Consider the following 230,686-nt stretch of genomic DNA (forward strand, 5'->3'; position numbering starts at 1 on the left):
GCGCATCCGCCCATGGCATATGGGGCAATGCCTGGCCCTCTTCGATCTGGTTCTCATTCCCCAATCGAACAGGAACGGGCACCCCAGCAAGACCCCTATTAACAACCCGACCTATTAACAACCACCCAACACGCTTACAGCCACAAGGCCAAACCCCCAACATAAACAACACGTTTAGTTCCTATAGCCCGGACATTGCATATACGATGTGCTTGTCTTTAAAAGCAAAAATGGCTCCAAGGCCATCAGCCTTAGAACCATTACCAGCTCGTGCGCCAGACAGGATTCGAACCTGCAACCTGCTGATCCGTAGTCAGCTGCTCTAATCCGTTGGGCTACTGGCGCATGTCATCTTGACGAGGAACTCGTTTTTGACAACTCATTTATACTACCGCAACTGTGGATTCTGTCCAGTCTGGAGTGTCGCGCGGGAAGAGTGAACCACAGGATTCAGGCCGACTGTGACCAAGACAACCAGAGCAAATATTCAACGTTGCCGTGGGCTCCGGTTATGGGCGATGGCATGGTAGCTCGGACAGCAAATCCATGCTCGCGCGCACAGGCCAAGACCCGCTCCAAACCCTCTTGCCTGCTGTCCTCGTCCGTCACAATGCCATGATGACCCAGCAGGCTACGTCCGACCTCAAACTGGGGCTTGACCAGCAGCAGGCAGTTAGCAACAGGCGCCAGCAAGGCAGGCAGGACTGGAATGACATAAGTCAGCGAGATAAAAGACACATCCGAGACCACATAGTCCGGACGATAAGGCAGGTCCCCCGTCCGGACTTCGCGTATGTTGACACCACTCATGTCGATCACCTTAGGATCAGCGGCAATCCTTTTCAGCAGCTGTCCGTGGCCCACATCAAGGGCGATAACTCGCCGTGCGCCATGCCTGAGCAGAACATCGGTGAAACCGCCCGTAGATGCCCCGATATCGAGGCAGAGCCTGTCACGCGGACCACGCATCCCCTGCGCAGCAAAAGCCGTCAGGGCGCCCTCCAGCTTCAACGCTCCCCGTGAGGCATAGTCATCGCCCGGGTCCAGAAGAATCACATCGCCTGGCTGGACGCTCTGAGCAGGTTTTGATACCAGATGATCGTTGACCATAACCCGGTCCTGACGAATCAGCGCCTGGGCTCTGGCTCGTGAATCCGTCAGCCCCTGTGCAGGCAGGATGCGGTCAAGCCGGTCGCGGGTGAGAGCCACGGTTCTTCGCACACCGGCCCAAGCGCTGACGACCATGTCCTCATCGTTCACTTGCCCTCCCGGTTTAGGTCCTGCTGGAGCCCCGTCAGCACCTTGCCGAGCAGCTCAACCTGTTGGGCATCGTCCAGATTGTCCAATTGAACCAAATCAGGAAAACGCTCCAAAAGAGGGGCCATGGCTTGCTTATCCATGGGCTCTTCAGGTGCTGACCCAGTCGTATCCTCATCATCTGCCTGTGAGGACCGTCTAGAAGGCTCATGCTCTACAGGCTGCTCAGTCTGGCCGGACTGCTCATGTAGCACGTAGTGATTTGATTCCTGGGATGATCCACTCGCTCCAAGCTGTCCAGACTTGACCTCTTCCGACATGGCCGCTATGCCCCTACAATGAAGGCGGGCAGATCCAGCGAGTCCATGTCCCCGCCGCAATCCTGGTACTCCCATAGTGCACAGGCGCAGGCTCGAACAGCATCCAGATCAGATAGGGGATCGCCGCCACCCTCAAGAGCGCGCAAGGTGACATGCCCGTTATCATCTACTTTTGCTGTTTGACCGCCGCAGTGCCAGGTCTGGTCTGCCTCCTTACTGGGCTGGGGTTGTGGCATAGTCAGACCACGCAGGTCTTCAGCCAAATAGGTCGGCCGCAACTTGGCAGGTGCAGTCAGAATGGCGGGGGTTCGGGCCACGCCTGTCAGGACGACCATGGAGTCGTACCCGCCCCTGTTAGCTGCCTCGATGTCGGTGTCCAGACGATCACCTACAGGCAGGCATTGGTCAACGTCCAAGTTCTTCTCCTGGCTATCGGCCAACAGCTGTCGAGCCTCGTCGTACATGGCCGATTCCGGCTTGCCGGCCGAGTCCTCCGGCTGCTTGCCAGTAGCCAGAATCACCGGTTGGAGCATGGCTCCATTGCCTGGTGCCATACCACCTTCGCGGGGCAGGGTCTGATCCTTGTTGGTAGTGAAGTAACGTGCACCGTTTTCTATGGCAAAGGCAGCCCGGGCCAGGTCCTGCCAACTCAACTCGGGATACCAAGCCTGGATGACGGCCTCTGGCTGATCTGCAGCCTTGTATACAGGCACCATCCCATTGAGGCGGATCTGATCTCGTAGATGATCGGATCCAATGACCAGTACCCTGGCGCCATCCTGCAGGTGTCGGCGCAGCATTCGTGCCGCAACGACGGCAGAGGTGATGACCTGGCCATCGTCCAAGGTCAAACCGAAACCGCGCAGTTGATCAGCCACCACATGCGGGAACCGGGATGCATTGTTGGTGGTGTAAGCCATGCGCATGCCAAGCATCTGAGCACGGTCAATGCCCTCGGCCGCATACTCTACAGGGTCAGCGCCCCGGTAGACCACCCCGTCCAAGTCCAGTAGAGCCAGACGGTAGGTTTTTGCCGGAGCGTCATCAGTCCCTTTGAGAAAGACGGTCACTATTCAGCCCTGTCTTCATCAGATGTACCGGGCTCCTTGACCTGCTCATCCCTGACCTGCTCATTTTGATCATCGATAGTGTCTGCATCGGATCCTGCATCCTGAACAGTCGCGTCACCGCCATCAGCAGCTTCGCCAGTAACAGTTGTGTCAGCTTCGCTACCGTTCTGGTCGCTTTGAGAACCTTCGTCCGAAGTTTCTGCATCAAGATGAGAAGGCTCTCCCCCGATTTGCTCCACGTCATCTGACGATTTCTGGATTTCGGATTCCGGCATTTCGGCTGAACAGGCTAAGTCAGACGAACCAGTTGAATCAACTTTATCGGATGTATCAGCTGAATTAGATGATTCAGTCGAATCAATTGGATCACCTGTGTCAGTTGAGTCCGCTGAATCGTTCGAAGCTACCGATTCGGGAAATTCCTCACCCTTACTGTCATCAGCACCCTGATCAGACGCATCAGTGGCATCAGACTCGGCATCTTCATTCTCATCCTCATCCGAGTCGTTCTCACCGCCATCCGGGTCAATGGAGAGATCCTCCATCATGGCCGGATCCAGGTGCTCCAGGTCGTAGTCGATCAGGATCTCCTCGGTTTGCACGTCCTTCTGGCCATCCTCGTCCTCATCCTCGTCGGCATACTCCGCTTCCAGTCGATCCAGCAGGGGTTCCAACTCCAGAGCCTCCTGGCTGCGACCAGCCTGTTCAAGGAAGTTCTGCTCTGCCTGCACGGCACGCATCCGGTAGTCGCCGCTGAGCCCGCGGGCCTTGACCAGGGCCTGAACGGTCTCGATAGCCTTGTCCCACAAGCCCAGATCACCCAGCGCTCCGGCATAAACCAGGAACATCTCCGCCTTGGACTCGCCCTGCAGCTGGCTGCCCTCCTCGGAGGTAGCCTCCTCAATGGCCTTGCGGGGATTGCCCAAACCACGTTCGCAGTCTGCGATGAAGGGCAGGTAATCAGAGTAGCCGTTCATACGGTGTGCGGTACGGAACTCCTTCAAGGCCAGCTTGTAGTCGCCTTGACGGTAGGCGACCAAGGCCAGGGTCTCCCGGGCAAGATCAATCCTGGAAGCCTGTCGTGCAGCCCATTTGGCATGTGCCAGGGCCCCCTGGGGATCGGTCTCCTCCAGCGCGTAGGCGGCCAGGATGTGCAGACCGATGTTCTCCGCGTGCTCCTTACTCAGTCCACGCAGGCGCAGGCGGTCATCCTTGGAGAGCATGGACCATTCCAGCCCCTTGGGCATCTTGGGCTCGCCGGGCCGACGGTCCGTATAGGGGTTCTGCGAGGGGTAGGAGATGGTCCCGTCTGAGTTGCGGCGAGCACGGTCATAGCCATTCTGGCGGTCACGCTGATAGGACCCGCGGCGGTCGTCATGGCGATGATCGTTACGACGACGGTCATCACGGCCATGCTGGCCCTGATACCTGTCGCCACGGGAACGGTCGCCCCGATAGCCGCCTTGACGACGGTCATCACGGGAGCGGTCGCCATAGGAGCGGTTGCCGTAGGGACGATCCCCATGTGAACGGTCATGACGTGGACGGTCATCACGGGAGCGGTTGTTCCAGGGGCGATCCCCACCGGACCGCTCATCCTGCCGACGATCAAACCTCCGGTCGTCATCCCGACGGTGGTCCCCGTGGAAGCCCTGGCTACGATCACGGTCACGGTCATGCCGCTGGTAGCCGCGCCCGGAACGACGATCGCCGCCATACCCCGACCGACCGCGATCGTTGTCACGATCACGATGCCCATATCCGCCATTCCCGTTGGCATGGAAGTCGCGACGTGGACGGTCGCCATCCTGCCGACGGCCGTGGCGGTCACGGTCGGAATCCCTGCGGAAGCCGCCGTGACCATCCTGACGGTCATGTCTGTATCCGCGATTGTCGCGGTCGAACCGGTCGTGTCCGCGTCCGCGGAAGGGCCTTTGGCCATTCCTGTTCTCGGAACGACGCTCTTCGCCGCCCTCGCCGTCATGGTTGTGGAAGTTGCCGGAACGGTGACCTCCCGAACGATAGCCTCCGGAGCGGTATCCACCCGAATGCGAACCGCCCTTGTGGAAGCCCGAAGAGCGACGGCCGCCCGGGCGCGAACCGCCCCGGCCCCGTCCGCGATCGCCACGGGAATGATTGTGTTCTTCTGCCATCAGTGTCCTTAATTCCTACGTTCCTACTTGCCGGCCCGACGCTCAAGCGCGCCCAGGGCCTTCTTTCCTCTGCGAACCAGGGCGAAGCGCCCATGCAGAAAGTCTTTGTTCCCCAATACCTGATCCGGATCCTCGACCCGCTGGTTATTCAGATAGAAGCCACCCGATGCCACAGTCTTACGAGCCTCGGAGACTGAACGGAAGAGTCCGGCCGCAACCCCGGCCTCCACCAGACGCTGGCCCTCGCTGGCTGCGGGCAGAGCACGCCCGCCTTGACCATCATCGACCTTGAGCCCGTCCAGAGCAGAATCCAGCACATCCTCGTCCAGCTCCTCCAGGGTCTTGCCACGACCGAAGAGGGCACCAGAGGCATCAATGGCCCCCTGAGCGGCATGCTCGCCGTGCACATAGGAGGTCACCTGCCAGGCCAGGACCTTCTGGGCCTCGCGAGCGCCCGGATCCTGGGCGGTCTTCTCCTCCAGACGCTCAATCTCGGCCTTGGGCAGGAAGGTGAAGGTCTTCAGCAGCTTGACCACCTGGTCGTCAGGCTGGTTGAACCAGAACTGGTAGAAGCGGTAGGGGCTGAACATGGTGGGATCCAGCCAGACTGCATTGCCCTCCGACTTGCCGAACTTTTTGCCCTGGGAGTCGGTGATCAACGGGCTGGTCATGACGTTGACAGAGGCATTGCGCACCTTGCGAATCAGGTCCAGGCCGCTGGTCAGGTTCCCCCACTGGTCGCTGCCGCCCAGCTGCAGACTGCATCCGTAGCGATCGAAGAGCTCCAGGAAATCGTTGCCCTGAAGCACCTGGTAACTGAACTCGGTAAAGGAGATGCCTTCGTCGGAGTCCAGACGGCGGGCCACCGTGTCCTTGGCCAGCATGGTGCCCATGCGGAAGTTCTTGCCCACATCGCGCAGGAAGTCGATGGTGCTCATGGACCCGGTCCACTCGTAGTTGTTGACGAACCGGACGGGGTTGTCCCCCTCGGTATCCAGGAAACGACCGATTTGGCCACGAAGGCGCTCGGTCCACTCGGCCACGGTCTGCTTGGGATTCAGGGTGCGCTCCCCCGACTGACGAGGGTCACCAATCAGCCCGGTGGCCCCGCCCACAACGGCGATGGGATGCAGACCGGCCGCCTGCAGATGGCGCATGTTGAGCAGCTGGACCAGATTGCCCACGTGCAGTGAGGGGGCAGTAGGGTCAAATCCGCAATAATAGGTCACCGAGGGGTCGGCCAGCACCTTCCTGAGCTCGGACTCGTCCGTGCACTGGGCAATGAGACCGCGCCACTTGAGTTCGTCGAAAAGCGAGTCGAAACCCGCCTGCCTGAAATCGGTGACCTGCGACATGAGAGGCTACTCCCTATCGAATATTTGATGAATGTATGCTAAACCCTACTATTCTTGCAACAGATACCGACACGGCAGACCCGCAGACCGCCGCAAACAAGGCCTGACCAAGCCGGACTGATTATTCATTGCCAATCAGCCGCTGTTGATTGACTATTGACCGCTAACCGTCTCGCTAAGGCAGAACGACCAGCGGGAACTTCTCAGAGCAATCGTTGCATTCAAATCAGGAATGCGCATTCACGGACAACTGATCAATTAAGTCTTGGGGAATATGGTCGACCACACAGGCAGCCATGCGCCGGTAACCTTCTATCCCCGGATGGAAGTGATCGATGCCCCAGAAGTCGGGTCGGTCAGTGCCGACATCGTCGCGGGTAGCATCCACGAAGGGCACCGAAGCCTCTTGACAGACCTGACGGCTGGTCTGCGTCTGGCGGGCTATCCGACGCTCCACCTCGGCCCTGAGCGCCCGGCCCAGGGCAGGATCCCGATAGAGCTGACCGGAGCTGAGGACCAGCACCTGGCGGCCCTTATTTTTAGCCAGCTCGATGCTGGCTGCCAGGTCATCCCGCCACTGCTCATCGGTGCGGTTGGCCATGATGTCGTTGGAACCTGCACACAGGACGAGCAGATCAGAATGGTCCTGCAAGGCAGGAAGAAACCGGTAGCGGACCCTGCGGATGGTGGCCCCCAGCCGACCCTGGGTCGACCAGGAGACCGGACGCCCCAGCCGAGTGGCCAGGCATGCGGCTATGTCAGGGACGAAGCCCTGACTCTGGTCCTTTACCCCGCAGCCGACCGCCATGGAGTCGCCCACCACCAGCATGGTCAGCGGCTCCAGGTCACGGCCTTGGTCCGGAGGCGAACACAGCCCGCAGCGTGAGCCAGGCGGCTCTTTTGCCAGAGTGATGTGCTCCTTGGCCCACCAAGCCTGGACCAGTGCCACCGGATTCATGTCCGCCGCCTTTCGCCGTTTGCCGTCCCTCTTGGGGAATTGCCGTTCGGAATTTTAACGCGAACACCGGCCTGGCGGAAACCAGAAAACTCACCTGGGCGGACGGTAGGCAGGCCCATCAGACTGCGAGTCAGCGAAGGTCTTCAGCTCCTCCAACGTATGTGCAGCCTGGTCCATCTGCTCCTTTACCCTCTCCGGCGCAGTGCCCCCCTGGCCCTGGCGAGCACGCACGGCTCCCCCGGCGGTCAGGACTGAACGGACCTTCGGGGCTTGATCGGCAGGTACCCAGTCAGCGAAGACCCTGACGAAATCGTCATCATCCAAGTCAGCCAGCTCGCAACCACGACCCTCGGCCAGCTTGACGCAGGCCCCGGAGAGTTCGTGGGCATGCCGGAAGGGCACCCCCTGTCTGACCAGCCACTCGGCCAAGTCGGTGGCCAGAGCAAATCCTGTGGGGGCTTGCTCCTCCAGGCGATCCTTGTTGAAGGTCAAAGTGGCGACCATGCCGGCAAAGGCGGGCAGCAGGACTTCCAAAGTGTCCACCTGGTCGAAGACCGCCTCCTTGTCCTCCTGCAGGTCGCGCGCATAAGCTGTCGGCAGCCCCTTGAGAGTGGTCAGCAGACCAGCCAAATCCCCGACCAGCCGACCGGCCTTGCCGCGAGCCAGCTCAGCCACGTCCGGATTCTTCTTTTGAGGCATGATGGAGGACCCGGTCGAGTAGCCGTCGTCCAGGCGGACAAAGGCGAACTCCTGGGTGTTCCAGATGATGATCTCCTCGGCCAGCCGGGACAGATCCACGCCGATCATGGCAGCGACAAAGGCGAACTCGGCCACCACATCCCTTGCTGCAGTCCCATCGATGGAGTTGGCACAGACCCGGCTAAAGCCCAAATCCCGTGCCACTGGTAGTGGGTCCAGACCCAGGGTGGTGCCGGCGAGCGCGCCGGATCCATATGGACTGGCATCGGCACGCTGGTCCCAGTCCCTCAGGCGTTCCAGGTCACGGATAAGAGGCCAGACATGGGCCATGAGCTGGTGGGACAGCAGGACAGGCTGAGCGTGCTGCATGTGTGTGCGGCCAGGCATGACCGTAGTTCCCGCCGCACGGGCCTGATCCATTAGAGCCTGTGCCGTGCGCAGCAGATTCTTGGCCAGCACCCGGGCGTGACGGCGCAGCCAGATCCGAATAAGGGTGGCGATCTGATCGTTGCGCGAGCGCCCGGCCCGCAGCTTGCCGCCCAGCTGATCCCCCGCTATGTCAATCAGGCCCCGCTCCAATGCTGTGGCCTCATCCTCATCGCCAGGTTCAGGGGCGAAGGCGCCGGAATCCACCTGGTCCTGGAGCTCATCCAGGGCCTTATCCATGCGTGCCAGTTCGTCATCATCCAGCAACCCAACACGGTTGAGAGCCCGAGCGTGAGCCCGGGAACCGGCCAGGTCGTCATCGGCCAGTCGCCAATCAAACTGGGTGGACCGGCTCAGCTCGACCAGCGCCGGTGAGGGACCTCCGCTGAAGCGCCCGCCCCAGAGAGCCATGGGCTTGTCGCCGGTGCTCACTGCTCTTGTCCGTCCTGCGCGATGCCGTTGCCGAAGCGCATATCACGGGCGGCGGCCACCTTGTCGGCCAGGCCATAGATGGCGATGAACCCGTTGGAGGCGTTCTGGTCGAAGCTGTCGCCGGACTCGTAGGTGGCCAGGCTGTAGTCGTAGAGGGAGCTGTCGGAGTGCCGACCAGTGACCACGGCCCGTCCCCCGTGCATGACCATGCGGATGCGGCCGGAGACATAGCGCTGGGTCTCCTCGATGAAGGCGTTCAGCGAGCGGACGGCCGGCGAATACCACTGGGCATCGTAGACCAGCTCGCCCCAGCGCTTGTCGATGTCGCGCTTGATCCGGTGCTGTTCGCGCTCCAGACAGCAGTTCTCCAGCTCCTGGTGGGCGGTGATCAGGGCCACGGCGCCAGGAGCCTCATAGAGCTCGCGGGACTTGATGCCCACCAACCTGTCCTCGATCAGATCCACGCGTCCGATCCCCTGGGCTCCGGCGCGCCGGTTCATCTCTTCGATGGCCTCCAGAGGGGTGACGGCCCTGCCGTCGATGCGCACGGGGATGCCCTGCTCGAAGTCGATGGTCACCTCATCCTCGACCGGCGGGAAGGCAGGATCGTCGGTGTAGGAGTAGACATCCTTGGTGGGCCCATTCCAGGGATCCTCCAGGTAACCGGTCTCGATGGCCCGCCCCCAGACATTTTGGTCGATGGAATAGGGGCTCTCCTCGGTCTGCTCGATGGGCAGATGGTGCTCCTTGGCGTAGGCGATCTCCACATCCCGCATCAGTCCCAGGTCTCGGATTGGGCTGATGGCCTTCAGCGAAGGGTCGATGGACATGATGGAGACCTCGAAACGGACCTGGTCGTTGCCCTTGCCGGTGCAACCGTGGGCTATGGTGTCGGCACCGTACTGGTGGGCCGCCTGAACCAGATGCTTGGTGATCAGCGGCCTTGAGATGGCTGATACCAGCGGGTAGACGCCCTCGTACATGGCATTGGCCTTGAGCGCCAGCATGCAGTAGTCCCTGGCGAACTCGTCCCGGGCATCCACCACGACGGACTCGACTGCCCCGCAGTCCAAGGCACGCTGGCGGATGGTCTGCAGACGCTCCCCGCCCTGCCCCACATCCAGGGAGACGGCCACCACATCCTTGCCAGTGCGCTCCTTGAGGTAGGGAATGGACACCGAGGTGTCCAGGCCGCCCGAGTAGGCCAGCACGATGCGATTGTTTTCGGTCATGGCGATCCTCTTTCCTTCTAATTTCACACTTTTAGATATTCAGTTCGTACTTTCAGTGATCATCGGGCCTTGGCATCCTCCTGGCCGGAGACGATGGTCATCAGCCAGTCGGCCCGGGATGAAGCCGATTCATCGTCTGCAGCGATGATCAGAATCGTGTCGTCCCCAGCTATGGTGCCTAGGATTCCATTGATGGGCTGGCGGTCCAGTGCGGAAGCTGCATACTGGGCGGCGCCGGCCGGGGTTCTGACCACCAGCAGGTTGCGGGCCCTGGCCACTGAGGTGATCAGCCCGGTCAGAATCTTGGCCAGGTAAGCATCGGTCTTGTTCTCCCCTTCGACCTCAGGCCCCTCGGCGGCAGCGGCCTCCATGGCCTGCTGATCGGTGGTGGCGGGAATCCAGTAGGCCATGCTCCCGTCTGCATACCGGAGCTTGGTGGCATGCAGGTCGTCCAGATCCCGGCTCAGGGTGGCCTGGGTCACTTCGATGCCCTGCTCTGCCAGCAAGGCCGACAGCTGCTGCTGGGAATTGACCCGATGCCGGTTCAGGGCCTGGCGGATGGCATCCAGCCGGGCCACCTTGGTCGTCGGACGCATCAGCACACCCCTTGCAAAAGGGATTCATCACCCCAGGAACGGGCCACCAGCCAGGTCATCAGGGCCTTCTGGGCGTGCAGCCGGTTTTCAGCCTCGTCCCAGACTACGGACTGTGGGCCGTCGATAACCTCGGCCGTAACCTCCCGGCCCCTGTAGGCGGGCAGGCAGTGCTGGAAGAGGGCATCCGGACGGGCATGGGCCATAAGTGCGGCATTGACCTGATAGGGCTGGAAGGGATGGGAGCGAATGGCGTACTGGTCCTCCTCGCCCATGGAGACCCAGGTGTCGGTGAAGACGCAGTCGGCGTCCTCCACAGCCTGAACAGGATCCGTAGTGACCAGAATGGATCCGCCGTTTTCAGCGGCCAAAGTCTGCGCCTGTTCCACCAGGCTCGGATCGGGCAGAAAGCCGTGGGGACCGGCAATCCGCACGTTCATACCGGCTACTGCCCCGCCCAGCAGATAGGAGTTGGCCATGTTGTTGGCTGCGTCTCCCAGATAGGCGATGGTCATGCCAGCCAGGGCGTCGACCCCACCCCGATGCTGTGCCAGGGTTAGGAAGTCGGCCAAAACCTGGCAGGGATGGAAGGAATCGGTCAGCGCGTTGATGACGGGCACGGTGGAATGGGCAGCCATGGTCTCCACCCGATCCTGGCCGAAGGTGCGCCAGACGATGGTGGATGTCATCCGTGTCAGCACGTTGGCGGTGTCCGCCACGGGCTCGCCACGGCCAAGCTGTGAGCCAGAGCTGTCAATGACCATGGGATAGCCGCCCAGCTGGGCCACGCCTACGCAGAAGCTGGTTCTGGTGCGAGTGCTGGGCTTGTCGAAAATGATCGCCACGGCCTGAGGTCCATGGTAAGGCTGGGACAAATAGGGATTGGTCCTGAAGGCCATGCCCAGCCGAAGCACCTCCAGCTGCTCCTCGTGGTTGAGGTCGTCGTCACGCAGCATGTGCCGCAAACCCTTGTTCATCTCTGCCTCCCTATCGCTATGACTACGCACGTCATTGATGGCTGATTTCACTGACCATCCTGCCGCAAGCCCTTCCCGAGACTGACCGGAGCCTTAGACAGGATATCCACGGCCAGGTCGATCTGGTCGGCTTGAATGATCAAAGGCGGAGCCAGACGCAGTGCATCAGGGGCCACTGCATTGACGATCAGCCCATGGCCCAAAGCCCAGGAAGCCAGATCCCCGGCACAGGGAGCACTCAGCTGGACCGCATCCAGCAGCCCCCTGCCTCTGACCTGGTTATAAAGGGGATTCCCGCAATCGGTAAGGCCAGCGCGTAGCCTCTCCCCCATCTGCCGTGCCCGTTCCAGCAGGCCCTCCCGCTGGATGGTCTCCAAGGTGGTCAGTGCCAGGGCCGATCCCAGAGGATTGCCTCCAAAGGTGGATCCGTGCATGCCAGGGGTCAGCAGACCTGATGGCCCAGGACCGAAGGTGATCATCCCGCCCATGGGGAATCCGCCTGCGACCCCCTTGGCGAAGGTGAGCACATCAGGACAGGCTCCCCCGGACAGGCTCTGGTCCTGAAAGGCAAACCAGTGACCGGTCCTGCCCATGCCGGTCTGCACTTCGTCCAAAATCATCAGGGCCCCATGCCGGCTACAGAGCTCACGCACCTGCCGAACGTAGTCAGGATTCAGCGGTAGCACCCCGGCCTCTCCCTGGATGAGCTCCAGGATGACGGCGGCCACCGGCTCTCCTGAGGTCTCCGCCTGTGCAAAGGCCTCCTCTATAGCATCGCCGTCTTCTGCCGGCAGGAAGCCCATACCCGGGACCAGGGGTTGGAAGGGCTCACGGATGGCCGGCTTCCATGTCAGGCTCAAGGAGCCCATGCTACGGCCGTGGAAACTATGGGTCAGAGCCAGGATCCGGCCAGGGTGACCGCCCATGCGAGCACCATGCAGCCGGGCAAGCTTGATGGCCGCCTCATTGGCTTCGGTTCCCGAGTTGGCGAAGAAGACGCGGGATCCCTCCGGGGCCTGAGCCAGGTCCAGCAGCCGTTCGGCCAGCTCGATCTGAGGCTTGGAGGCGAAGAAGTTGCTGATATGGGCCATCTTTCCGGCCTGCTCAGCCAGGGCCTTGTTCCAGGCAGGATGGGCGTAACCCAGGGCGTTGACCGCGATTCCGGCCATCATGTCCAGATAGCGGTTGCCATCCAAATCCCAGATCCAGGCGCCTTGGCCATGGTCCATGACCCTGCCCGGGCGTCCGAAGACCTGCATGTGGACGCGGTCATAGCGGTCTGCCCATTGACTGCTCTGCGGCCCCTGAGGAGTCCTCATTGGCTCAGCAGTTTCGGCAGTGGGCGCATCAGCCTTCATCATGGCTCCTCCTCATGATCATGTCCCGGCCCGGCACGACCACCGTGCCGATGCCGTTGCGGGTGAATATCTCGTTGAGCATGGAATGCGGTCGCCGTCCGTCTATGACGTGTGCCTCGCCCACTCCGGAGCGCACGGCCTGCAGACAGGCCTCCATCTTGGGGCGCATCCCCTCATGCATGTCCTCCAACATATCCTCAAGCCGCTCCACGCCGATGCTGGAGACCAGGGAGTCGGCCTGGGGCCAGTTGGCGTACAGTCCCTCCACATCGGTAAGAATGACCAGTTTCCGGGCCCCCAGAGCTACCGCCAGAGCAGATGCGGCCGCGTCGGCATTCACGTTAAGCACTTGGGTGGGATTCTGCTCATCCGGAGCCACGGAGGAGACAACAGGGATCCGCCCGGCATCAATCAGGTCCTCAACGGCCGAGGCATCCACGCCCACGACCTCGCCTACCAGGCCTAAATCAACCGGTTGGCCGTCCACTATGCCAGTACGGCGGGCCGCACTGAACAGGCCGGCATCCTCCCCTGACAGGCCGACAGCCATGGGACCATGAGCATTGATGGCACCGACCAGATCCCTGCCTACCTGTCCGGTCAGCACCATGCGAACCACCTTCATGGTTTCCGGAGTGGTTACCCGCAGGCCGCCACGAAAGACTGATGGAATCCCCAGGGCCTGAAGCATGTGGGATATCTGCGGACCGCCACCGTGCACCACCACCGGATGCATGCCCACCTGCCTCAGGAAGACCATATCCTGGGCGAAGCACTGGCGCAGATGGTCGTCCACCATGGCATGGCCGCCGTATTTGACTACGATTCGCTGGCCGGCGAACTCCTCCAGCCAGGGCAGGGCCTCGATGAGCACCTGGGCCTTGCGGGCGTCGTCCAAGGCCTTTTCAGCTTCGGCATCCTGCTCGTCATCCGCCATCCTCTTCCCCTTCCTTATGACCATCTTCCGATTGCTGCAGTTCTTGGCACCGCGTCAGATCGGGCTTTCTGTCAGGTGTGGTAGTCGGCATTGATGGTCACGTATTCGTGGGTCAGGTCATCGGTCCATACCGTGGCCCGGCTGTCGCCCTGACCAAGGTCAATATCAATGTGGACCTCGGGCACATGCAGGTCGACCAGCTCCGGGTCCTGTCCGGGACGGCCTCCCTGGCAGACCTTGATGCCGTTGAAACTGACATCCACATGGGCTGGATCATAGGCCGCCGTAGAAACAGGCACAGTACCCAGGGAAGACACCACTCGACCCCAGTTAGGGTCTTCCCCGGCCACAGCGCATTTGAGCAGCGTGGAGCCGGAGACCGCCCGGGCGCAGGCAAGGGCTGCATTCTCGCTCTCGGCACCGTCCACACGGATGCGGATCCGATGCCTGCTGCCCTCGCCGTCGGCCACGATCCGATGAGCTAGATCCGTGCATGCCTGACCGAGCTTTTCCTGGAACTGCTCGGAGTCAGGCCGTACACCAGAGGCCCCGGAGGCCATCAGCAGGACGGTGTCGTTGGTAGACATACACCCGTCCACGTCGATTCGGTTGAAGCTGAGCCGGCAAGCCTCGGATAGGGCTTGACGTGCCTGTTCCGGCTCCAGAATGGCGTCAGTGGTGATTACACAGATCATGGTGGCCAGCTGCGGGGCGATCATCCCGGAACCCTTGACCATGCCCCCCAGCCGCCAGCCAGACCCGTCGACGGCCACTGTCTTGGTGCAGGTGTCGGTGGTCAATATGGCCTTGGCGGCCTCTTCACCAGCCTCCTGACTGGCCGACATCCCCTGGGCAGCTTGGTCAATGCCAGTCAATATGGAATCCAGATGAAGCAGATGACCGATAATCCCGGTGGAGCAGACAGCGACCCGATTGGCCGGCAGGCCCAGTATCTCTCCTGTCCGCTCCGCCATGGCTCTGGCCTGGTCCAGGCCCTCAGGACCAGTACAGGCGTTGGCATTACCAGAGTTGATGACCACGGCTCCGGCACGGCCTTCTTCAAGGATCCTGCTGGTCCAGATAACCGGAGCGGCCCGGAAACGGTTGGGCGTGAAGACCCCCACAGCCGTGTCCATGGGTCCGCTGTTGACGACCAGGGCCAGATTGCGGCGCTGTGAGCCTCCCGGACGGTGGGCGATGGCGGTGCCGGTCCGGAAGCCTGCAGGGTAGGTGATGCTCATGGTGCCACTCCTATAGTTGTCAGTCCGGTCTCCTCAGGTAGGCCCAAGGCCAGATTTACGGCCTGAAGTGCCTGGCCTGCGGTGCCCCGGGTCAGGTTGTCGATGGCTGCAAAAGCGTAGAGGCGGTCAGCGCGCTGGTCCACAGCTACCTGGACCTGGGCCCGGTTGGAGCCGTACACATCGGCCGTGGAGGGAAGCCTGCCCTCGGGGAGCAGATCGACAAACTGCTCCCCGGCATAGACCTCTTTCCAGATTTCGCGAACATCAGACACCCCCATGCTCCGTCCACGCGTGCTCAGCTTGGCTGAGACCACTGCCAGAATCCCCCTCGACATGGGGACCAGTATAGGGGTCAGCCCCATGCGGATGGGTTGTTTCCCAAGACCCCCTATGCTCGGGTTCGCAGCTGCGGCCTTACGCAGATTTTGCAGAATCTCAGGGATATGCCGGTGGGTGCCTCCGACCGAGTAGGGATGGGCTGAATTGATGGCCTGGGCTGCCAGCAGATCCATTCTGCCGCCTGAGCGTCCGGCGCCCGAGTAGCCGACCGCCAGGTCAGCAACCAGATCATCGGTCTGCACCAGTCCGGCGGCTAAAGCAGGTTGGAAGGCCAGAGTGACTGCCGTGACATTGCAGCCAGGACCAGCGATCCGCCGAGTCTGTCCAAGCAGCTGACGCTGGCGACCGCCACCCGGATTGAGCAGCTCAGGCATCCCGTAGGTCCACGGGCTTGAGAAAGGCCCGCCGTAGTAGTCTTGCCAGTCGCCAGGATCCTCCAGCCGGTGATCAGCACCCAGGTCGACCATCAGCGATTGCGGATCCAGCTGCTCTGCCAAGGGACCCGAAGCCCCGTGAGGCAGTGCCAGAACCACCAGATCGTGGCCGGCCAAGATCTTTGGATCGGTATCCTGAATCTGCAGCGAGGCTATCGACTCCGGAAGGTTGGGCGAGAACTCCCCCAGCAACCGGCCAGCGGAGCCATGACCGGTGACCGTGCATACCTGAAAGGCTGGATGGGCCGCCAATAGACGGATCATCTCCGAGCCGGCATACCCCGAAGCTCCCGCTACAGCCACCGTGTATTGCCGCATGAGTGCTCCCTTCATCGGGCACCATCATACATACTCATGCAGTAAAACGCATATTTATGCAATTCGGCGTGTCGCTATATATCTGCTCTAGCTGTGCAACACTTTCAACTATGCGAAGGGGTCATAACCGGAGTCTCTGTTGCGGATATATTCCATTTGCCTGCTGGCCTTTTCCGCAGCCTCGGACCCGCACGCCTCCTCTACAAAGGCCAAGGCCATATCGATGCCGGCCGAGATACCCGAAGATGTACGAAACTTGCCATCGACCACCCAGCGCGCATCCTTGATCCAGTCCACACGCTTCCCTGTGCTGACGACCCAGTCAAAGGCCAAGTCATTTGAGGTCGCACGCCGACCGTCGAGCACACCAGCGGCAGCCAAGAGAGCCGAGCCTGTGCAGACCGTCATTACCTGCGGCGACCTGGCGGCCAAGCTTGCCAGCTGCCCTGTCCATTGGTCGTCCCCAACCAGAGTTCGAGTACCGGACCCGCCGGGTATCAGCAGAACCCCTTGGGAATTGATATCTTCTGGCCCTACAGTTTCGACCCTGACACCGCCCTCACCGACTTTCATGCCGGGCCCGTCAAGAGAGAAAAGCCGCACTCGGGCGCCATCAGTATTGATGAAAACCTCAAAGGGGCCAAAAACATCCAAGGGTTCAAACCCGTCGAATACGACGATATTAATATCCAAACCCATCTGATTGAACATCCCCCTCGTAGATCTCTATATCTCAAGGCTGACAGCATATGCACAAACATGAATTCCGGCTAATGCAAATGCATAATCGCATCCAGAAGGAGCCAGCGCCTTGAGTTTTCAGGCACTGACGCCACCTGAGCCGGATCCGCCGCCGCCCGTCGAGGGCGATGGCATCATCTGCTGGTAGAAATCATTCAGGGAGATGCCGTTGACCAGCAGCCAGATCCAGGCAAGCGTGAAAAGCAGGTTGATGATCAGGGCAGCCATAGCCAATCCATAGCCCTTCATATGCAGTCGGCGGGTCCGATACATGGAAACGCCACCCAGCAGAGCGGGAATCACAGGCATGGGCAAGAAGAGGGCCATAAGGAAGGCGATGATGGCGCAGGGATCCCAGTGACCGTAGACCGGATTTTGGGAGGGGTCGTTCAGATCGGGTAGGCCCTGTGGAGGCCAGACCGGAGCGCCTGGACTGGCCTGAGGATTCCCGGGATTTCCGCCGCGTCCTGGGGCCGGCTGCCCCGCCATGGGCATAGGCCGGTTGGCGGGGTTGCCTTGTGACGAATCGGATTCCTTGGCCTTAGGTTCGGGGTCTGGGCGACCGTATATGTACGGATTCCACCCTGGATAACGATCGGCGCGTGCGCCGTACAAGGGCTGGTCGCCTCCATCATGATCCTGGCGGTCAGGTCCACCGGCTGTGCCCTGTTCTTGAGAATCCGTCATGCCCCTCGGCCCCCTTGTGATGCCCGGTCAAGCGCGCAGTACGGCACCCAGACCCGCAGTCTTGTCAACGATGGCCTGACGCAGGGATTCGCTGTCCTCGGACGTCAAGGTGCGGTCCGGGGCGCGGAAGGTGACTGCGAAGGCCAGTGATTTTGCATGCTCACCGATCTGATCGCCAGTGAAAACGTCGAACAGCTCGATGGATTCAAGACTAGACCCAGCCGCTTCTCTGATGGCGGAAGTCAGATCAGCTGCCGAGACCGTGTCCGGCACAGTGAAGGCCAGATCCTGACGGACCGGCGGGAAGGTAGAGACCGGCTTGGCCTGCAGGGGTGTGTAGTCCAGGTGGTCCAGCACCATGTCCAGGCTCAGCTCGAAAGCGGCAGAATGGGCAGGGAAACCCAGAGCCTGATCAACCCGAGGATGCAGCTCGCCCACCATGCCGACGAGCGTGCCGTCATCCAGGACCAGCCTGGCGGTGCGGCCCGGATGCCACTGGTCAGGCACCTGCTCGGCTGAGGGTTGCTCCAGCCGATAATCGGCACCCAGCCTGTCCAAAACCCGGCGAGCCGATTCGACTGCATCGGTCCAGTCCACATCCCTGCTGTCCTTAAGCCAGCCGTCTTCCTGGGCCCGGCCTGTCAGCAAGGCCGCCACATGCAGCCGTTGCTCTGGCAGACCCTGGTCCAGGCGGGCCAAATCTTCGTCGCTGGGCCGCACGCCGCCCGGAAGTGTAGGCACCGCAGGAGCCTTGGGATCGCGACGGAAGACATAACCGATCTCGAAGAGACGCACATCAGTGTTGCCACGTCGCAGGTTGCGCTCCACGGTGTTGGCCAGCGGCAGCAGCAGGCTCTGCCTCAGATAGGGCCTATCAGCGGCCATGGGGTTGGCCAGCTCCACGCTGTTGATATGGACCTCATCAGGATCCATGCCGAAGGCCTTGAAATCATTGTCACCAACAAATGGATAGTCCAGAACCTCGGTCAGCCCATACTCGGCCAGGGTGTCAGCCACCCAACGGCGACGCTGCTGGCGATCGGTCAGACCAATTGCTCCGGAAACCTTGGGTGATGGCACGGTGACGGGGATACGGTCGTAGCCCACCAGGCGGGCCACCTCTTCGACCAGGTCGCAGCCCTCGCCCAGGTCGGGCCTCCAGGTTGGCGGAGTCACGGACAGCCGGTCCTGAGGATCGCCTTGGACCGTGCAGCCTATGTCGCGCAGAATGGCCACAATGCGCTGGGGTTCCACATCCAGTCCAGTCAGCCTGGCCACCTCGCTGACAGCAAAGTCGATGACTGACATGGGCTTGGTCTGGTTCATATCCAGCGGAGCATCCAGGTCCTGGCCACCGGCAAGGCGATGCAGCAGGTCAGCGGCCATAGCCGCGGCAGCCGGCTGCATCTGCGGATCGACCCCGCGCTCAAAGCGCTTGGAAGCCTCGGAGGGCAGCTTGTGGCGACGTGCGGTCCTGGCGATGGTCACCTGGTCGAAGTGGGCGGACTCAATCAGAATATTCCGCGTCTGATCGGTCACCTCTCCATACAGACCGCCCATGACTCCGGCCAGACCCAAGATACGGGATCCCTCTTGCCCCTCGGGCGAGTCGGTAATGAGCAGATCCTCGGTGCTGAGCTCGCGATCCTTGCCATCCAGAGTGGTCAGGTGCTCACCCTGCCTGGCCCTACGGACTACGATGGGCCCACTGAGCTTGTCCAGATCATAGGCGTGCAGGGGCTGGCCCAGATCCAGCATGACATAGTTGGTGATGTCCACCGGCAGACTGATGGAGCGCATGCCGGCACGTACCAACCGCCGACGCATCCAGCTGGGAGTGGCCGCCTTGGGGTCGCAGCCGGTCAAGGCACGCAGGTAGTACCGATCACAGCCTGGCTGACCGTGAATAGGGTTCTCGTCCTGAATGCGCACGGCCAGCGGAGCCTGATCCTCCTGAGCTGCAGAGGCCGGCACTGTCTTGTTCAGCTCAATCACCGGATCCGTGTACTCAGCACCCGTGGAGTGGTGGTATTCCCTGGCAACCCCCCGGTAGGAGAAGGCATAGCCGCGGTCGGGTGTGATGTTGATCTCAAGGACAGGCCTGTTCATATGGAGCAGAGCTATGGCATCGTCACCTGGCTTGAGCTGCTCGTACTGCTCGGGGGTGAACCCGTAATTGCGCAGCAGGATGATGCCCTGATGGTCCGAACCCAGCCCCAGCTCACGCTCGGAGGCGCACATGCCGTCCGAGATGTGGCCGTAGGTCTTGCGCGGTTCGATACGGAAGTCCCCAGGCAGGACGGCCCCCGGCAGGGTCACCACCACCTTCTCGCCCGCAGCCATGTTGGGGGCCCCGCAGACGATGCCCCTAGGCACCTTGTGACCCTGGTCGTCCACAGCGTTGTACTGCTCGCCCACATCAACATGGCACCAGTTGATGGTTTTGCCGTTCTTTTGAGGCTCAGGCTCGGCATCCACCACATAACCGACGACGATGGGGCCGGTCACCGTGGACTGATGAATGTCCTCTTCCTCCAGACCGACCCGGACCAGGTCCTTGGCCAGCTGTTCATAGGTCAGATCCTCAGGGACCTGCACATGCTCCTTGAGCCAGTCGATATCTACCATTGGCATCTGACGGTCACTCCCCCATCTCGAACTGCTGGCTGAATCGCACGTCACCTTCGACCAGGTCGTGCATGTCGTTGATGTCGTGACGCAGGAGCAGGGTGCGCTCCATGCCCACGCCGAAGGCGAAGCCTGAGTAGCGCTGCGGATCCACGCCGGCCGACCTCAGAACGTTGGGATTGACCATGCCGCAGCCTCCCCATTCAATCCATCCAGGGCCGCCCTTCTTGTCGGGGAACCAGAGGTCCATCTCGGCGCTGGGTTCGGTGAAGGGGAAGTATGAGGGACGCAGTCTGGTCCGGGCCTCGGGACCGAACATGGCAACGGCGAGCTTGTCCAGGGTGCCCTTGAGGTCGGCCATGGTCAGGTGCTCGTCGACGGCGATGGCCTCGCACTGGTGAAAGACCGGGGTGTGGGTGGCATCCAGTTCATCGGTGCGGAAGACCCTGCCCGTGCAGGCCACATAGAGCGGCACGCCGCGGGTTATCAGGGAACGGGCCTGGTCGGGCGAAGTATGGGTTCGCATGACCATGTTGGAGCCGACGAAACCGGCGGCGTCCCTGGCCTGGCTGCCCTTGACATAGAAGGTGTCCTGCATCTGGCGGGCAGGATGGTCAGGGCCGAAGTTAAGGGCATCGAAGTTGTACCACTCGGCTTCCAGCTCGGGCCCCTGGGCGATGCTCCAACCCATGGAGACGAAGAAGTCCTCCACGTCCTCCATGAGTTTGGAAAGTGGGTGCCGGGCACCCTGCGGATGGCGGTTGACAGGCAGGGTCATATCCACCTGCTCGGCAGCCAGACGGCGGGATTCCTCCTCCTGGCGCAGCTGCCGCTCCTTGAGCCCGTAGGCGCGGCCAAAGTCAGCCTTGAGCTTGCCAGCTAGGCGGCCGGCGGTCTTCTTCTGATCCGCTGGCAGCGTACCGATAATCCGACCGGATCCGGCCAGGGCTGAACCAGTCCCCGCATACCGGGCCTTGATCGCCTTGAGCTCTTCCAGATCAGAGGCCTCGCGAATTCTGCCGATGCCCTCGTTGACCTCGTCGGTCATCGCCGCGGGGTCGAATTCTTCCTGTGCCACCATGGACCTTTCCACTGTTGCCAATGCCGTATCCGGGCCGCAAATCAGCGGAAATCCCGGTCGTTGACGCCTTCACATTCTTTCAATACGACTCGACATGGCCATGGCGTAGAGCAGCACCGCAGCAGAGGTGGCCAGGTTGAGGGATTCAGCCCGCCCGTATATAGGGATGCGGACGATCTGATCCATGGCCTGCAGCAACTCGTTGGGCAGTCCGCGTGCCTCATTGCCGAAGAGCAGGACCATGGGCCGACCCGCCGAGTCTGGTATGGTCAGGGCTCCGCTCGCCATCAGATCGGCCAGGGAGCGGACGGGTTTGTCCGGTGTTCCATAGACATCGGCCGCCACCATGGTCCGACCCTGCCGTCTGCACAGGGCCAGGAAGTCCTCGGTGCCCATGGTCATCAGGGGTATGTGAAAGGCCGAGCCAGCCGTGGAGCGAATGACCTTAGGATTGGTGGGTTCCACGCACTGGTCCACCAGGATGACTGCCTTGCAGCCAGCGGCATCGGCAGTGCGGATCACAGTGCCAGCATTGCCCGGGTCACGAATCTGCCAGAAAGCTGCCACCAGGTCGGGCCCCTCTTTCTTCAGGCGCTGGGGATCCTCGAAGTCCATCGATTGTGTCAGAAATCCGTCCGTACGCGCCTGGGCCACGATCCCCTGTGCATTGCCGCTGATGGCACGCATGACCCTGGCGGAGACGAAATGTCCGTAGCAGTCAGGCAGCTCCCGAGCCTGCTCCATGATGGCGCCCACAGTCTCGTTGAGCGGCCGCGGATGACCGCCCCGGGCTGCAGGAGAGGATTCGTCCGACTGAATATAGAGGTCAGTCAGCAGGTCAGAACGCCAGCGGACCGCCTCGCGCACACTCTGCGGCCCCTCTATGAGGAAGCGGCCATGACGCTGCCGGGCCCGCCGGTCCTGCAGTTCAGCCAGGCGACGAATTCGTTGGGCACGGGGATTGTCGAGAAGGGAATCATCAAAGGGCATGGGCTCAACTCTAGCCCCGACAGTCGAGAGCTCTGCGATCGGACCCCAATCGGCCTACATCTGTGGGAAAGTTCACTGAAAGAAAGGCCTGCGCCCCTTGTGCTCGCCGGACAAGGGGCTAGGGTAAAAGAACTGGTCGGGTCGACCACGTCCGTCATTGGTATGGCGCAGACCGACCATGGCACATCTGGCTTGGCCAGAATCATTGTGAGGAGACAATATGCCCGTATACACACTTCCCGATCTGCCCTACGACTACTCGGCACTGGAGCCGTACGTGTCCGGCAAGATCATGGAGCTGCACCATGACAAGCACCATCAGGCTTATGTGAACGGGGCCAACAAGGCCCTGGAGCAGATCCATGACGCGGCCGAGTCCGGCAACGTGGCCCAGTCCAACCTGCTGGAGAAGAACCTGGCCTTCAACCTGGCCGGGCACAAGAACCACTCCATCTTCTGGAAGAACATGGCCCCGGCCATCGGCCAGGAGCCCACTGGCGAACTCAAGGCCGCCATCGAGGACCAGTTCGGGTCCTTCCAGGGCTTCCAGACCTACTTCGAGTCCATGTGCGCAGGCATCCAGGGCTCCGGCTGGGCCGTCCTTGCCTGGGATACGCTGGGCGAGCGCCTGGTCACCCTGCAGATGTACGACCACCAGGGCAACCTGCCAGTCACCATCTTCCCGCTGGTCCTGCTGGACCTCTGGGAGCACGCCTACTACCTGGAGTACCTGAACGACCGGGCAAGCTACGTCAAGGCCTGGTGGCACATCGTCAACTGGGAGGACGCCTCCAAGCGGTTCGACGAGGTGCGCAACATCAACACCACTCTGGCCAGGTAAAAGACCGGCGCTTCCAACCACAGGCGGACCCTGGTCCTTTCCCCTCTCTGCGGGAGGTGGAAAGGACCGGGGTCCCTCCATATCTGGAGTCTGCTGCGGAAAACCCTGACAGTCAGTTGCCGAAGAAGGCGATGGAACCGTTCAGCGCAGCCACGGTCAGTGAGATTGCAGGCACAGATAGACATATGAGCAGGAAGCCCACATCACGTGGGCTGACCTGGGAGACCCTAGCATGGGTGCGCGGTGTGCTGCCACCGAAGCCTCGAGCCTCCATGGCCGTGGCCAAGGTCGTCGAACGTCTGATGGACAGGACCAGCAGGGCGAAAGCTTGGGGCATAAAAGCCTTGAAACGGTTCTCATCACCCAGTCCACGGCTACGGCGCGAGGCGGTCAGAGCCGTCCAATCGTCCTTGAGGACAGTAAAAAGCCGCATACCTGCCAGTCCCCCGTAGACGAAGCGGTCAGGCAGATGGAGCACCTGGCTGAAGGCGTCGGCCAGGTCGGTGGCATCGATGCCCAGAACAGTGATGATGGCGGGGATTCCTATGGCGAGGATTCGCAGTGCAGTAGCCAGGGCCAGGTCCAGCGAGCGCTGGGTGATGTGGATCATCCCCCACTGCCAGAAGGTGGCACCGCCGCTCTTGCCATAGAGGATGATCGCCAGGGCCGAACCTGGCGCCCCCAGAAAGATGGGCCAGGTGGATCTGACCACGCGCAGGGGCGTGAAGCCTGCAGTACCCAGCAGCAGGAACTCCAGGATCAGGGCCGTCGTGGCCGAGACCGGGTCCAGGCTGATCAACAGGGGCAGAGCCGCCAGAAAGGCCCCGATCAGACGGAAGGCCGGATTGATGGATGCTATGTATGGCGACCTGCTGGCCGGCTTGATCGGCTCGTCCCGCTGATCCATGGGCGTGACGGTCAGTCTGGCAGCAACAGTCTCCTGATGAGCCTGCAAATCTGACCCGGCTACAGGCCAGACGGCCTTCTGGAATCCCGGAGGCGTCATTTCCACCAGGCGGGCATCCAGGGCCTGGACAAGTTCCCGGTCGTGGGTGACCAGGATGATGCAGGCTCCTTGGTCGCGCAGGTCTGCAATCAGCTGGGCCATGCTGACCCAGGTGTTCCTGTCCTGGCCGAAGGTGGGCTCGTCAAGGATCAGCACCTGGGGTGCAGCGGCCAGAGCTGAGGCCACGGTGAGCCGCCGCTTCTCGCCGCCAGAGAGCGTGTAAGGGTTGGCACGCGCGTACTGCCTCAACCTGAAACGCCCCAACAATCCCAGGGCGCGGGCCTGGGCCTGGTCCTCGGTCATGCCGGTGCGGATGGGGGCCAGCTTGACCTCATCCAGGACCGTGCCTCGGGCGAACTGATGCTCGGGATTCTGAAAGACATAGGCGATGCGCGCCGCCAGCTGGGATGAGGTCCATCGTATGGGCTCGGACTCCGCAGGCGTATGCCCCTGAGGTCCCTGAAGCAGACGATCCTGGGCAAGGACCGAACCAGCCACTGGCTCCAGCAGACCAGCCAGAGTCATAGCCAGCGTGGATTTGCCAGCCCCGTTGGCTCCGACCAGGGCAGTGACCTGCCCAGCCCTGAATTCCAGATTGATGTGTTCGGCAACCGCCCGGCCCTGACGGCCCACCGCCAGATCATTTGCAGCCAGCAAGACGGGATGATCATCCTGACTGGGGCCGGATTGCCCAGCCTGGCCCCGGTCACATCCAAGCTCAGGCAGCGAATCCCGTACACTCCTATAAGCCTCGGGAACCCATATGCCCAAGGCGGCAAGATCCAGGCCAGGATCAGTGAAGACCTCCTCGGGGCTGCCGTCGGCCATGATCACGGTCTTGCGATAGGCCGCAGCGCCCGATCCGCCGGTATTGTCTTCAACCTCACCCAGCCCAAGCACGATGACCCGGTCGATCATGTCCATCCATGGCCCTGCCCGGTGTTCGACCAGAATCATGGTAGAGCCCTGCCGATCCAGGACCTTTCTGACAGCATCGACTATCTGCTCGACACCGACCGGGTCCAGATTGGCCGTGGGCTCGTCCAGCAGGAGCAGCCCAGGCTGCATGGCCAGAGCACCCGCCAGGGCCAGACGCTGCATCTGCCCTCCGCTCAGATGCATGGTGGACCGAGTCAGCTGCAGGTCAGCCAAACCCACCTCGGCCATGGCCTTCCGCACCCTTGGCCAGATCTCTTCAGGAGGCAGCCCCATGTTCTCGGGCCCGAAAGCCACATTGTCGCCCAGTCGCTGAAAGATGGCCTGCGCATCCGGATCCTGCAGGACCAGGCCCACACGCCCCCGGCTGGATACGGCAGGATTGCCGTCAATCAAGACCTGGCCCTGGGTCACTCCGCCTTCATCGTCCTCAACCTGGTCCTGGCCACTCTGCGGGGCATGATCGCCCAGCAACCCGGCCACACCCTCAAGGATGGTCGATTTGCCAATGCCGGAGGCTCCCAGCAGAAGCACCCGCTGACCTGCAGGAATGCTCAGGGACAAATCCCTGACGGCGAAGTGGTTCCTGTAGGCATGCCGATAACCCCAGCCACGCAGTTCCAAGGCTGCGGGTCGATAGGGATTGTCTTGGATGCTCTGATCCACGCCCGAGCCTCTACTTCCCGGCCATACGAATATCACGGCCGGAGGCGAAGCGGTCCAGAGCCCCGGTGGCGGCAATGGCCTTGTAGAGGTACCAAACCAGTACTCCGGCGATCAGAGCGCCCGAAATCAGGGTGGCTATCAGATAGATCACACCATAGGGGCCGGTGAGGTTGATGGCCTGCAAGTGCGTGCAGAAGGAGTACAGCCAGCAGCCGAAACCAGCGGCAGCACCCGACAGTGCCACCGTGGACATGTTCCAACGCCGGTAACGCAGCAGCATAAAGACCAGTTCGGCCATGAAGCCCTGAAGCAGGCCGATCAGTATGGTCTCCACAGGCACCCAAAGGCTGCCCAGCAGCGACTCCAGGATGGCGGCGACCAGCTCGGCATAGACGGCAGCACCCGGTTTGCGCACGATGACCGATGCCAGGGGCCCGGCGAACAGGTAGAGGCCGTTGAGAATGCCGCCCAGACCGGGCACAACCCCGTCCAGGAAGGACCAGGGAATGGTGGTTACCATGGCGACCACCCAGTAGATGACGGCGGAGGCCACCCCGATGACCGAGGCTACGGCGATATCCACCACCCTCCACCGTTTGGAGGGGATTCTGACCTGGGATGGAGTTCCTTCAGACTCCGGCTCTGATCCAGAAGCAGTGTTGTTTATGAAATGACCATCGGTCATGATCTTGTGCCTTTCCTCGGGGCGCTCCCTATGAGCGCCATCCCGTTCAGGCACGGGTCCAGTGACATCCGTGCGCCGGCATTACCCGGTAAACGTTCGTCCGGTTGAGGCTGAGCCTCCTCTCAGCCGCACGCCCTCAGGCATACGGCCCCCGTGTCACCTATTACCTTAGAACACGCCGTGGTCAAAAAAGTCAGTTCTGACCCTCGCCTAGGGAATCCAACAAAAGGGCCTCGGTGATGATGTTGTCGACCAGCCCCTGCAGGGAGATGGACTCATTTGGGCTGTGGGCGTTGGACTGGGGATCCTCGGGGCCGGTCACCAGGACCTGGGCCTCAGGGAATAGCCGCTTGAGCTCGGGAATGAAGGGGATGGATCCGCCCTCGCCCTTGTTGACCGGGTCGCGTCCAAAGGCCTGCCGCATGGCATCCTCAGCCTGCTTGACTACCGGGCTTTCGGCATCCATGGCCCATCCCATGCCCAAGCCGCTAGGGGTGACCTCCACCTTGGCCCCTTGAGGTGCATGGCCGACCAGAAAATCAGTCAGGGCCTGTACGGCCTGTTCGGGCCGCTGGGTGGGCGCGGTGCGCAGGGAAATGCGGAAGCGGGTCTTGTCGGCCAGCACGTTGAAGGAGCCCTCCACCGGGTGGGCATCGAAGCCAATCACCGCCGCTGCCGGCTTGGTCCAGAGACGGGATGCCAGGGAGTCGGTTCCAGCCAGCCGGTAGGAGTCCACCACACCGGCATCTGAACGCAGCTGGGCCTGGTCCAGGTCACGCTGCAGGCCGCCGATAGGCTGGCCGCTCTCCAGGCCGGGCACCGCGAGCTGACCCTGGTCGTCATACATGGAGGCGATCAGCATGGCAGCCAAAGTGTTGGCATCCAAAATAGGCCCGCCGAACTGGCCGGAGTGGACCGGATGCTCCAGGGCTGTGACCGTGACATCCAGGTCCGCATTCCCTCGCAGAGAGGTGGTCAGGCTTGGGGTGTCCGCCGACCAGTTGCCCGAGTCAGCCACAATAATCAGATCCGAGGCGAAGTCGTCCCGATGAGCCTGAAGGAAGGGGATGAAGCTTCGCGAGCCCATCTCCTCCTCCCCCTCGATAAAGACCTTGACGTTGACGCGCAGATCCTTGCCCAAGGCATGCAAGGCACCCGAGTGGATGGCAATGCCGCCTCCGTCGTCGGCCGACCCACGTCCGTAGAGCCGTCCCTCCTTCTCCACACCGGTAAAGGGATCAGTGGACCACTGGGAGGGATCGGGCACCGGCTGCACATCGTGATGAGCATAGAGCAGAACAGTCGGAGCATTGGGATCCACTTGACGGGATCCGATGACCTCGAAGGCACCAGGGGTCCCGTCAGGATTGGTTGCCTGGACCACATGGGCGTCCACACCCACCTGCCGCAGCTGTCCGGCCACATAGTCGGCTGAGCGCCGCATGTGATCCCCGGTGATTCCCTTGGCTGAAACCGAGGCCAGGGAGATCTTGTCCTTGAGCAGATCGACGACCCGGCTCTCATCGTCCTGAACACGTGTGCGGATCGTTTCCAGGCCCAGCTTTGCCATCGCTACCTCCTGTGATTGCTTGTGAATCAATGCTTGCGAGTCTAGGCGTCACCGTAACCTGTTCGCATGACATGGAACCCCTTCTCACGCAAGGATCGACGGGACAAAGAGGCTGAGGCGGACCAGGCCGCCTCTGCTGCAGAGGTACGAGGCAAGGGACGCCCCACACCCAAGCGCAAGCAGGCCGAGGCAAGGAACCTGCGTCCGCTGGTCCCCAAGGACCGCAAGGCCTCACGCAAGGCCGCCAAGGCCCGGATCCGAGCCCGTGAGGATGCCCAGTATGAGGCCATGAGGACCGGCGACATCGACCACATGCCCAAGTCGGAGCGCCTGCCCTGGAGAATCTACATCCGCGACTATGTGGACGCCCGCTTCAATCTGCTGGAATGGATCTTCCCGGCCATCATCCTCATGTTCGTGGCCACCCTGATGGGCATGTTCGTAGGTCCGAAATATTATGCCACATTCACCATGGTGGTGACCATTCTTCTATACGGCTACCTGATCGTGGCCCTGGTCGATACCTGGCTGATGTGGCGCAAACTCAAGCGCCTGTTGATCGACAAATTCGGCGAGCGCTCGGTGGCCAAGGGCTCACGCTCGGCCTCCTATGCCTGGCAGCGGGCCATGATGGTCCGGCGCTGGCGGGTCCCCAAGCCCAACCAGAGCAAGCGTGGGCACTGGCCCAAGTGACAATCGATTATTTTTGATGTCCCTGCCTGCGGTCGGTCACACCGCCCGGTTCCTCTTGAGGTTCCGGGCGGTTTTCGTATTCGCTCCACATTCTGCGAATGGTCTTCATTCTCCCAGCCTGTACGGCTAGCATGGATTGCTATGCAGCAATCGATCAACCAACCCGGTACAGAGTCTCTCGACCCCTGGGATGCCAACAGCCGCCAGTACGACACCATCATCATCGGATCCGGCCCGGGCGGCTATGCCACGGCCCTTCGCACGGCAGAGCTGGGCGGACGGGTGGCCCTGGTCGAACAGGACCCTGTGGTTGGCGGCGTCTGCCTGAACCGAGGATGCATCCCCACCAAGGCCCTGCTGACCGCCACACAGGTTCTCGAACAGGCCGACCTTGGGGCCGCCATGGGCATCAATGTCGAGTCGGCCAATATCGACTACCAGAAGCTCCAGGATTATCAGGACCGGATGGTGGATGCCATGACCGGGGGCCTGTCGAATCTTTTGAAACAACGTGGCATCACTGTGGTGCATGGTCATGGCACCATCGTCGGCGACGGTCTGGTAGAAGTGACTGACGATGACGGCAATCGAACACGCCTGACCACCTGCGACACCATCCTGGCCACCGGTTCTCATGCCAGGGTCCTGGAAGAACTCCCCTTCGATGATCTGGTCATTGACACTGACCGGGCCCTGACCCTCAAGCCCTTCCCCCGACGCGCCTTGATTATTGGATCAGGGGCTGTGGCCCTGGAATTCGCCACCATTTGGAGTCAAGCCGGTTGCCAGGTGACCCTGATGGTCAGACGGGATCGGGTGCTCTCCCACTGGGGTCGCCGGACCGGGCAGATCATGACCCGGGAGCTGGAGCGTCAGGGAATTCAGATTATTACCCATGCCCGCTGCTCGGGCGGTCACCGTCTGCCCGCAAACGGGGGAATTCAGGTCGACTACCAACCGGCTGACGACACGGGCCAGGCGGGAGCAATCGAGGCTGATCTGGTCCTGGTAGCCATCGGCAGGGACCCTAATACTGACCCCGAACACATGAAGGAGCTGGGCATTGACCTGGACGAACATGGCCAGGTCCTAACCGACTCTCAGGGGCGCACCAGCCGTGATCGGGTCTGGGCCCTGGGGGACATCACCCCGGGTCACCATCTGGCCCACAGGGCCTTCCAACAGGGCATCACCCTGGCTGATGCCGCATCCGGTCTGGACCCCGAGCCGGTCAACGAGGCCACCATTCCCCGCGTGGTCTTCTCCTCCCCCCAGGCCGCAGCCGTGGGCTTCAGCCGTCAGGAAGCCGAGGACGATCCATCGCTGAACCAGGTCAGGGAGACCATCTACCCTATGATGTCCAACTCGCGCATGCGCATGAGCGGCATGCAGGGCACCCTCAGCCTGATCACCGCCTGCCAAGCCACCGACATGGAGAAGCAGATAGTGGTCGGTCTAGAGATGGTATCTCCCCAAGCCTCCGAGAATATTGCCGAGGCCCAGCAGCTGGTGGGCAACCAGATTCCCCTGCACCGGGCAGCCGGGCTCATCCACCCCCATCCCACCTTCTCGGAAGCCATTGGAGAGGCCCTGCTCAAGGCTGACGGCAGACCCCTGAATATGCGTTAGGCATGCGGTAGACTGGTCAACCAGTGAACGTTTCCGAGTGAGGATGGCATGGCTACAGAGGACACCAAGGGCAAAAAGGCAAAAAAGAAGAACAGCACGATCAGTCAGATCGTCAAAATCTATCAATTTACTCACGCAGAGGACAAGGCCCTTCCCTGGCTGCTGGCCGCGGCCATCCTGGTGCCCACACTGATAGCAGTCGTGATCTGCCTGCTGGCCCACTTCGGCTGGTTGTCCTGGATCCTGACTGTGCTTCTGGGCATCATGGTCGGCCTGCTCCTGGCCACCATGACCCTGACCAGGCGCTCCGACAGAGTCGGCTACGCCAAGATGGAGGGCCGCCCAGGTGCTGCCGCCGCCGTCCTGAGCAGCATCTCCAAGGCAGGCTTCTCCTTCCCCCAGGAACCCGTCTGGATCGATGCCAAGACCAAGGACGCCGTCTGGAGGGGCACCGGCCGCACCGGGGTCTATCTGATAGCCGAGGGCGATTACAACCGCGTCAACAAGGCCATGAATCGCGAAGAGGAGAAGATCCGCCGCATCACCCGCGGATCGGCCATCCCCATCTACCGCATCAGCGTGGGCCACGGCCCTGACCAGGTCCCGCTCAACAAGCTCCAGCGCACCGTGATCAAGAAGAAGATCAAGCTGACACCCACTGAGCTGGAGACCCTCAACGACCGGCTGGTCACCCTGCAAAAGCGGCAGAGCGCCTTGGGGATGCCCAAGGGCATCGATCCGACCAAGATACACGTCAGCCGCAAGGCCATGCGCGGACGCTGATGTTTTTGAAGGTCCCGGTCTCTCCCCAAGGGAGGCGCCGGGACCTTCGCATGAAACACCCCCGTAACCTCAGCGGCGCATTACCGAAAAAAGCGGTCCCCTAGACTGAGTGACCGTTACGGTTTTCCAGGAAAGGAGCAGTTCAGTGAGAGAACTGAAATCAAAGGCCGATTGCGAAGCTGTGATCAACCAGGAGGGCGTGGAATACGTCTCAGTCAGGTTCACGGATCTGATCGGCGTCCAGCAGCACTTCACCGTACCTGCCAGCGAATTTCTCAAGGACGCCTTCACGGACGGCATGGCCTTCGACGGCTCCTCCGTACAGGGATTCCAAGCCATCAATGAGTCCGACATGAAGCTGATTCCGGACCCTGAAACCGCCTATCTGGATCCCTTCCGCCGTCATCGCACTATGAATGTGGCTTTCTCCATCGTGGACCCGGTGACCGACGAGCCCTACTCGCGTGATCCCCGGCAGATCGCTTCCAAGGCCGAGGCCTACCTGCGCTCCACCGGAATCGCCGACACGGCCTCCTTCGCTCCTGAGGCTGAGTTCTTCATCTTCGACAAGGTCCGTTTCGAGAACAGCATGCAACGCTCTTTCTATGAGGTCGACTCGATCGAGGCCCCATGGAATTCAGGCGTGGATGTCGAGGAGGATGGCTCCGACAACATCGGCTTCAAGAATCGTGTCAAGAGGGGCTACTTCCCCGTACCACCCATCGACCACTACCAAGATCTGCGCGACGACATGGTTGCCAACCTGCAGAAGGTGGGCCTGATTCTGGAGCGTTCCCATCACGAGGTGGGCGGCGCCGGCCAGCAGGAGATCAACTACCGTTTCAACACCCTGCTGCACGCTGGCGACGATCTGATGAAGTATAAGTACGTGGTCCACGAGACCGCTGCCCTGGCCGGCAAGGCGGCCACCTTCATGCCCAAGCCCATCGCTGGGGACAACGGGACCGGCATGCACTGCCACCAGTCCCTCTGGAAGGATGGCAAGCCCCTCTTCTATGACGAGAATGGCTACGGCGGACTCTCCGACATCGCCCGCTGGTATGTCGGCGGCCTGATTGAGCATGCCTCGTCCGTCCTGGCCTTTACCAACCCCTCCACCAACTCCTACAAGCGGCTGGTGCCCGGGTATGAGGCCCCGGTCAACCTGGTCTACTCGGCCCGGAACCGATCGGCAGCCATCCGCATCCCCCTGGCCGGCACTTCACCGGCTGCCAAGAGGATCGAGTTCCGCGCCCCCGACCCCTCCTGCAACCCCTTCCTGGCCTTCTCGGCCCAGCTGATGGCAGGACTGGACGGCATCCTCAACCATACCGAGCCACCGGCCCCCATCGACAAGGACCTCTATGAGCTGCCCCCAGAAGAGCATGCCCAGATCAAGCAGGTACCCGGCTCCCTGGAGGAGGCTCTGAACGCTCTGGAGGAGGATCACGACTTCCTGAGCGAAGGCGATGTCTTCACCGACGACCTGATTCAGACCTGGCTGGACTTGAAGCGCGGCGAGCTGGACCAGACCCGTCTGGCCCCCACCCCCCTGGAGTACGAGCTCTACTTCCACATCTGAGTTCGCATAACGACTGACGCCGACTAGCCGGCCAGGTCACATAAGGCCCGATCCTTCCTGCTGAAGGGTCGGGCCTCTTTGCATTATCACGACCATCGGCATCCGCCCATTGACGGCAACACGCCAGTCCCGGCATCCCGGCTGGCGGTCAGGCCAGAATGAGGAGAGGCATGAAAACAGATTCGATGGAGGTGGAGACCGATGCGCTGGCTACGTGAGTTCATGGAGTTGCCCGTATACCTGCGAGCCATGCTCATCGTGGACCTTATGTGCAACTTCGGCATCGGCCTGGTCATGCCCATCGAGCTGCTCTTCGCCACCCATTCTCTGGGCGCCACCATGAGCGAGGCCGCCCTCCTGGTGACCATCAGCTCGGTAGGATCGCTAATCTCCAACCCCATCATCGGATGGGTCTCGGACCGGCGTTCCTCCTGGCTGGCCATGCATACGGCCATGATCTTCTCGGTCATCGGCCCCCTGATCTTCACTGTGGCCCACGACTACCGGGCAGCAGTGGCGGGAGCCTTCGTCTCGGGCCTGGGGATGGGCATGCAGACCTCCTGGGCCAGCATTCTGACGCAGATCTCCACCAGGGAGCAGCACCGAATCGTCTACGGCATCAACCAGGCCGAGCTCAACCTGGGCATCGGCCTTGGAGCGGCCGTTGGCGGGCTGCTGGCCGCTGGTGGTCAGGACTTCCTCTATCGGCTCGGCTTCGGCGGTAGGGCCCTGGGGTTCGCTCTGCTCAGCCTGTCCCTGCTGGTCATCGAACGACACTGGCAGCTACGCCGCTTGACGGCTGAGCTCAAGGCTCAGGCGGAGCGGGAGGCCGTCCAGGAATCCGCAGGGGCAACCCATGTCCTGCAGAACAAACAGTCAGACGGCAATAAAAGCATGACCATCAACGGTACCTTCGGCGGGCGGACCAGCTCCCTGACCAGGGTGCTGGCCTCCATGGTTCTGCTGACCTTAGGAACCTTCTTCATGGACCTGTTCGGCTACTCCCAGTTCGATGCCGGCCTGGTCACCACCCTGATCTCTGATCCACACATCCCCCGTTGGTCCCTGTCAGTGGTGGATGTAGTCAACACCTTCTCGGTGGTCATCATGAACATCGTGCTGCTGCCACGGCTCAAGGACGCCAACCATGTGCGCCTGTTGCGCACCGTGCCGGTCTTCTGGGCCGCAGCCTGGGTGATCATCGTCCTGGGCCTGCGCCTGGATTCCACCCCCGGCGCCCTGAGCGTGGCCTCTCTGGGCATCACCATCTTCGGACTGGGCGAGGTCATGATGGGCATCTCCCAGCCGGTGGTGGCCGCCGAGCTGGCCGGGCCATCGTTCAGTGGACGCATGTTCGGGCTACTCAACACGGCCGCCTCCCTGGGCTACATCGTGGGACCCATGTTCGCCTCCTACGTCCTGGCCGGGCATGAGGTCATTCCCTTCCTGGCCATGTGCGCCATCGGGCTGGTCGTGCTGGCAGTCCCCTGGTTCCTGGCCATTCCCTCGCGGCAGATCACCAGCCAAAAGAGCCCAGCCGCCATCTAATCTCAGACAAGGTACGGCACCGAATTAAAAACGTAGAGTCAGTCTTCACCGGCGGCCCGACGGGCATCGCCAGGTTCCGAACCTGCCATCAGGGTCTTGGCCAGGTCCACGAATCGTTTGGTCAGCGGCGAATCATCCAGGGAGCCGTCTGATCTGAGCACAGCCGGCCGGCCGGACTCCCCCGATTCGCGCAGGTCAGTCTGCAGGGGTAGCTGCTCCAGCAGGGGTACCTGATACCCCAAGTCACGGGTCAGCTGGTCGGCCACACGCTGGCCGCCTCCCTGACCGAAGATGCGCAGCCGCTCGCCATTGTGCTCGTACCAGGACATGTTTTCAATTACACCCTGGACCTTGGTGGGCAGCTGAAGGGCCACCAGCCCTGAACGCACGGCCACCTGTGAGGCCGACGGCTGGGGGGTGGTGACCACGATCAGACGGCTGTTGGGCAGGGCCTGCGCCACGGACAGGGCCATGTCCCCGGTGCCTGGGGCCAGATCCAGCAGGAGCACATCGGGGTCACCCCACCAGACATCGGATAGGAACTGCTCAAGCGAGCGCTGCAGGCGCGGACCCCTCCAGAGAATGGCCCGGTCCGACCCGGCGAACATGCCGATGGAAATCAGCTTGACCCCCCATGCGGTGACCGGCATCAGCATGCCGTGCAGATTGGTGGGCCGGCTGTGTACACCGAAGAGCCCAGGCAGGGAGAATCCGTAGATGTCCGCGTCGATGGCAGCCGTGTCATAGCCTAGGGCAGCCAGCGTGGCCGCAAGATTGACCGTCACCGAGGACTTGCCCACGCCGCCCTTGCCCGAGGCAATGGCGAAGATGCGGGTGCCCACGCCGGGCTTGGAGAAGGGGTTGCTGCGCCGGGCGGCCTTGAGGTTGGCTACCAGGTTGTCCAGCTTCTCCCGGCTCATGGAGGAAACATCGATATGGGGGCGCAGCCGGGCTCGCGGGTAGGAGGTCACGGTGCCGTTGATCTGGTTGGTGATGGTGGTCGACAACGGGCATCCCTTGATGGTCAGTTCCACCCGCACGGTCACCTCATAGTCGGCCTCGGCATCCCTGGCTGGCTCGACAATGATGTCGGTGATCATGCCCAAATCGGTAATGGACCGTCCCAGCTCTGGATCGATGACCCGACTGAGCCGCTCATAGACCTCCCCCTTGATTCTTCGAGGCAGCTCCTCCAGATCCCGGGTCCCTTCCTTGCGATGCTCTACTTGTTCCATGCCGTCACCATATCGCGCCCAGCCATCGGCTGCTAGGGCGCGGCTGGTCGGATATTGCGAATGTCACAATCAACCTTGGGCTGGGCTGGGATCGCCGGTGTCAAGCAGGCGGTGGAAGGCCGCCTCGTCCAGGATTGGCAGGCCCAGGCTCTCAGCCTTTTCGGCCTTGGAGCCCGGGTTGGCGCCCACCACCACATAGGTGGTCTTTTTACTTACGGATCCTGAGGCCTTGCCGCCGCGCTCCACGATGGCCTCCTTGGCGGAGTCCCTGGAGAAGTCCTCCAGGCTGCCAGTGACCACCACGGTCATGCCCTTTAGAGTCTGTGGCTTAGTGCTGCGCTCGACATGAGCGCCGACGCCAGCTGCCTGCCAGGCATCCAGGATGCGTCCACGCCAGTCGTCGGGCTGCCGAGCACCCTGGAACCAGTCGTGGATGGAGTGCGCGATCTCGGGGCCCACACCGTCCAGCTCGGACAGATCCTCCACGCTGGCTTCCTCCACGGCCTTGAGCGACGGGAAGCGGGTGGCGATGGCCCGGGCCGAGGTCGGTCCCAGGTGTCGGATGGACAGGGCCACCAGGACCCTCCACAGGTCGGCATGCTTGGCCTTGTCGATCTCTTCAAGCATCTGCAGGGTGTTCCTGGAGGGTTGGGCGTCGGCACTGCCCAGGGCGGCCTCCTGGACCTGGGTCTCATGGCTGTTCATAGCCCGCTCGCCCTGGCCAGCCTGGGCGCCCTTGGGCAGGTTGTAGAAGGCAGGCACCCGGTACCAGAGACCGCTGCCGCCAGTCCGGCGCTTGGTTGTGGCACGTCCCTGCCGGCCTTCGACCTCCGCCTGCTCCATCAGGGGAACCTCACGCCAGACATAGACCTGGCGCAAATCCTCCACCTTCAAGTCGAAGAGACCCGCCTCGCTGGTCAGGACAGGTTCCTGACGAGGCGGAAGCTTCAGGTCCGGGTCCGGCTGATACTGGGCTGCCTGGCCGCCTTGGTCGACCAGGACCTCACGCAGGCCGGGAGCGTAGACCTCCACGGAATCGGGCCGGTTCTCATCGGGGTTGGTCAGGGCTATGGCGCTCTGCTCCCCAAGATGCTCGATGTCCAGAGCCTTTCGAGAGGCCATGTGGATGATCCGCTCGGTCAGCTGGGCCGGGCAGGACTCCACATTGGGGCAACGGATGTCCACATCGCCCTCCTTGGCCGGGGCCAGCCGGGCACCGCAGCTGGGGCAGGTCTCGGGCATGATGAAGGGTCTCAGTTCCTTTTCGCGCCCCTTCCTGGCCTCGATAACCGGTCCGACCAGCTCAGGGATCACATCGCCTGCCTTGCGAACCACGACCGTGTCCCCGATCAGAATGCCCTTGCGCTTGACCTCGGAGGCGTTGTGAAGGGTGGTCCTGGAGACCGTGGATCCTGCCACAGTGACCGGAGTGAGAACAGCCACCGGGGTGATTCGCCCGGTCCGGCCCACTTGGACGGTGATGTCCAAAAGCCGGGTATTGACCTCCTCCGGGGGGTATTTGTAGGCCACGGCCCAACGGGGCGCACGTGAAGTAGCACCCAGCCTGCGCTGAAGATCCCGGTCCTGCAGCTTGACCACGATGCCGTCCAAGGCATGTTCGATGTCATTGCGGTGCTGGCCATAATAGTCGATCATGTCCAGAATCTGGTCGAAGGAGGTGACGACCCGGTTGTGGGGGGAGACCGGGATTCCCCACTGCTTATAGAGGTCATAAGCCTGGGACTGGTCGATGACCTCGTCATGAGTCCCCCTGGGATGGGCCGGTCCCCATCTCAATGAACCAAGGCCATGGGCGTAGAAGCTCAGACGGCGGCTGGCCGTGATGCGCGGATCCTTCTGCCTCAGTGACCCCGCGGCGGCGTTTCGGGGGTTGGCGAAGGGCGCCTTGCCCTCCTGCTCCTGCTGCTCGTTCAAGGCATTGAAGTCATCGAACCGCATGAAGACCTCGCCACGGACCTCCACGAACTCGGGAATATCACTGGCAGGCCCAGACAGGTTCTGCGGAATGCTCGAAATGGTCCTGACGTTCAGGGTGATGTCCTCCCCGGTAACGCCGTCCCCCCTTGTCAGGCCCTGCTCCAGGACCCCGTTACGGTAGAGGAGGTTGAGGGCCAGACCGTCTATCTTGACCTCGCTGGTCATGGGCAGGGCCTTGCCCTCTGGCCAGTCGAGCTCGTTACGAAGTCCGTCATACCACTGACGCAGCTCTGCGACGCTGAAGACGTCATCCAGGCTGAGCATCTGGGAGGGGTGACGGACGGAAGCGAAGTCGTTGGAGAAAGTCCCTCCGACCCGGTGCGTCGGCGACTGGGGTGTGTCCAAGCTGGGGAAGCGGGACTCCAGCTCCTGTAGGCAGCGCATCCGGGCATCATAGGCCGCATCAGAGGAGACCGGCGCATCGTCTATGTAGTAGGCGACTTGGTCGGACTCCACCCAGGCAGCCAGTCTGGACCAGAGACGCTGGGCCTGCTGGGCTCCCAGAGAGTCAAAATCCAACTCCCCCAGTCGCATGGCATCAGCATCGTCGGGCTGCAGGGAGGCTATCCATCGGTCAGTGCCCGGCCTGGGCCTGGACTCGGCATTCCCGCCCTCATCACGGGTTTGCTGAATATCTTCCTGAGCTGTTTTGTCATGCATTGAGCGACCTCATGAACTGTGCCTGTACCACATCAACACCTTCATTATCGTCGTCGTTCATCCTTGCGGCCGCCATTGACAGTGTTCGGGCCGGGACGAAGAGCCCACCGTCCACACAGATGCGCGCGGCCTGGCGCACTATCGAAGCCACCTCGGTGTGAGGCCAGACCGGCAGGCCGTGTTCCGCCAGCACCCGGCGGGCCTGCCTGTGGTCTTCGGGCAGGACCACGCACTGGGAGCGGGCCCTGGCCTGCAGCTCGGCAAGCTCGCTCTTGAGGGCTGGTATCCGATCGGGACTGATGTGCTCGCTCATCAGGTAGGCCGCCGCAGCCACGTCAAACTCGTCACGCATCCATGAGGCATAGGCCAGGCGATAGTAGGCGAAGGAGGCGTCGTCCCGATCCAAAGCCACCCGCAGGGCGTTGAGCGTGGCAGCCCGTGCCGAATCCCAGTCCTCCCGGTTAGACAGCATGACCGCCAGCTTCAGGTGGGAAAGCGGATAGGCGGGCGCATAGGCCACCATGGCGTTCAGATGCTTGAGGGCCGCCTGGTCCTCCTTGATCTGGACCAGCAGGTCGGCTATCTCCAGGTGGGCATAGAAGAGGTTGTCAGGAATGAGCAGGGTCCGCTCTCCCGGTGTGGCGAAGAGGCGGTTGTAGACCACCCGCTCGGCATAGGAGTTGAAGTAGCGGGGTACCTGGCCCTCGGCCGCAAAGACGGCATCCAGATGAGCGATAGCGTCTTGTTCAACCTGTATGCCCTGGGCTGCCCCGCCGGAGAAGAGCAGATCACGGGCTTTGACACGCTCCTTGTCCAGCTGGGAGGACAGCGAGAAGTCAAAGTCCGGAACAGGGGTTCCGTCAATCATGGCACTGGCAACCTGGGGGGCCAGCTGTTCCAGCTCCGGGTCGCCAATGCTTTGGATGATGCCTGTGGCCGCCTGGGCCTTGGCCGCTGATGTCATGGTCCGGTCCGAGGCCAGCTGGTGGAAACCGCCTACAGCCCTCTGCAACAGGTCGGCACGCTGGATGGACAGATCCACCGCCTTATGTGCGCCCAGGGCCTTGGCAGACTTGTCAGCAAAGGCCACCTCGGAGAACTCGGGTTCCTCCTGACTGCCATGGGGGCTGAAGCGGTCATCGCGCATGTCGAACTCAGCCTCAGTAGGCTTGAGCCCGCCTTGGGGATCCACCTGCATGGCCGCGTCGAAGAAGCGGTAGATGGCACGTGGATCCTTCAAACCCTGTGAACGGATGCGGGAGAGGAAGAGCTCCCTGCTGAAGACCACCGAGACCAGGGTGCGGATGGTCGGATTGCTCTGCAGGGCGCTGAGCGGATTCTGCGATGCGTCGTCGTCAGTCTTGTCCGCAGAGGCATCATCAGCAGTCGACTCATCCGTATCGGAATCATTGGCTGACGACGGCGGCGTAAAGGCAGCAGAGTCAAGGTCCACGCCCTGCATAAGATCCTTGAACTCACGGTCCACGGATTCCTTTTCACCCTGATCTTCGGCCTTGTCCTCCTCGTTCCCCTCTTGCTGCTCCGGGGCCATCCGGGAGGCAATGGGCTTGGTGGGATCACCGTGCACGTCGCCATCCTTGGGATCGGCCTTGGACCCGGTGGGGGCCACCTCGCCTGAACGCATGCGCTCAAAGGCCTCAAGGGCCTGTCCCATCATGGTCCTGATAGCCGAGTTCTGCTGGTCGACAGCCTCTTCCAGACCGATGGAGTCAATCTGCAGGCTGACCTCGCGCACGGACGGATCCACCCCGAAGGCCAGGGCAGCCATCATCAGCCCGACGCGCAGGTTGTAGTCAGCGCTCATGGCGGATCGCTCGCCGTCGTCCAGATCCCGCCAGGCCCGCGACTGGTCCTCATAGCGGCTGGAGGGCATCATGGTGCGTCCTGCCGCTGTGAAGGCCAGGGCCACCTGTCCTTGGGCGAGGTTGGACCTGAACTCCACATCGAAGCGGAAGGGCAGCCGGAGGGATCGCATCAGCATGGACAGCGTCTGCCGGTAGACCCATTCGGATCGTACCGGCTCCTGACCCTGGCCGTCCGCTCGAACGGGCAAAGCCTGGGGAGCTTGTTGACTCACCATGACGGCGGTCGCCGCCGCCTTGTCGACCATGGCATTGATGGCGGTCCGCCCGTCGTCCTCCAGTGGATCGAAGCGAATCGGATAGTCCCCCGGGCGCATCAAGGCGACAATGGCAGGATCATCCAAAAGTGCCTGGTCCAGTCGGGTTGCCTGGACACGGTTGATCGAGTCCTCGGTGGGCAGCGTTCCCAGGCGCGCATTGCGCTCCAGCCAGGCGCTGACGGCGGCGAACCTGTTGAGATTGCCCTCGATGCGCAGGGCCGCAAGGGCGGCAGTGAACTCCAGTCCATTGTCCCAGCTCAGGAAGTAGGCGCCCGAATAAGAGGAAGCATACAGATGCAGGGGCTCCGCCCCATGAACGGCCTCAAGGCCTGAGACGGGCGATAGGGCCCCAGCCTCGCGCATCAGGTCGGCGAACAGATCCTCCAGACCGGAGACCCGCTGTCCATGGGAGCGTGCCTGGATCATGTCACCAACGCTGCGTCGGATGGCTCCCATGGGCGCCTCCCGGTTGAGCCGGTAGAAGATGTTGCCCGAGCCGAACCCAGTGAAGGTTCCCTGGATGCGCGGCAGCAGGTAAGCAGCGAAGAAGGCAATGGCCACGGCATCCCTATACTCCAGGTCCAGGCGCATCTCAGGAGGCAGGAGCGGACGCAGCTGCTCAAGTGAATAGCGGCCATCGGCTCGCAGCCAGGAGGCCAGCCAACGCATGTGGCCGGCATCGTCACGGCCTGCTACAGCACCCTGCAGGGCGCGGACCGGTCCCGAATCCTGACCCGGATCGCGGCCCAGCCGACGACCGTCGGCCAGGGTCACCTCCTCCTCCCGGCCCAGCAAGAAGGCAGGCTCCATGTTCTGTAGGTCCATTCGGCTCTGTTCGCCGATGAAGACCCGGCCATGGTCGTCGGCCAGAGCAATCTGGGCGAAGTGACGACGATCGGTGAAGATACCCAGCGCGAAGCCGCGGCCTGGTGCATCAGGCCATTGGACCCAGCCAAGCGTCAGACCATCGGGCACACCCTGCAGGCGCGGAAAAAGTCGACGCTTGACGGCGATGCCCAGAACACGGCTGTGGGAGGCCAGAAATTCGCGCATCTGCCGATCATCTGGATGGTGCCCAGTCCGGTTGATCTGATCGACCATGTCAGCCACCGAAGAATCCAGGGGACGATCCCCGCGACTCCCAGTAGCCGGACGAGAGGAGCCGACCAGTCCCTCCAGTGAGGAAAGAATGGAACGGCCCAGGCCGGACAGATCCCCGAACCCCCGGGACTTCTTCGCGTTCTTGGACATACCTTTGATTGTCCCAATCCAGCCCGACATGTCGCCGTTAGAATAAAACCGTGATGACTCTGCCAGCCCTGAGACGCCCCACCCCGGCCAGGGGCGCAGCCATCCGCCTGTTGCTGGCACTTTTTGTTGTGCTCACCCTGGAACTGGGGGTCTTTAATCTGGCCCATTGGCAGTCGCTGGCGGGTTCATCCTCAAACTTTCCGACAAGGACTGCTGGCGATATCGCCTCAGAATCGCACCAGCTGGGACCAGGGCTGTCCCCGTTGCCGGGCGGAGGACTGAAGGTCACCGATCCAGCTGGTGCCTGGATGGACGTCCCTGTCGCCGATGGACGGGCATCCTTCCTTCAGGCCCAGCTGGCAGAGGGCATCAAGGGTTCACCCTTGTCGCAGATTCATGTACGTCTGGACCTGCACCTGGCCGGCGACAAGGGCTGGACCAAAGGCACCCGAGGACTGATCTGCCCCGGTCAGGCCCGTAGCCACTATCTGCGCATCAGAGGCAATCCCAACGGCGGTCGGATCCAGGCCATGCGACTGTGGATACAGGAGCCCGTCGGATCTCAGCTGGAGCTGACCGGAATGACTCCGGCCGATGTGGTACCCCTGGAACTCAACCCGGCGCGGATACTGATGCTGGCCTGTCTGGCGGCGCTGATTCTAGGCTACCTACCCGGCTCGGTCCTCTGGCGGACCCGGCTGGATACGGGTTCGGTAAGCCAGCGCCTGGCACTGGTCCTGATTTTGGCTCCGCTGGCAGTCTGGTCCTGCTGGAGCATCCAGTATGATCTGTCCACCTTTACCCCCGTGGCCTATCATCACCCGCAGGCCTATGTCTACGACTTCAACCAGTACGATCATGTGGCGCAGGCCCTTCTGCATGGACACCCTTGGCTGGATCTGGGCCAGGCGCCGGGTCTGTCCAAGGCAGCCAACCCCTTTGACATAGCCACCCGCAACGCACTGTTGGCCCAGGACCAGCAACCCATATATTGGGACTATGTCTATCACAATGGCCACTGGTACTCCTACTTCGGTGTCCTGCCGGTACTGCTGCTCTTTCTGCCTTACAGGGCGGTGACCAGCCTGGCGCATCCGGGCGGGTATGCCCTGCCCACCAGTTCGGCTGCCGCCCTGCTGGTCACGTCGGCCATCATCATGACCACCCTGGCCACCATCCGCCTGCTGGCACGATGGTTCCCCCGGGTCAGCCTGGCCGTGGTCGGCATGGCTCTTACAACCATGCTGGAAGGATCCGGCATGGTCTACCTCTGGTGCCGCCGCAACTTCTATACGATTCCCTTCGATGCCTCCATATTGGCGGTCATGACTGGACTCTGGCTCTGGATGGGGGCCAGACGGGTCCATCGACAGCCTACAGATGCCGGTGAGCATTCGGATCGTGGATCAACGCGGATGTGGACCGTGGAGGACGGGGACCAACCATGGCAACTGTCTAGACCTCGACTTTTTTTGGGTTCGCTGTCAATAGCTGCCACCCTGGGCTGCCGACCCACTTTCTTGGCTGCCGGACTACTGGCGCTACCCCTGTTTGCCAAGGAAATAAGGGCAGTCATCAACACCCTGTTCGCTCGCAGGAGCCATCCTACCGACCTGTCTCAGAAACGGGCGCTGTCGCTGCTGGTCTGTGGCCTGTTGCCGGTCCTCCTGGTAGCCGCTCCCCTGCTCTGGTACAACCGCTGGCGCTTCGGGTCCCTGCTGGACTTCGGCAATAGGTATCAGATGACAGTCCTGGATCTGACCAACTATCATCCTGGCACCCAGGGCTTGCTTCAGATCTTTGGCTACTACCTTCTGCAGCCGTTGACCACCCTGCCGGTCTTCCCCTACCTGCAATTCTCCCCCGCTCCCATGCGGGTCTGGCACTTCACCGAGCCTGGCCTGGGCGGGCTGTTAGTCACCACACCGGTTCTCGTACTGGCCCTTGCTCTTCTTGCTCTGCCCCGGGTGAGAAAAGAACTGCAGCGCCGAGGATGGATGCCCGCCTTGATCCTGGCCCTGGCCTTAGCGGCTCTGGTTATGGCTGCAGACTCCTATGTTGGCGGGTTCTCGGTGCGCTACACCATCGACTTCGCCTGGCTGATCTGCCTGGCTGCCGTTGTAATCATGGCTGCCGCATCCTCGGCATACGAAGGCGGCCGCTTCAGAGCGGGAGCGGCCGTCATGAGCCTACTGACACTAACCTGTCTGGCTGGCCTGGTCCTGACCTTGATCAACGCCATGGTCCTGCTGGAGCACTTCGACCCCAGTCAGGCCATGAACGTAGCCGTCTGGTTCCTAGCACCCTGAGCCCAGCCGACAGTGATGTCAGGAGTCCAGGCCCTGCTGCTTGAGGACTTGGTGATACCGGTCGATCATGTCAGCCACGATGCCATTGCCATCGCCGCCTGACAAGGTGATGACCGATGCCAGAGGCATGGTATCGAAAAGCTGAGCCGTGTTGGGATCGTCAGGCAGCGGTATGCCATCCTTATCGATACGATCGCGCAAGATGGGCCCGCCAATCGAATTCTCGCGCCACTCGGCCATAGTCGATTCGGCATTCAGCGGAATGAACCTGCCGTCGCCATCCACCTGCAGGTCCTCTTCTGCAACCAGATCTCGGCTAGAAGTACCCACCTGGATGCGGTAAGTGCCCGCCTCCACATGCCAGGCATCCATAGCCGTGGACCAGTAGGCGAAGTCGCGCTCGGTCAGGTCCATGCTCACCCGGCTGGACTGTCCGGCTTTCAGGAAGACCTTGGTGAAGGCCTTGAGCTCATGGCTGGGCCGATTCACCCGGCTGGCGCAGGGGGCCACGTAAACCTGCACGGTCTGAGCGCCGTCCACCTGCGAGGTGTTGGTCACAGTCACCTCCACCCGAGCCGAGTTGGCGCCGGTTTTGGTCACCGTTACCTGATCCAGGTCAAAGTCGGCATAGGACAGCCCGAATCCGAAGGGGAAGGCCACCGGGCGCTGGAAGGTGTCGTAGTATCGGTATCCCACGTAGACACCCTCGCCATAACGGGAGTGACCCTCCTCGCCGGGGAAGGATGTAATGGTGGGGTTGTCCTCCAGCCTAACCGGAATGGTTTCAGGCAGATGGCCCGACGGGTTGGCAGCACCAGTCAGCACGTCCACCACGGCGCGTCCACCCTCCTGGCCCAGCAGCCAGGTCTCCAGCAGGCCCTTGGTCTTGTCCATCCAGTCGGCAACCGTCACTACAGCTCCATTGGAAAGGACGGCGACCACCCGGTCGTTGACCTCGGAGACAGCCTTGAGCAGAGCCACCTGCTTGTCGGGAAGATCCATGCTGGTGCGGTCAAAGCCCTCGGACTCAGCATCTTCAGGCAGCCCCAGGAAGAGCACTACAGTGTCGGCTCCGCGCGCAACTTCAAGCGCCTGCTGGGTCAAGGCGGGATCCTGCTCCTTGTCATCCAGCGTGAAACCGGGCGCAAAGTCCACGCTCATGCCGGCCTCCTTGAAGCCATCCAGCGCTGAGGAGACCTCGGTCGGCGTGATATGCGAGGAGCCTCCACCCTGATAGCGTGGGGTCCTGGCGAACTCGCCGATTACAGCGACCTTCTTCTGCGGGTCAAGAGGAAGAATATGATCCTCGTTGCGCAGCAGCACGATGGACTCCTGGGCAGCGCGACGGGCCACGTTGTTGTGCTCCTGGGCGTCGTAACGATATCCCTGCTGGGACATGGCCGGACGGGCTTTGTCAATCAGGTCCAGGATTCCCTGGGCCATCCGGTCCAGCTGCTCCTTGTTCAGCTTGCCAGCCTGTACGGCCTGTACTACCTGGTCATCAGTGCGGGAGGGCGGCATCTCCAGATTGAGTCCGGCCTGCAGGGCGTTGACCCTGTTGTGGACGGCACCCCAGTCTGACATGACCATGCCTTGGTAGCCCCACTCGCCGCGCAGAACGTCCGTCAGCAGCCAGCGGTTCTCCGAACTGAAGACTCCATTGATCTTGTTGTAGGCGCACATGATGGTCCAGGGCTTGGCATTCCTGACCACATATTCGAAGGCCGGCAGGTAGATCTCGCGCAGAGTCCGCGCGTCCACGTCAGAGCTGACCCTGAGCCGGTCGGTCTCCTGGTTGTTTGCTGCAAAATGCTTCAGAGAGGTTCCCACTCCCTTTGACTGGACCCCCTCGACCAAGCCTGCAGCTTCATGGCCGGCCAGCACAGGATCCTCCGAGTAAAACTCGAAGTTGCGGCCTCCCAAAGGGCTGCGCTTGATGTTGATGCCGGGTCCCAGAATCACCGCCACCTTCTCTTGGATGCACTCCTCCCCCATGGCCTGGCCCACCTGGTAGGTCAGATCGGGGTTCCAGGAGGAGGCCAGACCCGCAGTCGGAGGGAAGCAGGTGGCTGGGACCGATCCGTAGACGTCGGAGCCAGTGGCTTTGCGCAAGCCATATGGACCGTCAGTGATCATATAGCCTTCATAGCCCTTGTCGGGCAGCCCCTGCAGGTGCCAGGAGTCCGACCCCGAGGTCAGTGAGGCCTCCTCTTGCAGGTCCAGATCCTTGGCTTTGGTACGTGTTTGTTCTGTCATGTCTTTTTCCTTTCGGATTCGATCAGCCGGGCCGCTGCTCAGCACAGCTCCGGATTACAGGTTTTCAGACTCACTTGACCTTGCGGATCATCATGATGAATACGGTTCCCACCAGCAGACAAACGATAGCGACCGGGAAGATCATCCTGTAGCCTCCGAAGAGGCCAATGACTAAAGTCGTGCACCCGGGAGCGATCACCTGACCGATCGTATTGGCCAGGTTGAGGATGCCCAGGTCCTTGCCGGCCTCCTTGGCGTTTGGCAGCACATCGACGTTCAGCGCCTGGTCGACTGACATGTAGCAGCCATTGCCGATTCCAGCCAGGGCGGCATAGAAGTACATGCCCGTGGCGGTTGGCATCAGGAAGGGGAAGAGTATGCCGACGGCGAGAATCAGGCAGCTGGTGGCTACGATCACCTTCCGCCTGTGCAGGAAGTCCGAAAGCGGGCCCGATACAACGGAGGCCAAAATGGTGGTCACAACCGAGATCAAGGCCATGATCTTGAGTGTGGATGCGGCCTGGGCATCGCTCAGGTGGCAGTACTTCTGCAGTATGTAAAGCTGGTAGCCCTGAATCATGAAGCAGCCGACGACGAAAGTGAACCTGCCCAGAAGCGCCAGGTAGAAGTCGCGGCAATTCTTAGTGGGAGGTATGAAGGACCGGCCGACATCCGCCCAGGTTCGTTCCACGACCGTGTTGGCAGCCGACTTCTCCCGGGGCCAGATCAGCACGGTGAGAATACCGGAGAAGAGGAAGATGATCATGGCGACTACCAGGCCTGTATGGATGTTGGCTATGAACGAGCTACCAATGATAGTCCCCAACTGCTGGCCGACCACCTGGCTAGCTCCATACAGCGCAGAATAGGTTCCCCTGGTCGACTCAGGAATCCTGTCGGAGAGGACCGCCACGGCCGGGGCTATCAGGCAGTTGATGCCCACCTGCACAATGCACCAGCCGAAGATGATCATGGGAAGTGTATGGGACTGGATGACCAGCAGGAAGCCAAGTGCGCCGATGATACCGCCCAGCACGATCCAAGGAGTGCGTTTGCCGACTCGGAACCTGGACATGTCTGAAAGAGCGCCGAAAACAACGTTGGCCACCAAGGCGAACACACAGCCGATCGAATTCATTGTCCCCAGAGCAGCTTCAGCGCTGACACCATGCAGGGAATTGAAAATCTGAGGCAGGAGAACCCCAGACCCCATGGTAAAGGGCGCAGCCCAAAGCAGGGATACCAGGACGAAGCCAATGGCAAAACGGAACTTCTCCGCGTTGTTGAGCCTTCTACCCGTATCTGGAGCCAGGTTCGCATCCACCCCCTGTCCGGCGACAGCGCTTCCAGTCTCGTCTACAGAGGCCATGGCCTTGATATCTCCCCTGACTCGAGCACCGACCCCCTCAGTTGGATTTCCCCTTCGATCCTTATTTTCGTCTACCATAGTTATCACTCCTTCGTGTGCAGCCTTGCAATCAGTGGCTCATCATTGAGCCGTGCCAATCTCCCCCTTCCATAACCGACAATTGTTCAGAACTTATTATCGGAGCAAACCAGGCAAGAGGAGGGTTATAATCACAATATTTTTTCTACAGCTGAGACGACTGCGTCCACATTTCGGCGGAATCGCAAGGATTCCGGCAGAAGAGACAGGGCCAGATATCCGTTGCCTGGCATGTCGAAAAAGTATCCAGGTTGGCCGGTCAACCCGTAGGACCCAATCAGGAGAAGAATCAGCTCCTCCTCATCGATGACCTCGGGAAAACGCAGCAGAACGTTCCAACCGCCCTCAGGCCTGAGCAGGGAGACGCAGGACCCCTTTTGGTCCAATGTCTGTCTGAGGATTTCGAGATTGCCCCTGACACGCTCCCCCACACGACTGGTCTGGCCGGGAATATCCGAGAGCATGGATTCCATATCCCTAGTGATCAGAAGGCTCATGGGCAGGTAATCGTCGGCTATCATGTCAAGATGGCGTTTGGCCTCGGCAACCTGGTCGGCTGGCCCGGAAACCTGAATCCAGCCCACCTTGGCATGGGGAGCTGCCAGGCTCTTCGAGAACCCGTCCAGGGCGAAGGTCAACATCCTATCCTCCCCAGCCAGTCGTGCGCGGCCCGGCAGAGGATCCAAGGGATAGTCAAAAAAGACCTCATCAGCAATGATGGCCACCCCATGCCGCTGGCAGAGTTCCAGCAGCGACTGGCGTTCTTCTGGATGAATGTAGGACCCCGTGGGATTGTTGGGGTTGATAAGGACCAGGGCGCGGATGCGGTCGCTCTCAGGCCCCTCCAAGCCCTCTCTGACCGTGGCCAGGTCCAAGACCCAGGACCCGTCGTAGGCCAGGCGGTATGGAATTGTTCGGACACATTCCAGACCGGCGATGGATTCGATCAGAGGATATCCGGGCCGGGGCTCCAGAATGGCATCACCCGGGTCGCAGAGGAGCTTCATCAGCCAGGAATAGGCCTGAGATGTGGAAGAGAGCAGGTAGAGGTTATCAGGATCAACCGCAATACCACGATCCTTGCCGTACAAACTCTGACGCCTGGTCAGAAACTCAGCCAGAGCCTGCCGAGCCTTACGAGGCCCCCTCGGTTCGGCCTCGTAGACCTGAGGCAGAAATGCCGGGGCCAGTCCGAAACGGGTGGGATTGGAATCATTCAGCCTGCCCAACTTGAGACCATGGGCTCGTGCTTCTGACTCGGCCAGAGCTATGCGATTGGGGCGGTCAGACCCGGTGCGGTGAGAAAAATGCATGATTTTTCAGCTCCTCATCCGATCCAGCAGCCGCCTAAACGCCCTGCTTCACCCCAGGTGCTTTTGCCGAAGGTCAGCCAGATAGGCGGCTCCCACAATGCCGGCCTGGTTGCGCAGCTTGGCAGCCACAATAGGAGTCTTGATGTCGATGTGGGGCAGGAACTTCTCGCTCATCCTGCTGACTCCACCACCAACAACGAAGAAGTCAGGGTTGAAGTAGTGCTCAAGCAAGCGGTAGTACTTGGTCAGACGATTGGCCCACTTCTTATAACTCAGCTTCTTGCGGTCACGCACCGATGATGCTGCGTACTTCTCTGCGTCCTTGCCGTCCAGCGTCAGATGGCCCAGCTCGCTGTTGGGAATCAGAACGCCGTTGTAAATCAGCGCCGTGCCGATGCCAGTGCCCAGTGTGGTGGCGATGACCAGACCCTTCTGGCCCTTGGCAGCCCCGTACTGCACCTCGGCAAGCCCGGCCGCATCCGCGTCGTTGACAACGCTGACGGGTCTACCGCAGGCCTTGGAAAGAACCTCTTGGACATTAGTACCGACCCAGGCCTGGTCCAGGTTGGCCATGAAATCCAGCGGCTTGTCAGGCTTGACAGGGGCCGGGAAGGCGATGCCCACAGGCACATCCGACGGAACTTCAAAACGGTCCAATAGCTCCTTGACAACAGCCCCCACAGCCTCTGGCGTGGAATGTTCCGGAGTCAGAATTTTTTTGCGAGGCTCTGCAAAATCGCCGATCGTCAAGTCAACAGGGGCAGCTTTAATGCCGGATCCACCAATATCCACTCCGAAAGCCTGCGCTGTTTCAATCATTGCTGCTCCTTAGCTGATCAAAGATGAGGGTCCGAACCGGCACGGTAGCGATTGTACCCCAAGCCATGCCTCTCCAACTCGTAGGAGCGGCATGAGCCGGACCAGGGTCAGGCTGTTCCGCTGGCCTTGTGCTACAAACTGCAGGAAGAAGAATTGAGTGGAATAATAAGGCTATGACCGAACACACACAGCTCATTGATGCAGTCAACGTGCGCATCACCACCAGAGAATACGATCCTAAGCCCATCGATCCCGACCTCGCCAGGCAGCTCGGCAGCACCTTGAACGCGCTGAATACGCTCAGCGGTCTGGACATGCAACTGGTCCTAGGCAAACCGGACGCCTTCGCTGCCGACAATGCCTCCGGCCACCTGGCCAATGCGGCCAACTACCTTGCCCTGGTCGGGCCCAAGGATGATCAGGAGAGCCTGGAAAAAGCCGGCTTTTATGGCGAGCGCATAGTTCTTGCAGCCACACTGTACGGACTGGGGACAGGATGGGTGTCAGGCAGCTGGGACCGTCAGGCAGCCGAGCGCCACTGCCGGATCACGGCTAGCCAATCGCTCTATCTGGTGGTCACCATCGGCTATCCGGCCGACCAGATCGGCTACGGCAACCAGGACTTCGACAAGCTTTGTCAACGTCAGAGCGAGCATCGAACCTCCAAGAGCTATGAGGAGCTGACTTCTTCCATGAGCGCGCAGGACCGCCAGGAGGCTCCGGAATGGTTCAAGGCCGGCGTGGCTGCCGCCGCCAAGGCGCCTTCGGCCATGAACGGACAGCCCGTGGTTTTTGCCTGGGACAAGAACACGGGCGATGCGATCGCCACCCTTGACCCCTCGGTCGACTACGGTTCCGCAGTGGATCTGGGCATAGCCAAAATGAATTTCCAGATCGGATCCGGCGGCGGCACATGGACCTGGGGCGATGGAGGCCGTTTCATCAGGTCCTGACCGGGGCTGTATATCCCGGTGCCCCGGCAAAGGGACCGTGTAGGGTGATGAACTATGAACAATGGAGCATCATCATCTCAGTCCACCGCCGAACCGAGCACTGAAGCAGGTTCGGCAACCCTTTACCTGGCCCGGCACGGCAGAACGACGGCCAATGTCATGCATCTGATGCAGGGCTGGTCAGATTTCCCTCTGACCAGGCAAGGTCGCGAGGACGTGCGCCAGTTCGGTCGGGGCCTGCGGTCCATTCGCTTCCGTGCAGCCTGGAGCGGCAATCTGAGTCGTCAGTATGAAACGGCCCGCCTGGCACTTGACATGTCCGGCAATGGAGACCTGCGCGTGGGCGTGGATCCTGACCTGCGCGAGGACAATTTCGGAAGTTTCGAGGGCCGGGACGAGCGCACTACTCTGGACCAAGTGTGCTCAGCCATGGGGTTCGAGAACTTCGCTGCGGCCAAGGCAACCTATGGCAGGAACATCGCCGCCCATATGCAAGACACCTTCCACCGGCTGGATGCCCAGGACATCCTGTCCGCCGGTCTGGAGGAACAGGATCGGGCTGAGACCACGGCCCAGGTCCGCAGCAGAATGATTGCGGTATTGACGCGCATCGCCCAGTCCGCCATCGAAGAGGGCGGCGGGCCTGTCCTGGTGGTCTCATCAGGCATGTGCTTGCAACAGTTCCTGACAGCCATCGACGACCACTGCACCATCCCTGACATGGACAACACCGCGGTGACCAAGGTCGTCTATGGGGATGATGGCTTCCACCTGGCGGGACCAGTCAGTTCCATGGAGTACTTCCAGGCAGGAAGTCAAGAAAAGTAGCAGGCGAATTTATTCAAGCTCGCTGTGTTCCCCCAGCTGACTGGCCCTTGAGGGGCTCCATGGGCCTCCAGTCGGGATCATGCAATATCTGGCGCGAATCCACCCATCCCTTCAGGATGGCAGGAATACCAGTCATGATGTGACTGCGATCAACAGCCAGAAGGCGAATGACTTCCTTAAGAGCTGTTGCCAGGGTTCCTAGGGCGAAGGCCAGGGGCCGATAGTCCCCATGAACCATGAAATACCTGGCCATAAAGCCCCGGTTGCGCATGATGTGGTAACGATTCATATCCGAGGTGGAATTGAGCTGGCGCACACCAGCGATGTTCCAATTGGCGATGTTACGAGTCCGACGCATGACTACATCGGATACGACCACAGGCTGTGTGACCTTGGATGCCAAATACCCATAGATGGTGTCATCCCAGTAGATGAAGAAGCGCGGATCAGGCAGACCGATTTGCTCCACAACCTGCCGGGAGAAGAATCCTCCTTCAAAGCACATGGTGTTCATGGGACGACAGCCCGATGGGCCGAACTCCCCTGGTGCTATCGGGTCTGGAATGCCCAAGGCGGTAAGAAAATGATACTGCCAATAGAAGGGGCCGCCATCATAATCCAGCCGGGAACCCTGCACCACCTGATAGCGGTCACTCCACTTAGCCAGCAGGTCAAGTCCTTCGGGCTCTACTGCAACGTCATCATCCATGACCCAAAACCATTTGGCACCAAGCTCGTATGCCTTGCGCACACCGGCGGAGAAGCCTCCCGCGCCGCCGCCATTGTGGTCCTGTGGCAGATAAACAACACGATCCTGATTGCCGGATCCGTCGATGATGGTCCTGCCCCAACGTCCTGTCACACGTTCTGAGAACTGCTCGACCATGGTTCGCGTGTCTGCCGAATTCTCGTTATCCACCACCACGATCCGCCAGGGGGCCTGGGTGAGCCGGAGGATGGAGTCGAACAGGCCTGTCAGCAATTCCTGACGCTTATAGGTTACGACGACCATAGCCGCCTTATTCAAGGTCTTTCCCATGCTCTCCATTGTGACACCGCCCCGCAACTTTGCTTACTGAAGCAAAATCCTCCTAGTAGGTTCAGCCTTCTTCCACCTTCCTGGATCGCAGGCTACACACCCAGGATGTGAACACCGCCACCAGCAGCAGAACCACAGTCACCAGAAGGAACCGGCCGACGGGCACAGGGGTCAGAGCCATAGACATGCCAGCCTGGACAAAACTCAAGGCAATACAGCCCTCGACAATGGCGATCCCCAGCAGCGCCATCACTGCACCGCCCGCCACATCGGTCAGTGTCTCTATCGTTCCCGACCAGGCTATTGACCTCCAGGCCACCCCGATCTGATTGAGCCGCTGGTTCTGCCGCTTGCGCTCCCAAGCCGAAATGGCGATGGACTGCATCATGAAAATTAGGGCAAGAATGGTCCCGCCGACGATCATGACCTTCATGGCCGTCTGCCCGGACAAGCCTCGTTGAATGAAGTCATCTATATACTCCTGCCTGGTCTGCACCGCGAAATCGCCCTGGAGGCCACTCTTCAGACGGGAGGTAATCCCGTGCGCATCAGTCGGATTGACAGCCGATATGGGAATGATCGTATGTGCGTCTTCACCCAATTGAGGCAGGTCACCCTCCGCCGTCAGAAGCAGAGGATAGTTATTGCCTGCAGATAGTTCTGGAATGCCCTCAGGCGACTGAACAAGGGCAACGACCCGCACCTCATGCGGTTGATCATGGCGATCAAGAAGACGAACGGTGTCGCCTATGGAATAGGAGGAATCCTGATTCACAGCGACGCGGTCTGAACCGAGATCAGACGAATTCCCTTGGACAAAGGAGAAATGAATGCTCGGCGAACTCTGAACTTTCTGACCCTGCAGTTGCTCGGCAGGTTCCCATACCACCGTTGCCGTCTGGCCCGCTGATCCTTCCATAGCCCATTGCTGAGTCTGGTAGGTAACAAAGTCTCGAACCTCAGGCATCCCACCGATCAGATCGGATGGGTTGCGGTTTTGGGCATCCGAATCAAGGGAAGTAGCCATAACATCGGCCTTCAGCGGATATAGGCTCAGAACCGCCCCTCCGATGGAGCCAGCCTGCATGGCTGCCACAAGGGAAATGACGATGGTCAGGATCATCATGGCGGGGAGGGCTATAGCGGTTGAGCCTGCGCTCTCCTTTCGAGCACGCTGCAGGGCCAGAAGACCTGGCCCCCCGGCCACCTTCGCCGGAATCAGACCAATGACCGACACAGTCAGGACAACCAGGATCGGAGCCGCCAAGTAGACCGTAGTGATGACAAGAATGACCTCGAGCATAATACGCAGGTCCTGGGTCATAGAAGGCAATGGGGCGAACCCGACCACCAAGGTCAGGATCAGGAAGACCAGGGCTGCCGAAGAACGAATCCACCCGATCCGCTTGGTTTTGTCACTGGTCTCCGTCATGAGCTGGAGCGGAGCTGCCCCACCCACCTTGCGCATAGCCATCCATACTCCCAACAGGCAGGCGACCATCATCATGATGAAGGTGACAACTGCAATGGAAGGTCGAATCCGCGGTGTGAAAACCATGCCACTGTCGCTGAACTCGGCAGAGCGCGCGTAAAACCGTCCAACTGGTATGGTCAGGAGAGATCCGACCAGGCAGCCAATGAGATTCGAGAGGGCCAGGGGGATCGAGAATTCCAAGATACCTATGATCAGGATCCTCCTGCGCGAGGCTCCGTTCAACCGCATCATTGCATACTCGCGTCGGCGTTCCTGAATCAGAAAAGTGACCGACGAGAGGACCAAAAAGACCGACACCAGCAGGCAGCAAGCCAGCGCCGGAATAGTGACCATGGAGAGATTTGAATAAGGTACCTTGGCTTGGAGACGCTGATAGGTGTTCAACCTATTCAGATCGCCGATATTGTCAAAGGACTTTCCCGCTTGGTAGACCTGCATGGTCGAAGAGGTCAGCAGGGATGCCAGGAAGGTGGATAGACCCATGACCGCGTACGATGCTCGATGCTTCCCGATCAGGGACAAGACCAAGGAGAACAGGGTCGGTCGACTGATCGAGGAGAATGCATGCAGGGAATCCCGTCCGGGAACTTCTCCTCTTCCTGCTTGGCCTTTACCCGCATGCATCATCGTCCTACCCCCTGGCCGACCTGAGTCATGCTGGTCAGGTGAGTGGACAGCTGCTCGGCCGTATATCCTTGGCATATCGAATGCACTGTGCCGTCCACCAAGAAGACCGTGCGCTGCGCCCAGGCCGCCACATTGGGGTCATGGGTCACCATGAGCACGGTCCGTCCGCTCTCCACCAAGGTCGAAAGGGCATCCAGAACCATTTCCGAGCTGCGCGTATCCAGTGCCCCGGTGGGCTCGTCCGCGAAAATCATATCTGGCTGGGCGACCAGCGCTCTGGCAATGGCCACGCGTTGCCTTTGACCGCCAGATATGTCAGATGGATATTGCTGCGCATACCCATCTAGACCCAAAATCTTCAAGGCCTGCAGCGATTGGGCGACACCAACTTTGGGACCGCCGAAGAGCTGGGGCAGCATGACGTTCTGCAAGCAGGTGAAGGCCTCGACCAGGTTGTAATCCTGAAAAACGAAACCGATATGGTCGCGGCGCATCCTGGTTAGGGCGGACTCCTTCATCCTGGCTATGTTCTGGCCGGCTATCTCGACCGATCCCTGCTGTACTGGCAAGAGCCCTGAGGCGCAATAAAGCAAGGTGGTTTTCCCCGCTCCGGAAGGACCCATAACTGCGGTCCAAGATCCTGTCGAGCATTCCAGGCCGACTTGGTCTATTCCAGCTTCACCAGCCTTGTAATGGAAGGATACCCCCTCCATTTTCAGTGGCAGTTCATTCATTGATCTTCCTTTCATTCAGATCGCCTAGGCAACAAAGCTTTCTGGCCGACCACCAGCAAAGACAAAGGGTCAAAACCAGCAGCCCCAGGATTAGGCAGAGCTCAATGCCGGGCAATGGTACAATCCGAGTCACCACACTGCCAATACAGCATGGATCCACGAGAAGCCAGGCGACAAAGACATGAACGGCCAGCAACACCACCGGGACTGCAAGCAAGACCAAGCGTGTGTAGGTCCTGCAGTGCATGGAAATCCAGAGAACCAAGAGAAAAACAAGAAAGGCGGACCCCAGGCAGAGCAATACGAACACAGCCAGATACTCCCCCAAGGACCAGGTGAACCAAGGCAATGCATGTCCATCAAAAACCGAAAGATCCTGCAAACCCGCGATCTTGGGCACCCACATCAGGAATGATCCCGCTGCCACCATGAGCATCATCAGCAGGCCCGCACAGACCATGGCGAACACCTGCAGCCCAGGCAAGATGCGTCCGGTCCGTGTCGTCAACTGCGTCTGCCGGACCCCATGGACCTGGTCTTTAACAAGGCGTGGGGCCACGACAACCAAGGCTGCCAGAAGCGGGACCAGATAAACTGAAAGTCTGAAGTTGCTCTGAGTGTAGTCCAGTAATTCAGGAGCGGCCAGGCCCATACCCGCTCTGCACTGTCCACTTAAGATGTCAAGCCGCTTCGTCACCGATTCGGGCAGTTCGATGCCATTACTACCGCCCTTACGCAACTGTTTCTCAGCTCTTGCGGTCAGGGCTTCCCGGTTGCATCCACGATAGGCATCCATGACATCATGGCAATGAACAAGCCGACGATAGCTAGGCAAGGCATTGATGCGGCCGGTCAGTTTGCCCCGGTCTGTATTCAGTACTGAAGGATTTGTCCAGCGCGAGCTCTCGACCGAATCGACCAGGTCCCTGGCCGACTGATAATTCTTGACGCCCAGTTGAACAGCCTGAGGACCAAGTGCCATCAGATCTTTGGATACCACCGGTTCAAGTCTGTCAGCCTCACGCTTGAATCCAGTAACGGTGGACTGACTGACATACGGTCCGTAGCTAGCTAGGTCATGATGGGCTTCGTCAGTGGGAATTTGGTCATACATAGCTAGATTCATACAGAAAACGAATCCAAGAGACAGACTGAGCACCACCCAAAAAGAGGTACCCAGAAGGTGCCGCATCTCGTTCCTGATCACCATCCATCTCATTGAAGACATCCCTGGCAAGAAATAAGATCGCGAGCCCGATTCGGCGGGGTATGCTGCATCGCTACTCCTCGTCCCCGTAGATCACCAGGAAGGCATCCTCCAAGTTGGCAGGAACAGCCTGGCCCTGGGACGGCGGCTCAGGTGAGTAAATTCTGAGCCGGGTCGCATCCCCATCCAGCTCGTCCTCAAGGAGCAGCTGCCCCTGCCCTAAGCGATAATCCGCAGGAACCAGGAATATTTTGCCTTCCAGCCAGCGGCTTATCTGCCTTGGGGACTGGTTGCAGCAGATCTGCCCATCCTTGAGCATGATGACCCGGTCGGCGATGGTCTCCAGGTCAGAGACGATATGAGTGGACAGGATAACGATCCGGTCGCGCGAAAGAGCATGGACCAGGTTGCGGAAGCGGACACGTTCCCGTGGATCCAGACCAGCGGTCGGCTCGTCCAAAATCATCAGTTCCGGGTCGTTGATCATGGCCTGTGCCAGCCCCACGCGCTGAATCATGCCCCCAGAGAGCGTCTTCATCTTCTGCTTACCCTGGTCTTTAAGCCCCACGGTCTTCAGGAGATCTTTCGCCAGGGGCTTGGCCCGTTTCCGGCCGATCCCCTGAAGGGCTGCTATGTACATCAAAAAATCTTCAGCGCTGTAGTCTGGGTAATAGCCGAATTTTTGGGGCAGATACCCCAAGAGGCCGCGATAGTCCTCGTCCATAACCATGATGTCCTGCCCGTTCCAAGTGATGTTTCCCGAATCCGGGCGGATCAGGGTGGCGATCATTTGGATCAGCGTGGTCTTGCCTGCTCCGTTGGGTGCCAGGAGCCCATGGACGCCGGTTCCAATAGAAAGGCTCAGATCGTTGATAACCCGCTTGTTCCTGAAGCTCTTTGACACATGGTCCAAGTGCAGCACGAAACTCACCGTCCTTTCACGCTAAACATGTAAGATTCCGCCCTCATGCCGTCGCCAGTCTTTTCATATGCCATACCCACCTTGGCAGAGGTGACCCTACGCAGCGTCCATGCAGAACAAGCAGGAAGATCGTCAGAAGAACAAGGCCCGTCGCCAGGCTCAAGGCCGGCGGAATGGAGACAAGGATGGGGGCAGTGGCGAATCGAGTCAGATAAAGCATCATGCCGAGCACAATCCAGAGTCCGAGAACCAGATAGATGGACAGTTCTCCATGCATATGCTCCTCCACCCAGATCTGTGCCAGGGAAAAGAGAAAGAGGGAGGAGAAGCTGATCCCCAGAAGGGTCATGGTGGACAGCCCCGGATTGGTCGTCCGCGCCAGCAAGACCGTAGCCAAGGATGAAATCATCATGCTGACCATGCCGAACAGAAGCATCCTGACTGCTGCTATCTGACGGAATGACCACCTGCAGGTTCTGATCAGATTCAGGGTATTCAGATTCCGTTCCTTGAGCACTACCAAAAGGTGCACCACCAGGAAAAGAGCAGGCGAGCAGACGAATATTGGGACAACCAGACCGAAGATTCTATCGACTCTGCTGGGCCAAGCAGTCTTCATGAAGGAGCCAAAGACGGTCGCCCAAACCGCCGCCGTCAGAATCAGGCCGATAAAGACGCAGTCCCAGAGGCCAAAGAGCAGGTTTCTCAGGCCTAGGGAACGGACCATGGCTACAAGGGTCCAGATCAGCCCAGGACGTCTTCCCATCCCTTTGCGTACAATTGTTTTTATGGATCGCTCGCGCATCCTGGAACTGCCGATCTGTGATTCAGCAAAATCATCGCGCTCAAGGTCGCTACCCTGAAGAGCCGCCAGAATGGGACGGATATCAGGTTCAGACCGATTCATGACCAAACTCCTTCCTCAAATTGTCCAAAAGTCGGTAATACCGAGCCTTGACCGTGTTTTCAGGCTCTCCGCAGGCCTCGGCAATCTGCGCGAACCCATAGCCGGCATACAGATGGAGACGCAAAACTTCCTGCGCCGGGACCGGGGCTTGTGAGATCTTGTCTTCAATCCGACCAACTAGGTCGTCCTTGAAGGTCTGGTCGGCGGGGTCGTCATGTTGATCGTGGCCGGATGCCACAAATACTTGTGCCTCCTGCCGCTGCCGCCTGCGACGGATCCGCCAGTAGTCAATAACCTTGTAGGTTGCGATGCGGTGGATCCAGGTACGGAAGCTGGACTTGTGCGAATCGTAGCTGCCCAAAGACCGCAGAATGGCAACAAAGGCATCCTGGGCAAGGTTCAGCGACTCCTCCTTATCGCCTACTTGAGCTCGGATGTAGGCCAGGATGTCGTCGTAGTACTTGCGAACTAGGTCATCGGCTGCGCGAAAGGACCTAGTTGACAGTATGTTTCTGATCCATTCCAGGTCCTCTGCCTGGGATTGGCCACCATCAGCGTCTCCGTCACTGGTTTGTCTGACCAAGGCCGGATGTATAGCTTCATCCGCAGGCAGCAGATGGTCACCCATCCTCGCCATGCTCCAGCCTCCTTGCAGCATTGTGAACTTTCGACAACCTCATATTCGTTGTGCAGGCTGCAATAGTTGCATGGAAGGCGGTTTTATTTCCTTCCTGGCGTGTCTAGAAATGCACTATCAGTGAGGAAGAATTGACCATTCCAAGGACCACAGCTATATTGAAATCGTCAGTTTCAGGGAAGGTGAAAGTCCTTACTGGCGGTATCCGGCTGAAAGCCGGGAGCCCGCGACCCGCGCAAGCGGTGGATATCGGTCAAAGTCCGAAGCCAACGGTTACAGTCCGGATGGAAGAAACGAGGCTCTCTATGAGCATGCCCAATTCTCATTCACACACCACTGCAAACAAAGACACGCGCTTCAACGATGTCCACTCCACAGGTGCAGGCGGTTCAGGACGCTGGTCGACAAAGCGAATCGCGGTTTACGCGCTCTTCGTAGCCCTGGCCATGGTTCTGAGCTTCTTCTCCTTCCCGATCTTTCCTGCCGCCCCTTGGCTCAAATACGACCCTTCAGGCATCGTCGTCCTGGTATGCGGCTTCGCCTTCGGTCCGGCGGCTGCAGCAATCATCTCCATACTGGGATTCGTCCCGCACCTGTTCACCAACCCCTTCGGCGCTCTGATCTCGATGATCGTGGCCTTGGCCCTGAGCGTGCCGGCGGCACTTGTCTATCGCAGGATGCACAGCCGTAAGGGAGCGGTCATCGGGATTGTCTCCGGTGCCATTCTGGGCGTGGTTGCAGCCATCCTGTGCAACGTAGTGATCACCCCTTTCTACGCGCACATGTCCATGGCCAAGGTCGTCGCCATGATCGTGCCGATCCTTCTACCCTTCAACCTGATGAAGTTCGCCATCCACGGCGTGGTCACCTTCCTGATTTACAAGCCCATCTCCACGCTGATCAACAAGTAGGCCACGGCGGTTCGGCACGTCATGGCAGCATCCATGACCCAATCCGCAGTCTCGGATTCAGCGGATTCGAAGGCGATAGTCGCCCGTCTCAGCCAGGTCTCCTTCTCCTATGACGGAGGCCAGAACTGGGCCTTGGACCATCTGTCCATGGAAGTGCATGCAGGCGAGCATCTGTGCATCCTGGGAGCGAATGGTTCCGGCAAATCCACGCTGGGAAGCGTCCTCTCAGGTGCGACGGCACCTGACCATGGTCAGGTCGAGCTTATGGGCCAGACGGTCTGTTCAGATACCCCGAATCAAGGCCGACGGATCGACGCTGGAGCCTACCGGCAGGCACGTCGGCGCATCGGCATGGTCTTCCAAAACCCCGAGGACCAGATTGTGACCACAGTCGTCCAGGACGACGTGGCTTTTGGACCCGAGAATCTGAGCATGCCCCGTCAAAAGATGCTTTCCTGCGTGCCAGCAGCACTGAAGCAGGTGGATCTGCAGACGCGGATGAATGATGATCCCACCCGCATGTCTGGCGGACAGCAGCAACGACTGGCCTTGGCCGGCAGCCTGGCCATGAATCCAGGCATGATGGTGCTGGACGAACCTGGCGCCATGCTTGATGCTGCCGGCCGGCAGGAGATTCAATCAATCCTTTGTCAGCTGACAGCCCAGGGCACGGCCGTCGTCCACATCACCCACCTGCTCGAGCAGGCCAGGCAGGCTGATCGAGTCCTCGTGCTTGACCATGGGTGCATCGTCGCATGCGGAAGTCCGAACCAGATTCTGAACAGACAGGATCTGCCTGCCCTTGTTGGCGAACCTGACCCAATTCCGCTAACCCAAAGCGGGGTATCAAATACGGGTCCCAAGACCACGGTCGGCAACCACGCTATTCCCATGGTCAAGTTGTCGGATGTCTCTTACAGTTTCCCGGATGCCGACAGCAAAGCCCTTAGCCATGTGAATCTGGAGCTTGCGGCAGGACAGACCCTGGCCATTATCGGGCGCAACGGATCCGGCAAGTCCACCCTGGCCAGGCTCATCTGTGCCCTGGCCGCTCCCGACAGCGGATCCATACGGGTGGCCGGCCTGCCCTTGGCCGGACCCGATCGGCCCAAGGCCAAGCATCTGCGACGCCAGAATCTGAAGCTTCTGCGCCAAAGGGTCGGCTATGTCATGCAATACCCCGAGCATCAGCTTTTTGCGGATACCGTTGCCCAGGACATCGCCTATGGTCCACACAACCTGGGCTATGGGCCTGAGCAGGTGCAACATCGGGTGGATGATGCCATGAAACTTCTGGGCATCAGTGATCTGGCCGACCGTTCTCCCTTCGACCTCTCAGGGGGTCAGCGGCGCCTAGTAGCAATTGCCGGAGTTGTAGCTTGCAGCCCGCAATTGCTGGTTTTGGACGAGGCCACCGCCAGTCTCGACCCCCAGGCCTGCGCACGCATCATGACGCTGCTTCGAGTGCTCCACCAACGTGGAGTCACCATCGTCATGAACACCCACACAGATCAGGAGGCCCTGGACCTGGCCGACCAGACCCTGCTCCTGGAGCATGGAAAAACGCTAGCCTATGGGCCCACTGCCGAAGTCGTGGAGCGCTACCATCAGCTGCTCGCCACAGATGCAGCGGAGAAGGAGGCTGCTGGCAAAGAAACTTCAGGCGGGAAAGCGGATCGCACCCAAGCCGACCAGAAACCCTTATCCTTGCTGGCGAGGCTGGACCCGCGAGCCAAGCTGGTGACCTTCCTCCTAGCCATGTTCACCGCCTTCGCCATTTCCACGCCGGCGCAGCTTGTTCTGGCGCTGGTGGTCACTGTAGGGCTCTTTGCCGCCGCCCGGGCACCACTGCATTCCATCATGAAATCAGTCAAGGGCTTTCTGGTCCTCATGCTTCTGCTGGCCCTGTTCAATCTCTTGGTCACTCAGACCGGCCGCAGACTGGCTGCCTGGGGTCCATTCGTGCTGACCACCGGCGGCATTTGGGTGGCTGTACTCTATGCCTGCCGCTTCATGCTGATCATTTTTCTGGGAGCGCTCCTGGTGGAGACCACCACCCCGACACAGATGACCGACGCTTGTGAATCCCTGCTGAGCCCACTGTCCAGGCTGGGCATCCACACCAATGAAATCGCCCTGGTCCTTTCACTGGCTCTGCGTTTCATCCCTACCCTAGGACGCGAGGTTCAGGCCATCGTGGAAGCCCAGGCAGCCCGTGGCGGATCCATCGAGTCCGGCTCGCTTTCGCAACGTCTTCATGCGGCCATGGCTATCACGGTTCCCGTCTTCGCCGGAGCCCTGCGCCACGCTGACAACCTGAGCCGGGCCTTGGATGCCAGATGCTATGAGGGCAGCCGTCAAGAGCGCACCCACTACCGCCTGCTGCGATTGGGCAGGATGGACTTCTTCTTTATCGCTCTCATGGCCGTCTATCTGCTGGCCCTGCTGCTGCATCCCCTGTTCTGAGCAGTCCGGCCTCGTGAGCAGAAGCACATGCCATGGTTCCTGACTCTGCCAACCGGACAAATTATGCCACTGAACAGGTTGGGTCCCCGCTGATCAGCCATCCATGCGATCAGCGGGGACCCAACCTGTTATCAGTAGGCCCAAAGGCCAAGTATTGATTGCATCTACCCTATTCCTGTATGATCCTCCTGTCCTGGCTGGAAAGCATGGCCTGATCCAGGAGTTCCAGAACATGGACACTCTCAGCCAGGGGAACCGGGTTGTCGGCCTTGCCTCGGAGGAAGTCACGCCAACCTTCGTAGAATGCCGGCTGCCAGCCCCGAACGGCCGGGAGTATATGCTCCTCACCCTCCCTGTCGATATAACAGGCAGTGGGGTCGGACATGACACCGAAGTGCGGATCATCAATCCGCATGCCTGCCTTGAGCTGGTCTTCCTCAGGGTCCTGATCGTTGATCTGCAAGGATCCCAGTGTTCCCTGAATAGTCAGTCGGGGTTGCCGTGTGGATTGTACAAGACCACCGACAATATGCGAGATGATGCCCTGCTGATGGGTAGCAGCGATGAAGAAATCATCAGGCACAACTGCATCCTCTCTCTGGGTGGACACTTCACCATAGATCGAGGTGACGGGACCAAAGAGCTGCACGACCTGATCAAGGGTGTGGGCGCCAAGATCAAAGAGCGCTCCTCTGGGTTGGTCATGCGTCTTCTGCTCGCGCCAGCCGGTTTCCACATTGGGGCGGAAAGAACCGTACCTGGATTCGACACGTATAATACGGCCCAGGTCCAATTCCTTCAGGTACTTGCTGGCTGTCAGAATTTCTGCATCATGGCGTCGGTTCTGGAAGGCCGCCGCAGGTGTACCGGTAGCCTGAGCCACATCAAGGATCTTGTTCGCCTCCTGACTGGAGCCGGCCACCGGCTTGTCAATGACCACAGGCTTGCCGGCCTGCATGACCCGGGTGGCAAACTCCAGGTGGGTATTGTCGGGGGTGCCTATGCTGACAGCATCGTAACGATCGATATCCTTGAAAAAATCATCGTTATTGTCATAGACCCGGGCCCGAGGATAAAGCTGGTGAACCTGGGCTGTAGCTCGCTCGTTATGAGTCACTACAGCCGACAGTTCCAGTCCTTCAGTCTGATCGATCATGTTGGCATGAAAGACCCGCCCTACAAAGCCAAAGCCTATGAGGGCAATCTTGAGATTGTGATTTTGCTCTTGTCCCATTATTTACTCCTTCCACACCCTCCCATGATTGCCATGAGACAGAAGGGACTTATACACCGAGATGCTCTCTTAAGTACCGACGTGCAGTAAGGGCGCTCTTCAACGGGTCAGCCTTGGCTGGGTCCTGCTCGGCCTCTACCATGAACCAACCGTGGTAACCCCCATCAAGCAGGGGTTGAAGAACCTTCTTAAAGTCGGTGACCCCATCCCCTGGCACGGTGAACACACCCTCCAAGATGGCCTGGAGGAAGCTCAGCTTCTCGTCCTTGACGCGCTGAAGGACATCAGGCCGAATATCCTTCAGGTGGACGTGTCCGACCCTCGAAGCGTAGCGCTTCACGATGTCAACCGGATCCTCCCCCGAAAAGAGCAAATGGCCCACATCGACCAAGAGCTTTACCTTGTCAGGGTCAGTCCCTTCCATCAGGCGGTCAATCTCGCTGGTGGTCTGCACACCCGTACCCATGTGGTGGTGGTAGGAGATTTCCATACCGACGTCATGGGCCAGATCTCCGAAACGGTCAAGGCCACGGGTCAGTTGATCCCATTGTTGACTGGTATATTCAGGCTTGCCATCGAAGATCGGCGTATGCATTTGGCCCTGAATGGTATTACCCTGTTCAGCTACATTGATCATCTTGGCACCCAAAGCGTGGAGATAGTCGCGGAAGGCGATGAAACTCCGCTCGTTCTCCTCCCAGGTTTGCGTAGTCAGATAGGCGCTGAACCAGGCACTGGCAATGCTGATCCCCCGCATCTGAAGCTGCTCCTTCAAAACCTTGGGATCCTTGGGGTACTTGTTGCCAATTTCAGTGCCTTCAAACCCGGCCAGAGCGACTTCGCTCAAGATCTGCTGATAGGGAGTTTCGCCACCCAGCTCGGGCATGTCGTCATTGGTCCAACTGATCGGAGCCATGCCCACGCGAATTGCCGTATTCTTGTTTGTCATCATTTCACCCAATCATTCGTCTGCCTGAAGCTACTTGATCATGATGGTCAGCAGGTTTTTCATGGTCTGGGCCACCATGCCCATTTCGTGCTCGTTGGCCCTGTCGGAAAACATCTCGGAGCAATACCAGCCGTCATAGCCTGTGGCCTTGATCGCATCAATCCACTCCTGCAGAGGGATGCACCCGCCACCATTGACCACATTGCGGTGCACATCCTGGTTGGGGACCTCTCGGCCCCTGTCGATTTCCAACCCGTCAGAGACGTGGACGGCAGTGATGATCTCCGGCGGTATCTTGGCTACGTCCTCCAGGGTGTCACCGGCGGTCCAGAAGTGCCAGGTATCCACGGTGATACCGAAGTTGTCCCGGTTGACCTTATCGACAATCTGCAGCAACTGAGAACACCGGCTGATCGGCGCCCAGCAGAGAGGCTCCAGGTAGATGCCCAGCCCGTACTGCTTGGCGATGTCGCAGGCCAGCTGAACATTATGCGCTGTTACATCAATGGCTTCCTGCTCGCTTAAACCGAGGGGGCCCCGCCAACGCGGATCATCTGCAGCCAATTTGCCGGCATTGTAATCCATGACCACGTTCCAATCCACTGGATCCGTGCACATTTGAACGGCTGGAGCACCGATGACCTGGGCTATCTGGCACATCCTTTCAACCTCTTTAAGGTACTCTGCCCGGTCTTCTTCAGTCCTCCTGGTGATCCCCTGAATAGCCCCCAGTCCGCTGACCGGAAAACCATCCAGAATTTCAGCTGCATCCTGGGCGGTATAGCCCTGATCGAGAAAACGGTAGAGCTTGGGGCTCTGCATCTCTATGCCGTCGAAGCCGGCCTCCTTGGCAAAGCGTACGTCATCATAGACATTGCCGTAGAAGGTGGTAGTTACGTTCATTGATAATCGTGCCATCATTGACTCCTTTGTTGTGGTGGCTCGGCGCAGGCTTGTCCTGCAACCGTGAGGCTTCCATTGAGGTTCTGGAAACCTACGCTTCCTTGATTAATTGTTCGATGGTCTGACGTTGATACACGGAAGTATCATGGGCGGTCTCGTCCTCGGCGAAGACGTTGGAGACGATCAGGGAATCCTCCCTGTCCAGGAAACCGTTGGTCTTGAGTGCCTGGAAGAGATCCTTGAAATCCACATCCCCGTCACCCACCTTCAGATGCTGGTGGACCCGTGCGTTGGTCCCTGGAGGATTGGAGATATAGCGCAAGCCGTGTGAACGGTTGTGGTCATAAGCATCGGAAATGTAGACCGAACGCAACTTGGTAGATTCCGCCTGGGTGATCTCGTGCACTGCATTCCCGTAGTGGAAGGTGTGCGAGGACACGTAGACGGAACCGACCAGGTCTGAGTTGAGGCCGCGCAGTACGCGATGCGCATCCATGCCATTTTCCACAAAATCATACGGATGGGGGTCAAAGTTGATCACAATCCCCTCCCGCTCAAGCAAGGGTAGTATCTCCTCCATGGTCGAGTAGAAGCCGGCCTCCGACTCCTCATAGCGCTCGGGGATGCCGCTGAACTCACTGTTGATGATATGGATCCCCAAGATGGCCGCAATCTCGATTGCCCGCTTCCAATTCCGCACAGCCCACTGACGTTCCCGCTCGTCCGGCCATGAGGTCCGGTAGACGGGCAGCAGGGAGACCAGTTCGACGCCGGCGTTCTTGCAGGCCTTAGCCAGATCGTGGACCAGTTCGTCATCAGCCTTAGGGTGAGTGTAGAAGGGCAGGAAGTCATCATGCGGGGCCAACTGCATGTACCGGTAGCCTGCATCAGCCACAGCTTGCGGCAGTTCCAGCAGTTTGTAGTCGTAATAGAAGGGGGTGGGGTCAAGTGCAATCTTCATAAGTATCAGCTTCTTCCTTTTGCCCGCTTACAGGCGGGCGATAATATCCTGAGCAACTTCTTGCGTGGACCTTGACCTGCTTGCATTGGCAGCAACGTCTTCTTCCACGGCCCGCTGGATGCGTTCAGCAGCCTGGTCATACCCGAAGTGCTCCAGCAGCATGGCTCCAGACAGGATCGAGGCTGTCGGATTGGCGATCCCCTTGCCAGCGATGTCAGGCGCTGAACCGTGAATGGGCTCGAACATCGAGGGGTGTTCGTCAGTGACGTTGATATTGGCTGAGGCTGAGTATCCAATGCCGCCAACCACGGCCCCCGCCTCATCGGTGAGCACGTCGCCAAAGAGGTTGTCGGTGACGATGACGTCGAATCGCGAAGGATCCGTCACCAGAAAGATTGTGCAGGCGTCCGCATGCAGATAGTCCCAGGTCACATCGGGGTAATCCTGCGCCACCTTATCCATGATGTCGAGCCAGAGGGCACCGGCATGGGGCAGGACATTGGTCTTGTTGACCATGGTCACATTGCGCTTGCCCCCACGCTTACGCGCTAAATCAAAGGCATAACGTACCGCCCGCTCGACGCCGAAAGCCGTGTTGAGGGAGGTCTCGGTAGCAATGGCCTGGTCAGTGCCCCGACGAACGTACCCTCCCATTCCCGAGTAAAGGCCTTCAGTCCCTTCCCTGACCACGGCGAAGTCGATCTGTCCTGGATTCTTCAGCGGCGAGCTTACACCTGGATAAAGTTTGGTCGGTCTTAGATTGACAGCCTGGTCAAAACTGAACCTGAGTTTGAGCAAGAGGCCGCGCTCCAGAATCCCGGAACGGACTCGAGGGTCGCCCACAGCCCCTAGAAGGATGGCATCCTGCTGCCCGATGGATTCCAGATCCTCATCATTGAGCAGGGTGCCGTCACGCAGATATCGCTCAGCCCCCAGGTCGTAGTCCACGTAGTTCAGCCTTACCTGGTCGCCGACGGCTTTGCCCATGACCGCCTGGGTCTGCGGAGTAACCTCCCTGCCGATGCCATCTCCCGGGATAACCGCTATATTGATTATCTTCCCTACGTCACTGTCTGCCATATGTTTAACCTACCATTATCATTTTCTAATGTATATAATCAATATTTATGAGTAAACTGTGAGAATTCCTAATAATTCTACGATGGTATTCCGAATATCGGATTTATATTCTCAGAATTTACTTTTGTCCCTCCATTGGGAGACGAGGGTCAAGCGGGACTGCTTCTACGGCTTGGTAGATCCAGTTCTGTCCGGGGTCAATGGTGACCTTCCAGTCACGCTCTCCACCTCCCGCCATGACATTGAGATAGTAGAGGTCGAAGCCAGGGGCTGCAATGGAGGGGCCGTGCCAGCCGTACGGTATCAAGACCGTGTCACCCGGCTGTATCTGAGTGAGGATATCAAGTGGCCTGTCGTCCGAGGCAGACGCACCCTGATAGCCAAAGGGCCTCACCCCCTCTGGAGCCCCCGGCAGGGGCTGCATGTCGAAGTAGTATATTTCCTCCAAAGCAGTCTCATCCGGACCGGCCTGATCATGCTTATGCACCGGGTAGGAGGACCAGGACCCGCTTGGGGTGATGACTTCACAGACCAGAAGGCGTTCGGCCTGGATATTATCCATCATTCCAAAGTTCCTGGCTTCGCGGGAGATAGGCCCATTGCCGCGCAGGGCGACGTCAACATCCTGCGCTGGAACAAGCTGGTCCGGGAAATGGGTTGTGGCAGGCGCCGAGGCAACCGCCACCCGGCCAGCCTGGACTGCTCGAATGGTCAAGGGGCTGTCACAGCCGATATAGACCGTATCTGTGGGGGTGCTAAACACGTCATGACGACCACGAAGGTGATAGGTACCCCTGGGAGAGGTCACATCATAGGAACCGCTCAAGGGCACCACCATACGTTCCCAGGCTCCGGCAGGCAGACTCACCTGCTCCCCCTGGTTCAGCCTAGCAACCTGCAGACCCGCATATTGCCAGCCCGATACCGCCTGGCTGTCCTGAGCACCCAGAGAAACTTCCCAGTCTCCCTGTGATGCACTTCCCTTGGGGTATACCCATCGTGTCATATTCATCCCTCCATTGTCTTTTCGCCTATATCGGCTGCGTGCTTGACTTTTGCCTGACCTGCCCGGTTCTATTGGGCTGAGACGAACTCCTTCAAGGTAGCTGTGACCAGAGAGTGGTCATAGATCGAGGGCAGCCCGGAGACGGCTGTAACCCCAAACACCAGGCCACTGGGCAAAAGAAGCGGGAAAGCTCCGCCATGCGCCGCAAAGTCGTGTGCATTCCTTCGTGAGCTCACGTCAAAATCCTCCTCCTTCTGCTGAAAGTCGGTGCCTACATAGAGTGAGGCATGGCCATAGGCAAGCACCACATTCCCCTTGCGCTCAGCCCAGGCGTCATTGTCTTCTGCAGCCCCGGGAATGGCCGCATGGAAAGCCCTCTGCAAACCCAGGCGTATATCGATGGCGACCGGCAACTGCAGGCGGTGGGCTGCAGCGTAGATGGCGCTGCCTACCTCCCAGGCATCATCCACGCTAAAGTCGCTGAATCGCAGTTCCTTCTCCTGAGACTCGATAAACTGTTTACGCTCGGCAAGCTTGCCCTCGTTGGCATCGAATATTGCCTTGTACTCGTTATACCTTTTCACTACGGCATCAACTGAAATCTGTTTCATCATGACTCCTTTGTATTCATCTGAGTTATATTCCAATCCTTATTGGAATTACGAAAATTCTTATCGTGCAGTGCGAGACCTACTACTTATGAGGTCTCATCCCCTGCACTGGGCGAAGGCCTGCCCAAAGGCTTGGAGGGCCTTATCGCTGTCGCCTGATGCATACCCCTCCATCCCGATTGGGCCAGTGAAATCAGTCTCATTGACGGCTGCCGCCACCTGTTCCCAGCGCACCTCCCCGGTGCCCGGCTCGCACCGGCCAGGGACATCGGCCGCCTGGAGCTCACCGATATAGGTGTTGGCCTCCTTGACGGTCTCGATGAGATGGCCATCATCCTCCTGGGCATGGTAGAGGTCCAGCATCAGTTTGAGGTTGGGGCTGTCGACACGCTTGACCAGGGTCAGCGTTTCATAGCTATGGCAGAAGGGGACATGCGGATGGTCAACCCTCGAGTTGAGATTTTCCAGCAGGTAGGTCACCTGATTCTCCTGGCCCAGCTCGGCGAACCTCGACAGGGTGTCATAGGCGTTGAGCCACATATCGGGAGTGACCCGGTCAATCCACTTGGCTGCCTTGCCATCGACCAACTCAGCACCGTGGATTACAAGCTTGTCGATGCCAAGATCCTTCAATTCCGGCAGGATCTCTTTGGCGGTCCGCAGCATCTCTTCGCTGTCATCGGGATAGGCAAGGTTGCCATGCACGTAGCCCTGAGCACAGTTGATGGGCACCCCGGTAGCCTTCAGCTTGTTCAGATCATGACTGTAGTGGGTCCAGATATCCACTCCGAAGCCCATCTGGTCAATCCGCTTGATTCTCTCCTCGATAGGAAGATCCAGATAGACCATTTCAGCGCAAATCGTCAATTGATTGTGTGCCATCGTACTATTTCCTTTCCTTATGACCGCCCACCTGCCGGCAGGCAGTCCTGTTCATTCAGAGTTCCTGTTCAAGCTTCCGCTTTTGCAGTGCGGGCCCTCGCCTCCTGTTCAATCTGCTCCAGGCTCTTCCCCCTGGTCTCCGGAATGAAGGCCTTGGTAAAGAAGACGGCTCCTACATTGATGAGTGCGAAAATGAAGAAGGTGACCGCTCCCCCGACCGCGTTGAGCAGGGGAAGGAAGAGGAGGGAGATGATAAAGTTTGCCGCATTCATGGCCACATTGGCATATCCCACGCCCTTGCCGCGGACCTTTGCCGGGAATACCTCAGCAATGAGCAGCCAGGTCACCGGCGAGACCATGCCCTGGGCGAAGGCGAGATCAAACATGACCAGACCGATGAGGAGCCAGGACATGCTGGTGGATGGATGGTTGGGGTCGATAAAGAGATAGCAGACCCCTACCAGGGCCAGGAAGACAGAGACCCCGCCCAGGCCGACCATCAGTGCAGTGCGGCGGTTTATCTTGTCGATAAAGCCGAGGCCACCGATGACGGCAGCAACAGACGAAACAATCATGACCGGAACCATGGCGATAATCGAGTTATCAGGGTCGATGCCCAATGTGGAAGAGAACATGGTAGGAGCGAAGAAGTTGATGGCGTTGGAGCCGACCAGCTGGTTTATCAGGGCTGCACCAACTCCTGCGATCAAGACCCTACGCAGCCAGGGGGTAGAGAAATTCTCCTTGGCCCCCTTCGTCTCATTCTTTTCCGCCGCCTGGAAGGAGGTGAAAGTCTCCTCCGCCTCGGACTTTGGACGAGTTTCCAGCAGGAGCTTGACTGCCTCGGTTTCCATACCATGCCTGGCAAGGAAGCTTGGCGTTTCATGGACAAAAATTGCCGTTATGACCAGTAGGACGGCTGGAACCACAGCCGCCCAAACCATGGCATGCCAATCTGCCTTGACTGCCAGGACAGCGTTGACCAGTGAGGCGAGCAGCTGGGAAATATTGATCATGACCGAATTGACCGAAACCAGTCGGCCACGCTGCGCGGATGGCGCCATCTCACCAAGATATATGGGGATCACACAGGAGGTCGTCCCCACTGCAAAGCCTACGATCATCCGGGAGAAGGCAAAGAAGGCGATGTTGGTTGCCAGAGCGCACATTAGCGCCCCGACCAGAGCGAGAAGAGCCCCATAAAGGATCAGTCGCTTGCGCCCCAAGCGGTCTGCCAAGTTGCCGCCACAGAAGGAACCAACAGCACACCCCAGGAGCATGACCGCAGTGATGATGCTCTGATTCCAAGCGCTGAGCTGATTATTGGACCCGTCAAAATTCATCGTTACGAGCGCCCCAGACAGGAAGGTTAGCGTATAGCCATACAGTCCCCCGCCGAAAATTCCCACCACAACCATTATGGTGACATAACGTTTGCGGTTGCGGGCCAAGGCTTCGACATCCATGTCTTGGGAGGCCTCTTGAAATGTTCCCATGTTTATTCCTGCTTCCCATTAACACCAAATTTGACACCGTTATCAAATTTCGGTCAACATGTTCAGTATACGAAATAAAATGCAAAAAAGGAAATCAAAAAGGCAAAAAACTTATGTTTTTTCAGAAAACCATCCAAGAAATAGGAATATGGCCTAGACAGTGGGCTTGTTGGGACGTTTTTAACGGCAAAATTACCCGCAGACAGCCTGAGCCAGCCTTCGAACGCCACTGCCTCCTTCAGGGCTGGGCATCAAGCCTGAGAATGGGACGAGTTTCCCAAAAGCTGACTTGATCCCAGCCGGTCTACATAGGCCGTGAGCTGTCCTGCCAGTTCTTCACAGCGCGGCATCATCGCGTCCGCGAATCCTCCGGTTGATAGGGCTCCGACCACCATGCCATCCTGTTTAGAAAAGATAGGGACACCAATCGAGGCCACACCGATGGTGATGTCCTCATTGGAAATAGCGAATCCTCTCTCCCGAATCTGCTTGATATCGGTACGCAGAGCGCTGGCAGTGACCAATGAGTTCTCATTATAGCCCGCAAAGGGGGCCTGTTTCAGGTAGTCATTCTGGATCTGCTCATCGGAATAGGCCAGGCAAACCCGGCCAGCAGCACCGGCGAAGAAGGGCAAGGTACCACCCGGCCGCAGGATCAGCGCGTCAATGCTGGGCCCCTGTGCGCATTCCACGCAGACGGTTTCGAAGCCACTGATGACGGTCAGGAAAGTCGTCTGCCCGGTAAGAGTCGTCAACTCAGCCAAGAGTTCATAGGCATTGGGCCATTCAGTCAAGGAGCTGCGCGCCACATCAGAGAGATTGAGCCAGCTTAAACTCAGTGAATACGTATCGTCCTGGTTGGCCTTGACCAGACCGACTTGGACCAATCCATCCAGAATCCTATAGGCGGACGAGCGGGGAATGCCAGAGGCAGCCGCCACTTCTGCAGGCCCGATACCGTTGTTGTCAGCCAGGACGTCGATGATCTTCCCAGCCTTGGAAAGGGCTCCGGTCGGCTCCTGATTGCTGGCCTTACTGCTCGCTCTTACCATCGAACCTTCCCTCTTCGCCATCAACCACATAGCCCAGTCCCTGCGATATCTCCCCGGCAGCTTGGAGCAGGCTGGTCACCTCACGCAAATCGGCACCTGATTCAACCAAAGCCCTACTGGATCGAGACAGCCCGCTATAACAGGCCGCAGCCCTGATGTGACCAGCATGATCGAAGATCGGGGCTGCCAGGGTTAGCGCCCCTGGTACTGTTTGGTCAACATCGTAGGCATACCCTCGTTGGACCACCTTTTCAGCCATCTGCATCGAGCGCTCCCGGAAGGTGGACAACAGCCCACCGAGGTCAGCGTTGTAGCGATAGTGCTCGATCAGGCGCTCAAAACGCGCTTGATCCAAAAAGGCCAGAAGCACGTCTGAAGGTGCACCCAGACTAATCGGCAACGAATAGCCGATCTGAGGCGAGCGCAATCGACTCTGCCCCAGGAAAGTCATCTGCACGCAGACCGAGCGCACATAGTGGCGGACAAAAAGGCTCCAGCTGCCGTTCGAGCCCTCCTGCCTTTTAAAGACATGTCTTGCGATGCTTTGCACATCCAGCCTCGCCTCGATACGGCCGCCAATGCGCACACAGGCGATGCCCAATCGGTATTCGCCGCGATGCAGGCCATGATCCACCCAGCCCAAGGTCACGAGATTGGAGAGCAGGCGATAGGTGGAGCTGGCAGGTTCGTGCACATAGGCGCTGATTTCATGGATGCTGGAGGGGCCAAGTTGTTCCAGAGCGTCAAGCACTGCCTTGGCCTTAGTCAGGGTGCCAACGCTGTGTCCCGAGTCAGATTCGGTACCTTGCCTCAAGGCACCCTCCTTCTTGTCCTAAGTAAACTATCCATGCCCAGTGCACATTATATGGTGTCAGCAGGCTATCTTCCTCACAACAGGGCCCACTCCCGATTGGCACTGAGCCGTGCCAACCTGCACCCATCCTCCCGGGTTTGCAAATCGAAAGGCTCAGAGAATCAGGGCACCAGCAGGGTGTACTTGGTGGTCATATATTCAAAGATGCCTTCGGCTCCTCCCTCTCTGCCGACACCCGATTGCTTGACTCCGCCAAAGGGAACCGTGGCATCGGAGAGCACGCCGGAATTGATGGCCAGAACACCGGACTCACTACGGCGCTGCATGAGTTCACTGCGCTTGATCGAACTGGTATAGGCATATGCCGCCAGCCCGTACGGCGTGTCGTTAGCAGCCTGGATGCCTTCCTCGTCGCTGCCAAAACGGCTCACCGCCAGGACAGGCCCGAAGATTTCCTCGGCATATACCCGAGCCTTGCGGGGGACCCGGTCCAGGAGCGTCGGCTGGAAGTAGCGTTCTCCATGCTCATCCCTGTGACCGCCGACAATCAGCTCCGCTCCCTGACTGACTGCCTCATCGACTAGGCCGCCAATGCGCTCTACGGCCTTGACGTCAATCAGGGGGCCGATATCGGTTGCCTCATCCATACCGTCACCCACGACCAGGGCCTCGATGCGATCCTTCACCTTGGCCACAAACTCATCGGCAACCCCATCCTGGACCAGAATCCTGTTGGCTGAGGTGCAGGCCTCCCCATAGTTGCGGAATTTGGCCAGCATGACCCCGTCAACAGCCGCGTCAATGTCGGCATCATCAAAGACCACAAAGGGGGCGTTGCCGCCCAACTCCATGGAAGTGCGCAGCACATTGTCGGCCGCCTGCTTCATCAGCTTGACACCCACAGGGGTGGAACCTGTAAAGCTCACCTTACGCAACCGCTGGTCGGCAAAGAGGGCATCTGAAATGTGGGAGGAATGGGAGGTTGTGATGACATTGACCACACCCTTAGGCACCCCTGCCTGTCGAAGAATCTCCACCAGCGCCAAGGTGGTAAGAGGGGTCAGCTCGGCAGGCTTGACCACCACGGTATCGCCGGCAGCCAGGGCTGGGCCAATCTTCCTGGTTCCCATGGCCAGCGGGAAGTTCCAGGGGGTAATCAGGTAGCAGGGGCCCACCGGATCGTGGGTGACCAGACCCTTGCGGCCGTCTGGCAGGTGGAAAGTCCTGCCATATTCACGCATGGCCTCCTCTGAGAACCACTTGAGGAAGCCGCCACCGTAGTCCACCTCCCCCAGCGCCTGCTTGAAACTCTTGCCCATTTCCCGGGTCATCAGCTCTGCAAAAATCTCCTTGTTGTCCATCAGGGCCTCATAGGCTGTTTGCAGAATGTTCCTTCGTTCTTCGGGCGTTGACTGACCCCAGGACTCTTGCGCCCGGTCAGCACTGTCCAGAGCCGCCAACGCCTCCTGCTTGTCCCCGTCTGATGCCTGGTAGAGCGTAGAGCCATCGGCAGGGTTTTCCACTGTAAATACCTTGCCACTATCGGCAGCCCCCCACTGTCCATCGATAAACAAACTCTTTCCCGACTGGGGAAGCACTGACTCGACCTTGTATTTCCACATACCGTCTACTCCTCACTTTCGCCGCTTCTTTGCAGCAATTACATTCTTCTGCGCGGATAAGCAACTACAACATACTAAATTTTAGACATTTTGTCCATTTAATGATATTTTTTGCATATGTAGTCAGTAGTATTTGATTCGACAGCCATGACCCAATCCGGTCCCAGACAGGAGGCAGGCAGGGCAAGGACGCCTGCAGGCATGAGCCGGTGGCTATTTGAGGGTATGTATACAAGAAAGCGAAGGATAAAGCGAAATGGTATCAACGATACGATTGACAGTCGGACAGGCCATTGTGCGGTTCTTGGAGGCGCAGCAAGTCACCCGCGACGGGCAGACCAACACCTTCTTCGGAGGTGCCCTGGGCATCATGGGACATGGCAATGTCGGTGGCGTTGGGCAGGCCTTTTTAGAAGAGAAAGAACGAATGCGCTTCATCCAAGGGCGCAATGAACAAGGCATGGGCCACATAGCCGTCGGCTACGCACGGCTCAAAAACCGCATGGGAGCCATGGTCGTGACCACCTCCATCGGTCCAGGAGCCGCCAACCTAGTAACTGCTGCTGGCACGGCAACGGTCAACCATCTTCCCGTCCTCCTGCTGCCCAGCGATATCTTCTCCACCCGTCGTGCCGGTTCAGTCCTGCAGCAGATAGAGGATGAACGCTCCTATGATGTTTCCGGCAACGACTCCCTGCGCCCCGTCAGTCGCTACTGGGATAGGATCAACCGCCCTGAACAGCTCCCGACAGCGCTCTTGGCAGCCATGGAAACGCTGACGAACCCAGCCAAGACGGGGGCGGTAACCCTCTGCCTGCCCCAGGATGTTCAGGCCGAAGCCTACGACTTCCCCACTTCCCTCTTCAAGGAACGCATCTGGAGAATCGGCCGGCCCCGAGCGGATGCGGACGCTTTGGCTGCAGCCGCCGAAGCCATACGTGCCAGTAAACGGCCCTTCATTATTGCCGGCGGCGGTACAGTCTACTCTTCAGCCAGCCAGGACTTGACCAACTTCATTGAACATACAGGCATCCCCGTTGGCAGCACTCAGGCCGCCAAGGGGGCTGTAGCCTATGAGCATCCATTGAACGTCGGACCCCTCGGCTCCATCGGACTCAAATATGCCAATCAGCTAGCACGCCAAGCCGACCTGATCATCGGCATCGGAACCAGGTACACCGACTTTACTTCAGCATCGAATACCATGTTCCAGGACCCCTCGGTACGCTTTGTCAATATCAACGTAGCCTCCTTCGATGCCAACAAGGAAGCAGCCATCGCGGTCGTCGGGGATGCCAGGGAGGCTATTCGTGAACTGGGCCGAGCCCTGAAAGACTGGCAAGTACCTTCTGACTACCGCAGGCAGGCGGAGGAGGCTGCAGATGAAGCAAGGGCGGAAGTCGTTCGGCAGACCCAGCATATTCCTGGAGACAACAAGCTCGGTCAAAAGGAGGTGATTGGCATTGTCAACAGTTTCGCCAAGCCTCAGGATGTGGTGGTCAACGCCGCCGGATCCATGCCTAGTGACCTGCAGAAGCTCTGGAGACCAGGATCCCCTCTAGGCTATTCAGTCGAATACGGATACTCCTGCATGGGCTACGAAATACCAGCTGGCCTAGGGATGCGTATGGCTGCACCAGATCGGGAGATCTTCACCTTCATCGGAGACGCGTCCTTCCTCATGTACCACCAGGATGTCCTCACCGCCATTCAGGAACATGAAAAAATCATCATTATTCTGGTCGACAATCACGGGTTCGGTTCCATCAACACCCTCTCCCATCAGGTCGGATCACAGGGGTTTGAAACCCGATTCTATATGAAGAATGAGCAGGGACTGGAGGACAAGGACCACTACCTGCCCATCGATTTCCCGAAGATATTGGAGGGGTATGGCGTACCCACCTATTGCCCCACTGACGCCGAGGAGCTCAAGGACGCAGTCAAGAAGGCCGTCGATGGCGAGACCATAGCTGCCATCTACGTGACGGTAGACCCTGTTGTCCGCGACGACTCATCCCAGGCCTGGTGGGATGTAGCGACACCCCAGGTGGCCCATATAGATTCCAGCAAGCAGGCCCACCAGGCCTATGAAGAGGTACGCACCAAGGAGCAGAAGCTTTACCTGTAAGTTTCACCCTCTCCAGGTCCAACCTATTGCTGGGCAGAAACCTGGAAATATCAATGATGGGGTGGGGAACACCTTTCGCGTTCCCCACCCCATCATTGTGCTTTACACCTTGGGTCCTCTGCTAAACAACCAGAGAGTACATCCTTGGCCTTTTTATTTATTCAGCTGAACCTTCTGCCGGTTCATCACCCAAGGGACGCTCTGCCCGCTCTACCTGGGAGGCGTCCTCAGAGAGATCGGCATCTGGGGTGGCAGACACTGGGGCTCCAACCAGTTCAGGCTCCTGGTTCTGTCCATCGGTAGAGTTAGCCGCATGACGGGGTCCCTCGAAGGGCTTGCCCGTGAAGGTGAACTCGCCTAAGATGCCCTCACCTTCTGCGTCGACCTGAACGGACTCATTGTCCGTAAGGTCGCCCATGAGGATCTTCTCGGAGACCGCATCCTCGATGTCCCGCTGGATGACGCGGCGCAGAGGCCGGGCACCCAGGAGCGGATCGAAGCCCTTCTCGGCCAGCAGATCCTTGGCCTTGTCGGTCAGATCCAAGGACATGTGGCGTTCGAAGAGACGATCATTGAGCTGAGCGATGTCCAGATCGACGATCTGACGGACCTGGGGCTCGGTCAGCTGCTGGAAGACAATGATGTCATCCAGTCGGTTCAGGAACTCGGGCCTGAACTGCTGCTTGAGCTCACTGGTCACCTGGTCCTTCATCCTCTGATAGGAGGTCTCGGTGTTGCCACTCACGTTGAAGCCGGTGTTTGCAGCCTTGGCGATGTCGCGGGTTCCCAGGTTGGTGGTCAGGATGATAATGGTGTTCTTGAAGTCCACCATGCGACCCTGCCCATCAGTCAGATGGCCGTCGTCCAGCACCTGCAGCAGGGTGTTGAAGATGTCCGGATGGGCCTTCTCGATCTCGTCGAAGAGGACCACGGAGAATGGCTTGCGCCTGACCTTCTCGGTCAGCTCGCCGCCCTCTTCGTATCCCACGTACCCCGGAGGGGCACCGAAGAGACGAGAAGTGGAGTACTTCTCCGAGAACTCGGACATATCCACCCGGATCAGGGCATCCTCATCATCAAAGAGGAACTGGGCCAGAGCCTTGGCCAGCTCGGTCTTGCCCACACCGGTGGGTCCAGCGAAGATGAAGGAACCTGCAGGACGCTTGGGATCCTTGAGGCCCACACGGGTACGGCGGATGGAGCGGGACAGGGCGGAGACGGCCTCATCCTGGCCGATGATCCGCTTGTGCAGCTCCTTCTCCATACCCAGGAGCTTCTTGGACTCGGCCTGGGTCAGCTTGAAGACCGGGATGCCGGTGGTCGAAGATACCACTTCGGCGATCACATCCTCGTCGACGACCATCTTCACGTCGGACTCGCCCTCGTGCCAGGCCTGCTCCTTCTCCTTGCGCTCGGCCTCCAGCTTCTCCTGGCTGTCACGCAGCTGAGCGGCCTTCTCGAAGTCCTGGTCCTTGATGGCCTGGTCCTTCTGGGCGGAGATACGATCCACCTTGGCATCCAGCTCTTTGAGCTCTGGCGGGGCAGTCAGCCGCTTGATGCGCAGACGTGCACCAGCCTCATCGATCAGGTCTATAGCCTTGTCAGGCAGGTTCCTGTCCTGAATGTAGCGTGCAGAGAGCTCAGCCGCCGATTGCAGGGCCTTGTCGGTGATGGTGACGTGGTGATGATGCTCGTAGCGACCGCGCAGACCCTTAAGGATCTCGATGGTCTGGGCGATTGTGGGCTCGGAGACCTGAATAGGCTGGAAGCGCCTCTCAAGTGCTGCGTCCTTCTCGATGTACTTGCGATACTCATCGGTAGTGGTGGCACCGATGGTCTGCAGCTCGCCGCGGGCCAGCAGGGGCTTAAGCATGTCAGAAGCGCCCAGGGCCCCGTCGGCCGAACCCGCGCCAACGATGGTGTGAATCTCATCGATGAAGAGAATGATGTCGCCCCGGGTCTTGATCTCCTTGAGCACCTTCTTCAGACGCTCCTCGAAATCGCCACGATATCGTGAACCGGCCACCATGGAACCCAGATCCAGCGAGTAGACCTGCTTGCCCTTGAGCGTCTCCGGAACATCGCCCTCATGAATCTTCTGCGCCAGGCCCTCGACCACGGCAGTCTTGCCCACGCCAGGCTCGCCGATCAGCACCGGGTTGTTCTTGGTCCTCCTGGACAGAACGACCATAACCCGCTCAATCTCGTTGGCTCGCCCGATGACCGGGTCCAGCTTGCCTTCAGCGGCTTCCTGGGTCAGGTTCCTGCCGAACTGGTCCAGGATGGCCGAACCGGTTTGCCCGCCCTTGTTGGCAACGCCGCCAGCATTTGCCAGATCGCCCTTGCCAGCGTCGCCACCTTCATGGTTGCCGCGAATCATGTCAATAGTGGCGGTCCGCAGATCGCCCAGATCCACACCCATCTTGATCAACACCTGGGTGCCGACGCCCTCACCCTCACGAATGAGGCCGAGGAGGATGTGCTCAGTGCCAATGTATGAGTGACCCAATTGAAGAGCTTCGCGCAGCGACAGCTCCAAGACCTGACGGGCGTGCGGCGTGAATGGGATGTGCCCATTGGGGACCGCATTGCCCTTACCGATCATCTCCTCAACCTGCTTGCGTGTGGCATCCAGTTCCACGCCCTTGGAGGCCAGGGCCTTGGCGGCAACACCGTCACCTTCCCTGATCAGGCCCAGGAGGAGGTGCTCGGTGCCGATGTAATTGTGCTGCAGGGTGCGGGCCTCTTCCTGCGCCAGCACAATCACCCGCCGCGCACGGTCGGTAAACCGTTCGAACATACTTGTCCTTCCCTTTGATCCGTAATTCACTCTACAGATTTACGGTGACGTTTATTCTCGGCCCGCCGGTGATTGCGCTCTGAACGCAACGAGGCCTTGGAATCAGTCCTCTGAGCCGTCTTCTGACTCCATCTGCTCCATAAGTTCCACCTCAGGGCGCTCCTCGCGTGGCTTCTGCCTGACCACATCAATATGAAGATCGTCATAGGCCGGCTGGGACTGAACCCAAAGATGGGACTCCTCCTGGGGCTCGATCTCAGAATGCTCACCGCAGCCATGATCCAGGGAGACCACACGCCCGTCGTCCGGGCTCCAACGATTCGCGCACACGCCGAACATAGTCCCCAGATCGCCAGCCAGGGGAATCATGAAACCGCAGGTCTCGCATGCCTTGCCCTTGGCCGTCCGGGTCGATAGGGACTTGGGACCGTGCTGACCCTCGTACCAGCGCTTGGCGGTGGCCGTCCTAGCCTCGGCAGTCATCACGTGCCGGCGGCTCAGAGCGAAGCGATCGACAGCCTCATCCAGGTCGGCGGCAGAGGTCTGTGCATCGAAGGAAACCTGATCATTCGGTTCTTGCTTGTGAACGTCTTTTTCGCCACCTGAGCGGTCTACCAGGCGGAAGACCGCACCGTCAGTCCCCTGACCGGCACCATCAGCATCAACCGAGGCTGATGCTTTCTGACCTTCTTTATTGTCCTCTGAGGTCTGCTCTACTTCAGAATTCTGAGGCACTGCCTGCGCAGGTTTGTATCCGACTGTCAGCCTGGAATCGTCGGGATCTGTTCCCATAACGTCGGTTACGCTCAGATCCGAGGGCAACAGGCGATCCTTCCAGGGAACCCATGCCGGAGGCTGCAAGGCCGCATCGGTAGGCACCAGCGACGATTCATCCACAGTCCAGGTATCGGCATCCTCATCGCGGTAAAGGGTGACCGACCACTGCCAGCCCTCGTATCCCTTGATGGCCGAGGCGAACCGGTAGTCCCAGACTCCATCCCCAATCGGGGTACGGCCGACCAGTTCACCGACCTCATCGCTGTCGGCAGCCACGCTAAGGGCCACTCGCCTGGCCAGTTCCTCAGGATCCAGGTCCTCTTGAACCATCTATCACACCTTCATCATCAGTGGGACCGGACAAGACCGATCCACATCGGATTCTTCTCGCCGTCCACTCAGTCCGGCACATCAAAGTCATCGGCCACAGCCCTCAGAAGGGTGGCCAGCTTGGCGGATTCGGCCCGACCTGGATAGTGGTGCCGACGCAGGCCATTGCCAGCCGAGTCGAGCAGCTTGATCAAATCCTCCACGATGGCGGCCATATCGTCCGGATCGGGTCGTTTGGCGCGCAGGATGGAGGGGGTCGGCCCCACCAGCTTCAGATCCAGGGCCTGGGGGCCCTTGCGGCCCTCAGCCACCGAGAACTCTACCCGGGATCCCTTGCGTATAGTGGATACTCCAGCAGGTAGTGCTGATGAGGGCAGGAAGACATCCCCACCTTGTTCATCCGTGATGAACCCGAACCCCCGCTTGGCGTCGTACCACCGTACTCTCCCGCTGGGCATGCTCTGCCACTTCCTTACGTTGCTTCTTGAACAGCTATATCCGCAATCAGTCTACCTGAATGGAGAGGGCAGGACGACCCATCTTGTCATAGGCGTACGGGACGGCTGACAGCAGGATTGGCTTGATCCTCGGCGCCCTCCTGATCCCGCCTGACACCCTGGGGTATGACGATGGTGAAAGTCAAGCCGCCCCCCGGGGTCTGCGACGCGCAGATGAATCCCTGATGGGCCTTGACAATGGACTGGACAATGGCCAGTCCAAGCCCCGTGCCGCCTTTCTCCCGAGCTCTGGACGGGTCAGCCGTGTAGAAGCGCTCGAAGAGCCTGGACCTAGATTCCTTCGGGACACCAGGTCCATGGTCAACCACGCGGATGATGGCATAGTCGGTGCCCACATGGCTGTTTTCTGCCACCTGGATCGCCTCGGTCAGGTGTCCCAGCGAGGACTCAGTGGCATCCAACCTGGTCAGATCCGCTGGAGCGATGGTCGCCTTGACCAGCCCCAATCCCACCTGGACCGGCGAATCAGACGGAGTGTAGCGGTGGATATTGCCCACGATGTTGGTAATCACCTGACGAAGGCGGCTGGGGTCGCCTGTCACCTGTACCGAGGGCAAGGGTCCTTCCTGGATATCCAAGCTGACCGATGGACCCAGGTGCCCGCCCACGGTGATTTTCTCCTTGCTGCGTCCCTTGAGGCCTGACAGTCCCTTACTGGCTGTGGCTGGCATCTCCTGGGGAGCAGGCTGATCCTCGGTATGCAGGCAAACCCTTCCGGTAGCCACCTCTCTTCCCAGATCCAGGGCATGCAGGTCGTCCACCCCGTCTCGAACCAGTCCGGTCAAATCGACCGCCAGGGTCGGGTCAATGCCCCTGCCCTCATCCAGGCGAGCAAGCGAAAGCAAATCCGTGACCAGGACTGTCATCCTGGTGGAAGAATCCTCGATATGCTGGATGGATTTGTCGGCACGCTCCAAAGCCCCTGGATAATCACGCTGCATCCTGTAGAGCTCTGCATAGCCGTGGATGGCGGCCAGAGGAGTGCGCAGCTCGTGACTGGCGTCCGAAACGAACTGCTTCATCTTTTCAGTGGTCTGGCGCTGTTCGTCGAAGGAATGCTCGATTCGCGCCAGCATGGCATTGAGGGATGCCGCCAGGGAGCCCACTTCGGTATTCTCCGGGAAGCTGGGAATGCGTTGGGAAAGGTCGCCGGCCGCTATCTTTGCAGCAGTCTTCTCGATGCGCTTGAGGGGAACCAGAGTGGACTGAATCAGCAGGACCGAGATGACTCCTCCCAGAAGGACCACTACGACGGAAATGATCATGCAGAAAGCCGTCAAATCATGCACGGCCTCATCCTGGTCGCTCATGGACAGACCGATGAAGAGCACACCACTGATTTCGGAACCGTCCAGATCATTGCGCAGCTTCCACTGCATGGCCACCACACGCCATGAGGCCCGGGCTCGCTTCATGGTGTCGCGGTCGGGCGAGGCTTGTTTGGAGACCCGCACATATGCAGGTACCGTGGTCGGCTGGCCAAGGGGTATCGAACCCAGGCTGCCGTCGGCGGGCAGACGCGGGCGGGAGATGACCCCGTTGACCTGCATGGGATTGAGGTCGTCCGAAATGATGTGCAGGTCGTCGTCACGAATCTGCAGGAAGTAGTCGGTGGGACCCAGGCCGTTCTTGCTCAGATCCTCCTGGCGCAAAAGCGTGGCGTTGCGGATGCCCAGATTGGCCTGGCGAATCAGCTGGGAGTCCGTACGTTTCATCAGATAGTCGTCAGCCATCTGGCAGATGGCTACAGAGACGCCCACCGTACCCACGATGAGCAGGATGAGCATGCTGGCCACAAGTTTGGTACTTAGGGGAATCGCAGCCAGAGGCGACCTGGGCATGGACCTGCCCCTCGGCTTGCCGGAATCGGCTCCCCTGCCGGAGTCCGAACCCTTGAACGACCTGGACCTGTCGGCCGACCTCGAATCGGGAACAGCCGATTGTCCTGTCTCAGGGGTCGGACTCTGGGGACTAGTCACCATCGCCGCCATCCGACGCGTTCTGCCTAGGGGCCCGAATCATGTAACCGATTCCTCGCTTGGTCTCGATCAGCGGGGTGACCTTGCGCTCACCGCCGTGCCCATCGCTGACAGTGATGCCATCCACCTTCTTGCGCAGGTAGGAGATATAAGATTCCACGATGGCCGCATCACCGCCCCAGTCGTATTGCCAGACATGGTCCAGAATCTGGGCCTTGCTGAGCACGCGACCCTCATTATCCATCAGGTAGCGCAGCAGCTTGTATTCGGTCGGGCTCAGGTCAATCGGTCGGCCAGCCCTGGTGACATCGTGGGAATCCTCGTTGATCTCCAGATCACCCACGCGGATGATCGGGTCATCCTCCTGGTGCTCGCGGGTTCTGCGCAGTATAGCCTTGATTCTGGCCACAACCTCCTCCAGGCTGAAGGGTTTGGTCACATAATCGTCGCCACCCACAGTCAGCCCCATGACCTTGTCCTGGGTGTCATCCCTGGCGGTCAGAAAGAGCACCGGCGCTTCGATTCCCTCCTGGCGGATACGGGAGGTGACTGTGAACCCATCGATGTCAGGCAGCATGACATCCAGGACAATCAAATCGGGCTGGATGCGCTCAATGACCTGAATGGCCTCAGAGCCGGACGCCGCGGTCTCAACCGCAAAGCCCGCAAAATGTAGGGAAGCCACCAGCAGATCCCTGATGGACGGTTCGTCGTCGACCACGACCAGTTGTGCTTGCGTCGGTTTGCTCATGGCTTCAGCTTGCCGCCTCTTTCTGGGTATTGTCTGAAAGTTCGCTGACTGTCTCGGTCGGACCTGGTTTCTTCTTCACTGAACTGGACCTGCGATGATGAGCCCCGCTTCGGCTGCTACGACGCCACCAAATCGTAACGGCCACGCCCAGAATGACCAGGACCACAACCGTTACCGAAAGAGCGATGATCATGATCCGGTGATGCCGGTGGTTCTGCTCAAGAGTCTCCACTTGGGTCATCATGGCTTTAGCCGAGCCCACCCAGTCAGGATTGCGGCTTTTAGTGACCGGCTCCAGGGCAGCCTGCGAGAGCTGATCCACGCTGGATTGGTCCTTGAGCCAGGCCTGCGAGTTGCTGGAGACCGCCACGACCAATTTGCCGTCCTGAGAAGCCACGGCCAGCATAACCGTGTCCTGGGCAGGCTTCATCGATTCGAGCGCCCGGGATGCCCAGATCTCCGGTTTGACACCCTCATAGAAATGCGGCAAGTAGAGCAGTCGGACCGATACTCCTGTTTGTTCTGCGGTCTCCTTGATCGCATCCTTGACGGATCCCACATCAGAACCCAGCAGATTCTGTGGATCAGTGATCGTGTCGGTCATGGTTCCGGCCCCGGTCTGAGGCTCATCGGCAAAGACCCTGGTCGGTCCAAGGGCGCCTGTCATCAAAACCGTCAAGAGCAGGAAAGCCAGAACCCGCCTCATGGCCAGAGCGCAGCCCGGGCTCGCCTTGTGGAGGAAGACTCGTTCGACCACATGGGTCCGTGGACGGGGCAACCGAGTGAACAGTGTCATAGTGTCCACAGTAGCGGCTGACGGCATCGGACTCCCCCACCATCACCGCCATTCACGGAAAGGACAACCATGACACGGTTCCAAGTTGATTCAGATCAGATACAGACAGCCTCCGGCGCAGTCAGCGGCTCAATAGGGGCCATCAGAGATGCCGTGGCGGGAATGTACACCAACCTGGGCAATCTTCAAAGCGTCTGGCAGGGCTCGGCGGCCAACCAATTCGCCACAGTGGCCCAGCAGTGGCGCGCCTCGCAAGCCCAGATGGAACAGGCACTTGAAGGCATCCAGGCGGCATTAACCCAAGCTTCGGCTCTTTATGCAGATACCGAAGCCCAGGCTACACGCCTCTTCGCCGGAGCCTGAGCATCGGGCCTATGTGCTGGCAGCTCAGAGCTATTTGACCATTTGACCATGGCGCATCGGGTCCAGACCTGCAGGCATAGGGAAATACAGAACAGGCGATAAAGGAAAGCAGACCATAAAACAGAAAGGGGCCTGCGCACCATATCCCGATGCGCAGGTCCCTGTTCTTGGCGATCACTGGGTTCAGCCGAAAAGCCCGGCCGAACCTCAGGGGATCAGTAGCCCATATCGCCCTGAGGCTGAGCGGCGGCAGGTGCCGGAGGCTCAGGCTTGTTGGCCACGACAGCCTCGGTGGTCAGGAAGAGCCCGGCGATTGAGGCTGCATTCTGCAGCGCGGAACGGGTCACCTTGACGGGGTCGGCCACGCCGGCCTCCAGCAGGTCCTGATACTCGTTGTTGGCTGCGTTGAAGCCCTGGCCAGCAGGCAGCGAACGGACCTTGTTGATGACCACGTCACCGGAGACTCCGCTGTTCTCAGCGATCTGCTTGATGGGGGCCTCGATGGCGCGGAAGACGATGGATGCGCCGGTGGATTCATCACCATCCAGCTTGACATCCTTCTCAGCCTTGGCAGCGGCCTGAACCAGAGCCACGCCGCCTCCGGGCAGCAGGCCCTCTTCGATGGCGGCCTTGGCGTTACGGACAGCGTCCTCGATGCGGTGCTTACGCTCCTTGGCCTCGACCTCGGTAGCTGCGCCGACCTTGATGACGGCAACGCCGCCGGCCAGCTTGGCCAGCCGCTCCTGCAGCTTCTCGCGATCATAGTCGGAATCGGTGTTCTCGATCTCGGTGCGGATCTGACCCACGCGGGCGGAGACCTCGTCCTTGGAACCGCCACCGGAAACGATGGTGGTCTCATCCTTGGAGACGATGACCTTCTTGGCGGTGCCCAGCACGCTCATGTCGATGGAGTCCAGCTTGAGACCAAGCTCATCGGAAACCACCTGTGCGCCGGTCAGGATAGCCATATCCTGCAGCATGGCCTTGCGACGGTCGCCGAAGCCAGGAGCCTTGACAGCGCAGGAGTTGAAGGTGCCGCGGATCTTGTTGAGGATCAGGGTGGGCAGCGCCTCGCCATCCACATCCTCAGCGACGATCAGCAAGGGCTTGCCGGTCTTCATGACCAGCTCGGCGATGTGGACCACGTCCTGCTGGCTGGAGACCTTGCCCGAGGTCAGCAGAATGTAAGGATCATCCAGAACGGCGGTCTGGTCATCGTTGTTGGTGACGAAATAGGGAGCGATGTAGCCCTTGTCGAAGCGCATGCCCTCGGTGAACTCCAGGTCCAGGCCGAAGCGGTTGTTGTCCTCGACGGTGACCACGCCGTCCTGGCCGACCTTGTCCAGAGCCTCGGCGATCTCATTGCCGATCTCGGGGTCGCCTGCAGAAATGGTGGCAGTGGCAGCAATCTGGTCTTTGGTCTCGACTTCCTTGGACTGGGCCACGAGTTCCTTGACGATGGCGTCAGCAGCCTTCTCGATGCCGCGGCGCAGGGCAATGGGGTTGGATCCGGCGGCCACGTTCTTCAGACCCTCATGCACCAGGGACTGGGCCAGCACGGTAGCGGTGGTGGTGCCGTCTCCGGCGACGTCGTCAGTCTTCTTGGCGACTTCCTTGACCAGCTCGGCGCCGATGCGCTCGTAAGGATCCTCCAGGTCGATCTCCTTGGCGATGGAGACGCCATCGTTGGTGATGGTCGGTGCGCCGTAGGACTTGTCCAGCACCACATTGCGGCCCTTGGGGCCCAGCGTGACCTTAACCGTGTCGGCCAGCTTGTCCAGGCCGGCAAGCATGCCCTGACGAGCTTCCTCGTCATACTCGATGATTTTTGCCATTGTTGCTTCCTCCGTCATGGCTTGAGGTTTCATGACCCACCGTCGGCGTGGAACGGAACCCGACCGTCAGCTGTCGTGTTATCACTCCCGCACCTCGAGTGCTAATTCAGCAGATTAGCACTCGTCTGGGCCGAGTGCCAACCCGAAGGGAAAATACGCTACAGGCTGTATGTCATATCAGACTTAACGTACCGGCCACGCCTGCAGACAATCCGCACCCCGCGTAATCCTGGTCCAACGTCTGGATATGGGCTAAGGAGCTATAAAAAAGAACCCCGGAATAATCCGGGGTTCCATGACGAATACAGAAGAGACAATCAGAGCTTGGTGACCTTGGTTGCCTGCAGGCCCTTGGGGCCCTGCTCCACCTGATATTCGACCTTATCTCCCTCATCAAGGGTCTTGAAACCATCGGACTGAATGGCTGAGTAGTGCACGAACACGTCCTCGCCGCCATCGTCAGGATTGATGAATCCGTAACCCTTGCCAGCGCTGAAGAATTTCACAGTGCCTTGTGCCATAACTAACTTCCTTAACATAGGTGCCGCGTCACAACAGATACGAGACTGACCGCATCTGCCTGGTCGGCAAGGTCAGTTTAGGCCTATTTATGAGGCAATTGCAAAACGCCGAGCCGAAATTCTGAATGTTTTGCCGTCATATTTCCTCCGCTGTACGGCTGACCGGACTCACTGCATGAGGATGGCTTCCACCGGAGTGGAAGCTACAGAGGACTGTTCCACCTGAGTGATACCCAGCAGATTGGCCACCTCTTGGGCAGTGGCCTTGTCGGCCTCGTCACGGTAGCGGACCGTGCTTACGCCAGGCAGTGCATCCTGCGGGTTGGATGCCGTCACCGCAGTGTAACCGGCATTGACCAGAACCTGGCGCTTCTTGCCGGCATACCCGTTGACCCTGGTTCCATTGATGACGGTGACCTGCGTGCCCCGGTTGACCACGGGAGCCGGGCTGCTGCTGGAAGCGCTCGCTGACGGCGACTGGGATGAAGGCTCAGAAGTTTGTTCTTGGGAGGCTTGATCAGTAGCGGTCGCACTGCTTGAAGCAGAAGAAGATGCTGAACGCTTCGGCAGATGGCTGCTGATGACCCGGGATGCTTCGGTATGCGTCTGCTGCCAGGGCAGGGAACCGCTGACCGCAGCCCATACGCCCAGGCCGCACAGCACCGCCAAGACAACCACCAGCAGGTAGGGCAAAGCCCTCACCGACAGGGAACGAGGCCCGCGATGCACGCCGACTGGCCCCTTGGGAGGGTTGTCGAACGCATCATGAACCTGAGGGCGCGCCTGCGTCCCATTGTCGCGCGTGCTAGCCATGAACTCTCCTCTGCTCCACCGGATCCTGAACCATTATAAGTAATGCGTCGTCGGGTCAACATTCAACTGACCATTCGACGTCCTCCGCCAACCCTGAAATGGCCGAAGCAGTCATGACCGGCCCATATCGCCAAGCGATATAGTGACCTTATGAACAGCAGCCAGCCTATTGCCGCAACCTCCCCTGAGCCGACGAACCGAACCGGTACCAACCCTTCGACCATAGCAGGAGGCCAGGGCCGGCCCCACCGCAAACCTCTGAGCGCCCTGGTGGATCCCGGCTGGGCCCGTGCTCTGGCACCTGTCGAACCCAACATTCACCGAATGGGTGACTTCCTCAGATCCGAGCTGGCCCAGGGTCACCGCTATCTGCCTGCCAGCAAGAACATCCTGCGCGCCTTTACCATCCCCTTCGACTCCATCAAGGTCCTCATCGTGGGCCAGGACCCATATCCGACCCCCGGGCATCCGGTGGGACTGAGTTTCTGCGTGGACCCTGCGGTCAGCCCCATCCCCGGCTCCCTGCGCAATATCTACGCCGAGCTGAGCTCCGACCTGGGCCTGCCCACGCCTTCCAATGGCGATCTGACGCCTTGGACCAGGCGAGGGGTCATGCTGCTCAACCGCTGCCTGACTGTACGGGTTGGCAAGCCGGCCAGCCACCGGAACAAGGGCTGGGAGGAGATCACCGACGCAGCCATCCGTGCCCTGAACGACAGACGCGACCAGGAGGGCAAGGTCCGGCCCCTGGTGGCCATTCTTTGGGGACGGCAGGCCCAGAGCCTAGAGCCTCTGCTGACCAACGCAGCCATCATCAAATCCCCGCATCCCAGCCCCCTTTCGGCCCGGTACGGCTTCTTTGGATCCCGCCCATTCTCCAAGGCCAACCAAGCGCTGGAGGCCATGGGCGCCCAGCCGGTGGACTGGTCCCTGACCTGAGTCCTGCTGGCTGAGTCGTCAGGAAATGCCGTTACCATGTCTGCTATGCCATTATTCCCACCTCGACCCAGTCAGTCCCCATCTGTTCAGCCCGGTAAAGACCGGCAGGTTCCGCCAATCAGCCAGGACGACCTGCAACGTTGCCGTCAGTTGGCCGACCGGATCCGGACCCGCTTTTCAAGGACTCTGGTAGGTCAGGAGAACCTGCGCGAGGCTCTGATCCTGACGCTGGTGGCCTCTGGACACATCCTGATAGAATCCGTGCCCGGCCTGGCCAAGACCACTGCCGCCCAGACCCTGGCCACCTCGGTCTCCGGCAGCTTCAAACGGATCCAGTGCACACCCGACCTGATGCCCTCGGATCTGGTAGGCACCCAGGTCTACGACTTCTCCACACAGCGCTTCTCCACACAGCTGGGACCAATTCACGCCAACTTCGTCCTTTTGGACGAGATCAACCGCTCCAACGCCAAGACCCAGTCGGCCATGCTGGAAGCCATGGCCGAGGGCGCGACCACCATCGGCGGCGAACGCATGGCCCTGCCCCAGCCCTTCATGGTGATCGCCACCCAGAACCCCATCGAAGAAGAGGGCACATACAACCTGCCCGAAGCCCAGATGGACCGGTTCATGCTCAAGGCAGTCATGACCTATCCCGATGCCGACCAGGAAACCCGAATGCTGCAGATGCTGACCACCCGCGGCACCGACATGCCCGGCAAGGACGATCGGGATGCACTGACCATCGCCGATGTGGACTTCCTGAGGCAGAAGGCCCGGCAGGTTCACGTGGCACAGCCCATCATGCGATATGCAGTCGATCTGGCAGCCACCAGCCGGGGTGCTGGTTCGCGGCCCATCCAAGGGCTGGCCGAGCAGGTGAGACTGGGAGCCAGTCCACGCGCATCCATCGCCCTGGTGCGCATCGGCCAGGCCAGAGCCCTTCTGACGGGCAGGGATTACGTCATTCCCGAGGATCTGAAAGACTGGGCCCATTCGGTGCTCCGCCACCGGATCCTCTTGACTTTCGAAGCCCAGGCCGACGGCATCAGCAGCGACGATATCATCGACCAGATCGTCGACAGGGTGCCAGTGCCATGAGCCGTCGACACCCGTATCGCGACCCGGTCCGCAGACGGATCGAGTCCATGGACACCAGTCTGCGGCTTCCCACGGTACGCAGGGCCTTGGGCCTGTTAGAAGGCGAGCACTCCTCTGGCCGTCGCGGCGGCGGAGATGAGCGTGCCGACTTACGCGCCTATGAGTTCGGAGACGAGACCCGCATGATCGACTGGCACGCCAGCGCACGTGTGGGTCGGCCCATGATAGTGGAGCGCGAACGCCTGGTCACCAGCAAGGTCTGGCTGCTGCTGGATGTCGGCCGAGAGATGTCCGGAACATGCCCTGACGGGGAGCAGGCCATCCAGGTGGCCGCCAATGCCCTGTGCATGTTCGCCTCCCTCTGCCTGCGCCGCAGCGATGAGGTGGACCTGGTCCTGGTCGATTCATCCGCTATCCGCCGCATACCCTGCCAGGGCGGCTTCGCTCGATTCGAGCAGACCCTGGACCGAGCTCTGGAATCGCCGCTGGATCAGTCGCGCAACCTTGAAGCCCTGCTGGGCTACGCCGCTGGCATCCAGGACCGGCAGGCCATGCTGGTCATCGCCACCGACCAGTCGGCATTGAACGTTGACCTGATGCCGACCATCCGCCAGTTGGCCACCACACACCCCTTAAATCTCATCGGAGTCGAGACCATGAATCCTCTGCGCCAGCAGCCCGCTATGGACTCGGTAACGGATGCACCCAGCGGAAGGCAGATTCCGGCCTTCCTGCGCACTGCGAACGGGACACGGGCTGTGGACCTGCACAGGCGCTACCAGATCGAGGCCTTTGGGAGGGAATTGTCCAGAATCGGAGCCTCGCTGATCCGGGCCGACTCCAGTACAACCATGTTCAACAGGTTCATCCACCTGCTTTCAGCCGGCCGGCCGGGCATCCCCATGCGGCGGACGGTGATGGCGGCATGAATGCTGTCGTCCTGATCCCTCTTACGTCCAGTCATGTCCGAATCAGGGTCATGCCTACCATGACCCAGCCCACCTGGCTGCTGGCTCTGACGGCGACCGCCGTCATACTGGCCTTGGCCCTGATCGCAACGGCCCTTCTCCTGCCCAAGTACCGTCGTCAGCAGGGGGAACATACGGTCCAAGCGAACTTCGACTCCCGCAATGCGTGGCGTCAGCGGATCGATCAAGTGGTGGCCCAGTACGACAGCGGCCGTCTGGACCGCGACCAAGCCATGACGGCACTGGCCACCATCGCTCGTGGATTCGCCTCCCGCTCCTGGAACAACGATATGAAAACCAAGACTCTAGCTGAAATCAAGGCTCAGCCCCGCACGCCGAGTACCCGGCAGGGCCTTGACCTGCTTCGGCAGACCATAGATGCCCTTTACCCGCCTGAATTTGCCCTCCCCCGGGACAGCGCGGGAACCGACGCCACGGTGAATCAGGCAGCCGACTGGGTACGGGATCTGATCGAACGGTGGCCTCGATGAGCATAGGCAATCTGTCTTGGAGGTGGCCCTGGCTGCCGGTTCTGGCCTTGATCCTGGCCCTGGCGTTCAGCCTGCTGGCTTACCGTATGGCGCGTCATGGCAAGCCAGATCAGGAACCGGAAGCTCGGGTCTGGACCTTGAACAGCGACCTGGACACCGAGGAGGGCCATGAGGCCCTTCGGCGCTGGCGGCGATTGAACCGTTGCGCTGCGGTCCTGCTCTCTTTGGCCCTGCTGATGGCTCTGAGCCTTGCCGCAAGGCCCGCCCGGGTCGATCGAACCTTGGAGCAAGGCCATAACCGCGATATTGTGCTATGCCTGGACGTGTCCGGGTCCACCCTGCCCTACGACCGGCAGGTTATCGCCTCCTACCTTGATTTGGTCCGCAACTTCCAGGGCGAACGCATGGCTCTGAGCATATTCAACTCCACCTCACGCACCGTCTTCCCTCTGACCGACGACTATGACATGATCACAGCCGAATTGAGCAAGGCGCGGCGGATCCTGGATGGGGTGCAGTCCCAGGACCGCATCGATGCCATGAGCGGACGACAGTACCAGGACATCAGCGACTGGCTGGAGGGTACGCAGAACCGCCGGGACACCACATCCCTGATTGGTGACGGACTGGTGGGCTGCGCCGCGCTCCTGCCGCAATTCGCACCCAGGGACCAGATCAGACCGGCAAAGGCCGACCAACGGTCGAGCTCCCTGGTACTGGCCACCGATAACGTGGTCTCCGGCAAACCCACATACACCCTAGAGGAGGCGCTCAAGCTGACCTCGGCCGCAGGAATCGCGGTGGACGGTCTCTATTCGGGACCGGACCAGGGCACCAAGGATGAAAGCACCCGGCAGATGCAGCGGCTGATCGAAGCGCAGGGCGGCATCTTCCTGCGACAGCAGGATGGCAACTCAATCAACGCGCTTGTCCGCCAGATTGAGCACCGACACGGAGCCGACCCACGTCAACAAGAGCAGTCCAGCCTGGTGGATGCACCCGGCTGGTGGACCTTGGTCCTGGCCCTAGCACTATCGGGATATCTGCTCCTGGCCTGGAGGCTGAAGCGATGAATATACTCAAGTCCCTGACCTTTGAGCCTGCCTTGGGCTGGGTGGCCGGCGGCCTTCTGGCGGGCCTACTGTTGCTCCTGGCCATCGCGCTGGTCATCCATGGACTGCGCAAGGGTCAGGATACTGACGCCGATCGCTGGGCCCTGACCCGGCGCACCGCCATGGTCCTGATCCTGGCCCTCATGGTCCTGACCCCCAGCACGGTCAGCAAGACCACTAATAAAGCCATCAACGCCACTGATGTTTTCATCGCGGTTGACGTAACCGGATCCATGGCGGTCAAGGATGCTGGATATGGCAACCAGGGAGGAATGAGCCGACTGGATGCGGCCCGGGCAGCTGTCCACGAACTGACACGCGCCTACCCCGATGCCTCTTTCTCGGCCCTAAGCTTCGGCGCTTCGGCCAGCGTTGATCTGCCCCTGACACCCGACGTGCGAGCTGTGGACAACTGGGCCAGGGGGCTGGTTACAGAACCCACATCCCGATCCTCCGGCTCCAGCCTCGATGCTCCGCTGGATCGCCTGAGCCTGGTCTTGAAACAGACCAAGGACCGGCATCCGGACGACCGAATCCTGCTCTACCTGATCAGCGACGGCGAACAGACCGGATCTGATGAACGACGATCCTTCAGCGTCCTCAGGGAAGGTCTGGACGATGCCTTTGTGCTGGGAACCGGCTCGACCAGGGGTGGCATGGTGCCCTTGAGCTCCGATGTCGGCGGAAGCGATGCCGACGGCTGGGTGACGGACCCAAAGACCGGCCAGCCGGGCATCTCCGTCATGGATCCGAAAACCCTCAAGGCCATGGCCGACGAGATGAGCGGCCACTATCAGGCCTTGACCAAGGGGACGACCTTGCGTGAGGGGAGTACGGCTGCAGCTTCCAAGCGCTACCGGGTGACCAAGGTCGACCAGGTCCGCCAGCATGTCACCCCGCTGGTCTGGCCGCTGGCACTGGTGGAGTTGGCCCTGATCCTGATTGAGACGGGGCTCTGGATCCGCACTTCGAGGAGACTGTTATGAGCAGGAAGTCCCAGCAAGACGCAAGGAGCGGCCGTCGCCTGCGAGTGCGCCTGATTTTGACTGGCTTGGCCTTGGTTGCAGCCCTGGCCGGAGCCTGGGGCCTGATCAACGTCAAAGCCATCGCCACCTATAACGAGGGCACGCGCGCGCTGAGCACCAACGTTCGACAGGTCCAAAACCCCCAGGCCGATCCAGCATCCATCAAGGCTCTGCAGGACCAGGCCGAGCATCTCTTCGCCCAGGTCGAACGGCCGGGACCCCTGATTCTGCCGCAGACCAGACAGGCTGCCCAGGCCAACCGAGCTGCCAACGCTGCGCTGACCAGCCGCACGGAGCGTCTGCTCAAAAATCAGAAGGCCAATAAGGCCCAGGACGGACAGAGGGGATCAGGCAAGGGCTCCTCCTCGGGACTAACCAAGCAGCAGGAGGCCGAGGTGGAGGATCTGCTCAGGCGCAACCAGCAGCAGAACGAATCGTCTTCCTCTCCCACGCCCTCAGGCCAGGCGAGCGACAATAAGGGTCAGGGGAAGAACATCAAACCCTGGTGACCGGCTGCACACAGCCTTTCAGGTGAGTCATTCCAACGCCTCCTTTCCAGCAAATCGATCCTCATGCAGACGAACATCTCCAAGCAATCTGAGCGACAGAATCAAGAATCAGCGGTAAATCCGTCCACAGCCAGATGAATCGGACCTCATTCGACCACATGGCCCTACGGGGATCGTTTCAGAATGATTGCCATGCTGTAGTAGAGGCATGTATAGGACATCCTCTTCACTGCCCGCCCTGAGCCCCTTCCTGGAGCAACCCTCCTACCTGGCTGATCCGGACTCAGCTGGATCCTGCCCCTGTCATGCACGGGCAGCCCGTTGTCGGACCATCCTGTCCGACATGGTACGACAGTCGCGAGCCACTCTGGTCCATCTGAGTGAATTAGCCGACCAGGCTCTGAGGGTCGACTGGCAAGGGCGGGCCGCTGAAGCCTATCGGACCCAGGTGCGGGCCATGGATGCCCTCTGCCAGGATCAGCGTGTCCAGGCAGGGCGCACCTTGGGCCTGATCGATCAAGAGAGCCGGCCATGAAGCGGACGATCACTGCCGCCCCCGACAACCACGGCTATACACGCACCGAGCTGGACCATCTGACCGGCATGGCGGATCGGCTCAACCAGGCAGGTGGTGCCCTGGCCACCATGCAATCCCAATGGGTTCTGACCAATCAGGCCATCCGCAGAACCATGCCGGAGCTGCCAGCCCTTCCTTGCGCACAGGCTTCAGTGCCGCCGCCGGGTCACGCCCATCTGCCCCTGGATCTGATGGTGTCCTTCTGCAATGACCAGGCCCAAGCCTGCGAAGATCTGCGCACCCGGCTCCAATTTGTGGCCGACCGGCTGATCAAGGCCTACGGACTGTATTCGCAGGCTGAATCATTCATGGACAGGCTGATGAATTCCCTGATGTCCAAAGCCTTGACCGTCTTTCGGCCTATTGCCCCATTCATGCTTGGATCTATCGGTTTGGGCCTGGGAGTAGCCAAACTGACCGATCACCTGGATGCATCGCAATTCCAGGAATTCCTGGAAACTACGGCCAGCATCCAACAGCCCCTGCTGACCGCCGTCGCATCCGGCCCGTCCTCGGACCATCATGATCCCATTGGCGGATTGGTTACCGGCCCCGGCCTACTGATGCCTTTGATACTTGCTCATTTCCAGGGTGACCGAGTCGCGATGGATCCTGTTCATCCGCAAGGCAAAGGATTGGTCGAGGCCCATGACATCGCAGGTGCTCTGCACAATCTGGAAACCCTGGGATCCTGCCGGGACGGCATTCCTTACGCCACAGTCGCGGTACAGCGCTATCGAGAGGCCGACGGCAAAGACCACTGGCTGGTCTACATACCCGGCACCAGCTCCCATCTGGACTCCCCCATCGGCTGGGCCCAGAACATCCAGCTCATGAGCGATAAAGCTTCAGTGCGCGACAGGGCGGCCTCCCTGCGTCTGGTGGACCAGGCCATGCAGGATGCAGGGGTGCGCCCGCACGATCTGGTCAGCCTGGTGGGCCATTCCCAGGGTGGCATCGTGGCCGCCACCATGGCCTCAGATCTTTCGGACCGCTACCACTTCGATCACATCGTGACCGTCGGATCACCCATCGCCCATCGCCAGATAGGGTCAGAGACCTGGGTCACCAGCGTGGAGATGCGTGAAGAGCTGGTCTCCAACCTTGATGGAGCCGACAACCCCTCCCGACCCAACCAGCTGACAGTCAGGGGAAGAGCGGGCGGACCTCCCCCTCCAGGCAGCCATCAGACTGGCCGGACAGTGACCACTGCCGGACCCGGCAAGGAATCCACCCACGGCATGGCCTACCAGCAGGCGGCCTGGGCCGATGCCCTGGATCAGAATTCACCAGCAGTACAACGTCAGGACGACCATTTCGCCCATGCCATCGAGGGCGATCTGCAGGAGACTCGCTACTACCGAGGCAGGCTGCGGCAATGAGCGGGACACGCGCGCCACCAGGAGTACCCATGCCGGTTCCTGCTGGTTGACCCGGTCGTCTAGGCTGGAGGCATGAACCTGAGCCGAATCACTCCAGTCATCCCCCTCAATCCCTTGGATGGACGTTACCGCAGACAAACCGTCGATCTGGTGGAATATCTGAGCGAACCTGCCTTGAACCGCGAGCGCATGCGGGTCGAGGTCGAATGGATGATCATGCTGGCCAACGGCTACCAGGGCAACGGCCAGCACCCGGTCCTGCCGGGCGTAGAGCCTCTGACAGAGGCGGAACAGGCCTATCTGCGAGCCATACCCGAGGATTTCGATGCCGACGGCATTAACGAACTGGCAGGCATCGAAGCCCAGACCCACCACGATGTCAAAGCTGTGGAATATTACATCGATCGCCGTCTGGAGGCTGCAGACACAGCACTTGGCTCCGAGACCCAACTTCCGAGGCTGACACCCCTTGTCCACTTCGCCTGCACCAGCGAGGACATCAACAACCTGGCCTATGCCCGCTGCATCCGAGGCGGGGTCGAACAAGTCTGGCTCCCCAAGGCCACCCGGATCGAGGACCATCTGGCGGCCATGGCTGAGAAATACCGGGATTTGCCCATGCTCGCCCTGACCCACGGCCAGCCGGCCACACCCACCACCCTGGGCAAGGAGATGGCGGTCTACGTCCACCGGCTTCACCGGCAGTTGGACCGGATCCGCAATCAGGACTACATGGGCAAGATGAATGGCGCCACTGGAACCTTTGGCGCCCATCTGGCCGCCCTGCCGCAGGTGGATTGGATCGATCTGACCCGAACCTTCATCGTGGAGCGGATGGGCCTGGTCTGGAACCCGCTGACCACCCAGATCGAGTCCCACGACTGGCAGGCCGAACTCTTCAGCAACATTGCTCACCTGGGCCGGATCCTGCACAACCTGGCCGTGGATGTCTGGATGTACATCTCCCGCGGCGTCTTCACCCAGGAACCCGTCAAAGGCGCGACAGGGTCCAGCACCATGCCCCACAAGGTCAACCCCATACGCTTCGAGAACGCCGAAGCCAATCTGGAGATTTCAGGAGCCCTGCTGGACACCCTGGCTACCACCCTGACCGAAACCCGCTGGCAGCGGGACCTGACCGACTCCACCACCCAGCGCAACATCGGTTCGGCCTTGGGCTATAGCCTGCTGGCTCTGGACAACCTGGACGGCGGCCTGCAGACCATCCACCCGGACAAGGCCCTGATGGCCCGCGAGCTGGACGGCAACTGGGAAGTCCTGGGCGAGCCCATACAGACGGCTATGCGGGCCGCTGGACTGGCTGGACGCTCGGGCATGGATCACCCCTATGAGCAGGTCAAGGAGCTGATGCGTGGCAAGAAAATCGGCCGGGAGGATGTCGAGCACTTCATCGATGGCTTGGACCTCGATCAGGACACGGCCAGTCGGCTCAAGGCCCTGACTCCGGCAACCTACACCGGCGTAGCCGGAACCTTGGTGGACTTCGATCGCGACTGACCATGACCCCGTCCCAGTCGACCATCACTCCCGAGGACACCGATCCCACTGACCCTGTTCAGGCAGATCAGGTCGTCATCCGGGATACCCCGCCCCAACGGGTCCATGACGCCGAGGACCTGCTTCGAGCTCTGGCGGCTCTGATCCTGGGGATTCTGATCACCCTGGCAGCTGTCTACTTGAAAGGTATAGCGGCCGGGGTCGAGTCGGACATGCGCCAGGCCGGCAATGCCATGGACTGGCTCATGGACGTACCCACTGCCTTCCTGCAGCAGGCAGTAACTGTGACCGTGGTCCTGGCCGTGCTTGTCCACCTGCTGGTCAACAGGGAGTGGGTCCAGGCCATCACTGCCCCCCTGGCCATGTTCCTAGGGTTCGGGCTGGTTATGCTGACCTCTAACCTGATCCTGAAAGCGGGCAACCCGGCCCTGATTGCCTCATTCAGTTCCCAGAACGCCATAGGATCGCCCGTTCTGCTGCCTGACTTCTATGCCGGTCTGGCAGCCTTCCTGAGTGCAGCAGGACCCCGTCGCCTGCGCAGCTCGGTCAAATGGGGATGGAACGCTCTATACGTCGTGGCCGTCATCATGGTCGCCATATCCTCCAATTCGGCCAGCGGAGTCCTGGTCTCGCTGGTTCTGGGACGGATCATGGGCATGGTCATCCGATACCTGGCGGGCACGCAGAACAAGGGCGCCTGGGGGCAGGGAGTGGTACAGGCCATAGCCTCCATCGGCATCCACGCCGCCAGCCTGGAACGTCAGGATCCCAGTCTGGACTCTGATGGCCAGCCCTTGCCCGCCCTCGACGACGACCTTATCGAAGCCTCCCGCATCTACAGGGCCCAAGACAGGGATGGCCGCAACTACACGGTGTCGGTCATGGACGGCCAGCTGCACACCATGGGTTATCTAATGCAGCTTTGGCAGTGGATCAAGCTGTCCGGAGTCTCTATGCGCCGGGACCGGTCGGTCAGAAACTCCATGCAACACCACATGTCTATGCTGGTTGAATTGCGGGACCTGGGTCTGACGACACTGCATCCCTATGGCCTGGCTGAGAGCGCGGAATCCTCAATCCTGGTCCTGGAGGATGATGTCCACCTTCGGCCCTTGGAACCCGGGAGCTTGGACACAGACGGGGCCGAGCAGCTGATGGACTACCTTCGCCGGGCCAACGAGCGCGGCTTTACACACCGCCGCATACGGCCCGAGACTTTGGCCATGGACCAGTCAGGCTCCATGGTCATCGCCGGCTGGGAGAACGGCGACAGCGCCAGCTCACAGGCCAACATCGCCCTGGACCGGATCCAGCTTCTGACCTTGATTGCCACGCTGATCGGCGTAGATCAAGCCATCGAGGCGGCCCGTGCTTCCTGGGGGGTCAAGACCCTGGTGAGCCTGTCGCCCTTCTGTCAGATGGTGGCCATTCCCTCACAGACCCAGGCCCTGCCCGGCTGGGATCGACAGATTCTGACTGACCTGCGCAAACAGTTGCAGGCCCTGGCTCCTCCTGAGTCGGTGGCGGAGACCGGTCAGGTGACCCTCTCGCGTTTCAGCCTGCGCAGCTTCGTAGCCCTGGCCCTGTTGGTAGTAGCGGTGGCGGTCATCGTCACCCAGTTCAACCTGCCCCAGGTCATCAGTGCCGTCCGCAACGCCAACCCTTGGATGGCCGGGCTGTCCTTCCTGCTGGGGTCGCTGTCCTGGGTGGGCTGTGCCATCACTCTGGGAGTCTTCATCGACCCTGCCAAGCGCGACTTCAGAGGCATCTTCCTGTCCCAGGTCGCCTCCTCGTTCACCTCGGTCTCCATGCCCGCCGGGGTAGGACCGGCCTTCGTCAATTTGCAGTTCCTGCGGCGGGACGGTTATGACAACACCATGGCCACAGCCATCATGAGCGCTGTGGTGGCCGTCCAGTTCGCAACGACTTTCTGCCTGCTGATCGTCATCGGCCTCTTTACCGGCCGCAACACCCTATCCGGTATGATCCCCACCAACACCCTGGTCATCGTCATCGGAACGGTAGCCATCATCGCGGCCCTGATCATGGCCGTGCCTTACACGAGGCGGCTGGTCATGGAGCGGCTGATGCCCATCGTGGCCTCCTATGCCCGCCACCTTGTAGAGATTCTGACTCAGCCCAGGCAGCTTGTGGTGGCCGTGCTTGGGGCCGTGCTGCAGTCAGCCGCCCTGGGCATGAGTTTCTGGGCCGCCCTGATGGCCTTCGGTTGCAGGACCAACGTTTTCGAGACCACCTTCGTCTTCCTCCTGGCCAACACGCTAGGCTCGGCTGTCCCCACCCCTGGTGGCCTGGGAGCCATAGAGGCGGTGCTGTTCTCGGCCTTCCGTCTGGCCGGCGTTCCCTCGGGCGTGGCCATCTCGGCCACTCTGGTCTTCCGAGTGGTCACCTACTGGCTGCGCATCCCCCTTGGAGCCCTGGCCATGCGCTGGCTGAGCAGCCATAATCGCATCTGAAGAGCCCTTCGGACAGCCCTAATCTCTCGGACCTCAAAAATCGCTTGATGAAATGTCGGAAACCCCCGGAAAATGCGGTGTTTGGGCCTAATCTGCGGTAATATCAGTCATTGACCGTTGGGCTTTCCCCAAATCAAGCAATGGGAGGCCCCCGAAAGAAGGATGTTCTATGGCATACAACAAGTCTGATCTCGTTTCGAAGATTGCGCAGAAGTCCAACCTGACCAAGGCTCAGGCAGAAGCTGCTGTCAACGCCTTCCAGGATGTCTTCGTCGAGGCCATGAAGTCCGGCGAGGGTCTGAAGCTGACCGGTCTGTTCTCGGCTGAGCGTGTCAAGCGCGCCGCCCGCACCGGCCGCAACCCCCGCACCGGTGAGACCATCAAGATTCCGGCCAGCTATGGCGTGCGTATCTCTGCCGGCTCGCTGCTGAAGAAGGCCGTCACCAACAAGAAGTGAAATCAGCCTTTCTGCAAGGGCCTTGGTATCCATCCACGGATACCGGGGCCCTTCTTGTTATATCAGGCCTGACGAAGCCTCTCACTGCAGACAAAACCTTAGGCACGCGGTTCTGAGGCACTCTTCAGGAAATCCATCAGGGAGCGGTATCGGGACGGGCCCAGATGGTCGAAGGGGTCGGGCAGGTCCACCTCGACTCGGCGAGAACCACCCAGGACCAGGTGGCTCCAGTCGCATGACCATGTGCGTGTCCCCCGGTCTGCGGCGCGGACGAAGTCGCCACGCAGACGGGCCCGGGTATCCTCTGGAGGTTGATCCATGGCGCGCTCTACCTCGGAGTCGTCGACCGGTGAGCGCATGAGCCCATGCCCGACCAGGCCAGGGTAGGATCTTCCCGCGCTCAAATCGTGATAGTCCAAGTCCAAAGCCTGGGCCAGATCGCGCCCGGCGCCACGTCGACTCAGCCCCTGGAGCAGCCGCAGTTTGGCGGCCCAGTCCACCCAGTCGGCCAGGTCCTGCCAACGCCCCGCGTCCAACGCATCCAAGGCAATCCTCCAAAGTTGCAGGGCATGCAGAGCCTGGGACCGGTCGATGCCTATATCCTCCTGTTGGTCCACCAAGGCCTTGCAGGCTGACCAATAGGCCTCTTGCAGACCCAGAGCACTGATGCCGGCGGTCTTCGTCGAAGCCTCCAGCTCCAGGTTGACCCGGCCGGTCCGATCCCGGCTGACGGCTCGGACGGCTGCGCCAGGATCGGCCAGGGCCCAGTCGGCCAGGTCTGGCCTGCGGCCTTGACGGCAGGCTTGCTCAACCAGGTTGAGGACCAGGTGAGTGCTGGCCATCTTGAACCAGGTAGCCAGCGGCGACCGGTTGGTATCCCCGACGATCACATGTAGACGCCGCCATCGTTCGGGATCGGCCAAAGGCTCGTCGCGGGTGTTGACCATGGGACGGGCACGGGTGGTGGCCGAGGAGACCGCTTCGTCAAGAAAGTCGGCCCGCTGGCTGAGCTGGAACCCATCGGGGCTCAGACGACCCGCCCCGGTGATCAGCTGCCGTGTGACAAGAAAGGGAACCAGGCAGGCTCCAATCATGTCCAAGGGGACCCTCCGGTCCAGCAGGTAATTCTCATGGCAACCAAAGGCATGGCCCTGGGCATCCACATTGTTGCCAAATACATGAACCTCTACAGGCCTGCCCAGGTTCTCCGACAGGTACCTCGCGGCATGCTCCGCAAGGTCGGTCATGATTCGTTCCCCGGCCAGCACCTGAGTCAGGGCTGTCAGTGGATCACGGGCCTCTGCCGTGGCATACTCCGGGTGGGATCCCACGTCCAGATAGAGTCGGGCACCATTGGGCAGATAGATGTTGGTTGACCCGTGCTTCTCAATCAGAGGGCGGAACATGGCCATGGCCACCCTGCCGGCGGCATATGGGCCACCAGCGCCGGTCAGGCTCAGTCCATACTCGGTCTCGATGCCGAATATCCTGCGAAAGTCCGAGTCAGTCCCCTGCCCGTCCGCCATGGATCACTGGCCGCCCTTCTGGACGAAGCCCTCCACATACTCCTTGGCGTTGGTCTCCAGAGTGGTCTCGATGTCATCCAGGACGGCATCCAGGTCGGACTCAGCTGCCTGGTCCTGTTCATGTGCAGCAGTCTGCGGCAGATTCTCTTCCTGTTCCTGCTGCTGACCGGCTGCGATGCGCCGTCCTTGTTGGGATGCCTCAGCCATGGTTGCTCTCCTTCCCTGCGCGAATCAGCGCCCGCTCAGATACGTATTCAAATCCTCCGCGATGAGCCCGTTGGTGGCTACCACGTCGTTGCTGCCCTCCCAGCGCACATGCCCGCCGTCCCAGCGCCAGAGGGTACCCTTGGCCTCTCGGACCACAACAGCCGCCGCAGAGACAGCAGGGATGTCCCAGGAGTGCAGGGCCGGCTCAAAATAAGCATCGTAGCTGCCGTCCGCCACCCGGCACAGGTCCAGCGAGACCGGACCGACGCGCTTGATGTCGGCAGGCTTGCCGGCCATGCGCGAGACAATCTGCAGGACCTTTTCAGACTCGTTGGGGAAGTATGACATACCGAAGCTGATTACTGATCCGGTCAGGGTGGTCATAGTGGAAGGGATGATTTTCTCCCGTTTGTCACCCACAATGGTCCGCCGGATCCTAATGGCGCCCTGGCCCTTGGCCGCCAGATAGGTCAGGCCCAGTACCGGCGCATGCACGATGCCCAGAACCGGTGAAGCATGGCCCTTCTCGTCCACGGCGAACAGGGAGATGGTAAGCGTCCATTCGGCCATGTTGCGCACATAGTTGACCGGACCGTCGATGTGGCCCAGGCACCAGTAGCGGCCGCCCGGACGGCGATTGCCGGCCTCCTCCTCCCAGAAGCCGTCCATGGGGTCCAGGGCGGCGATCTTGGTTCGGCAGTAGCGAATCAGGCGCGTATCGATGCCTGGCGAGAACTGGGTGCCCTGGCCGATGGCCGAGGTGGAGCGGGGATCGTGGGGGTTGATCTGGTCCTGAAGGGCATGACGACCGGCCTCCACGGCAATGGTGGCGGCCTGCATGGCCAAATCGCGCAATTCCATACTTCTCTTCTCTTTCAAACGGGTGGTCGAGGCATTGCCGACCGTGGTCCACCGGTGGTCGTCCGGTCGGATATCGGACTATTGTCTGCGCTACGAGCAGTATATGTCGCGGTCGTCCCGGCAGGAAGACCGTGTGTGGCTCAGAGGATCGGATAGATCCACAACCCTGGTCCTAGGCTCTCCCTCCGGTCCCTGCTCCTCAAGAATGACACGACTCCAGGAGATGCCCCTGACCACATCAGGGCAGCGGTGGAGCAACTGGGAACGGCACCAGGCCCGGGTCTGCTCCGGCCCCTGGTCCATGGCCTTGGTGATCTGGCCGGGATCTGCCAGTCGCAGGATGGATCCTCTGAGTCGCCAGGGCAGATCACGGCCGGGATCCACCCGTGCCCAGGCCAAATCCAGGGCCGCCAGACGGGGATCCGACCAGTCCGGTATGGCCCGGCGACGGCGCAGGCGCTCCAAAAGCTGCCATTTGAGCAACCATTCCAATCTTCCCGCCTGATCGGTCATAGCAAGACGGGCCTCGTCGTCGCCCGAACACACCACAGCCAGATCCTTGAGCACCTGGTCCCAAAGGTTCAAAACCCGGTCGTCGGCACAACCTGGCTGGTCGGCATCCCGTCTGGCCTGGCGGGCCGCATCCAGGAGTGCCCTTTGGATGGCCAGCGCATCGGCGCGTCCTCCGTTTGCCAGAGCAAGCGGCTTGGCCAAAGTGACATCACGGGAAACCGTGTGCAGTGCAGACACCGGATCATCCAGGGTCCAGCGATCCAACAGCTCATCGATTTGACGGGTCGAATCGCCCTCGGTTTCCAAGAGTCCCAGCAGCAGATCGGTTGTCCCCAGCTTGAGAACCAGGGGGACATCCAACCGGTTGGCATCGCCCACAATCACATGGAGACGGCGACTGTCCGGCCCTGCATGCGACTCGTCCCTGGTATTGATGATTGGCCGCCCGAAGGTGGTCTGCAGTCCAATGCGGCTGGTCAGATAGTCGGCGCGCTGACTGAGCTGGAAGCCGGCCTCCTGGCTCCTGGGTCCCAGGCCCACTCTGCCCGAACCGGTATAAATCTGCCGGGTGACGAAATGAATGGTCATTAGGGCCGCTACTCTGGCAAAGGGCACCGCCCTGTCCATCAAATAGTTCTCATGGGATCCCCAGGCAGCACCCTTGCCGTCCACGTTGTTCTTGTAGAGCGCCAGGCCCCCTGCCCTTTCTGCTGCCTGGGCCATCATCCGATCACCCGCACGGTCCTGGACCAGCGCATCGAAAGCATTCACCGTTTCGGCCGAAGCATACTCGGGATGGGCATGATCCACGTAAATGCGAGCGCCATTGGGGGCTGCCACATCGATCAGCCGTGCACCGGGCGCATCCGTGAGCATGCTCGGAGCGGCAGCGGAACGCGGCAACCGACCTCCCCTGGCATCATTGACCGGATCCTCACCCCCGTAGTCCCAGCGAATGTGGGCCAGGTCCGGATGGGCGGCGGCCCTTACCAGACGCAGGGCCAGAGCACGTGGATCAGCGCCAGGATCCTGGGGGTCGGCAATGGCGTACTCCGTCTCGGTACCCATAACCCGCCCGGCACTCATGACCGCTCCCCTGGCCCATCGACGGGACGAACCTCTTGGACCTGCCCTGGGCGCAGTCCGGCCAGATCGGCCCAACGGTCCGGGTCCTGGCCGCGAAGCTCTTCCATAGTGTCCTCATACTGCCCATGGACCGCCCTCAAGCAGAGCCCACGGTCGAGACCCACCTGTCGACCCTGTTCGATGGAGGCCTTGACCGCCATGGTCTTGACCCGGTCAATCAGGTTATGCAGCATGGCGCCGGAGACCACGGACTCCAGATAGAGGGGCTGCCATCGGCCCGTGACATCCATGATATTGCCCAGCAGATGGTCATCATCCCGGGCGAAGAGCCCGTCGACCAGCACCTGGATCAGCTCCTCCGGCCCGGCATCATCCTCCATGGGCATGTCTGAGCCCAGATACTTGCCCAGGATGGCGGCTGACCTGGTTCTGTCGGGCCGATCGATGCGGATCTTGACATCCAGCCGTCCCGGGCGCAGAACCGCCGGGTCGATCATGTCGATGCGGTTGGAGGCGCCGATGACCATGACCTGGTCCAAGGACTCGACACCGTCCAGCTCGGTCAGGAACTGGGGGACGATGGTGGTCTCCACATCCGATGAAATGCCTGACCCCCGAGTGCGTAACAGAGCATCCATCTCGTCGATGAAGACCACCACTGGTCCACCCTCGCCTGCCAGGCTGCGGGCCCGGGCGAAGAGACGGCGGATCAGCCGTTCGGACTCGCCCACGAACTTGTTGAGCACCTCGGGGCCCTTGACCGACAGAAAGACCCCGTGGCCATCGCTCTCCTGAGCCAGGGCGCGGGCCAGGGCCTTGGCAATCAGGGTCTTGCCATTGCCGGGCGGCCCATAGAGCAGAACACCCTTGGGGGCCTGAAGCCCGTAACGACGCATCAGATCGGCATGCTGGAAGGGCAACTGGACAGCATCACGGATACGCTCAATCTGCCTGTCCAAGCCGCCAATATCAGAGAAGTCCACGTCAGGAGTCTCCTCCAGCAGCATGTCGGATTGGTCCGACTCAGGCAGAACAGCCAGGGCCATTGAACAGCTTTCGTCCATGAGCAAGGCACTGCCCGCCTCGATAGGCTGGTCCTGCAGAGATCCTGCACGTGCTGCGACACGGATCTGCCCGGAGGGGTCTTCCACCAACAAGGCACCGGATTCCAAGGTCTCACGCAGCGTGCGGACCTGCCCAGTCACCGGCTGATCGCCCACACGCACCACTACCATATCGGCGTTGAGAAGAACCTCCTGGCCAGCCCTGATCCGCTCGGCGCGGATATCAGGCGCCAGGGGCACCACCATCCGCCTGGAACCGTTCAGAATCAGCAGGCGGGCCTGTTGTACCCCCTGGCTGTCATAGGCGACAGAATCAACTCCCAAGGCCAGGGCAACCGTCAAGGGCGGTTGACCCAGCTGGGCCAACTGGCTCTTGGCCTTGGCCAGCTCCTTGGCAGCCCTGGTAAGCGCCGCAGCCAGGGCACGGTTGCGCCGATCGCCAGCCTGATCCTGGTCATTTGCATCGTCGGCCTGGTCAACATCATCGGACTGCATGGCTTCTCTCCTTCGTCCGTCCCTGGAATTCCCGCTCGGCCTGGACAGCCAGCCTGGCGGGAGGGCTCAGCTGCAGCGGGCTCCCTCTTCCAAACGAGCTCCACGGGCCCAGTCCATAGCCTTCATGGCACGCTTGCCGGCAGCCTTAACCATCTGCAACTCCAGAGGCAGGGTCTTGGTGCCCACCCAGAGGTGGCGACGGTCCATGGCAAGCCGCCCAGGCTCCAGATGCTCAGGAAAACCGGGCTCGTCCCCTCGGGCCGGTGCCGCCCTGAGCACGGTCAGCCCTATCTGCTTGTCCTGCGGGTCATCGCCTTGCCGATACAGACACCAAGCTCCTGGTTCTGGGCTGCATGCTCGAACCTGCCGATCCAGGGCAAAGACGGGCACGTCGAAGCGCATGCGAGCATCCTGGTGGGTGATTTTGGCGGCCACCTGATAGGCGCCCTGCGTCTGCTCCTTGGGTTGAATCCGACCTTCAGCAAGGGCCTCCAGGCTGGCAGCCAGCAGGTGGGATCCATCCTCGGCCAGCCGATCCAGCAGCTCGCCCGAGGTCTCGTGCGGCCCAATCTCAACCGTGGACTGAGCCAGGATAGGCCCTTCATCCATGCCGGCCGTCAGCCTGAAGACCGTGGCCCCAGTGATGGTATCCCCGGCCCAAATGGCCCGCTGGACCGGCGCTGCCCCCCGCCACTGCGGCAGCAGGGAAAAGTGCAGGTTATACCAACCACCTTCAAAGGCATCCAGGACCGGCTGACGCAGGATCCGTCCGTAAGCCACGACGGCCGCACAGCTGGCACCCGTTTCCTGCAACCGCGCCGGAAAATCCGGATCGGATGGGTTGTTCTCGAGAACGGGGATCCCCAGCTTCAGGGCTTCAGCCTTGACCGGACTGGGATGCAGATGCCTTCCACGCCCCTGGGGAGCGTCGGGTCTGGTAAGCACGGCAGCAACCCGGAAATGCTCCTGGTCGGCCGCCAGCAATCTCAGAGATGGCAAGGCGACCTGGGGCGTGCCCGCAAACAGCAATGTCATGACCATATCGGCAATCTCCTTTTCGTCTGACGGCTTTGGACCACTACACTTTCACTGCACCTGAGGAATGTTCACTCCTGCCTCGATCAGGGCGGTGCGCAGCCCGTAGGGGTCACTGAATCTTAGGCTGCGGATGCCGGCCTTGTTTGCACCGACTACATTCATACCCTTGTCATCCACGAAGAGGGCCCTGTCAGCTTGGATTCCGAACTGATCCAGGGCATACCGGTAGATGGCCGGGTCGGGCTTGAGCATGTGGATGGGCCCGGAGACCACCACCCCATCCAGCCCATGCAGAAAGGAGTCGCCGTCCCAGGCATGGTGGAAGAGCTCGGCGCTCCAGTTGGTCAACCCCCAGACGCCCAGGCCTGCCGCCTTCAGATCCTCGACCAGCATGCGGGCCCCGGGCACAGGGCCGGTCAGCGAATCGACAAAGTGGTCACAATAGTAGGCGAACATGTCATCCCAAGGGGCTCCGCAGTTGGCGGCTACCCAGTCAAGGGCCTGGGCGCAGGTGGCTCCGCCGTCCATCATGTTGTTGGCCCGGTAGAAGCCGGAACGGCTGTCATCCAGCATGGCCTCGATACTCTTGTGCCCGTATCGGGCCACCATGGCCATCTCGGGCTGCCAACGAATCAGAACGTTGCCGAAGTCAAAGATGACCTGTTCAATGGGTTGACCTTGGGCCTGAGCCGCTTCCTGCTCAGCCTTGATCACATCTGCCTCAACCCGGATCTCGCCCGGCCATCCCTTCATGACTCTCCGCCTTTCTTGAATTCGTCCATATGCGCCTCTGCCTGCGCCCCCTCATGAAACCACGCCGCATAGACCCTGTACATATCCGCCTAAAGCGACAATCAGGTCAGATCCTTGGGATCCATCCGGAAGCGCAGCTCTCCTCGCCCGCGACCGGCCACGTATTTGGCCTGAGCCTGCTTGAGATCCTCAGCCAACTTGTCCCGGCGGCTGGTGGGTACCCGAACCAAGGCTCGGACCCTGTCCTGGGTTCCCTCCAGATAGCCGGCTTTCAGCGTGGAGGGCGCAGGTATGGGCACAGGCCCAAGCAGGGCAGGAACAGGTTCAGTGCCGGCATCTGTGACAGCCTCCTGACCCGGCGCGATACCGACTGCGTCAAGCATCCAGACGACGGCCTCCCTTTCACCCCAGATCGCAGCCATGCCGACCGCAGGGGGCATGGCAGTCAGCCGACGGTCCTCCAAATCGGCGGCGGCGAGCACCGGTCCCTGCCAGGTCATCAGCGCCTGGGCCAGCTGGGGATCGCACTCCCCCAGCAGGAGCACCTGACCTCCCTGGGCACGGGAGCGACAGAAGGAGGCCACGCGCATCCAGGCTCCCAGGGTGTCCATGCGCGCATCGATGCCAGGGGCATACAGGCTGGTCCAGGCGTCCAGAATGGCTACGGCCCGGTATCCTCGTGACAGCCGGGGCAGATCAGGATCGTCTGTATCTGCTTTGTTGCCATCGCCGCCCGAGCCGACCACCCTGGGCTCGGCGCCTGGAGTGGCAATGACCAGACTGGGACGATCCCGCACGCTCTCTACCACCCCGCGGGGCTGGCTGGGCGAAGAGATGACGATTGGCACATTTCTGAAGAGCATGCGCAGCTCCTGCGCCGTCCCAGCGGCGCCTACCCTGACCACCCGAAGCCGTGAACCCCCGCAATCCGGACAGGACCAGTCCGTAGCCGCAGCACCGCACCAGGCGCATCGGGGCGCACCAGGCCGCCGTGCCCGCAGGGGTCCGGTACAGCGCGGGCAACGAGCCTGATGATGGCAGCGAGCGCAACTCAGGCTTTCGAATATGCCGTCCTGAGGGATGGACAGCAGAACCGGTCCACGCTCCAAGGCTTTGTTTATAACGGCGACGGCGGTATGCGGAACCCGGGCGCCCACGGTCGGGTCGGCCATATGGCTCAGTTCCTCCCGATTCAGCCAGCGAATCCAAGGAAGCAGGGTCGTCACAGCAGACCGATCAAGCGTCAAGGCGGTGCCTGGACCAGTCACACCAGAGTCCGCCTCGGTGGCCTCGGGCAGACTCTCCCAGTGGGAACGCACGCTTCTGGCACGGGCCATGGCCAGGAAGACACCGCCGTGGGCACGCGCCCGGAGCCTCAGCACCCCGCGGGCATTGGCATATGGCATCATCCCATCGGCGTACTGGTAGCTGGCATCGTCCATAAGAGCGAAGAGGGCAGGGCCCTCCACCGGGGCGTACATGGCGGCCCGCAGCCCGATGGCGCAGCGGACCTGACCGGAAGCCAGAGCAAGATAGGCCCTGTAGCGTTCGGCGGGAGCCATGCCGCTGTCCAGAATGGCGAAATCACCCGACCAGCCGCGTGCCTTCTGTTGGCCCGGACCTGCTGAGACAGAAGGTCCAAAGGGACGCAGTCCCAGCTGCTGGAGAACTGCAGACAGGTGAGCCACCTGACGGGTGCCCGGCAGCACCATAACCGCCGCTCGGCCGGCAAGCAGTGCGCCAATCAATACCCTGGCAGCCAACAGGGCGGCCTGGTCCATGCCGGGCAGAATGTCAGTCAGAAAAGCAGCGAAGGCATCCTCTTCCAGCGACTGATCCAATTTCTCCAGCCCCTGATAGCCCGGATCAAGTCTTTGTTTCAGGTCCTTCTGTCGCTGGGCCAGCCCGGCCACCCAGCTGGGGTCGGATGCCAACCGGGGTTGACCGGGAACCAGCTGCTGCTCCTTGTCGATCCGGGCGACGCGAGGGGGCAGGGCCAGACGCAGAATGTTGGCTTCAGTACCCCCATAGGCTCTGGCGATAGCAGTGATGTCCGCGCGCAAAGAAGGTGAGATCAGACTGCGATCCAACACCACCCTCTCCAGATAGCGTAAGGATGCGCGGGGAACCTGGCTGTCTGATACGCGTTCCCAGATGATGCCATTGACCCTGCGCGCCCCGAATCGAACGCGAACCAGACATCCCGGCTGTGCATGATCGGCCTGGTCAGCGTCCACCAGATAATCGAAGGTCCCGCCCAGATGAGTAGCCTGGACATCCAACACCACCCGTGCCACGGGGAGTTCATCGGCTGGTCGGCGCGGGGGCCTCTTTCGACTGCTGCTCGTACGACGACGCGGGGCAAGACCATCCAGGGCGGGCTGACTGACGGCTTGCGAATCCATGGCTGATCCTCTCGCTTTCACGATAAAGAGAGCCACGGCGGATTCCCCAGTTGATGACCCGGGAACCCGCCGTGGCTCTTGATGAACAGCTGCTACCTGGTCATGCCGATGGCAGCCTTGAGCTCGCCAACCTTGTCCACCTGCTCCCAGGTGAAGTCGGGGTCCTCCCGGCCGAAGTGCCCGTAGGCTGCAGTCTTGGCGTAAATGGGCCTCAACAAATCCAGCTCATCGATGATGGCTGCAGGCCGCAGGTCGAAGACCTTGCGCACGGCCTCCTGGATCTGCTCCCGAGTGACCCCCTGCTCGGTGCCGTAGGTCTCAACGTTGACGCTGACCGGATCGGCCACGCCAATGGCATATGCCACCTGGACCTCGACCTTGTGCGCCAGTCCAGCGGCCACGATGTTCTTAGCCACCCAACGCGCTGCGTAGGCCGCGGACCGGTCTACCTTGCTAGGATCCTTGCCGGAGAAGGCACCGCCTCCATGATGGGCCGCACCACCATAGGTGTCCACGATGATCTTACGTCCGGTCAGTCCTGCGTCAGCCGCAGGACCACCCAGAATAAAGGAACCGGTCGGATTGACCAGCACCCGATAGCCCTGGTGCTCGACGGCCTTGCCGCAGACGCGATCCAGCACGGGCGTAATGACGTGCTCCATCAACTGCTCCTGCAGCCAGTCACGCCCAACCTCAGGATCGTGCTGGGTGGAGATGAGGACCGTGTCCACCCGACGAGGACGGTCATCCTCATCATATTCGATGGTGACCTGAGTTTTGCCGTCAGGGCGCAGGTGGGGAATGATCCCCTCCTTGCGCACCTGTGCCAGCCGGAAGGCCAGCTGATGGGCTAGGTATATGGGAAGAGGCATGAGTGTGTCGGTTTCATCGCATGCGTACCCAAACATGACTCCCTGGTCGCCGGCCCCCTGGGACTGGTAACGCTCCTCACGGGTGGCGGCGCTCTCCTGGCTGGCCGACAACCGCTCCACACCCTGGTTGATTTCCTTGCTCTGCTCGCTCAGAGCCACGGTAACGCCACAGGAATCCGCATCCAGACCAATATCGGAAGAGGTGTAGCCGATCCTACGCAGCACGGACCGTACCTGGGACTGGATATCCGTGTAGCCCTGAGACGATACCTCTCCGAAAACGAAGAAGAGGCCGGTGGCCGCCGAGGTCTCCACAGCCACATGCGAGTGCGGATCCTGGGCGATCAGATCGTCCAGAATGGCATCGGAAATCTGGTCGCAGACCTTGTCTGGATGGCCCTCGGTCACTGATTCAGCCGAAATCAGCCGTCGCTCTGTCATTTCATTCACCTTTGTCTAGAAACCGTCACCGCCCGAGGACCCTGTACCAAGAGTCGAAAGGCTCAGTTGCCTTCGCTCAGATCGTCCTCGCCCAGGGTCTCCTCAAGCAGGCCCTCGTTGATCTCGCGGAAGGCGATGGACAAAGGCTTCTCCTGGTTCTGGTATTCGACCAGGGGACCAACGTTCTGCAGCAGGCCCTCATTGAGCTGCGTAAAATAGGAATTGATCTGACGGGCCCGCTTGGCCGCGAAAATGGACAGTGCATACTTCGAATCGGCGTGCTTCATGAGGTCGTCGATGGGTGGATTCGCAAATCCCTGCGGATGGGGCTCGGTACCGAATGCCATAAGATGTTTCTCCAATTCAACTGGATGAACCATTCATTCAATCTGTATGATTTTACCGCCCGGGCTCGATTTTAGCCCTGAAGGCTTCTCTGCCGGGAAAAGCAGTGTGAACACGCCGGAAATTCCAACATGTGGTCATGTTCGAGCCGTCACCGTCCACGTTCACTTGAATGAAACTATGCAGATGCGATCAGCCAAATTAATGAAGGAACGAGAGTTCGCGGGCGCCCGTGCTCTCTATCGTGCCGCTGGCGTCAAGGGCGAGGACTTCGGCAAGCCCATCGTGGCCATCGCTAATTCCTTCTCCGAGTTCGTGCCTGGTCACGTTCACCTGAACAAGGTGGGGCGTCTGGTCTCCAAGGCCGTCAAGGAAGCGGGTGGCATCCCCCGCGAGTTCAACACCATTGCTGTGGACGACGGCATCGCCATGGGCCATACCGGCATGCTTTATTCTCTGCCCAGCCGTGACCTGATTGCTGACGCTGTGGAATACTCGGTCAACGCCCACTGCGCCGACGCCCTGATCTGCATTTCCAACTGTGACAAGATCACCCCCGGCATGCTCATGGCCGCTCTGCGTCTGAACATTCCTACAGTCTTCGTCTCCGGTGGCCCCATGGAAGCCGGACGTACCGTCATGCCCGACGGGACGGTCCAGGAGAGCACGGACCTGATTGACGTCATGTATGCCTCGGCGGATGACAGCATTGACGATGCGGGCCTGCTGGCCTTGGAGAAGACGGTCTGCCCCACCTGCGGGTCCTGCGCCGGCATGTTCACCGCCAACTCCATGAACTGCCTGACCGAAGCCATGGGTCTGGCCCTGCCCGGCAACGGCACCACCCTGGCCTCACACACAGCCCGGAAGATGCTCTTCGAGCGTGCCGGCAAGCTGGTCGTCGAAATTGCCAACCGGTACTACCAGGATGACGACGACTCGGTCCTGCCGCGTTCCATCGCTACCAAGAAAGCCTTCGAAAATGCCATGACCATGGATGTGGCCATGGGCGGATCCACCAACACCGTCCTGCACATCCTGGCTGCCGCGCAGTCGGCGGATGTGGACTTCACCCTGGACGATATTGAACGTATCTCCCACACGGTCCCCTGCATCTGCAAGGCCTCTCCCTCCGGAGACTGGGAGATATCAGACGTTCACCGCGCCGGCGGCATCTGCGGCATCCTGGGCGAGCTGGACCGTGGCGGTGTCCTTCACCAGGACACGCATTCCATCGACTACCCTGATCTGGAGTCCAAGCTGAACGACTGGGACATCATGCGTCCTACCTGCCTGGATCAGGCCAAGGAGCTCTACCACGCAGCGCCCGGGCACATCACCTCCCCCGAACCTTTCAACCAGTCCAAGGAGTGGGAGGACCTGGACACCGACCGCGTCAACGGCGCCATTCACGACCTGGATCACCCGGCCGTCTCTGAAGGCGGCCTGGCTATACTGCGCGGCAACCTGGCCCCCGATGGCTGCGTGGTCAAGACCGCAGGCGTGCCCAAGGAAATCTGGAACTTCCGCGGACCGGCCCTGGTGGTCGAATCACAGGAGCAGGCCGTTGAGGTCATACTGAACGGCACCCTGCACAAGGGTCAGGCCCTGGTCATCCGTTACGAAGGACCCAAGGGCGGCCCGGGCATGCAGGAGATGCTCTATCCGACCTCATTCGTCAAAGGCAAGGGAATCGGCAAGGACGTGGCCCTGCTGACCGACGGCCGCTACTCCGGCGGCTCATCAGGCCTGGCCATTGGCCATATCGCTCCTGAAGCAGCCAACAAGGGCCCCATCGCCCTGATCCGCAACGGCGACATGATCCGCATCGACATCCCCAACCGGCGCGTAGATGTCGAGCTGAGCGATGAGGAACTTGAGCAGCGCCGCGCAGAACTTGAGGCCGGCGAAGGCTATGTGGCCCACAGGGATCGCAAGGTCTCACTGGCGCTGAAGGCCTACGCCGCCTTCGCCCGCTCTGCAGACAAGGGCGCCACACGCGACCCGGATCTGATCAACCGGTTGTCCGGTCTGGACTGATAGATCAAAATCCCCCAATCGGGCTCTTACCGATTGGGGGATTTTTGACTCTTCTTGAGTAAGGCCAAGTAAAGGCCTGATGCTCAGAGATCGTATTCCTTGGCGATTACCGCCCAGAGAGCCTGGGCGGCTTTATCCACGTTGTCGTTGACTATGACCTGGTCGAACTGATCCTCAGAGGCCAACTCCACCTTGGCGGTCTCCAGCCTTCGGGCCCGCTGCTCCTCATTTTCGGTTCCCCGCATGTTCAGCCTGGTGACCAGATCCTGGAATGATGGCGGCGCTAGGAACACATAGAAGACTTCCAGGCCCAGCTCCTTGGCACGTTCGCGAACTCGGTGCGCCCCCTGCAGGTCAATCTCCAGAATTGTGGGCACCCCTGCCGCCAGATGGTCCAGGACAGGCTGCAGAGGGGTGCCATAGTGGGACATGCCATGGACCAGGGCGGTCTCCAGAAAGTCTCCGGCGGCTTCCCTGCGGGCAAACTCCTGCTCGTCCATGAACCAGTAGGTGATGCCGTCCTTCTCGCCCGGACGCGGCGCCCGGGTGGTGGCCGAGACGGAGACCCAAACCTCCGGGTGGGCATGACGCAGGGCTGCTTCCACTGTGCCCTTGCCTACGGCCGTGGGCCCTGTCAACACGATCAGCCGGCCGCCCGTCTTCCCTGGCCCCCCGGTCCGTCCTCCCGAAGGGTCCTGACTCGACATATCGGCACCGCTGATCGCTGACACGGCCACTTCCTTTCCTAAAGGTCACCCTCCGGCATATCTGGACCGGAACATGGGTCAATCATATAGCCAGAACCTACCTGGCCTTCTCCAGCTCAAGCAACCGGGCCGCGTGTTCCTGGATGCTCATGACCTCGTAGTCGTCCTTTTTGACCACGTCAATGGCCATCAAGGCAGCCGAGAATTCGGTGATGGTGGTGAATTGCGGCAGATCGGCGGCTATGGCGGCCACCCGGATCAGATAGCCGTCAGAGCGCGAACCCCTGGAGCTGGGCGTGTTGAGGATCATATCGATGGCCCCATCCTCAATTAACTGGACCGGATTGCGGCCCATGTGCCTGACCCCATCGGCATCAGTGAAGGGCCGACCTTGCTCCTCCTCGTCGCTGATCTTGTCGACAACAGCCACGTCAAAGCCGTACCGGCGCAGGACGGAGGCCGTGCCACTGGTGGCGCAGATGCTGAAGCCCTGCTCCAGCAGACGAGCGGCCAGCATGGGCAACTGACGCTTGTCCGCATCATTGACCGACAGGAAGGCGACCCCGCCGGAGGGCAATCCGCCCTGGTAGGCGGCCAGCTGGCTCTTGGCGAAGGCGTGGGGGAAGTCCCGATCGAAGCCCATGACCTCTCCGGTGGAACGCATCTCCGGGCCCAGCAGAATGTCCACGGTCCGACCAACCGGAGTGCGGAAGCGCTTGAAGGGCAATACCGACTCCTTGACCGCCACAGGCTGACCTACACGGACCATGCCGCCGTCGCCGACAGGCAGGAGCAGGCCATTGGCTCGTTGCTGCTCGATAGTCTCCCCCACCATGATTCGCGCCGCAGCCTTGGCCAGTGCCGTACCTGTGGCTTTGGAAGCGAAAGGAACCGTCCGGGAGGCGCGGGGATTGGCCTCAATCACATAAAGGGTGTTGGCCATGAAGGCATACTGAACATTGATCAGCCCCTGAACCCCGCAACCTTGGGCTATAGACAGGGTGGCCTGCCGCAGCCGGTTGATCTGGTCGTCAGAGAGTGTCGATGGTGGCAGGGTGCAGGCTGCATCACCGGAATGAACACCAGCCTCCTCAACATGCTCCATGATTCCGCCGATGTAGAGTTCCTGCCCGTCATAAAGGGCATCCACATCGATCTCGATGGCATCCTGAAGGAACTTGTCAATCAACAGGGGCGAGGGCAGCCGGCCGGAGACCACTGTATCGGCCTTGGCTTCCTCCAGGGCTCTATCCACGTAGGTGCCCAGCTGCTGGTCGTCATAGACGATCTCCATGCCTCGTCCGCCCAGTACGTAAGAGGGCCTGACCAGAACCGGATAGCCGATGGCATGTGCCGCATCCCTGGCCTCATCCAGGGAAAGAGCGGTGCCGTACCGGGGGGCGTTCAGATGCTCCTTGCTGAGCACCTGGCCGAAGAGCTCACGGTTCTCGGCCAGGTCGATGGACTCGGGGCTGGTCCCCAGGATGGGCACCCCGGCTGCCTTGAGCCTGGCCGCCAGAGACAGGGGTGTCTGACCGCCCAGCTGGACGATGACGCCCTTGACAGGTCCCATGGCCTTCTCGGCCCGGTAGATCTCCAGAACGTCCTCGAAGGTCAGCGGCTCGAAATAGAGCCTGTCCGACATGTCATAGTCAGTGGAGACCGTCTCGGGATTGCAGTTGACCATGATGGTGTCATAGTCCTTGCCCAGCTCCTGGACGGCGTGCACGCAGGTGTAGTCGAACTCGACCCCTTGGCCGATCCGGTTGGGCCCCGAACCCAGGATGATGACCGCTTCGCGTTCACGGGGTCGCAGCTCGGACTCGTCGGCGTAGCAGGAGTAGTAGTAGGGCGTGACGGCATCGAACTCGGCTGCGCAGGTATCCACAGTCTTGTAGACAGGATGAAGGCCGAAGGCCCAGCGAAGCTCCCTGACGACCGCCTCGCCCTGGTCGCCCATACCGCGCAGGTGGGCGATCTGCAGGTCGCTCAGTCCTGATTGCTTGGCCCGGCGCAGCAGGTCATCGTCCAGGACCTCGGATTCGCGCACCTGAAGAGCCAGGTCATTGATCATGCTGATCTGCTCCAGGAACCAGGGATCGATCCTGGTAGCCTGGTGGACCTGCTCCACAGTGGCTCCGCCCCAGAAGGCCCGCTGGATCTGCAGGTAACGGTGCTCGGTGGGGGTGTGCATGGCCTCCAGCAGCTGGTCAGTCTCGGCCTGGTCGGGCCGTGGGCCGTCCCAGGAGAAGGTCATGTGCCGTTTGTCGATGGAGCGCATGGCCTTGCCCAAGGATTCGCGGAAGTTTCCGCCCAGTGCCATGGCCTCTCCCACGGACTTCATCGAAGTGGTCAGAGTCGTGTCCGCCCCGGGGAACTTCTCGAAGGTGAAACGCGGGATCTTGGTGACCACATAGTCGATGGTCGGTTCGAAGGAGGCAGGCGTTGAGCGGGTGATGTCGTTCTCGATCTCATCCAAGGTATACCCAAGGGCCAGCTTGACCGCGATCTTAGCGATGGGGAAGCCGGTGGCCTTGGATGCCAGAGCCGAGGAGCGCGAAACACGCGGATTCATTTCTATGACGATGATCCGGCCGTTCTTCGGGTTGACGGCGAATTGGATGTTGCAGCCACCCGTATCCACCCCCACGCCACGGATGATGGCGATGCCGATGTCACGCATGCGCTGATACTCACGGTCGGTCAGGGTGAAGACCGGGGCCACAGTGATGGAGTCACCGGTGTGCACGCCGACCGGGTCCACGTTCTCGATGGGGCAGACCACAACCACATTATCCAGGCGATCGCGCATGAGCTCCAGCTCATACTCCTTCCACCCCTCGATGCCCTCCTCCAGAAGGATCTCATCGGTGGGCGAATAATGGATGCCGGCGCCGGCGATCCGCCTCAGCTCCTCACGATCATGGGCGATTCCAGAGCCCAGGCCGCCCATGGTGAAAGAGGGACGAACCACGAGAGGGTAGCCCAGCTCGGCAGCTACCGCTTCGGCCTCATCCAGGCTGTGGGCGATGCGGGACTTGGCCGACTCGGCGCCGGCCTGGTCCACCACCTGCTTGAAGAGCTCGCGGTCCTCTCCCCTGTCGATGGCCTCCAGCGAAGCGCCGATCAGCTCAACCCCGTAGCGCTCCAGCACGCCAGCCTTGCCCAGCTCCACGGCAGCGTTCAGAGCGGTCTGGCCGCCCAGGGTGGGCAGCAGCGCATCAGGCCGCTCCTTGGCGATGATCCGCTCCAGGAAGGGCAGGGCGATGGGCTCAATGTAGGTGGCATCGGCCATCTCGGGGTCCGTCATGATGGTGGCGGGATTGGAATTGACCAGGATGACACGAATCCCCTCTTCGCGCAGCACCCGGCAGGCCTGGGTCCCCGAATAGTCGAACTCGGCCGCCTGCCCGATGACGATGGGCCCCGAGCCGATAACCATGACTGAATGGATGTCCTGCCGCTTAGGCATGTGCCTTCCCTTCCCTGGCGTCCTGCATCAAAGTGACGAACCTGTCAAACAGATAGGAGGCATCGTGCGGACCAGCCGCAGCCTCCGGATGGTACTGAACGGAGAAGGCCGGAATGTCCAGACACTCCAGACCCTCGACCACGCCGTCGTTGAGATCGACATGAGACACCCGGACACGGCCATATCGGCCTTCACCATACGGTGAGGGCACTGGGTCCCCCTTGGGTGCCTTGACTGCGAATCCGTGATTATGGGCGGTGATCTCAACCTTGCCGGTGCTGAGATCCATTACCGGCTGATTGATGCCACGATGTCCGAATTTCAGCTTGTAGGTCTCGAAACCCAGGGCACGGCCCAGAAGCTGGTTGCCCAGGCAGATGCCGAAGAATGGCAGTCCGGCATCCAAAACCTGCCTGAGGAGCGACACCTCCTCGTCCGCGGTCGATGGGTCGCCTGGACCGTTGGAGAAGAAAACCCCGTCAGGCCGCAGGGCCTTTATCTGCTCGATGGTGGTGTCGACGGGGAGTACGTGGACCCTGCACCCGCGCTCAGCCAGCCTGTGAGGGGTCATGGACTTGATTCCCAAATCCACCGCTGCCACCGTGCAGACAGGCTCTTTCGTCTGACGGTCTCCGACTGGTTCGACGATATAGGACCTGTGCGTGCTGACCTCGCCGGTCAGATGGGACCCGCTCATCTTGGGGGCCGAACGGACCTGGTCAAGGAGTTCCTGCATGGTCCTGGGCCCGCCGCCGTCGTTGAGCATTGGGTCCGGGCCTGAAAAAATACCGGCCCGCATGACACCTGCAGAACGCAAGTGTCGCACGAGCCGGCGGGTGTCTATGTGACTGATACCGACGATGCCCTGATCGACCAGCTGGTCATGGAGACTGCCTCGGGCCCGCCAGTTGCTGACGTTGGGGCTGGGTTCCCGGACTACATATCCTGCCACCCAGAACCTGTCTGACTCCCCGTCTTGGTCATTGACACCGGTATTACCGATGTGGGGGAAGGTCTGCACAACGATCTGCCGAGCATAGCTGGGATCCGTCAGGGTTTCCTGATACCCAGTCATTCCGGTCGAGAAAACAATTTCACCTATGGTAGTGCCCACCGCTCCGAAGGCTCTCCCCACATACACTTCCCCATCCTCAAGGATGAGCAAGGCACGATTGGAGAAACGGCTATCGGAGGTGATGGTGTTGGTGTCTTTCAGGTTCACCGAACCCCCTTGATTACCGCGTATATTCGCACCCATATTAATGACCCCCATGGATTATGCCGGCAGACCCAGCCAAAAAATGGTTGGTCAAATCTTGCAAAATAGACTGCTGGCCAACCTGTCTGAACATGGCAAAAGGCCGACCTGATGCCCTGATAGCTAACGGACATCGGTCGGCCTTTATCCGAATCATTGCTCAGTTGCCTGAAGGACGATCCACATCGGAGGTCAGTTCCTCCGGCAGGGTCAGTTTCAGCTGGTCCAAGCTGGGGGCCGACTGATCAACAGTATGGTCAGGAACCTGACCGGATTCCCCTCCTTCGGATCCACTCGCTGCCGATTCCGACTCGCTGCCAACATGGGCATCCTCGGAGGAAATGGGCTCGGAGACTGCGACCGCCGCTTTTGCCTTATCGGATTCATCATCTGAAACGTCCGCATCGGCCTCGGCATCAGCCAGGGCAGCGATTCGATCGGCTTGCTCACGACGAGCCTGATGCTCATCCTTCTCCTGCTCCAGAGCGCTGAGAACGCCGTGAATGAAGGAGGGAGCATCGGCATCCGAAAGTGTCTTGGCCAAGGACAGGGCCTCATCGATGGCCACCTTGTCAGGAACCTCAGGGTTGTAGAGCATCTCCCAGGCGGCGATACGCAGAATGTTGCGGTCAATGGCATGCATCCGGCTCAGCGGCCATCGGGTGGAATGGGTTTGCAAAGCCTCATCGATATCTCGACGGTGCTCTGCCACACCCTCGACGATGGTCACCGCATAAGCAGGCAGAGGCGTCTGAGCCCCTGGCCGGACCTTACGCTCCTCCAGCAGGGAGAGGAAATCCTGGCTCTTCTCATCGGCCTCATACAGGGTATTCAAGGCCCGCTTTCGGGCTGTGGAACGTGCCATGGATGTGTGGTTTCTGCCTGACTCAGTTCTCGCGGCCCAGGTAGGAGCCGTCGCGGGTGTCCACCTTGACCTTCTCGCCCTCGCCCACGAAGAGGGGCACCTGAATCTCGGCCCCGGTCTCCACAGTAGCGGGCTTGGTGCCGGCATTGGAGCGGTTGCCCTGCACGCCGGGCTCGGTTGCCGTCACGGTCAGCACCACGGATGCAGGCAGTTCCACGGACAGAGGGTTGCCGTCATGGAAGCTGATGATGCAGTCGGTGCCCTCAAGCAGGAAGCGCTCCTGATCGCCAACCAGGGCCTCGGGGATGTTGACCTGCTCGTAGGTGTTCATGTCCATGAAGACGAAGGAGTCGCCGTCGCGGTAGGAGTACTGCATGGTCCGGTTGTCCACGGTCTCGAAGTCCATCTTCATACCCGCGTTAAAAGTGCGGTCCACAATCTTACCTGTGAGGACGTCCTTGATGGTCGTGCGCACAAAGGCCGGTCCCTTGCCGGGCTTGACGTGCTGGAACTTGATGACGGTCCAAAGCTTGCCGTCCAGGTTGATGACCGATCCGTTCTTGATGTCATTGGAAGTCTGTGCCACCTTGATACCACCTCATTCTGATGAACGTTCCTTCGGAGGGCTCCTGGCCATCTGCCGAAAGCACCGGGCCTTACAGGATCCGGCCCGCTCGCGATAAATCCTCGCCTATTATGCCACGGCGCATGAACACCGCGGCTGGTCCGGCGGCGAGGCCTGCCGGAAATGGGCGGGGCCCGGAATCACAGGAAGGATTCCGGGCCCCGTCATTGGATTGTGTCAATAAGCGACAGGCAATCCTACTCGATGATCTTGGTGACTCGACCTGAGCCGACCGTGTGGCCGCCTTCACGAACAGCGAAGGTCAGGCCCTCCTCCATGGCGACGGGCTGAATCAGCTCGACGGAGAAGGTGGCGTGATCGCCGGGCTGAACCATCTCCACGCCCTCGGGCAGGGTGATGACACCGGTGACGTCGGTGGTCCGGAAGTAGAACTGCGGACGGTAGTTGGAGAAGAACGGCGAGTGGCGTCCACCCTCGTCCTTGGTCAGCACGTAGACCTCGCCCTCGAACTTGTGGTGAGGGGTCACGGTGCCGGGAGCAGCAACAACCTGACCGCGCTCGACGTCCTCACGACCGATGCCGCGCAGCAGCAGACCGGTGTTGTCGCCGGCCTCAGCCTCGTCCATCTGCTTGTGGAAGGTCTCGATGGAGGTGACGGTGGTGGACTGGGTGTCCCGCAGACCGACAATCTCCACGTTGGTGTTCACGGGCAGCTTGCCGCGCTCGACACGGCCGGTCACCACAGTGCCGCGGCCGGAGATGGTGAAGACATCCTCGATGGGCATCAGGAAGGGCTTGTCCAGGTCGTGGACCGGGGTGGGGATGTAGTCGTCGACAGCATCCATGAGGTCCTTGATGGTCTGAACCCACTTGTCGTGGTCAGGGGCATCGTCATGCAGGGCGCCGTAGGCGGAGGTGCGGATGACGGGGCAATCACGGTCGAAGCCGTTCTCGTCCAGCAGATCGCGGACTTCCTCCTCGACCAGCTCGATCAGCTCTTCGTCGTCGACCATGTCGCACTTGTTCAGGGCGACCAGGATCTTCGGCACGCCGACCTGGCGGGCCAGCAACACGTGCTCACGAGTCTGGGCCATGGGGCCGTCGGTGGCGGCGACCACCAGGATGGCGCCATCCATCTGAGCAGCGCCGGTGATCATGTTCTTGACGAAGTCGGCGTGTCCGGGGCAGTCCACGTGTGCGTAATGGCGCTTGGCGGTCTGGTACTCGATGTGCGCGATGTTGATGGTGATGCCGCGCTCCTTCTCCTCAGGAGCAGCGTCGATCTGAGCGAAATCGTACTCGGGGTTGACGTCCGGGTACTCCTCATGCAGCACCTTGGAGATGGCCGCGGTCAGGGTGGTCTTGCCGTGATCGACGTGGCCGATGGTGCCAATGTTAACGTGCGGCTTGGTCCGCTCGTACTTTTCCTTTGCCATTGTGTTTTGTCCTCCTGGACGTCTCGTAGGTTGCCTGCGCGAACCACGCACAGAGCACTCGCTACATATTACTGGGTTATCGGGTTCTTTGCCACTTCTGCCCTCCGCCCAGTCAGCGCTACAAGAGTGTAACGCCGACTTGTGACAGAAGAGCATTTTGGCGGCGGTCCGCCGTGACGGCGGACCGGACCGGCATTACTCGCCTCGCTGGGCCTTGATGATCTCGTCGCTGACGGTCTTGGGAACCTCAGCATAGGAGTCCATCTGCATGGTGAACATGGCGCGTCCCTGGGTCTTGGACCTGAGGTCGCCAATGTAACCGAACATCTCCGACAGGGGCACCTTGGCATCGATGACCTTGACGCCGGTGGCGTCGGTCATGGACTGAATGGAACCACGACGGGAGTTGATGTCTCCCATGACGTCGCCCATGTACTCCTCGGGAGTACGGACCTCGACAGCCATTATGGGCTCGAGGATAACGGGCTTGGCCTTGGGAGCGGCCTCCTTGAAGCACATGGAACCAGCGATCTTGAAGGCCATCTCCGAGGAGTCGACCTCGTGGATCTGGCCATCGGTCAGGGTCGCCTTGACGCCCACGACCGGGAAACCTGCCAGCACGCCGGACTCCATGGCCTCCTGCACACCCGCATCGACCGAAGGGATGAACTCCTTGGTAATGTGGCCGCCGGTGACCTTGTTTTCGAAGATGTAGGACTCGCCCTCGGAAGTGTCCAGGGGCTCGAAGTTCATGAGCACCTTGGCGAACTGGCCGGAACCGCCGGTCTGCTTCTTGTGGGTGTACTCCTGGTTCATGACGGGCTTGCGGATGGTCTCGCGGTAAGCCACCTGGGGCTTGCCCACGTTGCACTCCACGTGGAACTCGCGGCGCATACGATCCACCAGGATGTCCAGCTGGAGCTCGCCCATGCCGGAGATCAGGGTCTGGCCGGACTCTTCATCCGTCTTGACCTGGAAGGTGGGATCCTCCTCGGAAAGCTTCTGCAGGGCGATGCCCATCTTCTCCTGGTCGGCCTTGGTCTTGGGCTCCACGGCCACCTCGATCACAGGATCGGGGAAGGTCATGGATTCCAGCACCACCGGTTCCTTTTCGTCACACAGGGTGTCACCGGTGGTGACGCTCTTGAGCCCGACGAAGGCGTAGATGTTGCCGGCAATGGCCTCGTCGACCGGATTCTCCTTGTTGGAGTGCATCTGGAAGAGCTTGCCGACGCGCTCCTTCTTGTCCTTGGTGGAGTCCAGGACGGTATCGCCCTGGGCCACCTTGCCGGAATAGACGCGCACGTAGATCAGCTTGCCGTAGAAGGGGTGAGTGGCCACCTTGAAGGCCAGGGCCGAGAAGGGCTCGTCCACAGTGGGCTTGCGGTCAATCTCGACGGACTCGTCGCCGATCTTATAACCCTTGATGGCCGGCACATCCTCGGGACTGGGCAGGTAGTCCACGACCGCGTCCAGCATGGGCTGCACGCCCTTGTCCTTGAATGCGGATCCGCAGAAGACCGGGAAGGCCGACTGCTCGATGGTCATCTTGCGCACAGCGGTGCGAATCTCCTGCTGGGAGATCTCCTCGCCGCCCAGGTACTTCTCCAGCAGGTCCTCGTCCGACTCGGCCACAGCCTCGAGCAGCTCGGTGTGGTACTGCTCGGCCTTGTCCTTGAGATCGTCGGGGATGTCGATGGTGTCGTACTTGGCGCCCAGGTCGGCCTCGTCCTTCCAGTAGTAGGCCACCATGCGCACCAGGTCGACCACGCCGTGGAAGTCGCTCTCAGCGCCGATAGGCAGCTGCATGACCAGCGGCTTGACGCCCAGCTTGTCCTTGATGGTGTCCACCGAATAGTAGAAGTCGGCACCCAGCTTGTCCATTTTGTTGATGAAGCAGATGCGGGGCACGCCATACTTGTCGGCCTGACGCCAGACGGTCTCGGACTGGGGCTCCACGCCCTCCTTGCCGTCGAACACCGCCACAGCGCCATCGAGCACACGCAGGGAGCGCTCCACCTCGGCGGTGAAGTCCACGTGGCCTGGGGTGTCGATGATGTTGATCTGGTAGCGATCCTCAGGATCGTGGGACTGACGGTTCCAGAAGGCCGTGATGGCGGCGGAGGTGATCGTGATGCCACGTTCCTTCTCCTGGTCCATCCAGTCCATGGTGGAGGCGCCGTCGTGAGTCTCGCCAATCTTGTAGTTGACGCCGGTGTAGTAGAGGATACGCTCGGTCGTCGTTGTCTTGCCGGCATCGATGTGGGCCATGATGCCGATGTTGCGGACCTTGGTCAGGTCCGTGAGCACGTCTTGTGCCATAATTCCTTGTTCTCGCTCTCTTGGGATTACCAGCGATAGTGGGCGAACGCCTTGTTGGCCTCGGCCATCTTGTGGGTGTCCTCGCGGCGCTTGACCGCAGCACCCAGGCCGTTGGAGGCATCAAGGATCTCGTTGGCCAGTCGCTCCGACATGGTCTTCTCACGACGGGCGCGGCTGTAATCGGTCAGCCACCGCAACGAGAGCGTATTGGCGCGGTTCGGCTTGACCTCGACGGGGACCTGATAGGTGGCGCCGCCGACACGACGGCTGCGGACCTCCAGGCTGGGACGAATGTTGTCCAGGGCGCGCTTGAGCACGGCCACAGGCTCCTGGTCGGTCTTCTCCTTGACCTGCTCCAGGGCGGTGTAGACGATGTTCTCGGCGATGGACTTCTTGCCGTCCAGCAGGATCTTGTTGATCAGCTGGGCCACCACGGTGGAACCGTAGATGGGATCGGGCAGGAGCTGGTGCTTTTTGGCTGGTCCTTTGCGTGACATGTGTTACTTGGCCTTCTTTGCTCCGTACAGGGAACGGCCCTGCTTGCGATCCTTGACTCCCTGGGTATCCAGCGCACCGCGCACGATGTGGTAGCGCACGCCGGGCAGGTCCTTGACACGTCCGCCGCGCACCAGCACGATGGAATGCTCCTGCAGGTTGTGGCCCTCGCCGGGGATGTAGGCGGAAACCTCGATGCCGGAGCTCAGACGGACACGGGCAACCTTACGCAGAGCCGAATTCGGCTTCTTGGGGGTGGTGGTGTAAACACGGGTGCACACGCCGCGACGCAGCGGGCTGCCCTTGAGTGCCAAAGTCTTCGACTTGCGAGGCTTGGCCTTGCGCCCTTTGCGGACGAGCTGTTCAATTGTTGGCAACTGACTCTCTCCGATTCCTTCGATGAACTTGTCTTCGTTTTGCACTGCGAGACCGCCGCACCGCAGCCGCAGTCGCTCCTAGGAGGAGAGATCAGCCACTGTCCACCGGCCCGATGGCCCCTGATCCTCCTGCAGGGCATTGCTGCCTGCATTCTTCGGATTCGGGGATATCCCGACAAGCTCACCTGTGACATAAGGCGTGCTGCCGGCACACACGTTGAAAAGTATATCACCGGCGCAGACATGACCACGTCTAGCACTTGGAAGTATGCTCTAGGCTTCGCCTACTGCGATAGCGCACCGGTTCCGTTAATGGGAAGGCCCTTGCGCATACCTTATATTTCATACCTTATATTTACAGACACCTACAATGCGGTACCCACCTATAACGGATTCCTACATATACACATATAGAGGTATCAGAAATACATATCCCGACCCGTAAATATTAACGCCAGAAACATCAAAGCCAGCGTCTACTTGTCTTCTTTCTCAAGAGCCTGGCGAATGTAGTCGCGCAGGATCAGGGCATGGTTGACGGCTGGATCCTTGGCCGCATAGACCAGTGTCGTCCGATCATGTTCGCGCACGATGCTCAGCAGATCCCCCAAGGCGGGGTTGTCGTCCAGCTCAGTGCGGTAGCGGCGTGCGAAGTCATCAAAGCGGTCCGGATCATGGTGCCACCAGCGCCGCAGGTCCGGACTGGGTGCCACGTCCTTGAGCCACCCGGACAATGCTGCCCGCTCCTTGCTGACGCCGCGTGGCCAGAGTCTGTCGACCAGGATGCGGACCCCGTCCCCGTCAGCGGCCTGCTCGTATACGCGTTTGATATCCACCTGACCCATCATCTGCCTCCTGAAACCAGGGACCCGTATGATTCACCACCCCTTCAACCATGATATTGACCGAATCGGCATTACGGAAGAGGCAGTGACAGCCATACAGGGGCGTAGGCTGATGAACATGCATACAGACGCAGACAGGGGCAAGGCCGCCGAATCAAAGGGCAGCAAACCGGCAAAATCGACTGGACCAGGGTCCAAGGGACGACAGTGGCGACGCTTATGGATACCCGACCAGATTGGCGGCTGGGCCATGGCCTTGATGCCGGGCCTGGCCGGTCTGCTGATTGGAGGCCCGACCTGGAGAAGCCTGCTGCTCATGGTCGCCTGGGCCTTCTGCTACTGCTTTGAGTTCACCGGCTCGCGGTGGATGGTTTCGCACCGAGCTGCCAGATTCGCGCCACCAGCTCTGGGATATGCCCTGCTCATGGCTGTGACTGGGCTGATCCTATTGGTCGGCACCCCTGGGCTCCTGCGATGGGCCCCGCTCTACCTGGTGCTGGGCGCGCTGAACTTTGCTGCCGCGTGGATGCGCACGGAGCGCTCATGGTGGAACGATACGGTAGTCGTGATCGCGGCCTGCACGCTCTGTTTGGTCGCCGTCTCGCTAGGGTCACGATTCCAGAAGCCGGAACCGGGTCTGGAAAGCTCCAGCGCCGGCTACTTCGGATGCCAGCCGAATCCTGCTGTGGACTGCTTCGCCAGCGGATTTTTCCCAAGCGCCGCCCTGCCATCGATCGGAGTGGTCAGCGCGGCTGTCTTCGCTGTGACCCAGTTCGGGTCGGTCATCTTCGTCAAAACCATGATCCGCGAGCGCGGCAAGACCTGGTGCTACCTGCTTTCGCTGGCATGGAACCTGGCCCTCTGCCTGATGGGAGTCGCCATGGTACGCACCGCAGGATGGTGGCCTCTGTTGACGGCCCTGGTTCTGCTGGTGCGTGCGGCCCTGCTGCCTGCCATCTCTCATCGGCGCCGCATTCCCATTCTGTATGTGGGCCTGGTTGAATGCGCAACCAGCCTGTTGGTTTTCATTCTGGTGATTGCGCAGGCTGACGTGATGACTGCGTCTCTGACTAGCCTGCTCGGCGCATGACTGCAGCTTCGACCACACATGTCACCCACGGATTCGGGCCTGTCTGGAATGACCGATCCCGTGTGTTAATCCTTGGATCCATTCCCAGCCCGAGTTCGCGCGAGGCTGGCTTCTACTACATGTTTCCGCGCAACCGCTTCTGGCCCGTACTGGCCGCGCTGTTCGACCAGCCTGTTCCGGACAATCTGGCTGACCGCGCCGAGTTCGCGCTCAAACACCGCATAGCACTCTGGGATGTCATCCAGGAATGCGACATCCACGGTGCATCCGACGCTTCAATCACCAATGTAGTGCCTACCGACATCGCCAGTTTGCTGGACCGTGCGCCCATCGGCACCATATTCACTACAGGACGCAAGGCCGGCCAGCTTTACCGTCGCTACTGCCTGCCGAACCTGCAGGAGAAGGGGCATCGACTGACGATGATCAATCTACCGTCCACCAGCCCCGCCAATGCCGCCATGAGTCTGGCTGATCTGGTCAAGGCCTACCAGCCCATCAGAAAAGCGCTCGACGAAGCAGAACCAAGAAAACCAAACAATCACATCGATTATGGCAAATAGACAAATACCGACAGTCAAAGCCCGAGATGTTGGGAATCTTCCCAAGGATGAATTCGCCTTCCCTGGTCCAGAACGCGACCGCCTGGTGGAAGCAATTCTGGATGGGCGCAAAACTACCACGACCAGCCTTATGGAAGAGTTCATCCACGATCATGAACCACTCCCCTCCTCCGGCCGACGAACGATTCTGGTGAACTCAGATAACCAGCCAGTTGCCGTTCTTAGATATGCGTCGGTGAGCGTAACCCGACTGGGCGTGGTCGCATGGCAGCATGTTCTGAACGAAAGAGAGGGCTATAAAAGTCTTGCGGAGTGGCGCGAGGCTCATGAGTCCTTCTGGACCTCAGAGAACATGCGACAGGCGCTGGATGATCCGGACTTCACCGGCGATGACCGGACTCTGGTGGTGCTGGAAACCTTTCATGTAGAGACCATAGTCATAAACTAAGGGCTCAAAGGCAAAGCAGGGCCCTTATGGTTAACACTTCACCGGCGTGCCATGTCATACCATCGTGTATAGTTTCATCTGTTGCACTGATCCGTGATGCGGGTCGGTTCACCATGGTGGCTATAGCTCAGTCGGTAGAGCACCTGATTGTGGTTCAGGAGGTCGCGCGTTCGAGCCGCGTTAGCCACCCCACCTCAAACCCCTATTTCCAATTCGGAAGCAGGGGTTTATTAAATTCCGGAAAACACCATCGACACCAGGATGTGTGACCCATATGTGACCCAAAATCACCAAAACGAGATTGGCGACTCGCCCGGTACCTGCGCTCGATCTGCCTTGCTGTCCTCTTCGTAACCCCGTAGCGTATTGCGGCGAGACCGGCTCTGATCTGCTGGCAAATGGCTCTTAGGCGCTCGCGGCCCTGTCGGCTTAGTCCGGCTTGTTGCCCCGGGTCGCAGTATTCGTAATCGTTATCGGCTACTAATTCTCCTAAAAACTTATAAGAATACGCTCATCTCAGGCCTGCAGTTTATCGGAACCAAGTATGTGGTCATGCTTGTGTGGTCATGCTTGTTGACCTCTTCGCTCTCGTTCTGGTTTACTACCTCGCGTCAGCGGTGGCCAGTCTGATCGCAGGGCGCGGCCTAGACGAGAGGGCAGGTAAGCTCGTCTACAATGCCTTAGTGGTGACGGCGGCTATTGCTTTCTTTATCTCTGTTATTTTCATCTTGGGCATTATCGTGTAAGTGGCTATTAATTCGACCATTATTCCTGCCATCTTCATCACCTGACCCTTAGCGATATCCATGCCGACCATATTCACTCACTGGACTTGGCTCAAATACGTGGATTCCGTCACCGTTGCCGAGAGCATCACCCTCTCCACAATGAGCATCGACCAAATCTGGCCTTACATCGGCGTATCCCTTATTGTCCTGGCGCTCACCACGCCAGGCTCCGCCCTCCTCATCAGCCGCAAGGAGTTGCAATAATTCGCCAATCGCCGCTCTATTGAGGGCCCGGTTCACCTGCGCTGGTCTGGGCCCTCACCTACTCCAAGCAAGCCTATTCTTGCAAGGCTTGAACGAACCATGAGGTGATCGTCTGCGGGTGAGTGATGGCCGTGCCCACTACTACTGCCCACACGCCTAAGCTCTTAACACGCTGAGCCTGCTCGGGCGTATGCACCCTCCCCTCACAGATCACAGGGATATCGCTAATATTGGAGACCATCTCCTCAATAAGCTCATAGTCTGGCCCATCGGTCTTTTGCCGCGCCGCGGTGTACCCAGCGAGCGTAGGAGATACGATATCGAAACCCAGATCCCTCGCCCGTCGAGCATCGTCCAAACAGCTGCAGTCAGCCATCAGCACCGCACCTTCTGAATGCAGTATTTGCACTGTTTCCGCCAGGCTCAGCCCATCCGGTCGTGGCCTATCTGTGGCATCGAGAGCCACAATATCGGCTCCCGCAGCCATGCAGCACCTCGCGTGCCGCAACGTGGGCGTGATATATACGCCGGTATCTCCCTCCTTCCACAGACCTATCACGGGCACACTGACCGTTCCTTTGATTGCGGAAATATCCGAAAGTCCCTGACAGCGAATACCGCCAGCTCCCCCAGCTTGAGCAGAAAACGCGATTTGAGCCATAGTCTCCGGGTGTCGCATAGCTTCACCTGGATACGCTTGGCAGCTCACAATAAGTTGATCGTGCAATCGTTCTACTACTTTTTTCATGGGATTCTCCTGTCATCGTCAGCGTCAATCCACACGCCGCGTGCCCTGCCGCACATACCGAAGCCTTCCAAAAAGGCTTCTGCCGCCCCTATCAGCGGTGCGTCATCACCGAGATCTCCAAGCACGAGCTGGGTTGAGGCAACCGGCACTATCGCTTGCTCGGCATAACCTTTTCGCACGGCTTTCAGCCAAAGTGTTCCCGCTTGAGCGACCGATCCAGATAACACAATGACAGCCGGGTCGAGCACATTCGCGAGATTGCCTAAAGCACTGCCTAAGCATTGCCCGACTTGTTCAAGGGCTTGGCGAGCCAGAGGGTCACCTTGCCGAGCTCGAGCCGCAATCTGTGCTCCGTCACAAGGATTTTCTGCCGGAGCACCGCCCAGCTGAACATATACGTGTTCAAGACCTGGCCCTGAGGCAAGAGGCTCAATGTGGCCGTGGTGTCCGCAAGAGCACACTACATCAGCAGCTGCCGGGTGACCGATGTGACCCACGTGGCCTCCCGCAGAGTGAGAGCCGTGTAGCAATTTGCCATCAATGCTGACACCACCGCCAATACCCGTCCCGATAGCTACAAGCAAAGCCGAGTCATACCCTTGCGCGGCCCCCCATCGCACTTCTCCAAACGTGTGCGCAAGAGCATCACCCAAGGCATAGACGCGTAGCCCGCTCAACTGCTCCAGCCGAGACCTCAGTGCCAGGCCTGTCCAGCCTGGTAGGATATCGGTCGCCGACACGATGCGCCCAGAGAAATCCACACAGCCGGGGCTCGCCACAGCCAAACCCACTACTGCCAATTCACCATTAGGCCAGCTATGAGCTCTGTCACATAAAGTTCGCACCTCCTGGGCTACCCGATTGAGTACATGCTCACCACCCTGAGCGGCTTGCGTAGGTATGGAGTGCTGGGTGTCAGGCAGTATCACTGGTTTCGACTCATTGACTTCGACAAGAGCCGAAGCAATTTTAGTACCTCCAATATCGACCGCAACTACTACTCGATGAAGTTCGTCCATGTCTGCGGTGACTCCTTTGCTCACAACAGCTTGAACCACGCTTGCCTTCCTATCGACTACGTCCAAACCAGCAATAAGACTCACTGATCCAATGCACGGTGCTCACCGTGCAAATACTCCTGGTAACGGTCGAACAGATGTCTTGCCGACGGCCACATGGAGTGAGGCGACAAGAAGTGGGAGAATTCAAACGTAATTGCTTTGTCGACTATTCCCTCTGCCGAAGTTAACTTGTGCACCAGCTTGCGCCACTCAATCGGAGGGAATTTGATAGGCATATCGCGATCGAACGTCTCCACATTCGACCACAGGGAGAGACCGTATTTATCCGTCAGCTCCCGCATGGCACTCAGTGTCTCAGGCAGCTCAAGCTCGTATACCGTACCGTCCTGGAAAGCGGCTACATCAATCAGGCCCGAGTATGCCTTGAAAATCTCATCCCACTGGGTCACGATTTCCTTGAGCGACCGTGGCGAGGGCGCAGGCAGAGAGTATCCTAAGCTCATGTCATACCTGCCCAGCCAATACGGCGACGAGAGAATAGGCAGGTCCTGCGTCTGCCGGCAGAGTTTAGCAAGCGATGTATTGAGCTCAATAATGCGCTGACCCGAGTCGTAGGTCTCATGAGGTAGATACCAGCCAGCAAATGACTTGTGGGAACCATAGCGATGCCACACTTCGGGAATATAGTCGCGATTGACCTCTACTTCACCCTTCCAATCGTTGCGATTCCAGTACACTCCAGAGTCGTACAGGCCGAAGTAAAACTTGATGTTGCGCTCGTCGGCCAAGCTCAAAAAGAGCTCGGGCATATCCATATACACCGGTATGGTCTTCACTTGAGCCGAGATAACCTTCGAGGGGTGCGAGAGCCGAGGACCCCAACCCGAGCGGATGAGAATAACCGTGTCGATACCCGCTTCGACATAGGTGTCAAACTCCTGCGTCCACTCTTTGACTCCCCAGTTGTGACCGGCAATGTCTGCCGTCACCTCATCTAGGAATGTTCCGGTGATACGTAGCGGTTCTGTCATGAGAAACTCCAATATAAATAGAATTATTAATTACTGTGCTTTATTTGGGTAAAAAGATCCGGCAAGTATAATGTCTAACCTATTTGAGACCTCCCAACGAAGCGCCTTCAACAAAGTAACGCTGGCCAATGAGGAAGATAATGAACGTCGGAATAGTGAACATTGTGCAGGCCGCCATGAGCGGAGCCCAGTCGGTACCGTGCGAGGAGAAGAACGAATACATACCCATGGAAATGGTGTAGAGGTCTTGATCGCGCAGGTAGATGAGCGGCCCCATAAAGTCGGTCCAAGTGCCCACGAATTGGAAGAGCCCTACCGTAATCAGTGCCGGCTTCGCCATCGGCATGACGATACGGAAAAGAATCCTAAACTCCCCTGCCCCATCCACACGGGCCGCCTCGATATATTCCATAGGAATGCCGAGGAAGAACTGGCGAAGCATGTAAATATAGAAGGAGGAGCCGAAGAACTGCGGGATAATGAGCGGCCAGAAGGTACCCACTAAGTTGAGCTGATCCCACATAATATAGACCGGTACCAGCGTGACCTGCGAGGGCAGCATCATCGTGGAAAGCACCAGCAGGAGCACTAGATTGCGCCCTCTCCAACGCAACTTCGAAAGCGAATAGGCCACAATCGGGCAGGTGAGCAACGTCGCGCCCACATTGAAAGCCACCAAAATAAGCGTATTGCCGAAGTATTTCAGCAAGGGAGCCTGAGCGAAGGCAGCGCCATAGTTAGAAAAATCGAGCGTCTTGGGAAAGACCGACGCCCCTACTTCACGTGCTGGGGTCAACGAAGTCGCCACCATGACCACCAGTGGAATACCGAAGAGCAGAAGCACGCCGACGATCCCCACCAAACTGAGGAACCGTGTGCGGTAGGAGCGCAGGCTCCGACTGTTCCAATCCTTGTGGTGCACGCCGGGCAGCTCTACCCGTTGTTTGCTGGTCTTGCTCGAGGGCGTTGAGCGGAACAACACTGTCCGAGGAACAGCCATGCTTGATTTAGTGTGCAGCATCTTCATCTACACCTTTCGACAGTCGGAGAATAACGGCGGTGAGAATCAAAGCAATAATGAAGAGGATCCACGCCAGCGCCGAAGCATACCCCATCTTGAAGTAGGAGAACGCGTTCTGATACAGGTAGACCGCGTACGTGAGCCAGGTTTCATCTGGCCCTCCGGTAGACATGTTGAAACCACCCGAACCCAGTAAATATGGGATTGTGAAGTTCTGCAGACCTCCCAGCAAGCCCGCAATCAGCTGAAAGACCGTGACGGGAGCTATAGCCGGTAGCGTGACGTAACGAAAACGACGCAGTACGCCGCAGCCATCTAACGCCGCGGCCTCCATCAGCTCACGAGGCACATCACGCAGGGCAGCCAGATAAATCACCGTGGTGCCACCTACGGTCCACAAGGAGATCAAAATAACAGCGGGCCGTGTCCAAGCCGGATCGAGCAGCCAGTTGGGTGCCGGTATGCCTAGTTTGGTCAACACCACATTGATCAGGCCATACTTGCCATTGAACATCCAGCGCCACAGGTAGGCCACTACGGCGGAAGGAATGATGGCCGGGATGTACGAGAGAGCACGGGCGAGTCCTCGGGCCGGCGCCTCCTTCAGGTTCAGGATCAGGGCCACACCCAGTGCAAATGCGAGGCCCAGGGGCACGCCGATGAACGTCAGGTAAGCCGTGTTTTCCAGGGACTTATAAAAACGAGGGTCGGCAAAAACCGATTGGTAGTTGTGCATACCCACCCATTTGGGCGCCGTCATAATATTGAAATCGGTAAACGAGTAGTACAACGACGCAATCATCGGTCCGATAGTAAACAGCACTAAACCGATGAGGAAAGGCATAGCGAAGCCCAAACCGTAGCGCCTCTCATTCTTGCTGCTCCCTTTTGGTTTGCCGGCCTTGCCTTGTCGGCCTCCCCGGGTAATCGCACTGGAGTTGCGCTGCGCCTGAGCGTTGTGGGCTACACCCGCTGAAATCTGTGCGTCTGACACGAATATCACACCTCCTCGTGTGAGACTCCGCAGGCTGCAAGATCACTGTTTGAACAGCTTGCGGAGTCGATCTAGAGCAAAATAGTTTATGGGACCATTCCACCCGTCTGTTTCCTATTGCTTGTAGGCTTTGGCCTTTTCCGCCACCGACTGCATAGCCTGCTCTGGGCTCGCCTGTCCAGCCTGAATCTGTGTAAAGGCCGCAGAGAGATCCTGCCCATATTGAGTGCTGAACTTAGTGGAATAACTCGGCACGGCTAACTTTGACTTAGCAGCCGCCAGGAACACGTCGAAGTTCGGCAAATCAGAATATGTTGTGTCGCTGAGTAACGAAGTACGTCCAGGCAAGTTAGCCAACGTATGTGTAAACTCAAGCATCGGCTTTTTGCCTAGGAAATACTTCATGAACTCCCAAGCTTCCTTGGGGTGAGCGGAGTTCTTCGGGATGAACAAGTTGGACAGGTCCAAACGTGTAGTGCCCTTGAGCTCTGGCTTATCTGCAGGATATGGCAGAGCTGCGGCCCCCCAGTTGAGCTTCGGTGCCAGGCGACGGATGAACGCCGACTGCCAGTTGCCGTCAATCAGAGTCGCAATTTGCCCGGTGTAGAAGGGGTATTGAGCCGTGCCGTACTCACCGAAACCCGACTGGAAGTCTTGCAGGTTTTTAGCGCCGAACTTCTTGATTACATGCTCAACCCACCAGTTCAACGCCTCTATATTGCGTGGGTTGGTTGGCGAAGCCTTGCCGTCCTCGGTGTACCAACTGCCCCCATAGGCCTGGACGAGCAGCTGCAGGTCCACCGAAGAGTTGGTGCCCAACCGCTCGACCTTGTCTCCGTTGAGCTTACTAACTGTGTCGATGACTTTAGCAAAATCGTCGAACGTCTCGGGAGGGTTGGTAATGCCAGCCTCTTTGAGCTCGTCCTTGTTGTACAGCAACTGATAGATATTCGCTGCCACGGGTAGAGCGTAGAGCTTGGAATCAAAGGAATTATTTTTGATTGCGGCTGGAAGGAAGTCGGAAGTATCGTACTTGTCAGCTTTAATATAGTCGTCCAGCCCCAAGAGCACGCCGCTGTTCGCCCAATCGACAATCTGCGAATTGCCTGTGTTGGAAATATCAAACTGAGGGTTTTTGCCCTGCATCGACAGCACCTGTGCCTGCTGATCTGCAGACGAAGTTCCTTTGACTGATATCTTGCTCTGAGAAGCGTTGAAATCCTTGATGATCTTCTCAACGGCTTTCGCTTCGTCGCCCGTCCACAAGTACGAGAATCGTACGGTGACCTTCCCCTCCTTGTCTGTGCCGGTCGTGTTGGTAGGCCCAAAGCCAGCGCATCCTGCTAGGGAGACACTCGCCAGGGTAGCCACAGCGACCACTGCTAGCTTCCTTGCTATACGGTGTACGTGTTTCATTGGTATATACCTTTCTTCGCTTTTTCAACATCATCGTTGGAGTCAACGTGTATCGTTTACTGACATTGCCGCCTTCGACCAGACGGAAGATTCATCAATCCTCTCTGACTACTACTTTGGCACCCTTGCCGGTTATACCCTATAAAAGACCGGTCAGACGGCCTGAAAACACAGCAACCTTAACCCTGCGATACACAGAGCAAGCACCGCACTTTCAAGCAACTGACTTTCCGTAACCATCAGTTTTTATGCTAGAAGGCTCGTCTATGGAATGCAATATTGGTATCTACCAATTATTTGTCTACAACAATTTCGCTACGGAGTCGCTTCAGTCTCGCTTGACCGCATAATGAAGCATGTATTTATCTCCCCTGTAGAGAGATGTAGTCGTCTCGATGCGTCTTCCCTTGGCATCAAAGGTTACGCGGACGATTTTCAAAGCCGGCGAGTAGGGCGCTACTTGCAACAGCTTAACGTCACCCGGCTCAAGCACCACAGGAGAAACTACCTGATCTGCCCATACCGGCAACAACCCATATTTGTGTTGCAACACATCATAAAAGGAACCAGTGATATTCTGCTTCTCAATATCCGGTACATATTCAAGCGGGACGGTCACCTCTTCCAGGCACATGGGCTCGCCATCAGCCAAGCGCAGGCGTCGTAAGATGTACACGTCAGCCCCAGGCGATACTTTGAGACGCCAAGAAGCTTCCCGATCTGCTTGCGCACGCTCATGCAAAAGCACCCGGGAAGATGGAACCATGCCCCTCGCTCGAATATCTTCAGAAAACGAAGTGAGCTTTAGCGACTTTACAATTCCTGGCTCGACAGTATATGTACCGCCGCCTTGCACCTTGTAGACAACGTTGTCTGCTTCGAGTTTTCCTATGGCCTTGCGAATCGTAACGCGACTAGCCTTGAACTCTTCGGCCAACTTGCGTTCAGGAGGAATCACCGAGTTTGAAGGGCGGCCCGCTATATATTTGCGATAAATAGCATCGCGTATCTTCATATACTTGGGCCGCGTATCTTCCTGATCACGCCGGTCTTCATCGTCGCTGAACGTTTGGTCATCCATAGGCCGATCAGAACCATACAAACCGCTCTTGCCCAAAAACAGCTCCTCAGCAGTTACCTGCATCTGTTCGCCCTCTTTCCCAGAACGGCGCCACACCGCCCACAGCCATGCGAAATAGTTTGGCGCTTATAACGCAGTTATAAAGGGATTGAGCTTTACAAGCATGAGACACTTATTCCACCTTAACTTCAGAGATCATCGTCCAAGCCCAGCCAGCCCTGTCACCTGGTAAAAGAATCCGTACAGCAGTAACTTGATGGTAGCGCAAATCGGCAATGTCAAGACGGACTCCACCAGAACCGAATGACGTTTGTTCCCGGCGCCCCTGCACGTCCACCCACTGACCCGCAATTTTTACCTGAGCCGCGAACGTAGTGGGTGCCACAATCCCGTAGGACCCAGCATTGAGAGTATAGACAGAAATGGTATTAACATCTATCGGTTCAGCGGCATCAAATCGAAGTGCAACAGCTTCGTTTGCCGGCCAACCCGAGATCTCTTTCCAAGCAAAGTCATCAGTGTATCTTCCGTCCGTAAGACGTAGCCCATCGTCCGAATAATTGTCTAAATCACCTGGAGCTCGTGCTAACCGGTAGCTAAAATCGATGGGATTGCCAGCGCTATCAACAACTTGCAGTTCAGAGAGCATAGCCCAAGAATTCGTAGAGAACCCGATATTGATATAACGTGCCTCGACTGGGGTACCAGTGGCTTCGATATATCCATCTTGGTTTGTACATGTAATCTCGGTAGCTGTTAAACAAGAGATGCCAGGCACTGTTGGCAACGATTCTCCTCCGACTGGCGCGTGCTTTGCGATGACATGCGGAGTCGAAAAAGGCCAGCTCGCCAATAATGGAGACTTGCCCGTACCGCTATCCATCAGCGTAGGAGTATTTGAGAAAGTAGCTACAGGATTTAGCGGCCAATTGACAGCAGCATCACTTCCACCCTGTGTATAGACTTTTACAGCTCCTACCCGATGTACACTACCTAAATCGATATTGATTACTGCTTTTCCCGGATTAGAGTTCCAGCCCACATTTCGCCCAGAAGACCAGCCTGCGGTCGATATTTCGCCATCGTGAAGCATATGAGAAGTCTTATCTGGATACGATGCAGGCTTAGGCTTACCTGACTCCACCACCGTATACGCGTTGGCTAGCCCGTTCTGAGTCACAGGATCGAGCGAACGATCTCCTACCATTCTCACAATCGGAGGCTTACTCAGCGGGGAGCGTTGGGCCGTGGTCAGTATTAGCCTGATCGTCTGCTTGCCGGGGTTGACTCGGGTATTATCAAAACTCACAACCACACCTTGGATGTTGTCTGCCAAGCTGTCACCCCTTGGCCTTGTGGCCCATGCCAGCTGTTTCCATCCACCGTTGGCAGTCTGAACTTGGAGTTGTACCTCGCCCTGCCAATACTGCTGGTGTTCAGCAAAGTCAATGCGTATGCTATTGAACTTTTTCAGATCCACTTCGCGCGCAACGTACATTCTTTGATTGTCGCTCTGCCCGACTGATTGTTTCGCTTCCACAGCTTTGATGTCTACATCTGGAGAAGGGATGCGCTTGCCAGAGATGTAGTCAGCCAATGCATCGTAGACTGAACGCTGCGATGGATTGCTGCTGGTCGTGATGCCACAAGAGCCAAAGCCCTCTCCCAAAAAAGCAGCAGATACCCCATCCTGGTAACCGTAGGTAGAACCGCTTGCTAGATACTGCATAGCCATAACTTGTTCAGTTGCTAACCGGCTGCACCCGCGGAATTCAAGTTCAACCCCTAAATCGTATTTTTGAGCAGCCACTGCTGTTTCTTGCAACCTCGATGCGTTGACTTCACCACCATCCAGCGGTGAGCGGAAGGCATAGGAGGGCTGCATGATAGCAACGTCGAAACCATACTCTTTCCACGACTGCCAGCCCAATCCTTTGTAATAGGGGATAAACAAATATTTAAGACCGCTGTTATGGACCCCTTGCGCATCGCTGGCAATTATGTGCTGCTCATAAGGAGGAACATCTTCACGCATCCTGTATAAGCCCCACAGAGCAAGATGTGCATAGCGCTTTTGGCTAAATCGTTGACTCACTGTATTGGCAAACCACTGGGCCACAGCCTGCCGATCTTGGGCCCTCGACAAATCGCGGTCAGAGCCGTTTACTTGGCCGAAAGAGTTGACGCTGGGATTCATCCACGGCATCATAACTATAATCGAGCGTCGAGATTGCTGAAGAGCTCCAGCATTTTGTGCAGCCAAGTCTGCTTGTTCGGCAGCTTTTTCGAAGGTATCAATAGGGCCACCTGTGCTAAACCACTGGTTGATAAGCGTCTGCCAATCCGACAATGTTGTTGCACCATAATCAGTTTGTTTCCCATTGATCGTAAAACGCAATAAAACTGCCGCATCGAACATGGACGCTCTGGGAATGAGCTTACCTGTGTTATCAACACGATTAAATAAAGGCAGGACTGCTCGCTCGTCCAACTGGTCATCAGCATATACCAGCGCCGCATGATGAAAGCCAACCGCCTCTGGCTTGGGGTACCCTGTCGATTGCTCGCTGGACATGCTTTGAGCCCTAGCGGGAGATATCGCAACAAGTAGACAGAAAGCAACAGATATAAGGGCCACAGTGGAAAAAACAAATGTTCGATAAGCTTTTCCCGACATAGTTACTCCTCAATGACGGTTTCGCGCTGTTTTGTTACTCACATCAGGGACATCATAGTTTCTGCTGCTCGCTTGGTGGTGTAACGACATTTGCACCAAAAGAGCAATATTCCTTATACAAATCAACACTCAAAGCATATACTGCAAAGAAAACAGAGCTCAATATTGGTCTATACCAATATTGAGCTCTACTCATTAACTTATCTATTACAAAGCAATATATAGCACTCGTCTATGCTGCCAACACACGGCAGCAAAACTACTGCTGAGAACGGCGACGTTGGATGTACTCGCCCAACGTTTATGGGGTCACGCCTCGGTAGGAATCGAGTGAAGCGAACTTGGGGCCGGATGACGTGTCATTGGGGTTAGGACCAGTGGAAGATAGGGTGATGGCACCAGAGGCGGTCGCAGAAGTGATGCGGGTCATCGTATCTTCCAGAGCCACACACACGCAGCCGTTGGATCGGGTTCAATGCCTACAATAGTGGTTCAGGAGATCACGCATTCGAGCCGGGTTCGCCACCCCACCTTAAAGCTATGCCCCTGATTAAAAAGCCGGAGTTTTGTTATATGCAATCAAACGTCCTCAGCGTCCTAATACGTGACCGTTGTGACCGTGTGCGACTCAAAATTGGCAAATGACTTCACTCCCCAAAAAACGAGCGCTAGTAACACAAATGACAGAATGAACTACAAGCCTATAGGGTCAGAGCCGTATACGAAGCCAAAGGCAATAACCAAACCGAACAAAACCGTAATCAGCAATAGCATAGTTGACACGTATTCATATTTAGTGGAACCGCCTTCCTTATAGGCCGCATCAGGCCGGTCGGTTCAATGAATATTTTTACAATATTCAAAAAGATAAAAAGAGCGAAACATATTACTTACATTCGAGTTGGCCCACAAATATGCAGGTGATAGCATGGTTTTATCTGCCGGGGCTGTTCCCGGTACGTAGTTCATTGGAAACGAGGGGAATTTCGTCATTGAACTACATGTTTTCGGGAAGGGATTATGCATATTTCGCTTCGGCATAAGTCCGCACGCGGCCGGTCGACAACCATGGTCGGTGTCCTGCTGGCTATCATCCTGCCCGCCAGCCTGATCATGGGCGGCCTGGCCACAGCCGACACAACCAACAGCGAATCCAGTGTGCCCGAGCCGACCATGCTGGGGCAGACGGCTGCAGGCCAACAGGCCGACCCATCAGCCAATCCACCAACCCTGCCAGCCAGTCCGGCCGGCCCCCAGTCGCCGCTGCCCTCGCCCTCACCCCTGAACACCGCATCCCCCCTCACCAGCACCCAGGCCACGCCCAAGAAGCCCGGCGGCACCGGCATCCAAAGCAAGACCACCGACAGCCAGCCCCAGACACGCGCAGCCTACACCGTCGCCTTCAACGACACCGAAGGCAAAACCAGCACACCCTCCCAGAGCGTCCCCAGCGGCGGACAGGCCTCCAGGCCCAAGGACCCGGCCAGGGACGGCTACCTGTTCAACGGATGGTTCACCGGCAACACCGCCGTCGCTTATGACTTCAGCCAGCCCGTCACCGGCAACATCACCCTGACCGCCAAATGGACCAGGATAACCAGCTCATGGAGCCTGTCCCCCACCTCCGGCCCAGCAGAAGGAGGCACCAGGATCACCCTGACCATGCCCACCACATCCGACATACGCTTCAACCACATCAGCGCAGGAACCGAAGCTTCCCAGGCTATAGGCTCAGACGGCAACGTCTACGGATGGGGACGACTCAGCTTTACGCCGCCATCCGACCGGCCGGGCATCGTCACCCCGCCGACAGGCGTCAGCTTCACCCAGATCAGCGGAGGATTAGGCTTTGCCCTGGCCCTGGGCTCGGACGGCAACCTCTACAGCTGGGGAAGCGATCTGTACGGCGAAATGGGACGCGGCGACGTAACATACTCACCTCAACTAGGCAAAGTGATCATGCCGACAGACGGCACGAAATTTACCCAGTTCAGCGCAGGTTATGTACATTCCTTGGCCATCGGCTCGGATGGCAATCTCTACAGCTGGGGAAGCAACAACAACGGGGAACTGGGCAACGGCACTAAGGATAAATTCTCTGACAATTATATTCGTCATGGCATGCCGAGTAAAGTGAACCTGCCAACAGGGGTCACAAAATTCACCCAGGTCAGCGCAGGCACTAATCACTCCCTGGCCCTGGACGCGGACGGCAACCTCTACAGCTGGGGAAGCAACAGCAAAGGGCAACTTGGCATGGGCAATAGCAATTTTGTTATAGAACAGCTCACGCCGAGCAAAGGGATCATGCCGGCAGACGGCACGAAATTCACCCAGATCAGCGCAGGATACACCCACTCCCTGGCCCTGGGAACGGACGGCAACATCTACAGCTGGGGCAACAACTCCTTAAACCAACTGGGACGCACCCCCACCAGCGGGACGCAAGATAACACGCCGGGCAAAGTGAACCTGCCTGCAGGCGTCAGACGATTCACCCAGGTCATCGCAGGCGGCAATCATTCCCTGGCCATGGGATCGGACGGCAACCTCTACAGCTGGGGAGACAACACCCAAGGCCAGCTGGGACGCGACACCAGCAGCACGCCAGCAAACCGGCCGGGCAAAGTGACCATGCCGGCAGGCGTCACAATCACCCAAGCCAGCGCGGAAGGCGGCTATTTAGGGGACTTTTCCCTGGCCCTGGGATCGGACGGCAACCTCTACAGCTGGGGAAGCAACAGCAAAGGCCAGCTGGGACGCACCCCCACCAGCGCCACGCCAGCCAGCCGGCCAGGCATGGTCGCCTTCCCCGAGTCTCCCAGGCCGACCGGCGTCAAGTTCGGCGCGACAGCGGGCACGAGCCTGACGGACAACAAGGACGGCACCTGGAGCGTGACCACGCCCCAGCATGCAGGAGGCAAGACCGACGTGACCGTCTCCTGGAGCAGGAACGGTCCGCAGCCCGACGCGCACCTGGACTACACCTACATCAACCCGCACACGGTCACCTTCGACAGCGCCGGCGGCAATCCGGTCCCAGACCCGCAGCGGATCACCATAGGCAAGCAGGCCACACGCCCAATCACAGACCCGGCCAAGGACGGCTTCCTGTTTGATGGTTGGTTTCTCAAGGATGCCGAGGGCAAATCCGATGTGGCGTATGATTTCAGCCAGCCGGTCACCGCGGACATCACCCTGGTCGCGCATTGGAGCCCCGCGGACACCGGCGGCTGGTCGATCAGCCCAGACAAGGGCAACGTGCTGGGCGGCCAGCAGGCGACCATCACCCCGCCCAAGCTCAGCCGCGGCATCCGCTTCAACCAGATAAGCGCCAGCAGCTCAATAAGTGGCTTCTCCATAGGGGTGGCCAGCGACGGGAACGCCTACGCCTGGGGCGACAATAAGTACGGCCAGCTAGGCCAGGATCCAGACAAGACGCCTATGCAGAAGACACCGGTCAGGGTCCCCCTGCCCGACGGCGTGGCCTCCGGTTTCACCTACACGCAGGCCGCGGCAGGCGGGAACTACATGCTGGCCATCGGCAGCGACGGCATCGTCTACAGCTGGGGCATCAACGATCGCGGGCAGCTCGGCAACGGCAGTAAGGACATACAACACCATTCCAAGCCGCAGCCCGTCAAGGACGCGGACGGCCAGCCCTTCAAAGCCGTCCAGGTGAGCGCCGGCTACGCCGACTCGGCGGCCATCAGCCCGGATGGGCGCGTCTACACCTGGGGCAGCGAATACAACGCCGACGGCTCATACAGCACATCCAAATTGGCGCCGGCCCTGGCCAAGGATCCCAACGGCTCCGGCCAGGGGCTGCACGCGGTCCAGGTCAGCGTCTACTCGAGCTTCATCATGGCCCTGGACGCGGACAGCAACGTATACACGTGGGGATACAACAACTACGGACAGCTCGGCAACGGCACAGCCACGGGAGAGCACAGCACCATATACGCCGCCGACCCGGCACGCGTGCCCGACCCCGAGGACACAAGCAAAACCTTCAAAGCCACCCAGGTCAGCGCAGGAGCCAAATACGCCATGGCCATCAGCCAGGACGGTACCCTCTGGACATGGGGGTACAACTACCGCGGGCAGCTGGGCGACGGCACGAAAACCAACCGGCCCTCGCCCAAACAGATCCAGGATCCCGCAAACCCAACCCAAGCATTCCAAGCTGTGCAGATCAGCGCAGGCGTGGATCACTCTTTGGCCATCGACAGAAGCGGCGCAGTCTGGGCCTGGGGCAGCAACTATTTAGGCCCGCTCGGCAACAACACCTCCAGCGACCAGCCCGCGCCCACACGCGTATCGCCGCCCGCAGGCCAAGGCAGCGCCGGTAACGGGCTCATAGCCGCACGAATCAGCGCAGGATGGGACAACTCCATGGCCATTGCCCAGGACGGCAATGCCTACAGCATGGGAAGCAATTGGTTCGGCCAGCTCGGCAACACCAGCATCCCCACAGGAGAATACGTAGACGCTGCTAAAAGCCTCGTACCAGTACCAGTAGCACTCGATTCACAACTGCTGATCACCGGCGTCAAGTTCGATAAGACGGCCGTGGACCACCTGCAGCAGAATGCCGACGGGTCCGTCACCCTGGCTACGCCTGTCCATAATCCTGGACTGGCCGATGTGGTCGTGGACTGGAAGCTGGGCGATGTCAGCCAGCCCCAGGCGCACCTGGCCTACACCTACGAAGGCGTCCTGCCCCTGACGGGCGGCAATGGCAGCATGATCCTCCTGCTCGCCGCCGGGCTGCTCGCCGCAGCCGGCGCCGTCGCAGCCGGACGCCACCGACGGGAAACCCGCGCCCTGCACGTCTAGGATCTTCACCCGAGTAAGCAGCCGGGCCGCATCCCAAGACGGCCCGGCCAACCAGGGTGGCCCCGCCAATCCCCCAACACAACGGAGCCACCCTACAATCCTATGAGCAGCAGGCCCTGAAACAATAGAACTGGCCAACTCACTAGCTCCAGACTCTTTTCTAAGACCCTTTCGGTGAATGAGGAAGGGAAAGACGGCAAGACATGAGATAGCTGAATTCGATACCGTGGCCGGTTGCCCTGATGATAAGGTGATGCCCTTTGACCAAACAGATCTCAGAGCCTAATATCACGAAACTCAACGTCACACCTCTCCATTATCGATTCCATCTCCATAATCAAACATGTTTTGCCAATACAACATTCAACGAATCCTGAAAAGATAATTGCATAGACGTAGAGCTAAACCCGACCGTGTGTAAATTATTACGAGACCATATTAAATAAGGCCTTGTGACTGTAATAAACTCAATTATCGGTATCTGACTAGGATGCTTTTACAATCTGTCACTTATCGCTTCCCCAAAGACTGTGTTCGCATTCGTGTTATCGCCTACTGATATGACTGGTTCTTATTCGGTTTCAGTCCTAGTCGTATCTGGAAAGCTCGATCAGATTCCTGTCAGGATCCCTGACGTATACCGAGGTAATAGCCCCAAGCGCGCCAGTCCGGCTAATCGGGCCAAGATAGTCGACATGACGCTTACGAAGCGCGGCAACCACATCATCCAACGAATCCTGAACAAGCAGACACAAGTCAGCCGAGCCGGGCGTAGGCCTGTCCGTCTTGAGGTCAATCTTCATGGCCGGCCTTACGGATGTTGATCTTTGCCCGCAAGTCGCATCGATCAGTCGGTTGATAGCATCGAGGGCCGATGCAGCAATTCATTCAAATCTTCTATCTGACAGACCCCGTTAACGGCCGCCGGCACCAACCAGGCAGAGACAGCATCCATAGTTGGATATGTCGCAATGAACCCAGCTCTTTTTGCAGGACATTCCTCTCGTTAAGCTATTTGTGCTTCACCCATAAAAGATCAATATCGGAATGGTATGGATCTGGTGCCGGTCAATGCCACTTTTACGAGAAAACACACATACACTGGCCTCAACGGATGTTGCTTCCTGAAAACGGGCAGGCTGCCAGATGACCTGCCACAAGCAATGGGGAAGAACAAGCCTGGAGGGTCAGATGAGCAACAATCGAAACGAACGTGCGAATAAGAACCAAGGCAGGCATGAAAGTCCCGAACAATCACCAATGAATGACAAGGACCGCATGCCAAGGCCAGTGGAGAACGCGAACGACAGAAGAGAAAGCCAAGCGGAAAATGCCCCCATGCCGAAGAAGGAAGGCAGGGATTCATCCAGCAAGGACGTTGCTCACGGCAGACCTGGAGCACAAAATAAGCAGGACCAGGCCCTAACCGCCGACCGCTCGCAGGCCGGCCAGGTAGGCGAAGAGCATGATGGCTCCTCACATGACGACAAGCCAAGCCGACCCGGTAAGCCTGCTGCAAAGGATACGCCCGGACCTGTCGATAAACCGTCTCAACCAACCAAGGAAGGCAAGCCCGCCAAACCGCGCAAGGCCAAAAACCACGATTCCTTCTATCTGGGCCTTGCCTCGGCAGTACTGGTCGCAGCTCTGGGCCTTAGCCTGAGCACCATGCCGATCTTCTTCTCCCTGCCTCTTGCCGCCGTTCTCTTCGGAATCGGCATCTGGCTCCTTTCCTATGCCAGCTTCAAGTCTCCCGGCAGACCAGAGGGAGAGGGAACAGATACGGACAGGCACACCAGGACGGTAGTTGTGGCGACGGTTCTTCTTGTTCTGCAGACCTTCATCATGGATGTGTTCATCTTCACCCGAATGGGAACCGTCGGCAAACATCAGAATGCCATCGTCATCGCCTGGATCCTCGCCAGCATGATCGAGACCCTGGCCGCTTTCGCCCTCATCTACCATCACAATCCCATGCAGTCCAAGTCCAAAGACCCTGCTGCGAACGAAAAACACGAGGGGAATGAATAAAGCACTGCAGCGAGCAAGGATCTGAAACGGTACAGCAGCCCAGAAAGGCCGGCTGGCTGACCGTGGATGTGAAATTGCCTGCCCACAGCGTTCCGTCGCCAAGGCCTTCCACCTCAGGGTGCCACTCATCATTCTTGAAGATGTGTGGCACCCTTTAAGACACCATGCAAGATACCTTGAATTCTGTCTCTTCTCAGCTGTTACTTAGTCACTTACAAATTGTGTTGACCTGCCAACAGTAAAGACCAGCAACTAGAATCATTGATGAAATTACTCACACACAGTTGTGTTTGGAAAAGGAAAGACATGAGTGGACCAGAACAAACCCACGTAGCCTTCGGGGTCCTCAAAGAGACTGACGATGAGGAGTCCCGAGTGGCCCTGACGCCTGACATCGTGACCCGGCTGACCAGGCAGGGCATTACCTGCCTATTGGAGTCCGGAGCCGGGGCTCGAGCCGGCTTCCAAGATGAGGACTACCAACAGACCGGAGCCACAGTCACCGACAGGAATACCGTCTTATCCAAGTCACAAGTTCTGGGCTTCGTCAACAGACCCGATGAATCCTTGCTGAAAGGGATCCCAACCGGAACATGGATCATCGGCATGCTGGGGTCCTTGAGCGACAAGGACTACATCAAATCCTTGGAAGCGTCCGGGCTTACAGGGATCGCTATGGAGCGACTCCCCCGACAGCTCAGCTCGGCCCAGTCCATGGACGAGATGACCTCGCAGAACTCGGTCATGGGATACAAGGCGGCTCTGGTGGCTGCCGATGCCTATGGATCCTTCTTCCCCATGATGACCACTGCCGCAGGAACCATCCGACCAGCCAAGGTGCTGGTCCTGGGTGCCGGCATCGCAGGCCTGCAGGCCATCGGAACCGCAAAACGCCTAGGAGCCGTGGTCACCGCCTATGATGTCAGACCCGCTTCCAGACAGGAGGTGGAATCTTTGGGAGCCAAGTTCCTCGACCTGGGACTGGACTTCTCCAAGGGGCAGGGCCAGGGCGGCTATGCGCGCCAGCTGACCGATCAGGAGCAGGCCCAGCAGCAGGCTGCGGTGGATGCCAAAGCCGCAGGCTTCGATGTGGTCATCACCACAGCCAAGGTTCCAGGCGGAAAACCTCCTCGCCTCCTCAGCGCCGAGGGTGTGGCCAACCTGCATCCCGGAGCTGTGGTCGTGGACTGCGCTGCCAGCGACCTGGGCGGCAATGTCGAGGGATCACAAGTGGGAACCAGGACCACCAACAAGGGAGTCATCATGATCGGGGCTCCATACCTGGCCAGCGGTGTAGCCACGACGGCATCGAATCTTCTGTCCAGAAACGTGGCGGACGTGCTGGTGCATTTTCTTCGTGATGGTGTGCTCAGCATCAAAACGGACGACGAGATCGATCAAGCACTTGTTGTGTCAGGAGCAACCAAATCCAGCGCGCATGGAAGCGCAGATGCTCCGAATGTTGAAAAGACCGAAGAGAAAGGTCAGGAGCAATGAATTCTTTGGTCATAGCAATTACGCTCTTCATTCTGGCCCTGCTGATCGGCGTGGAGGTGATCGGCAAGGTTCCGGCCACGCTTCACACACCGCTCATGTCTGGCGCCAACTCCATTCATGGCATTGTGATCGTCGGTGTGATCATCATCGCGGCGGAGGCTCACTCCCCGCTTTCCTACATACTTATATTCCTGGCTGCCGTCCTTGGCGCCATGAATGTGGTGGGCGGCTATGTAGTGACCGACAGGATGCTGGAGATGTTCAAGTCCTCCAAACCTGACAGGGGGAAAGATAAGACCCGCCAGGACGAACAGGCTTCGACCGTCACGACCGAGACCGCTAAGAATGAGGGAGCCGACAAGTGAACACCCTCGACATAATCACCTGGTTCGTCTATCTCCTTTCCTCAGTCATGTTCGTCATGGGCCTGCACTACATGAACTCCCCCAAAACCGCCCGTACAGGCAATAGGATTTCTGCAGTGGGCATGGTCATCGCCGTTGCCATGGCATTCATTCACCTGTTCGCCAAGGGTTTCACCTCCTCCCTGGCTATCATTCTGCTCGTGCTCGGCATTCTGATCGGAGCCGCTGCAGGGGTCTACTCGGCCAAGAAGGTGAAAATGACGGACATGCCTCAGCTGGTTTCCGTCTTCAACACGGTCGGCGGCGGCGCTGCAGCCCTGGTCGCTCTGAACGACATACTGACTTCCGAGGGCACCCCGACTCTGGTGGTGCTGATCACCGCCGGCCTGGGCGTGGTCATCGGTTCCATCACCTTCACCGGCTCCTTGGTCGCTGCCGGCAAACTCCAGGGCATCGGCCTGATCAAAAACCTGAAGCTGCCGGCCAAGGCTGTCTGGAATGTGCTCTTCGCTCTGTTGACGGTCCTCAGCCTGGTCCTGCTCTGCCTGAATCCGGACAATCGGACCCTATGGGCCCTCCTCACGGCCATATTCGCCCTAGGTTACGGACTTGTCTTCGTTATTCCCATCGGCGGCGCCGACATGCCCGTGGTCATCTCCGTCTTGAATGCCTGCACTGGTACAGCTGTGGCCATGAATGGCCTGGCCATTAATAACGTGGCTTTGATCGTTGCAGGCGCTTTGGTCGGCGCAGCAGGTGCAACCCTATCCGTCCTGATGGCCCAGGCCATGAACAGGCCGCTCCTGAGCGTGCTGGCCGGCGGGTTCGGCGGTTCCTCTGTCAGCACCAACCAGGATCAGGGCACCCAGGGGACCATGAAGGAGACCACGCCCGACGATGTGGCTGTCCAGCTGGTCTATGCCGACAAGGTCATCTTCGTCCCCGGCTTTGGTCTGGCTCAGGCACAGGCCCAACGCGAACTGGCCGACCTGGGCGAACTGCTCAAGGGCCGTGGCGTGGATGTATCCTATGCCATTCACCCTGTGGCCGGCCGTATGCCCGGGCATATGAACGTCCTCCTGGCCGAGGCCAACGTTCCCTATGAGGAATTGATCGACCTTGATGACATCAATCCTCAGTTCCCCTCAGCCAATGTCGCCTTGGTGGTCGGCGCCAATGACGTGACCAACCCGGCTGCACGCCGGCCGGGGACTGCAGTCTCGGGCATGCCCATCCTGGACGTTGACAAGGCTCAGCATGTTGTCGTCCTTAAACGAGGTCGTGGCAAGGGGTACGCCGGCATCGAGAACGAGCTCTACTTCAACCCAAATACGCAGATGCTCTTCAATGACGCCAAGGTCAGCCTTCAGGCGATCATTGCATCCGTCAAGGAACTCATCGCCTGAGCATATGCTGTAGTGAGAACCATGGCTCCGGATCGGCTTGACTGGTCCGGAGCCAATTATCATCGAACAGGAAGGACCCACATGCTGTCATTCGTCAACGACTATTCCGAGGGCGCACATCCCGCAGTCCTGCAGCGGCTGATCGACACCAACATGGAGCACCTTCCCGGGTACGGCAAAGATCGGTACTGCTCCTCCGCTGCTCAGAAAATCGCCCAAGCTTGTGGCTGCCCCCAGGCCCAGGTCTATTTCATGGCCGGAGGAACCCAGACCAACCAGGTCGTCACTTCCTGCCTGCTGAAGTCATATCAAGGAGTGGTCGCTGCGGATACTGGCCATGTCAATGTCCATGAGGCCGGCGCCATCGAAGCCGTAGGCCACAAGGTTCTGACAATTCGCGGCGAACAGGGCAAGATTCGCGCAGAGGACCTTGACGCTTTTCTGGAAGGCTTCTATGCCGACGGAAACCATGAGCAGATGGTCTTCCCCGGCATGGTCTACATCTCACATCCCACCGAGTATGGGACCCTCTACACTCGACAGGAGCTGGAAGACCTCTCGCAGACCTGTCGGGAATACAAGATTCCCCTCTATCTGGACGGGGCCAGGCTGGGATACGGACTGGTGGCTCCCGGAACCGACGTCGATCTGACGGACATAGCCCGTCTCTGCGACGTTTTCTACATCGGCGGAACCAAGGTCGGCGCACTCTGCGGTGAAGCGGTGGTCTTCCCCAGAGGGAATGCCCCCGAGCATTTCAGCACCATGATCAAAAGAAGAGGTGCCCTTCTTGCCAAGGGAAGACTCCTGGGAGTGCAGTTCGATGCCCTCTTTACCGATGACCTCTATTCACGAATCAGCCGCAACGCCATCCAGACGGCAGCGATGATCAAAAAGGCCCTGCGGGAGAAGGGGTATCAGATTGTCATGGACTCCCCCACCAACCAGACCTTCGTCCGCCTGGACAATGAACGCATGGAGGAGCTGTCCAAGCAGGTCGCCTTCGACTTCTGGGAACGCAGCGATGCCACCCACACCGTGATCCGGCTGGCCACCTCCTGGGCGACGACAGTCGAGGACACCCAAGCCCTGATTAATCTGCTGTAAAAGCCGCTCACGCTGAACCAAGACAAGACCAGAATCATCCTGCCGCCCCTCCCCTACCGGTCATCCTTGGGGGAGGGGCGTTTATGCATATGAACATTGCCAATCCCACTTTGTCGGACATATCACACCCTTTCAAGGTGAGTACATAGTTATCTTTCGTTAAGATTTTTATTGCATCGATGTAGATGCGCACACCCCGTCCTGAGCATAGGGGCGCGAATGATTCAACGATGAAAGGAAGCTTATGAAAGCTGTTGTTTTCGAAAAATTCAATACATTCCCCACCCTCAAGGAAGTGCCGGAGCCGACACCCGGGAGCGGCGAGGTTCTGCTCAAGGTGGCCGGGGCAGGTTGCTGCCATTCCGACGTCTCCGTCTTCCAGGACTATACCCCCGAAACCGGCAGTCACACCAAGCCGCCATTCATTCTTGGACATGAGACCACTGGTTGGGTCGAAGAGGTAGGACCCGATGTCACGGGCTTCAAGAAAGGCGATGCCTACATTGTCTATGGGCCCACCGGATGCGGCCACTGCCCTCACTGCGTGGCCGGCCAGGAGAACTACTGCTCAAGCGCCGCAACCAATAAATCCCTGGCCCTGGGACTGGGGCGTGACGGCGGCATGGCTGAATACATGACCGTTCCGGCCCGCAACCTGGTACCGCTGGGCGATGCAGATCCAATCGGCGCTGCACCCTTGGCTGACGCTGCCCTGACTCCCTACCACGCCATCCGGGCTGCCATGCCCCATCTGAACGGCGGCGGAAAGTACGCTCTGGTCATTGGCCTGGGTGGACTGGGCCAGATCGCCATTCAGATTCTTCACGCCCTGACCGGCGCCACCGTGATTGCCACGGACACCAAGCCGGAGGCCCTGGCCAAGGCTGAGGCCAAGGGTGCCATCCCCGTGGTCAGCGACGAGCACCAGGTGGAGAACATCAGGAAGATAACCCATGGTGAGGGCGTGGATGCCGCCTTCGATTTCGTGGGTGTGGCCCCAACCATTGCTGCCGCACAGGCTTCGGGCGGCCCAGGATCCCGGGTGACTGTGGTCGGCATCGCCGGCGGCAAGGCGGAATACGACTGGTACTCCAAGCCCTGGGAGCAGGAGCTGCTTGGCGTTTACTGGGGTTCCATCCCTGAGCTCTACGATGTGGCCAACATGTATCGCAACGGCCAGATCGAGACCGAGATCGAAACCTACTCACTGGACAATGCCCTGGATGCCTACCACAAGCTGGTCGACAACAAGCTGTCGGCCAGGGCTGTTATAGTGCCCCACACCAAGGCCTGATTTTCCCTTAAATGTAGACGAAGAAGCGACTCATCTGTCGGCCGGATTTAAGCACAATCAGATTTAGGTGCTGTCAGATTCATGTGCTGACCCCATTCTCCGCCTACATGCGCTGATGGCCGGTCACGGTCTTGTCGTGAAGACCGTGACCGGCCACAGCATCTTACCAAGCTCCCTCAAGCCTACGTTATTTACAGTTCCTTCGATTGCGGAGCATCACCCAACAACAAGTGGACCAGGAAAATACCGTCGGCAGATTCCAGCCTCATGGAGCCGCTGAGCGAATCCACCAGGGAATCAACGATGCTCAGACCCAGACCTGTGCTTCTGATCTTGGTACGTGACTGGTCATCGGTCTGGAACCGTTCCATGAGCCTGTCCACATCGACTGCTTCGCCCGTAGTTTTGTTGCCGAAGTCCAAATGAATTCGTCCATCTTCACTCTTGTGCAGGTCCACCCAGGCTGATTCCTCCGCATACTTGAGCCAGTTGCCGATCAGGTTCTGAATTATTCGACTCATCATGATCTGATCCGTCGTAATTTCCACACCAGTTTGAATTCTGGGCTCCACCGTGACGGACCGCGCGGTCAGAGAATCGAAGGCATTGAAGAGCTCCTGCTGAACCAATGCCGATAGGTTCACCCTGGTCAGATCCAGGCTCACGCTCTTCTCCTGTATCAGATTGAAATCCATCAGGTAATGCAGATAGTGATCCACCGATTGCAGGTTGTTGAGGATCTTACCCAATTGCTCCTGATCAGCCGATCCCTCCTTGAGCAGCTGGGCGTATCCCCTGGCCACGGTCAGCGGAGTCTTGATGTCATGGGTTAGGTTGGTCAGCATCTGCCGGACTTGCTTGTTCTGCTCAGCCTGGGTGATCTGCAGCCGCCTGGTCTTGTTCAGAACGGCATTGATCCTATCCGCCAGAGTGCGGATGAGCCCGATATTGGACCCAGTGGTTACCAAGGCGTTAGTGTCGGCATGGTTGATGAAGTCCAGATCGTCACTGATCCGTTTGAGGTCGACAATCAGCATTATCAGGCCAATCGCCAGGGCGAGGGCGACAAGACCCAAAACAAGTGCGGCCACCTTCACGGATTCACCTCCGACGACCCTTATTCATCGTTCTTTCTTCCATCCGAATTCAGACCAGGCGAACGCCGATGCCCCAGACTGACACGATGTAGCGCTGACTGCCGGCGTATCTGTTCAGACTGGTCCGCAAGGTGCTCAGGTGCACATTGAGAGTATTCTCGGCATTGATGTATGGCTGGTTCCAAACCTGCCTGTAGAGGTCCTCCTTCTCGAAGACCCGATGTGGATGGTCCATCAGAAGCTCAAGGATGGCGAATTCCTTGCGTGCCAGTTCGACCCTGTGCCCATCAACGCTGACCGTGTGCTCCATCCGGTCCAGCTCGATCCCCTGAAAACAAATCTTGGCGTCGGATTCACCTGCTGCATCCGCATCGGATTTCAGTGCCCCGGATTGGCGCAGCTGGACCTGGACACGAGCGCGGAGCTCGTCAATGTCGAAAGGCTTGGTCACATAATCATTGGCGCCCTGCTCCAGGAGGCTGACGGTTCTGGTCTTATCCTGAATGGCCGTGAGGATGATGACCGGCACCGACGACATATGCCGAATGGCCTTGAGGACGCTGTCCCCGGTAACTACAGGGAGCATCAGATCCAGAAGGATCAGGTCGGGTTCCTCCTGCTGAAAGCGGGCCAAGGCCTGGGCGCCCGTCGTCGCCTGGATAATCCTGTAGGTCTCGCCCAGCACATCCTTGAGCAGGGACTGGATGTCCTCCTGATCCTCCACGACCAGAATCGTCGGCATACTGTCTTCCTTTCGCAGGTCACTCTCATGTTACTGAAGCCACCTAACGAGGCCGGTCTCGCCCCAAACGGATTTATGCAATTCTTAATGATTTCTTAGCCATGCAATTAAGAAAGGCACTTTAGATTCTCTGATAGCGACATAGAGAAAGGAACCCCATGGACGATACCATTCTGGATATCAGCCATGCCAGCAAACGGTTCGGACGCTTTCAGGCACTGGACGATGTCAGCCTTTCCATAAACAAGGGCGAGGTCTACGGGCTGATTGGTGAGAACGGCGCCGGCAAAACCACTCTTATGCGTCTGATCACCGGGCTCTCCCCCATCCAGGAGGGAACCATAAGGCTGATGGGGCACACAATTGGCAAGGACAGCCGGATACTAAGCAGAATAGGCTCGATCATTGAGGCTCCGGCCGCCTTCAAAAAACTGACCGTCAGCCAGAATATGAAGCTGACAGCCATCCAGCACGGGCTGGCCGACGACAAGGCCATCGATCAGACCATCGACTTCGTTGGTCTGCGCGAGAAGGCCAAGACTCGGGCCGGTCACCTCTCTCTTGGCCAGCGTCAGCGCCTGGGGTTGGCCATGGCCATCCTCACACGGCCTGATTTCCTGATTCTGGACGAGCCCATCAACGGCCTGGACCCGGCAGGAATTATGGAATTCAGAACACTCCTGGACAGGCTCAACAAGGAACGCCAGACGACCATTCTCATCTCCAGTCACATTCTGAGCGAACTCTATCTGGTCTCCTCCCGGTTCGGATTCATCAGCCACGGCCGCCTAATCAAGGAGGTCAACAAGGATGAACTGGACCGGATCAATCAAAATGTACTTTTGATCGACGTGGACCAGAGCTCCAGGGCCGCCATGCTCCTGGATCGCCAGGGAATCGGCCCCTTCCAAGTCCTTGACGACCATCAGATTCTGATCAGGCAGGAGAACCTGGAGCCGGGCCCCATCAACAGACTTCTGGTTCAGGAAGGCATCCTGGTCAATCAAATCAGCCAGCAGAAGGGATCGTTGGAGGAATATTTCACAGATCTGCTCAACAAGGATTCTCAAGAGTCGAGGAAACAATGATTAACCAGATCAGGGCCGACTTTTACAGGCAGCGACGTTCCATCGGCATGCTGATTCTGCTCATTGCCACTATGGCACTCGGCATAGTGACCACATGGCGCAAGAGCACTATGGGAATCACCACCGGAGGCGAAGAATACGCTCATAAACTGTCGGAAATCGCAGGGCAAAGCTGGACCATTAGGACAGGCCTGCAAGCAGGTGTCGCCTCCGCCTCGTCTCTAATCTACTTTTACATCGCGGTCTTCGTCATTGTCATTGGTGCGGAATACAGCCAGCACACTCTGAAGAACACGCTGACATCGGGCATCTCGCGCATACAGTTCATCCTCGGCAAGTACGCGACTATCCTGATCGACATCATCCTCCTAACCCTGTGCTACTTCATCACCATCCTGATCACCGGACTGGCCCTAGGGAGGAAGCCTGGAGCCGGTTGGGGCATCCTATGCAAGGATGTGGCCGTCATGACCCTATCGGTCAGCTTCTGCATCTCCGTCATCATCAGCCTAGGCATTATCCTCTTGATCCTTACCAAATCCCTGGTCATCCCAGCGGTGGTGATCGTGATATGGCCCATGCTGATCGGCCTCGTGGAGTATGCCTTTAAATTGAACTGGCTGAAATACCTCGACTTCGTCGGGTTCGGCGAACAGATCATCCTTAACACTCTGAAGGCCGATCAGGCCTGGATCTACGCCGGAGTATCCGCAGGCGTGGTCCTGGTGGCCATCTTCGGATCGGCTCTGATCATATCCAGGCAGGAGATCTAAGCCAGGTCAAGCCTATACCCGGCCCGGCTCCTGATCGCTGACGGCCTGCACGGCCATATGGGCAAAGGCCCTGACGGAGGCATCCAGTGAGTAATGTTCCTTGGTATGTTCGGCATAGCGACTAGACCAGACTGCAAGGGCATCAGGATGGTCTACCCACCAGTCGATTTGCGAAGCTAGCGCCTGAGCCTTGCCGACCGGGAAGAGCGAATGCTGCGTCAAGGCGAAATGACCGGCGGCGCTCAGGATGGATCGGGCGATAACCGGGACTGCGCCGCAGGCCATCCCCTCCAGGACGCTGACCGATTCCAGATCCGCTATTGATGGATGAACCAGCAGGTCGGCCTGCCTGAGCAGATCGGGCATGGTCGCGTTCTGATGGAATCCAATAGAGACCTGCATGCCGTCCAGCTGCCGGGCGGCTTCTGCCTTCAGTCGGTGCTCCATGGGTCCTGTACCAGCTATGGTCAGACGGATCCTGCGTCTGTTTTTGCAAAGAGCCAAGGCACGGATCAAAGTCAGATGGTCCTTTTCCCGGGCCAGCCTGCCAGAGGCCACAACCTGGATCAGCCGACCGGATCGCTGCCGTTCGTATCGGTCCCGCTCATATCGGTCACCAGGGTTGAACCTGGGCTGGTACCCGTTGGATATGACGTGCAGGCAGGCCTTGTATCCATGCGAGCGCAGCAGGTCGGCCGTCAGCTGGGTGGGAACGTGGATGTGCCTGACATGGTCGTAGAGCCAGAACCGAAACAGCCTGTAAATGGCCGCATCCACCCCGGGCAGGTAGCGCAATGGGCCAGAGGAATAGGTGATGTTCTCAGGCTGAATGTGAAAGCCGGCTGTCACCGGTATGCCCATGGATCTAGCTTGGGACAGGGCGGCGCGGCCGAAGGCGAAAGGTTCGTAAATATGAACCAGATCCACACCGGCAAAGGCTCTTCGGAAGAGATCCGGATCAGCACGAGCGAAGCTCATCTGCTGCCTGGCCGCCACACTGGAGACCAGAGGAATGCGATGCACCCGTGCCGGATAGTCGGTCGATCCCACCCCCACCAGACGGACCCGATGTCCCAGCGCCTCCAGGCCCTGGGCGTATTGGATGGCGGAGTTGGATGTCCCGTTGCCCCTGTTGCCAAAGGAGTCCAGGACCAGGGCCAGCGTCAGGCGATCATGATCCCTCATCAGCGTTCCCTTCGCTGTTCATCAGTAGCAGCCTTGGGCCGGACCAAGACAGGGCGACGACCCGATTGCACCCACTAATTGCAGTCACTATTAGTAGGAGAAGGCCGGGACGGCTGCCCCACGGTAGTAGCGGTTGATGGCGTCAGCCACATATCGGCTGTGGTAGGCGGAGACCAGAGCCTTGTATGCGGGGTCGTTTTTGTCGGCCTGCCTGGCCACGATGATGTTGACATAGGGGTGATTGGCTGGCGATTTGAGATCGCCGGGCACCTGGTAAATGGCATCCTGGATCTTCATGCCGGCATCCAGGATGAAATTGGTGTTGGTGATGCCGGCCGCATAGTCGGGCAGGACCTTGACGATTCCCGGTGGGTCGACCTGGTCCAGGACCAGCCCACGCGGGTTGTCGACAATGTCTTCGGGAACCGGCGTGGTGGCCTTGGGGTCTCGCAGGCCGATCAGCCCGGCGCTGGCAAGCACCTTCAGGGAGCGGCCCAGGTCGATGGGATCGCTGGGAATGGCCAGCCGCTCGCCATGCCCTATCTGGTCAACGCTCCGGTACTTCTTTGAGTAAAGGTTGAGCGGTGAAATGTAGGTGTCGCCGATGGCGGCAAACCGATACCCGTGCTGCTTGGACTCCTGCTCCAGAAAGGCGTAGTGCTGGAAGGCGTTCAGGTCGATCTCCCCATTGGCCAGCGCCTGATTGGCGTAACGCCCGTATTGGAAGGACCGGAGCTTGATTTTTATGCCTGCCCGGCGCTGGTCCAGTTCGTGCTGAACGGCCTTCCAGATTTCCTCATCGGCATCACCCACCAGGCCGATGCTGATCTCCCGCTGGCCACGTTCGGGCTGGTTGACCTTGACATAGGCCACGCCCATCAGGACGGCGACCACCAGGATGACGACCGAGACAGCCGCCAGCTCTCGCTTGGCCCTGGTTCTTCTGGTGCTCATATCCGTCCTCCTTCATTGCTGGAACCTATCGCATCAGGAAACCTTGAACGCCGGCAGGCAGGCGCCCTTGTAGACACGGACGATGGTGTCGGCTACGGGCTTGGAATGATAGGCGCGCACCACTGCGGCGTAAGTAGGATTGTCCCGCTGATCCTTGGTGGTGACGATGATGTTGATGTAAGGCTTGTTGGCCGGGTTCTGCAAATCGTAGGGAACCTCGTGGATGGCATCGTGCACGCTGCGACCTGCATCGACCACAAAGTTGGCATTGGTGACACCACCTGCGTAGTCGGGCAGCAGGTTGAGGATACCGGCCGGGTCCACCTGCTCGATGTGCAGATGCTTGGGATTGTCCACCACATCCTCGGGCAGCGGGTTGGTGGCCTTGGGGTCGCGCAGACCTATCAGCTTGGCATCGGCCAGGACCTTCAGTGCCCGGCCCATGTTGGTGGCATTGTTGGGGATGGCCACCCGGTCGCCGTCCTCGAACTGCGAGGGCTTGGCATAACGCTGCGAGTAGAGGTTCATGGGCGAGATATAGGTATTGCCAAGCACGGCCAGTTGATAGTGGTTGGTTTTCACATCGTCCTGCAGATAGGCGTAATGCTGGGCGGCGTTGAAGTCCACCTCGCGGTTGGCTGTGGCCTGGTTGACATAGATGGCGTCCTGGAAAGGCTTGAGTTCGATTCTGATGTGTTCGCCACGCCGATCCAGCTCCGCCTGGACAGCCTTCCAGATCTGATCGTCCGAACTGCCGATGACGCCGACCTTGACGACCTTGACATCGGCACCCACCTGGTTCAGACGGACATCGGTACCGACCACCAGCGCCAGCAGGAGGACGATGACCAGGCTGAGCGCCGCCAGCTGGATCTTGGCTCTGTTCTTTTTGCCGACGCGACTACGACCGACCACGATAATCTGACCTTTCCCCAGTTGCTCAGTGTTCGACGACCTCGGCCAGAAGCCGGCCGAACAGTTCGATCAGGGCTATGAAGATGACCAGCACGATGATGGTGGCGATGGTCACGTCGTTCATGGATCGCTGGTAGCCCAGACGGATGGCAAAGTCACCTAGACCGCCGCCGCCCACGATGCCCACGGTGGCGGTCTCGCCCACCAAGCTGACGATGGTGATGGTGGTCACCCGGATGATTGAGGGGATGCCCTCACGCAGGTAGACGTGCCAGATGATCTGCCAGGTGGTCATGCCCATGGATTCCGCCGCCTCAACATACCCGGGGTCCAGACCAGCAAGGGCCGACTCGATCTGCCGGGAGAAGAAGGGAGTGATGCCTACAACCAGCGGGAAAATCGCCCCCTTGGGCCCGATGGCTGTGCCCATGAGCATCCTGGTCACCGGCACCAGGGCCGCAGCCAGAATGATGAAGGGGATGGAGCGGAAGAGGTCGATCAGTTTGTCCAGGATGGTGAAGACCAGGCCGTTGTGGCGGATGCCGTCACGTCGGCTGATGATCAGCCCCACCCCGATGACCAGAGCAAACAGGAAGGAAATCACCCCGGAGACGCCGACCATGACCAGGGTCTGAACCATGCTGCTGAAGAACTCCGGCAGCCGGCTCATGACATTGGGGAACCAGGTGGTAAGCAGGGACGTCATGACTTGAGAACCTCGATTCCGATGTTGCGAGAGCGCAGGTATTCCATGGCCTGGCGGATGTTTTCAGGGTCGCCGCCCATCCTGACCACCAGTCCGCCCAGGGGCGCTCCCTCCACCACATCGATGTCGCCGAAGATGATGTTGACGTCCAGGTTGTAGCGACGGCTGATGGTGGAGACCAGGGCCTCGGAGACCTCCTTGGAGACATAGGACATGCGCATGAGGATCTGCCCGGGTTCAAGGGCCACCAGAGGCGAATCGGCGGCCATCAGATCCTTGACCTTGTCCAGGTTGGAGGTGGTGGCAACGAAGGACTTGGTCAGCTGGGCCTTGGGGTCTGCAAAGACGTCGAAGACCCTGCCCTGCTCCACGATGACGCCCTTATCGATGACCGCCACCCGGTTGCAGATCTGCCTGATGACCGACATCTCGTGGGTGATCATGACCACAGTGATGCCCAGCTGGTCATGCAGATCATGCAGCAGCTGAAGGATGGAGCGTGTGGTGGTCGGGTCCAGTGCGCTGGTGGCCTCATCGCTGAGCAGGATATCCGGCTCATTGGCCAGGGCTCGGGCGATGGCCACCCGCTGCTGCTGGCCGCCGGAGAGCTCGGCGGGATAATGGTCAGCCAGCTCGGTCAGTCCCACCAATTCCAGAAGCTCAGACACCCGGGCCCGTCGAGACGCACGGTCACGGCCACTCCCCCGCAGAGGGAGGCCAACATTGTCAGCCACCGTCCTGGAGGGCATCAGGTTGAAGTGCTGGAAGATCATGCCCGTACGACGCCTCAAGTCCCTCAACTCGGCCGGAGCCAGATCCTTGACCTCGCGGCCACGGACTTTGACACTGCCCGAGTCATAATCCTCCAGCCCGTTGATGCAACGGACCAGGGTGGACTTGCCCGCCCCGCTCAGTCCGATGATGCCAAAAATGTCCCCAGTCTCGACGGTCAGATCGATATCGGCCAGTGCCGTCTTGTCTTCGTCGTCGTCGCTGTGATAGGTCTTGGTCAGGTGCTCCATCCGCACCGCCGGTGTCCGCTCGCTCACGTTCCCGCCTTCCCTGGTCGACTGGATGACATGGTAATCGTCCCGGCGGCCAGTGGACAAGCAGGCCTCCATAGATGTCGTTTATAGGCATGTATCGATAATTCACCTGCTTGGTCTACGGGTCGGTGGCAGAATATGGGTATGAGCGCATCCGGTCAGCAGCGGATTATCAACACTATCAATCCTGGGGAGCGACCGTTCGGCTCTCCTCTGGGTCCAAGACCCACACGAGTCCTTCTCTTAGGGGCCGGCGAACTCGGCCGTGAGATTGCCATCAGCCTTATGCGGCTGGGAGCTTGGGTGGGTGCGGCGGACTCATATCCCGGCGCACCGGCCACCCAGGTGGCTCATGCCGGCTATCAGGTGAAGATGAGCGATCCGCAGGCCCTGGAGGACCTGATCGACAAGGTCCAGCCCGATTTGATCGTGCCTGAAGTGGAGGCCATTGCCACAGACCGCCTGGTCGGTGCCGCGGCCCGGGGCATCCAGGTGGTGCCTGCCGCCCCCCTGGCGGCCATGTGCATGGACCGCCGGGCTCTGCGCGTCTTCGCCCACGAGCAGGTGGGCCTGCCTACTACCCCCTACCGATTCGCCGACTCCCCCGAAGAACTGGCCAGCGCGGCGGACCAGGTGGGCTACCCATGCATGGTCAAACCCCTGATGAGCTCCTCCGGCCACGGACAGACCCTGGTACGGAGCAAGGAGGGCTTGCCGCAAGCCTGGAATTCGGCATTGACCCAGGGCCGGGCAGCCACCAAGCATCAGGGCAAAGCCGAGGTCATCGTGGAGGCTCTGGCCCCCCTGGCCCATGAGCTGACCGTTCTGACCGTGGCTTCCTCTGCCGGCGTTGCCACCTGCACGCCCATAGGCCAACGGCAGGAGGACGGGGACTACCGGCTCTCCTGGCAACCGGCGGAGCTCAATCCCGAGATCTTGCAGCAGGCCCGGAACATGGCCACCCGGCTGGTTGAGGCCATGACCTCCCTGGCCCGCCAGAGTGGCGAGACCGGATGGGGTATTTACGGAGTGGAGATCTTTGTTCTGCGCGACGGTTCGCTGCTCTTCAACGAGGTAGCGCCGCGCCCCCACGACACCGGCATGGTGACCATGATCTCCCAGCGGCTGACCGAGTTCGATCTTCACGCCAGGGCCATTCTGGGCGTTCCAGTCCACCAGGAGGATCTGTCCCTAAGTCTGCCGGAGGGGACATGCGCGGTCAGCCGTCCCATCCTGGTCAAGGGCCAGGGACCGGTCAGCTTCCAAGGTTTGCCGCAGGCCCTGGATCACCCAGGCACTGATCTGCGCATCTTCTCCAAGCCGGAAGTGCATGGTCAGCGTCGCATGGGCGTAGTCCTGGCCCTGGGTCCTGACCTGCAGACCGCCACCGAACGTGCCGAAGCTGTGGTCAACGATCTGAAACCCCGGGTGGGCGCGGGGATGTAACCCGGGCTTGCTATGGTGGTCGTGTCCCAAGCAGTGCAGAAGTTTCCAATTCGCAACAAACTCGAGGAAGGCGAACAGTGGAAAAGTTGGGAATGCGCTATCAAGGCAAAGCCAAGAAACTGTACGAGACGGATGATCCAGACATACTCTGGGTTGAGTACACTGACCAGGCCACCGCGGGGAACGGGGCCAAGAAGGCCAATATCGAAGGCAAGGCCAGACTGAACAACAGGATCACCACGGTGATATTCTCCCTGTTGGCCCGCCGGGGCATACCCAGCCACTTCGTACGCAGCATCTCCGACACCGAACAGCTCAACCGTCGGCTGGACATGTTCCCCCTGGAGATTGTCATGCGCAACCGGGCTGCAGGGTCCTTCGCCCAACGGTACGGGGTTGCGGAAGGCACCGCCTTGAAGCAGCCTGTGCTGGAATTCTTCTACAAGTCCGATCCTCTGGATGATCCATTTATCAACAGGGACGACATTCTGGCCCTGGGATTGGCCACTGAGCAGGATCTGGACATCATCGCCGCTAAGACCCGGGAGATCAACGGGGCGCTGACCGGCATCTTCCGCGCCATCAACGTGGAGCTGGTGGACTTCAAGATCGAAATGGGCAAGACCAGTTCGGGCATCATCCTTCTCGGCGACGAGATCACCCCCGACACCTGCAGGCTCTGGGCGATTGGCAACAATCATGACGGCCATGTCACCCACTTGGACAAGGACATCTTCCGTAGGGACCTGGGCAGCATCATTCCGGCTTATCAAACCATTCTGGATGGGCTTACCGAATTGGAGGAGCGCGAAAGCCAATCGAACAGCTGAATCGGTCGACCCGGAAGCGAGCATATCGCCTCCGGGTTTTTCATTGGTCCCCAACCAGTCCATCGCGAAAGGATCCATTGTGCTCTTCCGTGTCTATACCGAGAAAAAGCGGGGCTTTGACCAGGCCGCCGATAGGCTTGCCGAACAGCTTCGCACCCTGCCGGGCGTGCAAGGGCTGACCGGCCTGCGCATAATCAATCGTTACGATCTGGAGGGAATCGACGAAGACCTCTTCAAACGTTGCCTGCCCACGGTCTTCGCCCAGCCCCAGACCGACCTGGTGGCCACCCGACTGGAGCAGGCCCTGCGCATGAAGGGTGACGAGGACCTGCCGCCACTGGACTCCCCCATGCTCTTCGCCGTGGCCCCCCTGCCTGGTCAGTTCGATCAGCGAGCCGATTCCGCAGCCCAATGTGTTCAGCTGGTCGGCCAGGGCGCCCGCCCCCTGGTTGCCACGGCCACCGTCTACCTGCTACAAGGCGATTTGGATGCCGAGCAGATCAAAGCCGTCCGCAATTACCTGGTCAATCCGGTCGACTCACGGGTGGTGGGGCTGGAGCAGCCCAAGACCCTGGCCATGCCTGACGAGGATCCTGATCCAGTGCCCGTGTTGGACGGATTTCGCGATTTGGCCGATCCTGAACTCAAAGCGCTGATCGACAAGCTGGATCTGGCCATGGATCTGCCGGATGTCCGCTTCTGCCAGGACCACTACCGTCAGGAAAAGCGAGACCCCACGCTGACCGAGCTCAAAGTGATCGACACCTACTGGTCCGACCACTGCCGGCACACCACCTTCAATACCAAGCTGGAGCGAATTAAGGCGGACAATCCCCGAGCCCGCGCCACACTGGAACGTTACCGGGCAATCCGCGAAGAGCTGGGCCGCCAGGACCGGCCGGAATGCCTGATGGACATGGCCACCATCGGAGCCAAGTACCTGCAGAAGCGAGGCATCCTGAACGACGTGGACCAGTCCGAAGAGGTCAACGCCTGCACTATCCGGACCAAGGTCGACGTGGACGGCCAGGATCAGGACTGGCTCTTCCTCTTCAAAAATGAAACGCATAATCACCCCACCGAGATCGAGCCTTTCGGCGGTGCCGCCACCTGCATCGGCGGAGCCATCCGCGATCCTCTTTCCGGAAGAGGTTACGTCTACCAGGCCATGAGGGTCAGCGGGGCAGCGGATCCCCGTCAGCCCCTGGATCAGACTCTGCCGGGCAAGCTGCCCCAGAGCCGAATCGTCCGTCAGGCGGCCGATGGCTACTCCTCCTATGGCAACCAGATCGGGCTGGCCACCGGACAGGTTCGGGAGATCTACCACCCCGGCTATGCAGCCAAGCGGATGGAGGTGGGCGCAGTGGTGGCAGCCACCCCGGCCGACCATGTGATCCGCCGTCGGCCTGCACCCGGCGATCTGATCATCCTGGTGGGCGGAAGAACCGGCCGTGATGGTATCGGCGGTGCCACCGGAGCATCCAAGTCCCAGAACGAAGAGAGCCTGGAACGTTGCGGGGCCGAGGTGCAGAAGGGCGATGCCCCTGAAGAGCGCAAGCTTCAGCGCCTCTTCCGCCGCCCGGAGGCAGCCAGGCTGATTGAACGCTGCAACGACTTCGGAGCCGGCGGCGTCGCCGTGGCCGTAGGCGAGCTTGCCGACGGACTGAACGTGGACCTGGACCGGGTGCCGCTCAAGTACAAGGGGCTGGATGGAACCGAAATCGCCATCTCCGAGAGCCAGGAGCGCATGGCCGTGGCCCTGGCTGCCGAAGACGCGCCCGCCTTCATCGACTACGCCCGGCAGGAGGACCTCGAGGCCACCGTCATCGCCGAGGTCACCGAAGAACCCCGACTGCGGATGACTTGGCGATCAGAGACCATCGTGGACATCCCCCGATCCTTCCTGGCTTCCAACGGCGCCCCTCACGAGGCCGATGCCCAGGTAACGGTTCCTGCTCCCTACCATGCCCCATTCGAGGTCCAAGGCAGCCTGGACGCGCGCATGAGGGCCCTACTTGCTGACATCAACGTCTGCTCCCAGCAGGGTCTGGCCGAGCAGTTCGACTCCACCATCGGCGCAGGCACTGTCCTCATGCCCTTCGGCGGAGCCCGACAGCTGACTCCGGCCCAGGCCATGGTGGCCAAGCTGCCGGTGGATGGACACACCACCACCGCCTCGGCAATGGCCTGGGGATTCAACCCCTGGATCAGCAGCAAGGATCCCTACACCGGCGCCTACCTGGCCGTGGTCGAGAGCCTGGCCAAGCTGGTGGCCAGCGGCTTCAGCCGTTCCCGGGCCCACCTGAGCCTGCAGGAGTACTACCCCAAGCCCGGCGCCGACCCCCGGCGCTGGGGTCTGCCGGTGGCTGGCGTCCTGGGAGCCCTCCAGGCCCAGCTGGATCTTTCCGTGGGTGCCATAGGCGGCAAGGACTCCATGTCCGGCAGCTTCGAGGACCTGGACGTGCCTCCCACCCTGATCAGCTTTGCCGTGGCACTGGGGCGAGCCAAGGATGCGGTCTCTCCCGAGTTCAAGGCCCCGAACCGGCAGGTCTACCTTTTGACGCCCGAATATCAGGAGGACGGATTGCTGCCCGATCCGGAGAGTCTGAGGGCCGTCATGGACCAGGTGGAGGCGCTGATCAGCCAGGGCCTGGTGGATGCTGCAGCCACTCCGGGCTACGGATGCATCGCCCAGTCATTGATGGAGATGTGCCTGGGCAACAGAATCGGGCTGAATCTGGCATCAAACACTGCCATATCTGCGCTCTTCCGTCCTGCCTATGGGAGCTTCATCCTGGAGACCTCAGGCCCAGAGCCCCTGTTCATTCAGGATTCCGGTCTGCATTTGCAGCTGCTGGGGCGCACACGGGAGGATTACCGCCTCCGCTGTGGCAGTGAGGGTCTGGACCTGGCTGAGCTTGAGGAAATCCGTGCCAGGGGTCTGGAATCCATCTTCCCATACCGAGGTCAAGGCGACCCGGTGCCGACCATCGGCCGCACCGACCGTGAGCATGGCAGGCCAGTAACGCGTAGAACCAAAGGGACTGCCAAGACCGCCCGACCCAAGGTGGTTATGCCCGTCTTCCCCGGCACCAACTGCGAGTTCGACTCTGCACGGGCCTTCCGGGACGCTGGAGCCCAGGTGGAGACCGTGGTCATCCGCAACCTGAACGCCGAGGACGTAACCGAAAGTTCCCGCCGCCTGGCCCAGGCCATCCGCAGCAGCCAGATACTGATGCTACCCGGAGGCTTCTCCGGTGGCGACGAGCCCGATGGTTCGGCCAAACTGGTGGCATCCTTCCTGCGTTCGGACCAGGTCGCCGATGCCCTCCAAGAGCTTTTGCAGGACCGGGACGGGCTGGTTCTGGGCGTCTGCAACGGCTTCCAGGCGCTGATCAAGCTGGGTCTGGTCCCTTATGGCAAAATCGTCACTGGGTCGCCCGAAGATCCCACCCTGACCGCCAACACCATCGGCCGCCATCAGAGCCGTCTTGTCCATACTCGGATCAGCTCCACACGCTCCCCTTGGCTGAGCGCCTGCCGGGTGGGCGACATCCACACCATGCCCATCAGCCATGGCGAAGGGCGGTTCGTGGCCGAGCCTGGCCTCCTGCGTACCCTGATCGACCGGGGGCAGGTGGCCGCCCAGTATGTAGACGAGCAGGGCCGTCCCTCCATGGACCCGCTGGTCAACCCCAATGGATCCGACATGGCCGTCGAGGCCATCACCAGTCCGGACGGCCGGGTGCTGGGCAAGATGGGCCACACGGAACGCAGCGGCCCCGACCTGTATCTCAACGTGCCCGGAGGCCACCCGCAGCCGCTCTTCCAGTCGGGAGTGGACTACTTTGCCGCCTAGGGGAAAGGACATAGACCATGTCGTTGGAGCTTGAAGGCATTCACGAGGAGTGCGGTATCTTCGGAGTCTGGGGCCACCCCGATGCCGCCCGGCTGACCTACTTCGGCCTGCATGCCCTGCAGCACCGCGGCCAGGAGGGTGCCGGCATCGTTTCCAACGACCAGGGGCATCTGATCGGACGGCGGGGCCTGGGCCTGCTGACTCAGGTCTTCCCGGACGAGTCCAGCCTGACGCCGCTGACCGGAGACCGGGCCATCGGCCATGTCCGCTACGCCACGACCGGCTCAGGGTCCATCGAGAACATCCAGCCCTTCGTCTTCCGCTTTCATGACGGGGACATAGCCCTGGCACACAACGGCAACCTGACCAACTGCGACAGCCTCAAGGCGGAGTTGGAGAATCAAGGGGCCATCTTCCACTCCAACTCCGACACCGAGGTGCTCATGCACCTGATCCGGCGAAGTCCTGAAAAGGACTTCATGGCAGCGCTCAAACAGGCCTTGCGCCAGGTCCATGGCGGCTTCGCCTACCTGCTCATGACCGAGGATGCCATGATCGGAGCCATGGATCCCAACGGGTTCCGTCCTCTCTCGTTGGGCCAGTTGCCAGGAGGAGCCTACGTCCTGGCCTCGGAAACCTGCGCACTGGATTTGGTCGGCGCCACGCTGGTGCGTGACATCGGCCCCGGCGAAATCGTCCGAGTGGACGACTCGGGTTACAGCATCGAGCGCTATACCGATCAGACCTGCCTGTCCATCTGTTCCATGGAATTCATCTACTTCGCCAGACCCGACTCCAATATTTATGGGGTCAACGTCCACTCGGCCCGCAAGCGGATGGGTGCCAGGCTGGCCCGCGAAGCCCCGGTGGACGCCGATATGGTCATCGGAGTGCCCAATTCCTCCTTGTCCGCAGCCTCAGGTTATGCCGAGGCGGCCGGACTGCCCAACGAGATGGGGCTGATCAAGAACCAGTATGTGGCACGCACCTTCATCCAGCCCAGCCAGGCCATGCGCGAACAGGGTGTCAGGATGAAACTGGCCGCTGTACGAGGCGTCGTATCCGGCAAGCGGGTGGTGGTCATCGACGATTCCATAGTTCGGGGCACCACCTCGCGCAGAATCGTCCGTCTGCTCCGGGAGGCCGGGGCGAGCGAGGTGCACATGCGCATCGCCTCCCCGCCCCTGCGGTATCCCTGCTACTACGGCATCGACATCCAACGGACCTCCGAACTGATCGCCGCCAAGAAGTCCGTGGTGCAAATCAGGGAAGCCATCGGGGCCGACTCCCTGGCCTATCTGAGTCTGGACGGTCTGGTGGATTCCATCGGTCTGGGCCGTGACGCACCCTACCAGGGCCTTTGCGTAGCCTACTTCAACGGTGATTATCCCACGCGACTTGACGACTATGAGCAGGGTTTCCTGGCCTCGTTGACCCCAGAGGACCGGGCCCGGCTGGAGGCCTCCAAGGGATCCTACGGACTTGACATGCCTGCAGGGTCGGGGCAGAAAACAGACCAATGAGCATTAGCGAAGAGCAGAACAGGCAGCGCAGAGAAAGGGGCATCCATGCCGAAGGCATATGAACAGGCCGGGGTATCGGTGGAGGCCGGATATGAACTGATCGACAGAATCCGTTCCCACACGGCCAGAACCCATAGGCCGGGCGCCGGAGACATTGGCGGCTTCGGCGGCGACTTCGACCTGTCTGCGCTCAATTACCGCCATCCGGTTCTGGTTTCGGGCACTGACGGCGTGGGTACCAAGCTGATGGTGGCCCGGGAAGCCGGCCGCCATGACACCATCGGTCAGGACTGCGTGGCCATGTGCGTCAATGACATCATCGCCCAGGGGGCCGAACCGCTGATCTTCCTGGACTACATCGCCTGCGGACACAACGACCCGGCTCTGCTGGAGCAGGTGGTCAAGGGCGTGGCCGACGGCTGTGTCCAGGCAGGGGCCGCTCTGGTAGGCGGGGAGACCGCAGAGATGCCTGACATGTACCAGCCTGACGAGTACGACCTGGCCGGATTCACCGTGGGTGTGGTCGAACGGGAATCCCTGGTGGACGGTTCGGCCATCAAAGAAGGCGACCAGCTGATCGGCCTGCCCTCCTCAGGAGTCCACTCCAACGGATTCTCCCTGATTCGCCAGGCCCTGCTGGACCAGGGAGGCATGAAGCTGGAGGATCGGCCCTACCAGCTTGGCGGACGGACCCTGGGAGAGGAACTGCTGACACCCACCCGCATCTATGTCAAGGCCCTGCGTCCGCTCTTCGCCTCCGGCCTGCTCAGGGGCGCTGCACACATCACCGGAGGCGGCTTCGTGGAGAAGGTGCCCCGGATTCTGCCCGAGGGGCTGGCAGCCAGCTTCAACCTGAATACCTGGAAGGTGCCGCCCATCTTTACGATGATCGAGGAGATGGGCAGGGTCGACCATCTGGAGATGTACAACATCTTCAACATGGGCATTGGAATGGTTCTGGTCGTTTCCCCTGACCAGCTGGACCAGGCACGCGCAGTCCTGGATGGGGAGCAGGAGTCCTACACCCTGATCGGACAGGTGACGCGTGCTCAAAACGGCCAGCGGGTCATCCTTAACGAAGACGGTCGTCAGTAATAGCGAGAGGAGCCCATCATGGCGGACAAGGTACTGGTCATCGGTTCGGGAGCCAGGGAGCACGTTATCGCCACCACCCTGCTGTCCGGACCAGGAGTGGATCGGGTCTGGTGTGCCCCGGGCAACCCGGGCATGGAGCCGGACGGCATCAGCCTGCTGCAAGAGGATTCCTCTCAGCCTGAAAAACTGATCGCCGCAATACGCGAACTGGGAATCGACTGGGTCTTCGTCGGACCTGAGGCTCCTTTGACGGCTGGATTGGTCGACGAACTGCAAGCTGCCGGCATCCCCGCCTTTGGACCCACCAAGGCTGCGGCCCGCATCGAGGGATCCAAGGGCTTTGCCAAGGACCTGATGCGCAGGCATGGGATCCCCACCGCCGACTATGCGGTCTTCCATGACCTGGAAACAGCCAAGGCCTATGTGCGCTCGCACGGCGCACCGGTGGTCATCAAAGCTGACGGGCTGGCAGCCGGCAAGGGCGTGACGGTGGCCGCCGACCTTGACCAGGCCATGCAGGCCCTGGATGCCATCTTCATCGATCATAAGTTCGGGCAGGCCGGAGCCCAGGTGGTCATCGAGGATCAGCTGGTGGGTCAGGAGTGCTCGCTCATGTGCTTCGTCCGGGGCGAGCAGTTCTGGCCCATGCCACTGTCACAAGACCACAAGCCCGCCTATGACGGGGATCGGGGCCCTAACACAGGCGGCATGGGAGCCTACTCCCCTCTGCCCCAGTTCGGACCGGAACTGACCCAAAAGGCTTTGGATGCCATCGTCGCCCCCACCGTCCGCGCCCTGGCCCAGGAAGGCAGTCCTTTCACCGGGGTTCTCTACACGGGATTGATGGTCACCGACAAGGGCCCTGAAGTCATCGAATTCAACGCGCGATTGGGCGACCCGGAAACTGAGGTGGTCCTGCCCGCCCTGACCAGCGACCTGGGCACGGCCATCCGCACGCTGATGGAGGGCGGAGAGCCTCAATTCACCTGGGACAGCTCCCACAGCCGCCTGGGTGTTGTCCTGGCAGCCCAGGGCTATCCCGGCAGTCCCAAGACCGGGGTGCCCGTGCCCTTGATTGCTCCGGAGCCTGACCTCAGAGCCTACTATGCCGGAGTGTCCGGCTCGGCTTCAACTGGTCTGACATCCTCTTCGGGAAGGACCGCCCTGGTTGTGGCCCAAGGCGACGACCTGGCCCAGGCAGCCCGCCGAGTCTATGACCGGCTGGATGGATTGTCGATGCCCGGCCTCTTCTATCGGCACGACATCGGCCACCACGGCCTGGAAGCCTAGTTGGCCGAGCTGGTTGAGCCCTCGCTGTCCTTATCCTGGTTCTGCTCCTCCTGGCGAGCTTGCTCTTTTGTCCGTTCCCTGACCTTCTGCCGGGCGGCATCCGAACGGCGGGTGGGCGTGGCGGTGAAGCCGGTTCCCTGCAGGTAGTGCTTGCCTGCCATGATGTCGTACTGGATCAGCTTGTAGTCATTCAGGAGCTGTCGGGTGGCCCGGTCGAAGTCACGGGCGTTCATGGGCTGGCCCTGGGCATCCAGATAGTTGGTCTGCCCTGCAGGAATCCTGTTCCAGTCCTGGATCTGGTTGGCAACCGGAGGCTCTATGGCGCTGATCTTTTCGTGCAGCTCGGTCAGGAAGGCTGTGAAAGGCGAGACCTTGGCACCCATGTGCTCGGCCGCCTGGGCCTGGAAGAAGTTGGGCGAGGAGTAGGCGCTGTTGCTGACCTGTGCTCCCGAGGAATCCGAGGCCTTGTTGGACCAGATGAAGTAGTCGGTCAGATGCAGGGCCAGGGAGTTGCGCTCGTCCCAGCTGGCCGTGCCATAGATGCCTGGCAGGTGATCCCCGTAGAAGACCACAGTGACCGGCTTGCTCTGGGAGTCCAGACTGTTCAGGAAATCGGCAGTGGCCTGATCGGTCAGACTGACCCCCTTGGCGTAGGTGCGGATGGATTGCATCTCATCGTCGCCTAGAGGCCTGTCGGGGTCGGAGGAGTCGACCGAGAAGTTGTTGTCGTCATACCAGTCGTTGTAGGGCATGTGGTTCTGCATGGTGATGACCTCGACGAACTGGTTGCCCTTGTCGTCACCCATCTGCTCCAGGGCGGAATCGTAGGCGGATCGATCCCCCACATACTGGCTGCGGTCGATGCGGTCCTGGTGGGCTATCTGGTCAGGGCCGGTCAGCGAGTAGAAGTGCGAGAAGCCGAACTTCTTGTAGTTTTCGGCCCTGGAATACATGGAGGACTCGTAAGGGTGGAAGGCCAGGGACCTGGATGGCGACCCCCAGGCCTGATTGACCGTGGGTATCCAATTCAGGTGAGGGATGACCTGCTGATAGGGGGATGTCAACGAGGGATCGAAGTTGGCCATGGACAAGCCAGTCATGGCCTGGAACTCCAGATTGGCCGTGCCGCCGCCGTAGCCGGAGGAGAGCATGAGCCCGCTGGTGGTTCCCTCCTTGATGGATCTGATATGAGGCATGGGGTCCTGGTTGAGTGCGACGCCCGGCACACGCGTGGGATCCGAGAACGACTCGGAGAGGATGTAGACCAAACTCGACTCATTCATATAGGACTTGCGGTCACGGTTGATGCGGTCCGCAGAACGCTGGTAGCGGTGGGCCAGAGACTGCATGGTGGCACGGCTGTATCCGGCGGGCTGGTCCATGACCTTGGGCCGCAGCTGCCGAGAGAAGGACACGAAGACCCCGTTGCGCTGGGCATCATAGACCGAGTCCCACATGGAGGGTATATCGCCCATGAACTGCGAGAAGCGATAGGCGGGGCTGCCATAGGTGCCCACGGTGGACATGAACAGTGCCACCACCAGGACCGGGACCAGCACCCCTACCGTACGCAGTCCCGCGCCCAGGGGCTTGTTGCCGGTGGCCACCGGACGGCCGCGACGGGCATCCATCCGTGTCACCAACCAGCAGAGCACTCCGAGAATGACCAGGGCCAGGACTCCCAACCCGATCATAAGCAGGGACCGTGCCGGCAGGAAGGTGAGCAGGTTGGCCGCATCGGCATGGAGAAAATCCAAATCCGAGGGCAGAACGGCCTCATACCGTGCACGCACCTTGAAACGTTCGATGACTGCAATGACCGCGCAGATGGCCAGGATCAGCCCTGATGCCGCCCAGAATCGATTGGTCAGGTAGGCCAGAGCCAGGTAGACCAGGCCCACAGCCAGCATGTTGAGCACCAGGACGAACCGACGCTGGGTCCACATGGCCGAGATGAAGCCCCAGAAGCCGATCAGCGGGTTGGAAAGCTCCACCCGGGAGCTGTTCAGGGAGACCCCCCACTGCAGAATGCCCACTGACAGGAAGTCAATCAGGATGAAGGCGAGCAGGTAGATCCACCCACGCACCCGAAGACGTCCGGTCATGTTCTGCACCCAGGATGTCCACCGGCCGGGCTGACGCTTACGATCCTTCACCGCTTACTCCTGACTTTGGCGACTAGGCCCCATAGGCCTTTACCGATACCTGTGCCATTGTTCCCATCAAGGACGACAAGCCCCGTAAGAACACCCTTCAGCGAACACGAAGAGAAAGTGGCCTATCAAGCCTTGGCGCCCGGCACCTGCTGGATCAGGGCGCTGATCCAATCCTCCAGGTTCCGGTACTTATCGGGGCGCTGCTCGCTGACTTCGAACACCGGCACATGGGCTTTACGGGCCTCAATGGCCAGGTCCTTGGATGTTCGGTTGACTTCCTGGGTGTTGAGCACCAACATATCCAACTGGCTGGATGCCAGCAAATGGCGGAAGGCCACCAGGTCCTCCGGCGAGGGTTCGCTTTCGTTGGCGGCCGCCCGCAGGTACCCCTCGGGGGTCAAATCCTCCATGCCAAGATCATGGCAAAGATAGTAGGCAGCCGATTCCGTTGCCGCATAGTGCCGGCCTTGGGTCTGCTTGCGCGCTTTGGCAATCAGATCGTCCAACCGGGCCTGTCGACCCTGCCAGTCCTGGTAGGCCTTGTCAAAGTCGGTCCCGCGACCTGGGCGCAGCTGCCGGTAGGCCTCATGCACAGCCTTGGCAGCCGCTCTCCTGCTCTGGGAGGAAAACCAGAGATGGGGGTTGTCTCCGGCTTTGTGCCCTGATGCCTTGGATATATCCACCAGCCGGGCCTGCCCGGTTTCAGCGGCCTTGGCTGCCCAGTCGTCAATTCCGGCCCCGTTGACTATGACCAGATCTGCGCGGCTGATCCGGGCGATATCGGCCGTTGTCGGCTCATAGTCATGGGCATCAGTGGAGGTGTTGCTCAGAATAGTATCCACCCGAGCCTGGTCGCCTCCCAGGTCCACGGCCAGGGACTGCCACTGATTGATGCTGGTCACCACTTGCAGAGTGCTGGACTTTGCAGCTGACGAGGATGATTCGCTCTTCCCGCAGCCAGTCAGACATGTCAGCAGGGTCAGTCCGGCCAGCAGGCCTGCGGCCAAGGCTTGGGTCCGACGGAAGCGTGTACTGCTGGAGTGCATGGATGGGGATTCCTTCCTGGCGGCGGCGCTATATGGGCCTGTTGCCGTACCTGCCGAACGTTACTGAGATTGATTATCAATAAATTTACCATAGAAGAACCCGTGACCGGGATCCGGGGATTCGGGCCTGTCAAGAATGAATGCCTGCCTAAATAGTCTCCGTGAGCCCGAACACTCCTTATACTGAACTGCGGATGTATTTTCCTTGGAAGGAATGGCATGGGTGCATGGCTGGCAAAGGTCCATCTGACCCAGGGGTGGCTGCCTGCGTCACTGTTTGCATTGACGGCCTTGGCCCTGATCGTGCTGACGCTGACCGGACTGACACACGGACGCTGGCGGACCCTGCTGCGGCAGGCGGCCATTGCCCTGGGCATAGGAGCCTTGGGACTGCTGGCCACCTGGCTGGTCTCCGATGTCTTCATGCTCTTCGGTGTCTCCCTGGGTTGGATGGTTATCATCAGCGTGGCCTTGGGCTTTCTTGCCGTGGGGTTCGCCGTCTGCATCCTGATCACCGCCCGGGGGTGGCGCCGGATCCTGGCCGCACTGACCGTCCTGCTTTGTCTGCTTTCCACCGGGCTTCGCGTGGATATGATCTACGGCGAATTCACCACCCTGGGGTCCCTGTTCAGCGTCTCCCTCTACCCTGATTACCGAGACCACAAGGCAGCCAGACCGGCCATGAGCGTGGCCCAGTGGCGATCCCTGGCATCTAAGGGCGAACTGCCCTCGTATCCGAGTGCCGGCCGCTCCTACAGCATGCTCATCCCCAACGGGCGCTCCCGGTTCGCGGCCCGGCCAGCTGATGTCTACCTGCCGCCCGCCGCCTTGAGCGACAGACCGCCTGCACTGCCTGTATTCGTTCTTCTGGCCGGCCAGCCCGGCAGCCCCGACCGGCTCTTCACGGCTGGAGCCATTCCGGCCATGATGGATGCCTATGCTGCCCGGCACGAGGGCCTGGCGCCAGTGGTGGTTTCCCCCGACCAGAACGGGTCCTCCTCCCACAACAGCCTGTGCGTAGACTCCCCGGTCTACGGGAAGGCGGAAACCTACCTAAGCAAGGACGTACCTGCCTGGATCCGCACAAAGCTGCCCGTCGCCGACCAGCCCCAACAATGGGCCATAGGCGGATTCTCCCAGGGCGGGACCTGCTCTACCCAGCTTGGGGCACGGCATCCCGACGTCTACGGGAACATGCTCCCGGCCGACGGAGAGCTGGAACCGACCCAGGGTCGGCAAGAGCAAATGATCCGCGACTACTTCGGCGGCGACAAAAGACGCTTCCTGGCCCAGGTCCCAGCCAGGGCCATGCTGGAGCGGGCACCCTCACGCCAGCGCCTGTTCACAGCAGCCGGATCCAACGATAAGGAGTCCCAGCACAATATGATGGTCATTGCCAAGGCCGCCACCCAGGCAGGCATGAAGGTGCAGGCCGTCGTCACCCAGGGGTCGGGCCATGACTGGCACACAGTCAAGACCGCCTGGGAACCCGGGCTGGAGTGGATGGGCGAAGCCATGGGACTAGGGCCAATGTCCCGGCCAATTGCAGATTTTCCGAACATCATCGAAACCAGCATCGACTGAACCGCCGACAGGCCAAAGCGTTCAAGCATATAAGCAGAAAGAGCCACCGCAATCATGGAGACAACGAATAAGGGATCCGGACTGATGGAGCCTTCGGCTAAGACCGTACTTTTGCGGGACCTGACCCGATGGATCAGACGTCACGCCTTTGCGCTGGCTTTTAGCGTCGGACTGGTCCTGCTCAACCTGATCAGCTGGCTGCTGATCTGGCTGTTGCGCATCCCCGGCAGGACACGGCTGGGCCTGCCCTTGTCCGACCTGATCATTCACCAGGCGCCACATCCCGTTCATGGCCAGGGGCGTCCCTCGCTCCTGGTCCAGTTCGCACGGCTGCTGGTATCCCTAGTCATCACCCCCGGTCCTCTGCAACTGGTCATAGATGTGGCCCTAGTCCTGGTTATGCTATGCATCGCCGAGACCCGACTGGGTCGCAGGCGCACCGTGCTCGCCTCAGTCATCAGCGCGGTAGGCGGCGCGGCTATCGGGCTGGTCATCTGCACCCTGATCAATGCCCTTCAGGACCATTGGGCCTGGTTCATCCGGGTACCCATGACACTCAGCCCCATCATCCTGGTGGTCGGATCCCTGATGGCATCCATCCCCTTCAGCGACTTCCTCTGGCGGCGCAGGATCGCCACCATAGGCTACACGGCCTTGATCCTGATGGTTTTATATACCGGCAACCCCGGCTACTACTGCGCCCTGGCGGCAGCGCTCATCGGCCACCTGACCGGCCACCTCTGGCACGGACCGGTCAAGGACGCCAATCCGCACGGCCATAGCGGCTCATACGAGACCCGCCACCTGCTGGGAGCCGTCTCCACGGTTCTGGCTCTTGGCCCACTGGTCACCGTCTCCTCCAAAATCCGTGCAGGATTCTTCACCCCGCTGGGTATGTTCCTGGGTTCGGACCCTGGCGGCAGCGCCGCCCTGTCCCGCTGCCTGGCCAAGAACAACCAGGCCAGCTGCTATGCCCAGTATGGCCTGGTCGCCGGCCGAGCACCCACCAGCGTCTCGTCCTTGATCATGCCCACCCTGGTCCTGCTGGTGGTGGCCTGGGGCATCTACCATGGCCGCCGGGTTGCCGCTGTCACCAGTCTGGTCCTGAACGGCCTGACCATCGTCCTGGCCGTGCTCTATTACCTGGTTTTCCCGCTGACCATCGGCGACGGCCTGCCCCAGGCCATCCGTCACGGTGCTATTCCCTCTCTGCTGATCATCACTCTTCCTCCGCTGATTCTCAACTGTTTCTTGGCGCGCAACCTGCGCATCTTCCTGGTACGGACCAAGGCCTCACGCCTACAGGCAGGCTGGGCAGCCATCGGTCTGGCCTTCCTGGCCACAGCCGTGGGCTATCTGGCCTTCACCGCAGTCAGTCCCGGCTCCTTCCATCCCTGGCCCACCACCAGCAGAGCGCTCTCCCAACTGCCCGAGCTTTACCTGCCCAATGGTGTGGCCTCGCGCTTCCGGCCGGCTCTGGCACCACGTACTCCGACGGGGATAATCGTTAGCCACGGAGTCGGGCTGATCTTCTGGCTGGTGGTCCTGGTAGTCCTGCTCTCTTGGATGCGCAGCTCGGTCATCCAGAACGGCAGCGAACGCCAGGAGGCCGATCGACTGGTCGAGTACGGAGGCGAGAGCATGTCCTTCATGACCACTTGGGAGGGCAACAGCTACTGGTTCTCCCAGAGCGGCCGTTCAGCCATCGCCTACCGGCTCCTGCACAGCATAGCCCTGACCACCACTGGTCCCTTCGGCGATCCTGAGGAGTATGCGGATGATCTGGACGAATTCACCCGTTTCTGCAACGCCCATTCCTGGTCACCGGTCTTCTACAGCGTCCACAAGCCCCAGCGTGATCTGCTGGCAGCCAGGGGCTGGTCCACCCTGACAGTCGGCTCGGAGATGGTGGTCACCCCCAGCCTTTGGCAGACCAAGGGCAAGAAATGGCAGGACATTCGCACAGCCATCAACAAGGCCAAGCGCGACAAGATCACCGACGTGCTGACCACATTCAACGACGCCTCCTGGGACGTCCAGTCGCAGATTGTGGACATCTCGGAGCAGTGGGCCGAGCTCAAGGCGCTTCCTGAGATGAAGTTCACCCTGGGTGGCCTGGATGAGCTGAGGGACCCGCGCATGGCCATCCTCTACGCCGTGGACGACCAAGGCAAAGTACTGGCCGTGACCAGCTGGATGCCTACCTATCGCCAGGGCCAGGTGATCGGCTGGACCCTGGACTTCATGAGGCACAGAACCGACAGCCCCAATGGAATCATGGAGTTCCTGATCGCACGGATGGCCGAACGGCTACGCGACCAGGGCACGGCGGAATTCATGAGCCTGTCGGCCGCTCCCCTGGCCGGCATGGACAGCAGCGAAGATCAGACCGCCTTCCTGCAACATGCCCTGCATATGGTGGCCGACCTGATGGAACCGGCCTATGGCTTCCGTTCGCTCTTCTTCTTCAAGAAGAAGTTCCAGCCCAGCGAGCACCCGGTCTATATCTGCTATCCCGACCCGGCTCAGCTGGCCCAGATCGGACTGGCTGTAGTCCAGGCCTACCTGCCCAATCTCAAGGCTTCGCAGGCCTGGGATGCCATCAAGACCATCATGCCCAAGGGCCGGGAGGATCACTGACGTCCGCCTGACCAGAGTGGCCCTGACAGCTGCTGCACAGGCCATAGACCTCCAAGGTGTGCGAGGAGACCGTAAAGCCATGCTCAGCTGCCACGGCCTTCAGCCAACCATTGTCCGGCGGGCTGATCTCCACGGTCCTGCCGCAGCGTTCACAAACCAGATGGTGATGGTGTTTCCGTTGGGCCAGGCAGACCCGGTAAAGGCGAATGCCCCCATGCTCAATGCAGTCCAGGCTGCCGGACATATGCAGAGAGCCCAGCTGCCGATAAACAGTGGCCAAGCCGATTCGCTGGCCCGAATCGCGAAGAAGCTTGTGCAGCTCCTTGGCTGAGACGAAGTCGTTCTGGGACTGAAGAATCCTCCAGATAGCGTTCTTCTGCCGCGTCCGGCGGCCGACGGATGAGCCAGCGTTCATGATTAGACACACTCCTTGGGCTCCACCAAGCCTACATCCGGATTGCCAGGACAGATGTGAGGATTCAGTTCAGTCCAGGTCGGACCAGCAGCCTGTGGCCTCCAGATCCTTGGCCGTCTTCTCCAGATCGTCGGTCAGCACCGTCAGATGCCCCATCTTGCGGTCGGTGCGCACTTCGGCCTTGCCATAATCATGCAGGTACCATTCGGGGTGCTCACCAAGCAACCTCCTGACTGGGGCCACATGCTGGCCCAGAACGTTGACCATGACCGCCGGGCTGAGCAGACGAGGATTGGGCAGGGGCCACCCGGCGATGCCCCGGACATGGGCATCGAACTGGTCCATGGAGCAGGCCTCAATGGTGTAATGACCGGAGTTATGGGGGCGCGGGGCCAACTCGTTGACTACCAGACCGCCATCGAGCATGACAAAAAGCTCAAGGGCCAAGGTGCCGGCCAGCTTGAAGCCGTCAGCCAAAGTCAGAGCCATGTCACGCGCACGGTCGGCCATTTCAGGCTCGACCTGTGCCGGTGCCAGAGTCATGTGCAGGATGTTGTGACGATGCTCGTTGCGCACCATGGGGAAAGTGACATAGTCCTTCCCGTTGCCTGAGACCAGTATGGAGGCCTCGAAAGCAAAGTCCACGAACCCCTCCAGCACGGAGGGCGGGAAGTCCCGGCCCTTCATCCGCGCCTGCAAGGCCTGAAGATCCTCCTTGGTGCGCAGGACCGCCTGGCCGTGGCCGTCATAGCCACCGGTTCGCGTCTTGAGCACAGCGGGCATTCCCAACTCCTCCAAGGCTGAATCCAGCTGGTCAAGACTGTCAACCTGCCTCCAGGGGGCGGTATCAATGCCATGGCGGTTTATGAAGGTCTTCTCGTGAACCCGGTCCTGGGTGACCCTGAGCAAATCAGTCCCCTGAGGGATGGCCACACGATCCCTCACCTGGTCCAGCGCATCGGCATCCACATTCTCGAACTCGTAGGTGAGCACATCGCTGCGTTCAGCAAGCCGCTTGAGGGCATCGAGGTCGCCATAGTCGGCTGTCTCCTGGAAGTCAGCAACCTGAGCCGCGGGAGCATCAGGCGTGGGATCCAACACACCGATGCGGAATCCGTGGTAGCGGGCGCTCAGGGCCATCATCCGCCCCAGCTGGCCGCCACCCACGATCCCGATGACGGACCCCGGCTCCAGGTGATCAATCCTCCCCTTGGTCTCTTCAGACAAGCTGGGCATTGGACGCCTCCACGGATCGGGCCAGCTCGGCACGGTAGTCATCCAGGGCCTGGGCCAGTCTTGAATCATTAATGGAGAGAATTGAAGCCGCCAGCAGGCCGGCATTGGTAGCCCCGGATGCCCCTATGGCCGTGGTCGCCACAGGAATTCCGGCAGGCATCTGCACGATGGACAGGAGCGAATCAACCCCGCTCAAAGCGTGGGACTTCACTGGCACCCCGATGACCGGCAACGTGGTCTGGGCCGCCACCATACCAGGCAGATGGGCTGCTCCTCCGGCCCCGGCGATGATGACCCCTATGCCCTGGCCTCGGGCCTGATGCGCGAACTCCGCCATGCGCCCAGGTGTGCGATGGGCGGAGATTACCTCCTTGGTGTAGACGATAGCGAACCGGTCCAGCATCCGGCAGGCTTCCTTCATCGTCTCCCAGTCGCTCGATGATCCCATGATCACTGCGACGCGTGCCCCTTCATGTGTATTGTCAGCCATCGGCCCTCCAATGTTCATGCATATTTGATACTACGCAAGGCAGGGGAGAAGCCAGCCAATCGTGACGGTCCTATGGATGTAAAGGCCGGGCCTGGTGAACATCGTGTTCTCAGCGTCTCCAAACCGCCGCTCCAGACCTAGAATCATTGGATTGCATGACAGAAACAGACAGGAGGGTTATGGGCAAGCTTCTGGACAGCATCGACTCCCCAAAGGATCTGAAGGTTCTCTCCTTGGAAGAGCTGAATCGACTGGCCGACGAGATCCGTCAGCTGCTGATCCGCTTCTGTCGACGTCACGGCGGTCACCTGGGCTCCAACCTGGCCACCATCGAGCCCATCATCGCTTTGCACTACGTCTTTGATATGCCTCATGATCATCTGATCTTCGATGTCTCTCACCAGGCCTATACCCACAAGATCCTGACCGGTCGGCGCCGGGCCTACACGGACCCTGAGTCTCACGAGGATTTGTCCGGATTCACCTCGCCCAAGGAGAGCCCCTACGACGACTTCATACTGGGGCACACAGGCACCTCCATCGGCCTGGCCTGCGGGATGGCCGCCCAGCGGGATGCGACCGGCGGCAAGGCCAACATCATCGCCTTCATCGGGGATGGCTCCCTGAGCAGCGGGCCGGCCTTCGAAGGGCTGGACTGGGCTGCTGAACAGGGCGGCAACCTGATTATCGTGGTCAATGACAACGAAATGTCCATCGCCGAGAACCACGGAGGACTCTACAAGAGCCTGGCGGCCCTCCGTGCCAGCGAGGGACACAGCTCAGACAATCCCTTCCGTGCCCTTGGGCTGGACTACTGCTACGTGGAGGAAGGCAACCGTATTGAGGACCTAATCGAGGCCTTCCGTCGGGTCAAGGACATCAATCATCCGGTGGTGGTCCATATTCACACCCGCAAGGGCTTGGGACTGGGACAGGGCAGTCAGGGGCAGATTGGCCCGACTTCCGTGGCACAGGGCGATAGGAACACAGCTCATATGACTTCCCTGCCCGATTTGCCCGCCGAAGGCCCGGTGGAGGCCAACCACTGGCAGGACGGCTTGGACTCCTTGGACCGCCTGCCCAATTCACGAAAGACTTACGGAAGAATGGCCATGCAGGCTTTGGAGTCCAGGTTCCCACAAGAGCCAGGCCTAACGGTCATCTCCCCTGCCACGCCGCTGTCCAATGGCATCGATCCTGACTTCCGCCAGCGGGCTGGAAACCACTACCGGGACGTGGGTATCGCCGAATCCCACGCGATAGCCTATGCTGCGGGCATCGCCAAGGCCGGAGGCACTCCCGTTGTCGCCACCTCGGCCACCTTCTTCCAGAGGGCCTACGACCAGATCGAACAGGAGATGGCCTTGAACGGCAGCGCTGTGACCCTGCTGGTTTTCTCCACCGGCATTGCCAAAACCGATGCCACGCATTCAGGCACGGCCGACATGGTCATGATGCGGGGCATCCCCGGACTGACCTGCCTGGCTCCGACCAGCGGGGCCGAGTTTCTGGACATGCTGGCCTGGGCCACTGGCCCGGCTCGGCAGCCGGTGGTAATCAGGGTGCCCGGCGAGCGCACACTGGCTACAGAACGGGCCAGGAAGCCGACAGCGCCGGCTCCAGATCCCTCGAAGACCGATACTGAATGCGGGTCGGACCCTGCTCCGTGGGATCGCTATCGCATCCTGCAAGAGGGTAAGACCGTAGCCGTGCTGGCTCTCGGCGATGCGCTGCCACTAGGCCGCGACCTTGCAGATTACTTGGGAAAGTCCATGGGGCTAAAGCCCACACTGGTGGACCCACATCGCTATGACCGCTTGGATGAGCAGACCCTAAATAAACTGGCCAGCACCCACTCCCTTGTGGCCACCATCGAGGACGGTCAGCTGGACGGCGGCTGGGGACAAGCAGTGGCTGCATATTACGGACCTGCTCACGTTCGCACCCTGGCCTTCGGAGCGACCAAGGAGTTCAACGACCGGGTTCCCCAAGCCACCCTGATGGAAAGGTATGGCATGACCGTTCCTGCTATGGCTCAGACCATCTCGGATGCCCTCGCCGACCAGGCTTCATAGATTTGACCCGCCGGTGGATCAAAGCGGGTACAATGAAAGGGTTTGGCCCCGTAGCTCAGCTGGATAGAGCAACTGACTTCTAATCTGTAGGTCGAGAGTTCGAATCTCTCCGGGGTCACCACTAGTCCTCCCTGCTTCTACCTAAGGAGCAAGGGTTCTTCGTGTTCATGTCCATCTTGCCATAGCAGCATGTGCTGCCCATGTACGGCTCTCAACGATCGCAATTGCAGAAGCAAAATGGACAAGAAAGACAACCATGAACAATCGGCATCAACCAATAGATCAGCAACCAAGCGACAATCAAGACCCAGCTCAGGCGAGCCAGAATTACTCCAACTACAAGGGATAGGGCCAAGAGCCTTCCAGTCAAAGCTACGAGACTGCTTCCCCGCAGGGGAAACATTCAACAGCTGCCAACGTGTACCCGAATGCGGATCAATCTTGGCTGGCTTCGAGCACTCAGTGAGGACCACAAAATTCCTACGGGCAAACCGCATATATACCTCAACCCACCGGCACCCACGGACCGACCCAAATTCAGCCTTGGCAACTTCAGACCCAATATGTCAACGGACCGGGTATGTCGAACAAGCTGAAGGTCACAGCAGCCATCTTTACTTTCTTCTTGGGTGGCATCGGCATACACAACTTACCAGATGGACGGCAAGGTACTACAGCTGCAGGATTGATCGCTCGGACCCAGTCCACAACTTTCTTATCCGCCTGCGATTCCATGGATGCTTTTGCGTCTCAACCTTCCTGCTTGGAGACGGCAGACAATCAGAAAGGCACAGCACAGGCGACCAGGCAGGAACTACCTCTCCAATTAGTCCAAGGATCGGATCAGTTCCGAAACTTGGCAACGATCTGGCTAAAAGCAATGCACGTCGCTTGATCGCTTCACGACACCCGCAGAATGCCATGGGCGCCCTTCTCGGCCAGACTCATGATGTGGTTGACTATGGAATAGTCGCCAGGCTGATCGACCTTGAGCTCTACGAAGCCGCCTTGGGCCGGCAGCAAGGGCAGGACCTGTGCTCCGGCTGATGAGTCAGCGGAATTCCCTCCTGAACCTCCGCCTATCAGATAGCGGCCTTCAGTCCAGACCGTATCGAACTGGGTTCCCACGATATGGAAGGACAGCGGCTGGTTGGGGCCGGCATCCAGAACCCAGATGCGGACCCTTTGCCCCTTCTCCAGCTTGAGAGGGTGTACATCATATTGAAAGGCCCGTCCGTTGAAGGTCATGATATCCGGGGTCATGGCCGCCACTTTTTCAGCATCGGCAGTCCCTCCATTGGACCCCACATAAATCTCGGACTGGACCAGAACATATTCCGCAGCCACTGGTGGCAGGATGCCATCATCCACGACCACAGCCCCGTACATACCGTTGGCTATATGGTTTGACATGGGGCCGCTGCTGCAGTGGTACATCCATATGCCGGCCCGATCAGCGGTAAAGGTGTACAGGAGCTCCTTGCCAGGTTCTATGTTGCGCATCATGGTCTGGGGAACAGCCGGGCCTGCATGAAAGTCAATAGAATGGCTCATGCTTCCCTTGTTTCTGATGGTTACTTCAAAGGTGTCTCCCACCCGGCCTCTGAGCACCGGACCCTGAGCCAAGGGCCTCGATCCCTTATCCCGCGGATCGCCCGCGTCATCGAAGCTCCAGACCGTGCGCTCAAGCCCAGCTGCAACCTGCTCCTTACGTTCCTTGACATTCAAAGTGTATTTTCTTGTTCCAGCCCTCCCCTGGTCATCCAAGGGTGGAAGAGTAGCCTTGGCAGGTTTGCTCTTCTCAGCCTGCGCCTTGAGTTTGGCTGCTGAGGGGGCCTGGTTGCTGGTCATCTTCCGAGCGGAGGACTGCATTTGCTCGGTAGTCGTTCCACCCTTGGTCTTGATCTTGAGCTCCATGCCCATCTGACGGTGTCCTGCCAGCGAGCACCATCCTAATGTGTCGCCGCCCAGGACTCCCACATCGATCGAGACGCTCTGGCCTACAGGCACGGATCCTGTGCTCTTGCCATTGGCGAAAACCAAGTCGTGCCGCTGATCTCCGGTGTTCCGAAAATCTACAACCAGCCGGTCGCCTGCATCGATGGCGATGGTATCCGGCACAAAGGCCATCCCCTTTACCCTGATTGAAGCTCTTCTAGTATGTCCCGTCGGCTGGATGCTCTTCGACGATGTGTCCTGAACCCCTCCAGTATTGGGCGTTGCCCCGACGGAGACAGCCAGCGCCGGCCGCAGAGCCATCAAGACCACCGCTGCCACCAAGATCAGCACAGTAGCCGAGGTGGCAACAAGGTCCGCCCGCAGGGCCAAGGTCCCAACAAGTTCGGTATGCGAATCCTTGGGCTGGCGACGACGGTAGCGTTTGGAAGCCAGGACCTGCTTGCCACGAGCAGCCAGGTAAACCACGGTCAGCATCATGGAGAGGATTCCCAAGACATTCAGCAGGTTCCCCGCCTTCCATAAGGGCGTGTAGAGCCGGATGGCTCCAAGGAGCCTGATTAGCAAGCCAACCTGCATGAGCGCCCAAGCACCCCAGAGGAGGGGATGAAAAGGCAGAGGCCTGCGAATGACCGAGGGGACGATCATGCAGACATGAGCGATGACCATGGTCATGATGAATCCCACAGCCAAAGCATGCAGCGCCATATCGCCCCAGTAGGTGCTGGAATCCAGAGGTGCCACCATCCAGATGAGGGCAGCCAGAAGTCCCCAGGCGTAGGCCGACAGCATGCAGGTGCCCATGAATCCTGGCAGACCGCCGTGACGGAAGGTACCCTTGGCTACGTCGTGACTGGCCATGACCAGGAGGAGCAGGCCCAAGGACAATCCCAGAAGCGGATAACCGACCGAAGGTGCCATGGCTTGAACAGGCAGCATCAGGACGGTCAGGAGGCTCAGACCCAGAATTCCCGATTCGAGGCGGACATCCGAGAAGACCGCCCTGGCCAGCTCCACCCGCTCCCCGACGATGGTCAGAATCAGAAAAAAGAGCCAGGCTGGAGCCAGAACCGAAGCATCCAATCCTGCAACCCATCCAAAAGCTCCGACCAGACCCACCAGGGATCCAAGGATCTGTATGAGCACCTCTGCAGAAGGTTGCCGCCGCCAGATAGCCAGATACATGGCTGTCAGAACCAACATGGACAAAGTCCACGGAATACCGCCAAAAAGCTCCACTCTGACCCATGCCGGGGCAGCAGCGCTGCTTGAAACCATCAGCGAAAGCAGGCAGAGCAGGGACCCCAGCAAGCCCAAGGCGGGAGCGAGAAATCCCCAGGAGGGTTTCTTGGATCCGCCACTGCGATAAGCCACTGCCCTCTCAAGACCGATGGCAGCGCCCAAAAACCCATAGACCATGAACCCACCATGCAGATCAGCCAAGGGCACCCTGTCTGAAGGGTGGATCAGATCCGCACGAATCAGCGCCGCTATAAGGCCAAGCAGCGCAGCCAGACCTGCACCTATGAGAAGAGCCATCCTGGACCTGGGCAAGGCTGTTTTGCCTCCGGACTTGCGCATCTTCTGATCATTCTGCATGGGTCTGTCCGCCTTGCCCTGGGTTGATAATTGATTTGATAGTTATACAATTTAATCGATGAGTCAGGAAATTCAAGCCCGCAAGCGACGGGACCAAACCCCCTCCAGGCGAAGAAGCGGGGAAGAGATTCGCTCCGCAATCTTGGATTACCTGCATACGTCAGCCGAACGGACCGGTACAGGTCTAACCGCCCAGCAAATCGGAGCAGCCTTCGGCATCCATCCGACGACTGCTCGTTTCCATCTTGAGCATCTGGTCAAACAGGGCGAGGCAGTCCGCCAAACAAGAGACGGTGATGGTCAATCAGTCGGTCGAGGCAGACCGGCTGTCATCTACTCCCCCACATCCATGAACCACGCCAGGGAGGATATGATCTCCTCGCTTTGCACTGCTCTCGAGACTGCCTGCCCCGATACTCGGAGCAGGAATGCGGCTGCTCTGAAAGCAGGTCTGGCCTGGGGTCGGACCCTCGCCCAGCAGAGGCGGGGGCATGCAGAAAAGAGTGCGCCGTCGAGCATGACTCAGACGCTGTTGGATGTTCTGAATACCTTGGGTTTTGCACCGGTAAGGACGGGGTCGGATTCAGCAAGTCTGTATCTGACCTCATGCCCCTTCCTGGACAGCGTCAGCAGCCATCCAATTATCTGCACAATCCATCGGGGCATGGTCCAGGGATTCGTGGAGAGCAGCAACAGCGCGACCAGGGATAGAAAGGCCCGTGTACTGCTGAAACCTCTGACCTCGCCAAAAGGATGCTTCCTGAAAGTATCGAAAGCGGACAACCAATCAAGAAAGAGAGTCAAGCAATGACCTACGTAATTGCCCAGCCTTGTGTGGACGTCAAGGACAAGGCCTGCGTGGACGAGTGCCCGGTGGACTGCATCTACGAGGGCCCCAGGAACCTGTACATCAACCCCAACGAATGCATCGACTGTGGTGCCTGCGAGCCTGTCTGCCCTGTGGAGGCGATCTTCTATGAGGAGGATCTGCCGGAGGAGTGGACCTGGTTCAAGGATGCCTCCGAAGATTTCTTTGCCCAGGTCGGTGATGCCGGCGGCGCCCAGGCTCAGGGGCCCTACGATCACGACCATCCACAGGTCGCCGCCCTGCCCCACCAGGACAATTTCGTCTGCATTCAGCCAGAATCACGCGGTCAGCGCGCGGTCTGGGTCCGCAAGGACCAGGCAAAATGAAGGCCGGCTCAAGCCGTGATGATCACCTGGTCTTCCCTGGCTTTCTGGACCACCCTGTAGAGGAGGCAGCCCGGATGCTTCTGGGTTGCCTGATCATCCGGGACTATGAGTCGGAGGGGAAACAGGCCTGGGTTCGGATCGTGGAAACCGAAGCCTACGATCAAAACGATCCGGCCAGCCATGCCTACCATGGACGATCGGTTCGCAACGATGCCCTTTTCGGTCCCAGCGGACACATGTATGTCTACTTCACTTATGGAATGCACTACTGCATGAACATCTCCTGCCAGGAGGACGGATTCGGTGCCGGCGTGCTGATTCGAGCCTGCCAGCCAGTGCAGGGTCTGGACCTTCTGCGCAGCCACAGGCACGGCCATCACCCGGACCGGGAACTGACCAACGGTCCCGCCAAGCTCTGTCAGGCCTTGGACATCGACAAGCGAAACTACGGCCATGACCTCAGAAAACCGCCCATCCGCCTGGCAGCCGCCAGTCTGGACCAGGACGAGACCATCACGGCAACCCCCCGGATTGGCATATCCCACGCCAAGGAGACCCTACGGAGGTTCATCATCACCGGCAACCCCTACCTGTCGCGATGATCAGGCGAAGAGCCTGCACTTCTGACTTGTACAGCTTACGGGGTGACTTATTGCTCAATGAAGCGGGATTCGACGCAGCTCTGGAAGCGAACGAGCGAGAGAATGACAGCGGCCAGCAGAGCGATGATCAGCATGCCCATGAAACTGCCGGTTACCGGATCCAGTCCAAACGCTGTTGAGAAAGCCTTGAAAGCCCAGGTGGATGCCGTAAAACCAAGGCTGGTGGTGGCCGAGAAAACCCCCATGACCAAGGGATAGCGTCTGTGTGGAGTCAGGTTGGACAGGAGGAAGGGGCAGGTGGCCATATTGATGGCACTGCCCGAACCAACCAAGAAGGCCGATAGGCAGACCAGCGTGAAGGAGCGGGTGGTCAGGAAGAGCAGGGCGCCCAGGGCCATCAGCAGGAAGGCGACCGGAATCGTCCATTGCCGGCAGACCCGCTTGATGCCGTTGATACTAAGCCCGATCACGACCGAGGAACCCGTGTTGAACATCAAGGCCACCCCTGCTGCACTGGTGCCACCCAAACCGTACTTGGCTATGTACACTGCGAGCTTGTTGTACAGGACCGCGACCAGGAAAATGCTCAGAAAACCGATGAGAATGCAAGAAATGGTAGCCCACCAGCATTGTCTGCCCTTCTGCAAGGGGGATGTTTGAGGCTCTGCGGCCTTTTCCGACTCCTCCTCGACGGCACCGACTCCGGGGACCATGAAGACGACCAAAACCAAGGCAGGCAAGGCCAGGAAATAGAGCCAATAGTTGTGCAGCCACCCTCCCTTGGCCAGGACACCGCCCAGGGCAAGGACCAGCATGGAAGAGCCGTCCTGAACAGCCAGGACCAGCCCCATCAGCGCCGCCAACTGCTTCCCGCGGAAGAACCTGGCCGACAGGCTGGGGAGAACTGTAGTGGCGATGCCCACGCCGAATCCGACAACCAAGGCAAACAAGAGCAGCTGGCTTACACTGCTATGCGCCAAAAGGGGCATCAAGCCGCCCAGGGCGACACACAGACAACTGATGCAGGCAGCGGTTCTGAAACTCATTCTGGTCAAGAGCTGACCGAATAAAAGGGCTGAAACTATGGCCGCCGAAGAGCCAATGGAAACCACCGACTCAACGGTGGAAGGATCAGCACGAGGAAAGGATGCCTGAATGGCCGCCACGGAAGGAGAGATGATGGAGTCAAACCGCGACATGATAGCCAAGGCCATGATCCCGACCAGAATCCCAAGGTTCCGTCTGGTCAATATCCCTGTGTCCTTGGACTTAGACGCGCACGGATCCGGTTCCACCGTTGCTGCCTCCCTCTCAATGTCAGCGGCACCATTCCTGGTTGATGGTGGGTAGTCTACTCCAGCAGCAGGGCCATGCCAACCAAAACAACCAGGAAAAGCAGATTAAGTGATGTATAGATCTTCAGGTAATCGCCTTTCTTGTCAGGGTACTGCTTGACCACAGCTTTGTAGGAGATCAGCGAGGCCATTGAAGCGACCAGGGTTCCGAGCCCGCCCAGGTTGGTGCCCAGAATGATTGAGCGCCAGGCTGTCGAAAAACCTGAGACTAGGAGTGCTGTGGGCACATTGCTGATGACCTGGCTGCACAGGACCGAGGTAATCAAAGGGTGGATATTGACCAGGCCGCTGACCAGGTTATAAAACTGGGGAATTCTCCTGGCATTGCCGATGAAAATGAAGAAAGCCACGAAGGTCAGCAGCAGTCCCCAGTCCACATGCAGAAAGACCCGCCTGTCGCAGATCAGAAAGGTCACAACCACCACCAGGACCATGGTCCACTGGGGAATCAGCTTGGCCACACCAAGCAGGCAGACAAGAAAGAGAAGAAGGTAGATGGCGATGCGCCATCCGCTGGACCGCTGCATCTCCTTGACCTGAGGCTGTATCCCCTCCTCCCTGGGCGCTAGTATGCTGTGACGAATCTCTTGTGCATCCATGCCCTCGAACTTGTCCAAATGCTGATTCCTGAAAGCGAACCAGCAGCACACGAAGAGCATCAGGGCCGCCACCAGAGCGTAGGGCGCCATAAGGAGGAGAAACTCCCCAGTGGGCATCTCGGAGCGGGCCTTGAGGTATAAGTTGTGAGCATTGCCAATCGGCGTCAGCATGCTACCCACATTGGCGCCCAGGGTCATCAGGGTGACGATCAGCAGGGCATGGCTTTCCAGACCGGCCATGATGAGCACAGCAACGGCGAAGGGCACGAAAGTAACCAGGGCTACATCGTTCGTGATGAACATACTGGAGAAGAAAGGCAGGGAAACCAGGACCAAGGCCAGGCCCCGCACCGAGCGGACGCGACTCAGCAGGCCGGCACCAATGGCATGGAAGACCCCAATCCGCTGAAATCCGCAGACCACCATCATCAGGGAACCCAGCTGGGTAAGGGTATTGACGTGGATGTAGCCCAGATACTGTCGGTCGGGAGGAATGAGAATGCAGGATACGAGAGCGATGACTGCCGCGACGACCAGGACGGTCTCGTTTTTCAGCAGTCCGATCACCCGATGTTGCATGGTCACCTCCGGCGAACGAATTCCTCACTTAGTTTACGCGCCCGCCCTTGGCTTACAGGGCCTCTCCTGACGCTATTTTCCGCCCCTGAGCCCGGGGTCGGGACACTGGGCGCTACTGACGGCTAGTCTGTCTGGCCCCGACTTTTGACCCTTGTCGGATAGTCACAGAGTCGGATACCCATTGAACATGAACAGGGGTCCTGCGAATAGGTTGCACCCGCAGGACCCCTGTCAGATGGCAATATTACTTGTCATCCATTCGTTCCGGATCGGGAATCAGGTAGGACAGGGCCAGGGCGATCAGCACCAGCACTCCGCCTCCGATCATGGCGGCAACATATCCAGCGCGGGCTCCCCCGGACGCCGCCAGGCCGCTCATGAATGCGTAGAGGACCGCATAGCTCAGGCCTGAGCCCAGGTTGAAGGCTCCGGCGTTGAGTCCCGGCAGGTACCCGGTATTGTCCGCAGGAGACAGGACCACGCCCAGCCCGTTGAGCATGATGTTGGCCGTCCCTGCATAGGAGACGCCCAGGATCAGGGAGAGGGCCACCAGGCTCCAGATACTGGGAACCAGGCAGACGTAGATGCCGAAGACCAGTCCCAGCACGCTGACTAGCTGACCGACTCTCAGAACCTTGATGTAGCCAAAGCGCGAGGCCAGCATCCCGGCAACCGGACCAAAGACCAGACCGACCAGGGCGTAGGGGGTCAGCGTCGCAAAGGAGACGATGCTGGCTTTCAAGCCGACACCGACCTCGCCATCCTGGGCAAGGGCCGGAACGATCCCGTTCATGATGGCGAAGACACCGACCATGGTGGTGAGAGTTGTCAGCAGAAGGCCCCAGGTGCGCCGCTGTCTGAGATAGGTGGTGGTGACCATGGGTGCTGACGTTGTGCTTTCAACTTTCCAGAAGATCGCGAAGAAGACCGCAGCCACCAGGATCTCGACAACCACCAGTAGCCAGCGCGCCTGGGCAAGCTTCTCGACCTCATTGATAGCCAGGTATGCGGCCAGGAAGGCGATGCAGAGGAAGACCACACCTGCCCAGTCCATGCGGGGGCGATCGTCTGCATAGCTCTCGCGGGCGAAGAATGCCACCAGGAGTACGGCGATCACAGCAATGGCCACCATGAACCAGAAGACCGAGCGGAAACCGAAAGTGCCAGCCAGCCAACCGCCTAAGATGGCATCCACGCCACCGATGCCGCCGTTGACCGCCGTCAAAACGGCCATGAGCCTGGCGTATCGGGCCTCATCAGTCACCTCGGCATGCAGCATGATCAGGGTCATAGGCACGACCGGACCGGCCACTCCCTGAATGACACGACCAATCATGAGCACCGTCACATTCGGCGCCAGAGCGGAGACCACGCATCCCAGCGCCGTCAGGCTCAGCATGCCCAACAGCACCTTCTTGCGGCCGGCAAGATCGCCCAGCCGAGGCAGGAAGAGGGAGAAGACCGCACAGGAGGTGAAGAACACCGTCTGGGTCAGACCGATGCTGGAGCTGCTGGCGTTGAGCTCGTTCCCCATAGTCGTCAGAGCCGGCGAAAGCATGGAGGCGTTGAGCTGGAAGGCGAAGACGGCGGCCATCAGGGCAGTCATCAAGGCGACGATGGAAGAGCCTGAACCGCCAGCGGTTGTGGTGGTGGGCTTGTCAGTCTTGGGTGCGGCTGTGTTCGAAGTCTTCATTGATTTCATCCAATCGCTGTGATGGCCTTGACCACCAGGTCCCAGAATCCCTGGAAGTCCAGCTTGACGGCCACCTGGGTGTGGCAGTCCTCAGCTGAGGGCTCAGGGCCGCGCAGATCGGCCACGGTCATCCCGCAGGTCAGGTCCCCGCGCAACTCCACATCAACCGGGCAACGACGGGTGCTCACAATAGAGGGGTCGATCAGATAGGCCACAGTGCAGGGATCATGCACAGGCGGGTCCACGAAGTCCTGGTTATCCTGGTAGGACTTGCGGAAGAAGTCCATCAGCCCGCTTACAAAGTGGGCCAGATCGGTGCCGATGCCCTCTATGCGCTGCTGAACCTCGGGGGTGCACAGGGCCTGATGAGTCAGATCCAGCCCTACCATGGTGACCGGCCAGGACTCGTTGAAGACGATGTGCGCGGCCTCGGGATCCACTTTGATGTTGAATTCAGCGACAGCGCTCCAGTTGCCCACATGGTAGCCGCCACCCATGAGCACGACCTCCCGGACTCGGTCGACAATGCAGGGTTCCTTGCGGACGGCCATGGCGATGTTGGTCAGGGGTCCGGTGGGGACCAGGGTCACTGTGCCCGGCTCCTCGCGCATGATGGTCTCGATGATCCAATCGACGGCGTGGCCAGGATCCAGGGGCCTGGTAGGTTCAGGCAGCTCGACACCGTCCAGACCAGTCTGGCCATGGATGGAGGCGGCCACCTCCTGAGGACGCACCAGCGGCCTATCACATCCGGCGTGGACCGGCACCTGGCACGCATGAGCCTTCTCCAGCACAGCCCTCGCATTATAGGTAACCTTGTCCAGACTCTGGTTGCCGCCAACCGTAGTCACTCCGATCAGGTCGATCCGCGGATCACCTACTGCCAGAAGGATAGCCACCGCATCGTCATGACCTGGATCGCAGTCCAGGATGATCTTGCGCGTCGTCATATACTCGCCTACGCCTTTCTCATGGATATGTCCTGGGCCATGGACCATGGCCCAGGACATGATACCCCTGATTGGCCTTGAAACGATGTAGGCGCGTTAGGCTGGGTCGGGACCGGAGGTGGCGAATCCACCCACTGCCCAGGCCAGTCGATCCCGAAGCTCGGGGTCCACCGCGAATAACCCCAATCCGTGCACCCCTCGTTTGAGCAACACGTTGAACTCGTGCCGAAGATTATCCACAGGGTCCATCTCCTGCTCCGACCGCCGATTGGTCGCCAGTGTGTTGCAACTGAGCTTCGGTTCGAATTCGACCTTTCCATTCCTGTAGGTGACCGAGGGCCCGATGATGACTCCCGCATAGTTGAGGTCAAAACCTTGGATGGTGAAGATGGAGCCGACCTCATCAATGGTGAAGGGCAGCTCGGCCCAGGCGATCCGGTGATTTGCAGCAGAGTTTCCCTGTTCCTCATACAGTTCGTAATTCCAAGGCATGGCGAATTCACCATCCCCGTCCTGACCCTCTTCGGCCCACACCCACTGGCCTGAATCCCCTTGGCGCAGTACAACCTGCCAGTGATGGGAGGGATCCTGTGGGTCCGGGTGATTCTGGCTGCTGTAAGGCCAGTCATAGGTGGCCAGGAGTCGGCAAAGGCCCAAGGAGCCCTCTCCCCTTTGCTCTTGGTCCTTTTGGCGAATGAACTTTCTCAAAGCCTTAGGCGAATCGAAAACCTTGATCTCATAAGGATGCTCCCAGGGATCCGGATGCAGTTGGCCAATGGTGCCATCCTTGGCTGTCATCCGATCCAGCCAGGCGCAGGTTGCAGGATCAGCTTGGATACGCATCTGTTGATCCAAATGAACATGACTGACCTGGAAGATATCCTTGCGTACATGCTGACCGTCCCTTGACTTTTCGCGGATAACCATGGGTTGCGAGAAGGTCTTGTCATGCTCAGAACCCGTCAATCCCAGAAGCCGACTTTCCTGAGCATCTACGAACTGGGATCCGCGCAAGACCTGTTCCGGGTCGAAGACCACGATGGCTACTTTTGCCCGCCGCAGAATGTCGTAAAGCTGGTTGCTTCCGGAGTAGCTCTGCGACCCTTGCGTCAGCAGCAGGTGCGCCTCGTCAACCAGCACCACATCCGCCTTCGCCTCGACGCTATTCATGGGGTCTGCCGCCCTGCCTGTGGACCGGCCATTTCTATGGGTGTGCTTGCTGAACCGGTTGATGAACTGGACAGCGCCAACAACGCACTGGCCGCGCTTCTTCTGCAGTCCCAGCTTCAGAGCCATTTGGTTGTAGACATTGGCCTGCTCGGCCTGGTTGACAATGATGTAGGAACGCTGTCTGGCATTTGCCGAACGGTTATCGTCCTTGCCGTCCAAGTTCCCATAGATGCCATATCTGGCACATATCTGATAGAAGAGATGGCTAAGCAAAACGGTCTTGCCAGTTCCTGACATGCCCTGAACGACTATGACTCGAGTATGGGCTTTATCGTCGATCCGAACCGGGCCTATCGATTCTGTCATCGAGTGGAAACCCTCGCCGGGTTTTTGAATAATGACCGACTCCAGCACATGCAGAACAGTTTCTTCGGCTCGCCGTTGTTCGTCGGTGAGTTTGCGGAAGGGCGAGGCCTTGAACAGGGCGGAGTCCAGGATGGCCTTCTCTTCCGGAAACAGATCAGGCTCCATTTCATGCAGGGTCTGCCAAGCCTTGGAAAAGATGCTGTCGAATTCATCGCTGGTGTAATACATGTCCTGAGCGTTAGTTCTACGGTTCATAACCAGCTTGACTGCATCGACACTCTGCATATACCCCATCAACCGATTTTCCATATCCAGGGTCAGGGACTTGTTGAAGTGGCGATCACCGATGATGTACTGGCAGACCCTGTCTTGGTGATTGCGCATGAATCGCACCAGGCGTTCCCAATCCGTGCGGGTTCGTGGATCCAGCTCGATGTGCTGCCTGGTCCGAGAACGAATGTCATTGGTTTCCCCGACGTAAACCACGTAAGGGGGTCCACCGCCATGCTTTTTGCTGCTGTCCCTTTCATCAGCAGAGACAATATATACAGTGGGATAGCGTAGGAACAGCTCCTCAAGCAGCCTCTCCTCCAAATGACTGCCCTGACTGCCAACAGCTTTCGCCTGCTTGTACTCTGCAATGGCCTTGGAAAAATCCTCATCTCTGAAATCGCCATAGGGCAGAGTCATCACAACAGGCTGCGGCGCGCTTGATGAATCCATGTTTTTCACTATGCCACGAACCCATACCAATCTGATGGCAGGAGGGCCGGCTGATAGGCTCGAAATCATGATCAGCAAGGAAACAGAAACAGCGGTGATGAATTTTGTACACGAGCGCGACTGGGATCAATTCCACACGCCCGCCAACCTGGCCAAATCAATTTGCATCGAAGCTGCCGAGCTCTTGGAATGCTATCAGTGGGGGGACGATCCCAGGGACGGAGATGAAGGCCACGTAACCGACGAGCTGGCTGATGTGCTCACCTATTGCATCCAGCTGGCGGATCGGCTGAATCTGGACATGAATCGAATCATCATGGACAAACTGCAAAGGACAGCCGACAGGTATCCGGTGGCCACTTCACGCGGCTCCAGCCGAAAATACCGGCCCCTGCAGTAGGCAGATCGATTCAGCGAGTCTGCGCAGCCGACAACCCCAATCGTCCGAGTCGCTTGGCGATTAGTGCAGACAGATCATCCAGGGTGACTCCAACATAGCTCTTCATGGAAGCGAACTGAGGGCCTGATGAGGTGTCGACCGGGTTGGTGCCGGTATAGGCCACAGTGGTGGCTCCTGATGCCACAGCCGAAGTGATGCCGGTCAAGGTATCCTCGAAAGCCAAGCAGGAGGTCATCAAATCAGGGCTGTTGATGCCAACCAGACTGGCCGCATGCAGATAGGGCGCAGGGTCGGGCTTCTGCGCCAGCCCATCGTCCCCGCAAACATAGTCGGCAAAAGCCCCCTCGGGCGCCTTGGCAACCACTGCCTGGGCCATACGGCGTGGCGAAGTAGTGACCAGAATCGAGGGAATGCCGGCCCCAACCAGGTCTGTCAGGATAGTGCGAACACCTTCAATCCAAGGCAAGTGACGCTCCTCCATGGCAATGACCCCATCAATCAACAAATCTGGAATCTGATCCTCAGGAAGGTCAAGACCACGCTCCCGCATCAACCTTGCCACGGTGGGCAGATGTTTGCCGGAAACCTGCCAACCCATGTCGGCATTCCAGTCTCCTCCATGCTCGTGCGCTAAATCGAGCTCCGCCTGATGCCAGTAGGGCTCTGAATCGATCAGAGTTCCGTCCATGTCCCAGAAGACTGCAAGCGGACGACGACCCACAGCGGACCGGGCTTTGTCAGTCGACCCGGCACGACTTTCTTCCTTTTGATGCTCCATGTTCATGCATTCACCCTATCGGCAGGGCTTGTCTTGAAAATGGCGTCACCCCACACTACTTGGCGTGAAGATCCGGCCACGGATCAGGCAGCAGCTCATCCAGGCTCACATTAAGTACTTGGGCAACTGCCATGATATTGATCAAACTGGGATTGGCTGGACTCCCGGGTCGCGACTGGCCATGCTCCAACTGTTGGTATGCGAACCGGGAAAGGTTGGCATTATAAGCAACGAACTCTTGGCTGTAATGCAAAGCCGTCCTTCGACGTTGTATATTCAAGCCTAATACTACGGCGTATTCCGCCCATCCACTCGGTACTTGAGAATGTGCCACAGAGCCAAGGTAAATACAAGAAACACATTGTCATGCCTTACCAGTAATACTATATCAGTAGGGCATTACCGGTTATTTGAACGGGAGACGTTTTCCTAGCTCTGCCTCACGCCAAAAATGAGTTCGTCATAGTTCTAGCTACTGCCATTCTTCCTTGTAGCTTACGGAACCACATCGGTCTTCATCAATAGTCTGAATTACTCCACCTCGTTCGGGAGGAACTCAGCAGCCAACATGGGTCTACTGGCGTTCTTCAACATGCTGCCAGCACTACTGATAGCAGTAGTTGGATATGGGTATTTCTTCATCACTGGGGTCAATGGTCTTTTTGGCAACAACACGCAGATACCCGACTGGATGCTGACACCCTTGGTTCCACTAGCCGTCATGCCTCTGGTGACACGGGCGATCTACCGACACACCAGAAATCCATATCTGGGTGGCATCATTACCGCGATCATTGTCACTGTGATGACCTGCATCAACTCCCAGATCTCCTTCCCCGCCTAACAGGGAGCCACACCTACCCCAAGTCCTCCTCATCCCTGTCTACAACTGAAACTTCGACAAGGACATGGAGGACCAACTTATCTGACCACCAGTTCACTCGGCGTTGCCGAAGACCTGGGTGCGCAATTCGCTGCGCTGGGTCTCGTACTGGGTGAGCTGACCAAGAAGGTCGAACTTCTCCTGACCGTCTGGCAACTGATTCATCCGGTGCCTGGTCGAGGCAATCAGTCGCATGTAAGTGGCATCCAGCAACCTTGCCAGCAGCTCGGAGGCGTACTGACGTTCCTCCGGGCTGGGTTGCTTCAGCTGAACATTCGCGTCATCGGAGTCTGCGCCCTGATCGCCTTCCTTATTGCCCGGTCCTGTGCCCCTCTGCCTATCCTCCTGCTTATCCAAATTCAGTGGCAAAGGCATAACAGCCAGCTCGTTGATGGCCGACTCCAGCATGGGCCCGCCCGCCTTGGTCAAGTTATGCATCCACAATCCTTGGGGTGTCTTCATGTCAGGCAGTCCTCCGGCGGCCTGCACAGCCCGATAGAGCGAGCGGAAAATCGGAACCTCGAAACTGTCCGGGCTCAGCTGAGCAAAGGCATCTGAACCGATTGCTCTGGGAATCTGGATAAGCACGCCCATGAACTGCTGCTCGCAAATGAAAACAGAATCATCGATGGGGTGATAACCCTGCCGGAGAGCATCCTCACGCTGTATCCTACGACGTTGCATGGCATCGTCACTGCCATGGCCCGCGCGACCCTCCGATTCACCCGCACCGCGGTGAGGAGTGCGGACCGCATAGGCATCTTGGTCCTTCACATGCAGCTTGCGGCGGGCCCTGTTGACCTCCTGGCGCAGCAGATCCAGATCCACGCCGATTTTTCTGGCGGTCTTGCGGGTATAGGCCCCTACCAGGGAGCGATCCCTGATCTGGGCCAGGATGGGCGCCACAGCCTTGACCGCGCCCATCTGCCCGGTGGTGTACTGGGTATCGAACATGGCTACGGCCGTGTCGATGACGAAATCGTACAGCGGCCGGGCATGCTCGACCAGAGAACGCACAGCCTCATCACCATACTGGATGCGCAGATCACAGGGATCCAAATTCTCCCGGGCCACCGCCACGAAGGTCTGCGTCAGAAAGCTCCCGTCAAGGCCGAAAGCATGCAGGGCGGCCTTCTGCCCGGCTGCATCCCCGTCGAAAGTGAAGACCACCCGGGAGCCTTGGACCGGTCCTACCAGCTGGATAGCCCCTAAGGCATCGTCGGAGATGAGCCGACGGACGATCTTGGCATGGTCCTCGCCGAAAGCAGTTCCGCAGGTGGCTACAGCCGTATCGACACCGGCAAGGTGGCAGGCCATGACGTCGGTATAGCCCTCCACAATGACCACCTGCCGCTTTTTGACGATGGCGTCCTTGGCCAGGTCGATGCCGTAGAGCACCTGGTTCTTGCGGTAGAGCTGAGTGTCCGGTGTGTTGATGTACTTGGCGTTGATGCCGTCGTCCTCGTAGAGCTTGCGAGCGCCGAAGCCCAGGGTACGGCCAGTGGAATCCCTGATGGGCCAGGTGACCCTGCCCCGGAAGTAGTCGTATACTCCCCTCTGCCCCTGCCTGGCCAGTCCGGCATCCAGCATCTCCTGCTGGGTGAAACCCTTGGTGGACAGGTGACGAACCAGGTTGTCCCATCCTCGTGGGGCGTATCCGCAGCCGAAATGCGCGCTGTCAGCCTGGGAGAAGGTCCTGCCTGCCAAGAGCTTGCGCGCCGCCAGCGCCTCCTTGCTCATGATCTGCGAAACGAAGAAACGCTGGGCCTCCTCGTTGGCCTCCAGCAAGCGGGAACGTTTGGACCCGCGACGCTTGTCCTGGCGGGAGTTCTCGTAATGCAGCTCGATCTGATACTTGTCTGCCAGAATCTCGACGGCATCGCCGAACTCGACGTTCTCCTCCTGCTCCACGTAGGTGAAGACGTCGCCACCCAGTCCGCAGCCGAAGCAGTGCCAGACCCCCATGGAGGGACGCACTGAAAAAGAAGGAGACTTCTCGTCGTGGAAGGGGCACAGACCCATGTAAGTGCCGGAACCTGAAGGCTTCAGAGTCACGCTTTCAGATACGATCTCATACAGATCGGCCTTGGCTCTGACCTTCTCGATGTCTTCCTTCTTGATCATTCCGGACATGACACCCAGCCTACCGGGCCAGGCCGATGTGTTGCGCCCGGCATAAACGCCGCAGGGCTACGGGCAGACCAAGGAATGCAGGGCCAACGCCGAGCCGTCGGTCAGGGAAGCCACCTGGTCGATAGCCACCCGCAGGCGCTCCCCATCCGAACCCGCTTGGCGCCAATCCTCCAGGAAGACATCCTCCAAGGCATCAGAGGGGGCTGGCGAGTCGGCCATCATCACCTCAACCAGGTCGGTCACGATTTTCAGCTGCTCTGCATGGAAGGGCTCCTTCTCACGGGGAGCCATGACGAAGTAGACGGCAATCCCCTTCAAGGCCACAATCTCATAGGAGGTCCGAGGAGGAATGACCAGCCCAGCCGAGTACCTGGTCAGCGGACCCTGGCCGTGGCGGCTTCGGGTAGCCGCCTCCACGGAGTCGGCAAAGCGGCCGATCAGGTAACTGGTGGTGTTCTTCAAAGTAGCCAAGGCCCGGCGTGAACCATCAAAGCCCGTCGGCAACATGCCACGGACGGTCTCCAAAGCTCGGACCAGCTGGTCAGCATCCCAGCGGTCGCCATACCAGGATCGGGCGGCTCGGACCACGCCATCGATGATCCTGGGCTCAGCCAGCCGCTCAGGCACGAAGGAGCCGACCACGATGGCATCCTCCACGTCGTGAACGCTGTAGGCGATGTCATCAGCCAGGTCCATAACCTGGCACTCCATAGGCGTGCTGGCCTGTGGTGCTCCCTGCTTGAGCCAGCGAAAGACTTCCTGGTCGTCCGGGTAGACGCAGAACTTGGCAGTCCTCTCCCCCTTGGGATGAGCCGAGGCCTCAGCCAAGGTCCAAGGATATTTGACCGCAGCGTCCAGGGCGGCCCTGGTCAGGTTGACCCCTGCCGAACGTCCGTCCGGATGGAAAACCTTGGGCTCCAGCCTGGTCAGCAGTCGAAGGGTCTGCGCATTACCCTCGAATCCCCCTATGTCTGAGGCCAGCGAGGACAGGGCACGTTCACCGTTGTGGCCGAAGGGCGGATGACCCAGGTCATGGGCCAGACAGGCACAGTCCACCACGTCGGGGTCGCAACCCAACATGGTACCGATCTGCCGGCCGATCTGGGCCACCTCCAAGGTGTGGGTCAGGCGCGTACGGGCAAAGTCGTCAGTGCCGGCCACCAGAATCTGCGTCTTGGCCCCCAGTCGACGCAACGCCGAAGAATGGACCAGACGCGCCCGGTCACGTTCAAAGGCGGTCCTGCTGCTGGTCTTTGGAGGCTCTGGCGCCCACCGTTCCTGATCCCGGGCGGAGTAGCCCTCGGCCAGCAGGCGGGATCCGCCCTCCTCATCAGTGCCCATCAGGCGCGCCCGCTCCGTTCAGTCCAGATTATCCACGACCACCACTTCAGTGGGCACATTGCCCGCTGTGGCCTTGGAATAGGGGCAAAGCTCCTGGGTCCGCTCCACCAGACGGGTGGCCAGATCACGATCGACGCCGGGCAGGCAGACCTCGATCAGAGCCTTGATGCCAAAGGACTCGCCCTGGTCGCCAAGGGAGATGTGAGTGCGCACCTTGCTCTGGGCCAGCTTGGTGGCTGGCACGCGCAGCTCCTTTCCGGCCAGTCCCATGGCTCCCTGGAAGCAGGCACCCCAGCCGATGGCGAAGAGTTGCTCGGGGTTGGTGCCCTGGCCCTTGCCTCCCATAGCCTTGGGTGTATCCAAGTCCAGGGAAAGATCGGGCTCCTGGCTGTCCGCATGGCCCTCGCGGCCTCCGGTGATGTCAGCTACGGCTGTGTATGAGATATTGCTGGGTTCATTTCCTGTATATGTAGTCATAACCTCATCTCACCACTTATATTGCCCCTTGACAAGGCCCCAAGCCCAGGTTCTACCTGTGATAGTGGTCTCAAAGAATGGATTCAGGGGCAATCAGGTGCAGGTCGGAGGGTTCGACCACCTCATGCACACCCAGGTAGAGCCGTGGAATCCTACTACGCAGGCAGGTGAAGATCTCATAGCTGATGGTGTCAGCGGCCCGTGCCCAGTCATCAGCGGTTGGCTCAGCCTGGTCCTCCCCCTGGCCTGGCCCAAAGAGAACAACGGTATCGCCCTCGTCCACTCCCAAGTCGGAAGCCATCCCTTCTAGATCCAGTACACACTGGTCCATGCAGACCCTTCCAGCGACACGAACCAACCTGGGCCCTTGACGAGTCATCAGACGGACGGGACCTCCCAGATGCTCTCGGCCCATAGCGCCCTCGCAGTCAAAGCCCGAGGCTGACCGATGGATCCCGTCGGCGTATCCCAAGGGCATGATGGCCGTGCTTGTGGGCTTCTCCGTCAAATAGGTGCGCCCGTAGGAGATGCCGTGACCGGCCGGCATATCCTTGACAGTGCCCAGCTGGGCCTGAAGGGTCATTGCCGGACGCAGACCATAATCGGCCGAGACCCCCATGGAGGGATCGGGCTCGTACCCGTACAGGCCGATGCCAGGACGAGTCAGGTCATAACGTATCCCAGGACGGGTGAGCGTGGCGGCGGTGTTGGCCAGATGCCGAATTGCGGGATTCATGCCGGCGGCCGCCATCCTGTCAGAGAATTCCTCGAAAAGGGCGATTTGCTCGTCAGTGGACGACACGAACTCGTCAACGACGGGCATGTCGGCTACCGCCAGGTGGCTGAAAAGCCCCACAGGCTCCAACAGGCCCTGGGATGCCAGGCGGGAAAGCTCACGCAAGGCATCCCCAAAGGTCTCAGGTGTGAAGCCGTTGCGTCCGAAGCCGGTGTCCACCTTGACATGGACGCGGGCAGGTTTGCCGACCTGGCCTGCCGCCTGAGCCGCCATGTTCATGGTCTTCAGGGAACCGACGCCCAGGTCGATGTCAGCCTGAATCAGCTGGTCGAAGGGCGCGCGGTCCCCGTTGAACATCCAGGACAGTATCCTGCAACGGTCGGGGCCAATGCCTGCCCGACGCAGACGCAGGGCTTCGCTGGACTGGGCCGTTCCCAGCCAGGTCGCCCCGCCGGACAAGGCCGCCAGAGCGGCGGGGATGAGCCCGTGGCCGTAAGCATCGGCCTTGACCACACCCATGACTGCAGCACCAGGGTTCGTGGAATGGACCAAATCCACCAGGGTGGCCATATTGGCCTTCAAGGTCCTCAAGTCCACGATGATCTGGCCGGGATAGGCCCGAAGAGCTTGTTCGTAATGCTTTTGGCCCTCGGGCCCGGAGAACTGCCATGCAGGTGCTGCACTCAATGTCATGGCTCCATTGTGCGACGGCGCTGCGACGGTCGGAACCCGTCCTCAGACGGCAACCAAGCGCTTAGCGGCCCTTTCGCGCTCAGCCAGGTCAAGGGGACGATTGTGCAGCTGATAGGCCACCCGCACGTTCTCGATCTCCTTGTTTTCAGGCATGATGATGTTGCCGCAGCGGGTGAAGCCATGGGTCTCCAGGATGTGCTGCATGGCGTAGTTCTTCAGTCCCGTATCGGCGCGGATGTTCTCGTACCGGCGCATGCTCCAATCGAGCAGATCCCCGGCCGCGTGACGCCCCAGTCCCGAGGCGGCCACCCGATGGATGGTGGTATAGGGCCGGTCGTCCAGCCAGCTGCCATCAATGACCTTATAATCTGGTTCCGGGTCATGGAAGAGAGCAAAAACGCCGATGATGCGCTCATGGTTGCCCTTGTGCTCGTCCAACTCCGGTTCAGGGTAGACAGGATCCTCAGGAATCTGATCCATACCAGCTGCATCATCGACCAAGAGCATGGTGTGGCCCCCGGCGATGTCCTCGCGTATGCGTTCAGGCAGAGGGTACTTGTCCCCCCACTGACGGGGGTTGCCGGTCTCGGCCATCCGCTTTCTGGCGTAGGCGTAGACAGGCATGATCGCCTCAAAGTCGTCCATGGTGGCATGACGGATCCAACGTGCAGTTTCCATCGCGTACCTGCTCACTGTGGCTACCTCTTTCTCGACCGGTGCGGCAGGGACGAAACCCGCCCCTGCGATTGCCGAAGTACGAGTGTATCCATCAGCAGGCAGTCATGAAGTGAGTACGCATTGAGCGAATCGGGGAATAGTTTGGGCTATTGTGCGGCCTCTTGAACCCGACTTTCCGATTGCAAATGACTGGCATGGGTCAGATTGACCACACTGTGTCGGCTGACCAGACGGGTCGGCATGACCACATGCCGCTGGAACTCCTTGCCCTGTCGTGCATCGAGAATCATTCCCACGGCCATCCTGGCCATCAGATCAAATGGCTGATCCACCGTGGTAAGGGCAGGCATCAGGTAGGAGGATGGATAGACGTTGTCGAATCCGACCACAGACAGGTCCTGACCGGGCTCCAGTCCACGTTCACGCGCCGCTCTGTAGATATTGACGGCTGTCAAGTCGTTGCAGGCCAGGATCGCGGTCGGAGGATGAGCACGGTCCAGCAGATCACAGGCGGCTTGGTACCCTCTGTCGGGCAAATAGTCTCCCTGCAGAACCATGCTCGACGGCAGGCTGGCACCAATGGCTGCCAATGCTGCTCGGTATCCAGCCAGTCTGGCCTGCGCGGATTGCACATTCGCCGGTCCGGCTATAACGCCAATGCGCCGGTGCCCGGCATCAAGAAGGCATTTTGCGGCCTGGTATCCTCCAGTCCAATTGTCAAGCGTTATGCTCATGTCCTCATCGTTGACCAGATCCACTGGATCGACCGCCACCAAGGGAATGCCTCTTGCTTTGAGCACATTCTTGCCCTTCTGGTCTATGGAGGACATCTGGGTAATCACACCCAGCGGGTTGCGATCAATGATCCCCCTCAGACATTCTTCGGCACGCCGCTGGTGATCGGTCTGCGTCACAGTCAGAGCCAGACCGGCATCCAAAGCCCACTTCGAGGCATAACGTATCATCTCGATGGTGCCATTGTTGGCGATATAATCCACCACCAGTTCAATGGTCTGGGCGATTTTGGTACTGACGAGCGGATGTGCATAGCCCTGATCAGCCAAGGCCTTTTCGACCCTCCGACGGGTTTTTGCCGCCACGCCCGGTCGACCGTTGATCACCTTGGAAACGGTCGAAGCCGAGATGCCGAGCTGCTCGGCTATAGCGCCAACGTGCGGATTGCCGGGTTCCTGTCTGGCCATGTGCATCCTTTCCAGTACCCAACAATCGTAACCAATGAAGCGGCGATAACATTCATGTCGAGTTTAGAATTTTTACATTTTTAATTTTCAAATTTCTATTTCTGCGCCTATACTGACGTCTATGTTCACTAGATTGGCAAAGGAGCCACGATGAGTACTATCACTGCGGTGAAAACGTATGACTTTCGTTTTCCCACTTCTCTGACCTTGTCAGGATCGGATGCCATGAACAAGGACCCGGACTATTCGGCCGCCTATGTGGAAATACACACCTCGGCTGACGATGGCATCAAAGGGTGCGGTCTGGTCTTCACCATCGGACGAGGCAATGATGTTGTATGCAGAGCCATAGATTCCATAGGAGAGACTCTGTGTGGCCTGGAGGTTGAACGTCTGCTGGACAGCATGGGCCTAGCCTGGGACCTACTGGTCCATGACTCGCAGCTGCGCTGGCTGGGACCCGAAAAGGGAGTCGAGCATATGGCCATCGGCGCACTGCTGAGCGCCCTTTGGGACATGAAGGCCAAAAGAGCGAGGAAACCTTTGTGGTTGCTGCTGGCTGAAATGGACCCTGAAGACCTGGTCAGCACCCTGGACTTCAGATACCTCTCCGATGCCCTGCGTCCCGAGGAGGCCATAGACATTCTCAAGGATGGGCAATCCGGCAAGCAGGAGCGCATCGAGGACATTCGCCAGCACGGATATCCCGGTTATTCGACAGCACCAGGCTGGCTCGGCTACAGCGACGAAAAGATGGTGGAAATTGCCAAACGAGAGACAAGGGAAAAGGGCTTTAAGCAAATCAAGCTCAAGGTAGGCCAGAACCTCGATGATGACATACGCCGTCTGGGATTGGCCAGGGATGCCATCGGCCCCGACGTGCGTCTGGCCGTCGACGCCAACCAGGTCTGGGACGTCCCGCAAGCCATTGATTGGATCAACCATTTCCATGACTTCGACCTGGCATGGGTCGAAGAGCCCACCAGCCCCGACGACATCATCGGCCACGCAACCATTGCCAGGGCCATCAATCCTATCCCCGTGGCAACCGGCGAACAGATGCAGAACCGCATCATGTTCAAGCAATTCCTACAGGCCAATGCCTTCGGTATCATGCAGATCGACGCCACCAGAGTGGCGGGCCCCCAGGAGATAGTTCTGGAATACCTGCTGGCTCGCAAGTTCCACAAGATAGTCTGCCCCCACGCCGGCGGGGTCGGACTGTGCGAGATGGTCTGTCACTTCGCCATGTTCGACTACGCAGCCGTCTCCTGCACCACGCAGGGCCGAATGATCGAATACGTGGACAACCAGCACGAATATTTCGTAAACCCCGTGCGTATCAGCCAGGGCATGTATCAAGCACCAACCGCTCCCGGCAACGGGGCTGAAATGACCGTTGAGACTGCGCAGCGCTACCTCCACCAGGAGTGACTTCGGGTCATCTCAATCAAAACCAGGCCCAATCGCTGGAGCCCTAGCAAATCATCCATTCATACAGACAAAGAAGCTTTCATGGATCTGCATCTCAAGAACAAGGTATTCATCATCACCGGTGGCTTCAAGGGCATCGGCAGGGGCATCGCCCTACAACTGGCCCAGGAGGGCGCCATAACCGCAGTCATAGACCGTGACGAGTCAGCCAGGGACCAGTTCTGCAAAGACATCGAGGCCTATACCGATACCTATCGGACCTTCATTCTGGATCTGAATGACACCGACGGCATAGCCCCCATTGTGGAGCAGGTGCACAAGGAATTCGGCCATATCGATGGCATAGTCAACAACGCTGGAGTCAACGACAACAAGGCCTTGGAAACTACTGACTGGCGGGAGTTCGAGCGTTCCGTACACGGTAATCTCACCCACTACTACGAACTCATGCACGCCTCTTGTGCCTATCTGAAGAAAAGCCACGGATCCGTCATCAACATCACCTCCAAAACCGCCGTGACCGGTCAGGGCAAGACCAGCGCCTATGCGGCGGCCAAGGGCGCAGTTCTGGGCCTGACCAGAGAATGGGCCGCAGCCTTGGTCCACGATGACGTACGAGTGAACGCCATCGTGGTCTCGGAATGCTGGACCCCCCTCTACGCCGACTGGATCAAGACGTTTGGCGATGAAAAGGCCCAGCAAGCCCGTCTTTCAGCCATCACCGACAAGATCCCCCTGGAACATCGCATGACCACACCCGAGGAGATCGGGAACACCGCCACCTTCCTGCTCTCTGATCGCGCATCACACACCACCGGCCAATGGGTGTTTGTCGATGGCGGATACGTCCACCTGGACCGGGCACTGAATTGAGCTCTGCCATGAAAAATCCAAATACGCAAAGCAAAGGCGGTTCCCAGGCCACCGTCGCCATGCTGGTAACCGCTCCCAGATTCCTCTACATCGCCTTATATGCCTTTCGTGGGTGCCACATATGCCTTGAGCAGGGAGCCTGAGATGACGCGACAATTGCAGGTCATCGATGCTCACTTCCACATGTGGAATCTTGAACGGCAACATCTGCCTTGGCTGGAAGGAATGCCATCACTGAACCGGAGCTTTCCCCTCCATGAGCTGGAAGACGAGTACGGGCAGTTGGGACTGGAATTTTTGGGCGGAGTCTATGTGGAAGTTGACTCGGATGACCCCCTATTAGAGGACCGCTTGGTCTATGAGAACGATGACCCGAAAATTCTCGCCCGAATGCTAAGGGCACAGGTAGGGCCCTATATGAGGGTACCTATCAATGCTACGGGCATCAGAGAGCCCTTGCATACTGACTCTGCCCCGCGCGGCCGTTGCCTTGAACCCTCCTTCATCGCCGGGCTCCACGCCATGGCTGATAAGGGGATGCCCTTCGAGCTATGCAACAGGGGCGCAGAACTGCCGGACATGGCCCAGGCATTCTCTCAGGTTCCTTCCCTGACTGTCATCATGGATCATATGGGCAATATGCCCAACCTGTCACCGGCCTGCAAAAAAGCCATGCGGGCTATGGCGGCCCTGCCGCACTGCTATATCAAGGTGTCAGGCGACCAGCCGGTCGATCGCGACATCGTCGCCTTCGTCAGGGACACCTTTCCCCCGAACAGGATCCTCTACGCCTCCAATTGGCCGGTAGTCACCGTACACTCCTCGCTCAGGGAACACTGGCAACTGATGCTGGATACCTTTGGCCCGGATGAGGACTTCTTCAAGCACAATGCCATGAGGGCCTATGGAATCGATACCGATACGCTTACTTCGGAAGGGTGAACATGAGCACATTATCAGCCAAATTTGAGGGAATTTTCTGCCCGTCGATAACCGTCAGCGACGATCAAGGAGTCATCGACACCGACCTGTGGGGACGACATCTGGACCATCTAATCCGGGCTGGCATCAACGGGGTGCTCCTGTTCGGAAGCATCGGCGAGTTTTATGCCTATGATCTCCAAGAGAAGCGCTCGGCCCTGCAATTCGCCGTCGACCATATACAGGGACGCATGAAGGTATTCGTCGGAGTTGGCGACACGAATATGGACCGGGTCATGGATCTGACCAAGTTTGCCGGACAAATCGGCGCCGATGCCGTGGTGGCTGTCAGCCCCTATTATTTCGGCCCTTCGGAACCAACCGCTTATAGGTATTTCACCAGCATCGCCCATGCCTCGACTGTGCCGGTGATCCTCTACAACTTCCCTGCCCGTACAGGCAACGACTGCTCCCCGGAGCTGGTCGCAAGACTTGCCCAGGAATGCCCGAATATCGTTGGCATCAAAGACACCGTGGACACAATCAGCCACACACGTCGAGTCGTTGCGGCAGTCCGGCATGTCAGCCCTGAGTTTTCTGTGTTCTCAGGATTCGACGAATACTATATGGTCAACCGCATCTGTGGAGGCAACGGTGTTTTATCAGGCCTGACCAACGTGGAGCCAGAAACCTTCGTTGCCATGCATAAGGCCTATCAAGATGGCGATTACCAAACCGCACTAGACAAGGCCCGACGCATCAACCACTTGATGGCTATTTACGACACTGCGGATTTGTTCGTGTCGGCCATCAAGGGAGCTGTGCGACTGCAGGGTCTGCCCATCAGCACACGCATCCGCGAACCGGCTATGCAGATTGATGACGACCAGATGAAACAGATCGAGACCATACTGCGTAGTTGAGCTTTCACCTGTTTCATCGAACAGGGCCTGAGAAGAGGAACCTACCCCCTCCTCAGGCCCTATTGTTTGCCTGTCCGCGCTCAGACCAGCTTGCGCTCGTAAGGATCGGAGCTGATGCCGGCAGCGACAATATCACGGCTCCACTGCTTGGCCGAGAAGAGCGAATGGTCGCGGTAGTTGCCGCAGGAGGTGATCTCGGTGCCTGGCACGTCGTCCCAGGTGGCCTTTTCGGCAATGAACTCCAGCGACTCCTTCAGAGCCTTGGCCACATCTTCGGTCGAATGACGGCCCCAGGCAAGCAGGTGGAAGCCCGTCCGGCAGCCAAAAGGCGAGCAGTCGATATAGCCAGGGATGCGCTCGCGCAGGAGCACGGCAATCGTATGCTCTATGGTGTGCAGCCCGGCAGTTGGAATGGCGTTCTGATTGGGCTGAACCAGGCGTAGATCATAGTTGGAGATGATGTCTCCCTGAGGGCCCTTCTCCTCGTCGATCAGGCGAACGTAGGGCGCCTTGACCTTGGTGTGATCCAGCTGGAAGCTCTCTACGATTGGTTTGTCAGCCATTGTTGTTTCCTTTCCTCTCGGGCGCCTAATCTGAAAGGCAGCCGCGATGAAGTCATGTATACCTCATGGTAGGCGGACCTACCTATCAGATCCGGCAGCACCTAAGACCACATTCGCTCCTTTTCCCGCCGAGAATTCGGAGATGACCCCCATGAACCGGGGCCCATATTGTTCCAGCTTGTGCTGTCCCACCCCGTTGACGGCCAGGAAGGTCACATCATCAACTGGACGCAGACGACACATATCGCGCAGCGCCTTGTCGGAGAAGACAATATAGGGAGGTTTGCCGATCTCGCGGGCTATGCTGGTCCGCAAATCTCGCAGCTTCTGGAAAAGTTCCTCGTCCTCTGGGCTGGCATCGCTTGCGCCGGCGTGCTCGAGACCGTCATCATCGACGGTCGAAGAAGACCCGCCGCCGAAGACCTTGCCTGAAGTACTCGGGCGTTCCGTCCGTTTGATCTCATAATGAAAGTCCGGACTGACCGTCTGCGCAGCCTTGGGTCCGAAATGGACCATGGGCAGCCGTCCTTCGGTGATATACAGATATCCGTCCGAGGCCATTTGGTTGAGCACGTCGCGAATGCGCGCCTCCGGAATCTGGGCCAGAACGCCATAGCTGGGGCACCGATCCAGCCCTCGCCGAAGAAGGTCCTGCGAGCGCGAGCCCCGGAGGATCTGGGCGATCTTGCCGGAGCCGAACCCCTGATTCACGTCATGCACGCACCTGCTTATGGCACGGGCCACATCGCTGACATCGATGGTTTTGAAGGTGCTCAGACAGTTGGAACAGTTCTGGCAGCCGGTGCTGACGGTGTCGGGATGCCCGACTGGGACGGGTTTGCCTTTGTCGGCCTCCGCAGGCGAAAGACCCGCGGCAGCCTGGTCCACCTCTTCGCCAAAGTACCGCAGCATGTACCGGTGAAGGCAACCGGTGGTCCGACAGTAACCGATCATGACGTTGAGCAGACGCCGGTGTTCGGCCCTGACCGCTTCAGCCTGCTCACCGGTCAGTCTGTCATTGCCATTGTCCATGTCCAGAAGGCGCCTGCGAGTGACGATATCGCTCTCGTTCCACAGCAGGGAGCATCGGGCGGGCTCACCGTCACGTCCTGCCCTGCCAGCTTCCTGGTAGTAGGCCTCGATGCTCTCGGGCATGTTGTGATGGATGACATAGCGCACGTTGGACTTGTCAATGCCCATGCCGAAGGCATTGGTGGCCACGACCACCTGCACCTTGTCGTTGACGAAGTCCCGCTGCGCTTGCTCTCTGTCCTGGGCATCCATACCAGCGTGGTAGCTGACAGCGCTTACACCAGCCTTGGTCAGATCATCGGCCAGAGCTTCGGTCTCCTTGCGGGTGGCGCAGTAGACGATGCCCGAATCGCCTCCATGCTTCAGGGCGTATTGGACCACCCAGCGATTCTTGTATCTGCTCTCCAGTTTGATCACGTCAAAGAAGAGGTTGGGCCTGTCGAATCCCGTCACCGCCACGTAGGGGTCGTCCAAGCCCAACATGTATACGATGTCGCGCCGGACCTTCTCGGTCGCCGTAGCAGTGAAGGCTGCCACCGTGGGCCGGTTAGGCAGGGATCTTATGAAGTCCCCGATACCCAAGTAGGCAGGGCGGAAGTCCTGACCCCACTGGGATACGCAATGGGCTTCGTCCACAGCGAGCAGGGAGATCCTCGTATGCTGGGCGAATTCCCTGAATCTGGGGGCATCCAGCCGCTCGGGGGCCACGTAGAGGATTTTGCTGCGTCCCTGGGCAGCCTGAGCCAGGGCCAGGGACTGCTCATCCATGTCCTGGGTGGAATTGACGAATGAGGCCTGGATGCCGGCATCCTCCAGCCCATCCACCTGGTCCTTCATCAGGGAGACCAAGGGAGAGATGACGATGGTCAAACCGTCCAGAAGGGTGGCAGGAATCTGATAGCAGATGGACTTGCCGGCACCGGTCGGCATAACACCCAAGCAATCCTGCCCGTTCAGGATGGCCTTGACCAGATCCTCCTGACCCGGGCGAAAAGACTCATATCCGAAATACCGCTTCAGCGCCTGCCCTGCATCCTGGATGTCCACCATGATTCCCCAGTCTATTGCCCCGGCAGGAGTCAAGCAGTGGGCGAACGACCATGTGGTCAATCGTCGCTGGAATTCTTAGCTATCCTGCCACTAACCCAGAATGCTGATCCCCTGGATAGCTGGTAGCTGCCGACGGCTGGTGAGCCAGTAGCTGAACAGGATGCATATGGCGGAGAAGACTAATGTGAAGACCACTTGGGGCCAGAGTAAATACACGGTGACGTATCCCCATAAGTCAACATTCATGAAGGGGCTTAAGGTCTTGTACATCCAATGGCCGCGCATAAGGTTGATCATCTGAACCGCCGTTTGCTGCCACCCCCAGAAATTCCAGCCGGAAATCGAATACCAGAGACCAACACAGATCAACAGCCCTGCCAGCAACAGGCATCTGCCTTTTCGATCAAGACGGGCAGCTAGGTCACCCAGCACCTGGCCAAGAAGAACGAAGGCTACCTGCACCATGAAGACATGCAACGCCAGAGCCAGCCAACGGGACGGCTGCTGGTCATACGACCGGTTAAAGCATGAAACACTCCAGGGATCAAGAGTGAGCCTCCAAGGTGAGCAGCCCTGCACGAGAAACCTTTGGTAACTTTCCGTAAAGGGCATCCATCCGATTTGGCCCAGGCTACTGATAATGGCGACCCCAATCATGAAAGTAGCTGTCGCTAGGGCCATGAACACATTGGAGATGATCTGGGTCCAAGCGATCGTGGACCGGGTCACGGCGTTGGAGATCAGGGGCCGGAAAGTCGTCAGTGAGCAGACAAGGGCGGTGGCCATGAACACCATCTCGGTGAACAGACCGGTGAAGCCGGAGCTTAGGGGAATGAACCCCACAACTCCCAGAGCGAGGACGAGAGCCCAAATCAAAAAGACGATCAGCCTCGGCATCACCTGTACGCGCAGGGCCATCCGGGTCTGCACCGCAGGCGACAGGAAGCGCTTGATTCGGGCCCATCCTTCAGCCGGTCCCGCACCGATGTCGGGCCTGTCTGGCCCTGACTTGGTCTTCGTCCGCACTGCCTCTGCAACTTGCATGTTATTCATTGTGTCGCACCTTCCGTAATCTGGACGAAGTAGGTCTGCAGATCCATGGGGGCGACAATAAGCCCCTTGGGCTGCTCGTCGGGCACCGGCCCCTCGAAGCTGACGCGCAGCAGGTCGCCGATGCGCTGCCTGCTCAGCAGCTGCGGGTCGCCCTGGGCAAGGTAGCCCTCTACATCACGCGGACGTCCAGTGACAGTGTTCCCCAGGGCTGACAGATCATCCACGCTGATAGATCGCAGGACCCGCCCCTGGTGGATGATTGTGGCGCGGGAGATGAGCTGGCTGACCTCGTTGATGATATGTGTAGCGATGATCATGGTCGGTCCACGGCGCTGATAGGCCTCCAGAAGGAAGGAGTAGATCCTCTCCCTGGCTGCCGCATCCATTCCTGTCGTGGGTTCATCCAGAATGAGGTATTCCACAGGCAGGCAGAGTCCGATGATGTCCTTGACCACCTGACGCTGCCCTGTGGAAAGGGAGGCAAAAGTGTCAGTCAGCCTCAATGCGAAGCTTTTAAGAATACTCTCAGCCAAGTGCCAGTCAAAATCACCGTAAAACCCCTCGGCCATGGCAAATGCCTGCCTAATGTGCCGTCGGGATGGATACGGCCAGGTTTCGTTGACCAAGGCCACGCGGCGAACAATTCTTGAGTCGCTGACCAGCCCGCTTCCGTCCAAGTGGACCAGCCCATGGTCAGGAAGTATCCTGCCTGTCATCAGATTGCACAGGGTGGACTTGCCGGCCCCGTTCCGCCCGAAGAGTCCGTATATATTGCCGGGCTCAAAGCAGAGCGAGATCTCATCCAGGGCCTTCAGCTTTCCGTACGATTTGTCCACCTTGGAAACTGTCAGACTCATTGGTAGACCCTTTCTATGATGGCGTCCAGGTCCTCACGGGATACGTCCAGAGACTTGGCTTCTTCGACCAGATCCTGAAACCTTCCGTTCAGGAGTTCACTCCTGCGACGCTCACGAACGCTTCGGCCCGCACCGGCAGTGACAAACATGCCCAGCCCCCGCCGTTTCTCCAGAAGACCCCGGTCGACCAGCAGGTTCATCCCCTTGAGGACGGTTGCCGGGTTGATCTGGTAAGCGGTCGAGATTTCCGTGGTGCTGGGAATCCTTTCACCATCGGCAACCAAACCCTCGGCTATGGCTTCGGCCAACCTGTCCGCCACCTTCACGAAAACGGGCCGACCATCCGGTATTTCGATCGCCATCGTTTGACCGCCTTGTCTGCCTTGAATCAGGGCGTCGAGTTAGGACCCTTACTACTGTTTATTACTTAGTTACTTGAGTAACTAACCAACAGTCTACAATTTGCTTTCCCAACCGTCAAATCATGTGCAGCTTTAATCTGCCCGCTTGCTCAGCACGTATGCTTTTGCCGCCCTCTTTCGTTCCGGCAAGGACGGGCATGTCCTCATGTAATTCTGCCTGGCCGGGATGCCGGACGAGCCCCATTACCTAGAGGGTTGCAGCTGCCAGTAGCTGACGGGTATAGGGCTGATTTGGGTGATCGAGGATGGTCCTCACAGGCCCCTCCTCCACCACCTTCCCCTGGCTGAGCACCATGACCCTGTCCGCGATGTGCTGGACCACGCCCAAATCATGGGAGATGATGATCATGGACATCCCGCTTGACGAATCGCTTTGCTGTCTTGACTGGGCCATGATGGATTGAAGGGTATGGAGAATCCCCACGCGTGCTGAGACGTCGATGGCGCTCATAGGCTCATCGGCCAAGAGTATCCGGGGCTTGACGACCAGGGCCCGGGCTATGGCCGCCCGCTGGGCCTGGCCACCTGATAGATCAGAAGGATAAGCCGTCATGATCCTGTCCGGATCAAGTTGAACCTCTGACAGCGCCTCGGCCACCTGATCAGCAAGGTCTCGCTCCTTCTGATATCGATACCATACGCGCCCACTCTCCCTGCGCTTGGCAGCCAAAAGAGGCTCGGCGACCGACCGGCCGATGGTCCACCGAGGGTCCAAGGAGACAAAAGGGTTCTGGAAGACCAGAGCAGAGTCCCGGGCAAGCGCCTTGGCGGCCGGAGAACCATGCAGAACTGGCCTGCCCTGATATGTCACCTGTCCGGCATCAGGCCTCAACTGACCCAAAAGCAGACGGGAAAGTGTGGTTTTCCCCGAACCAGACTCCCCTATAATCGCCAAGCACTCCCCCGGCTGGAGGGAGACATCGATTCCGTCAACCGCAGCCTTTCGAGCCATGCCGCTGCCGTTGGAGGCATAGACCTTGATCAGGCCCTTCCCGGTCAGGATCGGATCGGCATGCGCATCGTCAGTCGTCCTCATGCTTGCCTCCATCTGCGCTCAGCGTCAACTCCTTGGCCGCTGTCACTAAAGTCCTGCCCTGTGGACTGGATGGATTGCGCAGAATGCTCTGCGTTTGTCCGCTTTCCACCACTCGGCCCGCGTCAAGGATGTAACAGTAATCAGCAACCCGGGCCAGGACGGAGAAATCATGGGTGATGAACAGCAGGGAGGCCCCACTCTGATCAACCAGCGAGACCAACAGGTCCACAATCTGCCGCTGGGTGATGGCATCCAGGGCCGTGGTCGGCTCGTCCGCCAGGATCAGTCTGGGCTTGGTGACCAGGGCTGTAGCTATGGCCGCCCGCTGCTGTTGACCCCCGGACAGCTCATGTGGATAGGAGCCGGCCAGTTCCGCATCCAACCCGACCTGGGACAATATCTCCATGACTCGTCTGCGCCTTTCCTGGGCGCTCAGACGGTAGTGGCGACGGAGAGGCAGCTCGACCTGACTGTAAATTTTCTTGACCGGGTTCAGGGCCGTGGAAGGATTCTGAAAGATCATGCCCATCCGGGAACCGCGAAGGTCCGCCAGGGACCGGTCATCCGAACCGAGAATCTGAAACCCGTCCACCAGAATGGATCCCGACAGGGAGGCCGTCAGCGGTGCGGTGCCCAGAACGCTGCGGGCTATCATCGACTTTCCGGAGCCAGAGGAGCCGATCAGGCCGACCCTTTGGCCGTCTGCCACCTTGAGGTCCACCTGGTCAAGAATGGTGCGTCCATTGATGGACAGGCTCAGGCCGTCAATACTCAGGGACATCATCGACCTCCCTCGCCTGCATGGATTGCATTCTCGACATGACGACCGGAGTCATCTAATTGTGCAGACATCTCCTGGCGCTCCTCAGACGGGAGAGCGGATCGTCCAGCGGCAGCCACGGCTGCTCTGAGAGTGGGGTTAGTAACCGGATCGATGGCATCACGCAGGGCATCACCGAACAGGTTCAGCGCCACCACAACCATGGTGACCACCAAGCCGGGCCAGAGCACGGTCAACGGAAAGACGTTGATGAACTTGACCGAGGTAGTCAGCGAATGACCCCAGGAGGGCAGGCCAGAGGGAACGCCCACCCCCAGGTAGGTCAACCCTGCCTCAGCCAGAACGGAGGTACCCGCCGACATGGAAAGCTGCACGCACAGGACAGGAACGACATTGGACACCAGGTGGGTGCAGAATATTCTGAAGGACCCGACCCCGCTGTTCCGGGCAGCTTGAACGTAGTCCGACTCTGCCGCCAGGAGCGCCTGAGGCCGTACGATCCGGGCCAGGTTGAGTCCGTAACCGAATCCGCAGGCTACGACGACCACGGCAATGCTGGGACCCAGGGGGACAGCCAGGATCAGGGCCAGCAGAACTGTGGGCAGGGAAATCAGAGCGTCGACCAGGACTACGACCGTCTGCGATACTCCTGAACGGCGCGAGACCATAGCCATGACCAGAAGGAGTCCCAATACGCCTGACAGGACGACCGCCAGAAGACTGATGACGAGGTTGGTGGCTGACCCGGCCATCAGCCAGGAGAGAATGTCTGCCCCGGTGCCGTCCGTACCCAGAAGGTGGACGCGGCTGGGTGCCTGCCAGATCCGGTACCCGTCGGTGGTCCAAATAGGGACCGGGGTCCAGAACCTGGAGACCAGGGAGACCAAGATCCAAATGGCCAGAACAATCAGCGAGTATCGCCCTGACGCCTTGCGCCACATGCTGGCCAGCACCACCCGCATCCGTCCGAAAAATCCCAGTCGGCCGGGAAAGGCTGCTCTCGATCCCAAACGAGGCCTGTCTGCATGCTCCCAGCTCATCAGTCAGCCGCCTCCTGCCTGGCCGCACCTCGAAAACGCGGATCGATCAGCCTATGGATAACGTCCACCAGCAGTCCCAGGAAGAGGAAGAAAGCTGCCAGAAGAAGCAGCTCGGACTGAACGGCCGGAAGATCCCGGTTGCCCACATCGGTGATCAGCATGGAGCCCAGTCCCGGAAGGGCGAACAGGTTCTCGCTGACCATGACACCCGTAATCATCTCAGCCATGGTCAGCCCGACCACCGAAACCAGCTGAGGAGAGGCCAGCCGCAGACCGATCCGTAGAGCAGCCTGGGTCCGAGTCATCCCGCAGGCCATGCCCATGTCCACATACCCCGAAGAGAGCATGTCGCCTAACAAAGAGCGGGTATATCGCATGATGCCGGCGCCTACGATGATGCCGGTGGACAGAGCAGGCAGAATCAAGCACGCCAGGGCCTGCCCCGGCCGAGCCCAGCCGAGAGCAGGGAAGCCCTGGGAGGGCAGCAGGCCAACCAGACCACTCCCCTTGGCGAAGAGCATGATCAGAAGCAGTCCTGACCAGAGGGCCGGCACGGATCCACCTACGATGGCTACCATGTGGCTGAAGGACTGCATCCGTGGCGAGCGCGCCAGAGCCGCCGCACAGCCCAGGGGAATGCCCAGCAGCAGAGCCACACACAGGCCCAAAAGAATCAGCGGGAAGGTGATCTGGGCCCGGATGCCCACCTGGGAGGCGATGGAACGGTTGGTCAGAATGGACCTGCCCAGGTCCCCTTTCAGAAAGTCGCTGATCCAATCCAGATACTGCCTTGGGTAGGAGCGGTCCAGACCCATCTGCCGACGGAGCCGGTCGACACGCTCGGGCGGGGCATCCAGTCCGGCCATGACGGCGGCCACATCCCCGGGCAAGATGCGCAGGGCCAGGAAGATCAGCAGGGAGATGCCCATCAACGCCAAAACGAAGAGCACCAGACGCCGCATCAGGAATCTGACCATGGTCATCCCCGCCTATAAGTCACGTCGGACAGGGGCATGAGGGACTGGTTCAGATCGACCGGGAAGCCCTCCAACCCTGTCCGCCAGGCCGTGGTCACCCGGTAGTTGAAGAGCCAGTCCGCCGCCGCATCGCTGCTGACAATACGGGCGGCCTGAGCTAGGAGCCTGTTGGAATCATCGGCGGAGGTCGTGACCATGGCCTTCTGGTAGAGCTCTTGGACCTGACGATTGTCATAGTTGTAGTAGTAGCCAGGATTGGCCCACTGATGGAAATCGTGACTCTCGCCATGATCCACCAGAGACAGGTCATAGTCCTTGTTGGCATGTACGTCCTGCAGCCATACCGAAAACTCCACCACCCTCACATCCAGGTCAATGCCCACCTGGCGCAGCTGCGAGCGCAGCTGATCACCCAACTCGCTGCCGTAGGTGTTGGCGTAGGTCAACCGCAGCCTGAGACGGTGGTCGGGACCATACCCAGCCTGGGCCAGGAGCCTCCGTGCCTGCTCCGGATCGTGGGGGTAAAGACCGGTCAAATCCTGATAGCCGGGATCCAGAGAGGGTATGGGTCCGCCCAAGGCCCTGTCCGATCCGCCTCGGGAGGCAATCAGCTGCCGATGGTCAATGGCATGGCGGATGGCCTGACGTACCCGCGGGTCGGATGTAGCGGCACCCTTGCCATTCATGGCTAGGACGTACTTGTCGGTGTCGTCGCCCGCCTTGACCTGGAAGTCGGGGCTGTTGCGGAATGGGCTGGCCAGGTTCTCGGTGACAGGAGCCAGCACCTGCACATCCCCGCTGCGCAGGGCGTTGACGGCGGCGTTGTCGTCATTGAGGTAGCGGATGACGATGGTTGGCGTCTTAGGCTTGTCGCTGCCCCAATAGTGAGGATCGGCCTTGAGCGTGACCGAATCGTTTGGTCGGAAGCTTTCCAGCAGGTATGGGCCGGATCCCACGGCCTGGGTCTTCATGTCATAATCGGCCCGCCGGTCAAAGACCAGACCAGCCCGGCCGCTCAGCTGCCAGAGCAGATCCTGGTATGGTCTGGACAGCGCCAGGCGCACCGTCAGCGGATCTGTGGCCTGAACGCCCTGGAAGCCCTCCAGCATCTCGCTGCCCTGATAATGGCCTGCCATGAGCCCACGAATGGAGTCGACCACGTCCTGCGCCTGAAGAGCATGGCCGTTGGAGAAGCGGATGCCCTCATGCAGGTGGAAGGTGTAGACCAGGCCGTCCTCGGAGACATTCCAGCTCCTGGCCAGCCCCGGACGCACCCGATTCCGGGAATCCCGCGACACCAGGCCCTGATAGACGTTGCCGATCAAAAGCTGATCCAACGCCGTGCCTGACTGGTTGCGAATGTCCAGATTGGTGGGAGCCAGCTTGAGCCCCACCGTGACTGTATCGGCCACGGTTCCGCCTCCAGCCTGACCGGAGGCTCCACGATGCCCGGTCCACAGGGAGAAAGCCAAGGCCAGGGCCAACAGGAGACTGAGCAGCTTCCAGGGCAAGGTGTTGCCGCCCGACCTCATGGGCCTGATCCTGGCATTGAGTTCGGGGTCAGTGCTGGGGCCTGGCTCCTGAGCCGTATCCGTATCTGTTGCGGTCACGCTGCCATGAGCATGCGTGCCGTGTCGATCTGCATTCATTGACGAATCCTTATGATGCGGTTGACCGCCATTCTGGTCGATCACCGCCCACCAGCATACTCCCCGAAGCCATCACCTCGGCTTATGCGCTTAGGATGGATTCGGAAAGCGTCACGCGCCCGGACGACGGCAGGGAGGAAGAGACATGCTGCTGGCCATCGACATCGGCAACACCAACATCGAGGTCGGATTCATGGAGGGCGACCAGGTCGCCGCCTCCTATAGGCTGACCACAAGAATCGACCACACGGCCGACGAGTTCGGGCTTCTGCTGGGGCAGCTCATGGCCTTGGCCGGCTACAAGACTGCGGATGTTCAGGATGTCATCATCTCCTCGGTGGCTCCTGCGGTCATGCATGCCGTCAGGTCCTGCCTGATCCGTTTCTTTTCCATCGACCCCATGGTGGTAGGCCCCGGCGTGAAGACAGGCATGAACATCCGTTTGGACGACCCGCGTTCCCTGGGCGCCGACTGCTTGGCCGACTGCGTAGGCGCATTCAACCGTTACGGAGGGCCGGTTTTGGTCATCGATTTCGGCACAGCCACAACATTCAACTATGTGGATGACAAGGGCGCCATTCGCTCAGGCCTGATCGTGCCTGGCATCCGCTCGGGGGCCCAGGCCCTTGCCGGTCAGACCGCCCAGCTGCCCCAGGTGGAGATCACCCGCCCTCAGACCATCAGGGCGACGGGCACCAGGACCGCCATGCAGGCCGGACTCTACTACAACTTCCTCGGTGGCTTGGAGCGAATCATCCGCCAATACCGTAGCGAGATAGGCCGGGACTTTCACGTGGTGGCCACGGGCGGCATGGGCCGTACATTCTCACAGGACACTGACCTGATCGAGGTCTACGATCCCGAGCTGATATTCGCCGGCATGTACAGGATTCACCAGCTCAATGCCGATGGCCGACCACACGCTGCACCAAAGCGCCATTGACCTGCAGACTGGCCTGCTGACCATCCCCGTCGATGCTGGCCAGTGAGCCCACCAGAACCTGGCCCTCCAGCTGAACCTGCACCGGATGCCTGGTCCGGTTGAACAGAAAGACGAAGCGCGTCCGATCATCCTGGCTGACTCGCTCAACTCTCAACAGATCGGAATCGCCCTGGGCCGACCTCATTTCGGCGACATCCAGGGCCTCCAGCAGGGCAGGAATAACCTTGGCCAGACCTTGGGCATCCATACGGCAACCCAGGTAGGCGGCCTTGCCATGACCCCAGTTATGAACGGTCATGGCCGGCATGCCGTCCATCCCCGTCCAGGGATCCGCCCGGTAGCTTGCCAGGACCTTGGTACCCTTGTCCAGGTAACCGATGACATCGGCCCAGTCGTGGGCCGTAACCCCGTTGGTCAGGTCCAGATGGTCCAACAGACCAGGCGTGCCGGGAGCCATGGGTGCGAACTCCTCAACCGACAGACCCAGCAGGTCCCGAAGGGGCCCCGGATACCCGCCGGTCCAAACGCGGTCCTGCTCGTCGGCGATACCGCTGCCCCAGGTGACGATCAGCCGCCCTCCACTGTGTACATACTTGTGCAACCGCTTGGAGAGATCGGCATCAATCAGGTAGAGGGCCGGCAGGACCACAAGCGGATACTCCTCCCAGGTAGCCCTGACGGGCAGGACATCAGGACGGATGGCGTTGTCCAGAAAGGCCCGGTACCAGACCGGCGGCTCCTGGCCATGCCCGACCCTGTCGCTGGGTGAGGCTGTATGAGAGCTGGCCCACTGGCTTGCATAGTCGAAGACCAGAGCCACCGGAGCATTGGCCAGCGTGCTGCCGGCCAGACCAGCCTGCGAGAGCCCCTGCAGGTCCCCTCCCAGCTGACAGACATCCCGGAAGACCGCCGTGTCCTCACCAGCATGAGGCAGCATGGCCGAGTGGAACTTTTCCGCGCCAGCCCGGGACTGCCTCCACTGGAAGTAACAGATGGCATCAGCACCGAACGCGAGATGAGCCAGGGAATCACGCTCCAGCTGTCCAGGCTCCTTGCGGGGGTTGACCGGCCGCCAGTTGACCGCCGATGTGGACTGCTCCATAAGCCACCAGGGACGCCGACGGGCAATCGCATCCACCAGGCTGGAAGAATAGGCCAGCTCCTCCAGATGATCCCTGCCCGGCATCGCATAGTGGTCATTGGCCACAAAGTCCACCTGGTCGCCCCAGTCGTCGTAGTCCAGGGTGAATCCGCCGGCGCTGACCATGAAGTTGGTGGTCAAAGGTATATCCGGGGTGATCTCAGCCAGGGTGTCACGCTCGGCCATATAAAAATCCTTGAGGGCATCGGAGCTGAACCGCTCAAAGTCCAGCATGCGTCCCGGATTCTGGAAATTCCCCTGGCCGATGAAACGCGGTGGCAGAATCTGCGAGAAATCACTCAGCCTCTGCGACCAGAAATCCGTCCCCCAGGCTTGGTTGACGGCGTCGATATCCTTGTAGCGGCGACGGCACCACCGCTGGAAGGCCCTCATGGCATCGTCGGAATAGTCGAAGCGATTGTGGCAGCCATATTCGTTGCCCACATGCCAGGCCACCAAATAGGGGTTGTCCCGGTAGTGCTCGGCCATGGCCCGGCAGAGCTTCAAAGCGTAGGAGCGGAAGATCGGCGAGGTGGGCCGCCAGTGCTGCCGGGCACCGGGCCAAACCGTGTCGCCACGCTCGTCCCTGAGCAGGACTTCGGGATGGGCCTGGGTCAGCCAGAGCGGCGGCGAGGCCGTGGCCGAGGCCAGGTTGACCCCGATGCCCGCCCGACCGAGCTTGTCGATGATCCGGTCCAACCAATCGAAGTCGAAAACACCCTCGCTGGGCTCAATGCGCGACCAAGAGAAGACCGCCAGGGCCACCACGTTGACCCCTGCCTTGGTCATCAGCATGATATCCTCATCCCAAACATCCTCGGGCCACTGGTCGGGGTTGTAATCACAGCCGTACCAGAGGGACTGCTGACCCTTGAGATGCTTGGGCCATCGATAGGCCCGCCGTGTCGGTTTGCTCATGGGTAGAACCTCCTGGTCCGTCTCAATTTTCGGACGGGGATGCCTGCCGCGTCCACGTCGTCCCACGGCTCCGGGATCCCCAGACCATTATGTCCCACCAGGCTGACTATTCAGGCCTCTCCCTGAGGTTCCAAGGGAACGGAGGAGGTGAAGATGCGCTCAACCCCGGTGAACGGGTCGGTGAACTCCAGGCGACGGGCTACCAATTGCAGTGGTCGGGAGAAGTCGTCATAGGCCCGGGTCTGGATTCTGGGGTAAAGATCGTCGCCCACTATGGGCAGGCCTAGGGCGTTCATGTGCACGCGAAGCTGATGGGTCTTACCTGTCTGCGGGTAGAGCGTGTAGGTGGCAAGACATCCCTGGCCCGCTGTCAGCTCGACCCTGGTAATGGCATTGACAGGTCCGCGTTCCTCCCAGGCCTGGAGAATCCCTCGGCGTTTGATCACCCTGGAGCGGCGCTCTAGCGGGAAGACCCTGGGCGGATCCAGGTGTTGCACCGTACCGGTCCGCGGATGAAGTATGGGTCGTACCGGCGCCAGGCACTGGTAGACCTTGCGCACGCGATGCTCCTGGAAGAGCATCTGATAGGCCCGTCTGGCAGCCGGGTCGCGCACCAGGACCAGCACACCTGCGGTGGCTCTGTCCAGCCTGTGGGCAGGTATGATGTCGGGCTCCCCGTACTGCTGGCGCATTCGAATAAGCACGGTACCCTCGTACCACATCCCCCTAGGCATGGTAGCTAGGAAGTGGGGCTTGTCGACCACAATGATGCGGCGATCTTCGTAGATGACTTTAGGCTCAAAAGGGATTTGCGGCTCCTCCAGAACGATCCGATGCCCCCGCTCCTCGGACCCGACGACCATGGACAACCTCTATTCCACAGTGACCGACTTGGCCAGGTTGCGGGGCTTGTCCACATCCAGGCCCTTGAGCCGGGCCATGTCCAGAGCGAACAGCTGCAGGGGAACCACATCCACCAGAGGGCTGAGCAGGGTCGGGCATGGCGGACGCCAAAAGACCACATCAGCATAGCGGTCGGCATCCGGATCGCCCTCCTCGGCTACGACGATGGTGAAGGCACCGCGTGCCTTGACCTCCTCGATGGCCGAGATGACCTTGTCGTGCAGCACATTGCGGCCCCGGGCGCTGGGGACGATGACCACCACAGGCTCCCCCGGCTCCACCAGGGCGATGGGCCCATGCTTGAGCTCGCCGGCGGCGAACCCCTCGGTAAAGATGTAGGCGATCTCTTTGAGCTTGAGCGCCCCCTCCAGAGCTACCGGATAACCCACATGCCGCCCCAGAAAGAGGAAGGAACGGGCCTTGGACATGCGCTGGGCCGTCTGGTTGATGACATCGGCCTGACTGTCCAGCACCTTCTGGATCTTGGCAGGCATGGCCTTGAGATTGTCGATGGTCTGGTGGATCTCGTCCCGATACATGGTTCCCTTGACCTGGGCCAGGTAGAGCCCAAGCAGGTAGGCCGCCACAATCTGAGCCAGGAAAGCCTTGGTGGAGGCCACAGCCACCTCGGGACCGGCGTGCGTGTAGAGCACAGCATCGGACTCCCTGGGGATGGTGGATCCCTGGGTGTTGCAGATGGCCAGGACCCGTGAACCCTGCTCTCGTGCGTGCCGAAGCGCCATCAGCGTGTCCATGGTCTCCCCGGACTGGGAAATGGCCACGACCAAGGTGCGCTGGGTCAGAATGGGATCACGGTAGCGGAACTCATGGGCCAGTTCGACCTCCACCGGAATGCGAACCCAGTGCTCGATGGCGTACTTGGCCACCAGCCCTGCGTAGGAGGCTGTTCCGCAGGCCACAACGATGATCTTGTCGATCTGGCGGAAGACATCCTCGTCGATGTGGACCTCATCCAGGTCCAGGTCGCCCGACTCGTCGTACCGGCCCAGCAGGGTGTTGGAAACCGCCGCCGGATCCTCGTGGATCTCCTTGTCCATGAAGGAGTCCCACCCGCCCTTTTCGGCGGCCGATGCATCCCAGTCGATGGTATAGCAGCGGGGATGCTCCACCGGATGCCCCTGGAAGTCGGTGACCAAGACCCGGTCCGCACTGATGCAGACAGCCTGGTCCTGCCCCAACTCCATAGCCTGACGGGTATAGGCCACGAAGGCCGCTACATCGGAGCCCAGGTAGTTCTCTCCGTCCCCAAGACCGACCACCAGCGGTGAATCGTGTCGGATGCCCACCACCAGATCAGGCTGCCGTGAATCCACAGCCAGGATGGTGAAAGCCCCTTTGAGCATGCGGGCCAGCCGCCTGATGGCCTCGAAGATGTCTGGCTGGCCAGTGGCGTCGATAATCTCCTGGGCGATCTTGCCCAGAAGCTTGGCAGCCACCTCGGTGTCCGTGGAGGACACGAAAGTATAACCTTCGGTCTCCAAGTCCAGCCGCAGCCTGGAGGCGTTCTCGATGATCCCGTTGTGGATCAGCGCGACCTTGCCATCACGGCTGATGTGGGGATGGGCGTTGACGTCAGTGGGTTCGCCATTGGTGGCCCAACGGGTGTGGCCGATGCCCACGGTGGCCTCGGGCATGGGCTTGGCCTTCAGATCTGCAACCAGATTGCCCAGGCGCCCGGCCTTCTTGCGCACGGCCACCCGCGCCATCCCAGGGGCAGCCAGGGCCACTCCGGCCGAGTCATAACCACGGTACTCCAAGCGTTCCAGACCCTTGAGGCAGACCTCCAAGGGCCTGCCACAGGCCGTCCGTACTGATCCCGCATAACCGACGATTCCGCACATGGGCCCCAGTCTAGCCATGGGAGCTCGGCCGCCGACCATCCAGAAGGCTTCTTGCCGGAATTTCTACAACCTGAACAGTGGCTGCTTCTAGAGCACGGTATGCAGGAACTCAGTGAACCGCTCGGTGCGAGGATGGTCGATGATGTCAGGGCCTCCCTGTTCCACCACGACACCCTGGTCCATGAAAACGATCTGCTCGGCCACCTCGCGGGCGAAGCCCATCTCATGGGTGACCACCACCATGGTCATACCCTGTTGAGCAACCTGCCGCATGACCCCTAGAACCTCCCCCACCAGCTCTGGATCCAGGGCTGAGGTGGGCTCGTCAAAGAGCATGATGTCAGGGTGCATGGCCAAGGCTCGTGCGATGGCCACACGCTGCTGCTGGCCGCCGGAGAGCTGAGCGGGATAGTAGTCCATCCTGTCCTCGAGCCCTACACGTTCCAGCTGGGCCTGAGCCTCCTTGCGGGCATCGGTCTTGGGAACCCTACCCACATGGACCGGCGCCTCCATGACGTTCTCCAAGGCAGTCATGTGGGGGAAGAGGTTGAAACGCTGGAAGACCATGCCGATCTTGGAGCGCTGCCTGGCAATGGCCTTATCATCCAGGGTCTGCAGCACTGGACCCTTGCCGGTGTCGACCTTCCGGTAACCGGTCAGTTCGCCGTCCACGTAGATTTCGCCGGCTGTACGGGTCTCCAACTGGTTGATCAGCCGCAACAAGGTTGACTTGCCTGAGCCGGAAGGTCCTAGAACAGCCGTTACCGTGCCGGGCATGACCTCCAGGTTGATTCCCCGCAGCACATGCTGGTCGCCGAATACCTTGTGCACATTCCTGATGACGATGGCCGGATCCTTACCGCTTTGACCGTCTTTCCTGGTCTGCCTGTCCTCGTCCATGATTCTCCTTCTGCCCTCAGGCGTTCAGTCCGGCCATCATGACCTTGTTGACCTTGTCGGTCTCCTGACGGGTCTGCGGGTCATCGCCATCCTTGCCGCCCTTGGCCTCTGACCCAGCCAGGGGACGCGAGTCGAAACCCTTGCCGAAGTGTTTCTCCAGCTGAGCCTGGATGACCATCAGAACGGAGGTGATGACCAGGTACCAGATGCAGGCCACAATCAACAGCGGGATGGTCTTGTAGATACGGTTGGCAATGGCGTTGGTGGCGAACTGGAGCTCCAGGGTGAAGGGCACGGCAAGAGCCAAGGATGTGGTCTTAAGCATGCCAATGGTCTCATTGCCGGTAGGCGGCACAATGATGCGCATGGCCTGAGGCAGGACGATCCGCCGCATGATCATGGACGGGGGCATGCCCAGAGCCTTGGCTGCCTCCTCCTGGCCGGGATCCACAGCCTCGATGCCGGCACGGACAATCTCGGAAAGATAGGCGGCCTCGTTGAGCCCCAAGCCCAGAACCGTAGCCACGGTGGCGTTCAGCACGGTCTTGGTGTCGATGCTCCAGAATTCAGGCCCGAAGGGGATGCCGACGGCCAGCTTAGGAATCAATACGGAAAGCAGGCCCCAGAAGACCAGCTGGGTGTACACAGGAGTGCCGCGGAAGAACCAGATGAAGAACCAGCTGACCCAGCGCAGCACCGGATTGGATGATTTGCGCATGACCGCCAGGATGATGGCCAGGATTGTAGCCAGGACCATGGCGTAGACGGTCAGCAGAAGGGTCCACTTGATGCCGTCAAGGACGTGCTCGTTGAAAAGATACTTCCAGACCGTGGGCCAATCAAAATTGGGATTGGTCACCATGCCGTGGATCAGCATGGCCACGAAAATGGCTACGATGACCGCAGCCACGATAGGCCCTGGCTTGCGCACCGGCCTGGCATGTATTCTCCCGGGGATCTGAATCTGGTCCGTCCCCTTCTTGGTATGCATCTCCTGCTTCCTTCCGCACCGATGAACCTATTCAGGCCTAGCCTAGCCGAACCACCTGGCCTTGCCTCAATCAGAGACCGCAGGGTTGATCTCAGCCTTCTCGACTGCGCCGCTCTGAACGCCCCAATTCTTGAGGATCTTGACATAGATGCCGTCGTCGATCAGCTTCTGAAGAGCCGCCTGGGTGGCCTCGGCCATGCCGCTGCCCTTCTTCAGTGCGGCGCCTTGAAGGACGATGTCGGTATCCTTGCCCAGCTTCTCCAGCTGTCCATCGGTCTGCTTGATGGCATACCCGGTCACCTGGGAGTCGGCGTAGAAAACGTCGATCTTGCCGTTGACCACTGCCGTGGCGGCATCAGTCTGCTGCTTGTAAGACTGAACATCCACCGGCTTCTTGCCCTTGGCCTTGCACTCGGCCGAGATCTTGTCGGCAGCCTGCTGCTCTTCGATGGTCCCAGTCTGTACTCCGACCTTGACGCCGCAGATGCCGTCGGGATTGATCTTTGAGGGGTTGCCCTTCTTGACGGCAAAGGCCGTACCCGCCTTGAAAGTGGTGACGAAGTCGACCGACTGCATCCGCTCCTTGGTGATGGTGAAGCTGGAGATGCCAGCATCATACTTGCTGCCGATGGCTGGGATGATGGTATCGAAGGAGGCGCTGACCATCTCCCCCTTGAGCCCCATGACCTTCGCAATGGCGTTCGATAGGTCCACGTCATAGCCAATGGGGGTCTTTCCGTCCTCATTCATGAACTCGCCAGGCGCATATGAGGTCTCCATGCCCACGGTCAGCTTACCGTCCTTGGAAACCGACTCAGGCACCTTGGCCGCAATGGCAGGATCCTTCTTGATGCCGCTGACGTCAAAAGCCGCTGGATGTGAGCTGGTGGTGGCCTTGCCCGATGCACTACTGGTGTCCGCCTCGTCGGTGGTTCCGCAGGCCCCGATGGAGGCCAGCAGGGTGACACTCAGAGCCGCCGCCAACACCGCCTTGATCTTGCCCATGTCTTCTCCTCTTCCGGACCGCCCCGAAGCGACCCCTCATTGCCCTTGATTGACACGCACTATTATGCACACATTTGTATTTTTATGCATACAGATGAAGACTTGCTCCGTTTTTGAAAACTACATACTCTGATGTTTTGGCTCTGTAACAAGCCAAAGGCGCCATCGAGGGCTGCTTATCGACATCGGCCCCGGGCGTGTCGGATCTGCATAGAACGGGAAGCTCTCAGCAGACGACTGTCGGTTGTTATGAGACCGGGAAAATTCAGTAGATTTATCTGAAAATCAAGAAGAGACTAAACCTGAAGCTCAGCCTCGCCGGTTGCGGTAGCGCATGGCCCGTTGAGCCTCGCGGCGGTCCTGCTCCTCCCGCAGAGACTGGCGCTTGTCATACTCGCGCTTGCCTCGTGCCACGGCAATCTCCACCTTGACTCTGCCATCCTTGAAGTACATGCTCAAGGGGACGATCGTGTAGCCCTTGGCCTGAATCTGCCGCTCCAGGCGAAAGATCTGCTTGGCATGGAGGAGCAGCTTGCGTTTGCGCTTGGGTGCGTGGTTGTTCCATGTGCCATTGAGGTATTCAGGGATATTGGCGTTCTCCAACCAGACCTCGTGCCGCCTGTCAATGCTGACGAAAGACTCGGCCAGGGAGGCACGCCCCTCGCGCAGGGACTTGACCTCAGTCCCGGTCAGCGCGATGCCGGCCTCGTACCGGTCCTCGATCTGGTAGTCATGACGGGCCCTGCGGTTCTGGGCGATCATGGATGTACCGGTTTCCTTAGCCATAATATCCTCCTCTTGATCGCGCCAAGGAGGCTACCTGGCACTCCGGACAGCGATAGTAACGTCCCAAGCGGCGGACCTGGCCCGCAACGACATCAGTAATGAATGTATTGGTAGTTGCCGGCCCCATAGACCGTCTCATAAGCGGGGAAGGATGCGAAGCCGGTACCTCCTTGGGAGATGAGCACCGATCCATCTGCATTGACCCGCTCGACCACAGCCACGTGACCATAGGTCCAGTCCGCATTCCAGGAACCGACCCGCTGGCCACGGGCGAAGACCATGGCGGCGCCCACATGCGGAGTGTTGTTGACCAGGTAGCCCAGACTACGTGCCGTATTAGCCCAATCAGCCCCGTTTCCCATATAGGATCCCACAGGCAGGGACAGCTGCGAGCGACGGATGTATGCCCAGAGCGTGCACTGACGAGCAGGATAGGCACTGCCGCCCACCGAGTTGCCGGTGGGATGGCCATAGCAGAACCCCGAGCCCTCAGGGCAATTACCGGGTACCCCATAGTTCATGCCGGAAGCACCTCCACCGCCCCCGTTGCTCGGCTGAGAAGGCCGCGGAGCCGGCGATGGTGCGGATCCGCCTCCGCCGATCTGCTGGGCGCCGCCGGCATGGGGATCAGCACCGCCGCCAGCATTGCCCGTGTTCAAGGAATCAATCATAGACTCGGTGGCCACAATATCAGCGGCCTCACGGGCCGACTGCGTGGTCAGGGCAGCCTTTTGACCCTCCAGCCGCTTGCGTGCTGCGGTTCCTTGGTCGCGCAAGGCCTGCAGGCTGTCCTGCTTGGCCTGTGCCTCGGCTGCAGCCTGCTGGGCTGCCGCCTGCTGCTGGTCGGCCTTGGCCTTCAAGGTGCTGATCTGCTCCTCAATGGCTTCCAGGCGCTGCTTACGGTTCATAGAGGAATTGAGTGTGTTGGCGGCATCATTGGCGGCGTTGGCCTCGGACCGGGTCACGGCCGCATCAGCCTGCATCTTGTCCACAAAGTCCTTGGTACTGGAAGACTTAGTCACCACGTCCATGACCTGGGAGACCTCAGAGCCGCGGAAGCTCTTTCTTGCCATCTGCGCCACACCAGCCTTGGCGTCGTCATAGTCAATGCCAGTCTGACGGATCTTGGTCTCCAAGTCGGCTCGATCCTTCCGGGCCGCCTGCAGACGATCGTTGGTGGCCTGAACCAGGCTGTCTGCTTGCTCGGCCTGCTGCTGGGCTTCGACAGCCTTCTGCTGCGCAGCCGGAATCTGGTTGGCGGTCAAATCGTTGAGACTCAAAATTTGGTTAGCCAGTTCGTTGCTGACACCCGCCAGCTTGCTCTTCAGGGCCTCATGGTTCTGTACCTTTTGTTGATAGCTGCTCCAATCAGCCTGCGCCGGTGCGGGGGCCACTGTCAATCCCAGTATTCCTCCCCCAAACATCATGGCCAACGACCCCACCAGGCCACAGATGGCTTCCAAATGTTTCGTGCGATTCATGGTCAAGTCCTCACTATCACTCATCCATGCTAGTCATCATTATGGCAGAGCTCGTGCCCATAAGGTCGGTCGGCCCGTCGCTGCGGATCAGGTTCGCAGGTACCTCCGCAGGGAGAT

General features: G+C 59.7%; 188 protein-coding genes, 3 tRNA genes, 3 pseudogenes and 2 riboswitches (1 of these 196 cut by a window edge). Of the genes and pseudogenes, 60 read left to right on the plus strand and 134 right to left on the minus strand.

What is annotated here, in order from left to right; all coding sequences use genetic code 11:
- Positions 1-271 precede the first annotated feature (271 nt).
- From H3T90_RS06905 to H3T90_RS07000, 20 genes are all read right to left on the minus strand, one after another.
- Positions 272-345: transfer RNA gene (locus tag H3T90_RS06905), tRNA-Arg, on the minus strand.
- A 105-nt stretch (positions 346-450) separates the two neighbouring features.
- Positions 451-1,245, minus strand: coding sequence for a TlyA family RNA methyltransferase (locus tag H3T90_RS06910; protein WP_198230190.1), 795 nt, complete (start codon positions 1,243-1,245; stop codon positions 451-453).
- An 11-nt stretch (positions 1,246-1,256) separates the two neighbouring features.
- Entirely contained in the window at positions 1,257-1,577 is a 321-nt protein-coding gene (locus H3T90_RS06915; RefSeq protein WP_198230053.1) for a hypothetical protein, read from the minus strand.
- A 5-nt stretch (positions 1,578-1,582) separates the two neighbouring features.
- Positions 1,583-2,647: an HAD-IIA family hydrolase gene (locus H3T90_RS06920; RefSeq protein WP_198230054.1), complete on the minus strand. Its 1,065-nt coding sequence runs from the start codon at positions 2,645-2,647 to the stop codon at positions 1,583-1,585.
- Positions 2,647-4,800, minus strand: coding sequence for a helicase (locus tag H3T90_RS06925; RefSeq protein ID WP_198230055.1), 2,154 nt, complete (start codon positions 4,798-4,800; stop codon positions 2,647-2,649). Before H3T90_RS06925 ends, H3T90_RS06920 begins: the two co-directional genes overlap by 1 nt.
- A 23-nt stretch (positions 4,801-4,823) precedes the next feature.
- Complete coding sequence (tyrS, locus tag H3T90_RS06930) at positions 4,824-6,155, minus strand: tyrosine--tRNA ligase (RefSeq protein WP_046323074.1); 1,332 nt, start codon at positions 6,153-6,155, stop codon at positions 4,824-4,826.
- Between the two features lie 226 nt (positions 6,156-6,381).
- The gene (locus H3T90_RS06935; RefSeq protein ID WP_198230056.1) at positions 6,382-7,113 is read right to left on the minus strand and encodes an SGNH/GDSL hydrolase family protein; all 732 of its coding nucleotides are present in this window, start codon (positions 7,111-7,113) and stop codon (positions 6,382-6,384) included.
- 90 nt (positions 7,114-7,203) lie between these two features.
- Positions 7,204-8,649, minus strand: a complete 1,446-nt coding sequence (gene argH, locus H3T90_RS06940) for an argininosuccinate lyase (RefSeq protein ID WP_232350644.1) — start codon at positions 8,647-8,649, stop codon at positions 7,204-7,206.
- A gap of 17 nt (positions 8,650-8,666) precedes the next feature.
- Complete coding sequence (locus tag H3T90_RS06945) at positions 8,667-9,902, minus strand: argininosuccinate synthase (protein ID WP_121912662.1); 1,236 nt, start codon at positions 9,900-9,902, stop codon at positions 8,667-8,669.
- Positions 9,903-9,961: 59 nt separating this feature from the next.
- Positions 9,962-10,498 (minus strand): arginine repressor, encoded by a 537-nt coding sequence (locus H3T90_RS06950; RefSeq protein WP_046323077.1) that lies wholly within the window; start codon positions 10,496-10,498, stop codon positions 9,962-9,964.
- On the minus strand, positions 10,498-11,472 hold the full coding sequence (gene argF / locus H3T90_RS06955; RefSeq protein ID WP_198230058.1) for an ornithine carbamoyltransferase: 975 nt from the start codon (positions 11,470-11,472) through the stop codon (positions 10,498-10,500). Before argF ends, H3T90_RS06950 begins: the two co-directional genes overlap by 1 nt.
- A 47-nt stretch (positions 11,473-11,519) precedes the next feature.
- A complete protein-coding gene (locus H3T90_RS06960; protein ID WP_198230191.1) occupies positions 11,520-12,791 on the minus strand; it encodes an acetylornithine transaminase in 1,272 nt (423 codons plus the stop codon).
- Positions 12,792-12,819: 28 nt separating this feature from the next.
- On the minus strand, positions 12,820-13,767 hold the full coding sequence (gene argB / locus H3T90_RS06965) for an acetylglutamate kinase (protein ID WP_198230059.1): 948 nt from the start codon (positions 13,765-13,767) through the stop codon (positions 12,820-12,822).
- A gap of 71 nt (positions 13,768-13,838) precedes the next feature.
- The gene (argJ, locus tag H3T90_RS06970) at positions 13,839-15,008 is read right to left on the minus strand and encodes a bifunctional glutamate N-acetyltransferase/amino-acid acetyltransferase ArgJ (RefSeq protein WP_198230060.1); all 1,170 of its coding nucleotides are present in this window, start codon (positions 15,006-15,008) and stop codon (positions 13,839-13,841) included.
- Positions 15,005-16,099 (minus strand): N-acetyl-gamma-glutamyl-phosphate reductase, encoded by a 1,095-nt coding sequence (gene argC, locus H3T90_RS06975; protein WP_198230061.1) that lies wholly within the window; start codon positions 16,097-16,099, stop codon positions 15,005-15,007. The genes argJ and argC overlap by 4 nt, the downstream gene beginning before the upstream one ends.
- 108 nt (positions 16,100-16,207) lie before the next feature.
- Complete coding sequence (locus H3T90_RS06980) at positions 16,208-16,798, minus strand: DJ-1/PfpI family protein (protein WP_198230062.1); 591 nt, start codon at positions 16,796-16,798, stop codon at positions 16,208-16,210.
- A gap of 120 nt (positions 16,799-16,918) precedes the next feature.
- Positions 16,919-17,527 carry a DUF4190 domain-containing protein gene (locus H3T90_RS06985; RefSeq protein WP_198208359.1) on the minus strand — a complete coding sequence of 203 codons (609 nt, stop codon included), beginning with the start codon at positions 17,525-17,527 and terminating at the stop codon, positions 16,919-16,921.
- Between the two features lie 27 nt (positions 17,528-17,554).
- Positions 17,555-20,161 (minus strand): phenylalanine--tRNA ligase subunit beta, encoded by a 2,607-nt coding sequence (gene pheT, locus H3T90_RS06990; RefSeq protein WP_198230063.1) that lies wholly within the window; start codon positions 20,159-20,161, stop codon positions 17,555-17,557.
- A 7-nt stretch (positions 20,162-20,168) separates the two neighbouring features.
- Positions 20,169-21,236 carry a phenylalanine--tRNA ligase subunit alpha gene (pheS, locus tag H3T90_RS06995; RefSeq protein WP_110413115.1) on the minus strand — a complete coding sequence of 356 codons (1,068 nt, stop codon included), beginning with the start codon at positions 21,234-21,236 and terminating at the stop codon, positions 20,169-20,171.
- 69 nt (positions 21,237-21,305) lie between these two features.
- Positions 21,306-22,226, minus strand: a complete 921-nt coding sequence (locus H3T90_RS07000; protein ID WP_198230064.1) for a TrmH family RNA methyltransferase — start codon at positions 22,224-22,226, stop codon at positions 21,306-21,308.
- Positions 22,227-22,446: 220 nt separating this feature from the next.
- Between H3T90_RS07000 and H3T90_RS07005 the strand changes: the two genes are divergently transcribed.
- A complete protein-coding gene (locus tag H3T90_RS07005) occupies positions 22,447-23,067 on the plus strand; it encodes a superoxide dismutase (RefSeq protein WP_015022073.1) in 621 nt (206 codons plus the stop codon).
- A 112-nt stretch (positions 23,068-23,179) separates the two neighbouring features.
- Here the strand turns inward: H3T90_RS07005 and H3T90_RS09110 are convergent, their stop codons facing one another.
- The 5 genes and pseudogenes from H3T90_RS09110 to H3T90_RS07020 all read right to left on the minus strand — a co-directional run bounded on the left by H3T90_RS09110 (position 23,180) and on the right by H3T90_RS07020 (position 27,930).
- Entirely contained in the window at positions 23,180-24,175 is a 996-nt protein-coding gene (locus tag H3T90_RS09110) for an energy-coupling factor transporter transmembrane component T family protein (protein WP_408610699.1), read from the minus strand.
- 42 nt (positions 24,176-24,217) lie between these two features.
- Positions 24,218-25,141: pseudogene (locus H3T90_RS09115) on the minus strand (ATP-binding cassette domain-containing protein); the annotation flags it as partial.
- Positions 25,115-25,711, minus strand: a pseudogene (locus H3T90_RS09120) (energy-coupling factor ABC transporter ATP-binding protein); the annotation flags it as partial. The pseudogenes H3T90_RS09115 and H3T90_RS09120, both read right to left, overlap by 27 nt.
- Positions 25,686-26,360 (minus strand): ECF transporter S component, encoded by a 675-nt coding sequence (locus H3T90_RS07015; RefSeq protein WP_082097765.1) that lies wholly within the window; start codon positions 26,358-26,360, stop codon positions 25,686-25,688. The gene H3T90_RS07015 and the pseudogene H3T90_RS09120, both read right to left, overlap by 26 nt.
- 49 nt (positions 26,361-26,409) lie before the next feature.
- Positions 26,410-26,525: riboswitch (TPP riboswitch) on the minus strand.
- Between the two features lie 28 nt (positions 26,526-26,553).
- Positions 26,554-27,930: a dipeptidase gene (locus H3T90_RS07020; protein ID WP_198230066.1), complete on the minus strand. Its 1,377-nt coding sequence runs from the start codon at positions 27,928-27,930 to the stop codon at positions 26,554-26,556.
- Between the two features lie 66 nt (positions 27,931-27,996).
- On the opposite strand from H3T90_RS07020, the gene H3T90_RS07025 reads away from it, so the two are divergent.
- The 5 genes from H3T90_RS07025 to H3T90_RS07045 all read left to right on the plus strand — a co-directional run bounded on the left by H3T90_RS07025 (position 27,997) and on the right by H3T90_RS07045 (position 34,165).
- Positions 27,997-28,623 carry a DUF3043 domain-containing protein gene (locus H3T90_RS07025; RefSeq protein WP_046323086.1) on the plus strand — a complete coding sequence of 209 codons (627 nt, stop codon included), beginning with the start codon at positions 27,997-27,999 and terminating at the stop codon, positions 28,621-28,623.
- A gap of 141 nt (positions 28,624-28,764) precedes the next feature.
- Positions 28,765-30,252: a dihydrolipoyl dehydrogenase family protein gene (locus H3T90_RS07030; RefSeq protein WP_198230067.1), complete on the plus strand. Its 1,488-nt coding sequence runs from the start codon at positions 28,765-28,767 to the stop codon at positions 30,250-30,252.
- A 48-nt stretch (positions 30,253-30,300) separates the two neighbouring features.
- The gene (locus H3T90_RS07035; protein ID WP_110425462.1) at positions 30,301-31,035 is read left to right on the plus strand and encodes a DUF4191 domain-containing protein; all 735 of its coding nucleotides are present in this window, start codon (positions 30,301-30,303) and stop codon (positions 31,033-31,035) included.
- Between the two features lie 145 nt (positions 31,036-31,180).
- Complete coding sequence (gene glnA / locus H3T90_RS07040) at positions 31,181-32,617, plus strand: type I glutamate--ammonia ligase (protein WP_198190952.1); 1,437 nt, start codon at positions 31,181-31,183, stop codon at positions 32,615-32,617.
- A 201-nt stretch (positions 32,618-32,818) separates the two neighbouring features.
- Positions 32,819-34,165 carry an MFS transporter gene (locus H3T90_RS07045; protein WP_198190953.1) on the plus strand — a complete coding sequence of 449 codons (1,347 nt, stop codon included), beginning with the start codon at positions 32,819-32,821 and terminating at the stop codon, positions 34,163-34,165.
- A gap of 38 nt (positions 34,166-34,203) precedes the next feature.
- Here H3T90_RS07045 and H3T90_RS07050 read toward each other — a convergent pair whose 3' ends face one another.
- The 3 genes from H3T90_RS07050 to H3T90_RS07060 all read right to left on the minus strand — a co-directional run bounded on the left by H3T90_RS07050 (position 34,204) and on the right by H3T90_RS07060 (position 41,452).
- Positions 34,204-35,400 (minus strand): Mrp/NBP35 family ATP-binding protein, encoded by a 1,197-nt coding sequence (locus H3T90_RS07050; protein WP_198230068.1) that lies wholly within the window; start codon positions 35,398-35,400, stop codon positions 34,204-34,206.
- 69 nt (positions 35,401-35,469) lie between these two features.
- On the minus strand, positions 35,470-38,058 hold the full coding sequence (gene ligA, locus H3T90_RS07055) for an NAD-dependent DNA ligase LigA (RefSeq protein ID WP_198230069.1): 2,589 nt from the start codon (positions 38,056-38,058) through the stop codon (positions 35,470-35,472).
- Positions 38,051-41,452 carry a tetratricopeptide repeat protein gene (locus H3T90_RS07060; RefSeq protein WP_232350637.1) on the minus strand — a complete coding sequence of 1,134 codons (3,402 nt, stop codon included), beginning with the start codon at positions 41,450-41,452 and terminating at the stop codon, positions 38,051-38,053. The genes ligA and H3T90_RS07060 overlap by 8 nt, the downstream gene beginning before the upstream one ends.
- Before the next feature lie 50 nt (positions 41,453-41,502).
- Here H3T90_RS07060 and H3T90_RS07065 point away from each other — a divergent pair, with 50 nt between their 5' ends.
- The gene (locus H3T90_RS07065) at positions 41,503-43,761 is read left to right on the plus strand and encodes a hypothetical protein (RefSeq protein ID WP_198230070.1); all 2,259 of its coding nucleotides are present in this window, start codon (positions 41,503-41,505) and stop codon (positions 43,759-43,761) included.
- An 18-nt stretch (positions 43,762-43,779) separates the two neighbouring features.
- On the opposite strand, the gene H3T90_RS07070 is transcribed toward H3T90_RS07065, so the two are convergent.
- The 4 genes from H3T90_RS07070 to ppgK all read right to left on the minus strand — a co-directional run bounded on the left by H3T90_RS07070 (position 43,780) and on the right by ppgK (position 49,596).
- On the minus strand, positions 43,780-46,017 hold the full coding sequence (locus tag H3T90_RS07070; RefSeq protein ID WP_198230071.1) for an exo-alpha-(1->6)-L-arabinopyranosidase: 2,238 nt from the start codon (positions 46,015-46,017) through the stop codon (positions 43,780-43,782).
- A gap of 70 nt (positions 46,018-46,087) precedes the next feature.
- Positions 46,088-47,464, minus strand: a complete 1,377-nt coding sequence (locus H3T90_RS07075) for an MFS transporter (protein ID WP_232348592.1) — start codon at positions 47,462-47,464, stop codon at positions 46,088-46,090.
- 131 nt (positions 47,465-47,595) lie between these two features.
- Complete coding sequence (locus tag H3T90_RS07080) at positions 47,596-48,777, minus strand: pyridoxal phosphate-dependent aminotransferase (protein ID WP_198230072.1); 1,182 nt, start codon at positions 48,775-48,777, stop codon at positions 47,596-47,598.
- A 48-nt stretch (positions 48,778-48,825) separates the two neighbouring features.
- Positions 48,826-49,596: a polyphosphate--glucose phosphotransferase gene (gene ppgK, locus H3T90_RS07085; protein WP_029678405.1), complete on the minus strand. Its 771-nt coding sequence runs from the start codon at positions 49,594-49,596 to the stop codon at positions 48,826-48,828.
- Positions 49,597-49,769: 173 nt separating this feature from the next.
- On the opposite strand from ppgK, the gene H3T90_RS07090 reads away from it, so the two are divergent.
- Positions 49,770-50,549: a nitroreductase family protein gene (locus H3T90_RS07090; RefSeq protein ID WP_198230073.1), complete on the plus strand. Its 780-nt coding sequence runs from the start codon at positions 49,770-49,772 to the stop codon at positions 50,547-50,549.
- A 54-nt stretch (positions 50,550-50,603) separates the two neighbouring features.
- Positions 50,604-51,377, plus strand: a complete 774-nt coding sequence (locus H3T90_RS07095) for a histidine phosphatase family protein (protein ID WP_198230074.1) — start codon at positions 50,604-50,606, stop codon at positions 51,375-51,377.
- 13 nt (positions 51,378-51,390) lie between these two features.
- Here the strand turns inward: H3T90_RS07095 and H3T90_RS07100 are convergent, their stop codons facing one another.
- The 7 genes from H3T90_RS07100 to H3T90_RS07130 form a co-directional block, all read right to left on the minus strand.
- Entirely contained in the window at positions 51,391-52,416 is a 1,026-nt protein-coding gene (locus H3T90_RS07100) for a glycosyltransferase (protein WP_456298261.1), read from the minus strand.
- Between the two features lie 61 nt (positions 52,417-52,477).
- Positions 52,478-54,394 carry an FtsX-like permease family protein gene (locus tag H3T90_RS07105; protein ID WP_198230076.1) on the minus strand — a complete coding sequence of 639 codons (1,917 nt, stop codon included), beginning with the start codon at positions 54,392-54,394 and terminating at the stop codon, positions 52,478-52,480.
- A gap of 140 nt (positions 54,395-54,534) precedes the next feature.
- Positions 54,535-55,272 (minus strand): ABC transporter ATP-binding protein, encoded by a 738-nt coding sequence (locus tag H3T90_RS07110; RefSeq protein ID WP_101432577.1) that lies wholly within the window; start codon positions 55,270-55,272, stop codon positions 54,535-54,537.
- Positions 55,265-56,398 carry a hypothetical protein gene (locus H3T90_RS07115; protein WP_198230077.1) on the minus strand — a complete coding sequence of 378 codons (1,134 nt, stop codon included), beginning with the start codon at positions 56,396-56,398 and terminating at the stop codon, positions 55,265-55,267. Before H3T90_RS07115 ends, H3T90_RS07110 begins: the two co-directional genes overlap by 8 nt.
- A 154-nt stretch (positions 56,399-56,552) precedes the next feature.
- Complete coding sequence (locus H3T90_RS07120; protein ID WP_233439324.1) at positions 56,553-57,410, minus strand: ABC transporter ATP-binding protein; 858 nt, start codon at positions 57,408-57,410, stop codon at positions 56,553-56,555.
- A gap of 34 nt (positions 57,411-57,444) precedes the next feature.
- Positions 57,445-58,308, minus strand: a complete 864-nt coding sequence (locus H3T90_RS07125; protein ID WP_198230078.1) for a hypothetical protein — start codon at positions 58,306-58,308, stop codon at positions 57,445-57,447.
- Positions 58,295-58,945, minus strand: coding sequence for an RNA polymerase sigma factor (locus H3T90_RS07130; RefSeq protein WP_198230079.1), 651 nt, complete (start codon positions 58,943-58,945; stop codon positions 58,295-58,297). The genes H3T90_RS07125 and H3T90_RS07130 overlap by 14 nt, the downstream gene beginning before the upstream one ends.
- 165 nt (positions 58,946-59,110) lie before the next feature.
- A riboswitch (FMN riboswitch) is annotated at positions 59,111-59,245 on the plus strand.
- On the opposite strand from H3T90_RS07130, the gene H3T90_RS07135 reads away from it, so the two are divergent.
- Positions 59,230-59,856 carry an ECF transporter S component gene (locus H3T90_RS07135; RefSeq protein WP_181415119.1) on the plus strand — a complete coding sequence of 209 codons (627 nt, stop codon included), beginning with the start codon at positions 59,230-59,232 and terminating at the stop codon, positions 59,854-59,856. Its footprint overlaps the riboswitch before it by 16 nt.
- 33 nt (positions 59,857-59,889) lie before the next feature.
- Positions 59,890-62,322: an energy-coupling factor transporter ATPase gene (locus H3T90_RS07140; protein WP_198230080.1), complete on the plus strand. Its 2,433-nt coding sequence runs from the start codon at positions 59,890-59,892 to the stop codon at positions 62,320-62,322.
- A gap of 169 nt (positions 62,323-62,491) precedes the next feature.
- Here H3T90_RS07140 and H3T90_RS07145 read toward each other — a convergent pair whose 3' ends face one another.
- The 12 genes from H3T90_RS07145 to H3T90_RS07200 all read right to left on the minus strand — a co-directional run bounded on the left by H3T90_RS07145 (position 62,492) and on the right by H3T90_RS07200 (position 74,932).
- A complete protein-coding gene (locus tag H3T90_RS07145; protein WP_198230081.1) occupies positions 62,492-63,556 on the minus strand; it encodes a Gfo/Idh/MocA family oxidoreductase in 1,065 nt (354 codons plus the stop codon).
- A 49-nt stretch (positions 63,557-63,605) separates the two neighbouring features.
- Positions 63,606-64,508, minus strand: coding sequence for a myo-inosose-2 dehydratase (gene iolE, locus H3T90_RS07150; protein ID WP_198208339.1), 903 nt, complete (start codon positions 64,506-64,508; stop codon positions 63,606-63,608).
- Between the two features lie 27 nt (positions 64,509-64,535).
- Complete coding sequence (locus H3T90_RS07155; protein ID WP_198230082.1) at positions 64,536-65,426, minus strand: sugar phosphate isomerase/epimerase family protein; 891 nt, start codon at positions 65,424-65,426, stop codon at positions 64,536-64,538.
- Positions 65,427-65,499: 73 nt separating this feature from the next.
- Positions 65,500-66,369, minus strand: a complete 870-nt coding sequence (locus H3T90_RS07160) for a sugar phosphate isomerase/epimerase family protein (protein ID WP_198230083.1) — start codon at positions 66,367-66,369, stop codon at positions 65,500-65,502.
- Positions 66,370-66,396: 27 nt separating this feature from the next.
- On the minus strand, positions 66,397-67,449 hold the full coding sequence (locus H3T90_RS07165) for a 3-isopropylmalate dehydrogenase (protein ID WP_198230084.1): 1,053 nt from the start codon (positions 67,447-67,449) through the stop codon (positions 66,397-66,399).
- 118 nt (positions 67,450-67,567) lie between these two features.
- Entirely contained in the window at positions 67,568-68,455 is an 888-nt protein-coding gene (gene iolB / locus H3T90_RS07170; RefSeq protein ID WP_110425484.1) for a 5-deoxy-glucuronate isomerase, read from the minus strand.
- A gap of 68 nt (positions 68,456-68,523) precedes the next feature.
- Positions 68,524-69,069 (minus strand): heme-degrading domain-containing protein, encoded by a 546-nt coding sequence (locus H3T90_RS07175; protein ID WP_082097768.1) that lies wholly within the window; start codon positions 69,067-69,069, stop codon positions 68,524-68,526.
- A gap of 93 nt (positions 69,070-69,162) precedes the next feature.
- Positions 69,163-69,948 (minus strand): TIM barrel protein, encoded by a 786-nt coding sequence (locus H3T90_RS07180; RefSeq protein WP_046323111.1) that lies wholly within the window; start codon positions 69,946-69,948, stop codon positions 69,163-69,165.
- A 68-nt stretch (positions 69,949-70,016) separates the two neighbouring features.
- Positions 70,017-71,444: a sugar porter family MFS transporter gene (locus H3T90_RS07185; protein WP_198230085.1), complete on the minus strand. Its 1,428-nt coding sequence runs from the start codon at positions 71,442-71,444 to the stop codon at positions 70,017-70,019.
- A 251-nt stretch (positions 71,445-71,695) separates the two neighbouring features.
- Complete coding sequence (locus tag H3T90_RS07190) at positions 71,696-72,496, minus strand: IclR family transcriptional regulator (protein WP_181415120.1); 801 nt, start codon at positions 72,494-72,496, stop codon at positions 71,696-71,698.
- Positions 72,477-73,310 carry an IclR family transcriptional regulator gene (locus tag H3T90_RS07195; protein ID WP_046323113.1) on the minus strand — a complete coding sequence of 278 codons (834 nt, stop codon included), beginning with the start codon at positions 73,308-73,310 and terminating at the stop codon, positions 72,477-72,479. Before H3T90_RS07195 ends, H3T90_RS07190 begins: the two co-directional genes overlap by 20 nt.
- Before the next feature lie 161 nt (positions 73,311-73,471).
- On the minus strand, positions 73,472-74,932 hold the full coding sequence (locus tag H3T90_RS07200) for an NAD-dependent succinate-semialdehyde dehydrogenase (protein WP_198230086.1): 1,461 nt from the start codon (positions 74,930-74,932) through the stop codon (positions 73,472-73,474).
- A gap of 256 nt (positions 74,933-75,188) precedes the next feature.
- On the opposite strand from H3T90_RS07200, the gene iolD reads away from it, so the two are divergent.
- Positions 75,189-77,063 (plus strand): 3D-(3,5/4)-trihydroxycyclohexane-1,2-dione acylhydrolase (decyclizing), encoded by a 1,875-nt coding sequence (gene iolD / locus H3T90_RS07205; protein WP_198230087.1) that lies wholly within the window; start codon positions 75,189-75,191, stop codon positions 77,061-77,063.
- Between the two features lie 157 nt (positions 77,064-77,220).
- On the opposite strand, the gene H3T90_RS07210 is transcribed toward iolD, so the two are convergent.
- From H3T90_RS07210 to H3T90_RS07235, 6 genes and pseudogenes are all read right to left on the minus strand, one after another.
- Positions 77,221-79,863: an ATP-dependent Clp protease ATP-binding subunit gene (locus H3T90_RS07210; protein ID WP_232350638.1), complete on the minus strand. Its 2,643-nt coding sequence runs from the start codon at positions 79,861-79,863 to the stop codon at positions 77,221-77,223.
- A 132-nt stretch (positions 79,864-79,995) separates the two neighbouring features.
- A pseudogene (locus tag H3T90_RS07215) lies at positions 79,996-80,970 on the minus strand (DUF3027 domain-containing protein); the annotation flags it as partial.
- Between the two features lie 68 nt (positions 80,971-81,038).
- Positions 81,039-81,428: a cold-shock protein gene (locus tag H3T90_RS07220; protein ID WP_015022102.1), complete on the minus strand. Its 390-nt coding sequence runs from the start codon at positions 81,426-81,428 to the stop codon at positions 81,039-81,041.
- Positions 81,429-81,514: 86 nt separating this feature from the next.
- Complete coding sequence (locus H3T90_RS08930; RefSeq protein WP_269751111.1) at positions 81,515-83,329, minus strand: sensor histidine kinase; 1,815 nt, start codon at positions 83,327-83,329, stop codon at positions 81,515-81,517.
- A 130-nt stretch (positions 83,330-83,459) separates the two neighbouring features.
- Entirely contained in the window at positions 83,460-84,218 is a 759-nt protein-coding gene (locus H3T90_RS07230) for a response regulator transcription factor (protein WP_110425491.1), read from the minus strand.
- Between the two features lie 4 nt (positions 84,219-84,222).
- Positions 84,223-85,014 (minus strand): TPM domain-containing protein, encoded by a 792-nt coding sequence (locus H3T90_RS07235; protein ID WP_198230089.1) that lies wholly within the window; start codon positions 85,012-85,014, stop codon positions 84,223-84,225.
- A gap of 69 nt (positions 85,015-85,083) precedes the next feature.
- On the opposite strand from H3T90_RS07235, the gene H3T90_RS07240 reads away from it, so the two are divergent.
- Positions 85,084-85,377, plus strand: coding sequence for a WXG100 family type VII secretion target (locus H3T90_RS07240; RefSeq protein ID WP_198230090.1), 294 nt, complete (start codon positions 85,084-85,086; stop codon positions 85,375-85,377).
- A gap of 215 nt (positions 85,378-85,592) precedes the next feature.
- Here the strand turns inward: H3T90_RS07240 and groL are convergent, their stop codons facing one another.
- The 3 genes from groL to H3T90_RS07255 all read right to left on the minus strand — a co-directional run bounded on the left by groL (position 85,593) and on the right by H3T90_RS07255 (position 88,546).
- The gene (gene groL, locus H3T90_RS07245; RefSeq protein WP_024626575.1) at positions 85,593-87,212 is read right to left on the minus strand and encodes a chaperonin GroEL; all 1,620 of its coding nucleotides are present in this window, start codon (positions 87,210-87,212) and stop codon (positions 85,593-85,595) included.
- Between the two features lie 317 nt (positions 87,213-87,529).
- A complete protein-coding gene (locus H3T90_RS07250; RefSeq protein WP_015022108.1) occupies positions 87,530-87,733 on the minus strand; it encodes a cold-shock protein in 204 nt (67 codons plus the stop codon).
- A gap of 168 nt (positions 87,734-87,901) precedes the next feature.
- A complete protein-coding gene (locus H3T90_RS07255) occupies positions 87,902-88,546 on the minus strand; it encodes a LytR C-terminal domain-containing protein (protein ID WP_110425493.1) in 645 nt (214 codons plus the stop codon).
- A gap of 150 nt (positions 88,547-88,696) precedes the next feature.
- Between H3T90_RS07255 and H3T90_RS07260 the strand changes: the two genes are divergently transcribed.
- The 12 genes from H3T90_RS07260 (at position 88,697) to H3T90_RS07315 (ending at position 101,099) form a co-directional block, all read left to right on the plus strand.
- Complete coding sequence (locus tag H3T90_RS07260) at positions 88,697-89,485, plus strand: uracil-DNA glycosylase (protein WP_232348590.1); 789 nt, start codon at positions 88,697-88,699, stop codon at positions 89,483-89,485.
- 36 nt (positions 89,486-89,521) lie between these two features.
- On the plus strand, positions 89,522-90,586 hold the full coding sequence (locus H3T90_RS07265; protein WP_121913817.1) for an AAA family ATPase: 1,065 nt from the start codon (positions 89,522-89,524) through the stop codon (positions 90,584-90,586).
- A complete protein-coding gene (locus tag H3T90_RS07270) occupies positions 90,583-91,515 on the plus strand; it encodes a DUF58 domain-containing protein (RefSeq protein WP_198230091.1) in 933 nt (310 codons plus the stop codon). Before H3T90_RS07265 ends, H3T90_RS07270 begins: the two co-directional genes overlap by 4 nt.
- The gene (locus H3T90_RS07275) at positions 91,512-92,045 is read left to right on the plus strand and encodes a hypothetical protein (RefSeq protein WP_198230092.1); all 534 of its coding nucleotides are present in this window, start codon (positions 91,512-91,514) and stop codon (positions 92,043-92,045) included. Before H3T90_RS07270 ends, H3T90_RS07275 begins: the two co-directional genes overlap by 4 nt.
- A complete protein-coding gene (locus H3T90_RS07280; RefSeq protein WP_198230093.1) occupies positions 92,042-93,118 on the plus strand; it encodes a vWA domain-containing protein in 1,077 nt (358 codons plus the stop codon). Before H3T90_RS07275 ends, H3T90_RS07280 begins: the two co-directional genes overlap by 4 nt.
- Complete coding sequence (locus H3T90_RS07285; protein WP_198230094.1) at positions 93,115-94,143, plus strand: vWA domain-containing protein; 1,029 nt, start codon at positions 93,115-93,117, stop codon at positions 94,141-94,143. Before H3T90_RS07280 ends, H3T90_RS07285 begins: the two co-directional genes overlap by 4 nt.
- Positions 94,140-94,691: a DUF6466 family protein gene (locus H3T90_RS07290; RefSeq protein WP_198230095.1), complete on the plus strand. Its 552-nt coding sequence runs from the start codon at positions 94,140-94,142 to the stop codon at positions 94,689-94,691. The genes H3T90_RS07285 and H3T90_RS07290 overlap by 4 nt, the downstream gene beginning before the upstream one ends.
- Positions 94,692-94,899: 208 nt before the next feature.
- Positions 94,900-95,226 (plus strand): hypothetical protein, encoded by a 327-nt coding sequence (locus H3T90_RS07295; RefSeq protein ID WP_198230096.1) that lies wholly within the window; start codon positions 94,900-94,902, stop codon positions 95,224-95,226.
- A complete protein-coding gene (locus H3T90_RS07300) occupies positions 95,223-96,650 on the plus strand; it encodes an esterase/lipase family protein (RefSeq protein WP_198230097.1) in 1,428 nt (475 codons plus the stop codon). Before H3T90_RS07295 ends, H3T90_RS07300 begins: the two co-directional genes overlap by 4 nt.
- 72 nt (positions 96,651-96,722) lie before the next feature.
- Positions 96,723-98,168, plus strand: coding sequence for an adenylosuccinate lyase (gene purB / locus H3T90_RS07305; RefSeq protein WP_198230098.1), 1,446 nt, complete (start codon positions 96,723-96,725; stop codon positions 98,166-98,168).
- A 2-nt stretch (positions 98,169-98,170) separates the two neighbouring features.
- Entirely contained in the window at positions 98,171-100,642 is a 2,472-nt protein-coding gene (locus H3T90_RS07310; protein WP_198230099.1) for a lysylphosphatidylglycerol synthase transmembrane domain-containing protein, read from the plus strand.
- Positions 100,643-100,811: 169 nt separating this feature from the next.
- Positions 100,812-101,099, plus strand: coding sequence for an HU family DNA-binding protein (locus H3T90_RS07315; RefSeq protein ID WP_015022121.1), 288 nt, complete (start codon positions 100,812-100,814; stop codon positions 101,097-101,099).
- 98 nt (positions 101,100-101,197) lie between these two features.
- Here the strand turns inward: H3T90_RS07315 and H3T90_RS07320 are convergent, their stop codons facing one another.
- The 10 genes from H3T90_RS07320 to rpoZ all read right to left on the minus strand — a co-directional run bounded on the left by H3T90_RS07320 (position 101,198) and on the right by rpoZ (position 112,707).
- Positions 101,198-102,625 (minus strand): proteasome accessory factor PafA2 family protein, encoded by a 1,428-nt coding sequence (locus H3T90_RS07320; RefSeq protein WP_198230100.1) that lies wholly within the window; start codon positions 102,623-102,625, stop codon positions 101,198-101,200.
- A gap of 3 nt (positions 102,626-102,628) precedes the next feature.
- Positions 102,629-102,832: a ubiquitin-like protein Pup gene (locus H3T90_RS07325; RefSeq protein ID WP_110425502.1), complete on the minus strand. Its 204-nt coding sequence runs from the start codon at positions 102,830-102,832 to the stop codon at positions 102,629-102,631.
- Between the two features lie 24 nt (positions 102,833-102,856).
- On the minus strand, positions 102,857-103,693 hold the full coding sequence (locus H3T90_RS07330; protein WP_045935548.1) for an inositol monophosphatase family protein: 837 nt from the start codon (positions 103,691-103,693) through the stop codon (positions 102,857-102,859).
- A gap of 90 nt (positions 103,694-103,783) precedes the next feature.
- Complete coding sequence (gene dop / locus H3T90_RS07335; protein ID WP_198230101.1) at positions 103,784-105,292, minus strand: depupylase/deamidase Dop; 1,509 nt, start codon at positions 105,290-105,292, stop codon at positions 103,784-103,786.
- Positions 105,289-106,851: a proteasome ATPase gene (gene arc, locus H3T90_RS07340; protein WP_198230102.1), complete on the minus strand. Its 1,563-nt coding sequence runs from the start codon at positions 106,849-106,851 to the stop codon at positions 105,289-105,291. Before arc ends, dop begins: the two co-directional genes overlap by 4 nt.
- Positions 106,852-106,917: 66 nt before the next feature.
- On the minus strand, positions 106,918-107,892 hold the full coding sequence (fmt, locus tag H3T90_RS07345; RefSeq protein ID WP_198230103.1) for a methionyl-tRNA formyltransferase: 975 nt from the start codon (positions 107,890-107,892) through the stop codon (positions 106,918-106,920).
- A gap of 45 nt (positions 107,893-107,937) precedes the next feature.
- On the minus strand, positions 107,938-108,642 hold the full coding sequence (locus tag H3T90_RS07350) for an HAD family hydrolase (RefSeq protein ID WP_144177404.1): 705 nt from the start codon (positions 108,640-108,642) through the stop codon (positions 107,938-107,940).
- A gap of 101 nt (positions 108,643-108,743) precedes the next feature.
- Positions 108,744-111,047 carry a primosomal protein N' family DNA-binding protein gene (locus tag H3T90_RS07355; RefSeq protein ID WP_198230104.1) on the minus strand — a complete coding sequence of 768 codons (2,304 nt, stop codon included), beginning with the start codon at positions 111,045-111,047 and terminating at the stop codon, positions 108,744-108,746.
- Between the two features lie 92 nt (positions 111,048-111,139).
- Positions 111,140-112,360, minus strand: coding sequence for a methionine adenosyltransferase (metK, locus tag H3T90_RS07360; RefSeq protein ID WP_046323134.1), 1,221 nt, complete (start codon positions 112,358-112,360; stop codon positions 111,140-111,142).
- A gap of 62 nt (positions 112,361-112,422) precedes the next feature.
- Entirely contained in the window at positions 112,423-112,707 is a 285-nt protein-coding gene (gene rpoZ / locus H3T90_RS07365) for a DNA-directed RNA polymerase subunit omega (protein ID WP_015022131.1), read from the minus strand.
- A gap of 178 nt (positions 112,708-112,885) precedes the next feature.
- On the opposite strand from rpoZ, the gene ilvD reads away from it, so the two are divergent.
- Positions 112,886-114,745, plus strand: a complete 1,860-nt coding sequence (gene ilvD, locus H3T90_RS07370; RefSeq protein WP_198230105.1) for a dihydroxy-acid dehydratase — start codon at positions 112,886-112,888, stop codon at positions 114,743-114,745.
- A gap of 83 nt (positions 114,746-114,828) precedes the next feature.
- On the opposite strand, the gene gmk is transcribed toward ilvD, so the two are convergent.
- From gmk to H3T90_RS07420, 10 genes are all read right to left on the minus strand, one after another.
- Positions 114,829-115,452 carry a guanylate kinase gene (gene gmk / locus H3T90_RS07375; RefSeq protein ID WP_198230193.1) on the minus strand — a complete coding sequence of 208 codons (624 nt, stop codon included), beginning with the start codon at positions 115,450-115,452 and terminating at the stop codon, positions 114,829-114,831.
- Positions 115,453-115,549: 97 nt separating this feature from the next.
- Positions 115,550-118,924: a carbamoyl-phosphate synthase large subunit gene (gene carB / locus H3T90_RS07380; protein WP_198230106.1), complete on the minus strand. Its 3,375-nt coding sequence runs from the start codon at positions 118,922-118,924 to the stop codon at positions 115,550-115,552.
- Positions 118,917-120,146 (minus strand): glutamine-hydrolyzing carbamoyl-phosphate synthase small subunit, encoded by a 1,230-nt coding sequence (gene carA / locus H3T90_RS07385; protein ID WP_198230107.1) that lies wholly within the window; start codon positions 120,144-120,146, stop codon positions 118,917-118,919. The genes carB and carA overlap by 8 nt, the downstream gene beginning before the upstream one ends.
- Before the next feature lie 196 nt (positions 120,147-120,342).
- Complete coding sequence (gene nusB / locus H3T90_RS07390) at positions 120,343-121,047, minus strand: transcription antitermination factor NusB (RefSeq protein ID WP_198230108.1); 705 nt, start codon at positions 121,045-121,047, stop codon at positions 120,343-120,345.
- Between the two features lie 22 nt (positions 121,048-121,069).
- The gene (efp, locus tag H3T90_RS07395) at positions 121,070-121,633 is read right to left on the minus strand and encodes an elongation factor P (RefSeq protein ID WP_045935559.1); all 564 of its coding nucleotides are present in this window, start codon (positions 121,631-121,633) and stop codon (positions 121,070-121,072) included.
- Between the two features lie 236 nt (positions 121,634-121,869).
- Positions 121,870-123,069: an elongation factor Tu gene (gene tuf, locus H3T90_RS07400; protein WP_015022138.1), complete on the minus strand. Its 1,200-nt coding sequence runs from the start codon at positions 123,067-123,069 to the stop codon at positions 121,870-121,872.
- A 195-nt stretch (positions 123,070-123,264) separates the two neighbouring features.
- Positions 123,265-125,391: an elongation factor G gene (fusA, locus tag H3T90_RS07405; protein ID WP_046323140.1), complete on the minus strand. Its 2,127-nt coding sequence runs from the start codon at positions 125,389-125,391 to the stop codon at positions 123,265-123,267.
- 26 nt (positions 125,392-125,417) lie between these two features.
- Positions 125,418-125,888, minus strand: a complete 471-nt coding sequence (gene rpsG / locus H3T90_RS07410; RefSeq protein ID WP_015022140.1) for a 30S ribosomal protein S7 — start codon at positions 125,886-125,888, stop codon at positions 125,418-125,420.
- Positions 125,889-125,891: 3 nt separating this feature from the next.
- Positions 125,892-126,263: a 30S ribosomal protein S12 gene (rpsL, locus tag H3T90_RS07415; protein WP_015022141.1), complete on the minus strand. Its 372-nt coding sequence runs from the start codon at positions 126,261-126,263 to the stop codon at positions 125,892-125,894.
- 476 nt (positions 126,264-126,739) lie between these two features.
- Positions 126,740-127,108 carry a DUF488 domain-containing protein gene (locus H3T90_RS07420; RefSeq protein ID WP_144177619.1) on the minus strand — a complete coding sequence of 123 codons (369 nt, stop codon included), beginning with the start codon at positions 127,106-127,108 and terminating at the stop codon, positions 126,740-126,742.
- Positions 127,109-127,220: 112 nt separating this feature from the next.
- On the opposite strand from H3T90_RS07420, the gene H3T90_RS07425 reads away from it, so the two are divergent.
- From H3T90_RS07425 to H3T90_RS07440, 4 genes are all read left to right on the plus strand, one after another.
- The gene (locus H3T90_RS07425) at positions 127,221-128,198 is read left to right on the plus strand and encodes a YwiC-like family protein (protein WP_198230109.1); all 978 of its coding nucleotides are present in this window, start codon (positions 127,221-127,223) and stop codon (positions 128,196-128,198) included.
- Positions 128,195-128,761, plus strand: a complete 567-nt coding sequence (locus tag H3T90_RS07430; RefSeq protein WP_144177413.1) for a DNA-deoxyinosine glycosylase — start codon at positions 128,195-128,197, stop codon at positions 128,759-128,761. Before H3T90_RS07425 ends, H3T90_RS07430 begins: the two co-directional genes overlap by 4 nt.
- On the plus strand, positions 128,751-129,209 hold the full coding sequence (locus tag H3T90_RS07435) for an ASCH domain-containing protein (protein ID WP_144177414.1): 459 nt from the start codon (positions 128,751-128,753) through the stop codon (positions 129,207-129,209). Before H3T90_RS07430 ends, H3T90_RS07435 begins: the two co-directional genes overlap by 11 nt.
- Before the next feature lie 116 nt (positions 129,210-129,325).
- Positions 129,326-129,401: transfer RNA gene (locus H3T90_RS07440), tRNA-His, on the plus strand.
- Between the two features lie 478 nt (positions 129,402-129,879).
- Here H3T90_RS07440 and H3T90_RS07445 read toward each other — a convergent pair.
- A complete protein-coding gene (locus tag H3T90_RS07445) occupies positions 129,880-130,026 on the minus strand; it encodes a hypothetical protein (RefSeq protein ID WP_198230110.1) in 147 nt (48 codons plus the stop codon).
- On the opposite strand from H3T90_RS07445, the gene H3T90_RS07450 reads away from it, so the two are divergent.
- On the plus strand, positions 130,016-130,201 hold the full coding sequence (locus H3T90_RS07450) for a hypothetical protein (RefSeq protein ID WP_198230111.1): 186 nt from the start codon (positions 130,016-130,018) through the stop codon (positions 130,199-130,201). The genes H3T90_RS07445 and H3T90_RS07450 overlap by 11 nt on opposite strands.
- Positions 130,202-130,274: 73 nt before the next feature.
- On the opposite strand, the gene H3T90_RS07455 is transcribed toward H3T90_RS07450, so the two are convergent.
- The 8 genes from H3T90_RS07455 to H3T90_RS07490 form a co-directional block, all read right to left on the minus strand.
- Complete coding sequence (locus tag H3T90_RS07455; RefSeq protein ID WP_144177416.1) at positions 130,275-130,949, minus strand: N-acetylmannosamine-6-phosphate 2-epimerase; 675 nt, start codon at positions 130,947-130,949, stop codon at positions 130,275-130,277.
- Positions 130,946-131,968 (minus strand): ROK family protein, encoded by a 1,023-nt coding sequence (locus H3T90_RS07460; protein WP_144177418.1) that lies wholly within the window; start codon positions 131,966-131,968, stop codon positions 130,946-130,948. Before H3T90_RS07460 ends, H3T90_RS07455 begins: the two co-directional genes overlap by 4 nt.
- An 80-nt stretch (positions 131,969-132,048) precedes the next feature.
- Positions 132,049-133,002: a DUF4434 domain-containing protein gene (locus H3T90_RS07465; protein WP_110425517.1), complete on the minus strand. Its 954-nt coding sequence runs from the start codon at positions 133,000-133,002 to the stop codon at positions 132,049-132,051.
- A 79-nt stretch (positions 133,003-133,081) separates the two neighbouring features.
- Entirely contained in the window at positions 133,082-134,029 is a 948-nt protein-coding gene (locus H3T90_RS07470) for a carbohydrate ABC transporter permease (protein ID WP_121913841.1), read from the minus strand.
- Complete coding sequence (locus H3T90_RS07475; protein WP_198208307.1) at positions 134,010-135,017, minus strand: carbohydrate ABC transporter permease; 1,008 nt, start codon at positions 135,015-135,017, stop codon at positions 134,010-134,012. The genes H3T90_RS07470 and H3T90_RS07475 overlap by 20 nt, the downstream gene beginning before the upstream one ends.
- A 114-nt stretch (positions 135,018-135,131) precedes the next feature.
- Complete coding sequence (locus H3T90_RS07480) at positions 135,132-136,397, minus strand: ABC transporter substrate-binding protein (RefSeq protein WP_186363903.1); 1,266 nt, start codon at positions 136,395-136,397, stop codon at positions 135,132-135,134.
- A 364-nt stretch (positions 136,398-136,761) separates the two neighbouring features.
- Positions 136,762-137,577 (minus strand): GntR family transcriptional regulator, encoded by an 816-nt coding sequence (locus H3T90_RS07485; RefSeq protein ID WP_144177422.1) that lies wholly within the window; start codon positions 137,575-137,577, stop codon positions 136,762-136,764.
- A 109-nt stretch (positions 137,578-137,686) separates the two neighbouring features.
- Positions 137,687-140,089 carry a DUF4855 domain-containing protein gene (locus H3T90_RS07490; RefSeq protein WP_198230112.1) on the minus strand — a complete coding sequence of 801 codons (2,403 nt, stop codon included), beginning with the start codon at positions 140,087-140,089 and terminating at the stop codon, positions 137,687-137,689.
- Between the two features lie 1,122 nt (positions 140,090-141,211).
- Here H3T90_RS07490 and H3T90_RS07495 point away from each other — a divergent pair.
- The 7 genes from H3T90_RS07495 (at position 141,212) to H3T90_RS07525 (ending at position 152,730) form a co-directional block, all read left to right on the plus strand.
- Positions 141,212-145,030 (plus strand): RCC1 domain-containing protein, encoded by a 3,819-nt coding sequence (locus tag H3T90_RS07495; RefSeq protein WP_198230113.1) that lies wholly within the window; start codon positions 141,212-141,214, stop codon positions 145,028-145,030.
- 1,338 nt (positions 145,031-146,368) lie between these two features.
- Positions 146,369-147,061, plus strand: a complete 693-nt coding sequence (locus H3T90_RS07500; protein WP_198230114.1) for a hypothetical protein — start codon at positions 146,369-146,371, stop codon at positions 147,059-147,061.
- A gap of 306 nt (positions 147,062-147,367) precedes the next feature.
- Positions 147,368-148,558 (plus strand): NAD(P) transhydrogenase subunit alpha, encoded by a 1,191-nt coding sequence (locus H3T90_RS07505; RefSeq protein ID WP_198230115.1) that lies wholly within the window; start codon positions 147,368-147,370, stop codon positions 148,556-148,558.
- Positions 148,555-148,923: an NAD(P) transhydrogenase subunit alpha part 2 gene (locus H3T90_RS07510; protein ID WP_198230116.1), complete on the plus strand. Its 369-nt coding sequence runs from the start codon at positions 148,555-148,557 to the stop codon at positions 148,921-148,923. The genes H3T90_RS07505 and H3T90_RS07510 overlap by 4 nt, the downstream gene beginning before the upstream one ends.
- Complete coding sequence (locus H3T90_RS07515; RefSeq protein ID WP_198230117.1) at positions 148,920-150,329, plus strand: NAD(P)(+) transhydrogenase (Re/Si-specific) subunit beta; 1,410 nt, start codon at positions 148,920-148,922, stop codon at positions 150,327-150,329. The genes H3T90_RS07510 and H3T90_RS07515 overlap by 4 nt, the downstream gene beginning before the upstream one ends.
- An 81-nt stretch (positions 150,330-150,410) precedes the next feature.
- Positions 150,411-151,436, plus strand: coding sequence for a threonine aldolase family protein (locus H3T90_RS07520; RefSeq protein ID WP_198230118.1), 1,026 nt, complete (start codon positions 150,411-150,413; stop codon positions 151,434-151,436).
- Between the two features lie 244 nt (positions 151,437-151,680).
- Positions 151,681-152,730, plus strand: a complete 1,050-nt coding sequence (locus H3T90_RS07525) for an NAD(P)-dependent alcohol dehydrogenase (RefSeq protein ID WP_198191007.1) — start codon at positions 151,681-151,683, stop codon at positions 152,728-152,730.
- 191 nt (positions 152,731-152,921) lie between these two features.
- Here H3T90_RS07525 and H3T90_RS07530 read toward each other — a convergent pair whose 3' ends face one another.
- Both H3T90_RS07530 and H3T90_RS07535 read right to left on the minus strand, forming a co-directional pair.
- Positions 152,922-153,827: a sensor histidine kinase gene (locus tag H3T90_RS07530; protein WP_198208298.1), complete on the minus strand. Its 906-nt coding sequence runs from the start codon at positions 153,825-153,827 to the stop codon at positions 152,922-152,924.
- Between the two features lie 49 nt (positions 153,828-153,876).
- Entirely contained in the window at positions 153,877-154,569 is a 693-nt protein-coding gene (locus tag H3T90_RS07535) for a response regulator transcription factor (protein WP_198191009.1), read from the minus strand.
- A 158-nt stretch (positions 154,570-154,727) separates the two neighbouring features.
- Here H3T90_RS07535 and H3T90_RS07540 point away from each other — a divergent pair, with 158 nt between their 5' ends.
- The gene (locus tag H3T90_RS07540; RefSeq protein WP_198230119.1) at positions 154,728-155,657 is read left to right on the plus strand and encodes an ABC transporter ATP-binding protein; all 930 of its coding nucleotides are present in this window, start codon (positions 154,728-154,730) and stop codon (positions 155,655-155,657) included.
- Positions 155,654-156,430 carry an ABC transporter permease gene (locus H3T90_RS07545; protein ID WP_198208297.1) on the plus strand — a complete coding sequence of 259 codons (777 nt, stop codon included), beginning with the start codon at positions 155,654-155,656 and terminating at the stop codon, positions 156,428-156,430. The genes H3T90_RS07540 and H3T90_RS07545 overlap by 4 nt, the downstream gene beginning before the upstream one ends.
- 12 nt (positions 156,431-156,442) lie before the next feature.
- Here H3T90_RS07545 and H3T90_RS07550 read toward each other — a convergent pair whose 3' ends face one another.
- From H3T90_RS07550 to H3T90_RS07570, 5 genes are all read right to left on the minus strand, one after another.
- Positions 156,443-157,615 (minus strand): glycosyltransferase, encoded by a 1,173-nt coding sequence (locus tag H3T90_RS07550; RefSeq protein WP_198230120.1) that lies wholly within the window; start codon positions 157,613-157,615, stop codon positions 156,443-156,445.
- A 90-nt stretch (positions 157,616-157,705) separates the two neighbouring features.
- Complete coding sequence (locus H3T90_RS07555) at positions 157,706-158,569, minus strand: MetQ/NlpA family ABC transporter substrate-binding protein (protein WP_015022162.1); 864 nt, start codon at positions 158,567-158,569, stop codon at positions 157,706-157,708.
- A gap of 33 nt (positions 158,570-158,602) precedes the next feature.
- Positions 158,603-159,484, minus strand: a complete 882-nt coding sequence (locus tag H3T90_RS07560; RefSeq protein ID WP_198230121.1) for a MetQ/NlpA family ABC transporter substrate-binding protein — start codon at positions 159,482-159,484, stop codon at positions 158,603-158,605.
- A gap of 25 nt (positions 159,485-159,509) precedes the next feature.
- Entirely contained in the window at positions 159,510-160,190 is a 681-nt protein-coding gene (locus H3T90_RS07565) for a methionine ABC transporter permease (RefSeq protein ID WP_045935580.1), read from the minus strand.
- Positions 160,187-161,239, minus strand: a complete 1,053-nt coding sequence (locus H3T90_RS07570) for a methionine ABC transporter ATP-binding protein (protein ID WP_198230122.1) — start codon at positions 161,237-161,239, stop codon at positions 160,187-160,189. Before H3T90_RS07570 ends, H3T90_RS07565 begins: the two co-directional genes overlap by 4 nt.
- A 135-nt stretch (positions 161,240-161,374) precedes the next feature.
- Here H3T90_RS07570 and purT point away from each other — a divergent pair, with 135 nt between their 5' ends.
- From purT to purD, 6 genes are all read left to right on the plus strand, one after another.
- On the plus strand, positions 161,375-162,682 hold the full coding sequence (purT, locus tag H3T90_RS07575) for a formate-dependent phosphoribosylglycinamide formyltransferase (protein WP_198230123.1): 1,308 nt from the start codon (positions 161,375-161,377) through the stop codon (positions 162,680-162,682).
- 77 nt (positions 162,683-162,759) lie between these two features.
- The gene (purC, locus tag H3T90_RS07580; RefSeq protein ID WP_198191017.1) at positions 162,760-163,512 is read left to right on the plus strand and encodes a phosphoribosylaminoimidazolesuccinocarboxamide synthase; all 753 of its coding nucleotides are present in this window, start codon (positions 162,760-162,762) and stop codon (positions 163,510-163,512) included.
- Positions 163,513-163,591: 79 nt separating this feature from the next.
- The gene (locus H3T90_RS07585) at positions 163,592-167,371 is read left to right on the plus strand and encodes a phosphoribosylformylglycinamidine synthase (RefSeq protein WP_198230124.1); all 3,780 of its coding nucleotides are present in this window, start codon (positions 163,592-163,594) and stop codon (positions 167,369-167,371) included.
- A 17-nt stretch (positions 167,372-167,388) separates the two neighbouring features.
- Positions 167,389-168,894: an amidophosphoribosyltransferase gene (purF, locus tag H3T90_RS07590; RefSeq protein WP_198230125.1), complete on the plus strand. Its 1,506-nt coding sequence runs from the start codon at positions 167,389-167,391 to the stop codon at positions 168,892-168,894.
- Between the two features lie 45 nt (positions 168,895-168,939).
- Positions 168,940-169,989, plus strand: coding sequence for a phosphoribosylformylglycinamidine cyclo-ligase (gene purM / locus H3T90_RS07595; protein WP_198230126.1), 1,050 nt, complete (start codon positions 168,940-168,942; stop codon positions 169,987-169,989).
- 18 nt (positions 169,990-170,007) lie between these two features.
- Entirely contained in the window at positions 170,008-171,279 is a 1,272-nt protein-coding gene (purD, locus tag H3T90_RS07600) for a phosphoribosylamine--glycine ligase (RefSeq protein WP_198230127.1), read from the plus strand.
- Here the strand turns inward: purD and H3T90_RS07605 are convergent.
- Positions 171,276-173,435 carry an LTA synthase family protein gene (locus H3T90_RS07605; RefSeq protein WP_198230128.1) on the minus strand — a complete coding sequence of 720 codons (2,160 nt, stop codon included), beginning with the start codon at positions 173,433-173,435 and terminating at the stop codon, positions 171,276-171,278. The two genes, purD and H3T90_RS07605, sit on opposite strands and share 4 nt — an antisense overlap.
- A gap of 125 nt (positions 173,436-173,560) precedes the next feature.
- Positions 173,561-174,481: a metal ABC transporter solute-binding protein, Zn/Mn family gene (locus tag H3T90_RS07610; protein WP_198230129.1), complete on the minus strand. Its 921-nt coding sequence runs from the start codon at positions 174,479-174,481 to the stop codon at positions 173,561-173,563.
- Positions 174,482-174,700: 219 nt separating this feature from the next.
- On the opposite strand from H3T90_RS07610, the gene H3T90_RS07615 reads away from it, so the two are divergent.
- A complete protein-coding gene (locus H3T90_RS07615; RefSeq protein ID WP_198208286.1) occupies positions 174,701-176,065 on the plus strand; it encodes an alpha/beta hydrolase in 1,365 nt (454 codons plus the stop codon).
- A 54-nt stretch (positions 176,066-176,119) separates the two neighbouring features.
- Complete coding sequence (locus H3T90_RS07620; protein ID WP_198230130.1) at positions 176,120-178,705, plus strand: bifunctional lysylphosphatidylglycerol flippase/synthetase MprF; 2,586 nt, start codon at positions 176,120-176,122, stop codon at positions 178,703-178,705.
- Here H3T90_RS07620 and H3T90_RS07625 read toward each other — a convergent pair.
- The 3 genes from H3T90_RS07625 to purE all read right to left on the minus strand — a co-directional run bounded on the left by H3T90_RS07625 (position 178,677) and on the right by purE (position 180,846).
- Positions 178,677-179,120: a Fur family transcriptional regulator gene (locus H3T90_RS07625; protein WP_198230131.1), complete on the minus strand. Its 444-nt coding sequence runs from the start codon at positions 179,118-179,120 to the stop codon at positions 178,677-178,679. The two genes, H3T90_RS07620 and H3T90_RS07625, sit on opposite strands and share 29 nt — an antisense overlap.
- Positions 179,121-179,189: 69 nt before the next feature.
- Entirely contained in the window at positions 179,190-180,356 is a 1,167-nt protein-coding gene (purK, locus tag H3T90_RS07630; protein ID WP_198208283.1) for a 5-(carboxyamino)imidazole ribonucleotide synthase, read from the minus strand.
- Entirely contained in the window at positions 180,340-180,846 is a 507-nt protein-coding gene (gene purE / locus H3T90_RS07635) for a 5-(carboxyamino)imidazole ribonucleotide mutase (RefSeq protein ID WP_046323170.1), read from the minus strand. Before purE ends, purK begins: the two co-directional genes overlap by 17 nt.
- Before the next feature lie 179 nt (positions 180,847-181,025).
- Here purE and H3T90_RS07640 point away from each other — a divergent pair, with 179 nt between their 5' ends.
- Both H3T90_RS07640 and H3T90_RS07645 read left to right on the plus strand, forming a co-directional pair.
- Complete coding sequence (locus tag H3T90_RS07640) at positions 181,026-182,921, plus strand: 1-deoxy-D-xylulose-5-phosphate synthase (protein WP_198230132.1); 1,896 nt, start codon at positions 181,026-181,028, stop codon at positions 182,919-182,921.
- A 44-nt stretch (positions 182,922-182,965) separates the two neighbouring features.
- Positions 182,966-183,042: transfer RNA gene (locus tag H3T90_RS07645), tRNA-Arg, on the plus strand.
- Between the two features lie 779 nt (positions 183,043-183,821).
- Here H3T90_RS07645 and H3T90_RS07650 read toward each other — a convergent pair.
- Complete coding sequence (locus H3T90_RS07650) at positions 183,822-186,476, minus strand: DUF8744 domain-containing protein (RefSeq protein WP_198230133.1); 2,655 nt, start codon at positions 186,474-186,476, stop codon at positions 183,822-183,824.
- Positions 186,477-186,534: 58 nt separating this feature from the next.
- Between H3T90_RS07650 and H3T90_RS09125 the strand changes: the two genes are divergently transcribed.
- Genes H3T90_RS09125 through H3T90_RS07665 form a run of 3 tightly spaced genes read left to right on the plus strand, consistent with a single transcriptional unit; the run spans position 186,535 to position 188,272 of the window.
- Entirely contained in the window at positions 186,535-187,287 is a 753-nt protein-coding gene (locus H3T90_RS09125) for a helix-turn-helix transcriptional regulator (RefSeq protein WP_198230134.1), read from the plus strand.
- Positions 187,284-187,670, plus strand: a complete 387-nt coding sequence (gene fdxA / locus H3T90_RS07660; RefSeq protein WP_198230135.1) for a ferredoxin — start codon at positions 187,284-187,286, stop codon at positions 187,668-187,670. The genes H3T90_RS09125 and fdxA overlap by 4 nt, the downstream gene beginning before the upstream one ends.
- On the plus strand, positions 187,667-188,272 hold the full coding sequence (locus H3T90_RS07665; RefSeq protein ID WP_198230136.1) for a DNA-3-methyladenine glycosylase: 606 nt from the start codon (positions 187,667-187,669) through the stop codon (positions 188,270-188,272). The genes fdxA and H3T90_RS07665 overlap by 4 nt, the downstream gene beginning before the upstream one ends.
- A 47-nt stretch (positions 188,273-188,319) precedes the next feature.
- On the opposite strand, the gene H3T90_RS07670 is transcribed toward H3T90_RS07665, so the two are convergent.
- From H3T90_RS07670 to H3T90_RS07690, 5 genes are all read right to left on the minus strand, one after another.
- Positions 188,320-189,522: an MFS transporter gene (locus H3T90_RS07670; protein WP_198230137.1), complete on the minus strand. Its 1,203-nt coding sequence runs from the start codon at positions 189,520-189,522 to the stop codon at positions 188,320-188,322.
- 101 nt (positions 189,523-189,623) lie between these two features.
- Positions 189,624-190,805, minus strand: a complete 1,182-nt coding sequence (locus H3T90_RS07675; protein WP_198230194.1) for an SLC13 family permease — start codon at positions 190,803-190,805, stop codon at positions 189,624-189,626.
- 244 nt (positions 190,806-191,049) lie between these two features.
- Entirely contained in the window at positions 191,050-192,498 is a 1,449-nt protein-coding gene (gene uriT / locus H3T90_RS07680; RefSeq protein WP_456298262.1) for a uridine transporter UriT, read from the minus strand.
- Positions 192,499-192,503: 5 nt separating this feature from the next.
- Positions 192,504-193,448: a uridine-preferring nucleoside hydrolase UriH gene (gene uriH, locus H3T90_RS07685; protein ID WP_198230138.1), complete on the minus strand. Its 945-nt coding sequence runs from the start codon at positions 193,446-193,448 to the stop codon at positions 192,504-192,506.
- 96 nt (positions 193,449-193,544) lie between these two features.
- Positions 193,545-195,707, minus strand: coding sequence for a DUF2075 domain-containing protein (locus tag H3T90_RS07690; RefSeq protein ID WP_198230139.1), 2,163 nt, complete (start codon positions 195,705-195,707; stop codon positions 193,545-193,547).
- A gap of 67 nt (positions 195,708-195,774) precedes the next feature.
- On the opposite strand from H3T90_RS07690, the gene H3T90_RS07695 reads away from it, so the two are divergent.
- A complete protein-coding gene (locus H3T90_RS07695) occupies positions 195,775-196,107 on the plus strand; it encodes a nucleotide pyrophosphohydrolase (RefSeq protein WP_144177464.1) in 333 nt (110 codons plus the stop codon).
- A 10-nt stretch (positions 196,108-196,117) separates the two neighbouring features.
- Here H3T90_RS07695 and H3T90_RS07700 read toward each other — a convergent pair whose 3' ends face one another.
- Together H3T90_RS07700 and H3T90_RS07705 are read right to left on the minus strand one after the other, a co-directional pair.
- Positions 196,118-196,891 carry an HAD family hydrolase gene (locus tag H3T90_RS07700; protein WP_198230140.1) on the minus strand — a complete coding sequence of 258 codons (774 nt, stop codon included), beginning with the start codon at positions 196,889-196,891 and terminating at the stop codon, positions 196,118-196,120.
- A gap of 49 nt (positions 196,892-196,940) precedes the next feature.
- Complete coding sequence (locus tag H3T90_RS07705) at positions 196,941-197,219, minus strand: helix-turn-helix domain-containing protein (protein WP_198191032.1); 279 nt, start codon at positions 197,217-197,219, stop codon at positions 196,941-196,943.
- A 234-nt stretch (positions 197,220-197,453) separates the two neighbouring features.
- Between H3T90_RS07705 and H3T90_RS07710 the strand changes: the two genes are divergently transcribed.
- Entirely contained in the window at positions 197,454-197,729 is a 276-nt protein-coding gene (locus tag H3T90_RS07710; RefSeq protein WP_198230141.1) for a hypothetical protein, read from the plus strand.
- Between the two features lie 93 nt (positions 197,730-197,822).
- Here the strand turns inward: H3T90_RS07710 and dnaG are convergent, their stop codons facing one another.
- From dnaG to H3T90_RS07740, 6 genes are all read right to left on the minus strand, one after another.
- Complete coding sequence (dnaG, locus tag H3T90_RS07715) at positions 197,823-199,901, minus strand: DNA primase (protein WP_198230142.1); 2,079 nt, start codon at positions 199,899-199,901, stop codon at positions 197,823-197,825.
- Positions 199,902-199,958: 57 nt separating this feature from the next.
- Positions 199,959-201,242, minus strand: a complete 1,284-nt coding sequence (locus H3T90_RS07720) for a deoxyguanosinetriphosphate triphosphohydrolase (RefSeq protein WP_198230143.1) — start codon at positions 201,240-201,242, stop codon at positions 199,959-199,961.
- Between the two features lie 18 nt (positions 201,243-201,260).
- Positions 201,261-201,719 carry an Ohr family peroxiredoxin gene (locus H3T90_RS07725; protein WP_144177469.1) on the minus strand — a complete coding sequence of 153 codons (459 nt, stop codon included), beginning with the start codon at positions 201,717-201,719 and terminating at the stop codon, positions 201,261-201,263.
- 70 nt (positions 201,720-201,789) lie between these two features.
- Positions 201,790-203,148, minus strand: coding sequence for an alanine racemase (alr, locus tag H3T90_RS07730; protein ID WP_198230144.1), 1,359 nt, complete (start codon positions 203,146-203,148; stop codon positions 201,790-201,792).
- A gap of 42 nt (positions 203,149-203,190) precedes the next feature.
- The gene (locus H3T90_RS07735; RefSeq protein WP_198230145.1) at positions 203,191-203,826 is read right to left on the minus strand and encodes an N-acetyltransferase; all 636 of its coding nucleotides are present in this window, start codon (positions 203,824-203,826) and stop codon (positions 203,191-203,193) included.
- Positions 203,827-203,972: 146 nt separating this feature from the next.
- Entirely contained in the window at positions 203,973-205,028 is a 1,056-nt protein-coding gene (locus H3T90_RS07740) for a LacI family DNA-binding transcriptional regulator (RefSeq protein WP_198230146.1), read from the minus strand.
- 150 nt (positions 205,029-205,178) lie between these two features.
- Here H3T90_RS07740 and H3T90_RS07745 point away from each other — a divergent pair, with 150 nt between their 5' ends.
- From H3T90_RS07745 to H3T90_RS07760, 4 genes are all read left to right on the plus strand, one after another.
- Positions 205,179-206,462, plus strand: a complete 1,284-nt coding sequence (locus H3T90_RS07745) for an enolase C-terminal domain-like protein (protein WP_144177472.1) — start codon at positions 205,179-205,181, stop codon at positions 206,460-206,462.
- A gap of 81 nt (positions 206,463-206,543) precedes the next feature.
- Positions 206,544-207,335, plus strand: coding sequence for an SDR family oxidoreductase (locus tag H3T90_RS07750; RefSeq protein ID WP_110425563.1), 792 nt, complete (start codon positions 206,544-206,546; stop codon positions 207,333-207,335).
- Positions 207,336-207,479: 144 nt separating this feature from the next.
- Positions 207,480-208,277, plus strand: coding sequence for an amidohydrolase family protein (locus H3T90_RS07755; protein ID WP_198230147.1), 798 nt, complete (start codon positions 207,480-207,482; stop codon positions 208,275-208,277).
- A 2-nt stretch (positions 208,278-208,279) separates the two neighbouring features.
- Positions 208,280-209,179 carry a dihydrodipicolinate synthase family protein gene (locus H3T90_RS07760; protein WP_110425565.1) on the plus strand — a complete coding sequence of 300 codons (900 nt, stop codon included), beginning with the start codon at positions 208,280-208,282 and terminating at the stop codon, positions 209,177-209,179.
- Positions 209,180-209,259: 80 nt separating this feature from the next.
- Here the strand turns inward: H3T90_RS07760 and H3T90_RS07765 are convergent, their stop codons facing one another.
- The 10 genes from H3T90_RS07765 to H3T90_RS07810 form a co-directional block, all read right to left on the minus strand.
- Positions 209,260-209,742, minus strand: a complete 483-nt coding sequence (locus H3T90_RS07765; RefSeq protein ID WP_029678668.1) for an S-ribosylhomocysteine lyase — start codon at positions 209,740-209,742, stop codon at positions 209,260-209,262.
- 78 nt (positions 209,743-209,820) lie between these two features.
- Entirely contained in the window at positions 209,821-211,824 is a 2,004-nt protein-coding gene (locus tag H3T90_RS07770; RefSeq protein WP_198230196.1) for a RecQ family ATP-dependent DNA helicase, read from the minus strand.
- A 90-nt stretch (positions 211,825-211,914) separates the two neighbouring features.
- The gene (locus H3T90_RS07775) at positions 211,915-212,742 is read right to left on the minus strand and encodes a hypothetical protein (RefSeq protein WP_198230148.1); all 828 of its coding nucleotides are present in this window, start codon (positions 212,740-212,742) and stop codon (positions 211,915-211,917) included.
- A gap of 131 nt (positions 212,743-212,873) precedes the next feature.
- Positions 212,874-213,734: an ATP-binding cassette domain-containing protein gene (locus H3T90_RS07780; protein WP_198230149.1), complete on the minus strand. Its 861-nt coding sequence runs from the start codon at positions 213,732-213,734 to the stop codon at positions 212,874-212,876.
- Positions 213,731-214,096, minus strand: a complete 366-nt coding sequence (locus tag H3T90_RS07785) for a GntR family transcriptional regulator (RefSeq protein WP_015022206.1) — start codon at positions 214,094-214,096, stop codon at positions 213,731-213,733. Before H3T90_RS07785 ends, H3T90_RS07780 begins: the two co-directional genes overlap by 4 nt.
- Before the next feature lie 247 nt (positions 214,097-214,343).
- Entirely contained in the window at positions 214,344-215,192 is an 849-nt protein-coding gene (locus tag H3T90_RS07790; protein WP_144177478.1) for an ABC transporter ATP-binding protein, read from the minus strand.
- Positions 215,179-215,973: an ABC transporter ATP-binding protein gene (locus H3T90_RS07795; RefSeq protein ID WP_144177628.1), complete on the minus strand. Its 795-nt coding sequence runs from the start codon at positions 215,971-215,973 to the stop codon at positions 215,179-215,181. Before H3T90_RS07795 ends, H3T90_RS07790 begins: the two co-directional genes overlap by 14 nt.
- Entirely contained in the window at positions 215,973-216,935 is a 963-nt protein-coding gene (locus H3T90_RS07800; protein WP_232350653.1) for an ABC transporter permease, read from the minus strand. Before H3T90_RS07800 ends, H3T90_RS07795 begins: the two co-directional genes overlap by 1 nt.
- Positions 216,936-217,012: 77 nt before the next feature.
- Positions 217,013-217,990, minus strand: a complete 978-nt coding sequence (locus tag H3T90_RS07805) for an ABC transporter permease (protein ID WP_198230150.1) — start codon at positions 217,988-217,990, stop codon at positions 217,013-217,015.
- A gap of 2 nt (positions 217,991-217,992) precedes the next feature.
- Entirely contained in the window at positions 217,993-219,639 is a 1,647-nt protein-coding gene (locus H3T90_RS07810; RefSeq protein WP_232350641.1) for an ABC transporter substrate-binding protein, read from the minus strand.
- 145 nt (positions 219,640-219,784) lie between these two features.
- On the opposite strand from H3T90_RS07810, the gene H3T90_RS07815 reads away from it, so the two are divergent.
- Positions 219,785-220,582 carry a type III pantothenate kinase gene (locus tag H3T90_RS07815; protein WP_198230151.1) on the plus strand — a complete coding sequence of 266 codons (798 nt, stop codon included), beginning with the start codon at positions 219,785-219,787 and terminating at the stop codon, positions 220,580-220,582.
- On the opposite strand, the gene H3T90_RS07820 is transcribed toward H3T90_RS07815, so the two are convergent.
- The 9 genes from H3T90_RS07820 to ftsX all read right to left on the minus strand — a co-directional run.
- On the minus strand, positions 220,539-222,641 hold the full coding sequence (locus H3T90_RS07820; protein ID WP_198230152.1) for a beta-galactosidase: 2,103 nt from the start codon (positions 222,639-222,641) through the stop codon (positions 220,539-220,541). The two genes, H3T90_RS07815 and H3T90_RS07820, sit on opposite strands and share 44 nt — an antisense overlap.
- A gap of 110 nt (positions 222,642-222,751) precedes the next feature.
- Complete coding sequence (locus tag H3T90_RS07825; RefSeq protein ID WP_198230153.1) at positions 222,752-223,504, minus strand: pseudouridine synthase; 753 nt, start codon at positions 223,502-223,504, stop codon at positions 222,752-222,754.
- Between the two features lie 9 nt (positions 223,505-223,513).
- Complete coding sequence (gene glmS / locus H3T90_RS07830) at positions 223,514-225,406, minus strand: glutamine--fructose-6-phosphate transaminase (isomerizing) (protein WP_198230199.1); 1,893 nt, start codon at positions 225,404-225,406, stop codon at positions 223,514-223,516.
- An 87-nt stretch (positions 225,407-225,493) separates the two neighbouring features.
- Positions 225,494-226,306, minus strand: a complete 813-nt coding sequence (locus tag H3T90_RS07835; RefSeq protein ID WP_198230154.1) for an amino acid ABC transporter ATP-binding protein — start codon at positions 226,304-226,306, stop codon at positions 225,494-225,496.
- 16 nt (positions 226,307-226,322) lie between these two features.
- Positions 226,323-227,297, minus strand: a complete 975-nt coding sequence (locus tag H3T90_RS07840; RefSeq protein ID WP_198230155.1) for an amino acid ABC transporter permease — start codon at positions 227,295-227,297, stop codon at positions 226,323-226,325.
- 66 nt (positions 227,298-227,363) lie between these two features.
- A complete protein-coding gene (locus tag H3T90_RS07845) occupies positions 227,364-228,302 on the minus strand; it encodes an ABC transporter substrate-binding protein (RefSeq protein ID WP_198230156.1) in 939 nt (312 codons plus the stop codon).
- A 309-nt stretch (positions 228,303-228,611) separates the two neighbouring features.
- Positions 228,612-229,088: an SsrA-binding protein SmpB gene (gene smpB, locus H3T90_RS07850; protein WP_046323204.1), complete on the minus strand. Its 477-nt coding sequence runs from the start codon at positions 229,086-229,088 to the stop codon at positions 228,612-228,614.
- A gap of 92 nt (positions 229,089-229,180) precedes the next feature.
- Positions 229,181-230,569, minus strand: a complete 1,389-nt coding sequence (locus H3T90_RS07855) for a CHAP domain-containing protein (protein WP_110425660.1) — start codon at positions 230,567-230,569, stop codon at positions 229,181-229,183.
- Between the two features lie 87 nt (positions 230,570-230,656).
- Positions 230,657-230,686 carry the final stretch of a permease-like cell division protein FtsX gene (gene ftsX, locus H3T90_RS07860; RefSeq protein ID WP_046323206.1) on the minus strand. The gene runs 894 nt beyond the window's last position, so the window shows 30 of its 924 coding nt (coding positions 895-924); its start codon lies off the right edge, out of view; its stop codon occupies positions 230,657-230,659.

The sequence above is a fragment of the Bifidobacterium polysaccharolyticum genome (genome assembly GCF_016101585.1).
Taxonomy (GTDB): domain Bacteria; phylum Actinomycetota; class Actinomycetes; order Actinomycetales; family Bifidobacteriaceae; genus Bombiscardovia; species Bombiscardovia polysaccharolytica.

Excerpts from the sequence above, each read along its gene's own strand:
- H3T90_RS06910 (WP_198230190.1), bottom strand. The coding sequence starts at position 1,245 with ATGGTCGTCAGCGCTTGGGCCGGTGTGCGAAGAACCGTGGCTCTCACC.
- H3T90_RS06915 (WP_198230053.1), bottom strand. The coding sequence starts at position 1,577 with ATGTCGGAAGAGGTCAAGTCTGGACAGCTTGGAGCGAGTGGATCATCC.
- H3T90_RS06925 (WP_198230055.1), bottom strand. The coding sequence starts at position 4,800 with ATGGCAGAAGAACACAATCATTCCCGTGGCGATCGCGGACGGGGCCGG.
- tyrS (WP_046323074.1), bottom strand. The coding sequence starts at position 6,155 with ATGTCGCAGGTCACCGATTTCAGGCAGGCGGGTTTCGACTCGCTTTTC.
- H3T90_RS06935 (WP_198230056.1), bottom strand. The coding sequence starts at position 7,113 with ATGAATCCGGTGGCACTGGTCCAGGCTTGGTGGGCCAAGGAGCACATC.
- argH (WP_232350644.1), bottom strand. The coding sequence starts at position 8,649 with ATGGCTCTCTGGGGCGGGCGCTTCAGCGGAGGTCCCTCACCGGCGCTG.
- H3T90_RS06945 (WP_121912662.1), bottom strand. The coding sequence starts at position 9,902 with ATGACCGAAAACAATCGCATCGTGCTGGCCTACTCGGGCGGCCTGGAC.
- H3T90_RS06950 (WP_046323077.1), bottom strand. The coding sequence starts at position 10,498 with ATGCGTCCGACGACCAAGGTGGCCCGGCTGGATGCCATCCGCCAGGCC.
- argF (WP_198230058.1), bottom strand. The coding sequence starts at position 11,472 with ATGAACAAGGGTTTGCGGCACATGCTGCGTGACGACGACCTCAACCAC.
- H3T90_RS06960 (WP_198230191.1), bottom strand. The coding sequence starts at position 12,791 with ATGAGGACTCCTCAGGGGCCGCAGAGCAGTCAATGGGCAGACCGCTAT.
- argB (WP_198230059.1), bottom strand. The coding sequence starts at position 13,767 with ATGGCGGATGACGAGCAGGATGCCGAAGCTGAAAAGGCCTTGGACGAC.
- argJ (WP_198230060.1), bottom strand. The coding sequence starts at position 15,008 with ATGAGCATCACCTACCCTGCAGGCTTCCGGACCGGCACCGCCATCGCC.
- argC (WP_198230061.1), bottom strand. The coding sequence starts at position 16,099 with ATGCGGCAATACACGGTGGCTGTAGCGGGAGCTTCGGGGTATGCCGGC.
- H3T90_RS06980 (WP_198230062.1), bottom strand. The coding sequence starts at position 16,798 with ATGGGTTTGGATATTAATATCGTCGTATTCGACGGGTTTGAACCCTTG.
- H3T90_RS06985 (WP_198208359.1), bottom strand. The coding sequence starts at position 17,527 with ATGACGGATTCTCAAGAACAGGGCACAGCCGGTGGACCTGACCGCCAG.
- pheT (WP_198230063.1), bottom strand. The coding sequence starts at position 20,161 with ATGCCAATGGTAGATATCGACTGGCTCAAGGAGCATGTGCAGGTCCCT.
- pheS (WP_110413115.1), bottom strand. The coding sequence starts at position 21,236 with ATGGTGGCACAGGAAGAATTCGACCCCGCGGCGATGACCGACGAGGTC.
- H3T90_RS07000 (WP_198230064.1), bottom strand. The coding sequence starts at position 22,226 with ATGCCCTTTGATGATTCCCTTCTCGACAATCCCCGTGCCCAACGAATT.
- H3T90_RS07005 (WP_015022073.1), top strand. The coding sequence starts at position 22,447 with ATGCCCGTATACACACTTCCCGATCTGCCCTACGACTACTCGGCACTG.
- H3T90_RS09110 (WP_408610699.1), bottom strand. The coding sequence starts at position 24,175 with ATGGCCCAGCTGATTGCAGACCTGCGCGACCAAGGAGCCTGCATCATC.
- H3T90_RS07015 (WP_082097765.1), bottom strand. The coding sequence starts at position 26,360 with ATGACCGATGGTCATTTCATAAACAACACTGCTTCTGGATCAGAGCCG.
- H3T90_RS07020 (WP_198230066.1), bottom strand. The coding sequence starts at position 27,930 with ATGGCAAAGCTGGGCCTGGAAACGATCCGCACACGTGTTCAGGACGAT.
- H3T90_RS07025 (WP_046323086.1), top strand. The coding sequence starts at position 27,997 with ATGACATGGAACCCCTTCTCACGCAAGGATCGACGGGACAAAGAGGCT.
- H3T90_RS07030 (WP_198230067.1), top strand. The coding sequence starts at position 28,765 with ATGCAGCAATCGATCAACCAACCCGGTACAGAGTCTCTCGACCCCTGG.
- H3T90_RS07035 (WP_110425462.1), top strand. The coding sequence starts at position 30,301 with ATGGCTACAGAGGACACCAAGGGCAAAAAGGCAAAAAAGAAGAACAGC.
- H3T90_RS07045 (WP_198190953.1), top strand. The coding sequence starts at position 32,819 with ATGCGCTGGCTACGTGAGTTCATGGAGTTGCCCGTATACCTGCGAGCC.
- H3T90_RS07050 (WP_198230068.1), bottom strand. The coding sequence starts at position 35,400 with ATGGAACAAGTAGAGCATCGCAAGGAAGGGACCCGGGATCTGGAGGAG.
- ligA (WP_198230069.1), bottom strand. The coding sequence starts at position 38,058 with ATGCATGACAAAACAGCTCAGGAAGATATTCAGCAAACCCGTGATGAG.
- H3T90_RS07060 (WP_232350637.1), bottom strand. The coding sequence starts at position 41,452 with ATGTCCAAGAACGCGAAGAAGTCCCGGGGGTTCGGGGATCTGTCCGGC.
- H3T90_RS07070 (WP_198230071.1), bottom strand. The coding sequence starts at position 46,017 with ATGACAGAACAAACACGTACCAAAGCCAAGGATCTGGACCTGCAAGAG.
- H3T90_RS07075 (WP_232348592.1), bottom strand. The coding sequence starts at position 47,464 with ATGGTAGACGAAAATAAGGATCGAAGGGGAAATCCAACTGAGGGGGTC.
- H3T90_RS07080 (WP_198230072.1), bottom strand. The coding sequence starts at position 48,777 with ATGCATTTTTCTCACCGCACCGGGTCTGACCGCCCCAATCGCATAGCT.
- ppgK (WP_029678405.1), bottom strand. The coding sequence starts at position 49,596 with ATGATTGAAACAGCGCAGGCTTTCGGAGTGGATATTGGTGGATCCGGC.
- H3T90_RS07090 (WP_198230073.1), top strand. The coding sequence starts at position 49,770 with ATGACCGAACACACACAGCTCATTGATGCAGTCAACGTGCGCATCACC.
- H3T90_RS07095 (WP_198230074.1), top strand. The coding sequence starts at position 50,604 with ATGAACAATGGAGCATCATCATCTCAGTCCACCGCCGAACCGAGCACT.
- H3T90_RS07100 (WP_456298261.1), bottom strand. The coding sequence starts at position 52,416 with ATGGGAAAGACCTTGAATAAGGCGGCTATGGTCGTCGTAACCTATAAG.
- H3T90_RS07105 (WP_198230076.1), bottom strand. The coding sequence starts at position 54,394 with ATGGGTCTATCCACCTTCCTGGCATCCCTGCTGACCTCTTCGACCATG.
- H3T90_RS07110 (WP_101432577.1), bottom strand. The coding sequence starts at position 55,272 with ATGAATGAACTGCCACTGAAAATGGAGGGGGTATCCTTCCATTACAAG.
- H3T90_RS07115 (WP_198230077.1), bottom strand. The coding sequence starts at position 56,398 with ATGAATCTAGCTATGTATGACCAAATTCCCACTGACGAAGCCCATCAT.
- H3T90_RS07125 (WP_198230078.1), bottom strand. The coding sequence starts at position 58,308 with ATGAATCGGTCTGAACCTGATATCCGTCCCATTCTGGCGGCTCTTCAG.
- H3T90_RS07130 (WP_198230079.1), bottom strand. The coding sequence starts at position 58,945 with ATGGCGAGGATGGGTGACCATCTGCTGCCTGCGGATGAAGCTATACAT.
- H3T90_RS07135 (WP_181415119.1), top strand. The coding sequence starts at position 59,230 with ATGGAAGAAACGAGGCTCTCTATGAGCATGCCCAATTCTCATTCACAC.
- H3T90_RS07140 (WP_198230080.1), top strand. The coding sequence starts at position 59,890 with ATGACCCAATCCGCAGTCTCGGATTCAGCGGATTCGAAGGCGATAGTC.
- H3T90_RS07145 (WP_198230081.1), bottom strand. The coding sequence starts at position 63,556 with ATGGGACAAGAGCAAAATCACAATCTCAAGATTGCCCTCATAGGCTTT.
- iolE (WP_198208339.1), bottom strand. The coding sequence starts at position 64,508 with ATGATGACAAACAAGAATACGGCAATTCGCGTGGGCATGGCTCCGATC.
- H3T90_RS07155 (WP_198230082.1), bottom strand. The coding sequence starts at position 65,426 with ATGATGGCACGATTATCAATGAACGTAACTACCACCTTCTACGGCAAT.
- H3T90_RS07160 (WP_198230083.1), bottom strand. The coding sequence starts at position 66,369 with ATGAAGATTGCACTTGACCCCACCCCCTTCTATTACGACTACAAACTG.
- H3T90_RS07165 (WP_198230084.1), bottom strand. The coding sequence starts at position 67,449 with ATGGCAGACAGTGACGTAGGGAAGATAATCAATATAGCGGTTATCCCG.
- iolB (WP_110425484.1), bottom strand. The coding sequence starts at position 68,455 with ATGACACGATGGGTATACCCCAAGGGAAGTGCATCACAGGGAGACTGG.
- H3T90_RS07175 (WP_082097768.1), bottom strand. The coding sequence starts at position 69,069 with ATGATGAAACAGATTTCAGTTGATGCCGTAGTGAAAAGGTATAACGAG.
- H3T90_RS07180 (WP_046323111.1), bottom strand. The coding sequence starts at position 69,948 with ATGGCACACAATCAATTGACGATTTGCGCTGAAATGGTCTATCTGGAT.
- H3T90_RS07185 (WP_198230085.1), bottom strand. The coding sequence starts at position 71,444 with ATGGGAACATTTCAAGAGGCCTCCCAAGACATGGATGTCGAAGCCTTG.
- H3T90_RS07190 (WP_181415120.1), bottom strand. The coding sequence starts at position 72,496 with ATGGTAAGAGCGAGCAGTAAGGCCAGCAATCAGGAGCCGACCGGAGCC.
- H3T90_RS07200 (WP_198230086.1), bottom strand. The coding sequence starts at position 74,932 with ATGTGGAAATACAAGGTCGAGTCAGTGCTTCCCCAGTCGGGAAAGAGT.
- iolD (WP_198230087.1), top strand. The coding sequence starts at position 75,189 with ATGGTATCAACGATACGATTGACAGTCGGACAGGCCATTGTGCGGTTC.
- H3T90_RS07210 (WP_232350638.1), bottom strand. The coding sequence starts at position 79,863 with ATGTTCGAACGGTTTACCGACCGTGCGCGGCGGGTGATTGTGCTGGCG.
- H3T90_RS07220 (WP_015022102.1), bottom strand. The coding sequence starts at position 81,428 with ATGCCCAGCGGGAGAGTACGGTGGTACGACGCCAAGCGGGGGTTCGGG.
- H3T90_RS08930 (WP_269751111.1), bottom strand. The coding sequence starts at position 83,329 with ATGCCCAGGTCGCCTCTGGCTGCGATTCCCCTAAGTACCAAACTTGTG.
- H3T90_RS07230 (WP_110425491.1), bottom strand. The coding sequence starts at position 84,218 with ATGAGCAAACCGACGCAAGCACAACTGGTCGTGGTCGACGACGAACCG.
- H3T90_RS07235 (WP_198230089.1), bottom strand. The coding sequence starts at position 85,014 with ATGACACTGTTCACTCGGTTGCCCCGTCCACGGACCCATGTGGTCGAA.
- H3T90_RS07240 (WP_198230090.1), top strand. The coding sequence starts at position 85,084 with ATGACACGGTTCCAAGTTGATTCAGATCAGATACAGACAGCCTCCGGC.
- groL (WP_024626575.1), bottom strand. The coding sequence starts at position 87,212 with ATGGCAAAAATCATCGAGTATGACGAGGAAGCTCGTCAGGGCATGCTT.
- H3T90_RS07250 (WP_015022108.1), bottom strand. The coding sequence starts at position 87,733 with ATGGCACAAGGCACTGTGAAATTCTTCAGCGCTGGCAAGGGTTACGGA.
- H3T90_RS07255 (WP_110425493.1), bottom strand. The coding sequence starts at position 88,546 with ATGGCTAGCACGCGCGACAATGGGACGCAGGCGCGCCCTCAGGTTCAT.
- H3T90_RS07260 (WP_232348590.1), top strand. The coding sequence starts at position 88,697 with ATGAACAGCAGCCAGCCTATTGCCGCAACCTCCCCTGAGCCGACGAAC.
- H3T90_RS07265 (WP_121913817.1), top strand. The coding sequence starts at position 89,522 with ATGTCTGCTATGCCATTATTCCCACCTCGACCCAGTCAGTCCCCATCT.
- H3T90_RS07270 (WP_198230091.1), top strand. The coding sequence starts at position 90,583 with ATGAGCCGTCGACACCCGTATCGCGACCCGGTCCGCAGACGGATCGAG.
- H3T90_RS07275 (WP_198230092.1), top strand. The coding sequence starts at position 91,512 with ATGAATGCTGTCGTCCTGATCCCTCTTACGTCCAGTCATGTCCGAATC.
- H3T90_RS07280 (WP_198230093.1), top strand. The coding sequence starts at position 92,042 with ATGAGCATAGGCAATCTGTCTTGGAGGTGGCCCTGGCTGCCGGTTCTG.
- H3T90_RS07285 (WP_198230094.1), top strand. The coding sequence starts at position 93,115 with ATGAATATACTCAAGTCCCTGACCTTTGAGCCTGCCTTGGGCTGGGTG.
- H3T90_RS07290 (WP_198230095.1), top strand. The coding sequence starts at position 94,140 with ATGAGCAGGAAGTCCCAGCAAGACGCAAGGAGCGGCCGTCGCCTGCGA.
- H3T90_RS07295 (WP_198230096.1), top strand. The coding sequence starts at position 94,900 with ATGTATAGGACATCCTCTTCACTGCCCGCCCTGAGCCCCTTCCTGGAG.
- H3T90_RS07300 (WP_198230097.1), top strand. The coding sequence starts at position 95,223 with ATGAAGCGGACGATCACTGCCGCCCCCGACAACCACGGCTATACACGC.
- purB (WP_198230098.1), top strand. The coding sequence starts at position 96,723 with ATGAACCTGAGCCGAATCACTCCAGTCATCCCCCTCAATCCCTTGGAT.
- H3T90_RS07310 (WP_198230099.1), top strand. The coding sequence starts at position 98,171 with ATGACCCCGTCCCAGTCGACCATCACTCCCGAGGACACCGATCCCACT.
- H3T90_RS07315 (WP_015022121.1), top strand. The coding sequence starts at position 100,812 with ATGGCATACAACAAGTCTGATCTCGTTTCGAAGATTGCGCAGAAGTCC.
- H3T90_RS07320 (WP_198230100.1), bottom strand. The coding sequence starts at position 102,625 with ATGGCGGACGGGCAGGGGACTGACTCGGACTTTCGCAGGATATTCGGC.
- H3T90_RS07325 (WP_110425502.1), bottom strand. The coding sequence starts at position 102,832 with ATGGCTGAGGCATCCCAACAAGGACGGCGCATCGCAGCCGGTCAGCAG.
- H3T90_RS07330 (WP_045935548.1), bottom strand. The coding sequence starts at position 103,693 with ATGGAATTGCGCGATTTGGCCATGCAGGCCGCCACCATTGCCGTGGAG.
- dop (WP_198230101.1), bottom strand. The coding sequence starts at position 105,292 with ATGAGTGCCGGGCGGGTTATGGGTACCGAGACGGAGTACGCCATTGCC.
- arc (WP_198230102.1), bottom strand. The coding sequence starts at position 106,851 with ATGCAGTCCGATGATGTTGACCAGGCCGACGATGCAAATGACCAGGAT.
- fmt (WP_198230103.1), bottom strand. The coding sequence starts at position 107,892 with ATGGTCATGACATTGCTGTTTGCGGGCACGCCCCAGGTCGCCTTGCCA.
- H3T90_RS07350 (WP_144177404.1), bottom strand. The coding sequence starts at position 108,642 with ATGAAGGGATGGCCGGGCGAGATCCGGGTTGAGGCAGATGTGATCAAG.
- H3T90_RS07355 (WP_198230104.1), bottom strand. The coding sequence starts at position 111,047 with ATGGATTCGCAAGCCGTCAGTCAGCCCGCCCTGGATGGTCTTGCCCCG.
- metK (WP_046323134.1), bottom strand. The coding sequence starts at position 112,360 with ATGACAGAGCGACGGCTGATTTCGGCTGAATCAGTGACCGAGGGCCAT.
- rpoZ (WP_015022131.1), bottom strand. The coding sequence starts at position 112,707 with ATGGCATTCGGTACCGAGCCCCATCCGCAGGGATTTGCGAATCCACCC.
- ilvD (WP_198230105.1), top strand. The coding sequence starts at position 112,886 with ATGCAGATGCGATCAGCCAAATTAATGAAGGAACGAGAGTTCGCGGGC.
- gmk (WP_198230193.1), bottom strand. The coding sequence starts at position 115,452 with ATGTCGAGTCAGGACCCTTCGGGAGGACGGACCGGGGGGCCAGGGAAG.
- carB (WP_198230106.1), bottom strand. The coding sequence starts at position 118,924 with ATGCCTAAGCGGCAGGACATCCATTCAGTCATGGTTATCGGCTCGGGG.
- nusB (WP_198230108.1), bottom strand. The coding sequence starts at position 121,047 with ATGGCACGTTCCACAGCCCGAAAGCGGGCCTTGAATACCCTGTATGAG.
- tuf (WP_015022138.1), bottom strand. The coding sequence starts at position 123,069 with ATGGCAAAGGAAAAGTACGAGCGGACCAAGCCGCACGTTAACATTGGC.
- fusA (WP_046323140.1), bottom strand. The coding sequence starts at position 125,391 with ATGGCACAAGACGTGCTCACGGACCTGACCAAGGTCCGCAACATCGGC.
- rpsG (WP_015022140.1), bottom strand. The coding sequence starts at position 125,888 with ATGTCACGCAAAGGACCAGCCAAAAAGCACCAGCTCCTGCCCGATCCC.
- H3T90_RS07420 (WP_144177619.1), bottom strand. The coding sequence starts at position 127,108 with ATGGGTCAGGTGGATATCAAACGCGTATACGAGCAGGCCGCTGACGGG.
- H3T90_RS07425 (WP_198230109.1), top strand. The coding sequence starts at position 127,221 with ATGAACATGCATACAGACGCAGACAGGGGCAAGGCCGCCGAATCAAAG.
- H3T90_RS07430 (WP_144177413.1), top strand. The coding sequence starts at position 128,195 with ATGACTGCAGCTTCGACCACACATGTCACCCACGGATTCGGGCCTGTC.
- H3T90_RS07435 (WP_144177414.1), top strand. The coding sequence starts at position 128,751 with ATGGCAAATAGACAAATACCGACAGTCAAAGCCCGAGATGTTGGGAAT.
- H3T90_RS07450 (WP_198230111.1), top strand. The coding sequence starts at position 130,016 with ATGCCGACCATATTCACTCACTGGACTTGGCTCAAATACGTGGATTCC.
- H3T90_RS07445 (WP_198230110.1), bottom strand. The coding sequence starts at position 130,026 with ATGGTCGGCATGGATATCGCTAAGGGTCAGGTGATGAAGATGGCAGGA.
- H3T90_RS07455 (WP_144177416.1), bottom strand. The coding sequence starts at position 130,949 with ATGAAAAAAGTAGTAGAACGATTGCACGATCAACTTATTGTGAGCTGC.
- H3T90_RS07460 (WP_144177418.1), bottom strand. The coding sequence starts at position 131,968 with ATGGACGAACTTCATCGAGTAGTAGTTGCGGTCGATATTGGAGGTACT.
- H3T90_RS07465 (WP_110425517.1), bottom strand. The coding sequence starts at position 133,002 with ATGACAGAACCGCTACGTATCACCGGAACATTCCTAGATGAGGTGACG.
- H3T90_RS07470 (WP_121913841.1), bottom strand. The coding sequence starts at position 134,029 with ATGAAGATGCTGCACACTAAATCAAGCATGGCTGTTCCTCGGACAGTG.
- H3T90_RS07485 (WP_144177422.1), bottom strand. The coding sequence starts at position 137,577 with ATGCAGGTAACTGCTGAGGAGCTGTTTTTGGGCAAGAGCGGTTTGTAT.
- H3T90_RS07490 (WP_198230112.1), bottom strand. The coding sequence starts at position 140,089 with ATGTCCAGCGAGCAATCGACAGGGTACCCCAAGCCAGAGGCGGTTGGC.
- H3T90_RS07495 (WP_198230113.1), top strand. The coding sequence starts at position 141,212 with ATGCATATTTCGCTTCGGCATAAGTCCGCACGCGGCCGGTCGACAACC.
- H3T90_RS07500 (WP_198230114.1), top strand. The coding sequence starts at position 146,369 with ATGCCGAAGAAGGAAGGCAGGGATTCATCCAGCAAGGACGTTGCTCAC.
- H3T90_RS07505 (WP_198230115.1), top strand. The coding sequence starts at position 147,368 with ATGAGTGGACCAGAACAAACCCACGTAGCCTTCGGGGTCCTCAAAGAG.
- H3T90_RS07510 (WP_198230116.1), top strand. The coding sequence starts at position 148,555 with ATGAATTCTTTGGTCATAGCAATTACGCTCTTCATTCTGGCCCTGCTG.
- H3T90_RS07520 (WP_198230118.1), top strand. The coding sequence starts at position 150,411 with ATGCTGTCATTCGTCAACGACTATTCCGAGGGCGCACATCCCGCAGTC.
- H3T90_RS07525 (WP_198191007.1), top strand. The coding sequence starts at position 151,681 with ATGAAAGCTGTTGTTTTCGAAAAATTCAATACATTCCCCACCCTCAAG.
- H3T90_RS07535 (WP_198191009.1), bottom strand. The coding sequence starts at position 154,569 with ATGCCGACGATTCTGGTCGTGGAGGATCAGGAGGACATCCAGTCCCTG.
- H3T90_RS07540 (WP_198230119.1), top strand. The coding sequence starts at position 154,728 with ATGGACGATACCATTCTGGATATCAGCCATGCCAGCAAACGGTTCGGA.
- H3T90_RS07545 (WP_198208297.1), top strand. The coding sequence starts at position 155,654 with ATGATTAACCAGATCAGGGCCGACTTTTACAGGCAGCGACGTTCCATC.
- H3T90_RS07550 (WP_198230120.1), bottom strand. The coding sequence starts at position 157,615 with ATGAGGGATCATGATCGCCTGACGCTGGCCCTGGTCCTGGACTCCTTT.
- H3T90_RS07555 (WP_015022162.1), bottom strand. The coding sequence starts at position 158,569 with ATGAGCACCAGAAGAACCAGGGCCAAGCGAGAGCTGGCGGCTGTCTCG.
- H3T90_RS07565 (WP_045935580.1), bottom strand. The coding sequence starts at position 160,190 with ATGACGTCCCTGCTTACCACCTGGTTCCCCAATGTCATGAGCCGGCTG.
- purT (WP_198230123.1), top strand. The coding sequence starts at position 161,375 with ATGGGTATGAGCGCATCCGGTCAGCAGCGGATTATCAACACTATCAAT.
- purF (WP_198230125.1), top strand. The coding sequence starts at position 167,389 with ATGTCGTTGGAGCTTGAAGGCATTCACGAGGAGTGCGGTATCTTCGGA.
- purM (WP_198230126.1), top strand. The coding sequence starts at position 168,940 with ATGCCGAAGGCATATGAACAGGCCGGGGTATCGGTGGAGGCCGGATAT.
- purD (WP_198230127.1), top strand. The coding sequence starts at position 170,008 with ATGGCGGACAAGGTACTGGTCATCGGTTCGGGAGCCAGGGAGCACGTT.
- H3T90_RS07610 (WP_198230129.1), bottom strand. The coding sequence starts at position 174,481 with ATGCACTCCAGCAGTACACGCTTCCGTCGGACCCAAGCCTTGGCCGCA.
- H3T90_RS07615 (WP_198208286.1), top strand. The coding sequence starts at position 174,701 with ATGGGTGCATGGCTGGCAAAGGTCCATCTGACCCAGGGGTGGCTGCCT.
- H3T90_RS07620 (WP_198230130.1), top strand. The coding sequence starts at position 176,120 with ATGGAGACAACGAATAAGGGATCCGGACTGATGGAGCCTTCGGCTAAG.
- H3T90_RS07625 (WP_198230131.1), bottom strand. The coding sequence starts at position 179,120 with ATGAACGCTGGCTCATCCGTCGGCCGCCGGACGCGGCAGAAGAACGCT.
- purK (WP_198208283.1), bottom strand. The coding sequence starts at position 180,356 with ATGCCCAGCTTGTCTGAAGAGACCAAGGGGAGGATTGATCACCTGGAG.
- purE (WP_046323170.1), bottom strand. The coding sequence starts at position 180,846 with ATGGCTGACAATACACATGAAGGGGCACGCGTCGCAGTGATCATGGGA.
- H3T90_RS07640 (WP_198230132.1), top strand. The coding sequence starts at position 181,026 with ATGGGCAAGCTTCTGGACAGCATCGACTCCCCAAAGGATCTGAAGGTT.
- H3T90_RS07650 (WP_198230133.1), bottom strand. The coding sequence starts at position 186,476 with ATGCAGAATGATCAGAAGATGCGCAAGTCCGGAGGCAAAACAGCCTTG.
- H3T90_RS09125 (WP_198230134.1), top strand. The coding sequence starts at position 186,535 with ATGAGTCAGGAAATTCAAGCCCGCAAGCGACGGGACCAAACCCCCTCC.
- fdxA (WP_198230135.1), top strand. The coding sequence starts at position 187,284 with ATGACCTACGTAATTGCCCAGCCTTGTGTGGACGTCAAGGACAAGGCC.
- H3T90_RS07665 (WP_198230136.1), top strand. The coding sequence starts at position 187,667 with ATGAAGGCCGGCTCAAGCCGTGATGATCACCTGGTCTTCCCTGGCTTT.
- H3T90_RS07675 (WP_198230194.1), bottom strand. The coding sequence starts at position 190,805 with ATGCAACATCGGGTGATCGGACTGCTGAAAAACGAGACCGTCCTGGTC.
- uriT (WP_456298262.1), bottom strand. The coding sequence starts at position 192,498 with ATGAAGACTTCGAACACAGCCGCACCCAAGACTGACAAGCCCACCACC.
- uriH (WP_198230138.1), bottom strand. The coding sequence starts at position 193,448 with ATGACGACGCGCAAGATCATCCTGGACTGCGATCCAGGTCATGACGAT.
- H3T90_RS07690 (WP_198230139.1), bottom strand. The coding sequence starts at position 195,707 with ATGGATTCATCAAGCGCGCCGCAGCCTGTTGTGATGACTCTGCCCTAT.
- H3T90_RS07695 (WP_144177464.1), top strand. The coding sequence starts at position 195,775 with ATGATCAGCAAGGAAACAGAAACAGCGGTGATGAATTTTGTACACGAG.
- H3T90_RS07700 (WP_198230140.1), bottom strand. The coding sequence starts at position 196,891 with ATGAACATGGAGCATCAAAAGGAAGAAAGTCGTGCCGGGTCGACTGAC.
- H3T90_RS07710 (WP_198230141.1), top strand. The coding sequence starts at position 197,454 with ATGGGTCTACTGGCGTTCTTCAACATGCTGCCAGCACTACTGATAGCA.
- dnaG (WP_198230142.1), bottom strand. The coding sequence starts at position 199,901 with ATGTCCGGAATGATCAAGAAGGAAGACATCGAGAAGGTCAGAGCCAAG.
- H3T90_RS07720 (WP_198230143.1), bottom strand. The coding sequence starts at position 201,242 with ATGGGCACTGATGAGGAGGGCGGATCCCGCCTGCTGGCCGAGGGCTAC.
- H3T90_RS07725 (WP_144177469.1), bottom strand. The coding sequence starts at position 201,719 with ATGACTACATATACAGGAAATGAACCCAGCAATATCTCATACACAGCC.
- alr (WP_198230144.1), bottom strand. The coding sequence starts at position 203,148 with ATGACATTGAGTGCAGCACCTGCATGGCAGTTCTCCGGGCCCGAGGGC.
- H3T90_RS07735 (WP_198230145.1), bottom strand. The coding sequence starts at position 203,826 with ATGGAAACTGCACGTTGGATCCGTCATGCCACCATGGACGACTTTGAG.
- H3T90_RS07740 (WP_198230146.1), bottom strand. The coding sequence starts at position 205,028 with ATGGCCAGACAGGAACCCGGCAATCCGCACGTTGGCGCTATAGCCGAG.
- H3T90_RS07745 (WP_144177472.1), top strand. The coding sequence starts at position 205,179 with ATGAGTACTATCACTGCGGTGAAAACGTATGACTTTCGTTTTCCCACT.
- H3T90_RS07750 (WP_110425563.1), top strand. The coding sequence starts at position 206,544 with ATGGATCTGCATCTCAAGAACAAGGTATTCATCATCACCGGTGGCTTC.
- H3T90_RS07755 (WP_198230147.1), top strand. The coding sequence starts at position 207,480 with ATGACGCGACAATTGCAGGTCATCGATGCTCACTTCCACATGTGGAAT.
- H3T90_RS07760 (WP_110425565.1), top strand. The coding sequence starts at position 208,280 with ATGAGCACATTATCAGCCAAATTTGAGGGAATTTTCTGCCCGTCGATA.
- H3T90_RS07765 (WP_029678668.1), bottom strand. The coding sequence starts at position 209,742 with ATGGCTGACAAACCAATCGTAGAGAGCTTCCAGCTGGATCACACCAAG.
- H3T90_RS07770 (WP_198230196.1), bottom strand. The coding sequence starts at position 211,824 with ATGGTGGACATCCAGGATGCAGGGCAGGCGCTGAAGCGGTATTTCGGA.
- H3T90_RS07775 (WP_198230148.1), bottom strand. The coding sequence starts at position 212,742 with ATGGCCCTGCGCGTACAGGTGATGCCGAGGCTGATCGTCTTTTTGATT.
- H3T90_RS07780 (WP_198230149.1), bottom strand. The coding sequence starts at position 213,734 with ATGAGTCTGACAGTTTCCAAGGTGGACAAATCGTACGGAAAGCTGAAG.
- H3T90_RS07785 (WP_015022206.1), bottom strand. The coding sequence starts at position 214,096 with ATGGCGATCGAAATACCGGATGGTCGGCCCGTTTTCGTGAAGGTGGCG.
- H3T90_RS07790 (WP_144177478.1), bottom strand. The coding sequence starts at position 215,192 with ATGAGGACGACTGACGATGCGCATGCCGATCCGATCCTGACCGGGAAG.
- H3T90_RS07795 (WP_144177628.1), bottom strand. The coding sequence starts at position 215,973 with ATGTCCCTGAGTATTGACGGCCTGAGCCTGTCCATCAATGGACGCACC.
- H3T90_RS07800 (WP_232350653.1), bottom strand. The coding sequence starts at position 216,935 with ATGCGGGTGGTGCTGGCCAGCATGTGGCGCAAGGCGTCAGGGCGATAC.
- H3T90_RS07805 (WP_198230150.1), bottom strand. The coding sequence starts at position 217,990 with ATGGTCAGATTCCTGATGCGGCGTCTGGTGCTCTTCGTTTTGGCGTTG.
- H3T90_RS07810 (WP_232350641.1), bottom strand. The coding sequence starts at position 219,639 with ATGAATGCAGATCGACACGGCACGCATGCTCATGGCAGCGTGACCGCA.
- H3T90_RS07815 (WP_198230151.1), top strand. The coding sequence starts at position 219,785 with ATGCTGCTGGCCATCGACATCGGCAACACCAACATCGAGGTCGGATTC.
- H3T90_RS07820 (WP_198230152.1), bottom strand. The coding sequence starts at position 222,641 with ATGAGCAAACCGACACGGCGGGCCTATCGATGGCCCAAGCATCTCAAG.
- H3T90_RS07825 (WP_198230153.1), bottom strand. The coding sequence starts at position 223,504 with ATGGTCGTCGGGTCCGAGGAGCGGGGGCATCGGATCGTTCTGGAGGAG.
- glmS (WP_198230199.1), bottom strand. The coding sequence starts at position 225,406 with ATGTGCGGAATCGTCGGTTATGCGGGATCAGTACGGACGGCCTGTGGC.
- H3T90_RS07835 (WP_198230154.1), bottom strand. The coding sequence starts at position 226,306 with ATGGACGAGGACAGGCAGACCAGGAAAGACGGTCAAAGCGGTAAGGAT.
- H3T90_RS07840 (WP_198230155.1), bottom strand. The coding sequence starts at position 227,297 with ATGCATACCAAGAAGGGGACGGACCAGATTCAGATCCCCGGGAGAATA.
- H3T90_RS07845 (WP_198230156.1), bottom strand. The coding sequence starts at position 228,302 with ATGGGCAAGATCAAGGCGGTGTTGGCGGCGGCTCTGAGTGTCACCCTG.
- smpB (WP_046323204.1), bottom strand. The coding sequence starts at position 229,088 with ATGGCTAAGGAAACCGGTACATCCATGATCGCCCAGAACCGCAGGGCC.
- H3T90_RS07855 (WP_110425660.1), bottom strand. The coding sequence starts at position 230,569 with ATGAATCGCACGAAACATTTGGAAGCCATCTGTGGCCTGGTGGGGTCG.